The following is a 226,964-nucleotide window of genomic DNA, read 5'->3' on the forward strand; positions in this document are numbered from 1 at the left end:
CGCGAACACGGCCATCTTGCCCAGCGTGCCCTTCTGCATCGCGGGCAGGTAGGCCGAGCGGAACAGGTCCACCGTGCAGGCCGGCGCCCACAGCGTGCACGTTTCCACCTTCAGGCCGCGGTCGGTCAGCAGCTTCACCACCGGCGCCAGCAAAATGGAACCCGCGCTGTGGCCCACCATGTGGATCTCCAGCCCGGGCAGCTTCTTCGCGAGCGCCTTCAGCTGGTCGGCCACCAGCACCGCGGCGCCGCCGGGGTCGCTGGCGGCCAGCGCGTTCTGCTTCATCTCGTCCCACGCCGACTTGCCGGTGAGCACGCGCGCCAGCGGTTCCAGCGCGTCGTCGAGCCGGTCGAGCATGAAGTCCTTGGTGGCGTCGAGCACGCCTTCGGGGCGGCGCCGGCTCACCGTGTCCTTCAGGATGTTGGTGACGGTGGTCCAGTAGTCGGTGCGCCAGATGAAGGCCAGCGGGTACACGTTGCCGCCCAGCAGCGGCGGGCGGTATTCGGCCAGCCGCTGCGTGGCGGCCTGCTCGCTCACCAGGCCGCCGTGCGCGTAGAGCAGGATGCGCGGCTTGTCCCAGCCCTGGGTCACGCGCGGGATGTCCTGCTCGAAGATCTGCGCCAGCTCGGCCGGCGTGCTGCCGTAGTCGCCGCCGGCCTTCAGCGTGCCGTTGTTGCCCACGCTCACGATGTGCGGGCGCAGGTCGGCGAAGGAATACGCGTTCGACTGCGCCGAGGTCGACGCATGCACCGACGCGATCGACTCCAGCTTGCGCAGCGTGACCGGCGCACCCAGGCGCGCCACCCACGCGTCGGTGCCGTTCTCGAGCCAGTCGTCGTAGCTGATGCGCGCAAAGCCCTGCCGGCCCCACGACGCGCCCCACGAGTTCTGCAGCCAGAAGCCCTGGTCGTCGAACGCGACGATGGCAAAGGCGTGCCCGCCGGTGATGCTGTCCGACTGCGTGATGACGCCGTCGGCGCCCACGTCGTTCCAGCCCGCGTGCACGGTGCAGGTGACGTACAGCACGCCCACCTCCGCCAGCGCCGAGTGCATGGCCACGATGTCCTTGTGGTTCACCCGGAAGTAGGCGCCCAGCGGACGGCGCAGCGCGTCGGACGTGCGCGCGTCGGTGAGGCCCTGCGGGTCGTTCTTCTTCGCGGGCGTGTAGGGGAACAGCGTCTCGGCGCACACGCCGTGCTTGTGCCAGCCCTTCATCGCGCCGCGCGCGCTGGAGCCGCTGTAGTTCTCGCCGGGCCATTCGTCGTAGCGGCGCGCCAGCTCGTAGAACATGCGCGGGCTCACCGGCGCGTTGTCGGGCACCACGCGCCGGCGCAACAGCAGGTAGTTGGCCACCGTGGCCAGGCCGAAGCCGGTGCACGCGCCCTCGCTGCCCTGGTCGAGGATGGGCACGCCCTGGTCCATGTAGTCGCCCAGCGGCACGTGCGTGGGCACCTCGACCAGCGTGGGCGTGTACATGAGGTCGCGAAAGTCGAGCGTGTCGGGGCGGGCGTCGAGCACGCGCACCGGGGCGTCGGCCGGGGCCTGTGCCGCACCCTTGCTCTTGCCTGGCTTCGTCGGCTTCACCGGCTTCACCGGCTTTGCCTGCGGGGCGGGCTGCGCCGCTTCGTCCGCCGCGACCAGCTCGGGGCCGCGCACCAGCGCGTCGATGGCGGCGGCGCTCGCGCGGGCCTTCGCACCAGGCTTTGCAACGGGCTTCGCAACGGCGCCGACCCGTGCATTGCCTGCGCGCTGCACCGGCGCGCTGGCGCCCAGCACCTGCTTTGCCACCGCGTAGAAACGCTCACGGTCGGCCGCGCCGTTCTGCCCGCCGTTGATGCGCCGCGTGATCTCGGTGAAATTGCCCGCGTCCGCCAGCTCGTTGAGGCCCTTGCGTTGCCAGAACAGGCCGGCAATGGCAAAGCCCACCTCCGGCGTGGCGGCCTGCTGCGGGTTGCCGACCAGGTCGAGCCCCATCAGGTCGCCGAAGGTCTTGTAGTTGGCGCGCCCGGTGATCTGGATGGGCCCGCGGCCCTTGAAGCGCAGGCCGTCGCCGGGCTGGGTGTTGCCCAGGCGGCGCGCCAGGTCGCTGGGCGGCTCGTAGCGTTTCTGCGCGGCGGTGGGGCCCCAGATTTCTTCCATGAACTGCAGCTCGCCACTTTCGTGCGCCAACTGCGCCAGGAAGGCCGCCATGCGCAGCGGCGTGTCGATGCCGTGCGAGGCCATGGCGTCGTTCAGCGGCTGCAGGAACAGCGCGCGCCGGCGCTGCGAGGCGTTGCGCATGACCTGCGCGAGTTGAAGATCGGTCAGCATGAAAGAAGCTCCTTCGGGCGATGACACGTCGCAAGCTGCGGCCCGCGCATCTTTCCGCGTGCGCGCGGCGAAGGAAATTCCACAAACTGCGTATGCCGAAGGTGGAGCGGGGTCTGCATGCGGGCCGTCATGCAGGCCTTCCTCTCGTGCCCCCGTGTTTCAGCCTGTCACGTCGAGGTCTTGCGCAACATCACCGGCAGGCACAGCACATACACCGCCGCGCCCGCGAGCCACACGATGCCCGGGAAGGTCGTGCGGTACGCGAAGTACAGCGTGCTGATCAAAAGCGGCCCGACCACCGCCGCCAGGCTGGTGATGCTCGCGAGCACGCCCTGCAACCGGCCCTGGTGCGCCTCGCCCACGCGCACCGACAGCGACGAGCGCAGCGCCGGCGCGCACACGCCGCCCAGGCACAGCAGCGGCAGCAGCGCGAGCGCCATCCAGCCGCGCGTGGCGAAGGCGATGAGCGCGTAGGCCGTGAAGTCGCACGCGGTGCCGATGGCAATCGCCGCGCGCTCGCCCCAGCGCTCGACCAGCGGCCCCGCCACGAAGGCCTGCACCAGCGCATGGAACAGGCCGAAGGCCGCGAGCGACAGGCCGACCATGGTGCCGTTCCAGGCGAACTTGTCTTCGCCGTACACCACCCAGGTGGTGCCCGCGACCTCGCCCACCAGCACGAGCACCAGGAACACGCCGAGCATCGGCAGCAGCGCCGGAAAACCCGCGGCCCAGCGCAGCGGCGCGAGCGGGTGCAGCACGCCGCGGTCGAAGGGCTGCCGCGCGAGCGCCGGCGGGCGCGATTCGCGCAGCAGGAACAGGCCGGCCAGGAAGGTCAGGCCGTTGAGCACCGCCGCCGCGATGAAGGGCAGCCGCACGCCGTGGTCGCCGAGCACGCCGCCCAGCGCCGGCCCGGCGATGAAGCCCAGGCCGAAGCACGCGCCCATGCGGCCGAACCAGCGTGCGCGCTGGTGCTCGGGCGTGAGGTCGGCGATGGCGGCCGAGGCCACCGCCATGCTCGCGCCGGTCATGCCCGCGATGGCGCGGCCCACGAACAGCATCCACAGCGAAGGCGCGAAGGCCATGAACAGCGCGTCGACCGCGGCGCCCAGCACCGAAACAAGCAGCACCGGCCGGCGGCCGAAGCGGTCGCTGAGCGCGCCGAGCACGGGGGCGCAGATGAACTGCATCAGCGCGTAGAGCGACAGGAAGGCGCCGAAGCGCCAGCCGAGGTCGCCGGTATGGCCGACCTCGCGCAGCAGGCTCGGCACGATGGGCATGACCAGGCTGATGCCGACGGCGTCGAGCGTGACGATCGCGAGGATCACCGCGTGCGCGTGGCCGCCGCCCATGAATGAGCCCTTGGGTGGGCCTGGATTGATGTTGGAATTTATCATTGATAAGGAATTATCAGCGATAAATTCCAGCCTGTGAAGCACCGGGTGCGGCATGGCATGCTCGGCCGCAATGACATCGGCACACCCACCCGCACACACTTCGGCATGAAACTCGACCGCGAAGCGATCCTCGAAGCGGCGCTGGCGCTGCTCGACGAGGTTGGCATGGACAAGCTCAGCACCCGGCTGCTGGCCGAACGGCTGGGCGTGCAGCAGCCCGCGCTGTACTGGCACTTCAAGAACAAGCGCGCGCTGCTGGACGCGATGAACGGCCAGATCCTGCACAGCGCGCACGAGCGCACGCTGCCGCGGCCCGGCGAAACCTGGGACATGTTCCTGCGCGAGAACGCGCGCAGCTTCAGGCGCGCGCTGCTGGCGCGGCGCGACGGGGCGCGCTTGCATGCGGGCTCCGAGCCCGACCCGGGCGACCTCGACATGGTCGAGGCCCAGCTCGCCGCGGTGGTCGAGCTGGGAGTGCCGGCGACGCAGGCGATGACACTGCTGATCGCGCTGGGCCGCTACACCGTGGGCTGCGTGCTCGAGCAGCAGGCCACGCCGCCCGACGCCGAAGAGCAGCAGCAGGCGCTCGACGCCGCGGCGGCCTCGCGCCCGCTGCTGGCCGAGGCCTTCGCCCACTACCGCCGGGCCGGCCCGGACGCGTTGTTCGATGTCGGCGTGGACCTGATGCTCGAAGGCGCGAAGGCGCGCCTGGCGGGGGCGGCGGGGGCGGCGGGGGCGGCGGATGCTGCTGCGGGTGCCGCAGACACACCTCGCTCCGCCCCCAAGCGGCGCAGCCCCGCGCCGCGTCGCTGAAGGCCGCCCGGCCTCAGCCTTTCACGAAAGCCAGCAGGTCCGGGTTGATCACGTCCGCGTGCGTGGACAGCATGCCGTGCGGATAGCCGTCGTAGCTCTTCAGCGTTCCGTGCTTGAGCAGCTTGGCCGACAGCGGGCCGGAGTCGGCGTAGGGCACGACCTGGTCGTCGGTGCCGTGCATGACGAGCACGGGCACCTCGATCTTCTTCAGGTCTTCGGTGAAGTCGGTTTCCGAAAACGCCTTGATGCACTCGTAGTGCGCATTGGCCGCGCCCATCATGCCCTGCAGCCACCATCGGTCGATGAGGCCCTGCGAGACCTTCGCGCCCGGCCGGTTGAAGCCGTAGAACGGGCCCGTGGGCACGTCGATGAAGAACTGCGCGCGGTTGGCCGCCAGCGCGGCCCTGAAGCCGTCGAACACCTCCAGCGGAAGGCCTCCAGGGTTGGCCGCCGTCTTCAGCATGATGGGCGGCACGGCGCTCACCAGCACCGCCTTGGCCGCGCGGCCCGGCTTGGCGCGCGCCACATAGCGCGCCACCTCGCCGCCGCCCGTGGAGTGGCCGATGTGCACGGCGTTCTTCAGGTCCAGCGCGTCGGTGAGCGCGGCCACGTCGGCCGCGTAGGTGTCCATCTCGTGCCCGTCCGCGGTCTGCGAGGAACGGCCGTGGCCCCGGCGGTCGTGCGCGATCACGCGGTAGCCCTTGCCCAGGAAGTACAGCATCTGCGTGTCCCAGTCGTCCGCGCTCAGCGGCCATCCGTGGTGAAAGACGATGGGCTGCGCGTTGCGCGGGCCCCAGTCCTTGTAGAAGATGTTCGCGCCGTCTTTGGTCGTCACAAAGCTCATGGGAAGTCCTTTCAGGTGGTCGGAGGCCGGTGGCGCCGCGCGTTTCTGCGCGGCTGCCGCTGTGGAAGTACCGAGGGCGGACACGGTCGCGATGCCGGCCGCGCCCGCGAGAATACGCCGCCGCGAGGCGCCTGTCGCGGGGTTCGTCTTGATGTCGGACATGCTGTTTTTCATGGAGTGCGTGGTTGGCGGCGAACGCGGAATGCGTCGCCGCCCGCGCACTGTCCGCCGAATCGCGCGACATATCTTGAACAAAATGCCTGCGTTTTTCACGTGACCGCATGCGCTCGACGCGCGGCGCGGGTGCATCTAAAGTCGCCGCATGACACCTCGTTCCGCTGCCCCGGACTGGCTGCTGCGCGGCGCCGACAGCGGCGGCCTGGAGCGCATCGAAGCCTTCTTCGGCGGCAATGCGTACGCCCCGCACCGCCACGACACGTACGCCATCGGATGCACGGTGGCCGGTGTGCAATCGTTCATGTACCGCGCGTCGCTGCGACACAGCCTGGCGGGCAACACGGTGGTGCTGCATCCCGACGAACTGCACGACGGCCATGCCGGCACGGCCGAAGGCTTCCGCTATCGCATGCTGTACGTGGCGCCGTCACGGCTGCAGGAGGCACTGGGCGGCGCCGCCCTGCCCTTCGTCGCGGGGGGCGTGTCCACCGACCCGCGCCTTGCCCGCGCGGCCAGGGCGCTGCTGGACCACCTGGACGCGCCGCTCGAAGCGCTCGAGGAAGACGATGCGCTGCTGTCGCTGGCGCTCGCCTTGCAGGCGGCCTCCGGAGCGCCTGCGAGCCCGGCGGCGGGCGACTTTCGCGCGGCGCGCATCGCACGGGAATTCATTCACGACGACCCCGACCGCATCGTCACGCTGGACGCGCTCGCCGCGGCAACGGGACGCGACCGCTGGAGCCTCTCGCGCGACTTTCGCGCCTTCTTCGGAACCAGCCCCTACCGCTACGTCACGCTGCGCCGGCTCGACCGCGCGCGCGGCCACATGCTGGCCGGCCGCAGCCTCGCCGAATGCGCCGCCATGGCGGGGTTCGCCGACCAGAGCCACATGACGCGACACTTCGTGCAGGCCTTCGGCGTGACGCCGGCCCGGTGGCTGCGCATTGCCAGCGTCGGGCGCGACCTTGAAAACGAACGACGCACGATCGTTCAAGACCCCGGGCCGGGCGCCTTCTAGAGTGCGGATCGACTGATTGCCCCGGACCGCCAGCGCCATGACATCGACCCCCACCACCACACCCACCCCTGCTTCCAACCCCGGCCCCAAGCCCTACCTCGCCGTCAACCTGGCCGACAAGCTCTCGCGCCTGCACGAACACTGGTCGCAGCGCGTGGTGGCCGAAATGAACGACTACCAGTTCAAGATCGCCAAGCTGCAAGGCGACTTCGTGTGGCACAGCCATGCCGACACCGACGAGGCCTTCCTGGTCGTGGCGGGCGAGTTGCGCATCGACTTTCGCGATGGCGCGGTCACGCTGCGCGCCGGCGACATGTTCGTCGTGCCCCGGGGCTTCGAGCACAAGCCGTTCGCGCAGAGCGAGGCCCACGTGCTGCTCGTGGAGCCGCGCGGCGTGGTGAACACCGGCGACGCGCAAAGCGACCGCACCCGACCGAACGACCTCTGGGCCTGACTCAGCGGTTGTCTTCCAGGATCCAGCCCGCGGCCTTCTCCGCCATCATCAACGTGGGGCTGTTGGTGTTGCCGCTGGTGATGGTGGGCATGGCGCCCGCGTCGACCACGCGCAGGCCCTTCACGCCGCGCACGCGCAGGTGCGCGTCGAGCACGGCCATCGGGTCGCCCTCGGCGCCCATCTTCGTGGTGCCCACCGGGTGGAAGATGGTGGTGGCGATGTCGCCGGCCAGCCGCGCCAGGTCTTCGTCGGTCTGGTACTGCACGCCGGGCTTCCACTCCTGCGGCTTGTACCTGGCCAGCGCGGGCTGCTCGGCGATGCGGCGCGTGACGCGCAGCGAGTCGGCCGCCACCTTGCGGTCTTCGTCGGTGCTCAGGTAGTTGGGCGCGATGGCCGGCGCGTCTTCGAAGCGCCTGCTCTTGATGCGCACCGAGCCCCGGCTCGTCGGGTTGAGGTTGCACACGCTCGCGGTGAAGGCCGGAAACGCGTGCAGCGGATCGCCGAAGGCGTCCAGCGACAGCGGCTGCACGTGGTACTGCAGGTTGGGCCATTCGCGCTCGGGCGAGCTGCGCGTGAAGGCGCCGAGCTGCGAGGGCGCCATGCTCATGGGACCGCTGCGCTTCATGAGGTACTCCAGCCCGATCTTGGCCTTGCCCACCATCGACGAGGCCATCACGTTGAGCGTGGGCGCGCCGTCGATCTTGTAGACCGCGCGAATCTGCAGGTGGTCCTGCAGGTTGGCGCCGACGCCGGGCGCGTCGAGCACCACGTCGATGCCGTGCTGGCGCAGCAGCTCGGCCGGGCCGATGCCCGACAGCTGCAGGATCTGCGGCGAGCCGATGGCGCCCGCGCTCAGCACCACCTCGCGCGTGGCGGTGGCCGTGGCCATCTCGGTGCCGTTCCACACCTCGGCGCCGGTGCAGCGGCGCGTGCCGTCGGGCAAGGTCTCGAACAGCAGGCGCGACACCTGCGCGCCGGTCCACAGCTCGAAGTTGGGCCTGCCATAGCAGGTCGGGCGCAGGAAGGCCTTGGCCGTGTTCCAGCGCCAGCCGTTCTTCTGGTTGACCTGGAAGTAGCCCACGCCCTCGTTGCTGCCGCGGTTGAAGTCGGTGGAATGCGGCACGCCCGCCTGCTCCGCCGCCGCGGCGAAGGCATCGAGGATGTCCCAGCGCAGGCGCTGCTTTTCGACGCGCCATTCGCCGCCGGCGCCGTGCATCGCGTCGGCGCCCAGGTAGTGGTCTTCGTGCTTCTTGAAGGCCGGCAGCACGTTCTGCCAGCGCCAGCCGTCGTCGCCCGTGAGCTCGGCCCAGTGCTCGTAGTCGCGCGACTGGCCGCGCATGTAGATCATGCCGTTGATGCTCGAGCAGCCGCCCAGCGTCTTGCCGCGCGGGTAGCGCAGCACGCGGCCGTTGAGGCCGGCGTCGGGCTCGGTGCTGTAGAGCCAGTCGGTGCGCGGGTTGCCGATGCAGTACAGGTAGCCCACCGGAATGTGGATCCAGTGGTAGTCGTCCTTGCGGCCCGCCTCGATGAGCAGCACGCGCTTGCTCCTGTCGGCGCTCAGCCGGTTCGCCATCAGCGAACCCGCGGTGCCCGCGCCGATGATGATGTAGTCGAAGGTGTTGTCGTTGTCTCTCATCTTTTTTTCTCAGGGTTTGACGGTCATGGTCTGGGCAATGCCCTCGCCGAAAACTTCAGGGGCGTACATGGCCTCGGCGCGCACCGGCGGCAGCTTGAACTCGCCCGCGTTGTTCAGGCGCACGGTGTACTCCACTTGCCAGTTGCCGCGCGGCACATAGCGAAAGTAGGCTTGGTAGCTGTCGGTGGCGCGCTCGATGTGGCTGGGCCAGGCCCAGCCCGCGCGGGTCTCGCCGCGCTGCGCGAGCTGGCTTTCTCGGCCCAGGCCGCGCCCCAGCTGGCTGGCGCCCGAGGGCACGGCGTCGCGCACCACCACCCAGGTCTGCTCGGCGGTGGATTCGAGGTCGAGCCGCACGCGGTAGACGTCGCCCACCGACCACTGGCCCTTGCGCTTCTGCGTCACCGGCGTGACCGTGCGGCGCACCACGAGGCCGTTGGCCACGGGCTGCGTGTTGCGCACCGCGGCCAGCGTGCTGATGGTGGCCCAGGGCTTGCCGTTGCCTTCGTGGCGCAGCTGCAATGTGCCCTGTGCTCCCTGGGCTGGCCAGGGCAGCAGCACGCTCGGCGCCCTGGCATCGGTCCACGCCGCGTCGCGCGTGACGCGGCCCAGCGTGGCATGCGTGACGCCGTCGACCGGCCCGGCCTCGAACTGCTGCTGGAAGCGGCGCAGCGCCACGGTGCTCCACGCGTTGCCCGTGGTGGTGCTCCAGCGGCCCGCGTCCTGGCGGCCCACCAGGCCCTGGGTGATGAGCGGCGCGTCGGCCTTCCAGGCGGCATCGGTCTGCGCCCATTGCTGCGCCAGCAGCGCCATGCGCGCGGCGGTGCTGTCGCCGCTCCACATGAACCACCACCAGTGCTGGGCCGACTCGTCGCGCCAGCGCAGGCGCGTGCCCTGCACGTCGAAGCGGCTGCGCAGCTGCGCGCCGGCTTCGTTCAACGCGGCGTCGCGTTCAGCCTCGGCTGGCATGGCCATGAGCGTGCGCGACCAGTCGACCAGCGACTGCGCCGAGAGCGCGTCGAGCGCCTTCGGCCGCACCACGATCTTCGCGCGACCGTGCTCCACCAGCGTGGCCTGCGCGGCGAGCTGCCGGGGTTCCAGGTCGTTGCGAGGCGCCCAGTCTTGCGCGGCCAGGCGGCCCTGCAGCAGCGCGTCGAGCGCATCGAGCATGCGCGCGCGTTGCGCCTCGGGCACGGGCCAGTCCTTGGCGCGGGCCAGGTCGAGCAGCTGCACGGTGAGCATCTCGCTGCCCGAGAGCGTGGCCTCGGGAAAGTAGCGCGCCAGGCCCTGGCCGTCGATGTACTTCGGCAGCGCGGCCATGAGCGCGTCCCACCCCGCGCGGTCGTCGAGCGAGACGAAGCGCGAGCTCTGCTGCTCGAGGCACAGGTACGGGTACTGCGCCATCCAGCGCATCGACTCGGCCAGCGCGGCATCGACCAGGCTGGACTGCAGCGCGACGCGCACGCCGCCGGTCACGGGCGCCGCATCGCGCGGCTGCACCACCGGCACCGCACCGGCATCGGCCACCGAGAGCAAGGTCGACTGGCGCACGGTGACGGGCAAGGCCGGCACCACGCGCTGGGTGATTTCCAGCGCGTCGCGCTCTTCGCCGCCCTGCGCGCTGATGCGCCAGCGCAGCGCGCCCGCGCCGGCGGGCACGGCGACGGGCCACAGCAGCTCCTGCGTCTGGCCGGCCGCGAGCTGCACGCGCCGTTCGATCTTCAGGCCGCGCGCGGCCAGCGCGTCGGCGGGCACCACGTCGCGCGCGCCAGGCCAGTCGCCGCCGGGCTCGACCGCGGCCTCTGCCTTCAGCACCACGGCCAGCGGCGTCTTGCCGGTGTTGCGCAGGCTCAGCTTCTGCACGATGGCGTCGTCCGCGCGCAGCAGCTCGGGCAGGCCGCTGAAGATCTGCAGCGGCTGCGTGCTGGTGAGCGTGGCCTCGCCCTGGCCGAACTGCGCCTCGCCCGCGCTGGCGACGGCGACGATGCGGAACTGCGTGAGCGCGTCGTTCAGCGGCACGGAGACGCGCGCGATGCCCTGGGCGTCGGTGCGCAGGTCGGTGCGCCAGAGGATGAGCGACGACATGTCGCTGCGCGGAGGCGGCGCCTGGGACACGTTCGCGCCCGCGACCTTGGCGGCCGACGGCGCGGGGGCCATGGCCGACACAGGTGCCGCCACGCCCGGCACGGCACCGAACCGGCTGCGCGCAGCCTCGTCGTCCGGCAGGTATCGCGGCTGCGGCCCCACGTCCACGCGCCGCTGCAGGCGCGCATCGAGCGCGGTGGCGCTGACCGCGTTGCCACGCGGAGCGAACATCGCGGCGGCCAGCGCCCACGTGCGGTTGGGCTTGAGCGACAGCAAGGCCTGGTCGACAGCGGCCAGCGTCACGTTCGCGTTGGCCACGGGCTGGCCGGCGGCGTCGCGCACCGCCACTTCCATCGGCACCTGCGCGCGCGGCCGCGCCGTCGCAGCCACGGGGCGCACGCCGACGGACAGCGTCCAGGCGTCGGGGCGCACCTTGACCTCGACGCGTTGCGTGCTCGACAGCGGGGCGTCGTTGCCCGCGTCGTTGCCCACGTCGTTGCCCACATCCTTGCCCACCCCCTGCAGCGGGTACACGTAGCGCGCGGACAGGTGCACGTTGGGCGCGTAGTGCGCGCCCAGCAGCAGCGGAATGCGCTGCGTCATCGCGGTGAGCGCGTGCACGCTGGCGGCCAGCACGCCTTCGCGCTCGGTGGTGAGCAGCAGGTTCGCCGGCAGGCGCTCGGGCCGGGCGACGACGATGGCGGTCTCGCCGGGGCCGAAGACGAGGCCGCTCTCTTTGCTTTCCAGCTGCAGCACGTCGCGCGCCACCGCCGCCTGCCAGCCCAGCGTCCAGCGGTACTGCAGCATTTCGGTGCGCACGACGGCGCGGCTGTGCTTCAGCGAAGACGCGCTGGCGCTGAACAGCCATTGCTCGGGCAACGGCACCTCACGGGTGCTCTGGTTGCCCTGCGCGTCCGCCGCGGGCTGCGGCAGTTGCCACTCGCACGCCCACTGGCCCTGCGCATCGGTGCGGGTGCTGCACACCTCCACCTCGGCGCCGACATCGATGACCTGGTTGCGGCCGCTGTTCCACTCCCGGCGCACCGGCTTGACCCGCACCGTCACCGGCTCGTCGGCCACCGGCTGGTCCTTGTCGTCGAGCGCGATGCCTTCGATGGCCTGCGGCCGGTCGCGGTCCTTCGCGCGCAGGCGCAGGCCGAGCTTCATGCGGTCGGGCCACAGCATGGCGGTGGCGCCGACGGTCTGGGTCTCGCCGTTCGGGTCCTGGAACTTCAACTCGGTCTGCAGCAGCCACGGCCGCGCGAGCGGCGGCGCCTTCAGGCGAACCTGCGCCTTGCCGTTGCCGTCGAGCCGCGTCTCCTGGCGCGGCATGCCGGCCCGCATGTCGGGTGGCGGGGCCGGCTCGGCGTCGATGCCTTCCTCATAGAACGAATACCCCGCGCGCGGACTGCGCACCGTGCGCAGCCAGCCCTGCTGCACGCTCACGGGCAGGCCCGCCGCGGCGCCACCGGCGAAGTAGCCCAGGCGCGCGTCGAGCTGCGCCACCTGCACGTCGCGCTCCCAGAACGCCTTGGCCTGCAGCGCGGCATCGAACACCGGCGTGCGGAACTCCTCGACCTGGAACTGCGCGCTCGCCAGCTGCATGCCGCCTTGCGACACCAGCACGGTGTACGCGCCGAGCCTGGCATCGAGCGGAATCGTCCACTCGCTGGCCGCGCTGCCGTCGGTGCCCAGCGGCACGCTGGCGGTGTTCACCTTGTCGCTGTACTGGTAGCGGATGTCGACGTCGAGCGTGCCCGCCGGCGGCAGCGCGAAGCCGCGGCTTTCCAGCAGCCGCACCACGTGTTGCATGTGGACGGTTTCGCCGGCCTTGAACAGGGTGCGGTCGAGCACGGTGTGGGCGCGCAGGCTCCGCGCGCCGCGCGCCATGCCGTAGCTGTTCCAGCCCGCCGACGCCTGCATCACCGCCATGTCCTGGCCCGCGCGCACGACCACCCAGGCACTGTTGCCATAGCCGCCATGGCCGCCATAGCCACCGTGGCGCCGCTGCGCGAGGTTCGCCGTGCCTTCGTTGCACGCCAGCTTGCCGCGCAAGGCCTCGCCCGGCTGCGCGAGGCCCTGGCCATCGCTCTTGCCGCGCCACAGCAGTTCGCGCGTGCACGAATAGACCGCCACGTCGGCACCGGCCACGGGCTGCGCGCTGTCGAGGGCGGTCACCCACACCACCGAGGCGCCCGTATCGCTGAGGCTGGCGCCGGGGTTGAGGTTGGTCGCCTGCACGACCGCATAGCGCTGGCGTGGTCCGGTGTCGGGCGTTTCGCCTGGCAGCGGCTTGCGGTTGTCCATGTACTCGGCGAAGGCATCGCTGTCGGCGCGCACCACGTGCAGGCCGGGCGCGGCCAGCGGCGCACCGACGAACTCCATCGCGTCGCCGCGCGTGGCGAGCGTCGACGTGGACGGCGTGCCGAACTTGGCGGCGAGCGGCTCGGGAGACTCCTGCCCCGCCTGCCCCGCCTGCCCCGCCTGCCCCGCCTGCCGAACCTGCAGCAACTCGATGGCGCGGACCTCGATGCCCTCGCCCATCTCGCCGCCGAGCCGCCATTGCCGCAGCGGCACCGATTTTTCGGTGCGGCGCACGGCGAAGGCGGCGACAGCGGGGGAGCTGGCGCCGGGTCGCCACGGCATGACCGACAGCGAATTCACCGGGCCCAGGTACGGCGGCAGGCGCGCGAACTGCACCGCCTTCGGAAACTCGCCGCCATTGGCCAGCCGCCGGCCGAGCATGTCGCTCAAGCCCGACGGCATCTGCAGTGTGTAGCGGCTGTCTTCGCCGAAGCCGCCGGCGGGCGGCACCACCAGCACCTGCGTGGCCTGCGCGACGTTGTTCCACAGGGGCGAGGGCTTCAGCGCCACCTCGGCGCCCGATGCATTCACGAGGCGCAACTGCTGCGCGACCTGCACGTCCACCGGCGCGGAAAACTCGATGACGGGCGGCTGGCGCGGATCGCAGGCCTGGTGCCCCTTCGGGTAGTTGACGATGGTGCAGTCGACCCGCGCCGTGAAAGCCGGGCGCACCCGGTAGTTGAAGAGCCGCGGCTGCGCCGTGCCCACGGGCGCCTGGCGCAGCCGCAGTTCGGCGCCTTCGGGCACGGGCTGGGCGCAGCGCAGGGCCAGCGCGAAGCGCACGTCCTGCATGCCGGGCACCGCACGGCGCGCGGCATCGAGCGCGGCACCGGTCACGGCCACGGCAGGCTGGCTCAGCACCTTGTCGCCGGCGCGCTGCTCGCAGGTGAAGCCGGCCGCCAGGGTGCGCGCGTCGGCGCCCGGCTGCGGGTCGTGGTGCTGCAGCAGAAAGACCTGGTCGGGCGCCACTTCGGCGCCCTCGGACGGATAGGAGGCGAAGAACCCGTACGGCCCCGCGACGAAGCCCGCCGCCGGCGGCGTGGCCACGGCATCGCCCGCCAATGTCTTGAGCCCCGGCTTGAACACGACATTGCAGCGCGTGCCGGCGCGCACGTCCGCCGCGAACTCGAAGGCCCAGGCGCGCGGGCCGATCCAGCGCGCGCGGCCTTCAGGTGTCTGCGGGGAACATTGAAGGGTGGCCGGCTCGGCGCCATCGCCTCCACCCTGGCCCTGACCGAGCGGCACCATGTCGGCATCGAAGCGCACCGCCACCTGGCGCACGTCGCGCGCCTCGCCCTGCGGGCTGACGCTGAGCACGCCCGCCGCATGCAGCGGCCCGGCCGCCAGTGCCGACGCGCACGCCACGGCCGATGCCAGCACGCGCAGCAGTGCGCCGCGGGCTGGCAGGGGAAAGATCCTCCGGGGGTGGTTCTCGGCCATTTGTCTCCTCGCTCCTCTCTGGGTGTTCTGGAATTGGACGTGAAAGGCGTCCAGGTTTCTAACTGTTCATCGCGAACTCTACGAAAGAAAAAATTCAGAACTGGAGGAGTGAGGAAACCCGGCGCCGGAGGGGTCCGGGCCGGGGCCGCGCGGGTCGCCTTACTTGGCGGTGGGCATCACGAACTCGGCGCCCTTGCCGATGCTCTCGGGCCAGCGCTGCATGACCGACTTCTGCTTGGTATAGAAGCGCACGCCCTCTTCGCCGTAGGCATGCATGTCGCCGAACAGCGAGCGCTTCCAGCCGCCGAAGCCGTGCCAGGCCATGGGCACCGGAATCGGCACGTTGATGCCGACCATGCCCACCTGGATGCGGCGGCTGAACTCGCGCGCCACGTTGCCGTCGCGGGTGAAGCAGCTCACGCCGTTGCCGAACTCGTGCGCGTTGACGAGGTCGACGGCGTCCTTGAAGTTCGCCACGCGCACGCAGCCGAGCACCGGGCCGAAGATTTCTTCCTTGTAGATGCGCATCTCGGGCGTGACGTTGTCGAACAGCGTGCCGCCCATCCAGAAGCCGTCGCCGCAGCCTTCGCCGGCCTTGCTGGCGTCGAAGCCGCGGCCGTCGACCAGCAGCGTGGCGCCTTCCTTCACGCCCTGGTCGATGTAGCCGGTGATGCGCTCGTGCGCGGCGCGCGTGACGATCGGGCCCATCTCTGCGGCCAGGTTGGTGCCGTTGAGCACCTGCAGGGTCTTGGTGCGCTCGACGAGCTTGGGAATGATCTTGTCGGCCACGTCGCCCACCAGCACCGCCACGCTGATCGCCATGCAGCGTTCGCCGGCCGAGCCGTAGCCCGCGCCGATGAGCGCGTCCACGGTCTGGTCGATGTCGGCGTCGGGCAGCACCACCATGTGGTTCTTCGCGCCGCCCAGGGCCTGCACGCGCTTGCCGTGGCGGGCGCCGGTTTCGTAGATGTAGTTGGCGATGGGCGTGGAGCCCACGAAGCTGATGGCCTTCACATCCGGGTGCTCGAGCAGCGCGTCGACGGCGACCTTGTCGCCCTGCACCACGTTGAACACGCCGTCGGGCAGGCCGGCTTCCTTCAGCAGCTCGGCCATGCGCAGCGAGGCGCTCGGGTCGGTCGGGCTGGGCTTGAGCACGAAGGTGTTGCCCGCGGCGATGGCCACCGGGAACATCCACATCGGCACCATCACCGGGAAGTTGAACGGCGTGATGCCGGCGACCACGCCCAGGGGCTGGCGCAGGGTCCAGTTGTCGATGCCGGTGCTCACCTGGTCGGTGAAGTCGCCCTTGAGCAGCTGCGGAATGCCGCAGGCGAACTCGACGATGTCGATGCCGCGGCTGACCTCGCCCTGCGCGTCGGTGAAGACCTTGCCGTGCTCGGCGGTGATGAGGTGGGCCAGCTCGTCCTTGTGCTCGTTGAGCAGCTGCAGGAACTTGAACATGACGCGCGCGCGGCGGATCGGCGGGGTGTCGGCCCAGGCCGGGAAGGCGGCCTGCGCGGCGGCCACGGCGGCGCCGACCTGCGCGGCATCGGCCAGGCCGGCCTTGCCGGTGACGGCGCCGGTGGCGGGGTTGGTCACGTCCTGCGTGCGGCCGGAGGTGTTGGCGGCGGGCTTGCCGGCGATGAAGTGGTCGATGGAGGTGGTGGACATGAAGAGGGCCTTGAAGGGCGTTGCTGTCAGGGGGACGTCGGGAGGATGTCGGGGAGGATGTGGCCAGTTTAGGCAGCGGCACGGCCCGCGCCTAGCCACGAGGCTTGAACTTATTGTTCACTCTGCTGAACAATGCAAGCATGAAACCCCAAAATATCGAGGCGCTGTGGACGCACCTGCACTGGCTCACGGTGCTGGCCCAGCAGGGCAGCTTCACGGCCGCGGCGCTGCGCCTGGGCGTGAGCAAGGCCGCCATGAGCCAGCGCATCGCCGAGCTCGAGCGGGCCGCGGAGGCGCCGTTGGTGCAGCGCACCACGCGCAGCGTGCGGCTCACCGAGGCCGGCCAGCGGCTGGTGGAAGACATGCGCGGGCCCTTCGAGCAGATTGCCCACAGCTTCGCCGGCGTGCGCGACCTGGCGGGCGTGCCGCGCGGGCTGGTGCGCGTCACGGCGCCGGTGGCCTTCGCGCGCCAGCAGCTGGTGCCGCGGCTGGCCGACTTCCTGCGCGCGCACCCCGAGATCCGCATCGAGCTGGACCTGTCGGACCGGCTGAGCTCGCTGGCCATGGAAGGCTTCGACCTGGCCATTCGCCACACGGCGGCGCCGCCCGACACGCACGTGGCCTGGACGCTGTGCGAAACCCGCTCGCTGCTGGTGGCCAGCCGCGCCTACCTGCGCCGCCGCGGCACGCCGCGCGAGCCGCAGGCGCTGGCCGGGCACGACTGCCTGCACTACCCGCGCGCGCAGGACACGCCGACCTGGCACTTCGAGGCGCGAAAGCCGTCGCCGAAAACCACTGGTCGATCCACCGGTAAATCGGCGGGCAAGGCCACCAGCAAACCCACCGCCCCCCGCATCACGGTGCCGGTGTCGGGCCCGCTGGTCGCCAACAACAGCGAAGCGTTGCGGGACGCGGCCGCCACGGGGCTGGGCATTGCGCTGGTGCCCGACTTCAGCGCGCAGTCGGCGCTGCAGTCGGGCAAGCTGGTGGAGGTGCTGCCGCAATGGCGATCGGTGGGCGCCTTCGGCGAGCGGCTGTACGCGATACGGCCCTACGCCACGCATGTGCCGCAGGCGGTGACGGCGTTCGTGGGCTGGCTGCGCGCCACGCTGGCGGACGGCTTCGCGGCATGATTTCGTAAGCAGCGTTACCTGAAGAAAACCTGAACAAACGGCGTCGTGCCCTACGCACACGAAGGGTCTGTGACATAAGACTCACGGATGCACCCGGTTACGATGCGCCCAACCCCCGCTTTTTGTTTACTTTCCCCTCATTCGCCCTATGTCCCCTGCCACATCGCCTGCCGACGCTTCAGCCGCCGACAGCGCGTGGCCCCGCGTCGGGCAGCGTGAACAGGAAGGCCGGCAGTGGACGGTGGCCAGCGGCCGCTGGACCGCGCTGGGCATGTCGTCCAAGCCGGCGTGGACGGCGCTGTCGAAGAGCCTCGAGGCCGCCCCCGCCGCCGACGACCGCGCCTGGGACCTGCGCCCCGTCGAGCAGCTCGACCACATCGGCGCGCAGCTGCTGTGGGAGCACTGGCGCCACCAGTGGCCCGCCACGCTGGAAATGGAGCCGCAGCACAAGGCGGTGCTCGACCAGGTGGCGCAATACACCGTCGCCACGCCCGACGAACCCGCCCCCACGCTGATCGACCGCGTGCGCGCGTTCTCGCACAACGGGCCGCGCGCCATGTACGTGATGCGCGACCTGACCGAGCTGATCGGGCAGCTGGCCATCGACGTGGGCCGGCTCATCAAGGCGCCGCACCGCGGGCCGTGGCGCGACTTCTCGGGGCACCTGTACCAGTTCGGCGCCACGGCGCTGCACATCACGGCGCTGGTCGGGCTGCTGATCGGCGTGGTGCTGGCCTACCTGATCTCGCAGCAGCTGCGCCAGTACGGCGCCGAGACCTTCGTGGTGAACATCCTCGGGCTGTCGCTGGTGCGCGAGCTCGGGCCGGTGCTGGCGGCGGTGCTCATCGCCGGGCGCTCGGGCTCGGCCATCACCGCGCAGATCGGCGTGATGCGCGTCACCGAAGAGCTCGACGCCATGCGCGTCATGGGCATTCCGCACGGCTTCCGGCTGGTGATGCCGCGGGTGCTGGCGCTGGCCATCGCGATGCCGCTCATCAGCCTGTGGACCTCGATGGCGGCGCTGGCCGGCGGCATGCTGGCGGCCGACGCGGCGCTGGACATTTCACCGGCCTACTTTCTCTCGGCGCTGCCGCGCGCGGTGCCCATCTCGAACCTGTGGCTGGCCATGGCCAAGTCGGCGGTGTTCGGCGTGCTCATCGCGCTGATCGGCTGCTACTTCGGCATGAAGGTCAAGCCCAACACCGAGAGCCTGGGGCGCGGCACCACGTCGTCGGTGGTGACCTCGATCACCGCGGTGATCCTCGTGGACGCCTTGTTCGCCGTGCTCTTCAAGGGCATCGGGTTCCGGGGATGACGCCATGAGCATGCCCGTGCGCCCCGACACCAACACCACCGTGGTGGACATCCGCAACCTGTGGACCGTGTTCAGGAACGCCGACGGCGAGCAAGTGGTGCACCGCGACCTGCAGCTGCACATCGACCGCGGCGAGGTGCTGTCGCTGGTGGGCGGCTCGGGCACGGGCAAGACGGTGCTGCTGCGCCAGATCCTCGGGCTGGAGAAGCCCACGCGCGGCACGGTCGAGGTGCTGGGCCAGGAGCCCGGCGAGCTCAGCGCCTCGGGCGCGGCCAACGTGGGCATGCTGTTTCAGCACGGGGCGCTGTTCTCGGCCTTCAGCGTGCTGGAGAACATCGCCTTTCCGCTGCGCGAGCTGAAGCTGCTGCCCGACGAGCTCATCCGCCACGCGGCGCTGGTGAAGCTGCAGATGGTGGGCCTGGGCCCGCAGCACGCCAACAAGAGCCCGTCGGACCTGTCGGGCGGCATGATCAAGCGCGTGGCGCTGGCGCGCGCGCTCATCATGGACCCGCCGCTGCTGCTGCTGGACGAACCCACGGCCGGCCTGGACCCCGAGGCTTCGGACAGCTTCTGCGACCTGCTGCGCGGCCTGCACCGCGAGCTGGGGCTGACGGTGGTGATGGTGACGCACGACCTGGACACGCTGTTCGACCTGAGCACCCGCATCGCGGTGCTGGCCGACCAGAAGGTGATCGTCACCGGCGCGGCGCGCGAGGTCATCGCGTACCCGCACCCCTTCATCCACGAATACTTTCTCGGCGGGCGCGGCCAGCGCGCACTCGAGGCGCTGCACGACAGGCCCGCCGACACGACCGCGACCACTTCCCCCGTCGCTTCCCCCGTCGCTTCCCGGCAACCCGCCGCGCAGGCGGACCGCTGAAGCCCTGAAAGGCAGGACACCCCCATGGAAAACAAGGCCCACGCTTTCGCCGCCGGCGCCTTCGTGCTCGGCCTGGTCGCCGCGCTCGTCGCGCTGGTGATCTGGTTCACGCGAGACAACACCGTGCGCAACGTGTATGAGCTGTCCACGCGCGAGGCCGTCAGCGGCCTGCAGCCGCAGGCCATGGTGCGCTACCGCGGCATCGCGGTGGGCAAGGTGACCTCGATCGACTTCGACCCCAAGGTGAAGGGCAACGTGCGCGTGCGCATCACGGTCGACGAGCGCGTGCCGCTCACCGCCTCCAGCTTCGCCACGCTGAGCTACCAGGGCGTGACCGGCCTGGCCTTCATCGCGCTGGACGACAAGGGCGAGTCGAGCGTGGTGCTCAAGCCCGACAACGACGACCCGCCGCGCATTCCGCTGAAGCCCTCGATGCTGGCGCAGCTGCAGGACCGCGGCGAGGCCATCATCAACCAGGTCGAAGAGGTGACCAAGCGCGCCAACCAGCTGCTGAGCGACCCCAACCAGAAGCGCGCGGCCGATGCGCTGGAGAACATCGCGGCCGCCTCGGCCAGCGCCAACACGCTGCTCAAGACGCTGGACACCACGGTGAAGACCGGCCTGAACCCGGTGCTCACCAGGCTGCCCGACACCATGGCCTCGGTGAAGAAGGCGGCCGGCGACGTCTCGCGCGTGGCCAACAACTTCAACACCACCGTGGGCCGGCTGAACGCGCCCGACGGCCCGGTCGAGCGCCTGAGCGACGGCACCAAGGCGCTGGCGCAGGCGGTCGACTCGTTCAACGCCGCCACCCTGCCGCGCGTGAACCGCGTGGCCGACGACACCTCGCACGCCGTGCGCCGGCTGGGCCGGGCGGCGGACAGCATCAACGACAACCCGCAATCGCTGCTGTTCGGCAACGGCGGCGCGGCCGCGGGCCCGGGCGAGCCGGGCTTCAGCGCGCCGGCCGCCGCGAACCGCTGAGGGAGGCCAAGCGCATGACCAAGAACCTGAACACCACCGCCCGGTCCCGGACCGCCCTGCCGGCCTTTGTACACACGGCCTTCGCCGCGCTGGCGCTCGGCGCCGCCCTGCTGGCCGCCGGCTGCGGCGCGCTGCCCGACAAGCCCGCGCGCGCCACGCTGTACGACTTCGGCCCCGGCATGACGGCTCCGGCCGCCGCGCCCGCGGTCGCCACACTGCCCACGCTGGCGCTGGCCGAGTTCGAGAGCAACTCGCGCCTGGACGGCACGCAGATCCTGTACCGCCTGGGCTACGCCGACGCCAACGAGCTTCGCCCGTACGGCCAGTCGCGCTGGAGCCAGCCGCCCGCGCAGCTGCTGCGCCAGCGTCTGCGCGACGCGCTGGCCGCGCGCCGCATGGTGCTCGGCCCGGAAGAAAGCGCCACCATCGCGCGCGGCAAGGGCGAGGTGCCCGACACGCTGCGCATCTCGCTCGACGAGTTCAGCCACTACTTCGATTCGGCCAGCGCCAGCGTGGGCCTGGTGCGCCTGCGCGCCACGCTCATCCGCGGCACCGCCGGCGGCGACCGCGTGCTGGGCCAGCGAACCTTCACCGTGCGCAGCCCCGCCACCAGCGCCGATGCGCCCGGCGGCGTGAAGGCGCTGATCGCGGCCAGCGACACCGCCTCGGGCGAGCTGGTTCAGTGGGTCGACCAGCTGCAGCAACAGCAGGCCGCGGCGCCCCGGCAGTAGGCGACCGCTTCCAGCCACCGGTCAACGCACAGGAGCGATCCCATGAACGTCACTCGCATCGTCGGCATCCTGTTGATCGTGGCCGGCATCGCGGCCATCGGCGTGGGCAGCTTCAGCTTCACCAAGGAAACCCACGAGGCCAAGCTCGGCCCGCTGGAGTTCTCGCTGAAAGAGAAGCAGACCGTCGCCATTCCGGCCTGGGCCGGCGTGGCCGCGATCGTGGTGGGCGGGGCGCTGGTGCTGCTGGGCGGCAAGAAGGGCTGAGGCCCCCGGCCCTGTCCAGCTCGGCCCTGTTCTTTTCAGCCCAGCCCGGCCAGCAGCTTCGGCAGCAACTCTTCCGAAGCACCGCGCAGCACCACCGACGCCGCATCGTCCAGGTGCGGCAGCGGCTCCAGGTTGAGCGTGACCAGCTTGGCGCCATGCGCCAGCGCGGTCTGCGGCAGTTCGGCCGCGGGGTAGACGATGGTGGTGCTGCCGACCACCACGAACAGGTCGCACTCCTGCGCCGCCACCTGCGCGTCGAGCAGCACGCCGGCGTTGAGCATCTCGCCGAACATCACCACGTCGGGGCGCGCATGCGAGCCGCAGCGCAGGCAGCGGTGAAAGGGCCACGGGCCGCTGCGGTTGCCGCAGTGGTCGCAGCGCCAGCGGCGCAGCGAGCCGTGCAGCTCGAGCACGTCCTGCCCGCCGGCCAGCGTGAGCAGGCCGTCGACGTTCTGCGTCACCAGCCGCGTGGCCGGACGCAGCCGCTGCAGCTGCGCCAGCGCGGCGTGGCCCGGGTTGGGCTGGGCCGACTCGATCACCGACAGCCGCTGCGCCCAGAACCTGGTGAAGCCCGAGGGGTCGCGCTGCAGGTCTTCGGCGTGCGAGAACTGCAGGGCGTTCTGGCTCTTCCACAGGCCGTCGGCGTCGCGGTAGGTCGGAATGCCGGAGGCGCGCGACAGGCCGGCGCCCGAGAAGACGACGATGCGCCGGGCGTTGCCCAGCAGCTGGGCCGCGGCATGCAGGGAAGAAGAAAGGTCGGGTGCGGATGCGGAAGCTGGCGTCATCTGTCTGATCTGGGGCTGTTCGCGGGCGTCGCAACGCTGGCGCCCAGCCGTTGCGACACCGTGTCCGCGCAGGCCTTGAGCGCGCGGGCAATCTCGCCGTCCCACGCGGTATTGAAGATGCCGGCCGGGCCGATGGCGGTCACGGCCAGCACGATGGCGCCGGTGTGGTCGAACACGGGCGCGGCCATGGCGCTCACGCCTTCGATGACCTCGCCGTCGGAGCGGCTGATGCCATGGTCGCGCACCTCTTGCAGCTGGCGCTCGAAGTCGCTCCACGAGGGCAGCGGCTGCACCGGCGGCATGCCGGCCGGGGCCGCGGGCTCGGCGCCCTTGCGCTGCTTCTGGCGCTGGCGCTCCTCGTCGAGCAGCTGGCGCACCACGCCAGCGTCGAGGTAGGTGGCGAACACCCGGCCCGAGGCGGTGTGCGTCAGCGAGAACACCGTGCCGTGGCGCATGTTCACGTGCACCGGCGACGGCGACTCGGCCGTGCGCACGATGGTCGCGCCGCGCGCGCCCCACACGGCCAGCGCCACGGTGTGGCCGAGCTGCTGGGCCAGCTGACCGATCAGCGGGGTGGCGATGTGCACCGGGTCGGCCTGCTGCAGGCTGATGAGGCCCAGTTGCAAGGCGAGCGGGCCGAGCAGATAGTGGCCGCTGGCGCGGTCCTGCTCGATGAGGCCCAGCCGGCCGAAGCTGACCATGTACGGGTGCGCCTTGGCGGGCGTCATGTCGGCCTCGCGCGCGAGGTCTTTCAGCGCCATCGGCCGGCCGTGGTGCACCAGCGCGCGCAGCAGCTGTCCGCCGACTTCGATGCTCTGGATGCCGCGCTGGGCGCGGTCGGTGTCATTGGCTGCCATGGCCCGCCGATCGTTCGTTCATGAAGAAGGGATTAGACATTAACTGATCCGACGCTTACACTGCCAAAATTCGTTCACAGCAAATTCGTTCGCCTTAGACGAATTAGTTTCGACCCCGCATCCAACCCCGCATCCAACCCCGCATTCATCCCCACGACCACCGGAGACAACGATGAGCCAAGCCAAGAAATTCGCCAGCCAGGCCGACATGGAAGAAAAGAAGGTCACCTTCAGCCAGATCTCGGAGCACGCCTGGGCCTACACCGCCGAAGGCGACCCGAACACCGGCATCGTCATCGGCGACGACTGCGTGCTGGTGGCCGACACCCAGGCCACGCCCGCCATGGCGGCCGACGTGGTGCGCCGCATTCGCGAAGTGACCGACAAGCCCATCAAGTACGTGGTGCTCACGCACTACCACGCGGTGCGCGTGCTGGGCGCTGCGGGCTACTTCGCGCCGGGCGAAGGCCACATCCTGGCCAGCCAGGACACGCGCGACCTGATCGTGGAGCGCGGCGAGGAAGACAAGGCCAGCGAAATCGGCCGCTTCCCGCGCCTGTTCCAAAACGTGGAAACGGTGCCCCCGGGCCTGACCTGGCCCACCATGACCTTCACCGGCAAGATGACGCTGTGGCTGGGCAAGCTCGAGGTGCAGCTCATCCAGCTGGGCCGCGGCCACACCAAGGGCGACACGGTGGTGTGGCTGCCGCAGGAGCGCACGCTGCTGTCGGGCGACCTGGTCGAGTTCGGTGCCACGCCGTACGCCGGCGACGCCTACTTCAAGGACTGGCCGCAAACGCTGGACAACATCGCCGCGCTGAAGCCCGCCGCGCTGGTGCCCGGCCGCGGTGCCGCGCTGACCACGCCCGAGGCCGTGGCCGAAGGCCTGAGCGGCACGCGCGACTTCATCTCCGACGTGTACGCCAGCGTGCAGGAGGGCGTGAAGGCCGGGCGCGACCTGAACGCGGTCTACAAGGACACCTACGAGAAGCTCAAGCCCAAGTACAGCCAGTGGGTGATCTTCGACCACTGCATGCCCTTCGACGTGAGCCGCGCGTACGACGAGGCCTCGGGCCATGCGGACCCGCGCGTGTGGACGGCGCAGCGCGACATCGACATGTGGAAGGCCCTGGAGGGCTGAGCGCGCGCATTGCTCCCTCCCCCGCTGGGGGAGGGCTGGGGTGGGGGCAGGCAGAGCGCCCGAAGTGAACGCCGCTTGCCCCCATTCCGACCTTCCCCCAGCGGGGGAAGGAGCAAGTCAAAAGAGACAAAGCAAGAAGACGACAAGACACGGAGACAAGCACGTGATCGACTACCAGAGCCTGCGCTTCGACTACAAGCGCCACGCCGACCAGGACGCCCCCGCGTCCGCGCCCGCACGACACCCGGTGGTGGTGGTCGGCGCCGGCCCCGTGGGCCTCACGCTGGCCATCGACCTGGCGCTGCGCCAGGTGCCGGTGGTGCTGCTGGACAACGACAACACCCTGTCCAGCGGTTCGCGCGCCATCTGCTTCGCCAAGCGCACGCTCGAGGTGTTCGACCGCCTGGGCTGCGGCGACCGCATGGTCGACAAGGGCGTGTCGTGGAACGTGGGCAAGGTGTTCTTCCACGACGAGCAGGTGTTCCGCTTCGACCTGCTGCCCGAGCCCGGCCACGAGCGCCCGGCCTTCATCAACCTGCAGCAGTACTACGTCGAGGGCTACCTGGTGGAGCGCGCGGCGGCGCTGCCGCTGATCGACCTGCGCTGGAACCACAAGGTGACCGGCATCGAACAGCAAGGCGACTGTGCCGTGCTCACGGTCGAGACACCCGACGGCAGCCATCAACTGGCGGCCGGCTACGTGGCCGCCTGCGACGGCTCGCGCTCCAACCTGCGCCAGCTGCTGGGCCAGGAAGCGAAAGGCCGCGTGTTCCGCGACCGCTTCCTGATCGCCGACATCACCATGGACGCGCAGCTGCCCACCGAGCGCCGCTTCTGGTTCGACCCCTCGTTCCACCCCGGCCAGAGCGTGCTGCTGCACAAGCAGGCCGACGGCATGTGGCGCATCGACTTCCAGCTCGGCTGGGACGCCGACCCGGTGGAAGAGCGCAAGCCCGAGAACATCACGCCGCGCGTGCGCGCGCTGCTCGACAGCATCGGCTTCGAGGGCGTGCAGTTCCAGATCGGCTGGGCCAGCGTGTACACCTTCGCATGCCAGCGCATGGAGCGCTTTCGCCACGGCCGCGTGCTGTTCGCGGGCGACTCGGCGCACGGCGTGTCGCCCTTCGGCGCGCGCGGCGCCAACTCGGGCGTGCAGGACGCGGACAACCTCGCCTGGAAACTCGCCGCGGTGGTGCAGGGCCAGGCGCCCGACGCGCTGCTCGACAGCTACGCCAGCGAGCGCGAATACGCGGCCGACGAGAACATCCGCAACTCCACGCGCGCCACCGACTTCATCACGCCCAAGAGCGAGGTGAGCCGGCTGTTCCGCGACGCGGTGCTCGAGCTGACGAAGCGCCACGCCTTCGCGCGCACGCTGGTCAACAGCGGGCGGCTGTCGGTGGCCACGGTGCTGCGCGACTCGCCGCTGAACACCGCCGATGCCGACGCCGATGCATTCACCGGCGCGATGGTGCCGGGCGCCGCCGCGGCCGATGCGCCCGTGGCGCGCGCCGACGGCGCCACCGGCTGGCTGCTGCGCGAGTGCCACGTCGAACGCTTCACCGCGCTCGTGTTCGGCCAGGGCGAAGCGGCCGAGCGCAGCCTGCAGGCGCTGCAGGGCGCCGACCTGCCGCTGCACATCGTGCGCGTGGAAGGCTCCGGCCCCGGCGCCGAACTCGCCGTGCAGCGCTACGACGCGCAACCCGGTACCGTCTACCTGCTGCGGCCCGACCAGCACGTGTGCGCGCGCTGGCGGCACCCCACGGCAACGGACGTTCGCGCGGCGCTGGACCGCGCGCTGGCGAAGGCAAACACAAAGGCAATCGCATGACCACGATGCAACTGACCACCACGCCCAACCTCGAAGCGCCCGACGACTTCTACGAGGCGCTCATCGAGGCGCACCAGGGCCTGACCACCGAAGAGAGCCACGCCTTCAACGCGCGGCTCGTGCTGGTGCTGGCCAACCACGTCGGCTCGCTGGCCGTGCTGCGCGAGGCCTTCGAGGCCGCACGCGCCGGCTGAACACGCCGACCACATTCCTCGGCATTCCAACCTCATCGCGATTTTCGAAAGAGAACACCATGACCCAAGCACCCCCCGCCGCCGAGCGCCGCTACCAGAGCGGCTTCGGCAACGAGTACGCCTCCGAGGCCGTGCCCGGCGCCCTGCCCCAGGGCCGCAACAACCCGCAGCGTGGCCCCTTCGACCTGTACACCGAGCTGATCTCGGGCACCGCCTTCACCGCGCCGCGCCACGAGAACCGCCGCACCTGGCTGTACCGCCGCCAGCCCTCGGTGGTGTCGGGGCGCTACCAGCCGTACGCGCAGGCGCACTGGAGCACCGGTGCCGACCGCGAGATCGCGCTGCCGCCCGAGCCCCTGCGCTGGCACCCGCAGCCGCTGGACGGCGCCGCCGAGGTCGACTTCATCGACGGCATGCACACCATCGCGGCCAACGGCGATGCCGAGTCGCAGGTGGGCATCGGCTCGCTGATGTACCTGGCCGGCCGCTCGATGGAACGCCGCGCCTTCGTCAACGCCGACGGCGAGATGCTGGTGGTGCCGCAGCAGGGCCGCCTGGTGATCACCACCGAGCTGGGCGTGCTCGACGTGAAGCCGGGCGAAATCGCGCTGCTGCCGCGTGGCATGGCCTTCAAGGTGGCGCTGCCGGACTCGGACGCTGGCGCGGGGCCTTCGCGCGGCTACGTGTGCGAGAACTACGGCGCGCATTTCCGCCTGCCCGAGCTGGGCCCGATCGGCTCGAACGGCCTGGCCAACGCGCGCGACTTCCAGGCGCCGGTGGCGGCCTTCGAATCGGAAGAAGGCGCCTACGAGCTCGTCAAGAAATTCGGCGGCCGCTTCTGGAAGGCGCCCGCCAGCCAGTCGCCCTTCAACGTGGTGGCCTGGCACGGCAACCTCGCGCCGGTGAAGTACGACACGGCGCACTTCATGGTGATCGGCTCGATCAGCTTCGACCACCCCGATCCGTCGATCTTCACCGTGCTGACCTCGCCCAGCGACACGCCCGGCACCGCCAACTGCGACTTCGTGATCTTCCCGCCGCGCTGGATGGTCATGGAGAACACCTTCCGCCCGCCATGGTTCCACCGCAACCTCATGAGCGAGTTCATGGGGCTGGTGCTGGGCGAGTACGACGCCAAGCCGGGCGGCTTCAAGCCCGGCGGCGCGAGCCTGCACAACTGCATGGTGCCGCACGGGCCCGACGAGGAAGCCTTCGACAAGGCCACCCACGCCGACCTGAAGCCGCACAAGCTGGACAACACGCTGGCCTTCATGTTCGAGAGCCGCTACCGCTTCATTCCCACCCACTTCGCGCTGCAGAGCAGCGCGCTCGACACCGACTACGCCGACTGCTGGGCCGGCCTGAAAGATCAATTCAAAGCATGAAGAACGCATTCACCCTGACCCGCCGCGCCGCGGCCGTCGCCCTGCTCGCCGCGCCCTTCGCGGCGCCTTTGCTCGCGCACGCGGCGGACTACCCGAGCAAGCCCATCCGCTTCGTCGTGCCCTACTCGCCCGGCGGCACCACCGACCTGGTGGCGCGCACGGTGGGCCAGAAGGTGTCGGAGAAGCTGGGCCAGCCGGTGCTCATCGACAACCGCGGCGGCGCGGGCGGCAACATCGGCATGGACGCCGTGGCCAAGGCCGCGCCCGACGGCTACACCATCGGCTTCGGCGCCATCTCGACCAACGCGCTGAACCCGCACATCTACAAGTCGATGGCCTTCGACCCGCGCAAGGACTTCACCGCCATCAGCCTGCTGGGCACCTCGACCATCGTGCTCGAAGTGCCGGCGGTGTCGCCCATCAAGACCGTGCCCGAGCTGGTTGCGGCCGCCAAGAAGAACCCCGGCATGCCCTACGCCACCGCGGGCGCCGGCACCTCGATGAACCTGGCCGGCGTGATGTTCGCGCAGATGACCGGCACCGAGCTCGTGCACGTGGCCTACAAGGGGAGCGGCCCGGCCATCACCGACATGCTGGGCAACAACATCGGCGTGATGTTCGACAACCTGCCGGCGTCGCTGCCGCACATCCAGTCCGGCAAGCTGCGCGCGCTGGCGGTGGCGGGCCCCGCGCGCTCGCCCTCGCTGCCCGACGTGCCGACCATGGCCGAAGCCGGGCTCAAGGGCTACGCGCTGGACCCGTGGTTCGGCGTGTACGGCCCGGCGAAGCTGCCGGCCCCCATCGTGAAGGCGCTGAACGAGGCCTTCGTCGAAGCCCTGGCCATGCCCGACGTGAAGGCCAAGCTGCAGCAGGCCGGCTTCTCGCCGCGCGGCTCCACGGCGCAAGAACTCGCCACGCTCACCGAGACCGAATACAAGCGCCTGGGCGACGTCGCCAAGAAGGCCGGCATGACCGCCGATTGAACAGACTCAACGAAAGACATCCATGACCGCACTCAACGCCACCCATGACCCGAAGCTGCGCAGCTGGGTCGCCTCGGCCAACGAAGCCGGCACCGACTTCCCGATCCAGAACCTGCCCTTCGGCCGCTTCCGCGCCGCGGGCAGCCAGGAGGCCTTTCGCATCGGCGTGGCCATCGGCGACCAGGTGCTCGACCTGAAGGCCGCCGGGCTGGTCGACACCGACGACATGAACGCGCTGATGAGCGTCAGCGTGAAAGACCGCCAGGCCCTGCGCGCGTCGATTTCCGCCGGCCTGGCCGAAGGCAGCGACAAGCAGGCCGCGTGGTCGAAGGCGCTGCTGGCGCAGGCCGCGGCCGAGATGACCGTGCCCTGCCGCATCGGCGACTACACCGACTTCTACACCGGCATCCACCACGCGACCACCATCGGCAAGCTGTTCCGCCCCGACCAGCCGCTGATGCCCAACTACAAGTGGGTGCCCATCGGCTACCACGGGCGGGCGTCGTCCATTCGCGTGAGCGGCCAGGTGTTCAAGCGCCCGCAGGGCCAGACCAAGGCGCCCGATGCCGCGGAGCCGAGCTTCGGCCCGTCGAAGCGGCTGGACTACGAGCTGGAGCTGGGCTTCGTGGTGGCGCGCGGCAATGCGCTGGGCGAGCCCATCGCCATCGGCGAGGCCGAGGACCACCTGTTCGGCGTGACGTTGCTCAACGACTGGTCGGCGCGCGACGTGCAGGCCTGGGAATACCAGCCGCTGGGCCCGTTCCTGTCGAAGAGCTTCGCCAGCACGCTGTCGCCGTGGATCGTGACGACCGAGGCGCTGGCGCCCTTCCGCGCGAAGTTCGAGCGGCCCGCCGGCGACCCGCAGCCGCTGCCCTACCTCGACTCGGCAGCCAACCGCGAGAGCGGCGCGCTCGACATCACGCTCGAGGTGCTGCTGCAGACCGCGAAGATGCGCGCAGCCGGCGAAGCGCCCGCGCGCCTGACGCGCGGCAACACGACCGAAGCCGCCTACTGGACGGCCGCGCAGCTCATCGCGCACCACACGGTGAACGGCTGCAACCTGCAGCCCGGCGACCTGCTGGGCTCGGGCACGCTGTCGGGGCCGAAGCCCGATGAAGCGGGTTCGCTGATCGAGCTGACGCAAGGCGGCAAGCAGCCGATCACGCTGCCCAACGGCGAGAAGCGCGCGTTCCTGGAGGACGGGGACACGCTGGTGATCCGCGGGTACTGCGAGCGTGCGGGCGCGGTGCGCATCGGGCTGGGCGAGGTGAGCGGCACAGTGGTTTGAGGATGGGTTCCCTCTTCCGCTTGCGGGAGACGGCCAGGGTGAGGGCCGACGGCCTCACGACATCACGCGGTCTTCGTTGCCGCTGACCCTCACCCCAACCCTCTCCCGCAAGCGGGAGAGGGGGCAAGGCATCAGGGACGAATTCAGCGCAGCAGGGCTCTGTGTTGTCCCCTCTCCCGCTCGCGGGAGAGGGCTAGGGTGAGGGCCGACGGCCCCACGACATCGCGCGAGCTCGATCGCCGCGTGCCCCCACCCCAACCCTCCCCCGGAAGGGGAGGGAGCAAGGCATCAGGGACGAATTCATCGCAGCGGGGCTTTGTGTTGTCCCCTCTCCCGCTCGCGGGAGAGGGCTAGGGTGAGGGCCGACGGCCCCACAACATCGCGCGGACTCGATCGCCGCGTGCCCCCACCCCAACCCTCCCCCGGAAGGGGAGGGAGCAAGCCATCAGGGTGCATTCACCGGCGTTGCCACCGGCGCCGGCCACGACACTTCCGTCGCCACGCGCGGCTTGCCGATCGGCGCGGTCGCCTTGCCGGTCTTGATCGCCGCCAGGTCGGCTTCGCTCGGGTACTGGTTCGCGAGCCAGTAGTCGAACACGCGGCGCGCAATGGGGGCCGCGGCGCCCGCGCCCCAGCCGGCGTTCTCCACGATCACGGCAATCGCGATCTTCGGGTCGTTCACCGGCGCGAAGCCCATGAACAACGCGTGGTCGCGCTGGTGCTCCTCGAGCGCGCGGGCGTTGTACTTGGTGTTCTGCGCCTGCGTCACGGCCTGCGCCGTGCCGGTCTTGCCGGCGGCCTGGTAGAGCGCGCCGGCGAACACGCCGCGCGCGGTGCCGCTGGTCACCACGCTGGTCAGGCCCTCGCGGATCACCGAGATGGCCGCGGGCGTGTAGCCCAGGTTTTCCGCCGGCACCGGCGGCAGCGGTATGACCTGCCCGCTCACGGTGTTGCGCGTGGCCAGCACCAGGTGCGGCTTGTGCTTGATGCCGCCGTCGGCCACGATCGACGTGGCCTGGGCCAGCTGCAGCATGGTGAAGGCGTTGTAGCCCTGGCCGATGCCCAGCGAGATGGTCTCGCCCGCGTACCACTTCTTCTGCTCGGGGCGCTTGTAGGTGTTGCGCTTCCACTCGGTGCTGGGCAGCACGCCGCGCACCTCGCCGCCCAGGTCGATGCCGGTGATCTGGCCGAAGCCCAGCGGCTTCATGGCGTCGTGGATCATGTCCACGCCCATCTCGTTGGCCAGCGAATAGAAATAGATGTTGCTCGACAGCTGGATGGCGCGGCGCATGTCCACGCCGCCCAGGTTGCCTTCGGGGCTGCCGAAGCGGTGGCCGCCGAAGTTGAAGTAGCCGGGGTCGTTCACCACCACGCTGGGGCCGCGCTTGCCGGTCTGCAGCGCGGCCAGCGCCATGAAGGGCTTGTAGGTGGAACCGGGCGGGTAGGTGCCGCGCAGCGCACGGTTCAGCAAGGGCTTGTCGAGCGACTCGGTCAGCGCCGCCCAGCTCTCGTTGTCGATGCCCTCGACGAACAGGTTCGGGTCGAACGTGGGCTTGCTCACGAAGGCCAGCACCTCGCCGGTCTTGGGGTCGATGGCCACCACCGCGCCGCGCCGCTCGCCGAACATGTCTTCGACCAGCTTCTGCAGCTTGATGTCCAGCGCCAGCATCACGGTGTTGCCCGGCGTGGCCGGGTGGCTCGCCAGGCGGCGCACGGCGCGCCCGCCGGCCGAGGTTTCCATCTGCTCGACGCCGGTCTGGCCGTGCAGCGTCTTCTCGTAGCTCTGCTCGATGCCCAGCTTGCCGATGTAGTCGGTGCCCTTGTAGTTGGCCTGGTCTTCCTCGTCCCAGTCTTCCATCGCGGTCTTCTCGCGCTGGTTGATGCGCCCGATGTAGCCGAGCACGTGCGAGGCCAGCTCGCCCTGCGGGTAGTTGCGGAACAGGCGCGCCTTGATCTCCACGCCCGGAAAGCGGTAGCGCTGGGCCGCGAAGCGCGCGACCTCTTCGTCGCTCAGGCGGGTGCGGATCGGAATGGAGTCGAAGCTGCGCGAGTCTTCGCGCAGGCGCTTGAAGCGGCGGCGGTCGCGCGGCGACACCTCGAGCACCTGGGTCAGGCTGTCGATGGTCTCGTCGACGTCGCTCACCTTCGAGGGCGTGATCTCCAGCGTGTAGGCCGAGTAGTTCGAGGCCAGCACGATGCCGTTGCGGTCGAGGATGAGCCCGCGGTTGGGCACCACCGGCACCACGGCCGTGCGGTTGCTCTCGGCCTGCTCGGCCAGGTCTTCGTGCCGCGTGACCTGCAGGTAGATGAGCCGCGCGCACAGCAGGCTGAAGGCGAACAGCACGGCCAGCCCGATGACGATCACGCGGCGCTTGAAGCGCGCGAGGTCGGCGGCGACGTTGCGGATTTCGGTCATGGCGGTGCGAGCTTAGGCGCGTGCAAGTGCGAAGGCAAATGGCGAAGGCAATGGCGGAGGCAAATGCCAGGAACAGCGCAGGCAGGACTTAGAGGGGGCGGTTCTCGTCCGGTTCCGGGGTGCGGCGCTGCGGGGCCAGCAACAGTGCTGTCACCAGGGGCCAGAGGGCGGCCTCGATGGCCGGCGAGATCAGCACCGCCCAGCCCGGGAACACACCGCCGCCGATCAGCCGCGTGACCACCTCGATGAGCTGCGACAGCGCGAACAGCGGCAGCACCTGCAGCGCCTGCGACAGCACCGGGTACCACAGCAGGCGCCGGTGGATGGTGATCGCGAAGAAGCCCAGCGTGGTGTACGAGAGCGCGTGCTGGCCCAGCATCGACGACTGGTGCACGTCCATGAACAGGCCGAACACGAAGGCCGCGCCGATGCCCACGCGCATCGGCTGGTGCACGCCCCAGAACACGATGACCAGCGCGAGCAGGTCGGGCATCCACACGGCGCGGCCGATCGGAATCAGGTTGACCAGCGCCGCCGCGATGAGGCTGGTCCACATGAAGACCGGGCTCACGGGCAGCAGCAGCTGCTGTTGGCCGGGGCGCTTGATCATCGGCGTTCCCCCTGCTTCTTCTCGTTCTTGCCGGCGCCGGGCTTGCCCTCGGGGCGTTTGCGCTGCACGGTGGCGGGCGCGGCCGGCGGCGGCGCGGCCGGCGTGCCGGTGGGTGCCAGCACGAGCACGTAGCGCGCGGCCGTCACATGGGCCAGCGGCACGCAGTAGATGCGCGCGAAGGCAGAGTCGGCGCGCCGCTCGATGCGATCGATCTTCGCCACCGGCAGGCCGGCGGGGTAGATGCCGTCGACACCGCTGGTGGACAGCAGGTCGCCCTCCTGCAGGTCGGCGTTGGCGGCCATGAAACGCAGTTCCAGTCCGCCGCCGTGGGCCGAGGCGTCGCCGAAGGCCACGCTGCGCACGCCGGTGCGGGTGTTCTGCACGGGAATGGACAGGTCGCGGTCGATCACCAGCGTGACCTCGCTCGTGAAGGGCAGCACCTGCGTGACCTGGCCGAGCACGCCGCGCGAATCGATCACCGGCGAGCCCGCGGCCACGCCCTGGGCCAGGCCCTGGTCGATGACGATCTTGCGGGTGTAGGGGTCGGCCGCGTCGTACAGCACCTCGGCCGCGCGGCCCGGCGTGGTGGTGGCCTGGCGCAGCTCGAGCAGCTCGCGCAGGCGGGCGTTGTCCTGCGCCAGCGTGTCGGCCTGGGCGGCACGCTCGGCCTGCATCATGAGCGCCTTGCGGGCGTCGTCCTCGTTGCGCTGCGCGGTCTGCAGGTCTTCGAAGTAGCGGCCGCCACCGAGCACCGCCTGCACCGGCTTCAGCGCCACCCATTGCACCGGGTACAGCACCGCGCCGATGGCCGCGCGCACGGGCTGCACGATATGAAAGCGTGCATCGGCCACCATGAGGAACAGGGCGAGCGCGCCGAAGAAGATCAGCTTGCTGAGCGCCGACTGCCCCTGGTTGAACAAGGGTGGCGCTGTGCGATCGAGCGTGCCCAGAGGCATGAGTTCAGACCCGGCGGTGGTGCGGAATCAAATAACAAAAAGCCGGCCTGCGCAAGCAGAGGCCGGCGATGAGGACTGGGGGCCCTTCACTCGCTCGTGAAGATGCTTCCAAGTCGGTCCATGCGCTCCAGCGCGATGCCGCAACCGCGCACCACGCAGGTCAGCGGGTCTTCGGCCACCAGCACCGGCAGGCCGGTTTCCTCGGCCAGCAAGCGGTCGAGGTCGCGCAGCAGCGCGCCGCCGCCGGTGAGCATCATGCCGCGCTCGGCAATGTCGGCGCCCAGCTCGGGCGGCGTCTGCTCCAGCGCGTTCTTCACGGCGGAGACGATGTTGTTCAGCGGATCGGTCAGGGCTTCCAGCACTTCGTTGCTGCTGATGGTGAAGCTGCGCGGCACGCCTTCGGAAAGGTTGCGGCCCTTGACTTCCATTTCCTTGACTTCGGAGCCCGGGAAGGCCGAGCCGATGTTCTTCTTGATGACTTCGGCCGTCGGCTCGCCGATCAGCATGCCGTAGTTGCGGCGGATGTAGTTGATGATGGCTTCGTCGAAGCGGTCGCCGCCCACGCGCACGGAGCCCTTGTAGACCATGCCGCCCAGGCTGATGACGCCCACTTCGGTGGTGCCGCCGCCGATGTCCACCACCATCGAGCCCGAGGCTTCGCTGACGGGGAGGCCGGCGCCGATGGCCGCGGCCATGGGTTCTTCGATGAGGTAGACCGCCGTGGCGCCGGCGGCTTCGGCCGCGTCCTTGATGGCGCGGCGCTCGACCTGGGTCGAGCCGCAGGGCACGCAGATGATGATGCGCGGGCTGGGCGTGAGCAGCGTGCGCGGGTGCACCATCTTGATGAACTGCTTGATCATCTGCTCGGTGATCACGAAGTCGGCGATCACGCCGTCCTTCATCGGGCGGATCGCCTCGATGTTGCCGGGCACCTTGCCCAGCATGGCCTTGGCCTCGCGGCCCACGGCCTGGATCACCTTCTTGCCGTGCGGGCCGCCTTCATGGCGAATGGCCACGACGGACGGCTCGTCCAGCACGATGCCCTTGTTGCGGGCGAAGATCAGGGTGTTGGCGGTGCCGAGGTCGATCGCAAGGTCGGTGGAAAAGTACCGACGGAAAGCTCCAAACATGTGCGGAATCCTCTGAGCACGGCCTGCGCATCGGCAGGTCGTCGCTCTATTTTTTGGGTCGTTTGACGGGGTGAATTGATCGTTTTTGGCGCAAAAGCCGGCGCGTTCGCGGGGGTTGCGGCAAAGGCGGGATAATACCCGAATCCCCTCTGATTCCTGTATTAGCACCCGCCTCGCGGTGCGATTAGCTTCGCTTTTTTAGCGTCCCGCACTTATGTCACTTTCCGCTTCCGATATTGCGCGCATCGCCTCGCTGGCGAGGCTGCAGCTGGTCTCCGACGAAAGCGAGCGCATGCTCAGCCAGATCAACGGCTTCTTCGACCTGGTCGAACGCATGCGCTCCGTGGACACCACCGGCATCGAGCCGCTGGCCCACCCCGTGGCCGCCCTCGAGGACATCACGCTGCGCCTGCGCGACGACGTGGTGAGCGAGCCGAACAACCGCGAAGCCAACCAGAAGAGCGCCCCGGCCGTCGAAGCCGGCCTGTTCCTCGTGCCCAAGGTGATCGAATGACGACAAGCGCTGAACTGCACCAGATGAGCGTGGTCGCGCTGGCCAAGGCGCTGGCCGAACGCAAGGTGTCGGCCGTGGAGGCCTCGCAGGTGTTCCTGGGCCGCATGAAGGCCCACGAATCGCTCGGCACCTTCGTCGACGTGAACGAGGAAACCACGCTGGCCCAGGCCCGCGCCGCCGACGCCCTCATCGCCGCGGGCAACGCCCCGGCGCTGGCCGGCGTGCCCATTGCGCACAAGGACATCTTCGTCACCGCCGATTTCGCCACCACCGCCGGCTCGAAGATGCTCGCGGGCTACCGCTCGCCCTTCGACGCCACCGTGGTGCGCCGCCTGGCCGAGGCCGGCGCGGTCACGCTGGGCAAGCTGAGCTGCGACGAGTTCGCCATGGGCTCGGCCAACGAGAACGTCGCCGTGCCCGCCGTGGGCCACGACAAGGCCGTGCCCGTGCAGAACCCCTGGAACCGCGAGCGCATTCCGGGCGGTTCGTCCGGCGCCAGCGCCGCGGCCGTTGCCGCACGCCTGGCCCCCGCGGCCACCGGCACCGACACCGGCGGCTCCATTCGCCAGCCCGCGTCGTTCTGCGGCGTGACCGGCATCAAGCCGACCTATGGGCGCGCCTCGCGCTACGGCATGGTGGCTTTCGCGTCGAGCCTCGACCAGGCCGGCCCGATGGCCCGCTCCGCCGAAGACTGCGCGCTGCTGCTGTCGGCCTTCTGCGGCCCCGACCTCGACCGCGATTCCACCTCGCTCGACAAGCCCGCCGAAGACTTCGGCCGCTCGCTGAACGATTCGCTCGAAGGCCTGCGCATCGGCGTGCCCAAGGAGTTCTTCGGCGACGGCGTGGCACCGGGCGTGCGCGCGGCCATCGACGCGGCGCTGGTCGAATACGAGAAGCTCGGCGCCAGGCGCGTCGAGGTGTCGCTGCCGCGCACCGAGCTGTCGATTCCCGTGTACTACATCCTGGCCGCGGCTGAAGCCTCGAGCAACCTGAGCCGCTTCGACGGCGTCAAGTTCGGGCACCGCGCCAAGCAGTACAAGGACCTGGCCGACATGTACGAGCGCACGCGCGCCGAAGGCTTCGGCGACGAAGTGAAGCGCCGCATCATGATCGGCACCTACGTGCTGAGCCACGGCTACTACGACGCCTACTACCTGCAGGCGCAGAAGGTGCGCCGCATGATCGCCGACGACTTCCAGCAGGCCTTCACGCAGTGCGACGTCATCGCCGGCCCGGCCGCGCCCACCACCGCGTGGAAGCTCGGCGAGCACGGCGACGACCCCGTGGCCGACTACCTGGCCGACATCTTCACGCTGCCCGCGTCGCTGGCCGGCCTGCCCGGCATGAGCGTGCCCGCGGGCTTCGACGGCGGCATGCCCGTGGGGCTGCAACTGATCGGCAACTACTTCGGCGAAGCCAGGCTGCTCAACGCAGGCCATCGCTTCCAGCAGGCCACCGACTGGCATGCACGCACGCCGGAGGGCTTCTGACATGAGCGAGACCGTGAACACATTCGAAGCACAACAACAAGGCCGCCCGACCGGCCCGCTGGTGCGCGGCTATGAAGTCATCATCGGCTTCGAGACGCACGCCCAGCTGTCGACCGCCAGCAAGATCTTCAGCCGCGCCTCCACCGCCTTCGGCGCCGAGCCCAACACGCAGGCCTGCGCGGTCGACCTGGCGCTGCCGGGCACGCTGCCGGTGATGAACAAGGGCGCGGTCGAACGCGCCATCAAGCTCGGCCTGGCGCTGGGCTCGCACATTGCGCCGCGCAGCGTGTTCGCGCGCAAGAACTACTTCTACCCCGACCTGCCCAAGGGCTACCAGATCAGCCAGTTCGAGATCCCGGTGGTGCAGGGCGGCTCGGTGTCGTTCTTTCTCGGCGAAGAAAAGAAGACCGTGCGCCTGGTGCGCGCCCACCTCGAGGAAGACGCGGGCAAGTCGTTGCACGAGAACTTCATCGGCCAGAGCGGCATCGACCTGAACCGAGCCGGCACGCCGCTGCTGGAGATCGTGACCGAGCCCGACATGCGCTCCACCGCCGAGGCCGTGGCCTATGCGCGCGAGCTGCACAAGATCGTCACCTGGATCGGCATCTGCGACGGCAACATGCAGGAAGGCAGCTTCCGCTGCGACGCCAACGTGTCGGTGCGCAAGCCCGGCGACAAGCTGGGCACGCGCCGCGAGATCAAGAACCTCAACAGCTTCAAGCACATGCAGCAGGCGATCGACTACGAGATCCGCTGGCAGATCGAGGAGATCGAGGACGGCCGCAAGATCGAGCAGGCCACGGTGCTGTTCAACACCGACACCGGCGAGACGCGCGCCATGCGCGCCAAGGAAGACTCGGCCGACTACCGCTACTTTCCCGACCCCGACCTGCCGCCGCTGGTGATCGCCGCCGAGTGGATCGAGCGCGTGAAGGCGGCCATGCCCGAGCTGCCGCGCGCCACCGCCGAGCGCTATGCGCGCGACCACGGCCTGTCGGAATACGACGCCGCGCAGCTCACGCAGAGCGCGGCGCTGGCCGGCTACTTCGACGAAGCCGTGGGCGCGGGCGCCACGCCCAAGCTCGCGAGCAACTGGATCACTGGCGAGATGGCGCGCCGCCTGAACGCCGCCGAAATCGGCATCGAGGCCGCGCCCGTGAAGGCCCGGCAGCTGGCCCAGCTGGTCACGCGCATCGCCGACGGCACGCTGCCCAACAACGCCGCGCGCCAGGTGTTCGACGCCCTGTGGACCGGCGAAGGCAGCGACGTCGACGCGATCATCGAGGCGAAAGACCTGAAGCCGATGGCCGACACCGGCGCGCTCGACAAGATCCTCGACGAGGTGATCGCCAAGAACGCGAAGAACGTCGAGGAATACCGCGGCGGCAAGGAGAAGGCGCTGAACGGCCTCGTGGGCCAGGTCATGAAGGCCAGCGGGGGCAAGGCCAACCCCGCGCAGGTCACCGAGCTGCTGAAGGCCAAACTGGGCTGAGTTCAGCCGACCGGGGCCTTGCGCAATGGCTTGCGCAAGGCCCCGGCACTGTCACCGGTTGGTGCCGCCGTTCTGCGGCGACCACAGCGCTTTCAGGCGAATGCGCTCTTCGTCGAAGCGCGCATTCACCCGCTTCTTCTCGTCTTCCTGCTCCGCGATGAAGCGGTTCTGCACGGCCACGCTCTGGGTGTTGTCCTCGAGCTTGCGGCGCACCGAGCCGGGCGCCTTGCTCGGGTCCTGCTTGTAGAACTCCATCTCCTCGTCGACCTTCTTGCGGTCTTCGGCCAGCTCGGCGATGCGCTTGCGCGCCGCCTGGGTCACGGCGTCGACCTGCGCCAGCGCCTCCGAGCGCTCGCGGTCGTGCGTGGTGGCGTTGGGGTAGCGCACCAGCAGCGCGCGCTCGCGGCGGCGCTCGTCGGTGATGCGCGCGGCCTGCACCGCGGCTTCGCGGGCGCGGTCTTCGCGCTCCTGCAGCTCGCGCGCCGTGTAGGTCGGCTCGACCTTGCGGCGAATCGAGCCGCTGGGGTTCAGCTCGCGCTGCTCGCGGTCGCTGCACTCGGCAATGGGCCGGTCGGCCGTCAGCGTGCGCCCGCGTGCGTCGGTGCAGGTGTAGATGCTGGGGCCCGCGCCGTCCACGCTCTTCGGCTGCGCATGCAACGCGCCGCCGGAGCCCAGGAACGACAGAAGCACAAGAAACGAAGTCGCCGCTGCCCGCAGGCGAGTCGGATGGCCGTGATCGCGTGCGTGCATGCGGGCCTTGCCTCAGCTGGCGCCGTAGCGGGTGCGGTAGGCCAGCACCCGCTCGTGGTGCGCGCCCAGGTCGGCGGCGGCGTTGCCCGCGAGGTAGTTCAGCAGGTCGTCCAGCGTGGCGATGGCGAACACCGCCAGGCCGAGCTGGTTGCGCACGTACTGCACGGCGCTGTGGTCCACGTCGACACCGTTCTCGGTGGCTTTCTCCTGCCGGTCGAGCGCGATGGCCACGGCATGCGGCGTGGCGCCCGCGGCCTGGATGGCGGCAATGGATTCACGCACCGCAGTGCCGGCCGACATGACGTCGTCCACGATCAGCACGCGGCCCTTCAGCGGCGCGCCCACCAGGTTGCCGCCCTCGCCGTGGGCCTTGGCTTCCTTGCGGTTGTAGGCAAAGGGGTAGTTGCGCCCGCGGCGCGCCAGCTCGGCGGCCACCGTGGCGCCCAGCGGAATGCCCTTGTAGGCGGGGCCGAAGATCATGTCGAATTCGAGCCCGCTCTCGATGATGCGGTCTGCATAGAATCCGGCCAGACGGGCGATCTTGGCGCCGTCGTCGAAGAGCCCGGAATTGAAGAAATAAGGGCTCATTCGCCCGGCCTTCGTCTTGAATTCGCCGAAGCGCAGCACGCCGGCATCCAACGCAAACTGGACGAAGTCCTGTGCGACCGCGCTGCTTTTCTCACTCTCTACAGCCATCGGAAATTCCTTGTGTTCAAACTGACCAGTCTCAATCTCAATGGCCTGCGTTCGGCCGCTACCAAAGGCGTGGCCGACTGGGTGGCCGAACTTGCGCCGGATTGTATTTGCATGCAGGAGATCCGGGTCCAGGCCAGCGACATCGAAGGCCGTTTCGAGGAGATGGCCGGCCTGAAGGGCCACTTCCATTTCGCCGAGAAAAAAGGCTACGCCGGCACCGCCATCTACACCAAGCACGCACCGAGCCAGGTCGTGGTGGGCTGGGGCGACGCCGAGTTCGACGCCGAGGGCCGCTACCTGGAGCTGCGCTTCGACACGCCCAGCCGCAAGTTCTCCGTCATCAGCTGCTACTTTCCGAGCGGCAGCTCGGGCGAGGAGCGCCAGGAGGCCAAGTTCCGCTTCCTGAAAGGCTTTTTCCCGCACCTGATCGCGCTGAAGAAGGAGCGCGAGTTCGTGCTGTGCGGCGACATCAACATCGCCCACAAGGAAATCGACCTGAAGAACTGGCGCGGCAACCGCAAGAACAGCGGCTTCCTGCCCGAGGAGCGCGACTGGATGACCAAGCTGCTCGACGCCGGCACCGACGGCGCGGGCCTGGTGGACGTGTACCGCATGCTCAAGCCCGACACCACCGACGAGGCCTACACCTGGTGGAGCAACCGCGGCCAGGCCTACGCGAACAACGTGGGATGGCGGCTGGACTACCACCTGGCCACGCCGGCCATCGGCGCGCTGGCGCGCACCGAGGCGATCTACAAGACCATCAAGTTCAGCGACCACGCGCCGATCACGGTGGAGTACGACTTCACGCTGTAAGGCCCCGGCTGGAAGCCTCCCCTGGCTTCCTCGCCTCCTAGCCGCAGCAGCCGCCGATCCGCCCGCTGCGGTAGAACGGCCCGAGGTCCTCGGCCAGCGCCTTGACGGTCTCGCGCCACGACAGCGCGCCTGCCGCGTCCGCCGCCAGCGCGCCGCGCATGCGCGCCAGCAGCTCGGCGCGCAACGCGGGCTCGTCGATGCCCAGCACGCGGCCCCGGTCGACCACCCGCCGCCCGCCGACCAGCACCTTGGCGATATGGCTGCCGTTGGCCCGCGCCAGCAGCAGGTCGAGCGGGTCGGTCTCGGCGAAGAGCGCGTCGTCGTCGAGCGCGTCCCAGTCCAGCAGCACGATATCCGCCGGCGCGCCGGGTTCGATGCGCCCGCTTTGCCCACCCCACGCGCCGCCGCCGCGCACGCTGCGCGGCCCGTTGCCCGAGGCGAACGCCCAGAGCTGCTCGCGCGTCATCGCGGTGTCGTAGCCCCAGCCGCGGTGCAGCGAATACGCCAGCCGCATCTCGCGCAGCGCGTCGTCGTCTTCGTCGAAGGCCATGCCGTCCAGCCCCATGGCCACGCGGCAGCCATGCTTCAGCATCTCGGGCACCGGGGCGATGCCTGATTTCAGGCCCAGGTTGGAGCTGGTGTTGACTGCAATGGTCGCGCCGCGCTCGGCAATCAACGCCAGCTCTTCCGGCCGGGCCCAGGCGCAGTGCGCGAGCGTGAGGCGCGGCGTCAGCAGCCCGATGTCGTCCAGGAAGCGCACGATGCCGCCGGGGTGGTTGGCATCGGCCCAGTCGCGCTGGTAGCGCGTTTCGAGCAGGTGCATGTGCACCGGGCGGCCGTTGTCGGCCGACGCCCGCGCGATGGCCTCGAGCAACGGCGTGCTGCACCACTGCACGGCCGTCGGGCCGTACTGCACGGTCACATGGCCAGCGTGGCCCCCCTCTTCCACCCTGCGAGCGACCTCGTCGACCAGCGCGAGCTGCTGCGCCGGCGACACCGGCTTCACCGCGAGCCGTTCGGCCACCGCATCGCGAATGCCCGGGCGCAGCGCCGACAGCACCGCCGCGTCGTCGCAGTAGGCGATGCCATGGCGGTCGCGCATGGCCACGGCAAAGCCGATGCGCACGCCCACGTCGCGTGCCGCGCGCGCCACCGCGGCCGCTTCGTCGGCATAGGCCATGCCGCCCTGCACGCGCGTGTAGTGGACCATCAGGTTCGCGACGCCGTGGCGCACCGAGCGGGCGAACGACGTGGCGGCGCACAGGTACGGGTCCATGCCCGGCACCACGCCCAGGAACGGCAGCCAGCTCTCCAGCGGCTGGCCGAAGGCGCCCAGCGTGGCGCTGCGGAAAGTGCGCGCATGGTCGTGCGCGTTGGCCAGCGCCGGCAGCGCGAGCAGGCGCGGCGCGCTGCCGGCGGCTGCGTCCGGCAGCGGCGCGACCGACCGGATGCCGCCGCCTTCCAGCGCGATGCGCATGCCGCGTTGCGCAGGCTGCGCGCCGGGGTCGGCCAGCAGCCAGGCGCAGTCGATGTGTTCTTCAGGCGTGCGAGCGGACATGGAGCTTCTTTCGTTGTCGGTTGGGCGCCCTGGCTACGGTTGCAGCGCGGCGACCTTGCGCTCCGCCAGCGACGGCAGGAAGCGCCGGTCGAACACCTCGCCTGCGGCGGGCGCGTTCGCCAGTTCGAACGCCTCCTTCACCTGCCCGACGGCACGCGCCATGCGCGCGTCGTTCACATCGCCCAGCCCGGCGGCGGCGACCTCGGGCGTGAGCATGACCGTGCGCAGCGTGTAGAGCAACCGCCGCTTCTCCAGCGCCGCGTTCAGCAGCGGCTCGCGCTTCATGAGCGCGGCAATGGCGGCGTCGGGGTCGGCCACGGTGTCGCGCACCGCCTTGTGGATGGCACGCACCAGCCCGGCCACGGCCTGCGGCTTGTCTTTCAGGAACTGGCGCGACACCACCACGCCGTTGCCGTACAGGTCGACGCCGTGGTCCGCGTAGTGGAACCAGCGGATGTCCTTGTCGGGGTCCACGCCCTGCGCCACCAGGTTCATGTAGCTGGTGACCGAAAACACGGCCGAGCCTTCGACGTGGTCCTTCAGCAGCATCTGCTCCTGCAGGTTGGGCGCCATGTTCGTCCACTTGACCTTGGCCGCGTCCACGCCGCTGCGCGCCGCCATCAGCGGGAACATGCGCAGCGCGGCGCCGCCGGCCGGCGAGCCCAGCGTGCGGCCTTCCAGGTCTTTCAACGTGCGAACGGGGCTGCCCGCCTTCACGATGAGCGCGAACGGCGCGCGGTTGTAGACCATGTAGACCATCACGGGCGCGGCGCCGGGCCTGGCGGCGGCGTTCTGGATGACGGCGTTGACGTCGCCGAAGCCCGCGTCGTAGGCGCCGGCCATCACCTTGGTCACGGCGGCCGCGGAGCCGTCGCCCTGGTCGATGGCGACCGCGAGATTTTCCGCGGCGAAGTAGCCGCGGTCTTCGGCGAGGTAGTACCAGGCGTGCACGCCCTGCAGCTTCCAGTCGAGCACGAAGCGCACGGGCGTGAGCGGCTGGGCGCGCGCCTGGCGCGCGGGCAACGCCGCGAGCGACGAACCCAGGGCCGCCGACAAGGCGACGACCGCCTTGCGGCGGGATATGGAAAAGGTCATGAGCGGCTCCGGAGAATGAATCGGCAAGGGAATCAGCAGGTGAATCGGCGGATGAATCAGAGGGCTTCGAAAAGCACGTCCTGCGCGCCCTCCCACAGCACCTTGTTGCCGAGCGCGCGCAGCTGCTCGCGCCCTTCGACGATGGTGAGGAAGTGGTTGCCCGCCAGCGTGCCCATCTTGCTGGCGAAGCTGCAGGCGCCGTAGGCCAGGATGATCTCGGTCTCGCTGTAGCCGCCGGGGTAGAACAGCACGTCCCCCACCGACGGATGGCTGGTGTGGTTCTCGAAGCCCACGCCCAGTTCGAAATCGCCCAGCGGCACCCAGCAGCCTTCGCCGCTCCAGCGCACGTGGACCAGCTTCTGCGCGAAGGGCAGCAGCTTGCGAAAGGCCGCGACGGTGCGCGGTGCGTCGGGGTGCGTCTGCGCCACGAAGCGCAGGCCGCCGGCGGTGATGCGGATGAGGTCGTTCATTTCTTGCCTGTTCACCTTGTCGTGGCCGTCATGCCATGGCCATGTCGGTCTTGCGCTGGGCCCAGCCCGTCATGCGCCGCTCGACCAGCGAGGACACGGCATACAGCGCCACCCCCATCGCCGCGAGCAGGAAGAGCCCGGCGAACACCATCGGCACGTCGAAGTTGCCGCTGGCGATCATCATCACCGTGCCGATGCCCTTGTTGGCCGCCACCGTCTCGCTCAGCACGGTGCCCACGAAGGCCAGCGTGATCGCGATCTTCAGCGAGGCGAACAGGTAGGGCAGCGCGCGCGGCAGGCCCACGTTCCACAGGATGTCGCGCTTTCTCGCGCCCAGCACGCGCAGCACGTCCTCCAGCTCGGGCTCGGTGCTCGCCAGGCCGGTGGCCACGTTCACCACCACCGGAAAGATGCTGATCACCATCGAGGTCAGGATGGCCGGCACCGTGCCCGCGCCGAACCACACCACGAACAGCGGCACCACCGCCACCTTGGGAATGCTCGAGAAGCCCACCAGCAGCGGGTACGTCACGTCGTACGCCAGCTTCGACGAGCCGATCACCACGCCCACCACGATGCCCGCTCCCACGCCGAGCACGAAGCCGGCCAGCGTGGTGTAGAGCGTCTGCACGGTGTGCGGCCACAGCAGCGGCATCTTCTGCAGCAGCACCATCGCGATCTGGCTCGGGCGCGGCAGGATCAGGTCCGACACGCCGAAGGCCAGGCACACCGCCTCCCACAGCACGAAGAAGCCGACGAGCGCGCCGGCGGACAGCAGGCGCTGACGGGTGAGCGGCGCGATCACGCGGCCACCTCTTCGCGTGCTTCCGGCGTGGTGTCGCGGGATGCAGCCTGCGTGGCCTGCATGGCCTGCGTCTCCTGCGCTGCCTGCGCCGTTGCAGGCACCGCATCGCTCTCGCGCCGCGCCTCGGCGATGCGCATGCGCAGCTGCTGCACCAGTGCCGCGAACTCGGGCGCGTAGCTGCTCTCCAGCGTGCGCGGCCGCGCAAAGCCCACGTCGCGCGTTTCCAGGATGCGCCCCGGCCGCGCGCTCATCACGCAGATGCGGTTGGCCAGGTAGGCCGACTCGCGCAGGTCGTGCGTCACCAGCAGCACGGTCGGGCGCCGGGCGATCCACAGCGTCTGCATGATGTCCCACAGCTCCTCGCGCGTGAACTGGTCGAGCGCGCCGAAGGGCTCGTCGAGCAGCAGCAGCTCGGGCTCGTGCACCAGCGCGCGGCACAGCGAGGCGCGCTGCAGCATGCCGCCCGAGAGCTGCCACGGCCGCTTGTCACCGAAGCCCTTCAGGCCCACCTGCGCCAGCAGCGCGTCGGCGCGCTCGGCGTACTCGCCGCGCTTCTTGCTGCGGTAATGCTGGCGAAAGGGCTCGACGATCTTCAGCGGGATCATCACGTTCTCGCGGATCGTGAGCCACGGCAGCATCGTCGGGTTCTGGAAGGCCAGGCCGATGCGAAGGCGCGGCGCCTGCGAGGCATGCGCGCCCGCCGCGGCCACCGTGCCGGCCGCGCCCACCTCGCGCCCGCCGGCAATCACCGCACCCGCGCTCGGCCGCAGCAGGCCCGCCACCAGCTTCAGGATGGTCGACTTGCCGCAGCCGCTGGGCCCCACCAGCGCGACGAAGTCGCCCTTGTCGATGTCCAGCGTCGTGTGGTCCAGCGCGATGGTGCCGCCGCCGTAGCGGAGCATCACGTCGGACAGTTGGATGAATGCGTTGCCCATGAAGGTCCTTCAGGAAGAGAGGGAAGAACTGGCCGCCGCGTCGTCCATCCGCAGGATGGCGGCCACCGGCCCGCCGCCCGCGGGGCCCTGGTGCTCGGCGCCGCCCGACACGTACAGCGCCGTGTGGCCGGCCACCGAAGCCAGCACGCCGCCCACCACGGCGCGCGCGTGGCGCGTCGAGTGGATGTCGGAGTCGTTGAGCATGGTGTGGCGCGCGTCGCGCACGCGCCCGTCGGGGCTGGCCTCGGCCTTGGCGAGCAGGTTCACCAGCCGCGCGGACACGGCCTGCGCATCGCGCTCCGCGTCGAGCCCGAAGGCATCGCGCAGCAGCGCGCGCACGCTGGACGCGTCGATCGCGTCGCGCATCACCGCATGGGCGATGCGAAACGCCGAGGCGCTGCCTTGCGCCTCGCCGAGCACGATGACCACGTTGCCCTCGAGCTCGATGCCGGCCGAGGCCGAGGCACGCGCCGAGAACAGGCCCCAGTCGCTCATCACGCTCGCATCGGTGATGTCGCCGCGCGCGACTTCGCCCAGCGCCACCGCCACGCCGAGCGCCGAGGCGCCGCGCGAATAGCCCATCGACTCGTAGCTGTCGTGGGTCACGGGCGCGGCCCCGCGCGCCAGTGCCGCCGACACCTTGGCCGAGGTGAGCAGCGGGCACTTGACCTGCACGAAGTGCACGTCGGCGGCGCTGTCGATGCCCGCGTCGCGCATGGCCTCGGCCACCGCCTGCGCCGTGGCGTCGACCTGCGCGGCGCGGCCCATTTCTTCGGGCAGGAAGTCGCGCGTGTGCGCCACGCCGACCACCAGGCGCTTGCCCAGGCCGGCCTTCAACTCACTCACGCCGGGCACGTCGGTCACCTCGGGCACCCAGCGCCGCGCGAACACGGTGAAGTGCGGCGCCAGCACGCCCTCGGTGCCGCCCGACATCACCAGCGCCACGCGCCCGTGCACCGCCTCGGGCGTGCAGCCGAGCGCGGGCGCGAGCAGGTGGCACCAGGCCGTGGACGCGTACTCGCGCGTGAAGTCGTTGACGCAGCCGTTGCCTTCGGTCTTGCCCATCACGGCCACGATGTCGGCCGCGACGATCTCGCCCGCGTCGATCAGCGCCTTCACGCCGCTCAGGTCGCCGGGCCCGCGGCAGGGAATGCGCCACACCCGCACCTGCTGCACACGCGCGGTGCTCATGTTGCGCTCCAGTCCACCTCGCCCACCGGCACCGCCGTCGCGGGCACGCCGGGCGGCGTCCGCAGGATGGCGCTGCTGTAGTGCTCGGTGTTGCGCGGCCTGGCGGCGGGCATCTTCTGCACGCTTTTCACCGAACGGCCCCAGCCGACCGCGTCGCTCACCAGCTTGCCTTCGCGCATCACGAAGCGCCCGCGCAGCAGCGTGTGCAGCGGGTAGCCCTTGACCGGGCGGCCGTTCCACGGCGAGATCTTGCTGATGCTCTGCAGCCGGTTCTGCGACAGCGTGCCCGCGCGCTGCATGTCGACGAAGGCGATGTCGGCATGCGCGCCGGGCGCGATCACGCCCTTGGTGCCGTACAGGCCCCAGGCCCTGGCCGGGTTCACCGCGCTCCAGCGCACGTAGTCCATCAGCGTGGCGCGTTCGCGGTTCACCTCGGTGAGCATCAGCGGCATCTGCGTTTCCACGCCCGGAAAGCCGCAGTCGCAGTCCCAGATGCTCTCGCGCGTCTTCTCCTCGGGCGCGTGCGGCGCGTGGTCGGTGGCGATCATGTCGAGCGTGCCGTCCATCAACGCGTCCCACAGCGGCTGGTTGTGGCGTGCCTCGCGAATGGGCGGGTTGAGCCGCATCACGCCGCCGAGCTTGAGCATGTGGCCGGTGTTCAGCAGCAGGTACTGCGGGCAGGTCTCGGCCGTCACGTCGACGCCGCGGCGCTTGGCTTCGCGCAGCAGGTAGAGCGAATCGGCCGCGCTGTGGTGCGCGATGTGCACGCGCGCGCCGGTCCACTCGGCCAGCGTGAGCACGCGGCCGATGGCCTCTATCTCGGCCACGGCCGGTCGCGCGGCCAGGTGCGCCATCGCGTCGATGCGCCCGGCCGCCTGCATGTGCTTCTGGCGGCGCTGCAGGATCGACGAGTTCTCCGCATGCACCACCGTGCGGATGCCCAGCGGCGCGAGCTTCTCGAAGCCCTCGAGCAGCGCACCGTCGGTGGGCGCGGGCAGGTTGCCGAAGGTGTTGCCCACAAAGGCCTTGAAACTGGTGACGCCCGCGTCGAGCAGCTCCCCGAGCCGCTCGACCGTGTCGTCGCCCAGCAGGCCGTGGATGCCGAAGTCGCAGTACGACGACTCGGCCGCCTTCTGCTTCAGCCGCAGCGCCTCCACCGTGCCGGTGGCGGGGTTGGTGTTGGGCATCTCGAACACGGTGGTCACGCCGCCCATGGCGGCGGCGGCCGACCCGGTCTTCCAGGTTTCCTTGTTCGGATAGCCCGGGTCGCGAAAGTGCACGTGGCTGTCGATGGCGCCCGGCAGCAGGTGCAGCCCGTCGGCGCGCATCTCCTGGCGCGCCGGCGGCATGGTGTCGTCGTGGCCGACGGCCACGATGTGCTCGCCGGCGATGGCCACGCTGGCTTCGATGATCTGGTCCGCGGACACGACGCGCGCGCCGCGAATGACGAGGTCGACTTCTTTCATGCCGGCCTCCTCAGAGCATCGCCCAGCCGCCATCGACGGGCAGGTCGACACCGGTGACCTGGCGGGACACATCGCTTGCCATGAAGAGGCAGGCGTTGGCCACGTCCGCGTCGGTGGACACGCGGCGCAGCGCGTAGTCGGCGGCGTGCCGCGTCATCGCCTCTTCCAGCGAAATGCCGAGCTTCTCGGCCATGTCGGCGCACACCTTCTCGCGAAAGCGCGGCCCGTCGACCATGCCCGGCGCCACGCAGTTCACGTTGATGCCGTAGGGCCCGGCCTCCAGCGCGAAGCTCTTGGTGATGCCGCGCAGGCCCCACTTGGAGGCCGAGTACGCCATGCGGCCGGCGCGCCCGCGCATGCCGAAGGTGCCGCCCACGTTCACCACCTTGCCGCTGCGCCGTTCGATCATCGAAGGCAGCACGGCGCGCATGGTGTTGAAGCAGCCTGTCATGTTGAGCTGCACGATCTCGTCGAACTCGGCGCTCGTGGTTTCCCAGCCGGTCTTTCCGATGGGGCCCGAGCCGCCGGCCACGTTGACCAGCACGTCGATGCGGCCGAAGGCCTCCAGCGCGTGCGCGGCCAGGGCCTCGGTCTGCGCGCCCACGGTCAGGTCGCAGGGCACCACCACGGCTTGCACGCCGAGCGCGCGCGCCTCGGCGGCCACGGGTTCGATGGCGCCGGTGTCGCGCCCGGCCAGCACCAGCTTCGCGCCTTCGCGCGCGAAGGCCAGCGTCACGGCGCGCCCCATGCCCTTGGCCGGGCCGGTGATGAGCGCCACCTTGTCCTTGAGTTGCAGGTCCATGTCGTTTCTCTCTTTCAGTTCAATGCGTTCAATGTCCTGGAGGGGCGGTCGGCGCGCGCGGGCAGGAAGCCGCGGTCGAACACCTCGGCCGGGGTCGGCGTGCGCGGCAGCTGGTTGGCATCGACCACGATGTCGATGCCTTTCTTCAGCCGCGCGTCGTCCACGTCGCCCAGGCCGATGCGGGCCACCTCGGGGTGGCTCATGTCGTTGCGCAGGGTGGCGAAGAGCTTTTCCTTCTCGACCTCGCGCTTGAGCAGCGGCTCGCGCTTCATGACGTGGTCGATGCCCATGTCGGGGTCGGCAATGACCTCCTTCACCGCGCGGTTCAGCGCCTTCACGAAGCCCTGCACCGCTTTCGGGTTGTCCTTGACGAAGGCGCGCGAGAAGAACACCGCGTTCGAATACAGGTCCATGCCGTGGTCGCCGTAGCGAATGAAGCGCAGGTCTTTCGCCGGGTCGAGGCCCATCGCCTTGGCGCTGAAGCTCACGGTGGTGACGTAGCCGAAGGCCGCGTCGATCTGCCCGCGCGTGAGCATCTGCTCGCGCAGGTTGGGCGCCATGTTGGTGATGTTGACCTTCGACGCATCGACCTTCGCGATCTTCGCGAAGGCCGGGAACAGCTTGAGCGCGCCGTCGTTGGCGGGGCCGCCGACGGTCTTGCCCTCGAGGTCCTTGGGCGACCTGATGGGGCTGTCCTGCTTCACCACCAGCGTGAAGGGCGGCGTGTTGTAGAGCATGTAGACCGCCACCGGTGCATCGGCCGGGCGCTTGGAGGCCAGGTCGATCAGCGCGTTCAGGTCGCCGAAGCCGGCCTGGTAGGCGCCGGCCGCCACCTTGGGAATGGAGGCGGCGGAGCCCTCGCCCTGGTCGATCTCGACATCGAGGCCCTCGGCCTTGAAGTAGCCCTTGTCCTGGGCCACGAAGAACCAGGCCTGCGGGCCTTCGTACTTCCAGTTGAGCACCAGCTTGACCGGCACCTGCGCCGTGGCGCAGGCGGCGGCCAGGGCGAGGCCGGCGGCGGCGAACGTGCGAAACACGTGAAACGCGCGAAACCCGAGAAGCCGGCGCGGGCGAGGGAAAAGAGAAAGCGGCATGCCAAGACTCCTAGCGTTTGGGGAGGGACGGGGAAAGCGAGGCGAGCGAACCGAGCAGCGACTCCGCCGTCGCGACGAAGCCGTGCAGCTGCTGCACCATGAAATGAATGCCGCGCGTGACGTACGCCGGCGACGAGGTACCACACGCGTCTTTCAGCAGCACGCAGTCGTAGCCGAGAAAGTTCGCGTCCTGCAGCGTCGAGAACACGCAGCGGTCGGTGTTGATGCCCGCGAACAGCAGCGTGCCCAGGCCCTGCTGGCGCAGCACGCTGTCGAGCTCGTTGTCCCAGAAGCCGCTCAGGCGGTGCTTGTGCACGGTGATGTCGCCGGGCTCGACGGCCAGCTCGTCGATCACCTGCGCGCCCCAGCTGCCCTGCACCAGCGACGGGCCGTGGTCGATGGGCGAATGCTCCGCGTAGCTGACGCCGTCGGCGCCGCGCTTGCCCTTGAACTGCACCGTGGGCGACAGGTTGAGGCGGTCCGCGCGAATGCCCCAGTTGAGCCACACCACCGCGCCGCCCGCGGCGCGCCACGCCGGCAGCAGCCGCGCGATGGTGGCGATGGGCTTGCGCGCCGCGCGGGTGCCGATGCCCTTCTGCGCGAACCAGCCCTCGGGGTGGCAGAAGTCGTTCTGCATGTCGACCACCACCAGCGCGCTGCGCGCCAGGTCGAACGCGATGGGTTGCGGCTCGGCGTCCATGGGCACCGGGCGCGGCTGCCTGGGTGCGCGCACCAGGCTCACCCGGCCGCCCTCCAGCGTCCAGGCGTTGTGGGGCGCCGGGCCGAAGCGGGCGGGCGCTTGCGCTGCATTGGTGCGTGAAGGTGCGGGTCGGCGTGTCATGCAGCGAAGGCATGCAGCGGGCGTGCCAAAAGGTGCGCTTGATCCGTACCGATTCGCGTGCTGTGCGTTGCCGTTGCGGCAACGGTCGCGTCACGGTCATGAAGTGTTTTCTGGCGCGCTTCGTGCAACGGCTGCCGCATGAACCACCTTCGTTTCCTGCGCTATGCCGACGAGGTCGCCCGGGCCGGCTCGATCCGCCAGGCGGCCGAGCGGCTGCACGTGGCGCCCTCCGCCGTCAACCGCCGCATCCAGGACCTGGAAGACGAACTGGGCACGCCCCTGTTCGAGCGCCTGCCGCGCGGCATGCGGCTCACGGCGGCGGGCGAGCTGTTCGTGCGCTACATCCGCGGGCGCTCTTCGGAGCTGGAGCGGGTGCGCTCCGAAATCGAAGACCTGCAGGGCCTGCGCCGCGGGGCCGTGCGGCTGGTGGCGAGCCAGGCGCTGGCGCCGCGCTTCCTGCCCGAGGCCATCCGCGACTTCGGCGCCGCGCACCCGCTGGTGGGCTTCGACGCGCGCATCGGCGACCACGTGCAGGCCGCCGATGCGCTGCGCAGCTTCGAGACCGACCTGGCGCTGGTGTTCAACCTGGCGCCGGAGTCCGACATCGAGCGCGTGTGCGCGGTCGAGCAGAAGCTCATGGCCATCATGCACAGGCGGCACCCGCTGGCGAAGTCGAAAACGCTGCGCATGAGCGACTGCGCCGACTACCCCGTGGTGCTGCCCAACCGCGACACCGGCGGGCGCCAGTTGCTGGAGCGCTTCCTGGCGCGCAGCTCCACCCGCATCCGGGCCCAGGTGGAGAGCAACAGCTTCGAGTTCCTGCGCGGCTGCCTGTACGACGCGCGTTCCATCTCGTTCCAGATGGCCATCGGCGCGGTGGCCGAAGACCACGACATCGTGGCCCGCGACATCGAGGACCGTGGCTTTCCGCGCGGCGAACTGGTGCTGGCCAGCCTGCGCGGGCGACAACTGCCGGTGATTGCCTACGCCTTCGCGGAGTTCTTGCGCAAGCGGCTGGCGGAGGGTTGAAACCCGTGCGAGGTGGCTAGCGCGGGCTGGCCCGGGCTAGCGGGAAAGCGCCGGCAGCGCCTTCGCCAGCGTCGCCACGAAGGCCTGCATGGCCTCCGTCTCGTGCGCGCCGCGCTTGGTGATGCGGTAGAAGTCCATGCCCACCTTGGGCTTGACCAGCACGTCGGTGCGCACGCGGTGGCGCCTGCAGGCCGCGAGCGCGAAGGTCGGCATCACGGCGGTGCCGAAGCCAGCTTCCACCATCGAGATCAGCGTGCCGAAGAAGTTGAATGCCGTGAGCTGCGCGTCGGCGCGGCCGATGTCGGCCAGGTGCTGGTCGATCACCTTCTGGATCGGGTTGCCCGGCGGCAGGCCGACCAACTCGGCGGCGCGCAGGGCCGACCACGGCACGGTGCCCATGGGGGAAGGTGCCTCGGCACCCTCGCTGCCCTCGCCGTCTGCTTCCATCGGCGCCACCCGCATCAACTGGAAGCGCCCGACCGGCGTGCGCTCCAGCCCCGCCGCGCCCTTGAAGAAAAAGCCCAGCCCCAGGTCGGCGTCACCGGCGGTCACCATGGCCTCCACGTCGCGCAGGTCGGCGTCGAACAGGCGCAGGCTGACCTGCGGGTGCGCGGCGCGAAAGGTGGTGAACACCTGCGGCAGCAGGTGCGAAGACACCAGCGGCGTGGCCGCGATGCGCAGCGTGCGGCGCGACGCGTCGCCGGCCGCGCCGAGCTCGGCCGTCACGTCGTCCAGGTCGGTCAGCAGCCGCTCCACCACCGGCAGCAGCCGCCGGCCCTCGGGCGTGAGGCTCACCACGCGCGTGGTGCGGTCGAACAGGCGGCAACCCAGCTGCTTTTCCATTTCGCGCACCAGGATGCTCAGGCCGGCCTGCGTGATGTGCGCCTGCTCGGCCGCGCGGGTGAAGTTGCCGATGCGCGCCACCTGCAGAAAGGCGCGCATCTGGCGGGTGGACAAGTTCATAAGGATTCATGATAAATCCATATCACATCTAAATTTCCCAAATGGTTGATCTGCGTTCCTAATGCGGCCCGAGACAAGCACCGAACGGAGCGCGACGCGCGAATCACCATGAGCAACGAAGTCATCATCCTGGGCGCCGGCATCGGCGGCCTGACCCTGGCGCTGAGCCTGCACCAGGCCGGCATTCCCTGCCGCGTGTACGAGGCCGTGCCCGAGCTGAAGCCGCTGGGCGTGGGCATCAACCTGCTGCCGCACGCGGTGCGCGAGCTCACCGAGCTGGGCCTGCTGCCGGCGCTCGACAAGGTCGGCGTGCGCACGCAGGAGGCGGTGTTCTTCACCGAGCACGGGCAGCTCATCTTCCGCGAGGCCGCCGGCCAGCACGCGGGCTACGACTGGCCGCAGTTTTCCATCCACCGCGGCGACCTGCAGACCGTGCTGTACGAAGAGACGCTGAAGCGCCTGGGCCCCGACAGCGTGGTGTGCAACCGCCGCTGCACCGGGGCCACGCAGGATGCCGACGGCGTGACGGTGCACTTTGCCGACACCACCGACAACGCCCACGTGCCCCCGGTGCGCGGCGCGGTGGTGGTCGGCTGCGACGGCATCCACTCGGCGCTGCGCAAGCAGCTGTACCCGAACGAGGGCGCGCCGCGCTACTCGGGCATCAACATGTGGCGCGGCACCACGCGCTGGAAGCCCTTTCTCTCGGGCGGCAGCATGGTGCGCGCGGGCTGGCTCGCGGTCGGCAAGATGGTGATCTACCCGATTCGCGACGACATCGACGACGAAGGCAACCAGCTGGTGAACTGGGTCGCGGAGATCCACGCGCCGCAGCCCGCGTTGCGCGACTGGAGCCGCGCGGGGCGGCTCGAAGACTTCCTGCCGGCCTTTGCCGACTGGCACTTCGACTGGCTCGACGTGCCGGCGCTGATTCGCGCGTCGGACACCATCCTGGAGTACCCGATGGTCGACCAGGACCCGCTGCCGCGCTGGACGCACGGACGCCTCACGCTGCTGGGCGACGCCGCGCACCCGATGGTGCCGCGCGGCTCCAACGGCGCGGGGCAGGCGATCATCGACGCGCGCTTTCTGGCGGGCGCGCTGAAGGACATGGGCGTGGGCCCGGCCGCGCTCGAGGCGTACGACAGCGTGCGCGTCAAGGCCACCACCGAGGTGGTGCTGACCAACCGCAGCAACCCGCCCGACGCCATCCTGCGCGAGGTGTTCGAGCGCTCGGGCGGCCAGCGCTTCGAGAAGATCGAAGACGTGGTGCCCACCGCCGAGCTGCAGGCCATCTCGGACAACTACAAGCGCGTGGCCGGCTACGACCCGGTGGCGCTGAAGGCCCGGCCCTCGTTCCTTTGAAATTCCCTTGAACCCGCCCCACAAGAACTACGGAGACACGACACCATGCGCTCGCTGACCAAGACCTTCACCGCCCTGCTCGCAGGCCTCGCCACCTTCGGCCTGGCCACCGCCGCCCACGCCTGGCCCGACCAGCCCATCACGCTCGTGGTGCCCTACACGCCCGGCACCGGCATCGACCTGGTGGCGCGGCAGTTGTCCGCGCGCCTGCCCGCGCTGCTGGGCCAGCCGGTGGTGGTGGAGAACATCGCCGGCGCCAGCGGCAACATCGGCAGCGAGCGCGTGGCGCGCGCCAAGCCCGACGGCTACACGCTGATGGTGCAGGTCAACACGCTGGTGATGAACCGCAGCCTGTACAAGTCGCTGAGCTACGACCCCGTGGCCGACTTCGCGCCCGTGTCGCTCACCTCGTGGGGCACCTTGCTGCTGGTGACCAACCCGAACGTGCAGAAGGCCACCTCGGTGCAGCAGATGGTGAGCGCCGCCAAGGCCGCGCCCGGCAAGCTGACCTACGCCACGCCGGGCGTGGGCACGCCGCACCACCTGTCGATGGCGCTGCTGATGCAGGGCACCGGCACCGAGATGCTGCACGTGCCCTACAAGGGCACGGCCGGCGCGGTGACCGACCTGCTGGGCGGACGCATCGACTACATGTTCCTGCCGGTGCACGTGGCGCTGCAGCACATCCAGGTCGGCAAGCTGAAGGCCATTGCCACCGGCAGCGGCAAGCGCCTGGCGCAACTGCCCGACGTGCCCACGCTGGCCGAGGCCGGCGTGACCTCCGACAACGTGGACATGTGGTACGGCGTGCTCGCGCCGAAGGGCACGCCGGCGGACGTGGTCGCGAGGCTCAACACCGAGATCGCGAAGGTGCTGAAGCAGCCGGAGGTGGCGAAGTCGTTCGAGTCGCAGGGCATGGTGCCGGCGAGCTCGACGCCGGGGGAGTTCGGTGCGCTGATGAAGAAGGACGCGGACCGCTGGGCGGGCGTGGTGAAGCGCGGGAACATCACGGCGGATTGATGTTTCGGTTTTGCTCCCTCCCCCGCTGGGGGAGGGCTGGGGTGGGGGCAAGCGGCCGTTGAAAAGGCTGCGCTTTCGCGAACGCCGACAGCCCCCATCCCAGCCTTCCCCCAAAGGGGGAAGGAGCAATACCCGGGAGCGGCTGTCTTTTGTCTTTCTCCCTCCCCTCCCGGGGGAGGGCTGGGGTGGGGGCAAGCGGCCTTTGAACAGGTTGCAGCGCTTGCAAAGGCCAACGCCCCGCGTTGTCCCCTCTCCCGCTTGCGGGAGAGGGCTAGGGTGAGGGCCAGCGGCCGTTGAAAACGGCTGCGCTTTCGCGAACGCCGACAGCCCCCATCCCCGCCTTCCCCCGGAAGGGGAAGGAGCAACACCCCCTCAGCGCGGCGTCTTCCCCGCGTGCCGCGCCAGGTGCACCTGGTGCAGCGTGATCTTCCTCACCTCCGCCTGGCTCGTCTCGATGTGCGCCCGCAGCAGCATCGCCGCCTGGTCCCCGCGGTTCGCGCGCACCGCCTTCAATATCTTCGCGTGCTCTTCATACGTCGCGTCGATGCGCGGCTGCTTGGTGAAGTCGAGCCGGCGGATGATGCGGATGCGGTCGGTCACGTCGCCGTGCACTCGCGCCATCTCGGCATTGCCCGCCGCCGCCACCAGCGCGCAATGAAAGCCTTCGTCCCACTGCGCCACCTGCGCCATGTCGCTGCTGCGCTGCGCGGCGGGCACCAGCCAGATGTCGGCCAGCGTGTCGAGCAGCGCGCGGTCGATGTGGCGGTCCGTCTCGCACAGGCGGTGCACGGCCGTGGTCTCCAGCACCATGCGCAGGTCGTACAGCTGCTCGAACTGCTCGAAGTCGAAGGGCAGCACGCGCCAGCCGCTGCGAAACAGCACCTCGACGAAGCCCTCCTGCTGCAGCCTGAACAGCGCCTGGCGCACCGGCGTGCGCGACACGCCGAGCCGGTCGCTGATCTCGTTCTCGGTGAAGCGGTCGCCTGGCACGAGGATGAACTCGGCCACGTCGCGCTTGAGCTGCGCGTACACCTCGTCGGCCCGCGTGCGAAAGACGGCCACCTCGACCGAGGGAACGTCGGAAGGAACGCTGGAACGCAAGGCGGAATCGGCGGTTTCAGGGCGGGGGCGAACGGTAGACACGGGGGGAATGTTAGTCGCTGGCGTCGGCGTCAGGCGGCGGGTTCCAGGGCGGCCAGCAACGCCGTGCTCGGCGCGGTCCACCCGACGATGCCGCCTTGCGCGCGCACCATGTCGAGCGTGGCGGCCTTGAAGGCCGGAAAGTAGCTCTCGGTGCAGTCTTCGAGCAGCAGGCTGTCGTAGCCGCGGTCGTTGGCCTCGCGCATGCTGGTCTGCACGCACACCTCGGTGGTGACGCCGCCGAACAGCAGGTGCGTGATGCCGCGCTGCTGCAGCAGCTCATGCAGGCCGGTCGCGTAGAAGGCGCCCTTGCCCGGCTTGTCGATCACGAGCTCTCCCTCGGCGGGCGCGAGCGCATCGATGATCTGGTTGCCCGGCTCGCCCATCACCAGGATGCGGCCCATCGGCCCTTCGTCGCCGATGCGCAGCGTGGGGTTGCCGCGGTTGCGCTTGGCCGGCGGGCAGTCCGACAGGTCGGCGCGGTGCGCCTCGCGCGTGTGCACCACGAGGCCGCCGGCTTCGCGCCAGGCCCGCAGCGCGCGCTGCGTCGCGGGCACGATGGCCTCCAGCAGCGACACATCGTTGCCCAGCGTTTCGCCGAAGCCGCCGGGCTCGATGAAGTCGCGCTGCATGTCGATGAGCACGAGCGCGGTCTTCGCGACGTCGAACTCGTAGGGAAACGGAATGGCGGTGTCGATGCGCATGAGGAGGCCCACAGGTTCGAAAACTGGATTCACGCGGCGGCCTTCAAAGGCTCGTCATGCTCGTGGCTCTCGTGATGCCCGCCCCCCATGTGCGCGCCGATCACGTGCCGTTCGGCGCCCGCCGCGGGCGTTTCGAACACGATCTGCCCGTCGCTCATCACCACGATGCGGTCGGCCAGCTCGAGCAGTTCGTCGAGGTCTTCGCTGATCAGCAGCACCGCCCCGCCCTTCTCGCGCACCTGCACGATGCGCGAGTGGATTTCCGCCACGGCCGCGAAGTCGAGCCCGAACACGGGGTTGGCGGCAATCAGCACATTGATGTCCCCGGCCAGTTCGCGCGCCAGCACCGCGCGCTGCACGTTGCCACCCGAAAGGCTGCGAATGGGCGCGCCTTCGCCCTGCGTCTTCACGCCGTACTCCGCGATCCATTCGCGCGCCCGGCTGCGCCAGTACGGAAAGCTCAGCACGCCGCCGCGCGACAGCGGCGGCCGGTCGAAATCGCGCAGCGCCATGTTCTCCGCCACGCTCAGGTCGCCCACGCAGGCATTGCGCAGCGGCTCCTCGGGCAGGCTGCGCACCTTGAGTTCGCGGTTCTCAGCGCGGTGCGCGTTGTAGGGCTGCCCCATCACCGTGACCTTGCCGGCAAGGCGCGGGCGCTGGCCGACCAGTGCTTCGACCAGTTCGCGCTGCCCGTTGCCCGACACACCCGCCACGCCGAGAATTTCCCCGGCGCGCACCGACAGGCTCAGGTCGTGCAGCGCCAGCGTGCCGCGGTCGCCCTGCGCCTTCAGTCCCTCGACCTTCAGCCCGATGGGCGCATTGGCCGCCACGGGCTTGCGGGTGAACGGCGCCGACGATGCCGCCGCCTGCTCGCCGCCCATCATGGCCTGCGCCAGTTGCGCGGGGCTGGTGTCGGCCACGCGGCAGTGGTGCACCGCCTTGCCGCGCCGCAGCACCGTCACGCTGTCGGCATAGGCCATCACTTCGCGAAACTTGTGCGTGATGATGAGCACGGTGCACATGCCGCTGCGCGCGAATTCGCGCACGTGGCCCAGCACCTCGTCGGCTTCCTGCGGGGTGAGCACCGAAGTCGGCTCGTCGAGGATGAGCAGGCGCGGCTTCAGGTACAGCTGCTTCAGCAGTTCCAGCTTCTGCTTCTCGCCCGCCGCCAGCTCCGACGGCCGCACATCAAGGTCGAGGCTGAACGGCGTGGTCGCGAGAAAGGCGCGCAACTCCGCGCGCTTCGTCTTCCAGTCGATCAATGCCGGTGTCTTACCCCCGGCGAGCAGCAGGTTCTCCGCCACCGTCATGCCCGGCGCCAGAGTGAAGTGCTGGTAGACCATGCCGATGCCGAGCGCGCGCGCCACGATGGGGTTGGCGATGTCCTGCTCGCGCCCGTCGATCAGGATGCTGCCTTCTTCCGCGCGCTGAAAGCCCGCCACGCACTTCACCAGCGTGCTCTTGCCCGCCCCGTTTTCCCCCAGCAGCGCATGCACAGTGCCGGGCTCGACGCGCATGGTCACGCTGTCCATCGCGGTGAACGCGCCGAAGCGCTTGGTGAGCTTGTAGGTGTCCAGCGCGAGCGCGCCGCTTGCCGCGGGGAGGCCGCCGATGGCCCGGGATGATGTGGCGCTCATGTCATGTATTCCTGTGAACAGCCGATCAACGACTGCCCTGAAGGCTCGCGGCACCTCATAGCACCGCCAACAGAGCAGCAGAACCCGCATGCGCCCCGAACACGCCACCCTGCATCGTGATCATCTTCAGCGCGGCAAGATGGTTGCCGTGGTCCGTCGCAGCCGTGCAGTCCGACAACAGCAAACACTCGAACCCACGGTCGTTCGCGTCGCGCATCGTCGTGTGCACGCACACGTCCGTGGTGATGCCCGCGAGGATCAGGTTCTCGATGCCGCGCGTGCGAAGGATCAGTTCCAGGTCCGTGGCATAGAACGAGCCTTTGCCCGGCTTGTCGATCACCACCTCGCCCGGCCACGGCGCCAGCTCGGGAATGATGTTCCACCCCGGCTCCCCGCGCACCAGGATGCGCCCGCACGGCCCGTCGTCGCCGATGCCCACGCCGTTCGCGCCGATCTGCCGCGAACGCCAGCGCTTGTTCGCGGGCAGGTCGGCCAGGTCCGGGCGATGGCCCTCGCGCGTGTGGATGATGTGAAAGCCCAGCGGACGCAACGCCGCCAGCGTGCGCGCGATCGGCTCGATGGGCGCCTGCACCAGCGACAGGTCGTAGCCCATCACGTCCACATAGCCGCCCTTGCCGCAGAAGTCGGTCTGCATGTCGATCACGATCAGCGCCGTGTTGTCGGGCCGCAGCGCGCCGTTGTACGGCCAGGCATAGGGCTCGGCGGCGACGTGACGCTCAGTGGTGTTTGCGACGGGTGTGGTCATGGCGCGTTCATCCAGCGTAGTTGCGTTCGGGCGGCGCGAAGCCGCAGCTGGTGCCGTCGGTCACCTTCACGTCGGCGCTCCACGGCAGCTTGTAGGTGCCGGCCGCCATGTCGTGCATGTAGGTGTAGGGGCAGTCCTGCGCACCGCCCTTCACCGCCACGTAGCCGCGGTGGTAGAGCTGGTAGATGTTGTTCTCCACGCCCCAGCCCGTGCGCGCCTCGCGCACCAAGTCGGGCCGCAGCTCGGCGGTGATGATCTCGTCGACACGCCCGCCGCCCTCGACCATCACCGTGCCGTCGAAGCTGCAGAACATGCCTTCGCCCATCGAGTCGAAGGTGCCGTCGCTGCCGCACAGGCACACGCTCGCGGTGTAGGCCAGGTTGCAGAAGGCGTTGGCCTGGTTGGTGATCTTCCAGGCGTGGCGAATGGGCGCGGTGTAGCCCGCCGTGCGCAGGATGATGTCGGCGCCCTTGTACGCGGCCTCGCGCGCCATCTCGGGGAACATGCCGTCGTGGCAGATGATGAGCGCCAGCTTGCTGCCGTTGGGGCCGTCGCACACCGGAATGCCCAGGTTGCCCGGCTCCCAGGGCTCCACCGGCACCCACGGATGCAGCTTGCGGTAGTAGAGCCTGATGTCGCCCTGGTCGTCGATGATCAACCCGCTGTTGTAGGGGTTGCCGCCGGGGTTGGCCTCCATGATCGAGAAGCAGCCCCAGATGCGGTGCTCGATGCAGGCCTGCCTGAAGGCCGCCACCTCGGGGCCGTCGAGCGTGCACATGATCTCCGGGTTGGTGTCCATCGACAGGCCGTGCAGCGCGTACTCGGGGAACACCACGAGGTCCATGTGGCCCTGGTTGCGCCGCGCCTTGCCGACCAGCTCGCACACGCGGCGCGTCTGCGCGGCCAGGTCGGCCGGCGTCTTCACGTCGGGCAGTTGCAATTGCACCAGCCCGACCACCACGCCGTGCGCCGATTTGTTGAGGCCTCCGAAACCGCTCATGTCGTTCAGCTCCTTGTCGATGAAAGTTCGCCGGGGCTGCCGACGGCCGCGCTGCCGGGCTTGCAGGTGAACACCAGGATCACCAGCGTGAGCACGTAGGGCACGGTGTTGAACAGGTGGTAGCCCCAGCCGATGCCGATGGACTGCAGCGCCGGCCCGATGGCGCCCGCGCCGCCGAACAGCAGCGCCGCGCCCACGCAGCGCAACGGGCTCCAGCGCGCGAAGATCACCAGCGCCACGGCGATCAGGCCCTGGCCGCTGGAGATGCCCTCGTTCCAGCTGCCCGGATAGAACAGCGTGAGCGACGCACCGCCCAGCCCCGCGATGAAGCCACCCGCCGTCGTTGCCGCGATGCGCAGGCCCGACACCGAATAGCCGAGCGCGCGCGTGGCCTGCGCCGAGTCGCCCGCCATGCGCACCAGCAGGCCGGCACGCGTGCGCGCGAAGCCCCACCACAAGAGCACCGCGAGCGCGACGCCGATGGGCACCAGCGCGTTGAGCTGCAGCGCCGAACGCACCACCGTGTTGTCGCTCCAGAAGCCCAGCGGAATGGCGGGGATCTGCGGTGCTTGCGGCTGGATGAGCGGCTTGCCGAGGTAGAAGGCCAGCCCCGTGCCCAGCAGCATCAGCGCGATGCCGGTGGCCACGTCGTTCACCCGGTCGAGCGAACACAGCAGGCCATGCAGCAGCGCGAGCAGCGAACCGGCCACCGCGCCGATCAGCACGCCCAGCCAGGCCGAGTCGGTGAGGTAGGCGCCGCCGAAAGCCGCCATGGCCGACAGCACCAGCACGCCTTCGAGGCCGAGGTTGATGCGGCCCGATTTCTCGGTGAGGCACTCGCCCAGGCTCACGAAGAGAAAGGGCGCGCCCACGCGCAATGCGCCGCCGACGATGCCGGCGACCAGCGCGATCCATTGGTCGGCAGTCATTGGAATACCTCCGTGCTTCGCACTGCGGTGCGACCTTGCTTGGGGCGGCCCGGCGCGGCGGTCATACGACAGCACTCCTGTCGTAGTTCGTGTCGTAGTGGGTGTCGTAGGTTTTCGCCTCGGGCAGCATCCGGTCCCCGAACTTCTTCCAGTTGACCGTGCGCAGGCCCTCGCTCGCCAGGATCAGCACGAAGGCGATGCCCTGCAGCACCAGCACCGACGCATCGGGCAGGCCGAGCCGCCGCTGCAGCAGGCTGCCCGCCGCGCCGAAGCCGCCGAACAGGATGGCCACCGGCACGATGGCCAACGGGTTGTGCCGCGCGATGAACGACACCAGGATGCCCGCGTAGCCGTAGCCCGCGATCAGCGAGGCGTTGGCGTTGGTGTGCACCGCCGCCACCTCCACCGCGCCCGCCAGCCCCGCGCAGGCACCGCCCAGCCCGCAGGCCGACAGGATGAGCCGCGTGGCCGGCAGCCCCACCAGCTGCGCGGTGCGCGGGTTGCCGCCCACCACGCGCACCGAGAAGCCCGAGGCCGTGGCGCGCAGCCACCAGCCGAGTCCCAGGCACGCCACCACGCCGATGGCCAGGCCCCAGTGGATGTCGGAGCCGCCGATGCCGCCGATGAGCAGCCCGTCGTTCAGCGCGTAGGTCGAGGGCTTGTTCAGGCTGGCCGGGTCGCGCAGCGGCCCTTCGACCAGGTGCTTGAAGATGCCGATGGCGATGTAGGCCAGCAGCAGGCTGCTGATGGTCTCGTTGATGCCGCGAAACTGCCGCAGCCAACCCGCGAGCACGATCCACAGCCCGCCCACCACGGCGCCCGCGATGCAGACGACGACCGTGCCAACGACGTTGCCCGGCAGCGGCACCGCATGCGCGAGCGCCGCGCACGCCAGCCCGCCGAGCACCAGCGCGCCTTCGCCGCCGATGATGATCAGCCCGGCGCGCGCGGGCAGCGCCACGCACAGCGCGGTGAGCATCAGCGGCGCGGCGCGCTGCAGCGTGTTCTGCCAGGAGAACCAGTCGCCGAACGCGCCCTTGAACAGCGTGGTCCACACCTCCACCGGGTCGACCCCGGCGAAGGCCACCACCAGGCCGAACAACAGCAGCGCCGCCGCGATGGCGAACACCGGCAGGGCGAATTCCTTGAGTGCGTGGCGCATGACGGCGGTGCGCTGGGCTTCAAACAGAGCCGACGACGCCTTCGACGAGGTAGTTCATCTTCTCGAGTTCGAGGTCGTTCTGCTTCAGGACCTTGCCCGCGGGCACCACGATTGCGCCCTTGTTGTCCTTGATGCCGTCCTTGAAGATGTCGAAGCTGCCCGCGATCATCCTGGCCTTGATGTCGTCGGCCTGCTTCTTCGCGGCGTCCGGCACCATGGGGCCGTAGGCCGACATCTTCACGTAGCCCTCCTTCAGGCCGCCGCGCAGGAAGTTGGGGTGCGGCTTGCCGGCCTGGGCCGCGTCGATGATGGTCTTGTAGGCCGTGAGCCAGTTCCACTCGGCCCCGGTCAGGTACGCGTTGGGCGCCAGCTTGGCCTGGCTCGCGTGGTAGCCGCAGACCATCTTGCCGCGCTTGGCCGCCGTCTCGACCACCACCTTGGGGCCGTCCACGTGCATGGTGAACACGTCGCAGCCCTGGTCGGCCAGGCTGTTGGTGGCCTCGGCCTCCTTCACGGCCATCGACCAGTCGCCGGTGAAGATCACGCTGCAGGTGATGTTCGGCTTGACCGAGCGCGCACCGAGCGTGAAGGCGTTGATGTTGCGCAGCACCTGCGGAATGGGCTTGGCCGCGACGAAGGCGATCTTGTTGCTCTTGGTCATGTGCGCGGCGATCACGCCGTTCAGGAACTGGCACTCGTCGATGTAGCCGAAGAAGCTGCCCACGTTCTTCGGGTGCTTGCCTTCGGTCCACAGGCCGCCGCAGTGCGAGAAGCGCACGTCGGGGTTCTTGGGCGCCACCGCGAGGATGTGCGGGTCGAAGTAGCCGAACGAGGTGGGAAACAGCAGCTTGGCGCCGTCCTGCGAAATCATGCCGGCCATGGTCTTCTGCACGGCGGCGGTCTCGGGCACGTTCTCTTCTTCCACCACCTTGATGCCGGGCATCTTCTTCACTTCGGCGGCGGCCTGCGCGTGCGCCTGGTTGTAGCCGTAGTCGTCGCGCGCGCCGACGTAGATCACGCCGACGGTCAATGGCTTGGCCTGCGCGCCCGCGAGCGCGCTCCAGCTGCCTAGCGAACCGGCGGCGCCCAGCGCGGCCAGGGTCTTGAGGGAATCGCGGCGATTGAATTGGCTGGTCATGACGTACTCCGTTGCTCGATACAAGTTGAAGGACTGGAAGGAAGAAAGTGGCAGAGAGGCAAAGCAGGTGCCGCGTGGCGCGTGCCTCAGCCCAGCAGGCTGACGTGCGCGGAGACCACGCGCCAGCCCTCGGGCGTGCGCATCCAGGTCTGGCTCTGGCGGCCGGTGCGCGCGGCGCCTTCGCGGCGGAACTCGCAGTTGGCGGTGGCAAAGTCGCGACCGTAGGTGGTAACGACGGTGATGAGCAGCTCGCGCGCCAGCCCCTGCGAGGGGCGCGATGCGCGAAAGGCGCGGATCTCGTCGTAGCCGTAGAGGTTCTCGGTGGCGCCGTAGCGCAGCGTGGTCGGGCTGTTCCAGAACAGCTCGTCGAGCACCTCGACCTTGTTGTGGACCAGCGCGTCTTCGTAGCGGGCGAAGGCGGCCTGCACTTCGGCCAGCACGTCGGGCAGGTTGATGTCGGTGGCGTTCATGCGGGGGTCTTCTCCAGGGTGAGCGCGGCAACGGGCGCGTGCGCCACGCCGGCCGCTTCGAGCGCCGCGGCCACGCGCAGCACCAGGTCTTCGCGCCAGGGGGCGGCAACGACCTGCACACCGATCGGCATGCTGGCGTGCGCGCCCCACACCGGCACCGCGCACACCGGCAGGCCGATGCACGAGAAGGGCTGCGTCAGCAGGCCCATGTTCGGCCGCACCGGCAGCGTGTGGCCGTTGACCTCGAAGGTCTCGGCGCCGATGGGCGTGGCCGCGCTGGGCGTGGCCGGCGCCAGCAGGATGTCGTAACGGCCGAACAGGCGCGCCACCGCTTCGGCGTACACCCGGCGCACGCGCTGCGCGCGCGACACCCAGGCCGCGGGCAGCAGCGCGCCGGCCAGGAAGCGGTCGCGCGACAGCGGTTCGAAGTCGTGCGCGCGGCGGCGCAGGTCGTCCAGGTGCAACGCCGCGCCTTCGGCGTTGGTGATGAGGAAGGCCGCGGCGCGCCCGGCTTCCACCAGCGGCAGCTCGACGCTGGCCTGGGCCACGCCCGCGCCCAGTGCGTCGACCACCAGCTCCACCGCAGCCAGCGCCTCGGCGCTTGCACGTTCATGAAAATAGCCGCCCAGCACGCCGATGCGCAGCCCGCGCGTGCCGTGCGCCAGCACCGGCGACACCGGCTCGGCGGCACGCTGCGCGCAGCCGGGGTCGTGCGGGTAGGCGGTGTCTTCGGGCCCCTGCATCGCGTCGTACACCAGCGCCAGGTCGCGGGTCGAGCGGGCGAAGGGGCCGAGGTGGTCCAGGCTCGACACGAAAGGGAAGCTGCCCGTGCGCGGCAGCCGCCCGAAGGTGGGCTTCAGCCCGAACACGCCGCACAGCGAGGCCGGCACGCGGATGGAGCCGTTGGTGTCCGAGCCCAGCGTGAGCGGCACCTGCCCCGCGGCCACCGCCGCGCCCGAGCCGCCCGACGAGCCGCCCGCGATGCGCGTGAGGTCGTGCGGGTTGCGCGTGGGGCCTTCGTGGCTGTTCTCGGTGGTGAAGCCGTAGGCGTACTCGTCCATGTTCAGCGCGCCCACCAGCACGGCGCCGGCGCGCTCCAGCCGGCGCACCAAGGCGGCGTCGGCGCGCGCGGGCGCCGTCTGCCGCTCGATCTTCGAGCCCGCGAGCGTGGGCAGGCCGGCAATGTCGAACAGGTTCTTCACCGCGAAGGGCACGCCCAGCAGCGGCAGTTCCCGCGTGCGCGCGCCCTGCGCCGAGGCGAGCGAGGCATCGACCTGCGCCGCGCGGCGCAGCGCGCGCTCGGCCAGCACGGAAGTGAAGGCGTTGACCCGGCCGTCGGTGGCGTCCACGCGGTCGAGGCTGGCCTGCACCAGCGCGGTGGCGCTGGCGGTGCCGGTGCGCACCGCTTCGGCCATGGCGGTGGCATCGCGCGCCAGCAGCTCCGCGGCGCTCATGCCTCTTTCTCCTCAGGTGCGACCGGCGAGAAATGCACCGCCGGTTCGACCGACATGGCCAACGGCACCGACTCGACCACCGCGGCGAAGTCGGCCGCGAGCGCGAAGTAGCGCAGCACGCCGGGGCGGTGCGCGGGCGAGAGGGGCAGCGCGAGCGCCGCGGCGGCGGCGTCGACGTAGCTTTCGATCTGCGTGGGTGTCATGGAGCGGCTCCTTCTTTCGACCTGCTGTCGATGCCCTATCGACGGACTTCGCGCTGGAAGATGTCGAGGCTGAGCTTCTTCATGGCCACGAAGCTCTCGGTGCTCAGCGTTTCCACGGTGCGCGGGCGGGCATCGGCATAACGCAAGATCTCGGCCACCCTGGTGGGCCGCTTGGTCAGCAGCAGCACCTCGTCGGCCAGGTACACCGCCTCTTCGAGGTCGTGCGACACCAGCAGCATGGTGGTGCCGGTCTGCATGAACACCTCCTGCAGCTTCTCGCGGATGAACAGCGTCATCTCGAAGTCCAGCGCGGAGAAGGGCTCGTCGAGAAACAGCACCTCGGGGTTGGGCGCCAGCGCGCGCATGATCGACGCGGTCTGCTGCTGGCCGCCGGAGAGCTCGTACGGAAAGCGCTTGAGGTCGAACTTGACGTCGAAGGACGCCACCAGCTCCTGCATGCGCCGGTCGACCTCGGCCTTGCTGCGGCCTTCGAGCTTCAGCGGGTAGGCGATGTTGTCGATGGTGCGCATCCACGGGAACATCGCCTCGCGGTAGTTCTGGAACACGTAGCCGATCTTGGTGTCCTTGCGCTGCTTGCCGTCGAACAGGATCTCGCCCGCGTCGATGGGAATGAGCCCCGCGATCATGTTGATGAGCGTGGACTTGCCGCAGCCGTTGGGCCCGAACACCGAGACGATGGCCTGCTTGGGAATGTCGAGGTCGAAGTTCTCGTACAGCGGCCAGCCCGCGAAGTACTTGGTGAGCCCGCGGATGGTGATGTGCGTGCCGGCCGGGCCGGGCCTGAACACGGGCTTGGGCACGTCGGCGTACACCGGGCCGTTCAACACGATGTCGGGTGTCATTTTCATCTTCCGCTCCAGTGCACGATGCGGCGCTCGGCAATGAGAAAGAGGATGTTCAGGGCGTAGCCCAGCGCACCCGCCGCGAGGATGGCCGCGTACATGCTCTTCACGTTGAGCACCTGCTGCGCATCGATGATGCGGTGGCCCAGGCCGGTGTCGGAGCCGATGAACATCTCGGCCACGATGACGATCACCAGCGCCATCGACACCGCCGAGCGCAGGCCCACGAAGCTGGGCTGCAGGCTCTCCCAGATGAGCACGTCCTTGAAGACCTGCCAGCGCGAGGCACCCATGACGCGCGCGGCCATCACGCGCTGCTTGCGCGCGTTCATCACGCCGTAGGCGCTGTTGAACACCACGATGAGCAGCGCGCCGAAGGCCGCGATGGCCACCTTGTTGACGTCGCTCACGCCGAAGATCAGCAAGAAGAGCGGAATGAGCGCGGACGACGGCGTGGAGCGAAAGAAGTCGATGAGGAACTCCACGCTGCGGTAGGCGCGCTCGTTGCTGCCGAGCAGCACGCCCAGCGGCACGCCGACCACCGCCGCGATGAGAAAGGCCTGCAGCGTGCGCCACACGGTCATGACGAAGTCGGTGAGCAGCGGCCCGCCCGCCAGCCCCGTGAGGAGCGCGGCGATGGTGTCGGCCGGCGTGGGCAGCAGGATGGGCTTGATGAAGCCCAGGCGCACCACCAGGTCCCACGCGATGAACAGCACCACGGGGCCGATGAAGGGCAGCAGGCGGTCGCGCAGCGGCGGCTTGGGTGCGGCGGCGGCTGCCCCGGCCGGCGGGGTCCACGGCGCGGCCGTGGTCGTGCTTGCGTCGGCCATGGTCTTCAGGCCTTGTAGAGCAGGCCGTCCACCGGCACCTTCTTCTCGAAGATGCCTTTCTCGGTGAACAGGTCGTAGAACTTCTGGAAGTACGCGACGTCGCTCGGCTTGAACTCGTTGTAGAGCATGTACGACGCCAGCGGCACCTCGGCCGTGAGCTTGCCTTCGATGGCGGTGTAGCCCTTCATGAACTGGCGCGCCTCGTCGGGCTGGTTGCGCACCAGCGCCACGCCGCGCGCGTAGGCGGCGATGTACTTCGTGGCGACCTCGGGGTTCTTCTTGATGAACTCGCTCGTGAGGCTGGCCGCGCCGCCGTGCCACGGCGCCATCGGGTCGCCCAGGATGTACCTGGCGACCACGCCCGCCTCGATGACGCGCGTGGTGCCGTTCATGCGGCCCACGGTGCCGGTGGGCTCCAGCGTGTAGCAGGCGTCGACCTGCCCCGCCACCAGCGCGGCCACGTGCTGGCCGATGGGCAGCTCGCTGACGGTCGCGCCCTTGGCGCCGGCGCGCTCCAGCATGGTCTTGCACAGCGTGACGTTCTGGATGCCCGGGCCCGAGGCCACCTTCTTGCCGGCCAGATCGGCCATGGTCTTGAGCGGGCTGTCCTTGGCGACGATGAACTCGTCGAGTACGTACTTGGCGTTGCTCGGGTTGGTGCAGAAGATCTTGAAGAGCCCGGGCTGCGCGATCTCGCCGATGGCGAGGTTGGCCGAGCCGGTGCCGTTGGCGCTGCCGTCGCAGCGGCCCGCGAGCATGCCTTCCATCACCTGCTGGGCGCCGGCGAACTTCAGCGGCTCGACGTCGAGGCCGGCTTCCTTGAAGTAGCCCTTGTCCACGGCCGCGAAGAACGGCAGGCCCGCGGCCACGGGCCAGAAGCCGATGCGCAGCCTGGGCGTGCCCTGCGCGCGCACGATGGCCGGCGCGGCCAGCACGGCCAGGCCCGCGGCGCCGGCCTGCAGCAGCTGGCGTCGGTGGCGCGATGCGGTGGGTGGGTTCGGGTTGCTCATCGGGGACTCCTGGATGAAAGTCAAAGTGAAGAAGATGAAGAGGGCGAAGGCGATGAAGACAGGGTGCGGCTCGCGACGTAGGCACGCCAGCCGCCGTGCGACGTCACGTCCTGCGCGCCGGCCAGCGCATGGCCTTCGCAGATGAAACCCTTCACCCACGTGCCGTCGGCCAGCTCGACGCTGCCGAGGCCCAGGGGCGGCGGGATCAGCGCGAGAAAGCTGCCGACCTGCGCCAGGGGCACGGCCCAGACCTCGAGCGCGATGGCGGCGCCGGCTTTTCCGTCGCCCTCGCCCGCCCCCTCCGCCACGCGCTGCAGGCCGGGCTTGGGCGGCACGGTGCCGGGCAGCGCGTGCAGGCGGTAGGCGGGCGACGTGGTGGTGGCGCGCAGCAGCGTGGCGCCGCGCTCGGTGAGCTGGCCGTTCAGCGGCATGCCCGACAGGTGGGCACCGACCACGGCGATGGGCAGCATGTCGGCCCCCGCGGCGGCGAGCCCGGCGATGGCGCGCGGTGCAGGTAGCGGCGTGCCCATGGCGCCTTGCATGAGCCCGGTGGCGTGATGAAAGCGCTGGCCCAGGTCGGCCAGGGCCAGGTCGCTGCCGCAGGGCCCGATCAGCGTGATGCCGAACGGCAGGCCGTCCGCGCGCAGGCTGCTGGGCACCGACAGCGCGGCGTAGTCGAGCAGGTTGACGAAGTTGGTGTACGCGCCCAGGTTGCGGTTGAGCGCCACCGGGTCTGCTCGCATCTGCTCGCGGGTGTAGTGCGTGGGCGCGGTGGGCACCACCAGCACGTCGATGCCGCGCCACATGGGCTCGACCTTCTGCGCGATGGCGCGCAGTTGCGTCTGCGCGTCGAACACGTCGGCGGCGCTGTAGCCGCGGCCCTGGGCGAGGATGCCGCGCACGGGCTCGATCACCTCGTCGGCGTGCGCGTCGAAAAACGTGCGCACCGCCGCGTAGCGCTCGGCGACCAGCGCGCTTTCGTACAGCAGCGCGGCGGCCTCGGCGAGCGGCGCATACGAGATGGTGACGGGCGAGCCCCCCATGGCCAGCAGCCGCGCGGTGGCGTCGTTGAAGGCCTGCTCGGCGGCGGTGTCGCCGAAGAAGCTGAGCGTGTCGGGCACGCCGAAGTTGAAGTGCGCGGGCAGCGGCTGGCGGCGCAGGGCGGGCCCGCACGAGAAGTCACGCGAGAGGTCACGCGAGAAGTCACGAGAGTAGGGATCGCGCGCGTCGGGGCCGGCGGCGGCCAGCAGCACGTCGACGGCGGTGGCGACGGTCGTGGCGAAGATGGAGACGCAGTCCGCGCTCTGCGCCGCGGGCACCACGCCGAAGGCGCTGAGCAGGCCGCGCGAGGGCTTCAGCCCGACGATGTTGTTGAGCCCGGCAGGCACGCGGCCCGAGCCGGCGGTGTCGGTGCCGAGGGCGAAGTCGACCTCGCCGGCGGCCACCAGGTAGGCCGAGCCGGAGCTGGAGCCGCCCGAGACGTAGCGCGCGTCGAAGGCGTTGGTCACTTCGCCGTAGGGCGAGCGCGTGCCGTTCAGGCCGCAGGCGAACTGGTCGAGGTTGGTCTTGCCCGCCAGCGATGCACCGGCTTCGAGCAGGCGCTGCACCACGGTCGCGTGGGCTGCAGGGTGGCGCTCGAAGGCCGGGCAGGCGGCGGTGGTGGGCACGCCGGCCACGTCGATGTTGTCCTTGACCGCGAAGCGCAGGCCGGCGAGCGGCAGGGCGAAAGCGAGGCTGTCGCTGGCCCGGACATGCACGACGGGGGATGCGAATTTCGCGATCCAGGCGGCGGCGGGCGATCCGTTTTCTTCATGCACCATCGTTAGGCATCCAAACATGTGTACAAGTTGAGATGCAAGCGGCGTGCCAGCGGGAAGACGGGTTGAGACTGGGGATTGGGGTGGGGGATTTGCCCCTTCCCCCTCTGGGGGAAGGCTGGGATGGGGGCAGGCTGCGGTCGATGAAGCGCGGCTGTTATATGTGCGCCACCGCCCTCACCCCGCCCTCTCCCCAAGGGGAGAGGGAGCAAGACCGCACGCGCTCATCGGCATGCAGCGCGGCAGGACTTGGGATTTACTCCCTCTTCCCTCGGGGAGAGGGTTGGGGTGAGGGCAGGCCTTCGGTCAGGCGCCGCGCTTTTTCAAAGGCCGTCGAGCCCCCACCCCTGCCCTCCCCCAGAGGGGGAGGGAGAAAGACAGAAAGCCAGACTGCGCGGGATTCGGTTTTGCTCCTTCCCCTTCCGGGGGAAGGCTGGGATGGGGGCAGGCTGCGGTAGATGAAGCGCGGCTCTCATATGAGCGCCGCCACCCTCACCCCCGCCCTCTCCCCAGGGGAGAGGGAGCAAAACCGCACGCGCTCATCGGCATGCATCGCGGCAGGACTTGGGACTTACTCCCTCTCCCCTCGGGGAGAGGGTTGGGGTGAGGGCAGGCCTTCGACCAGGCGCCGCGCTTGTTCAAAGGCCGTCGAGCCCCCACCCCTGCCCTCCCCAGAGGGGGAGGGAGAAAGCCAGACTGCGCGGGATTCGGTTTTGCTCCTTCCCCCTCTGGGGGAAGGCTGGGATGGGGGCAGGCTGCGGTCGATGAAGCGCGGCTCTTTTATATGAGCGCCGCCACCCTCACCCCGCCCTCTCCCCAAGGGGAGAGGGAGCAAGACCCGAAACTCCCCCGAAGAAGCGCCAAACCGCTCAGCTCTTCTTCGCATCCCTGTAAAGCCTCTCCACCTTCGGCAGGTTCGCCTCCAGCTTCTCGATCCGGTCCGGCCCCGTCGGGTGCGTCGATAGAAAGTTCAGCCCACCCTGGTTCTTCGACGCCGCGGCCATCTTCTTCCACAGCGACACCGAGGCCTTCGGGTCGTAGCCCGCCCGCGCCGCGAGCTCCAGCCCCACCAGGTCGGCCTCGGTCTCGTCGCTGCGGCTGAACTTGAGCGTGATCAGCTGCGTGCCCGCGCGCGCCGCCATGTCGCCCACCTGCCCCAGGCCGAGCAGCTGCGCACCGATGGAGAGCGCCGCGCCGGTGCCCGCGCTCTTGGCCATGCGGGCGCGGGCGTGTTCGCGCAGCGCGTGGGCCATTTCGTGACCCATCACCATCGCGACCTCGTCGTCGCTCAGCTTCAACTGCTCGAGGATGCCGGTGAAGAAGGCGATCTTGCCGCCCGGCATGCAGAAGGCGTTGATCTGCTTGCTGCCGATCAGGTTGACCTCCCACTTCCAGTCGCGCGCACGCGCGTTCCAGGGCGTGGCGAACGGAATGAGCCGCCCGGCGATGGCGCGCAGGCGCTGCAGCTGCGGGTTGTTGTCGCCCGCCAGCGCGCCCTTGGCACGCGCCTGCTCCAGCAACTGGCCGTACTGCTGCACGCCGGCCGCCTCGATCTTGTCGGCGGGCACCAGGTTGCGCGCCACCGAGGCATTGCCGACGTTGACCTGCGCCAGCGCCGGGCCCGCCAGCGCCGCGCCCGCGGCCGCCAGCAGGAAGGCGCGCCGGGGGTTCCAGGCCGAGGCCGCGGAGAGCCGGGTGGCGGAGGCAAATTCAGGGCGGTCGCATCGTAGGCACATAGGGGCCGGATCATAGGAACAAATGAAGACAAAAGCGCCCGGTGATGACCCCGGGCACTCATGGACAATCCGGGGCTCATGTCCGCCACGCCCGCAGAAACCCCCACGCCCCCTCCAACGCCATCCCAGCCCTCCCCGCCCTGGCGCGACGCGCTGAAGGTCTACCTGGAACCCGCCACGCTGCGCATGCTGGCGCTGGGCTTCTCCGCCGGGCTGCCGCTGCTGCTGGTGCTGGGCACGCTGAGCTTTCGCCTGCGCGAGGCCGGCATCGACCGGGCCACCATCGGCTACCTGAGCTGGGTCGGGCTGGCCTACGGCTTCAAGTGGGTCTGGGCGCCGCTGGTCGACCGCCTGCCGCTGCCGCCGCTGACAACCCTGCTGGGGCGCCGGCGCGGCTGGCTGCTGCTGGCGCAGGGCATGGTGATCGCGGGGCTGGTCGGCATGGCCATGAACGACCCGCGCCTGGGGCTCACGCCGCTGATCTGGTGCGCGCTGCTGGTGGCCTTCGGCTCGGCCACGCAGGACATCGCGCTGGACGCCTTTCGCATCGAATCGGCCGAAACGCGCAAGCAGGCCGCGCTCGCCGCCGCGTACCAGACGGGCTACCGGCTCGCCATGATCTGGGCCGGCGCGGGCGTGCTGTGGGTCGCAGCCTGGGCCGAGGTGGCGCCTGCCGCCGCCTCCGCCGCAGTCACCGGCGCGGCCGCCTACCAGAACGGCGCCTGGAAAACGGCCTACCTGGTGATGGCGGCGTCCATGGCGGTCGGCGTGCTCACCGTGCTGCTGTCGCCCGAACCCGTGCGGCGCGTGCTGCCGCAGGCGAAGAACGCGGCCGAATGGCTGCAGGGCGCGCTCATCGAGCCTTTTGCCGACTTCATCCGCCGCTACAAGTGGCAGGCGGTGCTGATTCTTTCGCTGATTGCCATCTACCGCATCAGCGACGTGGTGATGGGCATCATGGCCAACCCCTTCTACGTGGACATGGGCTTCACCAAGGACGAGGTGGCCACGGTCAGCAAGATCTACGGCGTGGTCATGACGCTGGCGGGCGCCTTCGTGGGCGGCGTGCTGTCGATGCGCCTGGGCGTGATGCGCGTGCTGATGCTGGGCGCGGTGCTGAGCGCGGCCAGCAACCTGCTGTTCGCCTGGCTGGCCTCGCGCGGGCACGACCTGACGGCGCTCATCGCCGTGGTCTCGGCCGACAACCTGGCCGGCGGCATCGCCTCGGCCGCCTTTATCGCCTACCTGTCGAGCCTGACGAACATCAGCTACTCGGCCACGCAGTACGCGCTGTTCAGCTCGCTGATGCTGCTGCTGCCGAAGTTCATCGCCGGCTACTCGGGCGTGTTCGTCGATGCCTACGGCTACAGCACCTTCTTCACGGCCACGGCGCTGCTGGGCGTGCCGGTGCTGGTGCTGGTGGCGCTGGCGTCGCGGCTCACGACCACGGCACGCCCGCAGAGTGCCCAAAGCCCGGCAGGCCCACCCGCCGGACAGACGGCAGACAGCGCGGAGCGCGCCTGAAGCCCGCGGCGGCCTGAAGACGCCGCGCCTTATAGGACACGACCGACGCGGCGCGGCGCCCGCAACTGGTACGCTGTTTCGCGTATACATTCAGTTTTGCTGCTTTTTGTTTCTTTTCTCGCGCCCTTCCGTCGCCAGCAAACTCACCCAAAAAAGACCGTGCCGCCTCGAATCTCCCCCCTCCAAATCACCGCCTTCACGGCGACGTCGGCCGTCGGTGTCGGCAAGGAAGCGCTGGCCGACGCGCTCGCGCAGTCGCGCAGCGGCCTGCGCGCCAACGACTTCGGCGACGCGCCGCTGCCGACCTGGATCGGCCGCGTCGACGGCGTCGAAGACGTGCGGCTGCCCGAGGCGCTCGCGCGCTGGGACTGCCGCAACAACCGGCTGGCCTACATGGGCCTGCAGGCCGACGGCTTCATCGAGGCGGTGGCCGCCGCGCGTGAGAAGTACGGCGCCTCGCGCATCGCGCTCATCCTGGGCACCTCGACCGCCAGCATCGGCGAGACCGAACTGGCCTACACGCAGCTCGACGCCGAAGGCAACTTCCCGCTCGACCAGCGCCGCGCCGCGGTGCACACGCCACATTCGCTGGCCATGTTCACGCAGGAGCTGCTGGGCATCAGCGGGCCGAGCGAAACCATCTCTACCGCCTGCTCGTCCAGCGCCAAGGTGTTCGCGTCGGCCGAGCGGCTGATTCGCCTGGGCCTGGCCGACGCGGCCGTGGTGGGCGGGGCCGACACGCTGTGCGGCAGCGTGCTGTTCGGCTTCAATTCGCTCGAACTGGTGTCGACCGAGCCCTGCCGCCCCTTCGACGCCAACCGAAACGGCATCAGCCTGGGCGAGGCGGCGGGCTTCGCGCTGGTCGAGCGCGTGCAGGCGGGCGCCGACGCCTCGCCGCTGCGGCTGCTGGGCTACGGCGAAGCCAGCGACGCGCACCACATGTCCACGCCCCACCCCGAGGGCCTGGGCGCCGAGCGCGCGCTCGACGAGGCGCTGGCGCGCGCCGGCCTCGCGCCCGAGGCCATCGACTACATCAACATGCACGGCACCTCGAGCCAGAAGAACGACGAGGTCGAGGGCGCGCTGGTGGCGCGCCGCTTTCCCGCGCGCACGCACGCCAGCTCGACCAAGGGCTTCATGGGCCACACGCTGGGCGCCGCGGGCATCGTCGAGGCGGTCATCAGCCTGCTGGCCATCGAGCGCGGCCTGATGCCGGGCACGGTCAACACCCGCACGCTGGACGAAGGCTTCGGCCCGCAGATCAAGCTCGCGCCGGTGCACGCCGACGTGCGCTACGCGCTGTCCAACTCCTTCGGCTTCGGCGGCAACAACTGCTCGCTCGTGTTCGGCAAGGCAGCATGAGCGACATGAACCAAGCTTCCACCCACGCCACCGTGCCCCCGACGCTGTACATCGAAGGCCCGGCCTTCTGGACCCCCACGCTGCCCGGCTGGGAGGCCGCGCGCGCCGCCTTCCGCGGCGAAGGCACCTTGAGCGATCCGCCCGCCAAGCGCCCCGCGCCGCAGGTGCTGGCCCCGGCCGAGCGCCGCCGCGCGCCCGACACCGTGGCGCTGGCGCTCGAGGTGGCCGCCGCCGCCATGGCCGCCTCCGGCCGCAACGCCGCCGACGTGCCCTGCGTGTTCACCTCGGCGCACGGCGACCTGTCGATCAACGACTACATGTGCGGCACGCTCGCGACCGACCCCAAGGTGCTGTCGCCCACCAAGTTCCACAACTCGGTGCACAACGCGGCCGTGGGCTACTGGACCATCGGCACGGGCTGCATGGCCGCCAGCAACGCCATCTCGGCCTACGAACACAGCTTTGCCGCCGGCCTGCTCGAAGCGGCCGTGCAGTGCGCGGCCGACCAGGAAGCGGTGCTGCTGGTGGGCTACGACACGCCCACGGTCGGCGCGCTCACGTCCGTCACCGACAGCCGCGGCCTGCTCGCGGTGGCGCTGGTGCTGGCGCCCGCGCCCACCGAGCGCACTGTGGCGGCGCTGCAGTGGTCGCTGGCCAGCGGCGCGCAAGCAGCCACCGCCCCCACGCCGCCCCGCTCGGAGGCCGCCAGGTCGCTGGCCGGCATCAACCCGATGGCCGACGCGCTGGGGCTCTACGAGTCGCTGGCGCACCTGGACGCGGGTGACGCCGGCAAGGCGCACGGGAGCGTCGAGCTGCCGCTGTCGCCCACGCTGTCCCTTCGACTGCAGATCCAACCCATTCAACCCATCCAACCGACTTCCAGGAGCTGACCCATGAACGACACTGCGCTTGGCTCCTTCGACGCAGTGATCATGGGCGGCGGGCTGGCCGGCCTCACGCTGGCGCTGCAGCTGCGCCAGCGCTTCGGCGACCTGCGCGTGCTGGTGCTGGAGCGCCGCGCGCACCCGGTGCCGCACGCGGCGCACAAGGTGGGCGAGTCGTCGGTGGAAATCGGTGCGCACTACTTCGACACCGTGCTGGGCCTGAAGGCCCACATGGACGAGAAGCAGCTGCGCAAGTTCGGCTTTCGCTTCTTCTTCAGCGAAGGCCGCAGCGACGTCGAGAACGTCACCGAAATCGGCGCGAGCCGCTACCTGTCGGTGCCCAGCTACCAGATCGACCGCGGCATCTTCGAGAACTTCCTGGCCGAAGAGGCCACGCGCCAGGGCGTGCGCTTCATCGACAGCGCGCTGGTACGCCGCATCGACCTGAGCGAGAACACCGAAGGCGGCGCCACGCCGCACCACATCGAGTGGACGCGCGGCGACCAGACCCACCGCACCCAGGCGCGCTGGCTCATCGACGCCTGCGGACGCGCCGGCATGCTCAAGCGCAAGCTGGGCCTGGCCGAGCCGAACGCGCACGACGTGAACGCGGTGTGGTTCCGCATCGGCGAGCGCATCGCCATCGACGACTGGAGCGACAGCACCGAATGGCGCGAGCGCTGCAACCCGCAGGCGCGCTGGCTGTCGACCAACCACCTGGTGGGCGCGGGCTACTGGGCGTGGCTGATTCCGCTGGCCTCGGGCTCGCATTCGGTGGGCATCGTGGCCGACCCGAAGCTGCATCCGCTGGACACCATCGACACCTTCGACAAGGCCATGGCGTGGTTCGCCACCTACCAGCCGCGTCTTTACGAGGCGCTGGACGGCAAACGCCACCTGCTGCAGGACTTCGCGTTCCTCAAGCACTTCTCGCACGGCTGCAAGCAGGTGTTCTCGGGGCGCCAGCGCTGGGCCATGACGGGCGAGGCGGGGCTGTTCCTCGACCCCTTCTATTCGCCGGGCAGCGACTTCATCGCCATCGGCAACACCTACATCACCGACCTGATCGCGCAGGACCGCGCGGGCCGCCCGATCGATTCGCGCGCGCAGCTGTACGACCAGCTCTACCACTCGTTCTACGAGAGCACGCTGGCCCTCTACCAGGACCAGTACCCGCTCTTCGGCGACCCCGAGGTGCTGCCGGTGAAGGTGATCTGGGACTACGCCTACTACTGGGGCGTGCTGTCGCAGATCTTCTTCCAGCAGCGCCTGACCGACCTGCACGCGCTGGGCGGCCTGAAGGGCGAGCTGCAGCACTGCCAGCGGCTGAACCTCGCGGTGCAGACGCTGCTGCGCAACTGGTCGGCCGCCAGCGCGCGCGCCAACCCGGCGGTGATGCTCGACCAGGCCGCGATGCCGTGGTTCGCCGAGCTCAACCGCAGCCTGAAGGACACGCTGGACGACGCCGCGTTTCGCGCGCGCATCCGCGCCTCGACCGTGCAGCTGCGGCAGCTGGCCGGCGAAATACTCGAGCGCGCGCGGTTGGCCGATGCCGACGTGGACGCCACGCAACTGAGCGCATTGCTCGCGGAAAATCTCGACCTCCCCCCGGCGGCCGTTGGACAGGGCGCTATGCTTTTCGCAGCAGCTCCGGTTGACACGGCCCCCTGAGGTTTACCCAACTTTACGGAGCGTTCAAGCCTGCTTGCTCCCTGTGGACGACCATGAAGCGCATGAGCACCCCCCAACTCCTGATGATCGAAGACGACGTCCGCCTGGCGCAGATGGTGGGCGAATACCTGACGCAGTCGGGCTTCGCCTTCAACCACGCCGCCGACGGCGCGAACGGCCTCGAGCAGCTGCAGCAGCACGCGCCCGACCTCGTGATCCTCGACCTGATGCTGCCCGACACCGACGGGCTCGAAGTGTGCCGCCGCATTCGCGCGCTGCCGGGCCCGATGTCGAAGGTGTCGGTGCTGATGCTGACGGCCAAGGGCGACCCGATGGACCGCATCATCGGCCTGGAGATCGGCGCGGACGACTACCTGCCCAAGCCCTTCGAGCCGCGCGAGCTGCTGGCGCGCATTCGCGCCGTGCTGCGCCGGCGCAGCGAGAACGCCACCGAGACCGAGGCCTCCACCGTGATGCGCTTCGGCACGCTGGAAATCGACCGCAACGCGCGCACCGTGTCGGTGGCCGGCGCGCTGGCCGACCTGACCTCCTACCAGTTCGACCTGCTGGTGGCCATGGCCGAGCGCGCGGGCCGCGTGCTCACGCGCGACCAGATCATGGAGGCCGTGCGCGGGCGCGAGCTCGAGGCCTTCGACCGCTCCATCGACGTGCACATGGGCCGCATCCGCGCGGCCATCGAGGTCGACGCGAAGAACCCCAAGCGCATCCTCACGGTGCGCGGCGTGGGCTACGTCTTCGCCAAGCAGCAAGACTAAGAAAATGTCAGCCCCCCGGCTTTTCATTCGCTTCGCGCCGTGCAATTCGCCATCCCCCGAGGGGGAGGCGCGGCTCGCCTTGAGGCGGCCCTGCGGCGGCCGCCTCTTTTCATGATGCTGCGCAGCTTCTATTCACGCCACCTGTACGTGCGCATCTGGCTCGCGGTGGTGGGCGGCGTGGTCATCCTCACGCTGATGGCCAACTGGATCGTGCGCGAGGCGGCCGAAGCCGAGCGCGAGCGGCTGGCACCGGTGCCGCGCAACGTGGTGGTGCTGGACGCACAAGACAAGCAGATCGGCGCGGGCACCGCGCTGCGCGTGCCCGGCCAGGGGCTGGAGTTCGACGTGACGCTGAGCGACGGCAAGTCGGTCACGCTGCGCGTGGCGCCGCGTGAACGGCCCACCGGCTCGGGCGGCTTCGCGCCGTGGCGCACGCCCTTCGGGCTGGGCTGGATGATCGCGCTGGTGGGCGTGGCGGTGGCGCTGGGCGTGTACCCGATCGTGCGGCGCATCACGCAGCGGCTGGAGTCGCTGCAGCGCGGCGTGCAGCGCTGGGGCGAAGGCGATCTCTCGGTGCGCGTGACCGAAGAAGGGCAGGACGAAGTGGCAGATCTCTCGAAACGATTCAACGCGTCGGCGCAACGCATCGAACAGCTGGTGCGCTCGCACAAGTCGCTGCTGGCCAACGCCTCGCACGAGCTGCGTTCGCCGCTCACCCGCATCCGCATGGGCCTGGAGCTGATGGGCGAGCGCCCGAGCCAGTCGGCGCGCGAGGAAATCTCGCGCAACATCGGCGAGCTCGACCAGCTCATCGACGAGATCCTGCTGGCCAGCCGGCTGGACGCCAGCGAGGCCGACATGGGCACCATCGAGGCGGTCGACCTCACCGGCCTGGCCGCCGAGGAATGCTCGCAGGTGAACGCCGAGCTCGACCTGGCCGAAGGCACCGACAACGCCACCCTCACCGTGCCGGGCGTGTCGCGCCTGCTGCGCCGCGCCATCCGCAACCTGCTGGAAAACGCCCGCCGCTACGGCGCCGGCGAAATCGCGGTGGAGCTGGGCAGCGCCAACGGCTTTGCCACGGTGCGCGTGAACGACCGCGGCCCGGGCGTGCCGCCGGGGCTGCGCGAACGCATCTTCGAGCCCTTCTACCGGCTGCCCGGCGCCAGCGAGCGCAACGGCGGCGTGGGCCTGGGGCTGGCGCTGGTGAAGTCGATCGCCGAGCGGCACGGCGGCACGGTGCGCTGCGAAGACCGGCCGGGCGGCGGCGCGAGCTTCGTCATTCGCCTGCCGGTAGCGGCGCGCGGGCACTGACCGGCACTGAGCCGGCACTGAGGGGCACCCAAGGCCGCCGAAGGCCGCTGGGCCGCCCGGGGCCAACGCCCTGCCGCACGCGGGGCCTCGGTCAGGTTGGCGCCGCGGGGCGCACCTAGAATTCCGCCCCTATGCAGAGATCGCACATCGTTCGGCCCGCGGCCATGTTCTGGGGGCTGGTGGTGTTCATGCCGGTCGGCGTCACCTACCTTTCAGCCATCTTGCTGCTGCTCACCCTGGTGGTGGCCGGCGACGGGCGCGAGCGCCTCGCGCGGCTGCGCGCCAACCCGCTGTGGTGGCCGGTGATGGCCTACCTGGCCTGGACGCTGCTGGTGCTGGCCTTCGGGCGGCACTACCCCGAGACCCCGTCCAACCTGTTCCACGGCATCCGCATCGGCCTCACCATATTGATGGCGATGGCGCTCACGCGCGAGGAAGCGCTGTGGGCGCTGCGCGGCTTCCTGCTGGCCGCGGCGCTGGGCGTGCTGCTGGTGGTGGCGTACTACGCCATCGGCTTTCCGCTGTGGTCGCCGCTGCGCGCGGTGGTCATGGAGGTGGGCAACAAGTCGATCAGCAATGCGCTGCTGTTCAGCGTGGTGGCCTCCACGGCCGCCGTGTGGGGCATTGCGCAAATTGCCGCGCACCGGCCGCTGCGCGCGATTCCAGCCTTCGTGCTGATGCTCGGGCTGGGCCTGGTGGTGGCGCTGCCGCTGACCTCGCGCACCTCGGTGCTGGCGCTGCTGCTGGTGGTGCCGGTGGTGTGCATCCACCAGTGGCGCAGCCACCTGAAGATGCTGGTGGGCGCGCTGGTGCTGGGGACCGTGGTGCTGGGTGCGGGGCTCTACCAGCTGCCGCAGCTGCAGCACAAGGTGGAGACCGGCGTGCAGGAAATCGAAGACGCGCAGAACGGCGCCGTGTTCCACGGCAGCTGGATCATTCGCTACTACATGTACCGCGACACCGGCCGCATGATCGCCGACCGCCCGCTCACCGGCTGGGGCATCGGCGGCTGGACCGAGCAGTGGCACAAGCGCGGCCCGGCGCTGTTCGCGGACTCGAACATGCCGCACAACGACTTCCTGTGGGTCGGCTCGCAGGGCGGGCTGCCAGCCTTGCTGAGCTTGCTGCTCATCATGGTCACGGCGGTGTGGCAGGCGTGGAAGCGCCCCGACATCGCGGGCCGCTACGCGCTGGCGGCCACGCTGATCGCGCTGATCGCGTCGAGCGTGAACTCGGCGCTGCGCGACGCGCAGATCGGGCTGGCGCTGCTGTGGATCGCCATGATCTACCTGCGGCTCGCGCAGGAAAAGAACGATCCGAATCCGTGGCGTGGCCTGCTGCCGTCGCGCCGCGTGGAATCGTTGACCCAACCAGGTTGATGGGCCGGCGGGGCTGGTAGGGCAGAGGGCCTGACGGACTGAAGGCGCCGCATTGCGCGGCGCCTAGCTTTGGCCTCGCGCCCCGAGCCTCGAAGGGCTCAGGAACGCTGTCGCGCTTTCAGTGCCGCGACGACACCGTTTCACCCGCCTTCAGGCGGTACACCGTGCCGCAGTACGGGCACTTGGCTTCGCCGGTGCGCGCCACGTCGAGGTACACCTTCGGGTGGTTGTTCCAGAGCTTCATGTCGGCCTTGGGGCTGGGGCAGAACACGCCGCCTTGATGATTGAGCTCCTTGGCCAGGAGTTCGACGACTGCATTGGTGGACATGGGATTCAGACTTTCGTGAGCCAGTGGGCGTACTTGGGGTTCTTGCCGTTCACGATGTCGAAGAAGGCAGACTGGATTTTCTCGGTGATGGGGCCGCGCGAGCCGCCGTCGCCGCGGTTACCGATCTCGATGCGGTCGAGCTCGCGGATGGGCGTCACTTCGGCGGCGGTGCCGGTGAAGAAGGCCTCGTCGGAAATGTAGACCTCGTCGCGCGTGATGCGCTTTTGCACCAGCTCCAGGCCCAGGTCCTTGCAGATGTGCAGGATGGTGTTGCGCGTGATGCCGTTGAGCGCGCCGGCCGACAGGTCGGGCGTGTACACCACGCCGCCCTTGACCACGAAGATGTTCTCGCCCGCGCCCTCGGACACGAAGCCGCTCGCGTCGAGCAGCAGCGCCTCGTCGTAGCCGTCGTCCAGCGCTTCCATGTTGGCCAGGATCGAGTTGGTGTAGTTGCTCACCGACTTGGCCTGCGTCATCGTGATGTTGACGTGGTGGCGCGTGTAGCTGGAGGTCTTCACTCGGATGCCGCGCTTCAGGCCCTCTTCGCCGAGGTAGGCGCCCCACGACCAGGCCGCGACCATGGCGTGGATCCTGTTGCCCTTGGGGCTCACGCCGAGTTTCTCGGAGCCGATCCAGATCAGCGGGCGCAGGTAGCAGCTTTCGAGCTTGTTCTCGCGAACGACCTGCTTCTGCGCTTCGTTCAGCTGCTCTTGCGTGAACGGGATCTTCATGCGCAGGATCTTGGCGCTGTTGAACAGGCGCTCGGTGTGCTCGGCCAGGCGGAAGATGGCCGTGCCCTCGGGCGTCTTGTAGGCGCGCACGCCCTCGAAGGCGCCGCAACCGTAGTGCAGCGTGTGGCTCAGCACGTGGATCTTGGCGTCGCGCCAGTCCACGAGTTCGCCGTCCATCCAGATCTTGCCGTCACGGTCGTCCAGCGAGGGGGGGATCGAGCTCATTTCCTGATTCCTTTGGGAGCGGTGGGGTGCGACCGGGGGCAGTCGCAAAAGCTTTCGATTTTAAGGCGCAGCCCGCGGCCGTGCTCCTGCAGGGTGCCCGACAATGGTTGGTTGTCCAAACCAGTGGAAAAAGGGTTTCCGTGTCCGTATTCAAGAACGTCATCGTCTATCGCATCGAACCTGCCTGGTCCCAAACACTGGCCGAGGCGGAAGAAGGGCTTGCCAAGCAGCGCTTCGTGCCGTGCGGCCCCTCGCAGGAAAAGTCCGCCGGCTGGGTCGAGCCCCGCGGCGAAGCCAACGGCCCGTTGGTCGAATCCATCGACGGCCAGTGGCTGGTCGAGTACATGATCGAAAGCAAGCAGGTCCCCGGCTCGGTGGTGCGCCGCAAGCTCGACGAGCGCTGCGCCAGCATCGAAGCCACCACCGGCCGCAAGCCCGGCAAGAAGGAAAAGAAGGACCTGAAAGAAGACATCACGCTGGAGCTGCTGCCCATGGCCTTCACCCGCAGCGCGCGCGTGACGGTGTGGATCGACAAGGCCGAGAACCGCCTGGTAATCAACAGCGGCAACGCCACGCGCGCCGACGAGGTGGTCACCAGCCTGGTGAAGTCGCTCGACGGCTTTGCCGTGGCGCTGGTCAACACGCAGATCGAGCCGGCCGCCGCCATGGCCAACTGGCTGCTCACGCAGGAGCCGCCGGCCGGCTTCAGCATCGACCGCGAGTGCGAGCTCAAGGCCTCCGACGACTCCAAGGCCGTGGTGCGCTATGCCAAGCACGCGCTGGACATCGACGAGGTGAAGCAGCACATCACCGACGGCAAGCGCCCCACGCGCCTGGCGCTCACCTGGGACGACCGCGTGTCCTTCGAGCTCACGCAGGGCATGCTGATCCGCAAGATCACCTTCCTCGAAGGCACGGGCGACGGCGCCTCCGGTGGCAAGAAGGAAGACAACTTCGACGCCGACGTGGCCATCGCGACCGGCGAGCTCGGCCAGCTGGTGCCGGCGCTGCTCGACGCGCTGGGCGGCGAAGCGGCGTTCTCCGCGGCCCCGCCCGACGACACGGTCAAGCCCGCGGCAAAAGCACCGACGACCACGACGCCGGCCGATGCGCCCGAAGAGGAAGAAGACGCGCCGTTCTGACGCGCATTGTTTTGAAGCGCATTGTTCTGACGCGCCTTCGATGAACGCTCAGGCGACCAGGTAGGTCTGCGCCAGCCGCACCCAGCACGCGGCGCCCAGCGGCAGCACCTGGTCGTTGAAGTCGTAGCCCGGGTTGTGCACCATGCAGCCCCCGAACTCGCCCTCCCCGTTGCCCAGCAGCAAATAGCAGCCCGGCAACGCGTCGAGCATCCAGGCGAAGTCTTCGCTGCCCGCGAAGCCCTTGGGCGCCTGCGTGACGACGTTCTCCTCGCCCACCAGCTCGGCGCACACCTGCGCGGCCAGCTGCGTCTCGGCCGCGGTGTTGACCACCGGCGGCACCAGCTGGCGGTAGTCGATCTCGGCCTGCACGCCGTGCGCCTGCGCGGTGAAGTCGACGATCTCGCGGATGCGCTGCTCGACCAGCGCGCGCGTCTCGGGCCGCGCCGCGCGCACGTTCAGGCCCAGCGACACCGACTGCGGAATCACGTTGTGCGTGGCCCCGCCGCGAATGAAGCCCACCGACACCACCGCCGTGTCGTCGGGCGCCACGTTGCGCGCCACCACGGTCTGCAGCGCGGTGACGATGGCCGCGGCCGCGGCGACCGGGTCGCGCGCGCGGTGCGGCATGGCGCCGTGCCCGCCCACGCCCTTGATGGTGACGTCGGCCACGTCGGACGACAGCGTCACCGGCCCCTCGATGGCCAGCATCGTGCCCACCGGCACGCCGGGCGCGTTGTGCAGCGCGTACACCGCGTCGCAGGGAAAGCGCTCGAACAGGCCGTCGGCGATCATCGCGCGCGCGCCGCACAGGTTCTCTTCGTCGGGCTGAAAGATCAGGTTCAGCGTGCCGTCGAAGTCGCGCGCCTTCGCCAGCGCCTTCGCGGCCGCCAGCAGGATGGCGGTGTGCCCGTCGTGCCCGCAGGCATGCATGCGGCCCGCGTTGCGGCTCGCGTACGGCAGGCCGGTGGCCTCGGTGATGGGCAGCGCGTCCATGTCGGCGCGAATGCCCAGGCTGCGCGTGCCCTTGCCCAGCTTCAGCTGCGCCACGATGCCGGTCTTGCCGATGCCGGTGTGCACCTCGTAGCCCCAGCTGCGCAGCAGGTTCGCGACCAGCTCGCTGGTGGCGCTCACCTCGAAGCCGAGCTCGGGGTTGGCGTGGATCTGCCGGCGAATGTCGACGAAGGCCTGCGTGTCGACGTCGGCCTGGGGCAGCAGGCGCGACAGGAGCTTGGTGGTCTGGGGGCTGAGTTCGCGGGTCATGAAAGAAATCCGTTGCGATGAAGGTGAAAAAGGCGGGCCAGGGGGCGGCGTTCGCGCATCAGGCCGTCTTGCGCTCGCGCAGGCTCAGCAGCGCGACCAGGCTCAGCACGCCGCAGACCATCATGTAGAAGGCCGGCGACAGCGGGTTGTCGGTCTTTGCCAGCAGCCAGGTCACGATGAACTGCGACGAGCCGCCGAAGATGGTCACGCCCACGCTGTAGATCACCGAGATGCCGCTGGCACGCACGCCGGCCGGCAGCATCTCCAGCAGCATCAAAAACATGGGGGTGGTGCCGATGTTGACGCTGGCCGTCAGCAGCGCCGACAGCGCCAGCACCAGCGGCACGCTCGGGTGGTGGCTGATGAGCCAGAACACCGGCACCACCGCGACCACGCTGAACAGCAGCGAGCCGATCACCAGCGGCTTGCGATCGGGCAGCCGGTCGGCCAGGCGCCCCGCCACCAGCGACACCACGAACAGCGTGATGCCCGTGACGCAGCCCGACAGCAGCGACAGCGACGGCGGCATGTGCAGCACGCGGATCATGTAGGTGGGCATGAAGAACACCACCAGGTACATCGTGGCCGTGCCCGCGGTGGTGGCCAGGATGCCCTTGAGCACCGTGCCGCCGTGCGCGCGCAGCAGGCGCCCCACGGGGCTGGACTCGTGGCGCTCGGCAACGTGCGTCTCGTCGAGGTTGGCGCGAATGTAGAGGCCCACCGGCGCGATCAGCAGGCCGAGCAGGAACGGCAGGCGCCAGCCCCAGCTCTCCAGCGAGGCCTGCGGCAACGCGGCGTACAGCGCGGCGCCCGTGAACGCGCCCAGCAGCGCCGACACGCCCTGGCTCGCGAGCTGCCAGCTCACGCGAAAGCCGCGGCCCTTCACGCCGCCGGCCTCCATCAGCATGGAGGTGGCCGCGCCCACTTCGCCGCCGAGCGAAAAGCCCTGCAGCAGCCGGCCGGCCACGATCATCAGCGAGCCGAACACGCCGGCCGACGCATAGGTCGGCGCGAACGCGATGCACAGCGTGCCCAGCACCATCAGGCCGATGGTCAGCGTCATGGCGGCCTTGCGGCCCTTGCGGTCGGCGTAGTTGCCGATGATCACGCCGCCCAGCGGGCGCATCACGAAGCCGATGCCGAAGGTGGCCACCGCCAGCAGCAGCGAGCCGTAGGCGCTGTCGGAGGGAAAGAACAGCTTGCCGATCAGCAGCGCGAAGAAGCTGTAGACGGTGAAGTCGTACATCTCCAGCGCGTTGCCCAGCGAGCAGGCCGCGATCAGGCGGAACTGGCTCTGCGGTGCCTTCGCCCGGGTGGCACTGGTGGCGGTGGATGCGCCGGCGGCGCTGGACGCAGAACCCCCGATCGGGCTTGCAGGCAAGGTGGCTTCGCTCATCTAATGTCTCCACGAACAGGTTGCGCAGGTGCCCGGCGGGGCCCTTTGCGGCGGAGTATTCAGGCAAAGCGCAGCAGCGAAGAATCACAAATTTTCATGCCGATAACCAAACGGAATCCCCGACAGAAAGAGCCCTTCGGCACCATCGGGAGAACCACCAAGACGGCGTTTTCGCGCCCCTTTTTCGAGAACGCGGCACCACGATGAAGCTGCAACAGTTGCGCGTCCTGCTGGCCGTGGCCCAGCACGGCAGCATCCACGAGGCCTCGCGCAGCCTGCACACCACGCAGCCCGCGCTCTCCAAGACCATCTCGGAACTGGAGCGCGAGCTCGGTGTGACGCTGATGTCGCGCTCCACGCGCGGCGTAAGCCTGACGGCCTACGGCGTTGCGCTGGTCAAGCGCGCGAGCCTGGTCGAGCAGGAACTGCGGCATGCGCTGGAAGACATCGAGGCCATTCGCGGGCACGACGAGGCGCAGCTGAACATCGGCTTCACCGCCGTGGCGTCGAGCGGGCCGCTGCCCGATGCGATGGCGTCGTTCAGGCAGCGCTTTCCCAATGTGGCGATGCGCTGCTTCGAGCTGCGGCCGCAACAGATCTTCGAGGGGCTGCGCGAGGGGCGGCTCGACCTGGGGCTGATCTCCACCTGCAACGGGCCGGGCACCAACTCCTTTCAGTGGGAGCCGTTGTTCTCGGTGGCCATGCACCTGTCGGTGCGCGCGGGCCATCCGCTGCGGCGGGTGCGCAAGCTGCAGCCGCTGCTGGACGCCGACTGGCTGGTGCTCGACCCGATCGACGACGCGGGCAGCCCGCTGGTCAGCACGATGCAGATGCACGGGCTCGAGATGCCGCGGCGCATGGTGCAGAGCGCGTCGAACCTGCTGGGCCTGCAGCTGGCCACGCAGACCGACATGATCAGCATGTGGTCGGACTTCGTGTTCCACGGCGCGGGGCCGCTGCGGCTGCAGCCCGGCCTGCTGGAGAAGCTGCCGATCACCGACGCGCTGCCCGACTTCGACGTGTTCCTGGTGTACCGGTCGGCCGACCTGATGACGCATGCGTGCGCGGAATTCGCCAAGGAGGCGCGGCACCAGGCGAAGGCGAACCCGCCGTGGCGCCAGCCCGGGCGCAAGGCGCGCGGGGGGTGAAGCGGGGTGGAATGAAGCGCGCGAGGTAAAGCGCGCGGGATGAAGCGCGCGGGGTTCGATCAGGCCGCGGGGGTTTGCGTGTGGTCGTCGGCCGCGGTGCCGCCGTCTGTATCCGGCCGCGTCATGGCCCAGCTCTGCAGCTTGCCGCCGTTGAACACGGCGTCGACATAGGAGCCGCCGCCGTCGGTCCAGCGGTACAGCTCGGGCTGTTCGTCCTTGGGCGAGCGCAGTTCGCCCAGTGCGTGGGTCATGGCGATCACGTGCATCAGCGTGGCGCCGGGCTTGAGCTTGGCGTTGAGCATCACGGCGCTGCCCACGTAGCCCACGGGCCGGTCGGCGGCGCGCTTGAGCACCTGCATGGCGCGGTTGAAGTGCAGCAGCAAGAACATCACGATGGCGCCAGCAGCCAGGGCAACGCCGCCCCAGCCGCCGCTGCGCCAGGCCAGCCCCAGGAGAAGGATGGCGCCCACGGGCACCAGAAATTTCTTAAAATTCATGGCGCGCATTGTCGCCGCCCGCAGCGAACGGCCGAAGTAGCAGCCCCTACTACCTCCGGGCGCGCAAGACGGTACTGGTGCCGAAATGCGAGTGCCCCGGTAGCGCTGGCGGGCACATTTGCTTCACGGGCATCAGCCCGGGCCACCCAGAAGCGTATGACCATTCCGCGTTCCGTCACATTCGTTCGTCTCACCCTCGTCGCCGCGCTCGCGGGCACCGCGCTCAGCGGCTGCTACGTGGTACCGCTCGGGCAACCCGCTCCCGCGGTGCCCTCCTCGCAGTCTTATGCCGTCGCGCCGGGTCCGGTGGCGCAGACCTTCAATGCGCGGCTGTACCCGTCGAACCCGGAGGCCGCGCGCTACGGCGCCGTCGCCGGCACGGTGACCAACGACATGAACGGCCGCGGCCACTTCAACGCACAGATCGGCGGCGAACAGTTTCAGGGAGAGGCAACCCGGGTCGCAGGCTCGCGGGGCACCGGCGTGGCGAATGCCACCGGCAGCCGCGGCGGCAACCTGAGTTGCCAGTACACGATGAACTCGGCCACGTTGGGCAGCGGGCAATGCGTGCTCAACAGCGGACCGGCGTTCACGATGCACATCGGGGGGTAGGAGGGAGGGTAGGCCCGGCGCGCCACGGTGCGCCGGGTCGTTTTTTTCCGACCCTGCCAGGCACTGATCAGGTCAATCGAGGCGGCGGACCACGTCCATCGCTTCCTCGATGCGGTCGACGGCATGGATCGTCAGCCCTTCGATTTCCTTCGCGCCCTTCTTGGGCGCGTTGGCCTTGGGAACCACCGCCACGCTGAAGCCCAGCTTGGCGGCCTCGCGCAGGCGCTCCTGCCCGCGCGGCGCCGGACGCACCTCGCCGGCCAGGCCCACCTCGCCGAACGCGATGAAGCCCTTGGGCAGCGGCTTGCCGCGCAGGCTCGAGGTAATGGCCAGCATCACGGCCAGGTCGGCCGCGGGCTCGCTGATGCGCACGCCGCCCACCGCGTTGACGAACACGTCCTGGTCCATGCAGGCCACGCCCGCATGGCGGTGCAGCACGGCCAGCAGCATGGCGAGGCGGTCGCGGTCCAGGCCCACCGACAGGCGGCGCGGGCTGGGCCCGCCGTTGTCGACCAGCGCCTGGATTTCCACCAGCATCGGCCGCGTGCCCTCCAGCGTGACCAGCACCACGCTGCCGGGCACCGGCTCGGAATGCTGGCTCAGGAAGATGGCGCTCGGGTTGGTCACGCCCTTCAGGCCGCGCTCGGTCATGGCGAACACGCCGATCTCGTTGACCGCGCCGAAGCGGTTCTTGATGGCGCGCACCAGCCGAAAGGTCGAATGCGTTTCGCCTTCGAAGTACAGCACCGTGTCCACCATGTGCTCCAGCACGCGCGGGCCCGCGAGCGCGCCCTCTTTCGTCACGTGGCCCACCAGCACCACGGCCGTGCCGCTGGTCTTGGCGAAGCGCGTGAGATGGGCCGCGCATTCGCGCACCTGCGCCACCGAGCCGGGGGCGGAGGTGAGCTGGTCGGAGTACACCGTCTGGATCGAGTCGATCACCGCGATGGCCGGGCGCGTGGCGTCGAGCGTGGCGATGATCTTCTCGAGCTGGATCTCGGCCAGCACCTGCACCTGCGAATGGTCGAGCCCGAGCCGCTTGGAGCGCAGCGCCACCTGCGAGCCGCTTTCCTCGCCCGTGACATAGAGCGCGTTCTGCCCCGCGCGCTGCAGCGCATCGACGGCCTGCAGCAGCAGCGTCGACTTGCCGATGCCGGGGTCGCCGCCGATGAGCGTCACCCCGCCCGAGACGATGCCGCCGCCCAGCACACGGTCGAGTTCGTCGAGCCCGGTGGGCGTGCGCGCGACATCGGTCGCCTCGATGTCGGACAGCGTCGTGAGCTCCGACGCGCCCGCCAGCGACGCGAACTGCGTGCCGAAGCGGTTGTTGGCCGGGCCGCCGCCCGCGCCTGCGCCGGCCGCCTGTTCGACGAGGGTGTTCCATGCACCGCAACTCGGGCATTTGCCCAGCCACTTGGGGCTGGTGCCGCCGCATTCACTGCAGACGAAAAGTGTTTTGTCCTTGGCCATGCGACGAGTTTAGGTGTCCGCACAAACCCTGATACGCGGCGTCTTGGAAAGAAGGAGCCAATCATTTAACATGTTAAGTAATTCGGGCGATCCTCGACAGCCCGGCGAAGAGAGACAAGCCCTTGAGCACCACGTTCACGCACCGCAATTTGCCGCGCCTGCTGCTGCAGGCCCGCGAAGCCGTGATGGCCCACACCCGGCCCAGCCTGCGCGAGCACGCGCTGTCCGACCAGCAATGGCGCGTGCTGCGCGTGCTGGGCGAGCATGGCGCGGTCGACACCGGCCGGGTGGCGCGCGAGGCCTTCATCCTCGGGCCCAGCCTCACCGGCGTGCTCGCGCGCATGGAGCGCGACAACCTCATCACCCGCGCGCGCGACCCCGCCGACCAGCGCCGCACCGTGGTCGAGGCCACGCCGCACGGCATGAAGCTGGTGAAGCGGCTGGGCAGCAGCATCGAGGCGCACTACGACTGGATGGAACAGTCGATGGGCAAGGCCAAGCTCACGCAGCTGTACGGGCTGCTCGACGAACTCATCGCACTGGAGCAACCCTCATGAACGGCATGGCCCACTACCTTCCGAGCGGCACCGTGTACGGCACGCTGCTCAACTTCGACGCCGAGGTGCAGGCGCTCGCGCCGCAGATGACGCAGCCGCCCTACAAGGCACCGCCCCAGGCCCCCGTGCTCTACGTGAAGACGGCCAACACCTGGAGCCCGCACGGCAGCGCCATCGCGGTGCCCGCGGCCGTGCCCGAGGTGGAAATCGGCGCGAGCATCGGCATGGTGATCGGCGCCGAGGGCGACGTCGAAGGCTTCGTGCTGCTGAACGACCTGTCGATTCCGCATGCGAGCTTTTTCCGCCCGCCGGTGAAGTTCAAGTGCGTCGACGGCTTCCTGGGCATCGGCGCGGCACTGCGCGACGCGCAGGAGGTGGCCGACCCCGCGACGTTCCGCGTCGAGGTGCGCGTCAACGGCGAGCTGAAGCAGTCGCTCGATTTCTCGCAGCTCGTGCGACCCGCGCGGCAACTGCTGGCCGACGTGGGCGAGTTCATGACGCTGGCGCACGGCGACGTGCTCATGCTGGGCTGCGGCCCCGGCCGGCCGCTGGCCCGCGCGGGCGACCGCATCGACATCTCTGCTGCGGGCTTCGAGACCCTCACCAACACACTGGTCGACACGCCGGTCAATACGCCGGTCAATACGTCGGGGAAGGAAGCCGCATGAAGCACGCACGCGTCATCTTCGAAGGCCGCGAACACACCGGCACCGCGCACGAGTTCGACGGCCAGCCCGATGCGGCCGTGCGCCTGGACGACGGCCGCGTCGTGCCGCAGCACCAGCTCACCTGGCTGCCGCCGCTCGCGCCCACGCAGCGCCCGCGCACCATCCTCGCGCTGGGCCTGAACTACGCCGACCACGCGAAGGAGCTCGAGTTCAAGGCACCCGAAGAACCCCTGGTGTTCGTCAAGGGCCAGAGCGCGCTCATCGGCCACCGCCAGCGCACGCACCGCCCGGGCGGCGTGAAGTTCATGCACTACGAATGCGAACTCGCCATCGTCGTCGGCAAGACCGCGAAGAACGTGAAGCGCGACGACGCGTACGACTTCATCGGCGGCTACACGGTGGCCAACGACTACGCCATTCGCGACTACCTGGAGAACTGGTACCGCCCCAACCTGCGCGTGAAGAACCGCGACACCTGCACGCCGCTGGGCCCGTGGTTCGTGGACGCGGCCGATGTGCCCGACCCCATGTCGCTCGCGCTGCGCACCACCGTCAACGGCCAGGTCACGCAGCAGGGCAACACGCGCGACATGATCTTCGACGCGCCCTTCCTCATCGAATACTTCAGCCGCTTCATGACGCTGTCGCCGGGCGACCTGATCCTCACCGGCACGCCCGACGGCGTGGTCGATTGCCAGCCGGGCGACGTCGTCGTCACCGAGATCGAGCGCATCGGCGCGCTCATGAACACCATCGAGACCATCCAAGGACAAGCATGAGAGTCGATCACCTGATCAACGGCAAGAGCGTTGCCGGCACCGCGTACTTCGAGACCGTCAACCCCGCCACGCAAGAGGTGCTGGCCGAGGTCGCCTCCGGCGGCGAGGCCGAGGTGAACGCGGCCGTGGCCGCCGCGAAGGAAGCCTTCCCCAAGTGGGCCGGCATGCCCGCGCCCGAGCGCGCGAAGCTCATTCGCAAGCTCGGCGACCTGATTGCCGCGAACGTGCCCGAGATCGCGCAGACCGAGACCAACGACTGCGGCCAGGTCATCGCCCAAACGGGCAAGCAGCTGGTGCCGCGCGCGGCCGACAACTTCTACTACTTCGCCGAGATGTGCACCCGCGTGGACGGCCACACCTACCCCACGCCCACGCACCTGAACTACACGCTGTTCCATCCGGTGGGCGTGTGCGCGCTCATCAGCCCGTGGAACGTGCCCTTCATGACGGCCACCTGGAAGGTCGCGCCCTGCCTGGCCTTCGGCAACACGGCGGTGCTGAAGATGAGCGAGCTGTCGCCGCTCTCGGCCGCGCGCCTGGGCGAGCTGGCGCTCGAAGCCGGCATTCCGCCCGGCGTGCTGAACCTGGTGCACGGCTACGGCAAGGAAGCCGGCGAGCCGCTGGTGGGCCACCCCGACGTGCGCGCCATTTCGTTCACCGGCTCCACCGCCACCGGCAACCGCATCGTGAAGAGCGCGGGCCTGAAGAAGTTCAGCATGGAGCTGGGCGGCAAGAGCCCCTTCGTGATCTTCGACGACGCCGACCTCGACCGCGCGCTGGATGCTGCCGTGTTCATGATCTTCAGCAACAACGGCGAGCGCTGCACCGCGGGCTCGCGCATCCTGGTGCAGCAGTCGATCTACGCGGACTTCGCCGCGAAGTTCGCGGAGCGCGCCAGGCGCATCACCGTGGGCGACCCGCTGGACGAGAAGACCATCGTCGGCCCGATGATCTCGCAGGCCCACCTGGCCAAGGTGCGCAGCTACATCGAGCTGGGCCCGAAGGAAGGCGCCACTTTGCTGTGCGGCGGCCTCGAAGGCCCGGCCAACCTGCCCGATCGCGTGAAGAAGGGCAACTACGTGGTGCCCACCGTGTTCGCCGACGTCGACAACCGCATGAAGATCGCGCAGGACGAGATCTTCGGCCCCGTGGCCTGCCTGATTCCGTTCAAGGACGAGGCCGACGCCATCCGCCTGGCCAACGACATCCAGTACGGCCTGAGCAGCTATGTGTGGACCGAGAACATCGGCAAGGCGCACCGCGTGGCCGCCGCCGTGGAGGCAGGCATGTGCTTCGTCAACAGCCAGAACGTGCGCGACCTGCGCCAGCCCTTCGGCGGCACCAAGGCCTCGGGCACGGGCCGCGAAGGCGGCACCTGGAGCTACGAGGTGTTCTGCGAGCCGAAGAACATCGCGGTGTCGATGGGCTCGCACCATATTCCCCACTGGGGCGTGGCGTGAGCATGCGGCGCCGCACGCTGCTGCAAGGCGCAGCCGCAGTCGTGGCATCGCCTGTGCTCGCGCGTGCGCAGGGCACTTGGCCGAACAAGCCGATCCGCGTGATCGTGCCCTTCACGCCCGGCGGCACCACCGACTACGTCGCGCGCCTCGTGGGCGTGGAGCTGTCGAAGGCGCTGGGCCAGAGCGTGATCGTCGACAACAAGCCCGGCGCGGGCACGGTGATCGGCGTGGACGCCGCGGCCAAGGCCGCGCCCGACGGCTACACCTTCGTCTGCGTGGCCAACAGCTTCGCGGCCAACCAGACGCTCATTCGCAAGCTGCCCTACGACACCCGCAAGGACCTGCGCCCCGTCGCGCTCATGGGCATGTCGGAGCACGTGCTGGCCACGCACCCCCGCAGCGGCCTGAAGACGCTGGCCGACCTGCGCGACCAAGCCAAGGCCAGGCCCGGCACGCTGAGCTTCGCCTCCTTTGGCAACGGCACCTCGGCGCACCTCTCGGGCGAGATGCTGAAGCTGCAGATGGGGCTGGACATCGTGCACGTGCCCTACAAGGGCCAGGGCCCGGCGCTCACCGACCTGCTCGGCGGGCAGGTGACGATGATGTTCGGCAACTGGCCCGAGTTCCGCAGCCACGTCGAAAGCGGCAAGCTCGTCGCGCTCGGCATGGCGACCGCGCAGCGCTCGCAGTACGCGAGCGCCATACCCACGTTGGCGGAACAGGGCGTGCCCATCGAGTCCAATTCGTGGAACGGCCTGCTGGCGCCCGCCGGCACGCCCGATGCCATCGTGCAACGCGTGAACGCCGAGGTGAACCGCGCGCTCGCGGGGCCCGTGGTGACCGAGGCCTTCCACAAGGGCGGCATCGCGTCGCTGTCGGGCACGCCGGAGCGCTTCGCGGACTTCATCCAGAGCGAGATCGCGAAGTACGGCGACGTGATCCGCAAGGCCAACATCCAGGTGGAGGGCTGAAGCATGAGCCTCTATGCGATGCAGAAGTTTCTGTTCGCGCTCAACCGCGAGCCGGAGGTGCAGCGCCGCTATGCGGAAGGCGGCGACGCGCGCGCGGCCTTGCTGGGTGCCTACGATCTCAACGACGAAGAGCGCGAAGCCATCAGCACTGGCGACGTCGGCAAGCTCTACGTGCTCGGCTGCAACGGCCAGCTGCTGATGCACTTCGCGCCGCTGCTCGGCATTGCATGGGCCGACTACCTCGAAGCCATGCGCGAGGGCGTGCGCAAGTACGGCCCGGTGCGCGCCGGCATCTACGCAATGACAACCGGAACCGACGAGAAAGTGGCAGGCGTATGAGTCTCGTATTCGCAGGCGTGTGCAGCCACGCCCCCGGCATCACGGGCCGCGCCCACCTGGCCGACGCGGCGGTCAAGGACGAGTTCCACGCGCAGTTCCATCGCTTCGGCGAGGCGATGCGCGCCACGAAGCCCGACGCGGTGATCGTCATCGCGGCCGAGCACTTCGCGAACTTCTTCATGAACAACATGCCGGCCTACGCCATCGGCATGGCCGACAGCTACGAGGGCCCGATCGAGGACCCGAAGTGGCTGGGCATCGGCAAGCACACCATCCCCGGCGACGCCGCGCTCTCGCAGCGGCTGATCCGCGAGGTGATGCAGACGGTGGACGTGGCCTACGCGGAAGAGTGGAAGTTCGACCACGGCATCATGGTGCCGCTGAACTTTTTGACGCCGGCGTTCGACACCAAGGTCATTCCCGTGAACATCAACTGCCAGGGCCCGCCGCTCACGCCGCTGCACCGCGCGTGGGCCTTCGGCGAGGCGCTGCGACGCGCCTGCGACAAGGCGCCCGAGCGCATCGCGCTGGTGGGCACGGGCGGCATCTCGCACTGGCCGGCCACGCCCGACTCGGGCAAGGTCAACGCCGAGTGGGATGCCGAGTTCATGCGCCGCTGGTGCGCCAACGACCGCGAGGCGCTGCTGTCGCAGGCCGACTACAACGACGAGGCCACCTACCGCGAAGCGGGCCAGGGCGGCTTCGAGATCCGCACCTTCCTGAGCGTGGCCGCGGCCGCGCGGGGCAAGGGCGAGATATTCCACATGAAGGCCATTCCGATCTTCGCGGTGACCTGCACCGCGGCGACGATGTCCATCGAATGACCCACGGGAACCGCCCATGCCGCACCTGGTGATCCTCTACACGCCGAACATCGAGGCCGAGACCGACGTGTCGGCCCTGTGCCGCACGCTGGCCGACACCATGCTCGCGCAGCGCGACGAGGCCGACAAGCCGGTGTTCCCCATCGGCGGCACGCGCGTGCTGGCCTACCCCGCCGCGCACTACGCGGTGGCCGACGGCCAGGCCGACTACGCCTTCGTGTACCTCAACCTGCGCATGGCCGCGGGCCGCTCCGAGGCGGTGAAGAAGAAGGCCGGCGACGACCTGCTGAGCACGGTGCGCGCGCATTTCGCGCCCATCTTCGCGCAGCGCCACATCGGCATCACGCTGCAGATCGACGAAAGCCCCGGGCAGGTGTACGACGGCAAGCACAGCAACCTGCACCCCCTGTTCAACAAGACCTGAGCGAAGGCCCCCATGCTCTCTTCCGACACCATTGCCAAGCTGGCCGCAGAGCTGCACGAAAGCGAGAAGTCGCGCGTGCAGGTCGAGCACTTCTCCAAGCGCTTCCCCGAGATGACCATCGAAGACGGCTACGCCATCTCGCGCGAATGGGTGAAGCACAAGATTGCCGAGGGGCGCACCGTGAAGGGCCACAAGATCGGCCTGACCTCGCGCGCCATGCAGCAGTCCAGCCAGATCGACGAGCCCGACTACGGCACGCTGCTGGACGACATGTTCTTCGTGCAGGGCGGCGACATTCCGTTCCAGCGCTTCATCGCGCCGCGCGTCGAGGTGGAGCTGGCCTTCGTGCTCGGCAAGAAGCTGCAGGGCCCGAACGTGACCATCTTCGACGTGCTGGCCGCCACCGACTACGTGGTGCCCGCCATCGAGATCATCGACGCGCGCATCGAGCAGTTCGACCGCCACACCAAGGCCCCGCGCAAGGTGTTCGACACCATTGCCGACAACGCGGCCAACGCCGGCATCGTGATGGGCGGGCGCCCGGTGAAGCCCGACGCGGTCGACCTGCGCTGGGTGAGCGCGCTGCTCTACAAGAACGGCGTGATCGAGGAATCGGGCGTGGCCGCGGCCGTGCTCAACCACCCCGCCACCGGCGTGGCCTGGCTCGCGAACAAGCTCGCGCCGTGGGACGAATGCCTGGAGGCCGGCGAGGTGGTGCTGGGCGGCTCGTTCACGCGGCCCACCACCGCCGTGCCGGGCGACACCTTCCATGCCGACTACGGCCCGCTCGGCGCCATTGCCTTCCGCTTTGTCTGAAAAGAACCCCATGCACACACCCCTCAACACCTTCAAGCAGGCCCTGCAGGCGGGCAAGCCCCAGATCGGCCTGTGGGTCGGCCTGGCCGACGGCTACGCGGCCGAGATCCTGGCGGGCACGGGCTACGACTGGCTGCTGGTCGACGGCGAGCACGCGCCCAACGACGTGCGCTCGGTGCTCGCGCAGCTGCAGGCCATTTCCAGCGCATGGTCGGCGCAGCCCGAGGCCGAGCGCTCGCAGCCGGTGGTGCGAATTCCGGTGGGCGACACCACGCTCATCAAGCAGTACCTGGACATCGGCGCGCAGACCATCCTGGTGCCCATGGTCGACACGGCCGAGCAGGCCGCACGGCTGGTGCAGGGTATGCGCTACCCGCCCGAGGGCATCCGCGGCATGGGCAGCGCGCTGGCGCGTGCCTCGCGCTGGCAGGCCTACCCCAACTACCTGCACGAGGCCAACGCGCAGACCTGCCTGCTGGTGCAGGCCGAGACGGTGGAGGCGATGAAGAACATCGACGCCATCGCGGCCACGCCGGGCGTGGACGGCGTGTTCATCGGCCCGGCCGACCTGTCGGCCTCGATGGGCTTCGTGGGCCAGCCCAACCACCCCGAGGTGCAGGCCGTGATCGCCGACGCGGTCGCGCGCATCCTGAAGGCCGGCAAGGCGCCGGGCATCCTATCGACCACCGAGGAGCAGGCGCGCAAGTGGCTCGCGGCGGGCGCGCTGTTCGTGGCGGTGGGGGTGGACACGATCGTGCTGGCGGCGGCGGCGAAGCAGCTGCTGGCGAAGTACAAAGGCGCGCCAGGCGCAGCGTCGCCCAGCGGCTACTGAATTCCCACACCGGAGCCCTTCATGCAACGCACGACCCTCGCGGCCCTCGCCGCCGCAGCCACCCTCTTCCTCGCCGCCTGCGCCCCCATGGGCTCGGGCAAGCCGCAAGGCACCACCGCCCAGCAGGAAGCCAACCGCCAGGCCGTGCTCGCCTTCTACGAGAAGGGCCTGAACCAGAAGGACGCCGAGGCGGCCCTGAAGTACGTGGGCAACCGCTACGTGCAGCACAACCCCACGGCGGCCGACGGCCCCGAGGGCTTTCGCAAGTTCATCGGCTTCCTGCGCGAGAAGTTTCCCAAGTCGCACAGCGACATCAAGCGCAGCTTCGTCGACGGCGACTACGTGATCCTGCATGTGAACGCGGTGCGCGAGCCGGGCACGCGCGGCAGCGCCATCGTGGACATCTTCAAGCTGGAGAACGGCAAGATCGTCGAGCACTGGGACGTGGTGCAGCCGGTGCCCGAGACGGCCGCGAACGCCAACACGATGTTCTGACCCTCCGCAGACAAAGCCAGCAGCCATCCACGCACCGCCAGCCGAATGACCACGCCCACCGACCCCACCAAGCGCTTTCGCTCCGCCACCATCCGCGAGGGCACCATCCGCGCGACCACGCGCAGCTTCCTGCACGCGCTGGGCCAGGACGACGAGGACATCGCGCGCCCGCACATCGGCGTGTTCCACACCGGCGGCGAAATGAGCCCGTGCAACCTCAACCTGCGCGAGCAGGCGCAGCACGCCAAGACCGGCATCTACGCGGGTGGCGGCACGCCGCACGAGTGCCCGGTGGTGTCGATCAGCGACGGGCTCACCATGGCGCATTCGGGCATGCGCTTCTCGCTGATCTCGCGCGAGCTCATCGCCGACAGCGTGGAAGCCTCCACGCGCGGCCACCAGTGGGACGGCATCTTCGCCATCGGCGCGTGCGACAAGAACCTGCCGGGGCTGATGATGGGCATGGTGCGCTGCAACGTGCCCAGCGTGTTCGTGCACGGCGGCTCGGCGCTGCCGGGCCAGATGCCCGGCCCCGATGGCCGCGACCTGAACGTGGTCGATACCTACGAGACCATCGGCAAGGTGCTGGCCGGCACGGCCACCCCCGACGAACTCGACGCCATGAGCCGCGCCTGCCTGCCCACGGCCGGCGCCTGCGCGGGGCAGTTCACGGCCAACACCATGGGCATGGTGTCGGAGGCGCTGGGCCTGGCGCCCGTCGGCTCGAGCATGGTGCCGGCGGTGTTCAGCGAACGCGCGCCGCTGATGCGCCGCGCCGCCAAGACGTTGATGAAGGCGGTGATGGGCGACAGCCCGCTGCCGCGCGACATCGTCACGCGCAAGGCGCTGGAGAACGCCTGCGCGGTGGTGTCGGCCACGGGCGGCTCCACCAACGCCGCGCTGCACCTGCCAGCCATCGCGCACGAGGCGGGCATTCAATTTCACCTGGACGACGTGGCCGAGGTGTTCGCGCGCACGCCGCTCATCGCCGACCTGCGCCCGGGCGGCCAGTACCTGGCGCGCGACGTGTTCTACATCGGCGGCGCGGGCGTCATCCTGCGCACGCTGCTGGAGCAGGGCTTCCTGCACGGCGACGCGCTCACCTTCACCGGGCGCACCATGGCCGAGGAGCTGGCCGGCGCGCTGGCGCCCGACGGCCGCGTGGTGCGCGAGGCGGGCAACCCGATCACGCGCGACGGCGGGCTGGCGGTGCTCAAGGGCAACCTGTGCCCCGACGGCGCACTGCTGAAGACGGCGGGGCTGAAGGGCCTGGTGTTCCGCGGCCCGGCGCGCGTCTTCGACTCGGAAGAACAGGCGCAGGCCGCCGTGCAGAACCGCCGCTACGAACCCGGCGACGTGATCGTGATCCGCAACGAAGGCCCCAAGGGCAGCCCCGGCATGCGCGAGATGCTGGGCATTACCGCCCTGCTCTACGGCCAGGGCATGGGCGACAAGGTGGCGCTGCTGACCGACGGGCGCTTCTCGGGCGCCACGCGCGGCCTGTGCATCGGCTACGCGGGGCCCGAGGCGGCCGACGGCGGCCCGATTGCGGCGCTGCGCGACGGCGACATGATCGCCATCGACGCGCGGGCCGAGGCGCGCAGCATCTCGGTGGAGCTGACCGCGCAGGAAATCACGTCGCGCCTGGCCGGACGTGAGGTAAACGCGGGGGCGCCGCGCGGGGGTTTGTTGGAAAAATACGCGCTCACCGTGCGCCCTGCCCATCAGGGCGCCGTGACCCACTCGGGCGCGGTCACCTGGCTGCGCGACGAGTCGTGAGTTTTTTCACAACAACGTCCCGGAGCGAGACCCATCATGACTTTCACCCGTCGCCAGATCCTGCAGACCACCAGCGCCTCGGCCTTGATGGCCAGCCTTGGCCAGAACGTCTTCGCGCAAGCGACGACGCTTGAAACCGCCACCATCGTCACCGGCTTCGCGGCCGGCGGCACGTCGGACACCACCTGCCGGCGCCTGGCGCTGAAGCTGAGCCCCGAGTACGCCAGGACGGCGGTGGTCGAGAACCGCACCGGCGCGGGCGGCCAGATTGCCGTGAGCTACGTGAAGGGCCGCCCGGCCGACGGCAGCACCATCCTGCAGACGCCGACCTCCATCCTCACGATCTACCCGCACATCTACAAGAAGCTGCCGTACGACCCGATGGTCGACATCACGCCCGTGAGCCTGGCCTGCATCTTCGACTTCGGCTTTGCCGTGGGCCCGGCCGTGCCGGCCAGCGTGAAGAGCGTGCCCGAGTTCCTGGCCTGGGCCAAGGCCAACCCGGACGGCGCCAACTTCGGCTCGCCGGCCGCGGGCTCCACGCCGCACTTCATCGGTGCGCTGCTGGGCAAGAAGGGCGGCGTGGAGCTCAAGCACGCGGCCTACCGCGGCACGCAGCCGGCCATGCTCGACCTGCTGGGCAGCAACATCTCGGCGGTGTCGGGGCCGATCGGCGACATCACGCAGCACCTGCAGTCGGGCAAGGTGCGCATCCTGGGCGTGTCGGGTGCCAAGCGCAGCCGCTTCGCGCCCGATGTGCCCACCTTCGGCGAGCAGGGCATCCAGGACATGGCGCACAGCGAGTGGTTTGCCTTCTTCCTGCCGGCCAAGGCCTCGCCGGAGCTGGTGACCAAGCTGAACACCGCCATGAAGAACGCGCTGGCGCAGAAGGACGTGATCGACGGCCTGGGCACGTTCGGGCTGGAAGCGATGTCTTCCACGCCCGCCGAGCTGGCCGCGCTGCTGAAGAAAGACACCGCCAAGTGGGCGCCGATCGTGAAAGAGGTCGGCTTCACCGCGGAAGGCTGAACACATGAAGGAACTGCCATGAACACACTCGCCACGCCCGCGCCGTCGTCCACATCGGCGCTGGTCCATCCCTCGATCCACCCCGACGAGCGCGCCGCGCGCGAGGAGCTCGCGGCCTGCTACCGCGTGTTCGCGATGCTGGGCTGGGTCGAGATGATCTACAACCACATCACGGTGCGGCTGTCCGACAGCGTGACCGGTGGCGAGAAGCAGTTCCTCATCAACCCCTTCGGCCTGCACTACAGCGAGGTGACGGCCAGCAACCTGGTGAAGATCGACCTGCAGGGCAAGGTGCTCGACGGCTCGACCTGGCCGGTGAACCCGGCCGGCTTCGTGGTGCACGCGGCCATCCACGACGGCCTGCCCGGCGCGCACTGCGTGATGCACACCCACACCACGGCCGGCGTGGCCGTGGCCTGCCTGCAGGGCGGCCTGCAGCAGACCAATTTCTATACCGCGCAGCTGCACGGCATGGTGGCGTACCACGACTTCGAGGGCATCACCATCCACGCCGACGAGGGCCCGCGGCTGCTGAAGAGCATCGGCGAGCGCAACGCCGTCATCCTGCGCAACCACGGCCTGCTGGCCTGGGGCCAGACGCTGCCGCAGACCTTCGCCATTCTCTGGACGCTGCAGCGCGCCTGCGAGATCCAGATGGCCACCTTCTCGATGGGCGCCGCCATTCCGGTGAGCGAAGACATCGCGCAGCGCTGCACGCGCGACGCGCTGCAGTTCAGCCCCGAACACGGCGCCGGGCAGGACGTGTTCAACGCGCTCGTGCGCCAGGTCGACCGCATCGACCCCTCCTACCGCAACTGAACCCCTGGACCCCTGAACCCCATGAAGATTTGCATCTACGGTGCCGGCGCCATCGGCGGCTGGATCGGTGTCGGCCTGGCGCAGGCAGGCCAACGGCTCAACGTGGTGGCGCGCGGCGCCACGCTCGAAGCGCTGCAGCGCGACGGCCTCTCGCTGGTGCGCGGCGGCACGGGTGGCGACGTGCGCACGCGCGTGCCCGTGCACGCGGTGGCCGACCCGGCCGAGCTCGGCGTGCAGGACCTGGTGGTCATCGCCGTGAAAGCGCCCGCGCTGGCCGGCGTGGCCGAGCGCATCGGCCCGCTCATCGGTGCCGACACCCTCGTGCTGGTGGCCATGAACGGCGTGCCGTGGTGGTTCCTGGAGGGCGGTTTCGGCGGCGAGATCACCGGCCACCGCCTGGCCGCGGTGGACCCCGAGGGCGCCATCGCCAAGGCCATTCCGTCGCGCAACGTGATCGGCTGCGTGGTGCACGCGAGCTGCTCGCTCGACGGGCCGGGCGTGGTGCGCCACCACTTCGGCAACGGGCTGATCGTGGGCGAGCCTTCGGGCGAGGCCACGCCGCGCGTGCAGAAGCTGGTCGAGCTGCTGAAGAGCACCGGCATCGACACCACGCTGTCGCCGCAGATCCAGAAGGACGTGTGGTTCAAGCTGTGGGGCAACATGACGGTGAACCCCATCAGCGCGCTCACCGGCTGCACCACCGACCTGATCATGGGCGACGACTACGTGCGCGGCTTCATCTCGGCGGTGATGCTGGAGGCCAAGGAAATCGGCCGTCGCATCGGCATCGAGATCACCCAGAGCCCCGAAGACCGCCATGCCATCACGAAGAAGCTGGGGGCGTTCAAGACCTCGATGCTGCAGGACGTGGAGGCCGGGCGTTCGGTGGAACTCGACGCACTGGTGACGGTGGTGCGCGAACTGGGCGAGCTCACCGGCGTGGCCACGCCGTTCACCGATGCGCTGCTGGGGCTGGCGCGGCTGCGCACGCGGCAGCTCGGGTTGTACTGATTGCCCGGGGAGCATTGCTCAGCGTGCGCGTCACCACCACCTGCGCGCCCATCTGCGCGCCCATCTGCTGCAGCGTGAAGCGAAATTAGAAGCTGCCGACCTCGACCAGCACGCGCTGGATGTCGATGTGCAGGCGGTCTTCGAGCACCGTGAAGTACATGAAGTCTTCCGGGTCCTCGGGCGTGCCGAAGCCGTCGAGCGAAGTGCCCTGCGGGCTGCCGTGCCGGGCCAGGATCGGGGAGAGAAGCGCGGGATCCTTGATGTCCATGAGGACTTTTCAGGGTTTCGGTCCTGGGTTCGTTTCAGGCCAGCGCGCGCCGGATGGCGGCCACGGCCCGCAGCGTGCGCGCGGTCGCGATGGCATCGATGGGCTGGTTCTGCGACGACAGCTTGGCAATGACCAGCTCGCTGCGCGGGTCGACGAACAGGTGCTGCCCGTGGATGCCCATGGCGAACAGCATGCCCGGCGCATCGTCGACCACGTACCAGCCGCTGCGGTAGCGCATCTTCATGCCCGCGAAGCCGGCGGCGAACTCGCCCTGGTTCCAGGCCGCGGCATCGCCGCCTTGCCACGTGTCGTCGATCCAGGCGGCGGGCACCACGGCGCGGCCGTCGGCGGCGCGCCCTTGCTGCAGCACCCGCCAGCCCACGCGCGCCAGGTCGCGCGCCGTGGCGCACAGGCCGCCGGTGCAGCGGGCCGCGCCCTTGGCGTCGACGGTGATGCAAGCCGCGTCTTCCGCGCCCATGGGCACCCACAGGCGCTCGCTGGCGATGGTGGCGAAGGGCTGGCCGGCCGCGCGCTCCATGACCAGCCCGAGCAGGTCGGTGTTGGCCGAGGTGTACTTGAAGGGGCCGCCGTGCGGCGCGTGCGTGGCCGTGGTGGTCTCGAAGAAGCTGCGCAGGTCCGAAGGCGGCTCGCCGGGGGTGGCCGGCTCCCAGCCGGTGGCGGCGCGGTAGGCCTCGGCGGCCTGCGCGTCGAGCACGACGCCGGTGCGCATGTCGAGCAGCTGGCGCACCGTGGCGCCCTCGAAGGCGGTGCGGGCGAGCTCGGGAACCACGGCCGACACCGGCGCTTCCACATCGAGCAGCCCCGCGCCGTGCAGCGCGCCGGCCACCAGGCCCACCACCGACTTGGTGGCCGACATGAGGATGTGCGGCGTGTGCGCCGCCATGCCCGCGTCGTAGAACTCGTGCACCACGCGGCCCTTGTGCATCACGACCAGGGCGTCGGTGCGGGTGAGCTGCTGGAACTCGGCGAGGTCCAGCGCGGCGATGTCGGCTGGGAAAGGCGCGGCAGCAGCCGGGTCGTTGGCAATGTCCGCCACCGGCATGAGTTCGCGCACGTGCTGGAAGGCCCAGGTGCTGTGCGGCCGGGTGCGCCAGTTGGCGAGGGTCGCGCGGTCTGGCGCGGCGGGGGTTGCTTCGGTCGAAAGGTCCATGCCCCCGAGTCTAGGGAGCCCGGGGCGGGGGGGCCATGCGGGAGGCGGCCGCAGGGGCCGCAGGGGCCGGCACGTCCCTCGGCAAGGGTTCACCTGGCGCCCGTTCGCGCGCCGGCAAGGTCACCCACCACGCCGCACCCGCGATCAGCAGGCCGCCGGCCCAACCCCACGGCCCGATGCGTTCGCCGAAGCCGTACACCGCGATCAGCGCGCCGAACACCGGCTCGCTGCCCATCAGCAGCGACACGCGGCTCGGGCTCGCGCGCGAAGCCGCGTGGTTCTGCGCGAAGAAGGCGAACACGGTGCACAGCAGCACCAGGTAGGCCATGCCCCACCAGAAAGAAGCCGTGGCGGGCGGCATCTGCCAGGCGCCGTCGGCCGGCGCGGCCAGCAGCGACAGCGCCGCCGCGCCCAGCGCCATCACGCCTGCCTGCACCGCCGTGAGCGTCAGCGCCGGCAGCGTGTGGCGGCCGGCCAGCCGCCGCGTCATGCAGACCATCACCGCGCGCAGGACGGCGGCGACCACCATCAAGGCGTCGCCCCAGTTCACGGACATGGCGGCGGGTGAAGCGATCGATGCGGTCGATGCGATCGATGCAGCCGATGTCGCCGACAACATCCCCGCGCCCAACGCCGACAGGCCCGCCGCCCAGAACACGCGCCGCGCCGGCCGCTGGCCCAGCAGCCACCATTCGACGAAGGGCGTGAACGCCACGCACAGGCTGATGAGAAAGGCCGCGTTGCTGGCCGTGGTGAGCGACACGCCGAATGTCTCGCACACGAAGATGGCCAGCAGGTTGGCGCCCAGCAGCCCGCCCACCGCCAGCCCCTGGCGCCACGCCGCGGTGAACAGCGGCCGCAGCGCCGGCAGCAGCACCACGAAGGTCAGCCCGAAGCGCAGCGCGATGAACTCCAGCACCGGCAGCTGCTGCGTCGCCTGCTTGGCCACCGCATAGCTGCCGCCCCACACCGCGGCCACCAGCAGCAGCATGAGTTCGGCCATCCCGATACCGGCCCCGATGCCGGACCATCGCCTCGACGCCATACTGTGCCCCCGCTTCACGAACAACAAACAAGGGCTGGATTGTTCGGGGCATCGCACAGGCCGGGTAGCCGTCGGCCGGAACAGGACCATTGCGTGGTGGGAACGAATTCATTTCTCAAGGTGCTGCCGGAGATGGTGACCTTCTTGCGGGTCGCCGAGCTGGGCAGCTTCTCGGCGGCGGCCGAGCTGCTGGGCATGACGCCCTCGGCCGCGAGCCGGCAGGTGAAGCGGCTCGAAAAGGAAATAGGCGTGCAGCTGCTGCAGCGCACCACGCGCCAGCTGCGCCTGACCGAGCCCGGCGCCGAAGCCTTCGCCCGCTGCCGCGAGCTGGTGCAGGCGGCGCAGGGCGCGATGGACATCGGCCCGCAGTTCGCGAGCAAGCCCGCGGGGCTGGTGCGCATCAGCGCGCCGAAGGCCTTCGCGCGGCGCGTGCTGCACCCGCACCTGCTCGAGTTCCTGCGGCGCTACCCGGAGGTGGACGTGCAACTGGTCGTGGCCGACCGCGACGTCGACCCGATCCGCGAGGGCGTCGACCTGGTGGTGCGGCTCACCACCGAGCCGCCCGAAGGGCTGGTCGCGCGGCGGCTGATGGCGGTGGAACACATCCTGTGCGCCACGCCGGCCTACCTGGCGCGGCACCCGGCCATCGCGCAGCCGGACGACCTGCTGGCGCACAGCTGCCTGTCGCTGGGCGAGCACGAGCGCGACAACCACTGGCGCTTTCGCAAGGATGAGCAAGCAACCCAGGCCGAGGTCGAAGTCGTGGTGCGCGGGCGCTACATCTGCAACCACAGCGAGGTGCGGCTCGAAGGCGCGCTGGCCGGCCTGGGCGTGGCCTGCGTGCCGGCGTTCATGGCGCGCGAGGCGCTGGACGCGGGGCAGGTGGTGCGCGTGCTGGCCGACTGGGAGTTCCAGGGCAACTACCACGGGCATGCCTACATCCTGTACCCGCCCAACCGCTTCGCGGCACCCAAGTGCCGGGCGCTGGTCGACCACCTGCTCGCGGCGACAGGCGACCAGTGAGGCCGCGGCGGCGGCGCCCGCTCAGTGCTTCTTCATCAACACGCGCACCGCCTCGGGCAGCGAGTTGACCTGCGGCATGAAGTGGTCGAGCAGCGCGCCCAGCGCCACCGCGCAGACCACCGCGCCCAGCAGCGGCTTCCAGGTGAGCCGCACGGCGGCCATGAGCCAGCCCTCGCGCGCCACGCGCACCGCGGCGCGCGCCGACACATACGAGAACGCGACCTCGATGGCCACGGCCAGCAGCGCGTCCCAGCTGAAGTACAGCAGCACCAGCGAGCCCGCGCCCAGCACCACGGCCGTGCAGATCAGGAAGATGGCGACCACCGGCACCACGATGACGGCGCCCTCGTCGGCGCCGGCGGCCACGTCGAGCGCGCCGCTGGCCACGTCGGAGAGGCCGCCGCCTTCACCGCTGCTTCCACCACCGCCGCCGCTTTCACCGACGCTCGCTTGGCTGTGCGATCCACCACCGCGTCCGCCACCGCGCCCACCGCCGAAATCCAGGTCGGGCACGTCGACGTCGATTTCCAGTTCGCGCCCCTGCACCAGCCGGTTCGCCCACCAGCGCAGCACCAGCAGATAGCCGAGGTAGCCCACGCCCAGCGTGAGCAGGTAGCGCACGGCCAGCGAATCGACGTGCAGCAGGTGCATCTGCAGCGCCGACACGCACCACATCAGCAGCAGCGTGAAACTCCCGATGAGGATGCCGTGCGTGCGCAGGCTGTGGTTGCGGTGCAGGTCGCGCTCGAGCTGCGTTTCCCAAAGGCGCACGGAGCGCCAGTTGGACAGGATCTTCATTCGTCTGTCGTACGAACGGCCGGTCGCGCGGTCATTCGCACGGTAATTCGCGGGGTCATTCGCCCGGTCATTCGCTTTCGGCGGGCGCGAACGGCACGCGCTGCGCCACGGCGCACATGAGCTCGTAGCCGACGGTGCCTGCCGCGCGGGCGACCTCGTCGATGGGCAGCACGGCGCCGGTGCTGGCGGACTTGCCCCACAGCGTGACCTCGCTGCCGAACCTGGCGTCCGGCACGCCGGTGAGGTCGACGGTGATCATGTCCATGCTCACGCGCCCGACCATGCGGGTGCGCACGCCGTTCACCAGCACCGGCGTGCCGGTGGTGCAGTGGCGCGGGTAGCCGTCGGCGTAGCCCACCGCGGCCACGCCGATGGTGAGCGGGCCCTCGGCCGTGAAGTTGGAGCCGTAGCCGATGGTGTCGCCCGCCTTCAGCGTCTGCACCGAGATGAGCTGGGTCGACAGGGTTTGCGTCGGCTGCAGCTGCCAGTGGGCGGCGTCGTGCTCGGGGTAGTCGGGGGCGCTGCCGTACAGCACGATGCCCGGGCGCACCCAGTCGCCGCGGGTCTGTTCGGCATGGCGCAGGGTGGCGGCGCTGTTGGCGATGGAGCGTTCGCCCGGCAGGTCGCGCGTGGCGCGCTCGAAGGCCTCGAGCTGGTGGGCGATGCCGCGCGCGCCGTCGGCGTCGCTGAAATGGGTCATGAGCGAGATCTCGTCGACCTGGGTCAGCGCGTTCAGCCGCGTCCAGGCCGAGCCGAAGCGCTCGGGCGTGAAGCCCAGGCGGTTCATGCCGGAGTTCATCTTCAGGAACACGCGCTGCGGCTTGAGCGTCTTGTGGGCGGCGAGCATGTCGATCTGCTCGTCGCAGTGCACGCTGTGCCACAGGTCCAGGCGCGAGCACAGCTCCAGGTCGCGCGCGTCGAACACGCCTTCGAGCAGCAGCACCGGGCCGCGCCAGCCCAGGGCGCGCACGCGCTCGGCCTCGGCCAGGTCGAGCAGCGCGAAGCCGTCGGCGCCGCGCAGGCCCTCATAGACCCGCTCGATGCCATGGCCATAGGCGTTGGCCTTCACCACCGCCCAGACCCGGGCGTCGAGGGCCGAGCGGCGCACGCGCTCGAGGTTGTGACGCAGGGCGGCGGTATGGACGGTGGCAAGAATGGGGCGCGGCATGGGGACTCTGCAGGCTTGGAGAAAATGCAGACCACGTTTTAGCATCTTCGGGAATGGGGTCGAACACCGTGGGGCTGCCTAATTTGACGTCGCACCCCCATGCTATAACCGCCCATTCGCCCACGACGCGACACTTTTTCACTACCGCCAGCAGACCCTCTGGCCAGCCAGCCCATCGATGAAGCGCGGTTTCTACACGATCATGTCGGCCCAGTTCTTTTCGTCACTGGCCGACCAAGCGCTTTTCGTTGTTGCCGTCGACCTCATGCGAAGTTCGGGCGCGCCCGAATGGCAGCGCGCGGCGCTGGTGCCGATCTTCGCGGTCTTCTATGTGGTGCTGGCCCCGCTGGTGGGCGCCTTCGCCGACGCCTTGCCCAAGGGCAAGGTCATGTTCATCAGCAACGCCATCAAGGTGATCGGCTGCCTGATGATGCTGTTCGGCTCGCACCCGCTGCTGTCTTATTCCATCGTGGGGCTGGGCGCGGCGGCGTATTCGCCGGCCAAGTACGGCATCCTCACCGAGCTGCTGCCGGCCTCGCAACTTGTGAAGGCCAACGGCTGGATCGAGGGCCTGACCATCGCTTCCATCCTGCTGGGCATCGTGCTCGGCGGCACGCTGGTGGGGCATGCGGTGTCGAGCAAGCTGCTGGCCTTCGACTTCCCGCTGATCGACACCGGCATCAATTCGCCGGCCGAGGCGGCCATCACCGTGCTGATCTTCGTGTACGCGCTGGCGGCCTGGTTCAACACCCGCATTCCGCACACCGGCGTGGAAATGCGCCCGCTGCGCTCCAACCCCGAGCACGGCCTGGCGCGCAACATCGTGGCGCTGCTGCCCGACTTCTGGCACTGCAACTCGCGCCTGTGGCGTGACCGCCTGGGCCAGATCTCGCTGGCCACCACCACGCTGTTCTGGGGCGCGGGCGGCAACCTGAAATACATCGTGCTGGCCTGGGCCTCGCTGGCGCTGGGCTACAACACCACCCAGGCCTCGGCGCTCACCGGCGTGGTGACCATCGGCACGGCCGTGGGCGCCATCGTCGCGTCGATGCGCATGCGCCTGGACATGGCCACCCGCGTGATCCCCATGGGCATCGCGATGGGGCTGATGGTGATCTGCATGAACTTCATCGGCAACGTGTGGCTGGCGGTGCCGTTCCTGATCATCCTGGGCGGCCTGGGCGGCTTCCTGGTGGTGCCGATGAACGCGCTGCTGCAGCACCGCGGCCACAACCTGATGGGCGCGGGCCGCTCCATTGCCGTGCAGAACTTCAACGAGCAGGCCTGCATTCTTCTGCTGGGCGGCTTCTACAGCGTGTGCACGGGCCTGGGCCTGTCGGCCTACGGCGCCATCAGCGCCTTCGGCCTGGTGGTGGCGGGCTGCATGTGGCTCATCAAGCGCTGGCACGAGAACAACCTGAAGAAGTACCCCGAAGAAGTGGAACACCTGCTGGCTATCGCCCGCAGCGACAAGCACCACTGACGCCGCGCGACCGCGTGACCACGCGATCTTGTGAGTAACGGGGCCGGCGCGCCCCGGCGTTCCGCCACCCGCGTCCGCCCTTGCCTCCTGTTTCAACGCCTCATGCCCGCGCTCGCCCTCGTCTTCAACGCCTTCGTCTGGGGCCTGTCGTGGTTCCCGTTCCGCCAGCTCGCGGGCCACGGCCTGCACCCGCTGTGGACCACCTGCCTGATCTACCTGGCCATCGCGGCCGTGATGGGCCTGGTGCGCCGGCATGCCTGGAAAAGCTTCGCGGCGTTCCCGATGCTGGTGGCCCTGGGCCTGGCGGCGGGCTTCACCAACGTGGGCTTCAACTGGGCCGCGACCCAGGGCGACGTGGTGCGCGTGGTGCTGTTGTTCTACCTGATGCCGCTGTGGAACGTGCTGCTGGCCTGGCTGCTGCTGGGCGAGCGCCCCACCGGCGGCGCGCTGGCCCGGGTGGCGCTGGCGCTGGCGGGCGTGGTGGTGGTGCTGAAAGCGCCCGGCACCGACTGGCCCGTGCCCTCGAGCCTGCCCGACTGGCTGGGCGTGGCGGCGGGCTTCAGCTTTGCGCTGACCAACATCACGCTGCGCCATCTGCGCCAGGCCCCGGGCGAATCGCGCGCGCTGGCCATGTTCTGCGGCTGCGCGGTGGTGGGCGGCGCCACGGCGCTGGTCGGCACCGGCATGGGCGGCATCGCCTCGCCGCTGCTGGCCACGCCCGGCTGGCTCGGCTGGGCCGTGCTGCTGGGCAGCGGCTTCATCGTGGCCAACGTGTGCCTGCAGTACGGCGCGGCGCGGCTCACGTCGGGCGCGGCCTCGGTGATCATGCTGTCGGAGGTGCTGTTCGCCGCCGTGTCGTCGGTGGCGCTGGGCGCGGCCACCATGGACGCGCGCATCCTCGTGGGCGGCGCGCTGATCGTGGCCGGCGCCGTGTGGTCGGCCTGCGCCGGGTTTGCGCGAACGCCCGTGCAGGGCGATGATCGCGGCTCCAGCGGGTCCAACGCCACCGCAGCCCACTGAGGACACTTCCATGACCAGCGTCTACGACTTCGAGGCCAACCAGATCGACGGCAAGCCCGTGCAGCTTTCCGCCTTCAAGGGCCGCGTGCTGCTGATCGTGAACACCGCCAGCAAGTGCGGCTTCACGCCGCAGTTCGCCGGGCTGGAGGCGCTGCACGAGAAGTACGCCGACCAGGGCCTCACGGTGCTGGGTTTTCCGTCGAACCAGTTCGGCGCGCAGGACCCGGGCAGCAACGAGGAAATCGGCGCCTTCTGCACCAAGAACTACGGCGTGAGCTTTCCGATGATGGAGAAGATCGACGTCAACGGCGGCAACGCCGCGCCGCTGTACCGGTGGCTCACCAAGGAAAAGCCGGGCCTGCTGGGCAGCACGGCCATCAAGTGGAACTTCACCAAGTTCCTGGTGGGGCGCGACGGCGCGGTGCTCAAGCGCTATGCGCCGCTGGACACGCCGGCCTCGCTGACGCGCGACGTCGAAGCCGCGCTGGCCGCTGCGGCCTGAAAAAGCCGCCGCGGCTTTGCAGCCGCGTTCTCAGAACCTGAAGTCCGCCGTCTTCGAACCACTGCCGACCGTCACGGTCTGGCTCTTGGCCGCGCCGCCGGGCATGGCGGCATCGATCACGTACTTGCCGGCCGGCAGGTCGACCAGGCACACCGGCCCGTTCGCGCGGAACGCCAGCGCGGCGGCGTTGTTGGCGTCGCCGCCCTTGATGGTCACGTCGACATTCGCCAGGTAGGCGCCGTCGGCGCGGGCGAACAGCAGCGACAGCGGATGTTCCTTCATGGCCGCGCGCATGGCGCCCGATTCGTCGGAGCCGATGCCGCCGCACACGTAGCGCGCGGCGCCCGCGCCCTGCCAGGGCGGCATGGCGCCTTGCGCCTGCGCGGCCACCGCGCCGGCGACACATGCGCCAGCCAGCAGCGTGCGCCGCAGCGCGGGAGAAACGAGAGAGGCGAGAACACGGGACATGGCACAGGCTCCTTGCAGATACGGTGCAGCCATGATGCGCCGCCAAGCGCCTTCGCGCGAGTCGGACCGAACCCTCCCCCGCTGTGCGCCCAGGCCCCGAACGGAGGCCTGGAATCAGGCGCGGGATCAGCCCTTCCGCCCTTCAGTCCCTCGGCCCCTCAGCCCTTCATCGCCGCGTCCAGCAGCTCCACCCAGTGCCGCACCGGCGTGTCGCCGCTGCCGCTTTGCAGGTGCGTGATGCAGCCGATGTTGGCCGACGCGATGGTGGTCGGCTGCAGCTGCTTCAGGTGCCCCAGCTTGCGGTCGCGCAGCGGATAGGCCAGCTCCGGCTGCAGCACCGAGTAGGTGCCGGCGGAGCCGCAGCACAGGTGCGATTCGTTCAGCGCCACGCGCACGTCGAAGCCCAGTGCGCGCAGGTGCGTCTCGACGCCGCCGCGCAGCTTCTGGCCGTGCTGCAGGGTGCACGGCGGGTGGTAGGCGACCACGCCGGCGGGCGCCTTCACGCGCGCCTTCAGCGCGGGCACCAGGTCGGGCAGCAGCTCGCTCAGGTCGCGCGTGAGCTCGCTGATGCGCGCGGCCTTCAGCGCGTAGGCCGCGTCGTGCTGCAGCAGGTGGCCGTACTCGCGCACCGTCACGCCGCAGCCGGATGCGTTCATGACGATGGCCTCGACCTCGTCGCGCTCGACCCAGGGCCACCACGCGTCGATGTTCGCGCGCATCTGCGCCTTGCCGCCTTCCTGGTCGTTCAGGTGGAACTTCACCGCGCCGCAGCAACCGGCCTCGGGCGCGAGCACCGCCTGGATGCCGGCGGCGTCGAGCACGCGCGCGGTGGCGCTGTTGATGTTGGGCATCATCGACGGCTGCACGCAGCCCGCGAGCATCAGCACCTTGCGCGCATGCGTGGCGGTGGGCCATGCGCCGGCCTCCTGCTTCGCGGGCACCTTGGCCTTCAGCGCCTCGGGCAGCAGGCCGCGCACGGCCTGGCCCAGCTTCATGGCGGGGCCGAAGAGCGGCGACGGCAGCCCTTCTTTCAACAGCCAGCGCTGCGCCGACTCCATCGCGGGGCGCGGCACCTTCTGGTCGACGATCTTGCGGCCGATGTCCACCAGGTTGCCGTACTGCACGCCGCTCGGGCAGGTGCTTTCGCAGTTGCGGCAGGTGAGGCAGCGGTCCAGGTGCAGCTGGGTGCTGCGCGTGGGCTGCTTGCCTTCGAGCACCTGCTTGATGAGGTAGATGCGCCCGCGCGGCCCGTCGAGCTCGTCGCCGAGCAGCTGGTACGTGGGGCAGGTGGCAGTGCAGAAGCCGCAGTGCACGCACTTGCGCAAAATGGCTTCGGCCTCGCGGCCTTCGTCGGTGCCTTGGAATTCGGGGGCGAGCTCGGTTTGCATGTCGGTTCTTCTGGGGGGTGCTGGTGGCGCTTGTGCTTGTTTCAGGCGGGGGCGAGCAGGCGGCCCCGGTTGAAGAGGCCGTGCGGATCGAACTCGCGCATCAGCGCGCGGTGGATGCGCTCCACGGGCGCGCTCAGGGTGTCGAAGCGCTGCACGTTGCCGGGCATGTTCGCGCCGGATGTATTCGCGCCGGATGTATTCGCGCCGGGCGTGTTCGCGCCGGGCCAGCGGAACAGCGTGGCATGGCCGCCCGCCGCGCGCGCGATCTCGCGGATGCGCGCCGCCTGTTCAGGCGCCGCCTTGTACCAGCGCTGGCCGCCGTGCCATTCGATCAGCGGCGCCGCGCCGTCGAGCGCCAGCACCGGCGCGGTCTGGGGCACCGACAGGCGCCACAGTGCGTTGGTGCCTTCGCCCGTGGCGAACCACGGCAGTCGCTGGTCGCGCAGCGATTGCCAGTCGGCCGCGGCGCGCGCGTTGTCCTTGCGCTCGCCGCCGAGGTGCGCGCACGCCGCCTCCACCGCCGCGACCGCGCCGCGCAGGCGCAGGTACAGCGCGCCCACGCCTTCATGTTCGACCCAGCAGCTCGCGTTCAGCGGCAGCGGCCGGCCGCCCCATTCGTTGAGCAGGCGCAGCGCGTCGGCCTGGCTGCAGGCGAATTCCAGCGTGGCCTCGGCGGGGGGCACGGGCAGCACCTTGAGGCTGACCTCGGCGATCACGCCCAGCGTGCCCAGCGAACCCGCGAGCACGCGCGACACGTCGTAGCCCGCGACGTTCTTCATCACCTGGCCGCCGAAGCTCAGCACTTCGGCGCGGCCGTTGACCAGCGTGGCGCCCAGCACGTAGTCGCGCACCGCGCCCACGCTGGCACGCGCGGGGCCGCTGAGGCCGGCGGCGACCATGCCGCCGACGGTGCCAACGCCACTGTCGCCACCGTCACCGAAGCGCGGCGGCTCGAAAGGCAGGCACTGGCCCTTCTCGGCCAGCACCGCCTCGAGTTCGGCCAGCGGCGTGCCGGCGCGCACGGTCACGACCAGCTCGCTGGGCTCGTAGCTCGTGATGCCGCCGAGCGCGCGCACGTCGAGCAGTTCGCCGTGCGGCGCCTCGCCGTAGAAGTCCTTGGTGCCGCCGCCGCGAATGCACAGCGGCGTGGCGTCGGCGGCCGCGGCGCGCACACGCTCGACCACGGCGTGGAGTTCGGTGTCCATGGGGCTCATCGCTCAGAACCTCGGCAGGTCAGCGTGCGGCAGCCTGCCCCCGCGCACCACCTGCTTGCCGTATTCGGCGCAGCGCTGCAGCGTGGGAATCACCTTGCCGGGGTTGAGCATGCCCTCGGGGTCGAAGGCGCGCTTCACGCCGAACATCTGCTCGTTCTCGCTCGCGGTGAACTGCACGCACATGCTGTTGAGCTTTTCGACGCCCACGCCGTGCTCGCCCGACACGGTGCCGCCCATGGCCACGCTGGTCTCCAGGATGTCGGCGCCGAACAGCTCGCAGCGGTGCAGCTCGTCGGGGTCGTTGGCGTCGAACAGCACCAGCGGGTGCAGGTTGCCGTCGCCCGCGTGGAACACGTTGCAGCAGCGCAGGTTGTACTTCTTCTCCATCTCCTGGATGGCCAGGAGAATGTCGGCCAGGCGCTTGCGCGGAATGGTGGAGTCCAAGCACATGTAGTCGGGGCTGATGCGGCCAGAGGCGGGAAACGCGTTTTTGCGCCCGCTCCAGAACTTCATGCGCTCGTCTTCGCTGTTGCTCACCGCGATGGCGGTGGCGCCGCAGCCGCGCAGCACGGCGGTCATGCGGCCGATTTCTTCCTCGACCTCTTCGGGCGTGCCGTCGGATTCGCACAGCAGGATGGCCGCGGCGTCCAGGTCGTAGCCCGCGCGCACGAAGTCTTCCACGGCGGCGGTCATGGGCTTGTCCATCATCTCCAGCCCGGCGGGAATGATGCCGGCCGCAATCACCGCGGCTACCGCGTCGCCGGCCTTTCGCACGTCGTCGAAGCTGGCCATGATGCAGCGCGCCAGCTGCGGCTTGGGCACCAGCTTGACGGTGACCTCGGTGGTCACGGCCAGCATGCCTTCGCTGCCGACGACCAGCGCGAGCAGGTCGAGCCCCGGCGCGTCGAGCGCGTCGCCGCCGAACTCCACCGCCTCGCCCTCGGCCGTGAAGCCGCGCACGCGCAGCACGTTGTGCAGCGTCAGGCCGTACTTCAGGCAGTGCACGCCGCCCGAGTTCTCGGCCACGTTGCCGCCGATGGTGCAGGCGATCTGGCTCGACGGGTCGGGCGCGTAGTAGAGGTTGAAGGGCGCGGCCGCCTCGCTGATGGCGAGGTTGCGCACGCCGCACTGCACGACGGCCGTGCGGCTCACCGGGTCGATCTTCAGGATGCGGTTGAACTTGGCGAGCGACAGCGTCACGCCCAGCGTGTGCGGCATGGCGCCGCCCGAAAGCCCGGTGCCCGCGCCGCGCGCCACCACGGGCACGCCGAGTTGGTGGCAGGTGCGCAGCACGGCGGCCACCTGGGCCTCGGTTTCGGGCAGGGCCACCACCAGCGGGCGGGCACGGTAGGCGGTGAGGCCGTCGCACTCGTAGGGCGTGGTGTCCTCGGCGTGCCAGATGAGGGCATGCGCCGGCAGGTGGGCCTGCAGCGCGCCGACCACCTGGGCCTGGCGCTGCGTTTTCTGCAGGGATTCTTGCTGCGTGGGTTGCGTGGGGGTGAGCGGCGCGTTCATGGGCGGGCCTCTTTCTTGTCTCTCGGGATCCCGCACTCTACGCACATCGCGCCGGGTGCGGGTTGAGGGATTTTTGCGATGGGCTTGAGCAAACTTCGCCGGCCCCCCTGGCGCGAAGCTCTCGGTGCTCCTGCTGCTGACGCTTCCTTGTCAGCGCAGGCTCTGTTCCAGCCAATCGGCAAAGGCCGCGCACTCCCAACGCTCCAGCGCGCCCGGCTGCCAGCAGATGTAGTGCCGGTGCGGCGATGGCACGGCCTGGTCGGACAGCGCTACCAGCCGCCCCGATTCGAACCACGCCGCGCCCATCTTCTGCCGCACCAGCGCCACGCCGAAACCGCTGGCCGCCGCGTCGTACACCAGGCCCAGGTCGTTGAACTGCGAGCCGATGTGCGGCTCGGGCTGGTCGAGCCCGCAGCTCGCGAACCACGTGCCCCAGGGTTCCAGCGGGCTGCGGATGAGCCGCGCGCTGGCAATTTCGGCCGCGGTGCGAAACCCGGTGAACGGCCCGAACTCGTTCAAGAAGCTCGGGCTGCAGGCCGGCACCACCTGCTCCTCGAGGATGAGCCGGTGCTCGCAGTCGGCATAGCCGCCGGGGCCGTAGCGCACCTCGAGATCGGCCTGCTCGGCGGTGACGTCGAGCAGCGGAATCGACACCTGCAGCACCAGCTCGATGTCGGGATAAATGTTGCGAAACAGCTCCAGCCGCGGCATGAGGAACTGCCGGCTGAAGGTCGGCGTGACGGCGATGCGCAAGCGCGTGGCGCGCTGCGCGGCGTTGCTCCCCAGCGGCGTGGCCTGCAATGCCGCAAGCCCCGTGCGCACGTTGGCGAGGTAGGCCGCGCCATCGGCCGTGAGGCTGAAGTCGCTGCGGCCGAACAGCTTGAAGCCGACATGCGATTCGAGCTGCCGGATGCGGTGGCTCACCGCGCTGGGCGTGACGCACAGCTCATCGGCCGCGCGGCCCGCATGACGCAGCCTTGCGACGGCCTCGAAGGTCAGCAGGCACTGGATCGGGGGGATGTGCTGGAGGGCCATCGCTCTCAGCTCCGGAACGGCTGGTTGGCACGGTCGCGGCCTGAACAACGCACGCTCGGCAACCTCAATCCTCGAAGAAGCTCACGGGCAGCCCGGGCGTGTCGACACGCATCGAGATCACGGAGCCGGAAGCCGGCCGCTGCTCGACCTCGGCGGCGGGACGCCCCTTGCGCGCACTGGTCACGAACAAGGTCTTCAGGTCGTCACCACCAAAGCACGGCATCGTCGGGCATTGAACGGGCAACGGCACCGAAGCCACGATGTCGCCCGACGGCGCGAAGCTCAGCAGCTGCGCCCCTTCGAACATCGCCACCCAGTAGTGGCCTTGCGAATCGACCGTGGCGCCGTCGGGGCGGCCCTGGTAGCCCAGCGGCGCGTCGACCGTCCAGCCCTCGCGCTTGGCATCGAACTGGTGGAACACGCGCGCGCGTGAAAGCGCGTTGGCTTCGGCGTCCCAGTCCCACGCGCAGACCACGTGCGCGGCCGTGTCGGCCCAGTACAGGGTGCCGGCGTCGGGAGAAAAGGCCAGGCCGTTGGCGGTGGTGGACTCGTTGGCCATCTGCGTGATGGTGGGCGACACGCCCGTGTCGGGACGCGCGTCGAAGCAATAGAGCGCGGCGTTGGGGCGGTCCTTGGCCTCGTTGAGCGAGCCGCCCCAGAAGCGGCCCAGCGGGTCGCACTTGCCGTCGTTGAAGCGCATGGTGCGCACGTCGTGCTCCACGCGCGCCATCGCCACCAGTTCGCCGCCCCATTCGCGCGCGCGGTAGAAGCCGTCGCGCAAGGCGATCACCAGGCCGCCGCTGCGCGCCGGGGCCATGCAGCCGGGCTCGGTGGGCAACGGCCATCGCTCGACCGTGGCATTCGGCGAACCGATGTCGCCGCGTGTGCGCAACACGGCGCGGCCCGGGATGTCGAGCCAGTAGAGCGCGTGTTCTTCGGGGTGCCAGAACGGCGATTCGCCGAGCTCGCAGAGGCTGTCTTGGAGGGTGGTCCACATGGTGGGGCGATTGTGCCCCCGGGCATGCCGCGCCGTGGGGAAAGCGGCAGGCAAAAAAAAGCCCGCTGGCGCCGAAGCGCTCGCGGGCTGAACATCCAAAGGAGACCTCGCTTGAAAAACTCGTTACGAAGAATTGTTCTTGTGAAAGTCTGTTGAGGGTGTCGTTGCGTTGCGAGGCTGCCCGAAGGCGGCCCCGCATGGCAGGTCAGCGGTTGTAGGCGGTTTCGCCGTGCGACGAGATGTCCAGGCCTTCGCGCTCTTCCTCTTCCGACACACGCAGGCCGATGGTCAGGTCGGCGATCTTGTAGGAGATGAAGGCCACCACGCCGGACCACACGATCGTGAGCGCCACGCTCTTGATCTGGATCCACACCTGTGCGCCCATGGCGAAGGTGTCGGGCGTTGCGCCGCCGGTGCCGCCGAGGCCCTTGGCCGCGAACACACCGGTCAGGATGGCACCCAGGATGCCGCCCACGCCGTGCACGCCGAACACGTCGAACGCGTCGTCGGCGCCGAGCATGCGCTTCAGGCCGCCCACGCCCCACAGGCAGACCAGGCCGGCCAGCAGGCCCAGCACGATCGAACCCATCGGGCCGACGAAACCGGCGGCAGGCGTGACGGCCACCAGGCCGGCAACGGCACCGGACGCGGCGCCCAGCATCGAGGCCTTGCCCTTGTGCAGGCTTTCACCCAGGATCCACGACAGCGCGGCGGCAGCGGTGGCGAGCACCGTGTTGATGAAGGCCAGGCCGGCGACGGCGTTGGCAGCACCGGCCGAGCCGGCGTTGAAGCCGAACCAGCCCACCCACAGCAGCGAGGCACCGACCATGGTGAGCGTCAGCGAGTGAGGCGTGAACGCTTCCTTGCCGTAGCCCACGCGCTTGCCGACCATGTAGGCACCGACCAGGCCGGCCACACCGGCGTTGATGTGCACCACGGTGCCGCCGGCGAAGTCCAGCGCGCCGTCCTTGCCCAGCAGGCCGCCGCCCCACACGATGTGGGCGATGGGTACGTAGCTGAAGGTGAACCACAGCACCGAGAACAGCAGCACGGCCGAGAACTTGGCACGCTCCGCGAACGCGCCGACGATCAGCGCCACGGTGATGGCCGCGAAGGTGCCCTGGAAGGCGACGAACACGTATTCGGGAATCGTGGTCAGCGCGCCGAAGGTTTCCTGCGTGATGCCCTTCATGAAGATCTTGTCGAATCCCCCGAAGAAGTTGCCGTCACCCGAGAAGGCCAGGCTGTAGCCGTAGATGGCCCACAGGATGCTGATCAGCGAGAAGATCACGAAGACCTGCATCAGCACCGACAGCATGTTCTTCGAGCGGCCGAGGCCACCGTAGAACAGCGCCAGGCCGGGGATGGTCATCAGGATCACGAGCAGCGTGGAGGTCAGCATCCAGGCGGTGTCGCCGGAGTCGATCTTCGGTGCCGGCGCGGCGGCGGGTGCTGCTGCAGCGGCGGGGGCCGCGTCGGCTGCCGCGGGCGCGGCCGGTGCCGCGGGTGCGGCAGCAGCGGGTGCCGAAGCGGCAGGCGCTTCAGCCGTGGCCGCGGGCGTTTGTGCAAGGGCGGTGGTGCCGGCAGCCAGCACACTCAAACCGAACGCAAGAGAGACAAGCAGTTTTTTCATAATCGTTGTTCTTTCGGGCCTGGACTCGATCAGAGGGCTTCGCGGCCTGTTTCGCCGGTGCGGATGCGCACCACTTGTTCGAGGTTGTAGACAAAGATCTTGCCGTCGCCGATCTTGCCGGTGCGTGCGGCACCCTCGACGGCTTCGATCACGCGGTCGACGAGGTCGTCGGAGACGGCCGCTTCGATCTTGACCTTGGGCAGGAAGTCGACCACGTACTCGGCGCCGCGGTACAGCTCGGTGTGGCCCTTCTGGCGACCGAACCCCTTGACCTCGGTGACGGTGATCCCCTGCACGCCGATGGCCGACAGTGCTTCGCGCACTTCGTCGAGCTTGAACGGTTTGATGATGGCTGTGACCAGCTTCATGAGTTTTCTCCTTCGGATGGAAATGAAACGGTGCGGCAGCGTGGGCCGCACCTCGTTGTTCTGTGCCTTACAGCGTCTTCGTCAGCGTGAGGATGAAGCGCGCCTTGTTCGGCGAGTACGTCGTCTGGCCGAAGGTGCCGAAGCCGTAGTCCACGCCCGGGTTGCTCACGGCGAGGTACGAGCTCTTCTTGTTGGCGCCTTGCACCGAGCCGGTCAGCGACAGGCCGTTGCCGAAGTCGTACGAAGCGCCGACGTTGTAGTCGACATAGCTCTTGTAGCCCAGGCTGCGGATGTCGCTGGACATGTTGGTGTAGCCCACGGCGGCCTTCAGCGTGACCTTGGGCACGATTTCCTTGCTGTACGCCAGGTTCAGGTAGCCGGTGTTGGTGCCCTTCAGGCCCGAGCCGGCCTTGTTGCCGGCGTAGCCGAAGTAGTCCTTGGACACGGTGTGCGAGTACTTGGCGGTGAACGAGCCGAGCGTTTCGTTGGCGTAGGTGCCCGCGACGTACAGCTCGGTGGTGTTGCCCGAGGAGTTGCCCGGGTAGATGTAGGTGAGCGCACCGACGTCCATGTCCAGCGGGCCGGCCTTGAACTTGTAGCCACCGTACAGGTCCATTTCGATGCTGTTGCCCTTGAGCCAGTTGACGCTGGAGTTCCAGCTGCCCACGTAGAAGCCGCTGTCGCCGAAGGCGTAGTCCAGGCCGCCCTGGATGGCGGGCTTGAAGCCCTTGGTCTTGGCGTAGTCGTTCTTGCCCAGCATGTCCTGGTCCTGGCCACGGAACTTGTAGTTCGTGGTCAGCGAGATGTTGCCCGTGAGGTTGGGTGCCGGGGCGGGAGCGGCCGCGGCGGCGTCGGTCGTTGCCTGGGCCAGGGCGGCGCCGGAGGCGGTCAGCGCGGTGGCAAGAACGATCAGCGCCTTGGCGGCGGTACGGTGCGTCATCGGGAAACTCCTCGCAAAGTGTTTAGTTGGACCTGCAAGGCTCATAGCAGGGAGCGTGCCAAACTGCACAAATCGCTGTCCCCAAAGCGCGTCCCACCGCTGTCGGTGAGCGCCAAATCGTTACAACCCCTGTTTCGAGTGGTTGCAGTGCGCACCGCGCTGCACCACGGCGGGCGTCCATGTCCTGGACGCACCACATTGGGGAGATCAACAACAATGAGTCTGTCTTTGGTGCAAAGCCGCGCCTTGCTGGGGCTGGAAGCGGCCAGTGTCACGGTCGAGGTGCATCTGGCCAACGGCTTGCCCAGCTTCACGCTGGTCGGGCTGGCGGAAACCGAGGTCAAGGAGGCGCGCGAGCGGGTGCGCTCGGCCATCCAGAACGCGGGGCTGGAGTTTCCGAACAACAAGCGCATCACCGTCAACCTGGCTCCGGCAGACCTTCCGAAGGACTCCGGCCGCTTCGTTATAGGGTGTTCACTCTGTTAGGATTTATCCTGTTTTAAATCAAGTCTCTCTGAGACGAGTAGCGGGTGGGGTCTGGGGAGGGGATCGATGACGCGTCGGGCTGTGGATAACTTCGAACTGGAACGCTGGCGCGCAATGGCCGTGGCTCCGCTTCTTCCGCTTCTCATGGATTACGCCAAGGAGGACGCAGGCTTTCGGCCCAGAGGCGATCCAGGCACGACAAGGTGGAACATATCGGTCGGCGGTATCGAGCGCGAGGTGCTGTGCACAGGCGCGAAGTTTTTCGATACGCGTGACGGGGAAGGTGGCGCCGGCGCCATTGATCTGGTGGTACAGATCTTGGGGCTGCCCTTCAAACAGGCCATCCGCCTTCTACGAGAACGGGGCGTTTAGGCGTGATCCTCCTTGCTGCAACCTGCGACTACAAGTTGGCTGGTCTTCCGAGGCCGGGCTTTCCGATTCTTCTAAACGGCGACATGACCAGTTGCTGGGAAGTCAACGAATTTCTCCGGTTCTATTTGCTTCGAGGACAAATCGGCTCGAAAAGGTCATGGGAGCCGATCGCTCGATCCCTGTACGACTACTTCGGCTTTCTCGAGGCGCATGACCTTGCCTGGAATGACATCGAGCGTGGTGAGCGCAAGAACTTGCTTGCTGCCTACCGAGACTACTCGTTCGAGACGGCGAAACTCGCCCGAAACACCATCCGACATCGGATGATCTATATATCCGAGTTCTACAAGTTCGCGGTACGCCAAGGGTGGATTGCCAACCTGCCTTTTGGGTATGAGGAGCGCTACGTCGGTGGCGCGACCGCATTTCTCGGGCATGTGGCTGGGAACGGCGGGAAGGCGCAAGTCAACTCTGCGATGCCGCGCCGGCATCGATCGATCGTTAAGTTCTTGTCGCTTGATCAAGCTCGGTTGCTAGTCAACTCAGCGACCAATGTCCACCACGCCGCCATCATCCGCACCGGATTGCTAACAGGCCTGCGGCGAGAAGAACTAGCAACCTTTCCATGCTCGTACGTATTCGCTCCAGACCTTTCTTCTGGCGGGGTGCCCAATGTATCCGTGACCCTCGACCCGACAGACGGCACCGGTATGCGAACAAAAGGGCAGAAGAAGAGAGTCATCTTGATGGGGCGCGAAGTAATGGCAGGGCTGCACAAGTATCTTTCGATACACCGTGGCGAGCGAGCGTCCCTGTCAACGGGGCAGCCGCAACAGCTCTTCCTCAATCGATACGGACAACCATATGCAGGCGATGGCAAAGGCATCGAAGCGATCATCCGCGACCTCGGGCGGAAGGTTGGTCTGCACACCCATCCGCACATGCTCCGCCATACCTACGCAACCCACACCTTGCACACGCTTCAGCGACGATCGGCCAAGGACCGGCGCATTGAGCCGTTGGTCTTTCTGCAAAATCAGTTAGGCCATGCGTCGATCAATACCACGATGGTTTACCTCCATGTGAGCCACCAAGTTGCTGACGATGCAGCTTTGGCCTACGACGAAGAATTGAATTTTTGGGCGGAGCCCGCCTGATGGCCGCGACGCGCAAGGTCTTCATCAGAACCGATCTTTCAATCCCGGTCGTCGAACACATTCAGCCTAAAGCTGACGCGACTGGATCGCTTGCCGCGATCTCGCCGTCTAACACTATCGTGAGGTTCGGCAAGGCGATCGCTAAGAGAAGCTTCGATTTTTCACCTTGGTACGGAGTGGGAATCGACCAGATCACGTACGCGTATCAAATGCAGATAGAGCGGTTCCTGGCAAAGCAGGATCTTGAACTGGCCCCCTCCACGGTTGCTTCCTACTGCCACGGGGGAGGAAGGCAACTGTTGGACTATCTCGTCCTGCGCAGTGCAGCATTGCAACGGGACCTGACCTTGGGAGACGTCGACAGAGAACTCATTGACGGGTTTCTGAGTTCCTTCGATGGCGAAGACTGCAGCATGTCGACGAAAGCCAATCGGTACCAAGCCGTCAAGGCGGTGCTCAAGAGCCTTTGCAAGCGGGGGTTTATCGTCGAGGTTCACGCCGGAGATGACGCCACTTTTCCCTCTAATCCCTTCCCGGGCAAGGACAAGTCTCACAAAGGAGCAGCGCCCCTTGGAACCGCAGAGCGGAAGGCGTTCTCCACCGCCCTCCGACAGGCTGTTGTGCCGCTGTTTGAAAAGGATGTAGAACCAACCGCCGATCTTCTTGCCTATGCACTGTTTGTCATCGCGCTCCATACAGGACGGAATACGACGCCCCTGCTAGAGATGAGCCGCGACTGTCTGCGCGCACATCCAAAGGTCGATACCGTGTTCTTGGTCCTTTTTAAGCGGAGAGGACACTCTACCCATAAGGCGGCGCTTCGGAACGGGCCGGAGACACTGGAGTCAGTGCCTACGCTGCGACCGACTGTGGCTCAGTTAGTTCGCAGACTCATCGAGCTATCCGCTCGATTGCAGAGCGCCGCGCCGAAGGAGTTCAGTGATCGCGTGTTTCTGTTTCGGACCCAGAGAGCAGGGCGCGGAGGCGGCTCGGCTGGTGACGTATCGGCGCTAAGCGAGGCACGCTGTTCGTGGCAATACGAAAACTGGTCGAGCGCTTTGATCTGAAGGACAGCGACGGTAAGCCGCTTCTCGTCAACGTGAGTCGTCTTCGAAAGACTTTCATCAATCGCGTGTACGAGATCCTTGACGGCGATCTGATCGGTACTGCAGCCGCCGCAGGCAACACCGTGCATGTGACTGGAGTGAGCTATCTACGCCCGGGAGAGAGCGCCGCGAGCAACTGGCGGTTTCTTGGCCTGGCATTGACTCAAGAATTGCTGACAAACACTCTCGGGGCCACGGAGCGTACGCCCACTGGCCGATGTTCCGACGTTCACGCAGGAGATTTCGCACCCAAGAACAAGACTGAGGTCTGTATGAGCTTCTTGAATTGCGTCCGCTGCCGAAACTTCGTAGTTACAGCCGATGACCTCTACCGCTTGTTCAGCTTCTATTGGAGGATCTTGTCCGAACGGGCTCGTATGGACGCGCGCCGGTGGCAGAAGCAACTCGCCCACATCGCTCGGTTGATTGAGCGGGACATCGTTGAGTCGGGTGTGCAACGCGGCATCTTCAAACAAGCGCTTGTAGATCGCGAGCGAGAGCGAGCGCGCCAAGACCCGCACCCATTCTGGCGCGGCGAAGAGGTAATTGCTGACCTCGGCTCTATCGCGGAGAGATCATGAAGGCACAACAGGTACCGACAAGAGACGTGGAAGCACACCTTGCGGAGCAGCCATCCGATGTCCGCTCCGTTCAAGACGGGGCGGAACGACATGCACTTGCGGTCTCCCTGCGGCGCGTCAACGGAGACTTGGTGCCGGTGAGCGTCTATGGAGATGCGATCTGGTGGCTGACTGGCAACACCACCAACACTGCGAAATCGCACTCGAAAATCGACTTCGGTATCGCGCCAGCGAGCATCCGGGAGACTGCGAAGGCGATGATGTACCGCTACCAGCGCCGTGGTATCCGTGGGCAGCGCAGACCAGGCGCCGCAACGATGGTAGCCACGTTCAACGACATGGTTCCGTTTTTTCGATACTTGGCTGGCCTAGGCATCGCTAACCTTGCAAAGGCTACTCCGATGGTCTGCCTAGCCTATGTTCAGGCCTCGCGGGACCACAATCCAACGAGAGGACCAAGGAAGCCGGGGGCCGACCCGGAAATGCGACGGCTGTCGGCGGGGAAGCTCTATAAGCGCCTAAAGGCCGTGGAGATGATCTTCGAGTTGAGCCAGTACAGCGACGACGCGATGCTTCGGCATCCGTGGGAGGATTCGTCAGCAACCTTTTTATCCGGCGCATCCAAAGGCGGTGTAGCCAAAGGCGGACTGACGCCGTTGATGCCAGATGACGTTTTCACGATCCTGTTTCAGAAGGCTTGGGCAAAGGTACAGGATGCCCCGCGGCTACTTGATCTGCGTGACGAAATGGAGCAGTTCGACCAGCGATCGGACGTATCGCCTAAGTACCACGCGCAACTCAAGACTAAGCGGCTTAGGACTGCAGGGCTGAGCGGGTATCGCGAACTGAAAAAGCTGCTCGTCGACATCAGGGTTGCCTGCTACATCGTAGTGGCTAGCTTGAGCGGTTGTCGAGCCCACGAGATGGCAAACATTCAGGGTAAAAACTACCACAGCACTGAAGTCGACGGGGAGCGCTATTGGTGGTTGCGATCGGTGTCCTCTAAGACTTTCGAGGGCAAGACTGAGTGGATGGTGCCGGAAGCCGCCATCGAAGCACTTCAAGTCATGGATAGGTGGTCCGAGCCATATCAGCGCCTTCTGAGAAAGGAAGTCGAAGGCTACCGTGCCTCGGATCCCGCCGACATTCGAATCGCCGAGGCCCAGGCCCATCTGGGAGCAGTGTTCGTTGGCACAGATTTGAAGAAGGGCAACATCGTTCGAACCTTGTCAGTGCAGCAGATGAACGAGAATCTCAAGGACTTTGCGGCGGAATGCAAGGTTGACTGGGTTCTCGCGACCCACCAGTTTCGACGGAAGTTTGCAAACTACGCCGCTCGGAGCAGGTTCGGAGACCTTCGCTATCTCCGAGAGCACTTCAAGCACTGGTCCATGGACATGACTCTTGGATACGCCCTTAATGAGTCCCAGGAAATGCAGCTCTACCTAGAGATCCAAGATGAATTCGATGAATTCCGGATCGAGACCGTGTCTTCTTGGTTAAACGAAAACGAACCTCTCGCCGGAGGATATGGGCGGAGCTTGGTTGCGTGGCGGTCCAAGGGAGAGAACATCTCTTTGTTTAAGTCGCGTGCTGCGATGGTTAAGTCGATTGCACTGAGCACGCCTCTTCGCAGCAACGGCCATGCCTGGTGCACCGCTGCCGACAGCATGTGCGTAGGGAACGATCTTGATCGAACCAGATGTGGCGATGGATGCGACAACGCCGTCGTCGGTCGGCGTCATGAGAAAATTTATCGTGGTCTCTATGACCACTTGAAAGAGCTCGAGGATTTGCAGGACATCGGGCCGGGTGGGCGCGCTCGAGTCGCCCGCGATCTAGGTCGTTGCGCGACAGTTCTCGCGCAGCTTGGCGTCGAGGCGAGTGCTGCACATGGCCACCCGTAAAACTGCTGACGTTCGTGAGAAGGAGTTGCGGCTCGCCATCTGGCGCATCGAGCGCGGGCGATCCCATACCAAGGCAACCGAACTGACGATCTCATCTGTTGCTCGCGAGGCAGGCGTCACAGCAGCTTTGATCCATAACCACTACCCAACAGTCGCCGAGGCCGTTCGGCTCAAACAGGGCGCCTCCAGTCGCAAACAACGCGATGCCAAACATGCCGAGCTAGCTGAGGAGCGCAACACCAATTCTGAGCTCCGTCGGCAGCTTGAGGAGGCACGGTCGCAACTGGCTCGGCTAGCGACAATTAACGAGATGCTGCTTGTGGATAACGCCGCTCTTCGAGCTGGTCAGAACACCGGCAACGTGGTGAGCATCGACGGTCGGAGGCGTTAGCTGCCAGAAAAACGTTGTATTTCAAGAACATTTCGCCTCATAACTGTTAGTAACGCGCCAAAAGATTTGACCTGCCGCTGGCCATGGGCATCCTCGCGGCCAGCGGGCAGATCGACAACGCGCGGCTGGCGGGCCATGAATTTGCCGGCGAGCTCTCGCTGTCGGGCGAGCTGAGGCCCGTTCGCGGTGCACTGGCGATGGCGCTGGCGTTGCACACGCGCGGCGTGGCCACCCGTTTGGTGCTGCCCATGGACAGTGCACAGGAGGCCGCGCTGGTGCCCGGCGGCGAGGTGTACGGCGCCCGGCACCTGCTGGACGTGGTGCGGCAGTTCGTGGCCGACGCCGATGCGGCGGCGCAACTGCCTGACCCGACACCCGGCTCCGACGACGGCTGGGCACGCATCCAGCCCGCCCCGGGCGGCACGGCGCCGCGCTACGCCGACCTGTGCGACGTCAAGGGCCACGTGGGCGCCAAGCGGGCACTCGAGATCGCGGCGGCCGGCGGCCACAGCCTGCTGATGATGGGCGAGCCCGGCTCGGGCAAGTCGATGCTCGCGCAGCGCTTCGCCGGCCTGCTGCCGGCCATGAGCATCGACGAGGCGCTGCAGAGCGCGGCCGTGGCCAGCCTGGGCGGGCGCTTCGGCACCGAGCGCTGGATGTGCCGGCCGACCTCGGCGCCGCACCACACCTCCAGCGCGGTGGCGCTGGTGGGCGGCGGTGTAAGCGCGGTCGGAAAATGAGAACGGATTTAAATAGGCGCGAATGAGCGCCCTCATCGGTATTTAGGCGCGAATGGGCAATACGAGGCCTCCCAATGGCGGCATGGGTCAGCTGTTCCAGGGAAAGCGCCGGCGATCAGAGAGAGGCAACGCTTAAAACGGCCGGCAGGTAACGCAGACCTCGTATAAATGCGGTTCAAGCGAGCTCAAGCCGATTCTGGATTGAACGGCAGTGCCCACTACACTTCTGCTAGATAAAAAGGGAGGCGAAGCATGGATACGTCCGCATCACCGTCAGTCGCGACTGACCCTGAGGCTGCGAGCGACGAAGCCGTCCTTTCCAGTTGCGAAGGAGCGCTCGACGAAACAATCGAGAGACTGTTGGCCTACATCGAGAATTCCGGTTCATGGATGGAAACGGTGCTGCTCACGATGGGGTTCTACCTGCTGTCGGTAGCGGTCAAGGCGCCAGAAGAGTTCGAAATTCTCGGCGTCAAGATCAACGTGGTCGGCGACTATCGCGAGGTTTTTCTTTTCCTGATCGGCCTCGTGTTGGTTTCCAGACTGGTGCAGGGTTGGGTGATGTGGAAAGTACATGTCGCCCGTATCGACCTCAGTTTTACCCACGTCAGCTCAAAGCTTCAAGCTGCCAAAAATCTGCTGATTCGCAAAGCAAATGAGAACCTGAGGCTTGCAGAAAAGCTCCATAGGGAGAACGCCAGCGAAAGTCAATTGCCCGATCCCGATAAACTTTTCGCAGACAACGACATGCACCCGCTGATGGACGCTGCTAGCGCCTCCCGAGGGATCCCACTGACCGCTGAGACCTTTCGCGAAGCTTTTGCGGACCAGATCCTCTCGCACCGCAATGATCTCGTGGCACGCCAACTGGATGATCGCTATCCGATCGACGAATGGAATCGTGCGCAAGAGGCCGCTATCGCCGAATCTTGGGCGAACCATGCCCATCGTTTCGCACCGCAGGTCGTAGTGTCTGTTTTCGATGAGCGCGAAGAGGCCACGACAACTATCTCCGCCGACAAAAACTCCGAGTTCACGCGCGCGCAGGAAGTTGCGAAAAGGATAGCGCTCGCGAAAGCTCGGGAAACTGCGTTCACCGAACTCAGAACGGCGATGAGTACGCGATCCTCCGCATATGAGGGCCGGCTGGATGCATCTTCAAAGCGACTTCGCTCCCTCACCACCCAAAGCGAGGCATTCCTCGGCAAAGTGAATTTCTATCGCCGGATGGCTAAATTTGGCCATATTTTTCACTTGGTACTCCCCACACTCGCAGCCTTTTCAGCTGCGGTGGCGGTGGTGTTCCACCGCTTTTGAACAGGCACCGCCTAGCCGCAAAGGGGCCATCAATCATCAATCCGATGCGAGCTACATGGGCCCGCGCCATCTGCCTTGAATCCACGGCGCTGCCACCGTAACGTTGCCGCAATGCCGCGCGCGGTGCTTGAGGGCAGTTTCAAGAGAAGGGAGTCAATGGCGAAACCCTACAACGGGTTCAACCGGGAACTCGTGCTGGTGCAGCACTGGTGTCGCGAGCCATCGGGCACGCACCGCCCCCGATGAGAGTCCTTTTGCTAGGCTCGACCCATGACCGCACAAACACCTGAATCCAAAGCTGAACTCGAAATGCCATCCGAAGTCGCGATGGCGCGCGTCGCAGCGCTGTTCGGCGGAATCGAAGCGGTAGTCAGGGCGAGCGAGCAGCGACGGTCCGAGTTCATGGCGGTGTGGGATCAGGATTCCGCCGTTCTGGGCCGCGTCCTCCACGCGCATCTCGTCGTTGAGTACTTCTTGACTGCATACCTGAAGCACATTCACTCAACGCTCGATCTAGACCGGCTTCGGCTGCGGTACGAGCAGAAGGTGGGGATGCTCCCGGGCAGCAGCACACTGCTGGGCACCATGAAGCCCGGACTGGGTGCCCTGGGCTCGATTCGGAATCGCATAGCTCATGTGCGACAGGTGCAAATTTCCAAGAACGACGTGCAAGCGATCGTCAATGTGAAGTTCTATGCCGAACTCATGCGCGCCAGCGATGGAATCGACTTCTCCAATGCTGAGCCGCTCGACGTCGTATTGAACTTCGCGCAGTGGGCGGCAAGCACGCTGCATTCAGGGACCGATCCGGCCAATGCCAAATGGACGGCCGCTTTTGATCCCGAGGTACCGGTGCCCGGCTTCGAGGCCTTTTTGCCGAAACACCCAATGGAAGGTTTCGCAGGAGTCGGCCGCCCCAGCATGTACGGCTGACTTGCGCAACTCGAGCTGGCACGATGTCAGCAGTCCGCGCGGTGTCGATGCCATCCCCATTCCCTGCCCACCCTCGCCAGTTCTCGTGGGGAAAGTCGGGGTAGGAGCGCGTGGCGCAAGGGGTCACGCCAGTCTTCGGATCTGTCTCAGGCTTGTTGATAAGGATCGTGCGCGCATCCGCCGTCAAATTGGCCGACCATCCATACGGTAGATTCCTTGGATTGCTTCGGGTCCGATTGGGCCTTCATGCTTGCAGTAGCCGATCAACAGTGACCGATGCAGCGCTATTTTTGCGTCGACTGGAAGGATTCTTGAGGCGAATAAATTTTCGTCCGCAGACAGATGGGCCAAGGGGACGTGGACCAAGACCGCAATCCCGACACCTCCATATGCATGCGTTGCACGCTCAGCATAGAACCGGTCTGCACGTGCGGCTAGGTACACGTCATCCGGACTCGTCACAAGGTTGTCGAGGATGGGCTGGGTACCAGAATTGCGCGGCTTAAGTCCCTCCGAACGGATGGCCTCCAAGAAAGATGAAGAGGTCAAGTGAACCAGCGCGGCGTGGGTGAAAGCGTTGAAATCTTGCAACGAATCGGGAACGCGTACAGATCGCCATCCCGAGGGCGGCAGCAGATCGCCAGGTTCAAAGCATGAGAGTAGTAGCACTTTGAGGTCGCCCTTCTGTTATGCGCTGGTTTTTTGAAAGCGAACCTACGGGCCGCCTTACTGCGCTAAGACACGACGCTTGAACTCTCTCTAAACCCAGGCAGCGATCTCCTGAGGGCTCAACTCGTCGGCCAGAGCGTTCAATTCGTCCGTCGTCCAATAGGCAATCGTTGTCCCAGCGTCCCGGTTCATCTCGGACGGCACGCTGGCAGTCCAACAGGGCTCGAACAACATTCGTCCGATCTGCTCCATGGTTGGCTCACCTGCCCCCAAGAGTTGCGCCACCACTTCCACGCTGATCTGCCCTTCCGGGAACTCGGCGACGCCCAATGCAGCACATCGCATGACGCCGCCCTTCGCCCGATACTCAACGATCGTGGAAAGCCAAACCCAAAGATCGCACCAAGACGCGACACCGGGCGGCGCTGGCACTGCCATTCGGCGTGTCACCTCCCCGTCCTCGAGTGGACAGAATTCCCAACCAGGCAGGCAAGCCGCCACCGCCTGGCGCAGGGCAGCCAAAAAAGTTGGCTCAAGCCTGCATTTATCGCTGCTACTCGGTGCCCCTATGATCTCAGCCGGCGGCAACCCCGCAGCGTCTAAGGGACCGATCGCGTACAGCCCCCCGTCTTCACCTTCGGTACCAGATCGATTGGCGTGGAAAGACGCATGCGACTTTCGATGAATCGAGGTTCTCTTGAGATATGGAAATGGATCCGCGTCGTCGTCATCGCGGTATACCTCGAGCGCCGCTTGACTCCTATCCGCCCATTGGTTCACGATCTTCGGTTTGTTCTCCTTCTTCTCAATTGGCCCGAGCTCCTTGCGCTCGCCCGACACCGGTGTCCGAGTCCTTCGCTGACCGTCATGCATGCTGTAGTTGAGCCGCTCGAACGGATGAGGGTAGGTGCACCTGATGAGGCGCAGCGCGACGAAGGTTCGTTGCCCAGGCGTATCCAACCAGAGCCCATCGACGGTAAGGTTCGTCTTGCCCGTGAAGGGAAAGCTCATACGAGGCTGCCAGTCGGTCTTGTTCAGCCCGGCGATGCGCCCGCCTTTGACCAAAGTGAAGAATGCCTTCTTGGCCTCGCCATCCAGCGCGATGCGCGCGACGGTCGGTGCAGCCGCCGCGGACATCCCCATTCCCAGAACAACGTTCGCCGCGTTGTTGACCCGGCTAATGTACGCAGCGTGATAGAGCCTCTGCTCGGCGTCGCCGCCCGACATGACACCCTCGAGTACCGAGCCTGTCGCGCCGAAGTAGAAGCGAAACAACTCCAGGCTCGGCACGACCAGCACGGTACCAGGATCGACCTGGACCCGGGTGACCCAGGAGCGAGTGTGTTCGGCGTGGGCATTGAACGCGCTGAAGGGAAGGAGGTATGAGGTCGAGCCTTCAGAAGGCGAGTACGGAAGGCCCGCGGGCAAGACTACCGCGGTCTGTTCGTTGACCGCCATTTCCTTGAAGAGCATGCGCGTCAACGGAGCCGACTCGGCAAAGCACCCGCCTTGCCAGACGTCACCAAGACGAATTTGCGGCAGGATGGCGATCGGGATCTCGATCTCCTCACGTTTATCGTCAGCACCCAACTTCCATCCCAGGTTAGGCCTCCAAGGCGAGCAAGACACTTTCAACGTGCGTTGCTCGGATCCGAAACGAAGAGAGTTGCCGACGTTCCCGAACCAGTCGATACGAAGCGCGGCGCCATTCTGGCGCGCCAATCCGTCATAAAGCTCCATCAAGCCCTCTACGTGTCCCTCAGTGGGCCGATGGTAGCTGGCGCATGTGCAATCCATTTGGCGGCATGCGTGCCAATGGCGAATAGGTTGCTGGCAGAGTTGGTGACAGCATATTTTTCCGGATGGGCGAGGCTTCAGTTTGGGGCGATACCAGCCGAGCATCGAGACGCCCATCACCGGACCCTTCCTCCTCACTCGATTACCACAACCTCCGATTTGTTAGCGCCTACTGACTTTTTGCCTATGCAGGTAAGAGATTGCCCCTCCCTTCAGCCAAACATTGCTCCAACCTGTAACATTGGCATGTCGGTGACCATGGCGGTCATCGGCAAAGGAGACCTTGATATGGAGTTCGATACGTCAGATACCGAGTTTCGCGAAGCTGTTGCGCAAAATATCGCAACGACTGCCGCTTCACATGTGCTTGCGGGCATGTCACGACAAGACGCTCTCGAAAAAGCAGCACAAGCCGAGCGCGATGCGCAGGCCGCGATGAACGACCCGACGGGAACGTTGGATGTTGAACTGAATGCGCCCCCCGTCATCACCAACGAAAAACGAGTCGCCGCAATTGCGGCCGAACTCATGGAACCAGCCCGCGATCTCGCGGAGACCATCTAAACGACAGGTGCCTCGGATCGCCGGTAAACACCCGCATGATCCGACCGCACCACTCCCGAGCAGAAGTATTAAGCCTTCAACGCCTCGGTGATCAAACCACTGACATTACCAACCTCGATCTGCCAAGGGGCGTCCACCGCCCTCTTGAGCAGATTCGACAGACCCAGCGACACCTTTGCGCAGCCAACGCAGCAGGTTTTGCACGATGGCACAGATACTCTCTAGCCACATGGGGCTTCCTCGTCACTTAGCATTTTTGCGAAAGAGAGTGCACGCAGCGCCGTCGTCGACCCCGCTGCGCTTTCCAGCGCATGGAGCGGCAGATTCTTCGGAGCTATTTAGATCGAGGGGCGTGGCGCGATCCCGAAGTTTTGGCGCAAGCGATTCCAGTCGATCGAATGCGCTCGAGGCTCGGACCTTTTGAACAGGCGGTCGCGCGCCTTCAGGCACACGCGCAAATAAGCATCAGCGTCCTCCACGGCAAGTAGCTTTACCACCGCGTTGACCATCGCTTCTTTGCTCCAGCCGCTCAGGCCGCGCGTCGGACCACGTTCTTGAAGCTTCGCAGCCAGTTCATCCCGACACAGTAGAGAGCAAAGCGCATGCGCGCTTCGGTCAGGATTCAACCCCGCGGCGCGGACCTGATGCAACTGCAGGTCCATGCGACGGCCCGTTGGCAGCATGACTCCCCACCACGAAGGCACCAGTGCAAGCACCGCGTCGAGGTGAGCAGGCACTGTGACGATATTCACCCTGGCGAACACCTTGCCATAGCCAACGATTTGCCTTGGCAAGCGCTTCAGCCGGTCGGCCCCAGCTTTGATCTCGTAGGCCACGAGTTCTTCGCCAGCCGCGACCATGTCCGCTCGCACCGTGTCGGCTGACAGAGAGAACTCGTCCACAACCAAGGCGTTAGCGGCGATCAGTCCACTTCGCTTCAAAAGTGCTCGCAGTTGGACGTCCGAGGCAACCGCCCAAGTGTCCAGCGGCAGTCCCATGTGTGAAGCGCAAAGGTATGTCATTCATGCACTATGCAATAATATTTGCATGACAGTCAATGTTGCGCTCCGTCTGATCGAGAACTACATGACTGAGAGTAAGCTTACGCAGATGGATCTCTCTCGTTTGGTAGGCATCCCTCAGTCAACCCTCAGTAGGGCATTGCGCTCACCACGCCGAATCACCGATACGCATCGGCGTCTATGCAAGTATGCAAATATTTCCCTAAAAGAAGATATTTCTTCTCTAGCGGCAAGCGAGCGACTGCGCCAGACCATCGCAGATGTCTGGGATGGCACGGACCGCCATGCCGATGCGCTGATCCGGTTGTTGCGGGCCGCCTCTGACGTCGCCACGACGTCAAGAGCCTAGGGTCAAGTCGGCGCCATGCACGTGCAGCCCAGCCAAGCAGCCGCGCCTTGCCAGCTCGACAAACGGCTCCCGAGAGAACACCATCGCTGACTGATCCCGCTCAGGGAGCCAACGAACGCGGCCTGAACCGCCTTCAATCGGTGGAGGGCCTATATGGACACGTCGCAGATCGAAGAACAGTTCTCGCTCTGGCCATTCCATTTCAAGCCACTTGAAGACGAGCTGCTGAGCATCTGGCTCATCCGCCTGGCTCACGCGCACGGCTACAAGGTGGAGCAACTGTGCACCCTGCTGCTCGGCCGCGGCCGCCGCCTGTGGAACTCGGACATCGACAAATTCCAGCCCCCGCATCTTCGATGGGCACTCAAGCGGGTGACCGGTATTACCGACGCCCAATTGAATGCAGCAAGCCTGCATTCGTTCGAAGGCTACATCTCGGAGTATTTCAATGCGCACGGCAGCAGCCGCTGGATCGTGCCACTGCATATCTATCACCGTCGCCGCAAGAGCCCCGGTCTTTGCTACTGCCCCGCCTGCCTGACCAGCAGCAGCATCCCGTACTTTCGTCGTGCATGGCGCCTGTCGTTCATCACAGTCTGCCCGCAGCACAGAGTGGAACTTCTCGACAGCTGCCCAAGTTGCACGGCGCCACTCGCACCACACCGCGTGGACATCGGACCCGATGGTTTCGAGCCTGGTCCGAAGCGGATCGTGTATTGCGCACAATGCGGTAACGATCTGCGCAAAGGGGCTGCGATTCCCGCGGAACAATCTTTGGTTGACTGGACGGCACGGCTCTTGATGGCGAGCGACTGCGGATACATGGACTGGGGCCGCCGGGCAGGCATGAACTCCGTGCTGTTCTTCGACGGCCTGCGCCTGCTGGTCGGCGCGATCAGGAGACGCATCACGCGCACCGGACACGAAAGCACTGGTGAGCGCGACTTCGACTTCCTGCCCGTGGCCCGGCGCCGCGTGACGATGATGCAAGTAGGAATGGCCGTTGGAGAAGGGCCAGAGGGATTGCAAGCGTATGCGCGTACGCATGGCATCCGTGTGAGTGATGTCTGGCGCTCGTCGGAGCATGCCCCGTTCTGGCTGGTTGAAGCGCTCGCATCGATGAAACGCACGCAGCATCCCGAGCGGACAAAAGAAGAAGTGGATGAAATTGCCCGTGTCACGCGCAACATAGGCCATACCGCTTCATCAAAACGGCAGGCACGCAGGAGTTTTGGGTTGAATGTGGATGATGAACGGGCAGATGCATTCCGCAGCCTTGTCAGCAATGAGGCCTATGAACTGCTGATAGCGAGCGTCGATCGGCTGACTACGCATGAATCGAGACCCGAGGGGCGTCAAGCGCTCCAGCAGGACAAGATGGTCTTCGCGCTGATGCGCGTAATGGGGTGGTCCGCCAAGCGGATCTGTCGGCTCACGATCGACGAGTTGGGAACGCTACTGCCTCGACCGCGAGAGGGGTTAGCCGGAGGCTCCCTACCGGAGCCTCGTGATCCCGCATCTGTCTGCTCTTACCTGTGGTGGTTCATCGAGTCAATTCGCCCTAGCATCCCTGGAGCGAAGAACACAAATGTGCTGGTTGTCTCGTCGACCACCGGCAGGCCGCTGGGCGGGAATGCACTGTGGCTGCGCTTCCATCGCGCCGTAACAGCGGCTCGTCTCACGGATGAGATCCCCGATCTTGTAACTTTCAGAAGATCGGTGGGCACCTTGCCTTGAAGACGCGACCGCCAGCACTCTGGATTCGACCCACGAACACGGCGAACTGGCTCAACCGCCAAACATCCAAAAAAGTGGTCGCACACTTCAAAATCAACCCCTCCGTCAAGTATCCATCATTGACTGAAGCTTGATGGTTACGCTCGACGCGTCTATATTCGGAAACGAGGTGAGATGGGCCTTGCGCTCTTTGTAAGCGCGCTCAAAGGAACAAAAAAATGACGAAGTTCGAACGTATGCCGGCCTATTCGCCGGCTGTTTTCGCTGGAATTGCAGAAGAAATCGAAGACGCGATCACTGCGCGTAGCAGAGAGCGGCTCGACCAACTACAAGAACGGCTCGGTGATGAGTTTATGGAAATGCTCAGAGCGGCGCCCGATGCCGTGGTTGCCGCCGTTCATGGCACTGCCCATCCTGACGCGCCCGAACTGATCGCGTACATGCTTGGAAAAATCAGCTTTAGTCAGGCAGTTGTCGCCCAGGCGGCAGAGAGGCGAGCAGACGATTGCTATGTGGACATCCTCCACGCCAATCGATTCAAGGCCTACGTCAGGGCCCTTGAGCACGAGGATTTGAGTGGTGTCCAGTTAGCCCAAGCGACAGGAGACCGGCCAGAAACAGTGAGCCGGAAGTTGAAGGAGCTACGGGATGCTGGCATCGTCGAATTTCGGCGCGAAGGCACGCGGATCATCAATTTTCTCACGCCTTCCGCGCAGGCCGCATTTCATTCAGAAATGTCGACGGCCCAGGGAGCGCTGGACATAGTTATTCAGAAACGCGCTGAACAGCTTGACCCTCATATGCGCCAGGCTAAGAACTTTGCTCCCTATGACGCAGTCACGGCATTCGATGTCTGAGTCGCTCTTCGAGTCGTTGCCTCGCAATGGCCGGATCATCACCTTTTACTCTTTCAAGGGTGGCGTTGGTAGAACGATGGCGCTTGCGAATGTAGCATTCCTTGCCGCCATGCAGGGGCGGCGCGTCTTAATGATGGACTGGGATCTTGAAGCCCCAGGACTCGGCTATTACTTTCGCGGCCAATTAGATGCGCCTGAAGCTCGGGCACTGAAAGAAGCCCCTGGCATCTTGGATATTGTTTGCGAGTGGAGTCAAGCCCTCAAGCCGCCTAACAAAATTGATGCGCAGCAACTACTGCGTCGATTCGAATCAGGGATTCCTTTCGACAATTGCGTACATTCCGTCATCGCTTCGCACGCTTTGCCTCGCGGCGCCTGCTTGGATCTCATCGGCGCGGGCGGCCGAGTAATCAAGACCTTTGGCGACAAAAGCTATGAAGAGGCATTGACGGAATTTTCATGGCCTCGATTTCTCAACGATGAAGCAGGTGGAGTCGTATTGGACGCGCTGCGCCAATGGGCAAAAAGAGAATACGATTTTATTTTCTTAGACAGCAGAACAGGGATGGCCGACGTCGCAGGAATTTGCACAATGCAGTTACCTGATGTAGTCGCCCTTTGCTTTATCTTGAATCGCCAGAATATGGATGGAGTCGCCAAGATTGCGGGCGCCGTGCGCGCCGAGCGAAGCGAGCAAGTCCAAGTACGAGCGGCTCCGATGCGCGTTGCGCGAAGCGACACAACGGAAGAAGCGGATGCTCGAGCGAGGGCTACGGCCGAACTTATACGGGTAGGCGGCTTTTCTGCCGATGCAGTGCGCGAAGATTTTGCGACCCTTGCAGTTGCGCAGTCCGAAAGCGTACCTTTTTACGAGACCCTGGCTCCTTTCGTCGCGACAGATCCGAAACTGGACTTACTCACGCTCAACTACGCTCGATTGGGTAGCGCTTTAATCGGGGAGGCGTTAGAGGTTCCTGAAATCGATTCCGCACTTGTTCAACTTGTGCGTCGTCGACTTCAACCGCGGCACGCTACTCTTGAATACGTTTCCAAGCTGCGTACTATGCAACCAGAGCGCGCAGCAGGTGAGTTATCAGTATTGATTGATAGTGCATTTGAGGCCGCTCTTAACGGGGAGTCACTAGATGACGACTACGTTTTCGCGCTGGTTGAAGTCGTAATCAGCATCCCAGAATTATCACATGCGTCGCTTGACGTAGGAGACCTGCAAAGTCGTACCCTGGACCTTCTGCGTGAACTTGCACAGCGGGACGCATTGAAATGGCGACCAGCTCTGATCGGTGCAGCGCAACGCTATTTCGACGTTTACGAATTTACGATCGACTCGGAAGAGCAGTTGCTTTTGCTGGAAGAACTCGATGGATTGCTCGCTGATTCTTCAACAATCGCAACCAAGTTGAGGCGAATCCATTATCGACGCCGTACAGTGGCAGCTTATCAAGCGTCAGGGAATAGCGAGTCTGCGCTACAAACACTTGAAGAAGTGCGAACTTTAATTAAAAATATTCCGACTTCCCCGCCGCTGGCCCAAGACCAAATGAATCAGCTGGTCTTTGCTGATATTGACACCAATCTGGTTGAGGCAGACATTCTGCTCGACCAAAAGGAATATCACAAAGCGCTGACCATATATTTGACTCAGCTCGAGCGGCTGACGCGACAAACGTTCGACTTGGAAGAAGAAAAGAACGAAGCTGCAGGTTTTCTATTTCATCTGCACAGTGCAATTGCTTCTGCCCGGTTCCCGTCTGAGATGGTGTCGCTTGAAGAGAGGGCGGATCATGCACTCGCTGCGGCCCAGACGGGCCGTGTCAGCGCCGTTATGCGATTCAATCAACTCGCCTTGGCGGTGGCTACAGGTAAAGCATCCGCGCAGAAGCAGCTCGCATTCCTCGTGGCGACCATCGGTTTTGCAGAATTTCGCAGTAAACGCCTCTACTCGAACGTCTTTGGCCGGCAGTTGCGGACAGCTGACGCTTTCGTCCAGTCGATCACCAGCCTTGTGCGAGGCACCCAAGAACTGCCCGCCACGCATCGGGAGGCGGTATTGGAGGCGATAGCCGAAACGATGACGGCGCTCCTATCGAACCTCAGGCGGCGGAGGATAGTGGGTCAAACTCCCATGTTCGACAAGTTCGTCGCCGGGATTGACGAGCTCATTGAAACGCTACACGCAGGAGGGCTGGCGCGTGACCAGCTGGTGCCACTGATCACGTCATACCAAGCTTTTTTTGAAGGGTTGCGTAACACGGGGCCATCGTCTTCGTGAGCATGACTACAAACACCTCGCGTCGCACTCCTGCGACCGTGTTTCTCGAACTCTGGATTTACAGCAGCGCGGAGAAGACGGCTGCACGAGTTAGAGCAAACGCCCCCTGCCCTGTGACCCACAAAGGCGCTCGTGCTGCACTGGCCATGGAAGAGCTACATGAGGTCATGGCACGGCTGGCGGCGTTGCGGGACGGCCCCGAGTTTGCAGCCACTCCGTTGGATGCAAGTTTTGTACTAATGCGAGAAATTGACCGGATTTTCGGCCTAGTCCATCCCCGCGAAGTCGTAGTTGCGCCGACGCATGGGACTCACGCAAAGATTCCAAAGTGGCTGCGCGATCTAAAACAAAGTCGACGAGAGGAGGGTCAGTATTACGCCTCGGAAGACTTTCTCGTCATACCAAGAGGACCGTTGCGCCGGCGTGCACGTGATCCCAATGCATCAAATACCGACAGCGTTGCGGACCGGTTTGCCTACCTGACTTTGGCGCCCAAGGTAGTCTTCGAAAATGGCAGGCGAGTGCCAGTGCGGATGTGCGTGATCGGCACCGATGCTGCAGGAGGCTCGAAACCAGGAAAATCTCCTGGCTCAGAAGCAGTGGGTTTCGTTCCCATTGCTGAACAGCCTGGCGACGTCATCTTGAACTGCCGTAATGAACACGGGCAGTTTCTTGTCGAATGCGGCACTCGACCCGATCTCCAGTGCGCCGCTCATTTTATGCAAGCGATTGAGCGCTCCGAGCCGGTCGATATCGCCATTGCGCCAGAGCTCGTCATGCCCCACGGGCATGCCTCCCTACTACCGAATCTGATTGCGCGGTCGCCCGCCAAACTTCACGCCAAGCCACGACTCTATGTGGCGGGATCGGGCGCGACAAACGACAAGGAGAATGCTCAGTCTTGGAATGAGGGTACCGTCTTAAATGCAGCTGGCTGCGTGTTGTGGACCCAACGCAAGGTTCAGCAGGCGGGGATTAACAAGGACCGCGCGTTGCAGTTTGGATTGCCCGATCCTGGGCCCGGACGAATGGTCTTTGAGGACAACGCGTCCGGTGACGAGATAGTTGTTGCTGACGTAGGCGGCATGGGGCGATGTATCGTCCTTATCTGCCAAGACCTGGAAGCAAAACCATTCTCCGGCGAAATGTTGAAGGAGTTTCAACCAGATTGGATCTTTGTTCCGATCCTTGATCCCGAATTGAGGTCGGGCGGTTGGGCTCATCGGAGAGCACTCGCGCTGAGTACAGATTCGCATGCCAGATTCCTAGTCTCAACGAGTACAGCGCTTACACGGGCAACTGGCAGCACCGGTGACCCTTGCTGCGGACTTGCGGTCGGTCCGCAAGCGGATGTTGATGGCGATGTCGGGCGCCGCTACGCGGTGGTCTCGAGCGAGCATCCCGACTCGCCGAAACTTGCGCGGGTAAAGTGGAAGAGCGCGGATACGTATTGGCGAACCTCAACAACGACCTGACAGGGCCCTGCGCAGATGGTGACGTCTCACTTCGTCATAGGGGCACGCAGTTGGCAGTGCCATTGCCCATAGGCGCTCGCGTATTCTGCCTTTCGAGCCGTCGACGATCGATTTGAAATATCTACGCTTCGATACTTGAGCCAGACACGAATCACTAGACAGATCGCTTCGCCGCTCTATTGCCTGCCGCGGAACGCGGCACTAGCCCTGCCGCCCCGGGCTACCCGCTGGCATAAGCTTTACGAGTTGGGCTACTACTGTTGCCAAAGCATTGATATCAACCTCATCGCTGGACGTCGATTTCGCTTCGGTGCGGCCCTTGGTCGTCACAAGCGTATTCGCGAATGCTGCTCTGGCCTCTGAGTCGCCCAGGGCCCAAGCAAGTTCTATGGCCACCCTTTGAGTAGCCGCATCGTTCAATCTCTCTTGGTAGAAACGAATTTCATCCAGGGTCGATCGATAGAGTCGAAGGAAAAAGAAGGAAAACACTTCGATGAACACGACCAACGTCAGCCGAGGAACGTAGTGCGAGAGAACATCAACGATCGAATCGAATTTTCGATCACTCGTGAACACCATATAGGCGAGCGCAGAAACTGCGAGTAGCGTGGTGAAGACGCCGATCGTCAAGTTGATGTTCCCACGAAGACCCAGTGAGTCGATTTCAAGACGAAGACGGTTCTCCAGCGAAATGTAAACGCTCCGAACTTCGACCAGACGACCCGCATCTAGAGATTCGTTTGAATATTTAGTTTGAAGTTTCTCCAGGATTGACTCTTGAACCGACGGGAGAAGCAAACCGGCTATTGCGTTGACGTCGGTCGTCTTCTCTTGAAACGCCTTTCCGCGCAGTTCGAGAACTTCCTTCGTGAGGGATTTCAGGGTGTCCTCGGTCGTCCCCGCAGGATAGAAGCTAACGCCAACCACGCCGTACCGAATCCCGCTCAGCACTGCATCAGCCAATGCAGGGCGAAGATACACGAGCATGCCAAAAGCACCGCCTACAACAATTGCGCACACGCCTACCAATATCGGAAGCGTAGCCAGCGGCATTTTCTTGCCAGGAATATCCGGGGGACCGGTGTATACGCCGTCCATGCCCCCGAATAGAACTCCGAAGATAAGGGATAGGAGACCTAGCAGGATAACGGACAAAACAATTTGCCTTTGGCGACGACGCCGACGCTCGGCGGTGCCAACATTCACAACAGTGCTCAAATGGTCCTCCTGCTATTCGGGATTGAATTGTCATCCAAGTCCCCTAGACCGTATGCGTCCGGCCAAGTCATCTTGATTGCGAGCCGCGCGGCGGCAAGGATCGTGTGCATCCAGATTTAGGTGGACACGATGACAAGCGAGAAGGCGGACACACGGCGGCGGTACAGCACGGCGATGAAGGCGCAGGTAGTGGCCGAGTGCGCCGAGCCCGGTGCATCGGTCGCCAAGATTGCAAATGGCTCCGCGAAGCGAGTCACGACGTGGATGCTGCGGTTCACAGTCGATTTCCGCCAGCGTAAGTCTGACCGGACCGCCGCTAAAAGCCGTAGTTGGGGGTGATTGGCGGGTGGCCGGAAGGCCCGAGACCTACGTTGAGCTTGTCCAGGATGGTGATTCTTTTAAGGTTGTAGAACGGAGCCGACCTTGCGTCGAGACGACCTTTTGCCTTGTCTTCAAGTGCCTTGTCGCGGAGTTTGCTGACGTCATTGAGCAGCCGCTTTCGGAGCGCCTTCAGCTTTCCGTTGGGGAGCATGTTCAGCGCAAGCGTTGCGCCTACTGGAACTCTGCTGATCCGGTCGCGGAGAAGCCCAGAGTTGAGGAAGAACACCGTATCTCCAAGTGCCTCAACGAAGTCGCCGTGGCTGTGCTCATGTTCAAACTGGTCGATGAAGACAGGGCGATTGAAGGCGTCCCACAACGCTTGACGGTCCCTCCGTTCATCGTCCTGGTCAAAGGCTCTGGCATAGCTCTCGTAGCTGTCTTGAATAAGCTGATTCGAGCGATTCAACTTGTCGTTGAAGTGGGCCCAACTCCAGTAGCTCACCCTAAAAGGGTACACGCCAGAGTCGGTCAGCTCAGTCGCTGCGAGATGCATTGCGGTGTCCTCTGGAAGCGATGTCGCAACGACGAACAGGTCGAGCTTTGGCTTGAACTTGAGGGCCTTGTCGGCCTCAGCTTGCATGACAGCTTTTGTGAGCGACTTGCCGGGTTTCATCTCCTTGCACTGGATGCCGATGTGGCCACCTTTGAGCATCGCGCCATAAACGTCTACGCCGTTCTGCTTCTGACCGTGCCGACCATATTCACGGACGCTGCCCTCGTCGCAGATCTGCTCTGCGAGTCTCAAGGTCAGTAGCTGGAAGTCTTGCCAAAGGGCGGGCGGAGGAAAGTGCAGGTTCATAGACAAAGATGCAGATTAGGTTGGTTCTGACGGGTCCGCGGAGAATGCCACGGTATGCGTCCGGCCAAGTCATCTTGACGCCGACGGCCGGGGCTCTCAGGTTGCGGGCGACCAGCGGTACGGCAGCAGTTCCGTCATCGCCGAGGCCGGCTGTGTCGGCAGTCGCTCCAATACATCCTTGAGATACGCATAGGGCTCCAGCCCGTTGAGCCGAGCCGTGTGCAGCAGGCTCATGATGGCCGCAGCTCTCTGGCCCGCCCGCAGGCTGCCGGCGAACAGCCAGTTCTTGCGCCCCCGGGGCGATGGGGCGGATCAGGTTTTCGATGCGGTTGTTGTCCGCAGCCAAGTCGCCGTTGTCGATGAAGCGCGTCAACGCCGCCCAGCGTTTGAGGCTGTAGTCGATGGCCTTGGCTGTCGCGCTGCCGTCGGGCAGCTTCTGCCGGTTGGCCATCAACCAGGCATGCAGCAGATCGGCCGCCGGCCGGCTCTTGAGCTGGCGGATGCGCAGCCTTGTCCGCCCGTCCAGGTCCTTCACCTCACGCTCCACGTCGTAGAGGACGCCGAACAACTTCAAGGCCTGCTCGGCCATCGTGATCGCGCTGCGCCGCAGTTCGACCTGCAGGTCCGGCACCGCCGGCGCCGGGGCGCTGGATGGCGCCGGGTCGGGAACCATCGTGAGGGGCAGCGCAATGAACTCGCCTGTCTTGGAGACGATCTTGATGGCACCGACTCGGGCCAGCTTGCGCCAGCAATGAACGACGTTGGCATTGATGCCGTGTGCCATGGCGATCTTGGCGACCGATGCACCGGGCTCGGCGCACTCGGCCACTACCTGCGCCTTCATCGCCGTGCTGTACCGCCGCCGTGTGTCCGCCTTCTCGCTTGTCATCGTGTCCACCTAAATCTGGATGCACACGATCCTTGCCGCCGCGCGGCTCGCAATCAAGATGACTTGGCCGGACGTATACCCTAGACCGCCATGCGGATTTTTTGTTCTCGCGGTATCGGTGAAGAAAAACCGGCCGCCGTTGCCTTAAGACAGATCGCTGAATGAGCGATGGCATGAACCGCGGCAAACGACTAGTCGGCGAGGGTCATCGTGGTGGATTGGATCCAAATGGAGATCGAGGCCAAGTGAAGCCCTTTCGGATGGAAAGTTCCTGTTAAAAACGATCGCACAACTAGCACCAGTCGCTACGCACTCTGTGCCGATTTGGTCCTCACAGGCACCGCGTGTGCATGTGACTTGATCGAGGATGCCGGTCGCTATCCACAGTGACTACTCGATGCTCTTGCACTCCACCTCACGCGTGCGTTTTTCCGCGATCCATGTTTTCAGAATATCCTCGGTAACAGCCTCCACCTTGCTTCTTACGGCCCTGGCCGCACACTCGCGAATGATCGTTGCGGTGCCACCAATCTGCTGCTCACTTTCGCCATAGATCAGGGCTGCCACCTCCGGGCGATGGAGATCCGAGGCGAAACGCAACGGAAGCGTTGCCTCGAAACACGCCAGCAACTTTTTGTACTTGTCGTCGTTTTTCCACGCCGGGAGTGGACGCTCCGAAAAACGCGCGATGAGCTCGTCGTCAGTGGACAGAGCCTGTCGTGCGGCGGCCGTGCCGGCAAGAACCAGCGAGATTTGACTTTCATTGCTGATGTACTTGATAAGGTTCATCATGAACGAGGTCTTTTTGGAGGGGCCGGCCAGCATCTGGTGAATCTCATCGATCATGAGCACTCTCGTCTCAACCTTCTCGAGAGCGTCGACCAGAAGCGGGATTTTGGCCGCCGACGTCATGTTGCTGCGAGGAATGATCCCCAACTGGAGCAATGCCTTGTTGAGCAGAATTTCCTCGAATGGTCCCGGTGGCGCCTGCAAATAGAACGTAGGCACATGGATCGCATCGCCGTCGGGACGGGCACTCGCCGGATTCATCCTTCGGAACTTCTGAAGCAATTCGGTCTTCCCCGAATCTGTCGCACCAATGATCAAGAGGTTGGGTGGGCGATACACCTTCGGACGTGTCATCAGGTCTTCCATCTCTTTCAGGATCGCCTTGACACGCGCGGGTTCGAAGAAAGACGTTTTATAGATGTGATGAATGCGAATTTCATCAGGGGCATTGAGCAGTTGCATGGCCTCCGGCACGAGTTTTCTTGCAGATTCAGTCATATGCCCCCCCTAGTTCCAGTAGAAAATCGGCATCTGGCACGTACTCCGCCACTGCGGAAATCGGCGGCTCGCTGACTTCCGTGCGCGGCCGATCCAACGCCGGCGCACTGTCCTTCGCAGCATTCTTCTTTTGCTCAGCCGCGGCGTTGCGAAGCCGCTGCGCAGTCCGGCGTGTCGCGGTCCTCGATTGCTGCGCCTCGAGCACGATCTTGCGCATGTACTCGACGGCCTTGAAGATCAGTGGCTCGTTCGTCGTGGCTTTCCCTTCATCCCGCAGGTGCCGCTTGGCAGCCTTGACTTGCCACAGGGTGACTGGCGGCCGCGTGATGTCGCGATAAGGAACCTCGATGTAGACCTTGTGCCGGTCGTCGTAGAGCCAAATCTTGCTCAGGTCGCGCGGGTTGAAGCGGCAAATGAACTTCCGCGCTTTGCCATGTTGCCCCTTGGTTCCGATGAGCGCGCGAATTCGAGGAGAGAACCAGTCGATGCTCCAGTTGCGGATGCCGTATCGCTGCACCGTGGCCTCGAAAAAGGGAAGCAGGTCCAACCGCAGCCTCTCAACATTCTCGATCGCTGGCGGAAGTCCCAGCGGAGGAAGTCCGTTCATGCCTTCGAGATGGAACTTCTCCCACTTATAGTGGGGAGACATCTTGTTTTCGTTACCCCGGTGCTCATGCTGGTGGTAGATGCCCAGCACATACAGCGTGAACCACCGCTCCAACTCTCCGAGGGTCATGACCGCGTGGCCCTCTGAGTCGTAGTTCACCTTGTCATGCACGCTGGAGAAGGTCGTGCCCGGCACCTCCTCATGGATCTTCTTCATGAAAGTGCGAAAAGCTCGCTCTACAGTCCCTCCGTAACGCGCCTTCCCCTTGGGTCGAAGCTCCGGCACGATGTTGTGCTCGCCACAGGCGTACCTCAGCATCTGGCCACGAAATTCCGCCGCGTTGTCGGTATGGATCTTGCGCATGAATCCGCGGCATGGCCAGGTGAACTCCTCGGGGATGTTCTTCTCCTTAAGCCAGTCTTCCTTCGGGAGAATGGACAGGAGCAGACACTGCCCTGTCGCATGGGAACCAGGATGGTCCAGAGAAATAGCAAAACCGACAATCATCTTTGTGCAGACGTCAATAGCGATCGTGAGATATGCACGGCCGATCGGCTTTCGCTCTTCATCGTCAACGAGGATTGCGTCCATCGGCGTGTGATCGATCTGCACCACTGCCAGCGGATAGTCCGCATTGGGAAAGGATCCAATCAAAGGAAGGAGCTTCTCTTCTGCGCGCTTTTTCCCGTAGCGACGTGTCTCCACAATCTCTGGATCGAGTTGCCCGATGCGCGTGCGCAGAGATGAGATGTGCGGCACGTGCAGCCCTCGCGCCTGGCAGACCATCTTGACCTCGCGCGAGACCGTCGCCATGGACTTGCGGTTTTCAGTGAGGTAATACTTGTCGATGCACTCGTCCATCACCCCGAGGACCTCGGGATCAAGCCGACTCTTGCCCGCATCCTCGCGTTCTGGCCGAAGCAGGCACGACAGTCTTTGCGACTTCTTGTACTTTTCGACCCAGCGATAAATCGTCGAATGGTGCCGCTTCATCACCTTGGCGGTCTTCTGCACTTCCTTGAGAGTGCGTTCGGCTTCAGGTAAGTCCAGCAGGTATTTGATGTTTCGGTAGATCTCTTCCGCCCGCATCCACTTGGACGGATCAATCCTGGCGAGATCGATCTTGCGCTCGCGCCCGACATGCCGCACAGGTCGCACCTCATTCAGATGCTTCGTGACGAAGTCACCTGTCGCGCTCCTGAGTACCAAGTGCTCGAGATCGACGTAGTCGACCACCTCAAAGACATCCTGCCCGAGGAGAACTGGGGTCCCGGGAGGGGTTCGAAATTCAGCGACGGCACTCATGACAGGCCTCCACGTCCGAGAGCCAGAACACGGTGTCTTGGCGAATGCCCTGGGTGATGTCGAATTGAATGCGCTTGCGCGCGACAAGACACCACCAAGTCCAAATGATTTCGCTCCGGCGTAGAGCCGATGCGCCAAGCTGATCGCTCACCTCGGCCAAGCAAGCGGTCTTCAGGCGTGCGAGAGCGCCAAGGATCGGCGCGACTTCACGTTCGTACATTGGCGCGCGCTGGTACGACCAAAGAAAGCGGATGTTGTTCAGTTTCGGTCCGCGGATCGCGTGCTCATCAAGCACTGACCAGTCCCACCCGTGGGAATCGCAGTAGGCTTTCGCAGCCCTGAACTTGCGTCGCAGCCGCCGCCATCCCGTGTTCAGTTCCTCTCGATACTTGATTTCGCACAGAAGGGGGCGACGCGCAGGCAGGCCGTTGCGCGAAACGAACGAGGTCAGCACGTCCGGCGTATAGGGAATCCAGATACTCGGCGCGAGCTCGTACTTCAGCGTCAGCGGCTGAGTGACGAACCAGTCGACCTCAGCGTCCCAAGCCATGCCCATCAGAAAATCGCGCTCGAGCGCAGACTCGAACTCTTGCCCGTTCACGCACCCCGTCATGCTGATTTCGGAGACAGGGATACGCCGTGATGGCTGGGGTGGCTGCATGACGAACTGCATTGTTTGATGAACTCAACATAGCATCGCAAATCGACAGCTCAGTCCGCTAGGTTGCCGGTCAGCGCAGGTGTAAACAAATGATTCTTCGCCTTGCGTGCAGAGGCCCCTGCCACCTCCCTCGTCGGTAGGGCGTTTGAATCACACCATCTGCGCTTTTTTGACCTGAGGACAAGGCATGGCGTCGCATGCGGCCGGTGTCCAATGGAGCAGACAAGTGCGCGATCTAGGGGCGACGCGACGCATGCGCAGCGCGGCTTACCTAGTACGCGTCGATCCGTCCAGGTGCCTGAAGAAATCGGACGGCTTCATCTCGAGTCCCGTCACGATCCGCATGATGTTCGTCAGCGATAGGTTGCGCTCACCTCGCTCGACTCCACCCATATAGCTCCGGTCGATGCCGATGTGATCGGCAAATGCCTCCTGCGAATAGCCTCTGGCCTTGCGCTCGGCGCGCACCCCGGCACCAAAGACTTCCAGGGGATTCAGTGCGACCGCTCGCGTCTTCGTAGTCATGCCGCGATGTTCGGAGTACGCGGTCTAAAGCACTACGGCTCATAAGTACACGGACTTTTAGTTCGCGGACTATGAGTATCTTTTTGATATGATTTTTACAGCCCTTTCCGCGCCTTGGCTTTGCCGATGCGCAGAGACTTGCAGGAACACTCATTGCGAAAGATGCGGGCCGTCCCGCCACAGGAATAGCCGACCATGACACTCCCACTGCTGCTGATGCTCGCAGTTGCACTGGTTTTTTTCTACTGGGCCTACTTCGCGTTCCCGCGCAAAATTCGGACCAGGCGCGAGGAGTTGCTCCGGGAGCAAGGGCAGACATCCGGTGCGGCATTCTTCCCAGTCGATCCTCGCCGCATGCTGGGCGATTGGGACGGAACCTGCATCCTGTTCGACCCAGACGCGCGCAAGGCCTGCATCGTCAGTCGCGGAAAGAAAGCCCGGACCGTCGATTTCCACTACTTCCAGACTTGGCAGCTCTTGTGGACCGAATATCCTGAAAACCCGTTGTTTCGCTTTCAGCACGTGCACTTCCTCTTCGAGACCAGTGACTTTGATCGCCCAACGATCCGCGTCGCCGTGCCATCCAAGTCCGACGGCGAGGCGTGGAACGCCAAGCTCTCTATCCTGATGCCCTGAGCGCTCTGCTGAAAATGGGCCTACCGATGTGAAGCTGCTCATCCTTTCGGACCTGCACCTCGCGTTCGGCACGTTTCTCGTACCGAGGGTCGACTGCGATGTCGTGATGCTGCAGGGGACATCTCTGTGCCCGGCTCCAGGGCCATGCGCTGGGCCCGGCAGGCAGAGAATTTCGGGGAGCCTGTCCTCATCGTCTCGTGCCCGGCAACTACGAGTTCCGCCAAGGCGTTCTGCAGACCACGCTCAAGGAAATGGCGCTCACCGTGAGGTCGTGCAACGTGCACCTTCTGGCGCCCGGCGAGGCCGTGATTGCCGGCGTCCGCTTTCTGGGCTGCACGCTGTGGACGGACTTCGAACAGCCGATCCAGACCAAGACGGGGTTGCTGGTAGACACCGAGCGGGCCATCCGTCGCTCTGGGTTCACGGCCAGGTCCACGCGAGCCTCGACTACGAACCCGGCAACTGCCAAGTGGTGTGCAACCTGCGGGGGTACTTGCGGCACAGCCGCGACCAGGAGAATAAGCAGTTCAACCCCGAGCTCGTGGTCGAGGTATGAGTGATATCCAGTCGTCTACCCACACGATCCAGCAAGTGCTGGCTGCCGCGACCGTGGTCGCGGGTGGGGACCTTGAGGGGGCCATCCTCTGGTTCAGGAACGAGCCACTTGCGCTGTTCGACAACAGGATCGCCGAGTCGCTGGTAGCTGAAGGGCGAGCTGCCGATGTGCTCAATCTCCTAGAGTCCTTCCAGGCCGGGTTTGTCGGATGATGAAGTCCTGTACTGGCCGTCTACCCATGACAGAAGCCACGCCGACCCATGACGCCGTTGGCCGCACTGGTGATTCCAGCGATTTGCTGTTCCTGGATATCGATGGTGTTCTTCATCCTGTCGGCGTGGACTACTCGTTCAGCAGCAGGTTCTTCAGCCATTTGCCGCTTTTGGAAGAACTCCTTCGGGAGTTCAAGTCTGTCAATGTCGTCATCTCGTCGGATTGGCGACGAGCCGAAAGCATCGAGCAACTGCAGCGGTATTTCAGCGATGACATCCGGCACCGGATCATCGGAGCGACGCCGCAAATTGATCCCAATGCGGCCGTCCACCACCGGCGTCAGTTGGAAATCCAGGCTTGGCTCGATGGGAACGGTCGCAGCGACGCGGAATGGGTCGCGCTTGACGATTGGCCCTCGAGCTTCGAACCCGGCTTCGCGCGGCTCGTGCTCACCGATTCCAAACAGGCGTTCGATCAGGACAGACTCCAAGAGCTGCGCTCACACTTCTTGCGGTTCACGGCTGGCCGGTGCTTCGTCTCCGCCTCGACGTGCATGAAATGAAACCTGCTGCCTCTTCGAAGCTCCACGCGCAATCCGAGCGCGAACAGTCGGCGCCCAAGCTGATGTTCTTCGGCGATCCCCACGGCGATCTCGAGTCTGTGGTCGCCGCAGTCGAACGCTGCCGGCCTGAGGCCATCGTGCTGCTGGGCGACATCCAGGCGCGCCGACCGCTGCACGTCGAGTTGGGGCCGATCCTGGATATGACCGAGATCTGTCTCATCCACGGAAACCACGACACGGACGCCGACGCCGACTACGACAATCTGTGGGGATCAGAGCTCGCCGACCGCAACCTACACGGGCGGATCGTCGAGATCGCGGGGTTCAAGGTCGCGGGCCTGGGCGGTATCTTCCGCAGCAAGATCTGGGATCCGCGGCGGCCGATCGACGAAGCCGCGTTCCAGTCAAGCGTTGCCATGTGCCGAACCATGAAGCGCGAAGAAACGTGGCGCGGCGGCGTTTCGCGTCGGCACCGGTCAAGTATTTTCCCGGATGAGTACCAGCAGCTGCTGCGAAGCGGCCTCGCCGACATCCTGGTGACGCACGAGGCGCCGGCGGCCCACCCGCATGGCTGGCAGGTGATCGATGAGCTCGCCGAGACGCTCGGTGTCCAGTTGGTGGTCCATGGCCACCATCATCAGAACATCGACTATCTCGCGGAGGGGATGCAGACCGCTGCGGCATCGTTTCGGGCCTTTGGGGTCGACATGGGCTCGCACCTAGCGTGGCCTCGGGATGAGACCGAGCCGGGAAGTCCGCCCCAAGACTTGCTGGAGTTCGCTGCTCAGGTGTTCGGCACAGAGGCTCAAGCGTGGTTGGGCAAACCGCACGAATGGCTCGACGGCCAAACGCCAGCGGCGTTCGCGGCCGGGGGTGGTTCGGAAAAGGTGCGATCGATGCTCAACGCGATTCAACACGGCGGTGTCGTATGAGGACCGCCGCGACACCGTTCTGTGCCTTCGGCTTTGGCATAGGCACGCACCTGGCGTGGCCGCTGGGTGGGAGTGGATGGGGAGGTCCGGCGTGATCCTGTTCCTCGACTTCGACGGTGTGCTGCATCCGGAGGGGGAAAATCACATCCTCAACGGTGGCGCCGACTTCTGCTTCCTGCCACGCCTGGAGGAATTGCTGCGCGAGTTCCCACACGTGAAGATCGTGATCAGCTCATCCTGGCGCGAGCAGCTCCTCTATCAATCCTTGCTGAAACCATTCTCCAGCGACATCCGAGCCCGAATCCTTGGAGCTACTCCGCACTCAGGTTTCGGGCTTCCACCGCCGTACAGGAAGCGCGAAGGAGAAATCCTTGCCTGGCTCCAGCTCCACGATGCCGTCGACGAACCTTGGGTTGCGCTCGACGATGCCTATTGGCAGTTCGACCATTGCAAGGACCACTTGGTGGTCTGTGGCTCGTTCACAGGCTTCGACGAAAAAGTGAGTGCCGGGCTTCGCGCGCGCTTTGACGAGGTGTCCCGATGAATGTGCTGATTCTTTCCGACCTTCACCTCGAGTTCGCGCCCTTCGAGCCGAAGCCTAATCTCGAGTTCGATGCTGTCATCCTCGCCGGCGACATTCATTCGCCCGCGAAGCGGGCCGTCCAGTGGGCAGCGGATCGCTTTCGCGGCAAGCCCGTGATTTATCTGTTGGGAAACCACGAATACTACGATGGGCGCCTCGACACGACGCTGGCTGAAGCACATCGCGAGGCCGAAGGAACCAATGTCCATCTGCTCGATAGTGACGAGTTGGTGATCGATGGCGTGCGCTTCCTTGGCGCAACGCTGTGGACCGACTTCGCGCTCGCCATTGAGACGCCTGAAGGTCCGGTCAGCGATGTCGGGCGCGCCATGAAGATGGCAACCAATCTGCTGAACGACTACGCGCTGATCCGCACGTTCGACGAGTCGGCGGAGCCCGATACCTGGCGCTACAAGCAAGGAAGAAAGCTCCAGGCGGCGGACACGCTTCGGATTCATCAGGCGCAGCGCGCGTGGCTGCGAAACAGGCTTTCGGAACCGGTTGCTGGACCGACGGTGGTGGTGACGCACCATGCACCTCATCGCGGCTCGCTGACTCGGCGCTACGCCGACGATTGGGCCTCGGCGGCATTCGTGACCGAGCTTCCGGAAACCTACTTCGATGTGCCCGTGCTTTGGGTGCATGGCCATACGCATCAGCAGCTTGACTATCGAGTGCATTCTTGCCGGGTCGTGTGTAACCCCCGCGGCTATGTGAACTGGAGTGGCAGAATCGAGAACAAGGAGTTCGACCCTCGTCTGGTCATCGGCATCCCTGTCTTGGCAGGTGACGACGGGTCGTGAGTTACCTCTGCTCAGGTTGGTGCTGCAGACTCCGTGGATACCGACCATGAGCAAAATGCACCTACTTTTGCATGTCGGAGCCGGCCTTCCTAGCGTTGTATGCGCGCTTTGGGCGCCCACATCGGAGAACATTCGCAACGCCTGCGCGGCCAATAGCAGTGCACGATGCCATGACGGGGAGAACCTGTGTGCCAGCGGACCGCCCGCAGGGCGCCTGCTTACCAAGTAAATTGATTCAACAATCGGCGCGATAGGCAGCCGAACCTTGCGCTGTGCGCCTGTGCATGTGTCACAGGGCCTACTCAGCCGCTACAGCATGTTGAAAGAGCGCACTTGACGTATCTGGGGGCTGATGATCTGATCTAGCACGAAAGCACGAGCGGACGAGGAGATCATCGTGATCACAATTGCCTTCCTCAGCATTTGGGGACCGTCAACGGGTTCCAACTTCCCTCCTGTCGAAGACGCGTTGTCTCGGCGGGTGCTTAGGTACCTCGTCGTAAACGGCTCCGGTAAGGTCTTGCCGGGAAAAAACGGGGTCGGCGAAGTACTTGTGGGTTGGATCAGACAAGGTCCCCTGAAGGCCATTAGTACGTCGGAGCCACCCCAGCCGCCCTACAAATGGCTCTGCCCGGTGGAAGTCGCATTCACGGGACCGAGACCTCCCGACTTTCCAAACGTCGACAAGGTCTTTCAGCCTGACCTCTCCAGATGGGAGAACTACTCATTCAGTGAAGCCGACAAGGTACTTGCGTCATTGGACGAGTTGGTGTTTCCCTTGATTCGTAAGTCGGTTTGCGACCCGATTTCAGCGTGGCTTGCCGAGACAAAGTCGGAATCGGCGTAGGGCATGATGACTGAGTCCGAAGCGCAAAAGGCCTACTACGGCCGCCTCCAATATGAATCCGACCTGCGGCTGCAGGCCGCCACTGCACGCGCAGCGCTCTCGACCGCTAAGGGATACCGAAGTGCTGTCGTCAAACCTGGTTGGGCCGATGCGGTCAACTCCGCGGAACTGACCGCGATCGGTGCAGGTTTGATGGCAGGAGCAGCCAGCGCAACTCCGGTAGGGTGGCTCGGCGGCGCAATAGCTTTCGTCGGACTTTCTCTGACAGGCTATGGGCTCGCCGGATCCGCTGCCTATCTGACGCAAGCTGTTGCACAAACATTCCCTTGGATTCCGGGCGCATCTTCCGCAACCGGACTCGGTGAGCGATTCGATGCCTACACCCCACATCTCCCTGAGCGAGAAAATGCAGGCTTAGACGAGTTTGCCATTGACCATATCAAGGGTTCAACCCTTCAACATTATCTGAAGAAGCTCGGCGCCGGCGCCACAGCCGAAGTACCGTCTCTTCCGACAAAAGTAGACCCCTTCATAAATGGTCTAGAGCGAGACTTACAACGGCTTGAACGTGAAATAGATGAGATCGAAAGGGAGCAAAACAGGAAACCAAACATCAAGAAGGCTACGCCTCAACACAAACAGGGGTTACCCCCTCCGACGGGTCCGGTGCTCCATCTCAGGTCCGCCCAGGAAATGCGCGGCGGCCGCGAGCGCAGCGACGGCTTTGGTAACTATGCTGGTCCAGACCAACCCAACGATCGCGTCAGAAATACCGCCTGAACTAGAAATCATAAATTCGAGGAGAAGCGATGACCGACCTTGCCTCAATCTTGAATATCGAAGACGTCCTCAAGAATCTTCGCGAGCCTGCGCGGTCAGAGGATCCGCCGTGGTTGAAGAAGCTTAAGGATTCATTCAAAACGTCTCAATCCGCGGCGCCGTCCGAGGAGCCTCAAGCCGGTCCACTTGAGTTCGAACTTTGGCTGGCCAGTCTCGTCCGAGCACTCGCAAACGCTCGCGTGGCGTCGACGGATTGGATGGCGCTCGTGTCAGCGCAGGACGCGATCTCATTGCAGGTGAACGAAGGACAGATGCAAATGCAGTCTCTCGTCGGCGAAGAGATTCCCAGCAGGCTGTTCAACCAGACGCAGTTGGACCACCAGATCCAGCAGTCGGAGATCGCGGCGGTCTCACGCGAGGAACACGCCGGGAGATTGGCGAAAGTGATCTCGAAAGTGGAGTTGGAAAGAGAGCGTGCAGTTCAGGCGCATCGTGCTCTAGCGTTCGTCCAGTTCAACCGAGACACATCGCCAGCGCCCGCCGAGAATTTCGCAAAAGGCAGGGATGATCGGTTCGTTCCTTTCGATGCGAATGGCAGCGTCTTACATGGATCAATCGGCGCGGCCGAGTTTTTGGCGACTCAGGCGATGGAAGTTGGGTTGGCCCGCGACAAGGATGAGCGGGAGAACGTCAACCACCAGGCCTCGCAATTGCGAGCGGCTCAACTCTCGATGAGAGAGTCCATCGAGAATATCGACGTCGAGGCCCAAAGCCTTGCCAAGCGGAAAGCTCTGCTGGAACAACGCTTGGCGCAGCTGTCCGAACGCCTCAAAGGGAAAAATCTTGACTTCGACCGCCGTACAGAGAACGTCCTCAAGAGCTATCAGAAAGCGATTTCCTCTGTAGAGGCACGAGCCCGAGGGCTCGCGAGCTCACTGGAACTCGTCTTCCAAAGCATGGCGCCGGACGAACTACTCCAAGAACTCAATGATTCCGCCCGAGCCGCGCAGGAGGATCGAGGATCTCAGTTGGACGTGATCGAGATGAATCTTCGAGGCATCGAAGACTGGCTCGGCGCCATCGCTGCGCGGACCTTCCGCACTGTCTGGGGATTCCCCGTCGAACTGATCAACGAAGACAATAAGGCGTTCTCCGGTAAATGCCTTGTTGAGCTTGGAAAAATTGTCTTTACGAAAAATCTGGACCTTTTCAGAGTCCGCGGCGTGCGTCTCTTAGGTCTAGGTGCCTCCGACCCAATTCCAGGTGTGCAGGTAATTTGTTCGCCTTCCAATCCGACGCAAGTAATTGCAGGACTGCCAGCGCCATCGACTCAGCCAACACGTGCTGCCAGCCAGCATGGGTGGCTGACTTCGCGACCGGAATCGACAGAAGGGTTTTGGGGGACAAAGAATTTTTGGAATGTCGCACCTGTCGGCGAATGGACGATCGAGGTGTCACCGACGTTCTTGGACTCTGCCCATAAAACGCCAAAACTAAAATGCGTTTTCGAACTCCTCGTCGATTACCGAGAGTGGATCACCTCGCCGTCGATTAGTTGAAAAGACAAACGAGGCTGTTGAGGTGCACCGACAATTGACTTCCAATCGCTCCGCTCAACATCCAGGAAGCCAGCGTTTCCGAGAAGTTGGCACAGCGGTTGATGAAGCAGGAAATCTTAATCGTTGAATGGCTTAGGAACGGAGCGGCGTTGGCGAGATCAGCACAGTGCCTGAAAACTCATCAGCCGCACTTCTAGGCCGCGGTCCGCAACGAGAAATTGCTCACGGACGTCACCGGCATATTCACCAGATCCCGAACCGCAAGCTTTCGAACTATGTCGTGCAAGCTCATTGGCATGCTGAAAGCCCCCTTATATTGCAACTACCCTATTGGAGAAATTGTTGTAACAAACTATGATGAGGCGCTAAGCATGGTCGCCTGCAGTGGTTCGAATGCTGCGGATTGAGCGTGCGTCTCACATTTTTTGGGAGCGTCAGGGATGGCCGCAAGCCAATACAAGTTCAATCTGCTCGATAGCACCAGTCGAACACAGCACATCCAACAGCGGGCAACAGAAGCGCTACAGGTAAATCGCGTCAAGCGCGAAACGAAGTTTCGGGGTGGCCGTGAGGCGTTGGCCATCATTCAGATGAACATCCATCATCTGCTGTACCGACTCGAGAACTTTCGCACGCTGAGCGATCAGCTGAGTCAGGTGGCGGCTGGAAAGGCGGAGGAAAATCTCTTCGCCCCGTCCAGACGCGAGGATGTCAGCGCTCAAACGGCACAGCACGACATATTGTTCCGGTTGGCTCAAAAAGGCAGCGGCGATTCGATCATCCCCATCTACGACGAGCTTCGCCGCGTAAAAGAACAGAACGACGAACTCATCATTTCAGCCGATGGTGTCGTAGTCAATGGCAACCGCAGGCTGGCCGCGATGCGCGAGCTGTTCGCAAGCGGCGACGGGGCCTTTTCAGGTTTCCAGACCGTCTCGTGTGCGGTGCTGCCCGAGTCAGCGACGGACGACGAAGTCGTGGCGCTGGAGATTGAGCTGCAGATGCAGCCTGACACCAAGTTGCCCTATGACTGGACATCGGTCGCGTTGGCCGCCCGTGCGCTGAAATCCCGCAACTATCCGGACCAGGTGATCGCCAGCATGATGAACCGGGACATCGAAGAAATTCGACGACTGGTGAAGATGATCGACGGTGCAGACCTCTATCTAGAAGACCACCTGCAAAAGCCACGGGCCTACAACGAGCTCGATGAAACCGAACAGGCATTCAAGCAGATTGCCATCCGCAATCTGGCCAAGTCGGACAACACGGCGCTACGCGAAGTGACTCGAAAGTTCGACTTCCTTGTCGTGGAGAACCGCAGCCAGATCGAGCAGCGGGCGTACGAGCTGATCAACAATATCGAAGCCAACCCCGAGGTGTTTCTGGACAACATCGCAGGAGTCTGGGGTGTTGATCTCAACAAGGTGCCGGAAGAGCCCGACAGCGAGCTGGAGATCAGCTTCGAGGACATTGTGCCGACAGCGGGTCAAAAGGACTACGCCGCCCTGACTCGCTACATCGATGAACTTGGTGATGACGCAACTGCGCGATCAAATGCAGCCCGCGCGGTCGAAGAGGCTTCGGTCCTTGCTGGTGAGCAGGGCAAGCGCAAGGATTTGGCGGCGCTGAAGTTCGCGAAGTCTGCGCAACAGAAACTCACGGCGATCAACCTGCGCTACGCCAACGAGACGACGTTTGACGAGTTGCGGACGGTACTCGCTGGCTGCGTCACTCACTGCGAAGCTCTCGCACGTGAAATCGACGCCCGCCGGGCCAGGGGTTGACCGCCGTGGCGAGCATCCTGCTGCGCTACGAGCACCACCGCCTCCAAGGCATCTTTGAGCGCGGCCCCGACATCGCCTACAGCACTTGGGTGCGCATTCGCACTTACGCGCTCGAGGCCGATCCGGCCGGAAGGGCCAACGAGCAAAGCATCGAGATCAACTGGCGGCATGCCCTTCACGTGCTGCGGATCGCGTCAAGCCTGCAACGCCAACTGGGTTTCGCGTTTGAGACGGATGATTCCTCTCGCGAGCGTGTCCAGCAGTTCATGCGCGAGTATCGAACCGTGCGCGAAGCGGCAAATGCCGTGCGTATGGACATCAGCGAGCCAGAGATTCGCTCGCGCTTGCAGGCGCTGGGTTGGAATGCCGCAACGCATGAGCTCAAACCGTACCAAGCCAGCAATCTACGCACCTTGCTGGCCCTGCAGAACGGTGCAAATTTTTCTGTACCGGGTGCAGGCAAGACGACGGTGACCTTCGCCCTGCATCTGCTTGCACCGACCATCGTGGACCGGCTCCTCGTTGTCGCGCCGCGCAATGCGTTCATGGCATGGGAAGAAGTCATCGACGAATGCCTGAACGAGCATGCACCCGGACACACCAGGCTTCCATTTGTCCAGCTGGTCGGCGGAGAGGCTCGTATCGCTGAGCTGCTCAGCGCCAACCCGGCGCGCATGCTTATCTCGTACGACCAGCTCGTCAGAGTGGAGTCGCAGATTGAGGAGCTGCTTTCTCGCAGTCGAGTTCACCTGGTACTCGACGAAGCACACCGCATGAAAGCGGGCACAGCGTCGCGCCGTGGTACGGTTCTGCTCAAGATCGGCTACTTGGCGGTTAGGCGAGATATCTTGACCGGCACGCCGATGCCTCAACGTCCGGCCGACATGCAGTCGCAGCTTGACTTCCTTTGGCCTGGCGCAGGGCTTGGAAGCCGGGTGTCCGCCGGTGAGCCGCCTCGCTCCGTGCTCGGCAACCTGTATGTGCGCACGACGAAGCAGCAGTTGGGCCTCGGGCCTCGCGACCGAATTCCGGTTCCGGTTACGCTCACCGACGCACACTTGGCGTTCTACGCGGTGCTCAAGAGCGACGTGCACGCTCAGGCAAGCCTCCTGAGACAAGGCCGCCGGGGCTTCAACCTGATTCGAGCACGCCGGTCAGTGATGCGCTTGCTGCAGGCCTCTGTCAACCCGCTGCTTTTGGCCGCTGACTTTGAAGCGATAGGCGATGCCGGTCGCAACGAGCTTCTACAGGCAGTGATCGCGGAGGGCCCCTCTGCCCGAGTGCTGAAGGTGGTCGAGATGGCAAGGCAATTTGCGCAGGACGGTCGCAAAACGCTGATCTGGACCAGTTTTCGCTCCACCGTGGAGCAACTCCGTAACCTGATGCCTGAACTCGAACCGGCGGTCATCGACGGCAGCACAGGCATCGGCGACGAAGACGACGACGAAACTCGTCAGGGCCAGATACGCCGTTTCAAGACCGACCCGAACTGCAAGGCGATGGTGGCGAACCCAGCGGCGGCGTCGGAAGGCATGAGCCTGCACATGGTTTGCCATGACGCCATCTACCTGGACCGCAGTTACAACGCCACACACTACCTGCAGTCGATCGACCGCATTCACCGCCTGGGTTTGCCTGAGGGCGTGCGCACGCGCGTGCACATCCTGCAGAACCGACTGCCTCTCGATGTCGGCTCCATCGACTTGTCGGTGGCCCGGCGCTTGGGTATCAAGATCAGACAGATGGAGGCAATGCTCGGCGACGAAGACCTCCATGAACTGGCGTTGGACGAAGAGAACATGGGCAGTGACTTGGAAGATTCGATCGACACGCGCGACATTTTGGATCTGCTCGACGAGATCGAGAGAAGCGTGCCACCCGAGCTAGATGCGCTCGTCGAATAACGCACAGGTTGCGGCTTGGCTGCGACCTTCCGCCGCGGAGGGCTGGCGAGCGCTGAGCCGGCAGCTATTGGTGTTCCGAATGAATCGACGCAGACTGCTGTGGCGCGACTGAAGACCAGCTACGCCACCGGCGGCTTTGACTACGATGCAGCCGAGGCGATGGTCGCTATGCTGGGCGCGGCAAAGGGGACTGGCGCTAGTGCCTACCAGTTGCTCATCGAGCTCGAGGCGAACAATGGGCCCACCTGGCTGGCAGCTTTGCCCAGAGGACGGCAAGCGTTGCGCGATGCGCTGACAGTCGACGCAGGTGAGTGTTTCAGGCGGTCTGGAGCTTTTGACACCCCCCCTTCCCTTGAAATAGTCGGCTTCCTCGATCGCCTGGCGAGTACAGCCCGCGCCCACGCTAGCCTGCCGCTCGTCGAGTCGGGTCGACTGGCAGAACGCATGTCGTTCGAGCTGGAGGTGGCGCGCTGTGCTGAGATGCAAGGCGCGCCTGCTGTCGAGTGGATTGCCTTGGATGACAACTCGGCGGGCTATGACATCCTCTCAAGCCGGATGGTTGACGGCCGCCCGTACCGCAAGCTTATCGAGGTCAAGTCCTGCCGAGGCAAGCCGTTGCGAATGATCGTCACGCGCAACGAATGGAATACGGCCTGTCAGCAGCCAGACGGGTTTGTCTTTCATTTCTGGGACATGATCGCTAGCCAGTTGCATGAGCTGTCGTGGGGCGATCTGGAGCCGCACATGCCTCGGGATCAGGGAACTGGCCGCTGGGACAGTGCGACGCTGATCCTAGCCTGGTTGCACGGGAATTGACGCAGATCTATGATCTCAGCGAAGTGGAGAGATCTGTGAGCAAAAGCGATAGCGAAAAAGCCGAGGTGGCGACGTACAAGTCCGTGAAGGGCGTCAAGGACTGGTTGGCCAGGCCTCACGGCGCCCCCTCGGCCGTGATTTTTGAAGGTGCGTGCGAGAAGCTACTGGCCGGGCTCGTCGATTCTTCTGTCGACCTGATCGTGTCGTCGCCCCCTTACTGCATGGGCAAGGCGTACGAAAGCCGCCAAGACAACCTTGAGGATTTCATCTCAAACCACGAGAAGATACTCCCCGAGGTCTGCCGCATCCTGAAGCCAGGCGGCAGCTTGTGCTGGCAAGTGGGATTTCATGTCTTGGACGGGGTTACGACGCCGCTCGATTTCCTTGTCTACGACATCATGAGCAAGATCAGCGGCATGAAGTTGCGCAACCGGATCGCATGGACATTCGGCCATGGCTTGCATTGCCAGACGCGCTTTAGTGGCCGCTACGAGACCGTACTTTGGTACACCAAGGGTGACGAGTACAACTTCGACCTCGATGCCATTCGGGTGCCCCAAAAGTACCCTGGAAAGCAGCACTCGAACGGCCCGAAGAAGGGCCAGCCCAGCGGCAACCCCTTGGGCAAGAACCCGAGCGATGTGTGGGACATTCCCAACGTAAACGCCAACCACCTGGAGAAGACGGAGCACCCATGCCAGTTCCCGGTCGGTCTGGTTCAGCGGCTGGTGCGTGCGCTCAGCAAGGAAGGGGACGTCGTGCTTGACCCCTTCTGTGGGGTAGCGTCGGCCGGCGTCGCCGCCCTCTTCGAGAAGCGTCATTTCATCGGCGCGGAACTCGATGCGGAATACGCCAAGCTTGGTGTTGAGCGACTGCGCGCCACCATCAAGGGCGAGGTGCGCTTCCGCCCGGCGGACAGGGCCATCGCCGAACCAAACCCAAACTCGATTGTGGGACGGCGGCCAGCTGGTTTCGCAACCAACAACGACTTGGGTGAGGAGTTGCTGGTGGTCTAGCAAAGCGGCGCTCCGGCATTGATCGCAACCTGTGTTGGCCCCCCTTCTTGGCTGGCGGCAGCCCAACTCGTCAAGCACCACGTGCCCGCGTAGATCAGCAGGTGTGGGGTGTTGCCGGCCACAGGCCTTCTCCCGCTCGAGCGTGTGACTGGCTTCATGGTCGAGGAAAGGCGCACCCGCCGATGATGATGCTCGATGGCTTCCACGCCCAGTGCCGTCTTGGTGAGGACTTGCTCGTGCCCGGCCCGCCCACGTGCACCTTGCTTGCGAGTGCTTCACGGGGCGCGAAGGACGTATGACGCCAGCAGTGCCATCGAGGGATGGCCATTTTTTTGGTTCTAGCCGCGAAACTTCTTCGAGTCCGGCACCAATATCTCGTGGAGCAGTGCGAGAAACAGAGGGGTTAGGTCGGCAACGGCCGCACGACCACGCCCAAGTCGCACCTGGACGCCTAGACGACCTGCTGCTTAAGAACGAGTTCCGTGCTACCGCCGCCCATGCCGATGTCCGAAGGTCGAGCCTTCTTATCATCCGTGCTCGATCACGACCTAAAAAGCCATGAGCACCGATTTCGAAAATCTTCCTGACCGTATAGACGTTGAAAACTCGGCACACCTTCAGCTTTGGGCTACGGCATTTGGCTGCAGGCAAGAACATATTCGGACCGCTGTGAATGCATGTGGCCCGGACGTGGCGGTAGTGCGTCAATTCATCAGAGGCGCTCAAGCGGCCCGCGGCCACATGAAGCAGCACATGCAGACCCATGAGATGGCCGCAGCAGCTATTGCGCGTGGCAAGTCGGGTACCAGGGGCCTGTAGTGAGAGCCGCTGAGCCGCTCGAGCTATAGGCACTGCCACCGCCCTTGGCGAAGGTCGTGGAGCTAAATGCGAGGACAGCGCCATGCGGAATGTGGCACCGCACACTGACGTGCGCTCCTACAAACTGCATCGCAGCTGCAGCTACATTTAACGTTTGGTTTTGCATTCACACCTCGTCGAAGACAAAAAAGTTATTTGGGACAACCTGATTCCGACGCTAGAGGCGCTTTCAGACATGACGCCAACGTGGAGAAGGATCGACCACGTCAATATCCGACCGCCGTGAGATTCCCGCCAGGCAATCGCGTCCGCTTGTGGCTCCGGCGCTGACGCGACATTGGACTTTCTCTGCGCGCGTCGGTGTTCATCCTTCTTCCCAGTTCCACGCCGGGGACCTAAGCATTGTGGGGGCTGACGCCGACCACGACGGAGGCGTGAGGAGCCGCTCGAATTCGCACAACGCCGAGCGGTGTTTGCCTGCATCATCGTGGTGACGAGGTGATGAAACTTGAGCGCTTACTTCAAGGCCTTATGCATAACACTAAGAAGCGGCTTTCGAGGTTTCCGGTACCCCATCCCGAGACCCGTCAACCTGCGCTTTCCGCGGCGCGCAATCTCAAAATGGCGCGCTCCGCGCACGCCTACGTCCGCGGCAACACGCTGCGCTTTTACGAGTGGCTTGACTCTGTCGCGCCGGCGTCCCTGCCAGACGGTCCGCCGATCTGGATCTGTGGCGACTGCCATATAGGCAATTTGGGGCCGGTGGCCAATTCCGAAGGCGAGCTAGCGATCGAGATTCGTGATTTCGACCAGACCGTCATCGGTAATCCTGCACACGATATCGTACGGCTTGCGCTGTCACTGGCTTCGGCTGCTCGAGGATCTGATTTGCCGGGTGTGATTACTGCGCGGATGATCGAGCAGGTTGTGGCGGGTTATACCGACGCCTTTGCTCCCAAGCGAGCACTTTTGACTCTGCGGCCACCCGCTGCGATCAGCCGAAGCCTCACGCAAGCGCGCAATCGAACGTGGCGGCATTTGGCAGCGGAGCGATTGGGCGGCGAGACCATGGCTATCCCACATGGGCCTCGGTTTTGGCCGGTGGCGCAAATTGAGCGAGACGACATTTCTCAATTGGTCTTGTCTCGCGACGTGCGACAGCTGGTGACCGGGCTGCACCACAGGCGGGACGATGCCAAGGTCGTGATGCTGGACACCGCCTATTGGATGAAGGGCTGCAGTTCGCTCGGGAGACTACGGTATGCCGTGTTGATGGAGGTGGGCAAGGCCGTCGCGCGGGGCCGCGACTTCTGTCTTCTAGACATCAAGGAGGCGATCAAAGCCTTGGCGCCTCATGAGAGCTATGCTCATCGGATGCCAGACGAAAACGGTGCCCGCGTCGTTGCAGGAGCTCAGGCAATGTCGCCGTTCCTAGGAACGCGCATGAGGACAGGGCAAATCGGCCGACGTTCAGTTTTTGTGCGGGAATTGCTCCCTCAAGATATGAAGCTGGAGTTTGAGCAGTTGAGCTCCGACGAGGCAACCCAAGTGGCCTATTTCTTGGCACGAACAGTAGGAATCGCACACGCCCGCCAGATGGACAGCGCGACCCGACGAGCTTGGCGATCAACGCTGACGCAAAATCACTCGAAGGTCATTGATGCGCCGCCGTGGCTGTGGTCCAGCGTCGTTGATCTTGTCGCCTCCCATGAACGCGGCTATTTAGACCACTGCCGGCGATACGCGCTGGAGGCAGCGTAGCCAGCCCGGCCAGAGGTGGAGCTGCCCTTGTCAGAGACAAACGCCGGTCATTCTCGCGCGCTATCGCGCGCCTTGAAGCGCGCGCTCGGATGCATTTTGATGCGATCAAACCTGGTTGTCGTCGACGAAGCAGCCCCGTGCAAAGCGTTCTGTGAGCGGTCTCACTATGTCGTATTCGGCTTCGCCGAGTTTGCGACGGCTTTGTATTGGCACCTCTTTCATTCGAATGCCAGCAAGGGCTGCATCGGTGGCTCTCAACCGGTCACAGCCCATCTTCAAGTTTTTCCGCCAGCACGCGCAGCTCCCGAATGTCGGCATGAAAGCATTGCACACCTTCCGCTTGGCGCTGGAGAGCGGCGCGAACATCCTCGGGCAGGTTTTGGTCGAGCGCCGTGCGGTATCGTGCAACTGCCGCCTCTTCACCACGCTCACAAGCCTCAAGGATCGATAGTGCCTCATCAACAGCAGCTCGCGCGCCTAGCCGGTGAAAGGCCTTTCGTCATGCGAAGCAACGATCTCGCAGATGCACCGCGCGTGCCGAGTCAGGATGGGACTCGCGATGATTCCCAATTTTCTCGCACGCGCCGACGAAGGCTTAGTCGAAGTAACCGATGCGGCGTCTACCTCGAAGCGTGATATCTGGCGCGTTGTCCATCCTGACGTTCGGCCCTCGCCGCGCGTCATACTGATAGCACATCGAGTCGCCGAGTTGGTTCGAAAACTCGCTGGGCTTAGCTTGACGGCGATCTCGTAGCCGCCCATGGCCAAGGTGCCATACCTGCGGCGGTCCTGCGCGAGCAGGACCAGCCGCGCGAAGGGCGCGCCCCCCGCGGTTGTCAGCTGCAGTTCGCTGCCGACGATGAAGTGAATCCCCCGCTCACGAGCCTCGATGTGGGCACGGACGACGCCGGAAAGCGTCGCTTCGTCGGTGAGTGCCAAGCTGCTGTATCGCTTCTCGGCCGCGCGTGCGACCAATTTTTCCGGTAGGGACGCGCCCTGGACGAAAGTGAAACTGGACCGGCATGCAACTCCGCGTACGCCGGGCATCAGGCGGAATACTGTTTTTTTTTACAGTAACTTCCTGGGCAAAACTTGGACACAGGAACTAATTAACGCAATGCGCGGTTCCTCCCCAAGATGTGACCACCGCCTTCACTTGAACGCAACTATCGTCTACGATTTGGGGGGACACGATAGTGAACAAGAGGCGGCAGACTGCGGAACAGCTGATGGATGCGCTGCTTGACCTGGTGGCGAACGACTCTGCTCTTTTTTCTCAGATGACTGATCTGCGAAGAGCAAGCGTGAGACCGACTACCGAACACTTTGAAGGTGCGAACTGGACCGTTCGCAGCGATACAAACATCGACCAGTTTCGGCCTGAGATTGCTCGCGCCATCCGCGAGCTCCAAGCCAGATTCGACCTGGCCGATTAGGTTGCATGACTGCGACCACGCCGTGGGTTTGATGCGCTGCAGCCGACGGCTTTTACGGTCGACTGCACCAATCCGTAAGGTCGAAGCCTTGAAGAACCTTTGCGATCTAACGCCGAGCCAGCGCCGCCCCGCCTACCGGCAGCTGCCTGGCCATATCGTCAACCCCTTGTAGGGAGAACTGAGTGGCAGAAAACGAAGTGGCACGAAGCGAGCAACTTGACCTCGCGGACCAATACCTGGCGAAGGTGAAAACTTCCATTTCAGCACTGAGCCAGACAGAGTACCTTCCGAAAGAGGTGTTGGAGGCCCTGGGATATCTAACGAGCGCAAGCGACTGCTTGAGCACTGTGCTGCGGCAGTTTTATCCTCAGCTCTCCAAATAGTCGGCACGTCCGAATCCAGTTCAAACGCGAAATTCGTCGAGCGTCTTGCCGGAGGCCATTGCGTCGCGCAACCAGAGCGGGCGACGGCCGCGGCCCGTCCATTTGTTGCCCTTGCCGTCGCTGTACACGAGTGTCTGCGTTGTCGAGGCGCCCTTTGGTCGCAGATTTCCTTTACGCGCTGTCGAAGCGCCTCTGCCGAACAACATTTGTGGCGTGATGGCGTACCGAGCGATGTTCTCCCTCATCTCACGCAACACTTGGGCGACGGCGCGCTGGCGTAATTGGTGTACCTCCTGTTCCAGGTCGGCAATGCGGTGCTGAAGCTGCTCATACGTTTCTGCCATGGCGATTCCGTTCGTTGCCTTCCGATCAAGCCGCCATCAGGCCGCCAGCCTATATTGATACTAGGGCCTGAACCTGTCGTCCAAGATCGCCTTAAGCTCGTCCAGCGTGCGTCCCTCTGGGGTCAGCCAAGCGCTCGCGTCTTTCGGCCGCAATGGAATGATGCAACGGTCGTGCCCTGCGATCGCCACCTCACGGCGATAGCGCTGGACGACCTCCTGGCTAGACCATATGAACACATCGCAGTACTGCGTGCCACGAAGTCGTCAGGTGGTCAGTCGCTTCAAATTTGGGCCTTACTGAGAGAGCGAACTCCTGCAAGGATTTCCAGCTGCGCCGCGCGCGGCCTAGCCTTTCCTTGCTCCCAGTGATAAATCGTCTGCCCGGAAACGCCAACAAGTTCACCGTAGCTTGCGGCCGAGATGCCGAGCTTTTCGCGATGTGCTGCCAGCCTCGCTGCACTGAAACGACGCTTCGTGCTTTCGGTAGCAGCACCGCCTGCCTCGGCTCCTGCAACGGCGGGCTGCACACCCTTCGAAAGGCGGCGCAGTTCGTTTTCGAGCAAGGCTACTTGACGTCGAAGTTCAGCGATGCCAGAGCGATAGGCTGCCGAAGACTTTTTGAGGCTATCAATCTCTGCGCGCACTTCTTTGCGAGCGACTCGTGAGATTTCCGCCTTGAGGGTAGCGACGAGATTTGACATGAATCGATTGTGCCCTGCTCAGTTCGTCTGAATTCTAGGCAACATGCGACCTAGTAGCGAACCGTCGCTTGCGAAGGAATAGGTATATGGTCGTTCCACTTTTCCTCGCGCCAATCATCATTCCCGGTGCCACGCTTGACGAAGCTGGGGCAGATCATGGACGGCAAGATTATTTGTCTCGGGGAGGACCGGCAATGGTGCTATGCCATCGAAGACATCTGTGAAGTTGACGGTGTTGTTTCTGTATCCGCAGCGATCTATCTTCTAGGCGCGCAGCGTTGTCGCCTAGTGATGAGCCATCCTGCGGGAGATCGCGAAAAGCTGGTGGAGGCGATGCAGCTGAAGTGTGTAGAGTGGATCGACATTGCGAGCCTGACGGCCGCGCAATTCGACACTGGCACGGCTGGCGCTGAGTCCCGACTTCTTACCCGCACACCAATTTAAATTGCTCGAACTTATCGCGATTGCAGCGAACCAGCGGAATAAGTTTCGGCTTCGCAAGGTTGTGCGCTTTCACGGGCCGCCACGATGACCAACAAGAGAGAAATTCGACTCGCTTGGAAACCGGAGGTCGTCCACTGGGCGGATGTATTCGACTTCAGCGATGAGTGGAGCGAATGACTTCCGAGGCCTTGGCCTCGATGAAGCTCTTGGTTGCCACTGCGAACCAAATCTACGGCCCCGGCACGCATTGGATGGAGATGCGGGATGTGTCTAGCCGACATTCCACCGAACCGTAACCGTGCCAGCCGGCCCGGTGCGGCCCTCGACCCAATAGCGGACGGCGCTATGACTTCGGGCCGTTTCTATCATCGCGGCGATGTTGCATCGCGTGGCCGAGTCGTCGGCCATCCAAGCGGTCCGCACCACATGGTCATCAGCTTGACCACTCAAGAATTCGGTGCAGAGTCGGAGTTCATTGGCCATATATTTTTCAGCGAACTGGGTGTTGGGTGGTCAGCCGAGGAAACGAGACGAGTTTGGATTCAGTTTCCCTTGATCGGGTTTCGCTCCGTCGTCTTACTCGTTATAAACCGTACGGCAGGAGGGGGCAGCTCACACCGCCACCAGATTCGCGTTTAGTGGCAGTAGGTTTGAGTCCATTCGCAGTTTTCGACGTTGCTTACAGGCGGCTCGCCGCCGCGGCCCGGGGAAATCTCCAGGGCGCACCACGGCGTGCTGTTTCTCGACGAGTTCCCCGAGTTCGCCCGCTCCGCCCTCGAGGCGCTGCGCGAGCCGCTGGAGACCGGCACCATCACCATCTCGCGTGCCGCGCACAGCGCGGAGTTTCCGGCGCGCTTCCAGCTGGTGGCCGCCATGAACCCTTGCCCCTGCGGCTACCTGGGTTCCAGCCTGAAGAGCTGCCGCTGCACGCCCGCGCAGATTTCCCGCTACCAGGGAAAGCTCAGCGGCCCGCTGCTGGACCGCATCGACCTGCACATCGAGGTGCCGGCCGTGTCCGCGCAGCTGCTGCTCGACGCGCCGCCGGGCGAGTCGACCGACAGCATCCGCGCGCGCGTGGTCGTGGCGCGCGAGCGCGCGACGCGGCGCCAGGGGCACGCCAACCAGGCGCTGCAGGGCGGCGCCATCGACAAGCACGCCGCGCTGGACGACACCGCGCGCAAGTTCATGTTCAACGCCGCGAACAAGCTGGGCTGGTCGGCGCGCAGCACGCACCGGGCGCTGAAGGTGGCGCGCACGATCGCCGACCTGGCCGGGGCCGACACGGTGCAGCCGGCGCATGTGGCCGAGGCGGTGCAGTACCGGCGGGCGCTGAGCCGCGGGCCGGCCTGAAGGCCCGGAACGCGTTCGCCCCGCACGCCCTTCACCGAACCAGCGAATCGATCCACCGCGCCACCAGCACCTGCTCCTGGTCGAAGTAGTGCGTGTGCGCGCCGGTGCCCAGGCACACGTCGTGTTCGGCGGTCGTCATCGCCGTGGTGGCGGGCGACGGCGCGTACAGCGGCGGTTCGGTCCACAGCCAGCGCCCCACGTAGTCGCCGGTGGCATACGCGTTCACCCAGCGCACCACGCCCACGTCGCCCGCCTGCGCCGTCGACACCCATTCGTACAGGCGCGGAAAGCGCGCCATATAGAGCTGGCGCAGCGGGCAGCCCGCGGTGAACAGGTCGACCTTGCCTTCCAGCTGCGACCACAGCCGGACCACGCGGTCGTCCGGGCTGGTGCGCGCCAGCCAGCGGGCGCGGTGCTGCAGGTAGCGCAGCAGCTCCGCCGAGATCACCGTGCCCTGGCTGTGCGCCACGATCAGCACGCGGTCGTAGCCCTGCGCGGCGATGCTCTCCAGCAGCGCCACGTAGCGCGAGAAGATGCGCGCGCGCGGAATGGCATGGCGCGGGAACTCGCGAAAGTGGTTGTCCACGTCCAGCGCCACGTCCAGCGGCAGGCGCAGCCACGGCACGTAGCGCGACAGCACGCCGCCGAAGGCAGACAGCGCCGCGGCGGCGGTGGCCGCGCTGAGCACCAGCGGCTTGAGCACCAGCGCCGACAGCTCGCCCACCTCGCGCGCCGCCGCGCCCACCCAGCCGTCGGGCGCCACGCCCAGGCGCGCCAGCGCCAGCAGCACGCCCACGCCGCAGGCCATGAGCACGCTGGCCATGGTCAGCCCGGTCACGAAGCCGTCGAGCCGCCGGTAGCCGCCGGTGAGCCAGCGGCCCAGCGTGAGCGAGGTGCCCACGGTCTTCTTCACCTCGGCGAGCACGCTGGGCACCAGCACCACCACGAGGTACGCCGCCAGCGCCAGCGTGAGGCCCGCGGCCAGCGCGAAGGTCTCGGTGCTGCGCTGGTAGCGCAGGTGCAGAAAGCTGGCGCCGTCCACGAAGCACATCAGCCCGCTCTTGAAGACCAGCGGGTCGTAGTCGATGCGCGCCGCGCCGAACTCCACGAAGGTGGTCAGCAGCGCCCAGATGGCCATGGCCATCGCGACGAAGGACGCGATCGAGACGAACAGGCCCAGCCGCCCGGTGGCCACGCTGGCGCGCGCGGGCTGGCCGTCGCGCGCAGCCCACTGGCCGACGAAGGCCCAGGCAATCAGCAGCCCACCCGCCAGCAGCCACCAGATGACGATGCCCAGCAGCAGGTACTCCACCGTGCGCAGGCCGGCGCGCACCCAGTCGGCCAGTTCTCCCGTGCCGTTCCCGGCGATGGACGCCATGCCCACGTGCACCAGCAGCGTGGCCGCCATCGCGCACAGGAACACCAGCCCCGCCGCGCGCATGGCCGGAAAGCGCGTGTCGGCCACGCGCAGGGCGTAGTTGAAGACCACCCCCAGCAGCGCCAGCCAGCTCAGGCCGATGAGCCAGTGCGCCCACGGCGCCGGCACCAGGCACAGCAGCACGGCCGCCACCATGGCCAGCACCACCGCCGCGCCGCGCCCGGCGGGCCGCGCCACGTGCAGGTAGCAGCAGCCCCACGCGGCCAGCGCCGGCAGCAGCAGCGCCAGCACGATGTGCAGCGCCCGCGCGTGCGGCGCGGCCAGGCCCAGCCCGGCCACCACCAGCCCCGCCAGCAGCAGTTGCAGGAACAGGTTGGCCAGCACGCCGGAAAACGCCCAGTCGAGCGCCATCTGCAGCTTGGCCAGCGCGCTCCACGCGAAGGCGCGCGTGCTCTTGTGCCGCGCGGCGTACAGGCTCGCGCGGTCGACCGCGTCGCGCCCCAGCTGCGACAGGCGGAACACCATGGTGAACAGCTCGGTGACGATGCGCGGCAGCACGCCCGAGAGCCGCGACAGGTCGGCCCAGTACATCTCGTGCACGTCCACGTGCTGGGTGGTGACGCCCTGGCCGCCCTGGCCGCCCTGGCCGCTGGCCACGGCCTGCCTGCCCTGGCCGCTAGGCACGGCCTCGTGCCGGACCATGCGGATGCGCGTGGCCTCGTAGGCCTCGTGGCCGGCGCCCTGCCACTTGAACAGCAGGTAGTCGCTGAAGGCGATGCCGGGATCGGCGGACATGAGGCGCGCGGGGGCGGACAGCAGCTTGCCGGGGGCGGCGGTGCCGGCCTTGGTGGTGGTGGCGCTGGTCAAGCCTGGTGCGACTGTCGCGGCTTTTGCCGCTGGCGCGGCTGGCGCGGCTGGCGTTCCCCCGTCAGGCACCGCGCGAGCGGTGCTCCAGTTGTCGCGCAGGAAGTCGGAGCGCACCGACTGGCGCAGCGCCTTGCCCAGCGATGGCGCGGGCGGCGTCGCGGCACCGGTGGCGTTCGGCGGCGGATCGCGCGGCGCCACGCGCTTGCGTTCCGCGCCCTGTCCCTGTGCATTCGAGCCGCTCTCGACCATCGACAGCAGCGGCGGCACCGCCACGATGTAGCTGTCGCAGTCGCCGCGGCTGTAGCGCGCTTTCGGGGCGCCGGCATTCACCATCAGCGAGGCGATCGCGCGGGCCGTGTCGCCGAGCTTCTGGTCCGCCACGCCGTGGATGGCGACGATGGCGACGCGTTCGGCGCGTGGCGTGCCGGACGGAGGCGACTGAGCTGGCGCAGGCGACTGAGCCGGCGCAGACGGCGCGAAAGCAGCAGGCGGCGCAGATGCACCAGTCGGCTCGGGCTGTTCAGGCTTTCGAAGCGTGTCGGGAGGTTCGGCCGGTGCGCTCATGGCGTGCTCGTCGCGGGGCTCCTTCGGGGAGACGCATTGTTCTCCCCGGGGGCCGCGCGGCGCCATCCCGCAAACGCTGGATGCGGAGGCCTAGCGCTTAAGGCCTATGAGGGCCTCGTCCAGGCGCTGTGACGGGCCACGGCCGCCGTGGCTACCTACTTGAACTCGTGGCTCACCACCGGCGCCGACTTGCTGTCCTGCACCGTCACGCGCTGGCGGAACACTTCCAGGTCGCCGTTGCGCACTTCGATGTTGTAGATGCCCGGGCGCAGCGGCAGCGACTTCAGCGGCGGGCTCACGCCGCGGTCCGCGCCGTCGACGAACACCTGGCCCCACGGGCGGATGTTGAAACTCACGCGCCCCATGCCCGGCGCCGCCGCAGCGCCGGCTGCGGCACCGGCCGCCGGCGTGCCGGGCGGCACGGCGGTGCCGTCGGCCACCACGGTCGGCGGCGAGACGCGGTTGATCTCGGCGATGGCGTTGCGTGCCTCGCGCGCATGCAGGCCGCGGCGGTAGCGGCGCAGGTAGGCCTCGTAGCCCTCGCGCGTGTTCTCGGCCTGCGCCAGGTTCCAGTCCTCGGCCTCGGCGGTGGCCAGCGCGGCATCGGGCGGGATGGTGGTCGGCGGTGGCGTGACGGGCACGTTGTCGAGCGGGGTCAGCGGGCCGGTGGAAGGGGTTGCGGGCGTTGCGGCAGGCGTGGTGGGCGTCGCGCTGGCTACCGTGGTGCCGCCTGCGGTGCTGCCCGCAGTGCTTCCAGCGACAGGTGCCGGCACGCCATCGGTGGCCGAAGGCGCCCCCGACGCGGCAGGCGCCGCGCTGCCCGCCGGCATGGCGGCCGGCGGCGATGCGGTGTTCGACATCGGCGCGCCGGGCGGCGGCACCGGCACCATGGCGGTCGAGGTCTCCTGCTTGGTCGCGGTCAGGCGCAGGCCGATCCAGCTGCCCACGGCCACCAGCGCGACCACCAGGCCGCCGACCAGCAGCCACGACAGGCCCGACGACTTCTTCCTGGCGACGGGACGCGCGTCACCGGCATGGCGCGGCGAAGCGGACGCCGCCTTTCCCTTGGCCGATGCCTTCACCACCTTGGGCTCCGCAGCGCCACCCATCGCCGCCGCGGGCGGCGTCGCGAAGCTGGGCGCGCCCGTCGGCTCCAGCGGCACCGGCGCGGAAGCGGGCGCGAACTGTTGCGGCGCAAGCTCCGGCGGCGGCGGTGCCGACGGCACCGGCGCGGCCGCGATGATCACCGTCGGCGCGGCCATGCCGTTCACATAGATGTCGCCCAGCCGGGTCAGCCCCAGCTCGGCGGCAAAGGCGGCCACGGTCTGCGTGCGGTCCTTGCTGTGCACGGCCAACGTGTGGTCCACGGCCGCGCAGAAGGCCGGGCTCAGGTCGGCGCGGCCCAGCGACGACAGCGGCACGAAGGCGTCCTGCACGCTGCGCACCACGGCCGAGGGCGGCGGGTTGCCGGTCACGGCGCGGTACAGCACGGCGCCCAGCGCGTACAGGTCGGTCCACGGGCCCTGCAGCAGCGTGTTGTCGTCGGCGTACTGCTCGATGGGCGAGTAGCCCGACTTCACCATCACCGCCACCTCGTCGACCAGGTCGGCAATCGATTTGCGCGCGGCGCCGAAGTCGAGCAGCACCGGCAGGTCGTCCTGCTGGATGAAGATGTTGTCCGGCGCGATGTCGCGGTGGAAGCACTGGCTGCGGTGCAGCGTTTCCAGCGCGCCCAGCAGCGGCCCGAGCATGCCCAGCAGCCAGGTCTCGGTGACCTTGCCCGGCTCGGCCTCGGCCAGACGGCGCAAGGTGCGGCCCTTGTAGAGCTGGATCGCCATGTAGGCGGTGGAGTTCGACTCCCAGAAGCGATGCACCCGCACCAGCGCCGGGTGGCTGAACTGCGCAAGCGTGCGCGCCTCGTTGATGAAGCTGCGCAGGCCGGCCTCGAAGGTGGCGGTGAGCCGCTCGGAGCGCACGTGCACGCTGTTGTCGCCCACGCGGCGCGCGAGCATCGAAGGCATGTATTCCTTGATGGCCACCTCGCGCTGCAGCGAGTGGTCGTACGCGCGGTAGACGATGCCGAAGCCGCCCTCGCCGATCACCTCGAGCAGCTCGAACTCGTCGAGCCGGTGGCCCACGCCGAGCGGGTGCGGCCTCTCCTGCGAGTCGTGCGGGTCGTGCGGGTCGTGCGGGTCGTGCGTGTCTTGCGTGCTTCGTGGGTGGGCCGGCGGGCTGTCCAGGGCCGTGCCCGTACCGGTGCCGTGTGGGGTCGTCATGCGCTTTCTCCTCCTGCGGGGCCGTGGCTCTCGTGGCTCGTTCGACGTGTCATGCCCATGGCACATGCCCCTGCGAAAACAATTTCGAAAACAGCGGTGTGTTGAGTCCCCCGCCATGGGCGGCGGTGCGCAACGGCGACCCGTCGGCCTGGTTGGTCCACCAGTAGCTGGTGCTGCCGAAGGGGTCGAAACACAGTGGAAGCTCGGGCCAGCCCAGGCGCTGCTGGGCGCTCTCGCCAGCGGCTGTAGGCCCGAGGATGGAGAGGATGTCGTCCGAGCCGCCGCTGGCCGTGTGAAAGCCCGCGCGGCCCGCAGCCAGCACCTGGGCGTCGAACTGGTCGGGCGCCACGCCGTGGCGAATGGCCTGCAGCAGCGCGTTGCCGCATTGCCAGTACCAGGCGGCCGAGCCCTCCAGCACCGACGGCCGATAGTTGCGCGCAGCCACCTGCAGCGTGACGCACACCGGGTAGTAGCGGCCCACGCGGTCGCAGCTGGGCGCGATGCAGCCGAACTGCACGGCGTCCACGCCCTGCGTGGCGGGAATCGCGAAGTTCCACACCGGCGCCACCGCGTAGTGCCGCGTCATGGCGTCGGGCCAGCGCTTGAAGCTGCCCAGGCCGTTCTGCATCCATCGGTCCCACCAGGCCTGCAGCTCGCGCGGCATGCGGCGGTAGAGAAAATCGCCCGCGCCGGGCAGCTTGCCGTACCAGCCGACCTGCTCGTCGACCGGGACCCAGGCGTGCGGGGGAATGCCGCTGTTCATGCAAGCCCCCCGCGTTGCTCCTTCCCCCTCTGGGGGAAGGCTGGGATGGGGGCAGGCAGGGCGCTCGATGGACACGCCGCCTGCCCCCACCCCGGCCATCCCCCAGCGGGGGAGGGAGAAAGACTCAGCGAGGAATAGACGAGGTTCATGCCTACGACTTCCCCGGGCACGAAAAGCTCGTCATCTGCGGCAGCCGCAGCGGGTTGTAGACGCTGTTCGCCGTCACCGCCAGCACCACCTTCTTGCCCTGCAAATCGAAGGTCGCGTTGAACGACTCCGGCGACTTGCCTGCCGAGATCGAGGCCTTGTCGAACAAGCGGTGCAGCGCCCACGGGCCTTCGGTGACGATGCCGCCGGCCGGCGTGCCGTTGGCCGTGGTCACCTGCAGGCGCACTTGGTTGCTGTTGCGCGGGCCCGGCCACTTCACCGTGGCGGGCGCCTGCGGGCCGTGCGCGTAGCGCACCGTCTGGCCGTCGATGTCGAGCGTGAACTGCGTGAGCGCGGCGTCCATGTCCTCGGGGCGGATGTCGAGCGTGAACGACGGCGTGCGCCCGCCCGCCATGCCCGAGAAGAACACGTCGCGGATCGCCTGCGCCTTCTGGAACGAATCGAGGTAGCCCGAGCGACCCGAGGCGCTGCCGTCCACACCACGCTTGAAGGCCCACGGGTTCACAGAGGTGTCGACCTGGGTGATGAGGTTCTTCTGGAAGAAGTCGTCCATCATCCCGCCCGGCGCGAACAGCTGCGCGAAGTCGCCCGAGGCCACGTCGCGGCTGGAGCCGCGCGAGAACGGGTAGCGCCCCGCGATCGCCTGGTTGCAGAACGAGCCGATGCTCGCCGCCGCGCTCTGCCCGATGTTCTGCCGCGTCACCGCCGCCGCCTTCGAAGACGCCGTGGCCGACAGGTCGTTCAGCATGCCCTGGAAGGGCACCGGCAAGCGCCCCGCCTCCGCCTGCACCTTCGTGACCGCGTCGCTCGACGGCGGAATGTTGCCGCTGCGCAGCGCGCTGTCGGTCGCGGTAAGAAAGGTGTAGAGCTCGTTGATGAGCGCGGCCGTCGCGTCGATGGGGGCCTGCCCGCCCTGCTTGGGCGCGGTGACCATGCGGCGCAGCGGCTCGAAGTGGTTGTCCACCAGCGACTCGGGCCGGTCGAGCTGCGTGTTGCGCCGCTGGCTGCCGTCGGGCTGGCCGATGAGCTGCTCGATGCGCTCGCGCGTGGTCTGCACCCGGTTCTGCGCCTGGTCGAGCAGGCTGCGCGCGGCCTCGTCGTGGTTGCGCAGCAGGTCGGTCTCGCGCGCGGCGCCGCGGATGATGCGCGACATGGGCGACTCCGCCGTCGACAGCACGCGCGTCATCTGGATGCTCTGCAGCAGCGAGCGGCTGTCGGCCAGCCGGATGTCCACCAGGTACTCGTCCCACACCCTGATGTAGTCGGTGAGGTACAGCCTGCGCACTTCGCGCAGCAGCAGCTCGCGCGAGGTGATGTCGGCGATGCCCGGCGCGCGAATCTGCAGCACCCAGCGGTCTTCCTGCTCCAGCGACAGCGTGGTCTCGGCGATGCGCTTGTCGAAGATGTCCCAGTAGCCGCGGTAGGTGAACAGCGTGGAGATGCCGTCGGTCAGCGGCTTGCCGCTGGCCCGCCGAATCACCAGCGCCGACTCGGCCCCGCCGGCTTCCGCGATGGAGAAGGCATTGGGCGCGCTGGTCTGCAGAAGAATGCGCCGCAGCCGCGCATACGAGCGCTGCGCCAGCGGCACGCCCGCCAGGCGCTCGCGCGTCTGCATCACCAGCCGCTCGTCCTTGGCGAAGGGCGACGTCAGCACCCGCCCCGCGAACAGCGCCTTCAGGTGCGACTCGAGGTTGGTGCGCTGCTCGCGCGTGAGCGACGCACCGATCTTGCGATCGACGTCGCTCAGCAGCCAGGCCTGCAGGAAGTCGGCGTCGTAGCGCTCCGCGTCGAACAGCATCAGGTAGGCCTTGAGCGCCTCGTAGCTGTATTCAGCGTCGGTCTTCGAGGCGTCGCGCAGCGACTGCTCGATGCGCTGCGCCGCCTGCGGCAGCAGCACCGTTTCCAGCGCGCGCTGGTACACGCCGTCGGTGGCGGCCTGCAGCTTCTCGCCCTGGTACAGGCCGAAGCGGTACGACACGGGCGGATCGCCGATGTCGAACTGGTTCGACCTGGGCAGGTCGCGCAGCCTGTCGAGGATGAGCAGCGAGCTCGCGATGTCGCCGCTGGAGTCGACCACCGTGGGCAGCTCGCCGCGCGCCGCGGCCTTGTTGAAGGCCTTGGCATTGCCGTCGACCTCGGCCACGTAGTCTTTGTTGTTGCGCCAGCTGTTCACGCAGGCGCCCAGCAGCAGCACCAGCAGCACGCCGATCACGCTGTAGCCGGCAATGTCGATGGCCCGCTTGCGCCGGTACCAGCGCAGGTTGGTGCCGGCCACGCCCGCGTCGCGGAAGATCACCTGCTGCAGCAGCTCTTTCAGGAAGTAGCTCTTGCCCGGACCCGGCGGCGGCGCCGGCGGCGCGTTGACCTGCAGGTAGCGCTTGATGGCGCCCATGACGCGGTCGAAGGCCGTGCCCTCTTGCGTGCCGCTGGTGAAGTACACGCCGCGCAGCATCGACGCGGCCTCGAACTTCGAGGGGTTGAACACGTCGGCCAGGAAGGTGCCCAGGATGTCCTCGAAGCTCGCGAACTGCTGCGGCAGCAGGTAGGCCTGCGCGCGGCGCATCGGGTCGGACTCGGCCGCCAGCAGCTCGGGCAGGCGCTCGTCCAGGCGCTGGTGCAGCAGCTTGTATTCCTGGTGGAAGCGCTCGCGCAGGTCGCCGCTGCCCAGCGGGGCCGCGCCGTTGCCTGCCTTGTTCGCTTTGCTCGTTTTTCCGGCCTTGTTCGCCGGGTTGCCCTGGATCGGAAAGGTGAAGCCCCACACCTGCTGGCGCTCGGCGCGCCCCAGCGAGCCGAAGTACTCGTTGAAGCCGGCCAGCAGGTCGGTCTTGGTGACCAGCACGTACACCGGAAAGTCGATGCCCAGGTCGTTGCGCAGCTCCAGCAGCCGCTTGCGCAGCGCCATGGCGTGGCGCGCGCGCTGCGCGTCGTCGGCCAGCGGAAGGTCGGCAATGCTGATGGTGAGGATGGCGCCGTTGATCGGCTGGCGCGGACGAAACTTCTTCAGCAGCTCGATGAAGCCCTTCCACTCGCCCTCGTCGGTCTCGCGGTTGCTCTCGTGCGTGGTGTAGCGGCCCGCGGTGTCGATCAGCACCGCCTCGTTGGTGAACCACCAGTCGCAGTTGCGCGTGCCGCCGATGCCGCGCACCGCGGCCTTGCCGAGCTGGTCGGCCAGCGGAAAGTCGAGGTCGGAGTTCACCAGCGCGGTGGTCTTGCCCGAGCCCGGCGCGCCGATGAAGATGTACCAGGGCAGCTGGTACAGGTACTGCCGGTCGAACAGCGAGAAGCGGCCCTGCCCCTTGCCCTGGCCATCGGCGCCCTCGCCGAAGCGCATGTTCTTCAGGATGGCCGTGGCGTCGGTGAAGCCGCTTTGCAGCTCCTTGATCTCGGGCGCGTCCTCGGGCCTGGCCTCTTTTTCTTTCTTCGACGGTGTGCGCAGCTGGTTGAGCAGCTGCGCGTTCAGGCGGCGCTCGCGCCACTTGCGGTAGACCACCCGCGCGAGCCAGATCGCGAACATCAGCACGATGACCACGATGCGCACGATCTCGTCTTCGAGCGGGCGATAGCGCCCCACGGCAATGGCCGGGCCAATGACCCAGATCAGGAAGGCCACCGCCACCAGGCCCAGGAACACCCACAGGTCGCGGCTGATGAGGAAACGGAAGATGGCGCGCAGCATCAGCGGGCACCTCCGGCGGGTTGCACGGGCAAGGCAGCGGGAGCCGGCACGCCGCCGGTGCCGCCGACAGGCGCCACCAGCAGCGTCACTTCCACGCGCCGGTTGCGCGCGCGGTTGGCCGCCGAGTCGTTGGGCGCCAGCGGGTCGGCGTCGCCGCGGCCTTCGGCGCGCAGGCGTTCGGGCCGTGCGATGCGCTGCGAGATCATCTTCTTCACCGCGTCGGCGCGGGCCTGCGAGAGTTGCCAGTTGGAGGGAAAGCGCACGCTGCGAATCGGCTGGTCGTCGCTGAAGCCGCTGACCAGCACGTTGCCTTCCACCGCGTTGAGCGCATCGGCCACGCGCGCCAGCACCGGCGCATAGCGGTCGAGCACGCGGTCGGAGCCCGAGGCGAACAGGCCGTCGCCGCGCAGCACCACCACGCTGCGGTCGGCCTCGTCGCGCACCGTGAGCAGGCCGTCGCGAATCTCGGGTTCCAGAAAGCGCTGCAGCCGCGGCTGCGGCGCGGGCATGACCACCGCGCGCGCAGCCTGCGGCAGCCGCACGGCGTTCACCGCCGCGAACGCGCCGTCGGAGGTGCCCGCCAGGTTGAAGGTGAGCAGCGCAAAGGCCAGCACCAGTAGCACCGCCGCCACCGCGCCCACGGCCCACACCGGCAGCCAGTTGCGCGTGCGGCGCACCGGCGCGCTGGCGTCCTGCCAATGGGGCGACAGCGGCACCGCAATTTCGCCGCGCGTCTGCCGAATGATTTGCAGCAGCCGCTGCTTGAGCGTCTCGAGCTGCGTGCGGCCGTTGTCGATGACGCGAAAGCGCCCCTCGAAACCCATGGCCAGGCAGAAGTAGATGAGCTCGATCAGGTGCAGGTGCTGCTGCGGGTTCTGCACCAGGCGGGACAGCAGCTGGAAGAACTTCTCGCCGCCCCAGGTCTCGTTGTGGAACATGACCAGCAGGCTCTGCGACGACCAGATGCTGCCGCCCCAGGGCGTGAGCGCCGCCGCCTCGTCGACCGCCGTGCACAGGCAGTAGCGCGCGCCGATGATCACCTCGGGCGCGATGCCCGCTTGCTGCGCGCGCGTCTCGAAGCGGCGCACCTCGTCCACCAGGTGCTCGCGCAGCTGCGCGGGCGCCGGGTGGTGGCCGGTGGCGCGAATCTGCGGAATCAGGTCGAGCAGCGGGTTGGCCGCGGCCACCAGCGGGTTGTTGCCGGCGATGGCGGTGTCGCCCGCGTGCGGGCGGCGCGCGTCGTGCCAGGCGGTGAAGGACTCGGGCTGCGCGCCGAGGCCGCGCGGCGAAGCGCTGTCGCCTGTGCCGTTCCCCAAGCCGCCACCCATGTTGTTGCCCGTGCTGTTACCCATGGCGCCGCCGCCCGGGTTCGGCGGCACGAACCCGCCCGGCCCCACGGCCATGTCGTTGTTCATAGGCTCCCTCACGGACGGATCGCCCAGAACTCCATGGCCAGACCCGGAAAGTCACCGGCCAGGTGCATCGCGACACCGCCCGACTTTTCGAGCTGGCGCCACATGTCGCCGCTCTTGTCGAGTTCGAAGTAGTGATAGCCCGCGTTGTACGGAATCTGCCGCGGCGCCACCGGCAGCGGCCGCACCACCACGCCGGGCAGCTGCAGTTGCACCAGGTCGCGAATGCGCTCGACCGAGCCGATCTTCACCTGCGTGGGGAAGCGCTGTTGGATGGCCTCGGCCGGCAAGTCTGCGTGCACCGCGAGCACGAAGCCCGCGTTGCGCACCAGCACCGGGTCGGGCATGCGGCCCACGCGCACGCCATGGCTGCGCTCTTCGAGCTCGATGGCGATGGCGCTCTGCTCCAGCACCGCCGAGAGCGAACGCCGCAGCTCTTCCATCAGCGGGCGAATGCTTTCGTTGAGGTTGTCGTGGTCGTACACCGGCCACACCACCGGGCGCCGCGTGGGCGAGGTGTGCGTGGCCAGGTGGCAGGCCAGCTTGAGCCAGTCGACGAACAGCGCCTCGGGGTGCACCTGCACCGCCTGCTGCGCATGCCAGGTGGTGGCGAGGTAGCGATTGACCAGCTCCAGCAGCAGAAAGTCGGACACCTCGCTCACGCCGCCGCGCCCCGGTTGCGACAGCCGCGAGGCCAGCGCCTCGGAGCGCTGCGTGAGCAGGCCGTGCAGCTCCGCGACCATGCTGCGCAGCATGGCGTGGGCCGAGGCGTCGAGCACCGGCGGTATGTAGTTGGCGTCGACCACCAGCTTGTGGTCGGTGCGCCGCTCGATCACGCGCACCGCGCCAATGGCCTGCCATTCGGCCGTGAGCGACGACGCGCGCGCCAGCCGCAGGCGCGGCGCCGCGAGCTGCAGCGTGGCCGGGCCCAGCGCCACGGCGTTGCCGTCGTTCACCTCGCGCTCGATCACGCCGAAGCGCGCGGCCGAGCCTTCTTCTTCCGCGAAGATGACCTCTTCGCTGCCGGGCCTGCGCAGCGGCAGCGCGAGCACGATGAGTTCGTCGGTGAGGTCCGGGGGCACTTCGTAGGGAAGCGGCGCGTCTTCGGCATTGAACGAGAACGGCGTGCCGTCGGGCAGCACGCCCGCGCCGCCGAGCAGCGACACGCGCCCCAGCGCGTAGGCGTCGCGGTCGATCTCCAGGTGCAGCCAGCCCCAGTAGGCGCCTTGCAGTCCGGCGGTGCGCCGGGTGACGTACTGCTCGACGTAGCGCTCCAGTTGCTGGAAGTGCTGCGGCCGCAGGTACATGCCTTCGGACCACACCACGCGATTTGCCAACGCCTGCGGATGAGCGCCATTTCTTGCGGCGCCCGGATTGCGGACTGTCACCAAGGAACCTCCTGAATCTGCTCAACGGAAACGGGAGATGCGTTGATGAACGACCTCCCGATCGATCTGCTTTTTTATGCGTCCGATGCTACACGGCGCGTCTTTCTTTTGGCCCGGCTTTTCATTCACCGGCACTCGCCTTCTTTCGCACTCTGTTCGCACTTTGTTCGTACTCAGGTGCTCTGGCGTTGGCAAAGTTAACGACTTGGTATCAGCTCGATGCCCGTCTTGCGGATGGCCACCTGCACGGCCTGCTCGCTCGGCGAGAACTGCCACACCTTGTACAGATTGGTTTGCTTGGGCTCCTTCAGCGGCAGCACGAGGCGCCAACGCGCGGCCTCCAGCTTGCGATAGCCCGCGATGATGCCGATGGCGCGCGAGTCGAGCGCGGCCTCGCGCTTGAACACGCGCTCTTCGCCGCTGCGCATGATGGCCTGGTCCGCGTTGACGAGCTCCGTCATGAGGGCCTCGCGGTCGCGGTCCTGCAGTGCGAAGTAGTCTGCCGTCTCGAAGTTACCGGAAGATTTCAGTTCGAAGACTTTGACGAGGATGGGAGCGGCCTGCCCGCGGCCGTCGGGGTTCACGCCCTCGTCGATCTTGATGGTCACTGCGTAGGGCGTGGGCATCGACTTGGCCGTCGATGCGCATCCCCCGACAAGGCCTGCAAACAAAGGTGTCGTTGCAAGTGCGCCTTGTAGCAAGGTTCTTCGATGCATTGAGATCTCCCCGGTATGGTCGCGACCTATATTATCGAAAGCATGCGCATTTACGATGGCGCATCGCGTGCTTGTCGCAACTCAGCGGCACACTATCTCGAACATTGCATTCAGCAGGTAGGAGAAAAGATTGAAGTCATGTCTGCCAGCTCTGGCGTTCACTCTTTCGATGGTCGCGGGTTGCACCACCCCGGCACCGCCCCCCGATCCCGCACCCCAACCCGAACGCCTGAGCCAGCAAGTTGCACGCACCACGCTCGAGCGCGCACAGCAGGCGTATGACGAAGGCGATTACGCCAAGGCCATCAGCACATTGAAGAGCGGCGGCGTGTCGGTGTTCGACGGCGCCGACGCCAACACGCGGCTCGACGCGATGAAGCTCGAAGCCTTCAGCTACTGCGTGGCGAACCAGATTCCCGAGTGCCGCACGCAGTTCCGCAAGATCCTCGATGCGTTTCCCACCTTCGATCTCAACGTGGCGGAGCGCAAGCACCCGGTGTGGGGTCCGGCGTTCGAGGCCGCGAAGCGAATGAAGCGCTGAGCAGGCGCCGCGCAAGCGGTGCGCAAGCGTCGAGCAAGAGAGTCAGGGAAAGCACATCGCGGCCGGCGCGCAACTGCTGCGCCACCGGCACCAGGCGATGCAAGACGAACAGGGAGATGCCATGCGTTGGACAGTGATCGAACATGCCGGCAGCCCGGTGACCGCGGGGCCCTCGGCATGGCTCGCGGCACCGGGGGGCACCATCGGCCGAAGCCCCGACAACCACCTCGTGCTGCCCGACGTGCAGCGCCAGATCTCGCGCCTGCAGGCCACGGTGCGCTTCGACGAGGACGGCGCCGCCGTGCTGCGCAACATGAGCGCGGTGCTGCCCATCGGCGTGAATGGGCGCACGCTGGCGCACGAACAGGAATCGCGCGTGGCCGATGGCGACCGCGTGACGATAGGCAGCTATGTGCTGGAGGCTGCGAGCGCGCAGCATGCGTCGGCTGCGCAGCTGACGGTGATGGTGGCGCCTGCGCCTCCTGCTGCGTTGCAACCTTCGATTCAACCGCCTGTGGCGCCATCGCAGCCGGCGTTCGCAGCACCCATTGCGGCCCCCCTCGCAGCACCTTTGCCGTCGAGCCCCATCGGCGACCTGTTGCCCGCGTCGTCCGGCAACGATGTGTTCGCCGACCTGTTCGGCGAAGGCGCGCTGCCCATCGGCGACGCGCAACCCGCGGCTGCAGTGCCACCGATGCGGCAGGCACCTGATGCGGTGGCTGCGCCGGTTGCACAGCCCATGCCTGCGCATGCGGCAACGCCCTCGCCGGCTGTGCATGCGCCAGCACATTCGCCGACATTTCCGACCACGCCTCCCGCCGCGTTCGTGCCCGCCCTTGCTTCCCTTGCCGCGCCCGCGCAGGCACCGGTGCAAGCGCCAGCGCCAACACCCGCCGCCGCGCCGCCGCGACAAAGCAGCAGCGCCGCCGCGTCGCAGATGCCTTCCGCGGCCGACTGGGACGCCATCCTCGCGAACGCACCGCGGCGCGTCGACAGCACGCCCGCGCCCATGCCCGACCCGATGGCGCACGAGCCCTTCGAGCTGCCGTCGCAGGCGCGCAGGAACCCGGTCGACCCGCTCGCGGAACTGAACCCGCACGCGGCCGACGACATGTCGAACATCGCGATGAAGCGCGGGGTCGATCCGCTCTCCTTCTTCGCGGCCGACGACAGCGCGCACTCGCCGCTGGCCGACCCGCGCCCCACCGCGCTCGCGCACCACGACACGCTGCTGCCGGGCGAGGCGCATCCCGCGCTCGACCTGCTGCACGACCCCAAGCCGGTGGCGCAGGGCTACAGCCATTCGAACCATGCGCGCGAGATGTCTGCGCAGTTCCGCCCGCCGATGCCGGTGACGAGGCCTGTGCCTTCGCCCGCGCACTCGCAAGAGTCCTTGCCCGCGCCCGCTCCCGTGGTGGCGCCGGTGAAGGTGGAAGCACCTCCGCCGCCTCCTCCTCCGCCTCCGGCACCACTGCCCCCTGCCCCTGCGCCCGTGGCGGCGGCTCCGGTCGTGCAGCCACCCGCGGCCATCGCGCCGCCTGACGTGGCCCAGATCGCTGCACCCGCTGCTGTACCCGCTGCTCTACCCGCTGCAGCCCCCGTCGAAGCACCACCGACAACGACACCGGCTGCAGCAGCCCCGACGCCTGCATCGTCCTCCTCCGAAGCCCTGTTCAAGGCCTTCCTCGAAGGCGCGGGCGTGCCCGAGCTGGCGGGCCAGCAGCCGATGGACCTCGAGGCCATGCAGCGGCTGGGCCGCATCATGCGGGCGTTCACCGACGGCACCATCGAGCTGCTGTCCTCGCGCGCCATGCTCAAGCGCGAGGTGCGCGCGGAGATCACCATGATCGTGGACGAGGAGAACAACCCGTTCAAGATCCTGCCCAACGGCCGCGCGGTGCTGATGCAGATGTTCGGCGCGCGCATGCCCGGCTTCCTGCCGCCCGAGGCCGCGGTGCACGACGCGCTCGGCGACCTGCAGTCGCACCAGCTCGGCATGGTTGCCGGCATGCGCGCCGCGCTGCTCACGCTGCTCAAGAGCTTCGACCCCGCGGTGCTGGCGCGCGACACGCCGCACGACGGCGGCCTGGGTGAGAAGCTGCTGCCCGGCGGGCGCGAGGCGCGCCTGTGGCGCCGGCTGCAGGCGCTGCACACCGAGACCACCGCGGCCGTGGAAGACGACTTCCAGGCCGTCTTCGGGCGGGCCTTCCAGCAGGCCTACGACAAGGAGATGGAACGGCTGAAGGAGGCCCGCCGTGGCTGAGAACGCGTCGAACCACCTGGCCCTGAACAGCGCCGTGGCGGGCACGGCGGCCGACACCGCGCGCTCCTTCGCGGTGCCGCTGTCGACCTCGCAGTTCTCCTGCGTGGGCGAGCGCAGCGGCAACCAGGACGCCATCGGCTACCACCTGGACGAGCGCAACGCCTGCTTCGTGGTGAGCGACGGCGTGGGCGGCAACGCGGGCGGCGAGCTGGCCTCGCGCATCGCGGTGGACACCGCGCTCGACACCTTCGTGGCGGCGCCCTCGCTGGCGGCCGACAACCTGCAGCGCTGCGTCAAGGCGGCCAACGACGCCATCCTGGCCAAGCAGCGCGAGCTGGCCGAGCAGAGCCGCATGAGCGCCACCTTCGTCTCGCTGTTCGTCGACCGTGCCACCAACCAGGCCTGCTGGGCCCACGTGGGCGACAGCCGGCTCTACTGGTTTCGCCGCGGCGCGCTCATGCAGCGCACCGAAGACCACAGCCTGTCGGAGCGCTCGGGCGACGCCGCCGCGAGCCAGAACCACGGCGGCGAACGCCTCGTGAAAACCAACCTGCTGTACCGCGCGCTGGGCGCGCGCGCCACGGCCGAGGCCACGCTCGCCTCGCCGCAGCGCCTGGCCGACGGCGACGCCTTCCTGCTGTGCACCGACGGGCTCTGGCAGCTCATTTCGCAGCAGGTGATGGAGCGCTCGCTGCAGCTGGCCGACAGCGCGGAAGAGTGGCTCGCGCTGCTGCGCCGCGCGGCCGAGGCCAAGGCCGACGAGTCGCGCGACAACTTCTCGGCGCTGGCGGTGTGGGTGGGGTTTCCGCAGCAGGTGACGCTGGCGGGAGCGGCCGCGCAGGAAGCGCGCCGAAGCGCCTAGCCCTCAGGCCGCGAGCATCAGCACCTTGAACTGGCTCGGCACGATGCGCATGCCCAGCGCGTTGCACCGGTTCTGCACGCTCAGGCTGGTCATGCGCGTGGCCGGCGTGCCCTTCAGCAGCACGGTGAACGCGCCCGTCACGTGGCGCGACTGGCTCATGAAGGTCTGCGACAGAATGCCGCCGCCCGCGCCCGGTATGTCGCCCAGCGTGATCGGCGTGGTGGTCGCGATGTTGTGCGCCGGCATGCCCATGAACAGGATGTTCCAGGCGTTCGGTATCGCCATCGGGCCGAGGGCGATGTTGGGATAAGGCAGCGGCATCATCGCCGCCGGCGGCGTCTTGCAGAGGTCGGGGAAGGCCAGGTCCATTCCCATCAGCTGGCAGTTGGCGAACATGGTCGAGTCCTTTGCTGTGCGTGTCGCGGAAGTGCAGGGCGGCGGGTTACAGGGCGGCGGCTTGCCGGTGTTCAGCCCATGTGGATCTGCGCCGCATCCACCTTCACCAGCGCCTTGCCGGTCACCACCGTGTGGTGGCCGTGGATGCGCACCGTGTCGGTGGCCTCGCAGTCGAGGTGACCCGCGCGCACCTGCTCGGTCTCGTCCACCAGGCGGAAGGTGCTGCGCGCCATCAGCACCACGCGATCGGCCAGGGTCTCGAACATCTTGCCCAGCAGCCGCATGCGCCCCACGGTGGCATCGACCGCCTGGCCGGTGTAGCGCATGCGCTCGACCTGGCAATCGCCCTGCGCAGCCTTCAACGCCCATTGCGCGCCCTGCATGCGCAGCGTGCCGGCGCTGCGCAGGTGCAGGTCCTGCGCGCTCTCGATGGCCACCGCGCCGTTGCCGGCGGCCAGGGTGAGATGGCCCGGCGCCTCCACGCGGCTGGTCGACGCATCGGCCTGCTCGATGACCGCGATCAGGTACACCCGCGCGCGGTCGGGGCCCGACAGCATCACGGTGTCGCCCACCTCGGGGCGCAGCAGGCAGCTAGCGGCGCGGCGACAGGTCCAGCGCACGCCCGCTTCGTCGTCCACGGCGAACTGGCCGTCGGGCAGGCGCGCGGCCAGCGTGCCCAGAAGGTGCACCGGGGCCGCGGCTGGCCCAGCCGCGGTCTCAGTTGCGGCGATCGGGGTGACCGGCGTGGTGCGCAATGGAATGACGTTCATGGCATTTCTCCTGTCTTCTGATGGTGGCCCGTGCAGCCGCTCAATGCGTGTCGGACCAGGCCTGGGCCTTGTGCAATTCGGGGTCGTTCTCGATGATTCCCTCGCGCCCCGACAGGCGCGCGTTGTCCTGCAGCGCGCGGTGAAAGCGCGTGCGCAGGAAGTGCGCGCCGCGCAGGTCCGCGCCGGTGAGCGCGGCATACGAGAAATCGGCGTCCTGCAACTGCGCACGGCGAAAGTCCGCCCCCTCGCAGCGCGCGCGCTGGAACACGCTCATCGGCAGCTGCGCGTCGCTGAAGTCCACGCCCGCAAGCAGCGCCCCGGCCCAGATCGACTGGTCGAAGCGCGCGCCCTGGCAGTGGGCGCCCTGCAGGTCGGCCTCCGGGAACATCGCCTGGCGCGCATCGGCGCCGGCAAGGTTGGCCTGGTGCAGCGACGCGCCCTTGAAGTTGCTCTGCAACAGCGTGGCCCTCGACAGGTCGGCGCCGTCGAGCCGGCTGTCGGTGAACTGGCACTGCGACAGGTGCTGGCCGGCCAGCTGCTGGCCCGTCATGTCGCACTCGACGAACATCGAGTTCGCGCAGCGCGCGCCGGTGAAGCGCGCGGTTCGCAGGTCGATGCGGTGGAAGGTCACGAAGCTCAGCTGCGCCTGCGAGAAATCGGTGCCGGCCAGCATCGACTCGGCGAAGGTGGCGCGCGCCAGCGCGGGCGTGCACAGCCGCGCGTTCTCCAGGTCGCAGCGAAAGAACTGCGTGGTGTCGAGCTGCGCGTCGGCCAGGCTCAGGCCCGACAGCCGGCTTTCGACGAAGGCCGTGCCGCGCGCGCTCGTGCCGTCGGCCACGGCATCGCGCAGGTCGCAGCGAAAGAAGCGCGCCTCGTCCAACGTGGCCTGCGACAGGTCGCACTGCGCGAACACGCAGTGCGAGAAGGTGCTGTCTTCCAGCTGGGCACCGGCCAGCCGCGCGCCGCTGAAGTCCACGCGCTCCATCACCGCGCCCGACAGGTCCAGCCCGCCCAGGTCCCAGCCGGCGCAGCTCAGCCCGACCAGGGGCGCGCCGTGGCGCACCTTGTCTTGTAACGCCTGCAGGGCCTGCGGCGTCACGCGGCGTCCTCCACGCGGCGCCTGGGCACGGTCTTGGCTTGCTGCACGTAGGCGCCGTCGAGCAGGGTCGAGGTGTCGATGAGCGCTTGCGACACGTCGGCGCGAAACAGGTTGGCGCCGCGCAGGTCGGCGCTCGCCAGCGTCGCTTTCGACAGGTTCGCGTCGATCAGGTTGGCACCGCGCAGCGAGGCGCCGGTGAAATCGGCGCGCACGAACAGGCTTTCGCCGGCGGCCATGCGCTCCAGCCTGGCGGCGCGCAGGTCGCAGGACGAGAAGTCGCAGCCTTCCAGCCGCGCGCCGCCGAAGTCGGCCTGCGACAGCACCGTGCCGCGCAGCCCGCACTGCTTCAGCGAGGCCCCCACGAAGCGCGCATGCGCCAGCGTGCTGGCGCCCGAGAAACTGCATGCGTTGAGCGTGGCGTCTGAAAAATCGACGCCGTGGCTCGCGCCCGTGGAAGAGAAACCGCACTGCGTGAAGCTGGCGCGCGCGAACGACACGCCCTCGAAGCGGCACTCGATCCAGGCCATGTGCGAGAAGCTGGCGTCGTCGAAGGCGATGCCGGCCAGCGTGAGCTTCAGGATGGCGACCTGCAGCCAGCGCGAGCGGCGCAGGTCGCACCGGTCGAGGCTGCTCTCGTGCCAGCGGGTGCGCTCGAACACGGCCTCGTCCAGCAGGCAGGCCTGGAAGCTGGCCTTGTCGCACAGGGTGTCCCTGAAGCTCGCGCCGGTGAACACGCTGGCCTCGCAGCGCGCGCCGCCCAGGTTGGCGCCGTCGAAGTTCGCGCGTGCCAGCGACGTGCGCGCCAGCGTGGCGCGCGCCAGCACGGCGTTGGAGAAGTCGCAGTCGTCGAGCTGCGCGCCGTCGAGGTTCGCGTCCTCGAGCATCGCGCCCGCGAAGTTGGCGCCGCGCAGGTCCATGCCGTGCAGGTCGGCGCCGATGAGGTTCATGCCTGCAAAGCTGCGCTGCCCGGCGGGCGCGGCGCCGAGCCGGCGGCGCAGCTTCGCGCTCCTGAACGTCGAGGCCGGCGCCGCGGGCGCCGACAGGTGCGCCGCATGCAGGTAGCCCTGGCGCGCGCGATCGATCATGCGGGCCTTGTCGTCGGCCGAGAACATCGGGATGGCGCCGTCCGCACTGCCCTCGCCCTGGGTTTCGCGCTCGAACACCTCTGCGCGTTCAATTTCGCGCACCAGCGCGTCGGGGTCGAAGCGCTGGCGGACCGGCTCGCCGGGAATGTCGGCGTTGAAGCCGGCCTGCGCCATGCGCTCGGCGTTCTCGGCCTCCAGCGCCTTGCGCGCATGCACCGAGGCCTCGATCTGCTCGCCCGCGCGCTCGACGTAGCCCACCATGTCGTCCAGCCCCGGCAGCGGCTCGTACGACGGCGGCTGCGGCAGGTAGAGCGCGGGGTCCAGCCCCGCGGCGGTGAATTCGGCGTGGCGCGCCTCGTACGCGCGCTGCTGCCCGGCGCGCATGTTGCGCGCGGTCGGGCGGGCGAGCGGGTCGGCCATTTGCGCAGCCTCCCATTCGCCGAGCACGGCCTTGGGCACGAGGTCGCTGTCGCGCAACACGTGCACGGCCATGGCCGGGTCGAGCCGCCGTGCCAGCACCGCCTGGTAGTGCGACAGCGGCCGCGGCGCATCGGGCAGCTCCAGCGCGGGCATCACGTGGTGCACGTCGGCCGCGTCGTCCTGCGCGATCGCAAAGCCGCCGTGCCACACCAGCACCGCGCGCTCCAGGTGCGGAAAGAACCACGCGGTGGTGAGCCGCAGCGGCGCCTCCCGCAGGTCGGAGCCGTCGGGGTGGAAGCTGGCGAAGCAGCGCGCCTTCCACTCGGGCAGGCGGCCCTGCAGCACCGCATGGCGCGGGTGCATGTTGCGAAAGGCGTAGGGCGCGCCCGGCGGCAACTCGTGCAGGTCGGGCCAGCGCTGGTCGGCGGGCGCGGCGTTGAAGAACTGCCAGTCCATGTCGCGCGCGAAGCCGGGGGCGTCGTGCTCCAGCCACTCCTTGCCGAAATCGGTGCCCACCAGCGCCATGCGCTGCGGCCAGTCGGGCAGCAGGCCCGCGAAGCCCGCGGGGCGCACCGCGTCGTTCGGCGAGCGCACCTGCGCGCCCGGCCACTCCACGTTCGGCAGGCGCTGCGCCTGCACGCCGTTCACCAGCTCCACGACGCTGCCGATGCCCAGCGGGTTCTCGGCCACGGCTGGGCCGCCGTAGGCATGGCGCCAGTCGACGCGCATCTGCTCAAAGGGCTGCGCAGCGGTGGCGCGGCCGTCGAGCCAGTAGCGGTCGCCGAACACGGCCAGCGATTTCTGCAGGCCGGCCACCTGCATCTCCACCGCGCCCATGGTCTTGTCCTGCTGGTGCGCGGTGTAGCAAAAGCCGCTGGCCAGCACCTCGGGCACGCGCTTTGGCACGCCCAGGTCGAGCGCGCTGCCGGGGTCCAGCTCTTCGCTCACGGTCTGCCACAGCTCCTGCTCGGGCATGAGGCGCGGGTCGGCGCCCAGGGACACCATGGCCAGCACCGACACGCCCAACGTGTCGCGCTGCTGCCAGCGGTAGGGCCTCGTCAGCAGGCTCAGGCGAAACGGCTTGACGGTCTTCACGCGGCGGCTACTTCAGCGGCTGGTCGATGGCGATCTGGCGCGTGGCCAGGTCGACCTTGACGCGCACCAGCCGCCCTTCGGAAAACTCCGCGAGCTTGACGGGCGAGATCGGCACCACCGTCTCGGCGATGAACGAGGGCACGGGGCCGGCCGCCTCCACCCGCAGCGTGAGCCGCGTGAGCACGTAGACCAGGTCCACGCGCATCTCGGTGTCGGCCGTGGCCAGCACGGTGGCCACCGCGGGCACGCCCTCGGCCAGCACCTGCGCGGGCGCCGCGCGCTCGACGATCTGCCCGGTCGTGAATCCCTGCAGCTTGCGCACGCCGATGGCGCCCAGAACGATCAACACCAGGCACGCCAGCGGTATCAGGACCCACAAGTAATCTGCCATCTGCTCGAATCTCCTCTTGCCTTGTTTCGAAGTGCGGTGCGCCACTGCATTCAAAGGAACAGCATCAGGAACTGGATGTAGGTCTTCAACCCACCCGTCTTGATGCTCAGGCCCTTGTTGGCCACCTGCGCGCCGGTCTGCGTGCTGGTGAAGGCGCCGTACGCGTAACCCACGCCGAAAAGCTCGCCCTTCAGCCCGTTGGACGCCAGGTTGATGACGTTGTTGGCGTTCGCCAGTCCGGCGGTGGTGGTGGCCACGCCGTTGAAGGCGACGTTGGCGCCCGTGGCGGTGAGCCGGTAGGGCGCCAGGTCCCACTTGGAGGCGCGGTTGATGTGCTTCACGTGCTCGCCCTCCGCGATCACGTTGCCGGCCGCGGTGATCTTGATGTCGCCCGAGGTCGAGGTGATGGACACCGACTCCGCGGTGCCGGTGTACGCGCCCGTCACGTTCGAGGTGTGCGTGCCGCCGATGGTCTCCTGGAGCGACGAGGTGATCTCGTCGGTGCCGGTGCCGGTCACCTTGCGCTCCCAGCTGGCGTTGTAGAGCTCGCTGCGCAAGGCATCGACCGCCTCGAGTTTGGAAGGGCCCTTCACCGTCTCGGTCATGCCGCCGGTCACGTCCACCTTCAGGCCCACGTCGAACACCTCGTGGCGCAGGCCGGCCTTCACCGTCACGTCGGAGGTGCCGGTTTCCACCGTTTCCACCGCGCCCTTGTGGGTGGTGATGTGGATGCCGTCCTTGAAGTAGTGGTCGGTGAGCCCGCCCGACACCTCCAGCGTGGAGCCGGTCTGGTACATCGCATGGTCCAGCCCGGCCTTCACTGTGGTGGTGCGGGCCTTGTCGATGGTGAGCGTCTCGTTGCCGCCGATGGTGGTGGTGCGGTTCACGGCGATGGTGTCGCGCTCGTCGGCCTCCACGTCGATCTCGAAGTCCTTCTCGGCGTGGATGCGCACCAGCTCCTCGCCGGGCGCGTCGTCCAGGATGAACTCGTTGGCGTTGGCCGGCGTGCCGTCCTGCGTGCGGCTGACGAAGCCGCTCACCGTCACCTGCGCGGGCAGGTCGCGCGGCGGCATGTGGCTGGAGTTGTACACGCGCCCGATGATGATCGGCCGGTCGGGGTGTCCGCCGATGAAGTCGACCACCACCTCCTCGCCCTTGCGCGGATGGTTCACGGCGCCGTAGTTCGAGCCGGCCCAGGCGCTGGAAACACGCACCCAGCAGGAGCTGTTCTCGTCCTTGCGGCCGTAGCGGTCCCAGCGGAACTGCACCTTCACGCGGCCGTACCTGTCGATCCAGTATTCCTGCCCGGCCTTGCCCACCACGGTGGCGGTCTGCGGGCCGTTGGTGCGCGTCATGGGCGTCACGCGCGCGGGGCGAAACGCGTAGGAGGTCGGCTGCACCACGAAGTCGAAGCTGTACGAGCCCTCGGCCACGCCGCTCGCATAGCCGCCTTCGCGCAGCGCATAGGCCACCGACACCACCAGGTACTCGCGGTTGTCGTCCTGCCGCGGGCAGTTCTGCATGGTGAAGCGATGGCCCGGCGCCATGCCGCGCACGTTGCTGTGGCCCAGGTCGCGCTCGGCCTGCGACTGCGCCTCTTCGAGCCGGATGCGCGAGTAGTGCTCGCCCTGCTCCACCTCGCTGAAGCCGCCGAGCCATTCGTACATCTCGTAGGTGTCGTGCTCGCTGCCGCGCGGCTGGCTGCGCATGCTCAGCAGGTCGCCCTCTGCGTTCTTGAAGTCGTAGTCGTCCACCACGTAGGAGCCGGGGCGTATCTCCTCGCTCACCTGCCACTGGTCGATGGCCTCCTGCCAGGGGTCGAGGTCGCGGTCGGTGGCAAGGTAGCTGATGGTGGCGTAGCCGGGCAGCTCGTCGTGCGCCGACATGTCGTCGGCCAGCACCAGCGTGTGCTGGCCCTTGTCGTGGCGGAAGTAGTAGTAGATGCCCTCGTGCTCCATGAGCCGGCTCACGAACGCGAAGTCGGTCTCCTGGTACTGCACGCAGTACTCCCACTGGCGGTAGCTGCCGCAGAGCTTCTTCTCGAACACGAAGGGGTAGTCGCCGAACACCTGCTCCAGTATTTCGACGACCGACTTGTTCTGGAAGATCTTGCAGTCGCTGGTGCGCGTGAGGTACCACAGCCAGGGCCGCACGGTGGCGCGGTACACCACGTAGCGCGAGGTGCTGTCTTCTTTTCCGATGAGCGTGAAGCGCACGATCTGCCCGTCGAGAAAGCGCGGCGCGCCGGCCGTCTGCACCTCGAGCGTGAGCGACTTGCCCAGCACCGACTTCATGTCGATCGACACGTTCGGGCTCAGCAGGTCGACCTCGAACTCGAACAGCTGCGAGAGCCCTTCGGTGCCGTTCATCGAACGGAACAGCAGCTGCTCTTCTCCCAGCGGGGTATAGGCCTTGACGACGCGGTCCATGGTTTGCTCCCTGTATTTTTTTCGATGGCGCGTGCTGAAACCGTTCAGTGCGGCGCTTCGGAAAATTCGTAGTGGAAGTCGTCGCCGGCCGCGCCCAGTTGCACGGCGGCGAGCTTGCGCGCACTGACCGTGGCGCCGATGACTTCCTCGCTCAGTCGCGGAAGGATGGTGTGCGTGAGGATCGCATCGATCATCCGTCCACCCGACTCTATGGCCGTGCAGCGCCGCGCGACCAGTTCCACCGCGCTGTCGTTGTAAGCCAATGCAATGCCGTGGTTGGCCTGCAGGCGCACCGCCACGCGGTCCAGCTGCAGCCGGATGATGCGGTGCAACGCCTCGGCATGCAGCGGGTAGTACGGCACCACCACCAGCCGGCCCAGCAGCGCGGGCGCGAACACCTTCAGCAGCGGCTCGCGCAGCGCGGCGGCCAGCGGCTCGGGGTCCGGGCGCAGGCTCGGGTCTTCGCACAGCTGCATGACCAGGTCGGTGCCGACGTTGGAGGTCATGATGATCACGGTGTTGCGAAAGTCGATGTGGCGGCCTTCGCCGTCTTCCATCCAGCCCTTGTCGAACACCTGGAAAAAGATCTCGTGCACGTCGGTGTGGGCCTTCTCGATCTCGTCGAGCAGCACCACGCTGTAGGGCCGGCGACGCACGGCCTCGGTGAGCACGCCACCCTCGCCATAGCCCACGTAGCCGGGCGGCGCGCCCTTCAAGGTGGAGACGGTGTGCGACTCCTGGAACTCGCTCATGTTGATGGTGACCAGGTTCTGCTCGCCGCCGTACAGCGCCTCCGACAGGGCCAGCGCGGTCTCGGTCTTGCCCACGCCCGAGGGGCCGCACAGCAGGAACACGCCGACGGGCTTGTTGGGGTTGTCCAGCCGCGCGCGCGCGGTGCGGATGCGCCGCGAAATGGTCTCCAGCGCGTCGGGCTGCGCGACCACGCGCGCCGACAGGATCTCGCCGAGCTTGAGCACCGACTGCGCGTCGTCGCGCACCATGCGGCCGATGGGAATGCCGGTCCAGTCGGCCACCACGGTGGCGATGGCCTGCGCGTCGACGGCCGCGAGGATGAGCGGCGACTCGCCCTGCAGCTGTACCAGCTTGTCCTGTGCATCGTTGAGTTCGGCGCGGATGTCGTCAGGCGTGCGTTTGGGGTCGAGTCGGGGTTCTGGTTCGGTTTGCGCTTCGTTCTGCGGCGCATCGTCTTCCTGCGATGCGCCCGCCTCGGCCTGCACCGGCACCGCCGCCGGCGACAGCTGCTTGCGCAGCGCCACGATGCGTTCGACCAGCGCGCTTTCTTGCACGCGCCGTGTCTCCAGCAGGTCGAGCTCGGCCTGCGCCGCGGCCACCTGGGCCGCGATGTCCGCCACGCGCTGGTGCGCGCCCACGCCAATGGCCGCCTCGCGCCCCGCGATGCCCGACTCGATGCCCAGCACCTCGATGCGGCGCTGCAGGTCTTCGATGGCCGCGGGCAGCGCATGCTGGCTCAGCGCCACGCGGGCGCAGGCGGTGTCGAGCAGGCTCACGGCCTTGTCGGGCAACTGGCGTGCGGGAATGTAGCGGTGCGACAGGCTCACGGCCGCTTCCAGCGCGGCATCGAGGATGAGCACGCCGTGGTGCTTTTCCAGCTCGGCCGAAATGCCGCGCAGCATGACCACCGCCTTGGGCTCGGTGGGCTCGTGCACCTGGATGGTCTGGAAGCGCCGGGTGAGCGCCGGGTCTTTCTCGATGTATTTCTTGTACTCCGACCACGTGGTCGCGCCGATGGTGCGCAGCCGACCGCGCGCCAGCGCCGGCTTCAGCAGGTTGGCCGCATCGCCCGTGCCGGCCGTGCCGCCCGCGCCCACCAGCGTGTGCACCTCGTCGACGAACAGCACGATGGGCTTGGGGCTCTTCTCCACCTCGTCGATCACCTGGCGCAGGCGCTGCTCGAACTCGCCCTTCACGCCCGCGCCGGCCTGCAGCAGCGTGGGGTCGAGCACCCACAGCGACACGTCCTTCAGCGACGGCGGCACGTCGCCCGAGGCCAGCCGCGAGGCCAGCCCCTCGACCACCGCCGTCTTGCCCACGCCGGCCTCGCCGGTGAGCAGCGGGTTGTTCTGCCGCCTGCGCATGAGGATGTCGATGATCTGGCGGATCTCGTCGTCGCGGCCGTACACCGGGTCGAGTTCGCCCGCGCGCGCCTTGGCCGTGAGGTCGCTCGCGTACTTGGCCAGCGCGGAGCCGCCGGCCGCGGGCGCGCCGCCCTGGTGGGCCGGCTCGGGGGCGCTGCCGGCCTCGCCCTGCACGGCGTCGAAGTCGTCTTCGGGCGAGCCCTCGGTCCACGCCGCGAGCTGCGCCACCAGCACGTCGGGCACCAGCTTGTCGAACTCGCGCGAGATGCCCGAGAGCACCTGGCGCAGGCCCGGCGTCTTCACGATGCCGGCGAGCAGGTAGGCGCCGCGGATGGACGTGGCCTCGAAGCGCAGGCTGGCATAGACCCAGGCGCGCTCCACCGCGTTGTCGACGTGCTCGGAGATGTCGCTGATCGACGTGGCGCCGTGCGGCAGCCGGTCGAGCGCGCGCACCAGGTCCTGCTCGACCGCGTCCAGGTTCAGGCCCGCGCGCCGGACGATGCGGCGCAGGTCGCTGTCCTGCAGCTGCAGGATCTGGTGCAGCCAGTGCACCAGCTCCACGTAGGCATTGCCGCGCAGCTTGGCGAAGGCGGTGGCGGTCTCCAATGCCTTGTAGAGCATCGGGTTGAGCTTGGAAAAGAGCGAGACGCGGCGAATGTCGGTCATAAGGAATGAACAGGCCCGCCCGCGGATGCGGCCGGTGCGTTGCGGGAAAACAATGCTTCAGGCTGGAACACCATGTCGCCGGCGTCGGTGTCGGCCAGGCGCGTGCCGAGCCAGCTGCCCCAGCCCAGGCGCTGGCTGCCGCCGAGCCGGGAGCCCTGCGCGTCCTCTTTCTTCAGGACCAGGCGCAGCTCCCACGCGAACTCGATGCCCACGTACTGGCGCACCCAGTCGACCACCTGCTGCAGGCGCTTGCTGCCGGGCAGGAACTCGCGGAACTCGTGCTGCGACAGCGGCCCCAGCTCCAGGCGGAACTTGCTTTGCGCGTCGCGCACCGCGAGCCCGATCGTGGCGCCGCCGCCGAGCTGGTGGTTGCGCCCGAACAGGCCCAGGCGGCTCAGCTCGCGCTCCTCGAGCATCACCCAGTCGCTCACGAACTCCTCCACGCGCACGGGCACGTCGAAGTAGAGCTTGAGGATCTGGATGAGCCCTTCGGGGTTGCGCGTCTGGCGCACCAGGTGCCCCGCCATGAAGGTGCGCGCATGGTCGGCGATGCGGTCGCGTTCCTGCAGGCCGGGCTGCCCCATGTTCATGAGGCTGGCCACGTAGTCGACGAAGCGGTGGCCGTCGGGGCGGTCCAGGCTGTTGACCGACTGCGCGTCGGCCCAGGCCCGGTAGAACAGCAGGATGAGCCGGTGGTGGAACAGGTCGGCAAAGGCGCTCAGCGTGTCGTCGCCGTGGTGGCGCTTGCGCTCGCGCGCGTACTCGGTGAGGTGCAGCGGCAGCGGGCCGTTGGGGCCGAACAGGCCGAAGCCGTAGATGGAGATGCGCGGCGGGCCGTCGCCGTCCACGTCGACACCCGACACGTTCGACGGCGCGAAGGCCATCGACGGTTCCTGGCCCAGCCGCAGCGGCTCGTCGACCGGGCGCGGCGCGCGGCCCAGCAGCGGGTGGCCGCCCTGCGCGTCGAGGCGGCGCAGCAGCATGAACAGGTCGTGCTCGAAGGGCTGCTCGACCAAGCGCGCCCACAGTTCGGGGTCCAGCTCGGGCATGCCGCGAGGAACGGGGGTGGCCTGCAAGGCGTGTGCGATGCCGTACGCGTCCGCGCCCAACGCCACGGCGTCGGCCGCCTTGGTCGCCTCGGTGGCTTCGCTGGTTTCCTGGATGCCGGTCTCGTTCATACGGCGGGGCGGCGTCCCACACGCGGCGTCCAGCGCGCGATTTCGCCGCGCTGCAGGCTGGACAGCGCGAACTCGGTGAACGAATTGAGCGACACGTGGCGGCTGAAGAACTGCTCCAGCACGGCGCCGAACAGGTACGGGCTCGCGCCCGAGAAGGCGACCTCGTCGATCTTCAGCGCAATCTCCACGCCGCGGCCGAACACGATGGGGCCCGGGTTGGGCAGGCGGCGGAACACGGGCGCGAGCGCCATCGAGCGCACGCCCGAAATCTGCCGGCGCACCGCCGGGTCGGCCAGGTTGCCGTACAGGTCGAGCATCTCGCGCAAGGCCGAGGCGCCCTGCGCCGCGTCGACATCGGTCAGGCTCAGGTAGTTCAGGCCCAGGTGGCTGATGAGGCGCCAGGTGAGCGCGCCTTCGGCCAGCGCCGGGTACGGCCGCGACGGCCCGCGCAGGATGCGGATGGCGCGCACCGGCGCCGACACGCGCAGCGTGAAGTCCGACTCCAGCCCCGTGGGCAGCAGCAGCGGCAGGTCGCGGTTGGTGCACAGCGCGTCCAGCGTGATGTGGCGCAGGCTGTGCGGAAACGGCGCGTCATGCTGGTCGACCAGCGACACGTACACCTCGCTGCCGGTGTAGCTGGTGCGCGTGCCCTGCGCGCGCGCGCGGTCGGACACCAGGCGCGGCTCGCGGCGCAGCGAGAAGTAGGCGCCGAAGTCGCCGTCGTCCGCCGCGAAGGAGCCGAGAAAGGGCCTGAACTCCCGCTCTTCCGAGCCGTTGGCCATGTGGCCGGTGACGCGCTCCACGGTGAAGATCTCGAAGTCGCGCGGGCGCGTGCGGTCGATGACGGCGTGGTGCTCGTGCTGGCCCGGCCCCACCGGAATGCGGTCGCTGCGGCGCGGCACCAGGTTGATGATGGGCGTGCAGAACAGCGAGAAGTGCTTGGCGTCGACCAGCCGCTCGAGGTCGGCGTCGGCGCGGTCGAGCAGGATCACGATCTCCATCGTGTTGCCCGGCATGGCCTGCACCGCCGCGCGCAACTTGTTCACGCTGAAGAACAGGTAGCGGTCGGGAAACGCGAAGTACTCGTGCAGCAGCCGGTAGCCCTGGAAGGAGCGCGCGTCGTAGGGCAGCAGCGCCTGTTCGGGGTCGAAGCCTTCGTGCTTGATGGCGTCGTCGCCCAGCGGCACGATGCGCGATACAGCGCCTGCGCCGCCTGCACCGCCTGCGCCACCCGGCCCGCTGCGGCACACCACGCCGATGCCGTGGTGCGTCGCAAGCTCCAGCACGCGCAGCGCATGCAGCTCGGCGCCCGAGAGAAAGAACTCCAGCCGGTCCAGCGGCATGTCGGCGAAGCGCGCGCCGCCCACGGCCTCGAGCTTGATGGTGATGGCGCTCTTCGCCTGGCGCGCGACCATCGGCATCGCATGCGCGATCTCGGCCGGCACCGGGCCGATGGCGGCCTCCGCGATGCGAATGGGCCACAGCGTGACGGCGTGGCCCGTGCGGAACTCGCAGGCCGTCTGCTCGCCCTTGATCATTCGCCCGCGCAGGATGGTGTGGCGCGGCAGCTCGTAGCCGGCCTTCAGCGAGCCTTCGTTGAGGTTGCCGTCGATCTGCACCACCGCCATGGCCGGCAGCGGCGCGAGGAAGTTGGGGTACACCACCTCGAGCAGGCGCTGCGAGAAGCGCGGAAACTCCGCGTCCATCTTGAGCTGGATGCGCGCGGTGAGAAAGCTGAAGCCCTCGAGCAGCCGCTCGACGTAGGGGTCGCTCACCTCGATGCCGCGCATGCCCAGGCGGCCCGCGATCTTGGGGTAGCGCTGCGCGAACTCGGCCCCGAGCTCGTGCATGTAGGTGAGCTCGCGGTTGTAGTAGTCGAGGAGCTTGGCGTCCATCAGTGCGGCCGCGCTCCGTGTTGTTCCTTCTCCCGCTTGCGAGAGAAGGAGTCATGCGGGGACGGCACCACGCTCATCAGAGCCCCCCTGTCGGCCGCAGCACCATGTGCCCGCTTTCCAGGTCCAGTTCCGAACGCAGGATGAACTCGATCGGGTACGGCACCGACCACAGCGTGCCGCGGATCTCCAGCGCGAGCAGGTTGTGGTGCTCCAGGTCGTTGGCGTCGGTCACGCAGCGCACGTCGATGCTGTCCTTCATGATGCGCGGCTCGAAGTCGATGATGGCGGCGCGAATGGCCGCCTCCACGTCGGCGAAGTCGACCTCCGACATGCGCCCGCCGGCCCAGCCGCGCACGCCGTAGTTCACCACCGAGCGGCGCGCGCGCGGCATGGCGTTGATGTCGTGCCCGGCGCCGAAGTTGGTGGTGTTCAGCAGCCACTGCAGGTCGCGCAGCACCGAGTCGCGCAGCAGCTTGCCGCTCATCAGGAAGGCGCCCGCGCGCTCCTGGCGGGTCTGCGGCGTGGTGTCGGTCAGGCGGTCGAGCAGCACCGGTTGCAGGCGGTCGCGCGCCACGCTTTCCTGCAGCTCGCCGTCGGCGTCCAGCATGGCGCTCATGGGGTGGCGCCCTCGCGGTCGATATCACGGTTGAACTCGATCAGCCGCACGTCAAGCAGCGAATGGTCGCCGGCCTCGCTGATCAGCGTGCGCTGGCCCACGCCCGCATACTGCTCGTCGCCGGGCAGCGGCAGCCAGTCGGTGCGGCGGCCCAGCATGGTGCCGTCGTCGAGGCCGTCGAGCGCGCCGGGGTAGCGCACGGGCACCAGCCCGTTGAGCGCGGGGCCGTCGTGCCGCTCGATCTCGGCGGGCGCCCACAGCAGGTCGACCAGGTGCTGCGGGCGCGAGAACTTGATGCGTCGCACCTCGGTCAACGGCAGCCAGGCGTAGCCCGAGGGCGTGAGCAGCTCCAGCACGGGGCCGATGCGCACGTCGCCGTCGCACAGCCACGAGAACCCGGTGCGCGCCACGGGTTCGCCGTCGAGTGCCTTTGCCGAGTGTGCAGCGCGTGAGTCGCTGCGGTCCACGCCGGTCAGCGTGCCCTGCAACCCGGGTGCGGCCTGCCGCGCGCTGTCGCGCAGGGCGGCGGCTTCGTCGGCACGCTCGGGCGGCAGCGCCGCGGCGGCGATCAGCTGCTCGACCCACTCGGCGTTGCCGCCCAGCACGGCCGGCGCGCGCGTGCCGTTCCAGAATTCGGTGCGATGGCGTTCGGCCGCGAGCGCCATCGAGCAGGTCACGCTCGCGGGGGTGAAGGTCGGGTCCAGCCGGGTGGCCTGCCTGAGCTGGTCTTCGGCGCGTTGCCACTCGCCGCGCAGCGCGAGAAAGTGGCACAACGCAAGGCGCAGGCTGGCGTCCTGGGGTTTGGCGCGGATCTGCCGCTGCACCCATTCGGTGTGCTCGGCCACGGAACGTTCGCCCAGCACTGCAAACCCATCTCCCATGAAGCAACCTCGCTGACTGACTGGCACATGGCGCCGCTGCGGGCCACTGTGCGAAGGACGACCGTGCAGTGGCTGCACGCCGTCGGGGAAACCGGCGCGACCGGCCGGGAAGACCGGTCGCGCACGCGAGCCAGGAAACAAAAAGCCGATCAGGCCTCCTTGTTTTCCTTCAGGTTCCAGCCCAGTACCGTCTCGGCGCCCTTGCCGCCCTTGTCGGTCTGTTCCCAGTACTGCTGCTTCACCTTGGCGGCCTGGAAGGCGTACTGCACGAACACGGCGTCGGAGCCTTGCTCGGCGGTGTACTGCACCGAGGTGACCAGCACCTCTTCGAGCGTGACGCGCGTGTACTCGATCTGCGCGCCGCCGGCCTTGCACACCGACACCTCGACCTTGGCCAGGTGCTTGCCGCTGGCGCAGTTCTTCAGCACCGCGGGCGCGGCCTTGTCGATGCGCGCGAGCACCTGCAGGTCGTTGAAGCTGGCCTTGCCCACGCCGCCGCCACCGCCGCTGACCATGTTTCCAGGCTGCGTCGCTCCCCATGCAAACGACTTGATATCCGTCCAGTCCTTGTGGTTCGAGTCCTTGGATTCGCCGTTCGCGCCCTCGACGCGCATGAACATGTCTACTGCCATAAGTTAACCCCCAGAGTTGTGTGCGCCCGTGCCCGGGTCGCCGTTTGAACTAGCTGCTGTCCTTCTTGTTGGACGGCAGCTTCGAAACCAGCCGCAACGACACGGTCAGCCCTTCGAGCTGGTAGTGCGGCCGGAGAAAAAACTTCGCGGCGTAGTAGCCCGGGTTGTCCTCGATGGCCTCGACCTGCACCTCGGCCGCGGCGAGCGGCTTCATGGCCTTGGTGTCCTGCGACGAGGTGCCGGGGCTGCCGTCGACGTAGTTCATGATCCAGTCGTTCAGCCAGCGCTCCATGTCCTCGCGCTCGCGGAACGAGCCGATCTTGTCGCGCACGATGCACTTCAGGTAGTGCGCGAAACGGCAGCAGGCAAACAGGTACGGCAGGCGCGCGGCCAGGTTAGCGTTGGCGGTGGCGTCGGCGTCGTAGTACTCCGCCGGCAGCTGCAGCGACTGCGCGCCGATGAAGGCCGCGAAGTCGGAGTTCTTGCGGTGCACCAGCGGCATGAAGCCGTTCTTGGCCAGCTCGGCCTCGCGCCGGTCGCTGATGGCGATCTCGGTGGGGCACTTCATGTCCACGCCGCCGTCGTCGGTGGGGAAGGTGTGGGTGGGCAGGTTTTCCACCGCGCCGCCCGACTCCACGCCGCGGATGGACGTGCACCAGCCGTACTGCTTGAACGAGCGGTTGATGTTCACGCCCATGGCGTAGGCCGAGTTGGCCCAGGTGTAGCGGTTGTGCGCGGCCGAGTCGGTTTCTTCCTCGAACTCGAACTCGTCCACGGGGTTGGTGCGCGCACCGTAGGGCAGGCGCGCCAGGAAGCGCGGCATCGCCAGGCCGATGTAGCGCGCGTCTTCCGAGTCGCGCAGCGAGCGCCAGGCGGTGTGCTCGGTGTTCTGGAAGATCTTGGTCAGGTCGCGCGGGTTCGACAGCTCCTGCCACGACTCCATCTGCATCACCGTGGGCGACGCGCCCGCGATGAAAGGGCAGTGCGCGGCCGCGGCGATCTTGGCCATCTCGCCGAGCATCTCGACGTCGGGCGGGCTGTGGTCGAAGTGGAAGTCGCCGATCAGCGCGCCGAAGGGCTCGCCGCCGAACTGACCGTACTCGGCCTCGTAGACCTTCTTGAACAGCGGGCTCTGGTCCCAGCCGATGCCCTTGTGGCGCTTGAGCGAGCGCGCCACTTCGCGCTTGGACGCGCACATCACGCGGATCTTGAGCTGCTCGTCGGTCTCGGTGTTGTTCACCAGGTAGTGCAGCCCGCGCCATGCGCCTTCGAGCTGCTGGAAGTCTTCGTGGTGCAGGATCTGGTTGATCTGCTCGGAGAGCTTGCGGTCGATCTCCGTGATGATGGCCTGCACCGAGCGGTAGGCGTCGTTGGAAATGGTGACGGTGTTTTCCAGCGCCTGCACGGCCAGCGTCTTGACGGCGTTTTCCACCGCCTCGCGGGCCTGGTCGGTCTTGGGCTTGAACTCGCGCTGCAGCAGGTCGGAGAACTCGTTGGGCGCAAGCGCCTCGGTGGTGGCCTGCGCCTGCGCGGCGGTCTTCTGGGATGCGGTGCTCATGGTGGCTGTGTCCTTGCTGCTCGCGCTTACTCGGGAGAGGTACCGGGGGTGCCCGACTTCTCGTTCGCGGCTTCCACCGCCTTGGCCACCGCCGGATTCGGCGCGGAGGCCAGCGACTTCAGCAGCGCCGGGTTCTGCAGCGCCTGCGCGATGAGTTGTTCGGCGCCATTCTTGCCGTCCATGTACGACAGCAGGTTCGACAGCTCGGTGCGCGCCTCGAGCAGCTGCTGCAGCGCGTCCACCTGGCGTGCGATGCGCGCGGGCGAGAAGTCGTCCATGCTGTCGAAGGTGATGTCGACGTTCATCTGCCCGTCGCCCGTGAGCGTGTTGGGCACCTGGAAGGCCACGCGCGGCTTGATGGACTTCATGCGGTCGTCGAAGTTGTCGATGTCCACCGGCATGAACTCGCGCTCCGCCAGGTCGGGCATCGGGTCCACCTGCTTGCCCGCGAGGTCGGCGATGACGCCCATCACGAAGGGCAGCTGGATCTTGCGTTCGCTGCCGTAGATCTCCACGTCGTACTCGATCTGCACGCGCGGCGCACGGTTGCGCGCAATGAACTTCTGACCACTGTTCCTGACACGGTTGTCTGCCATAAAGCTTCCTCTTGAATCTGAAATGCACAGGGGGTTCGCGCCCCGCTCCCCGGCGCGCTGGTGGGTACCAATGCGCCGCGGCTATTCCGCACTGCCGGCGCCGCCGCTCAGCGGGCGCCCTGCAAGGCTTTCGATCTTTTGCAATCCCTCGGGCACGAGCTCTTCGATGATCTGGAAGAAGTTCAGCTCCAGAAGCCGTTGCGCTCGGCGTATCAACATGGGCGCGGGATGACTGGGCTCCGCGCGCTCCAGGTACAGGCAAGCTTTTTCCAACAACACTTGCACATCATCACGATTGGATATTTCAATATCTTTAATTCGTGGCGCGCGTAGGCCGATGCCGCCATTTGCATGGCTCGCGGCGGCGTTCGCAGCAGGTGCAGTCGAAAGTTCAATGCCTTGGGGATCGGCTCCAGAGTGGCCTTCCATGACTTTCGTCATGTCGGCGCTGGCCTGCTCGGGCAGCAGTTGCACCACCGTGCGCAGCGAGCGTTCGAGGCGCGAGAAGTCGGGCGCCCAGCTCTGGCCGAGCGCGCGTTCGCAGGTCTCGCGAATGCGCTGCAGCAGGTCGAGCGCGGCACGCAGGGCCACCACGGGCGCGGCCGACCTGTCGTGCTCGCGCCGTGCTGCGTCGCGCAGGCGGCCGATGCCGCCGGGGTAGTCGATCTGGTGGTCGGTCTTGCTCGAATCGAGCAGCGCCTCCACCTGGCGCAAGCTCATCGACGTGCCTGCGTCGTCGAGCAGCTTGGCGTCGCGCACGCTGCGGCCCAGGCCTTCGGCCTCGGCCAGCGCGGCCAGTGCGTTCATGCGCGGCAGCGGGTCTTCGAAGCCGTCTTCGACCACGCGCGGATGCACGTCGTTCCAGAACGTGCGCAACACCGTGTCCACCAGCTGAAGGCCCTCCACATAGCCTGGCAAGCCACGGCTTTCGGTCCATGCGAGGGTGAGGGGAACCAGCACGCGCAGGTCGCGCGTGCGGCTGCAGAGTTGCTTGGCAAGGCGCTCCACGCGCGCCCAGTCGGGGGGTTCGGCGGGAATGATGGTCGAGCCGAACTGTTGCTCGCGCTTGCCCGTCGTGGCCTGGTGCAGGGCAAGAAAATCAGGGTCGTATTCGAGGTCTTCGCCGCACGGGCGCGCGCCTTCCACAGCCGACTGCATCAGTTCGATATCGCTTTGCGACAACCTCTTCTCCCTTAGTTAACCATTCGTCAACAACAGTTATCTTGAGGGGAACGCGCAAGGCGGTCAACAGCAACGGATGCAACGCACGAGCCATGAATCACAAAGGAGTACAACTCCTTGTGATCGCTCGACGGAACGTCTACGGAACGTTTACAGCAGCCCGCGTCCACCCAAGTTGCGCATCAGCGCGCCCACCCCGAAAGTCCAACGCGGCGCCTGGTCCGCATGCACCACGCGGTTGACCAGCGCGCCGAGCTCGGGTGCGGCGATGCGCACGCGGTCTCCCACGACATGGGTGAATCCTTGCCCAGGACCGTGACGGTCTTGTGTCGGTGCGAACATCGTTCCCAGAAACAACATGAAGCCGTCGGGGTACGCGTGGTGCTTGCCGATGGTCTGCGCGACGAGGTCGAGCGGGTCGCGGCTGATCTTCGACAGCGAGCTGGAGCCCTCGAGCGTGAAGCCCTCGGGGCCCGTCACCTCCAGTGCCACGGTGATGCGGCGCACGTCGTCGATGCCGAAGTGCGCATCGAACAAGCGAATGAACGGGCCGATGGCGCACGAGGCGTTGTTGTCTTTCGCCTTGCCCAGCAGCAGCGCGCTGCGGCCTTCGAAGTCGCGCAGGTTGACGTCGTTGCCCAGCGCGGCACCCCGTGTTTCTCCGCGGCTGTTGACGGCCAGCACCACCTCGGGCTCGGGGTTGTTCCACACCGAGCCTTCGTGGATGCCCACGTCGGCGCCCGTGCCCACGGCCGCGAGCACCGGGGCCTTGGTGAAGATCTCGGCGTCGGGGCCGATGCCCACCTCGAGGTACTGCGACCACACGCCCTGCGCGATCAGCACCTCCTTCACCTTCATGGCCTCGGGCGAGCCGGGCACGATGTCCGCGAGGTTGTCGCCCAGCACGCCGCCGATGGCCGCGCGCGTGGCCTCGGCCCTCGACGCGTCGCCGCGGGCCTGTTCCTCGATGACCCGCTCCAGCAGGCTCGCGACGAAGGTCACGCCGCTGGCCTTGATGGCCTGCAGGTCGCAGGGCGCGAGCAGCCAGGGCTTGTTCGTGTCGTGCGTGCCGCCTTCGCCCTGGTCGCTGTTGGCGATGGCTTCGTCGAGCGAGGCGATGCGCGGCGCGTCCTTCAATGCGCGGCGAACGGCTTGTGCAGGCGCTTCGTCGGCTTCGAGCAGGTCGCTCATGGTGGGCGCGAGCTTCGACAGGTCGTGCAGGCCGCCTTCGTGCACGGCCACCAGCACGGGGCCCACGCCGGGTTGCCACAGGCGCCCGACGAGGGTGGCGCGCTCGGCGTCGCGGGGCAGGCTGGAGGAAGTCGAGAGGTTCAATGGCATGGGTTTGTCTCCGTGGATGGGTGCGCTACGTGGCATCGTAGCGGCGCATCCGGCGGACTGCCCAGGCCAGGGCCTCGGTCGCTCTGTGAAGCCGCTCCTGGCTTTCAGTGGCCCGGCGCGGCCCGCACGCGCGCGACCTCGGACTGCAGGTTCTTCCACGCCGGCTCCTGCGGCGCGAAACGCGCGCGCATGTAGCCGGCCAGCTCGGCGATCTGCCGGTCGTCGAGCGCTTCGCGAAACGCGGGCATGAAACCGATGTCGCGCGCCGCGGGTTCGCGCACGCCGTCGAGGATGGTGCGCAGCAGGTTGTCGGGCTTCGTGCTCGTGAGGTTGCTGTTGAGCGCCAGCGGCGTGTTCACGCCCAGCAGCGTGGGGCCGTCGCCGTCGTGGTGGCACGACGCGCAGGCGCTGTCGAACATGCGCTGCGCGGGGCCTAGCAGCCGGCCCTGCGTGCGCGCGGCGTTGTCCACTACCTGCCGCGCCTTTTGCGCCAGTTGCGCGACAGCCTTCGGGTCTTCGGCCGGTGCGGGGTTGAACGAGCCGAGGTAGGTGGCCATGGCGCGCACGTCTTCATCGGGCACCTGGGCCAGCTCGCGCACCACCTCGGCCATGGGGCCGCCGGCGATGCCGTGGCGTTGCGTGTGGCCGTTGCGCAGGTAGCGGTACAGCTCGTCGGCGTCCCACGGCACGGCCGACTTCGACAGCTGCGTGAGCGCGGGCGCCTCCCAGCCGTCGACCATGGCGCCCGACAGGAAGGCGCTGCCGCCCTGCTCCGCGCCCAGCGCGTTGCGCGGCGTGTGGCAGGCGCCGCAATGGCCCAGGCCGTTGACCAGGTAGGCGCCGCGGTTCCACTCCGCGCTTTGCGTGGCCACGGGCTGCATCGGCGTGGGGTCGTGGAAGAGCGCGTTCCAGCCGGCCATCAGCGGGCGGATGCTGAACGGGAACTTGAGCTGCGAAGCCGGCGTTTCCGCGCGCACCGCGGGCATCGACATGAAGTACGCGTAGAGCGCCTGCAGGTCGTCGTCGCTGGTCTTGGCGAAGGCGGTGTAGGGAAAGGCCGGGTACAGGTAGTGCCCGTCGCGCGAGACGCCTTCGCGCATCGCGCGCTGGAAGGCGCTGAACGACCAGCGGCCCAGCCCGGTGTCGGCATCGGGCGTGAGGTTGGTGGTGTAGAGCGTGCCGAAGGGCGTGTCCATCGCGCGGCCACCGGCGTTGGCCGTGCCGCCGGGCGCGGTGTGGCACACGGCGCAGTCGCCCGCCGCGGCGAGCACGCGCCCGCGCTCGATGGTGGCCTGGCTGTAGACCGGCGCGGTGAGCGACACCGGTGCGATCGCCGAGCGCCAGCCGAGCAGGCCGGCGATGACGCCGATGCCGCCGACGACCAGCGCCGCGCCCGTGGCCCACAGCCCCTTGCGCGTGGGCCACGGCGCATTGCTTCTTCCTCGAGGGGAAGGCTGGGATGGGGGCACGACGGCGTCGCCCTCCAGGCGTCGCTCGTCCCCACCCCCGCCCCCGCCCGTTCCCGCAGGCGGAGGAAGAAACTCCCGGTTCAACTCGGCCAGCACCGTCTCCGGCGTGAACGGCGGCGACCTGAACCGCACGCCCGTCGCATCGAAGATCGCATTCGCGATGGCCGCCGTTCCCGGCACCGACGACGATTCGCCCGCCCCCAGCGAAGGCTCGCCGGGCCGCGGCATGTGCATGACCTCGATCACCGGCACTTCGCGGAAGTTGATGATCGGGTAGCTGCCCCACTCTCGGCTCGCGACCACGCCCGAGGGCAATACGCCTGGCAGGCCCGGCAGCTGAGCGCCGCCTTCCGCCTGCTGCTGTTGCTGCTTCTGTTGCGGCGCGAACTCCACCCGCTCCTTCAGCGCCCGGCTCGTGGTCTGGATCACGTTGCCGTGGACCTGGTGCTCGACCCCGGCGGGGTTGATCATCAGCCCCGCGTCATGCCCCACCACCACGCGGCGCACATGCACCTCGCCGGTCTTGCGGTTGACCTCCACGTCGGCCACCCACGCGGCCCACGCCGCGCCGAAGCCCGGCCATTTGCTGTGGATGTAGCGCGCGTACGCGAAGCCCTGGCCGAAGAGGATGTCGCCGCCCTCGCCGAGCCCGCCGTCCGCGTTTTCCTGCGGGCCCGTGCGCATGCGCCAGCCGGCTTTCTGCGCGGTGGCCTGCACCAGCTCGATGGCGCGCGGGTCCTGCAGGTAGCGCAGGCGGAACTGCACCGGGTCCACGCCCGCGGCGGTGGCCAGCTCGTCGATGTACGACTCGTGCGCGAACGAGCTCGGCAGCGCCGACACGCCGCGCAGCCACGAGGCGCGCACGATCGGCGCCATGTCGTTCACCTTCACGCGCAGGTTGTCGTAGCCGTAGGGCGGGCGCGCGGTGCGGTCGCCCATCTCGTAGGCCTGCGCCACCGGCTCGATGGTGCGCGTGAGCAGCAGCGCCAGCGTGGGCGCGCCGTTGGACGGGTACGAGGTCTCGAAGTCGTAGGCGGCCACGCGGCCGTCGGCAGTGAGGCCGCCGTCGATTTCCATGAGCTGCGCCGCGCCCTTGGGCTCCCACGCGTGCTCCTGCTCGCGCGTGAGCTGCACGCGCACCGGCGCGCCGACCGCGCGCGCGAGCAGCGCGGCATCGGCGGCCACGTCGTCGGCGCCGTTGCGGCCGTAGCAGCCCGCGGCTTCCATGCGGACCACATCGACCTGCACGTCTTCCACGCCCATGAGCCTGGCCAGGTCGACGCGCAGCACGTGCGGGTTCTGCGAGCCGGCCCAGCAACGCAGGACGATGCCCTCCGAGGGCGCCGCGTTGCCGCTCCCGTCGTCAGGCAGCCACTCGGCCAGCGCGCACGAGGGCCCGATGGACGCGTGCATCTGGTACGGCCACACATAGGTGCGCCGCATCGGTTGCGCGGCACCTGCGATGGCGCCGGCTACATCGCCTTCGTCGACCAGCAGGCGCTGCGTCGACGGGTTGTCGCGCAGGGCTTGTGCCACGTCGCTCAGGTCGGGCATGCCGGGCCAGGGCTTCCACGTGACGCGCAGCTCGCGCAGCGCCTGCTCGGCGTGCTCCTCGCGCTCGGCGACGATGCCGACGAAATCGCGCACGACCACCACGGCGCGGATGCCGGGAATGTGCGCGATGGACGACTCGTCGACCGACTCCAGCGTGTTGCCGATGAACTCGCCGTGGTCCGCGCCCGCGTACGGCGGGCGCACCACGCGGCCGTGCAGCATGCCGGGCACGCGCATGTCGTGCACGAAGACGAGCTCGCCCGCGAGCTTGGCCGGGATGTCGACGCGCGCCTGGCGCGTGCCGACCACGCGGTAGTCGCTCGGATCCTTGGGCTGCGCCTTCGCGTCGAGGCGCAGCACGGTGCGTTGGCCGGCCACCAGCTCGGCATAGCCGAGGTGGCGCTCCGGCGTCTCGGTGACGCGCACGATGCCGTTGCGCACCTGCAGGGCATCGACGGCCACGCCGAGCCGCTCGGCCGCGCGCGCGAGCAGCCAGCCGCGCGCCTGCGCGGCGGCCAGGCGCAGCGGCTGCGAATGGATCTGGATGGACGCGCTGGCGATGGTCGCGCCCTGGTTGGGCACCCGCGCGGTGTCGCCGAGCATCACGCGCACGCAGGGCATGCCGAGGTCGAGCTCCTCGGCCACGATCTGCCCGAGCGCGGTCTGGATGCCGGTGCCCAGGTCGACGTGGCCGTTGAGCGCGGAGGCGCTGCCGTCGTCCCACACGGCGAGCAGGATCTCGTCGCCTTCGATCGGGTTGCCGGCGATGAGCGCGGGCTGGCCCTTGGCGGGCGGCGGTGCGGGCGGGGCTTCGCGCACGACGAGCAGCACGCCGTCGGACGCGAGGAACTCGGCGCGGGTCTGCGGGAGATCGGCGCGGCGGGTCATGAGGTCTTCTCCCTCTTGCGCAGGCAGAGGGGGTGCATTGCTCCCTCTCCCCTTGGGGAGAGGGCTGGGGTGAGGGACGGCGGCGGTGGCAGGGGCTGTGCATGTGCGAAGGCACCTGCCCTCACCCCAGCCCTCTCCCGCAAGCGGGAGAGGGGGCAAGACAGGGGCACACGCCGCCTGGAGCGGTGGCAAGACGGGCCACTCATGACCTCACCCCTCCCCGCATGCGCACAGCCGCGCGCTGCACCGCGTCGAGAATCTCGATGTGCGTGCCGCAGCGGCACAAGTTGCCCGACAGCTCCGCGCGAATCCGCGCCTCGCTCGCCTCGGGGTCGCGCGCCAGCAGGGCGGCCGCCTGCATCACCATGCCGTTCAGGCAATAGCCGCACTGCGCGGCCTGCGCTTCCTCGAACGCGGCCTGCACCGGATGCCAATCGCCCCGCGCGCCCAGCCCTTCGAGCGTGGTGATCGCGCGGCCCGCCACGCCGTGCGCGGGAATCACGCATGCACGCGCCGCCACGCCATCGACATGCACCGTGCACGCGCCGCACTGCCCCAGCCCGCAGCCGTACTTGGGACCGTTCAACCCCAGGTCGTTGCGCAGCAGGTGCAGCAGCGTCGCCTGGCGCGGCACGCCGCAGATGGCATGCGCCTGCCCGTTGACCTGCAGGTGCAGCAGCGGTTCAGCGCCGCAGCTGGCCGTCACGGGTGTACATCTCCAGGTCCACGAAGGTCGAGCCGTTGTGGTTCTTCGCGCTGTACTCGACGGGAAAGTCGCCGAAGCGCGTGCTGCCGATGCTCTCGAGCCCGGCGATGAAACTGTCGTGCGTCAGGGCCCTGCCCGCGCGGCGCAGGCCCTCGACCATCACGCGCGCGACGATGTAGCCCTCCAGCGCGGTGTAGCTGTCGATCTTCTCGCCGAACTCCGCGCGGTCGCGCTGGTAGTCGGCCACGATGGGCACGCGCAGCCCCTGCGGCGGCGGCACGATGCTGGCGGTAACGAGGCCCGCGAGTTTGCCGTCGAGCCGCTTGGCGGAACCGGCCGCGTCGGTGATGCCCACCGACAGCGTGTACAGCGGCGCGCCGCCCGCGCTCGCGCGGTAGTCGTGCATGAACACCTCGACCATGCGCCCCGCCATGATCATCACCACCGCGCCGGGCTTGGCCTCGGCAAGGCCGGCAACGACCGCCTTCGCGTCTTCCGCGGCAATGGCCAGCGGGAAGGTCTTCAGCACCTTCACCTTGTAGTCGGCGGCCAGCTCCTCGCAGGTGGCGAGGTTCGACTTGCCGAAGGCGCTGTCCTGGTAGACCACGGCGATCGACTGGATGCCGATGGTCGACAGGTGGCTGATGATCTTGCGCAGCTCCAGGTCGTAACCCGCGCGCACGTGGAACAGGTTGCGGTTGGTCTTGGCGCGGAACGAGCTGGTGCCCACCAGCGGCGCGAACATCGGCACGCCGGCCTTCTCGGCCAGCGGCATCGCCGCCGCGAGGTTGCCGGTGGCCACGTAGCCGGTGAGCGCGAACACCTTGTCCTCGTCGATCAACCTGGCGGTGTTGACGGCCGTCTTCGCGGGGTCGTAGGCGTCGTCGTAGGTGATGAGCTCGATCTTGCGGCCGTTCACGCCGCCCGCCTTGTTGACGCGGTCGAAGTACAGCTTGATGCCCGCGCGATAGTCCACGCCGAAGTCCTTGGCCGGCCCGCTGAACACGGCCGACTGGCCGATGCGGATGGTGGTGTCGCTCACGCCGCTGGCACCGTTGTCGGCGTGTGCCGTACGCAGCAGCGCCGGGCCGAAGGCCAGGGCTGCGCCGCCCGCCACCATGGCGCGCCTTGAAATCGAGAACTTCATGCGTCGGGGGTCTCTTGTTTTTGTCGCGGAGCGGGGCGCGGGGCTCACGCCGTCTGGATGTCGGCCGCCTGGATGCGCTTGACGCCCTTGGCCGCCATCTGCTTCCACGCGGCGGCCAGCGAGCCGTTCAGGTCGATGCCGCGCGTGGCGTCCTCGATCACGTAGGCCTCGAAGCCGGCCTTGCGCGCGTCCATCGCGGTCCAGGCCACGCAGAAGTCGGTGGCCAGGCCGGTGACGAACACGGTCTTGATGCCGCGCGCCTTCAGGTAGCCGGCCAGGCCCGTGGCGGTCTTGTGGTCGGCCTCCTCGAAGGCCGAGTAGCTGTCCATGTCCTTGTGGAAGCCCTTGCGGATGACGATCTGCGCGGTGGGCACCTTCAGGTCCTTGCCGAGCGCGGCGTCGTCGGTGCCCTGCACGCAGTGGTCGGGCCACAGCACCTGCGTGCCGTAGCTGAGCTTGGTGGTCTCGAAGGGCTTCTTGCCGCTGTAGGTGCTGGCGAACGACGCATGGCCCGCCGTATGCCAGTCCTGCGTGACCACGATGTTCTCGAACGCCGGGGCCAGCGCGTTGATCACCGGAATGACTTCGTTGCCGCCCTTCACCGCCAGCGTGCCGCCGTCGAGGAAGCAGTTCTGCACATCGACCACGATCAACGCCGCCTTGGCACCGGGCTTGATCTTGCCGGCCGCGAAGGCGTTGAAACCGAAACTGCCGAGGCCGCTGGCCAGCCCGAGGGCGGCGGCGGATTTCACGAGGGTTCTGCGATGCATGGCGTGGACTCCGGAGGGTTGAAGAAAACTCAGACGCTGAGGTAGGCGCGGCGCACTTCGTCGTTGGCCGCCAGCTCGGCCATGGTGGCCTGGTAGCGGATCTGCCCCTTCTCGAGCACATAGGCGCGGTCGGACACCAGCTCGGCGAAGTGCATGTTCTGCTCCGACAGCAGGATGCTCACGCCTTGCGCCTTGAGCTCGAGGATCATGTTGGCCATCTGCTCGACGATCACCGGCGCCACGCCTTCGGAAGGTTCGTCGAGCAGCACCAGGTAGGGGTTGCCCATCAGCGTGCGCGCCACGGTGAGCATCTGCTGCTCGCCGCCGCTCATGCGCCCGCCCGGGCGGTTGGGCATTTCACCGAGGTTGGGAAACAGCTTGAACAGGCGCTCGGGCGTCCACAGCGGCGCGTCGGTGCCGTCGCTCCAGCGGCGCGCGGGCTGCTTGCCCACCTCGAGGTTCTCGGTGACGGTGAGGTCGGTGAACACGCGCCGGTCTTCGGGCACGAAGCCCAGGCCCAGGCGCGCGGCCACGTGCGGTTCGCTCCTGGAAATGTCATGGCCCAGGAAGCGCACCGCGCCGCGGCGCTTGACCAGCATGCCGATGAGCGTCTTCAGCGTGGTCGACTTGCCCGCGCCGTTGCGCCCCATGAGCGCGACCACTTCGCCGCGCCGCACTTCGAGGTCGACGTCGTACAGGATTTGCGCGGCGCCATACCAGGCGCACACGGCCTTCGCTTCGAGCAACAGTTCACCGCTCATGCCGTTTCTCCCAACGCGGCCGACACGGCCGCAGCCTTCTCGGCGATCTTTTCGAATGTCTTGCCGCTGCCGAAGTACACCTCCTGCACCTTCGGGTGGTCGCGGATTTCCAGCGGCTTGCCTTGCGCGATGAGGCGGCCCCGGGCCAGCACGATCATGCGGTCGGCATAGGCGAACACCACGTCCATGCTGTGCTCGGTGAACAGCACGGCCAGGCCGCGCTGGATCACCAGGTCCTTGGTGAGCGCCATGAGCGAGTTGCGCTCCTTGGGCGCCATGCCGGCGGTCGGCTCGTCCATCAGCAGCAGCTTGGGCGCGTTGGCCATGGCAATGGCCAGCTCCACGCGCTTGACGTCGCCGTAGGCCAGCTCGCTGCAGGGGCGGTCGGCCTGGGCCTTCATGCCGACCTGGTCGAGCAGCACCAGCGCCTCGTCGCGCTTGTGGTCGGCCGCGCGGCGCCACATGGAGAACAGCTTGCCGTCGTGCGACAGCATGGCCATCTGCACGTTCTCGACCACGGTGAGCGAGGCGAAGGTTTCGGCAATCTGGAAGGTACGGCCCACGCCCTTGCGCCAGATGGCGCGCGGCTTCTGGCCCACCAGCTCGTGGCCGTCGAACAGGATCGAGCCCTGGTCGGCCTTGAGCTGGCCGTTGACCATGTTGAAGGTGGTCGACTTGCCGGCGCCGTTGGGGCCGATGAGCGCGAGCAGTTCGCCGGCGTGCAGCTCGAAGCTGATGCCGTCGACGGCCTTCACGCCGCCGAAGGACTTGCCGAGGTTCTCGACCTTGAGCAAGGGTGCCTTGCCGGCGGTTGTGTTGTGGGGGGTACTCATGCCTTGGCCTCCTTCACTTCGGCGCCAGCCGGTGCCGCGTCGGCCTTGCCGCGGCGCATCAGCTTGTCGGTCAGCTGTTTCGCGAAGCCTGCGATGCCCTGCGGGAACAGCAGCACCAGGATGAGGATGATGGCGCCCAGCGTCGCGCGCCAGTAGTCGGTGTTGCGCGCCACGGTGTCGTGCAGCCAGCTGAAGGTGACGGCGCCCACCACGGGCCCGGCCAGCGTCTGGATGCCGCCCAGCAGCACCATCACCAGGCCGTCGACCGACTTGTCGACGCTCAGGCTCTCGGGCGAGATGCTGCCCTTGGAGAACGCATAGAGCGAACCGGCCAGGCCGGCCGCGGTGCCCGCGATGACGAAAGCGGTCCACTGCATGCGCTTCACGTCGATGCCGATGGCGTCGGCGCGCAGCACCGAGTCGCGGCCCGCACGCAGCGCATAGCCGAAGGGCGAGAACAGCACGCGGCGCAGCATGAGGATGCCCGCGGCCACCAGCACCAGCGTGAGCCAGTAGTAGGCGCGCTTGTCCGACAGCCACTCCGAGGGCCACACGCCCGTAAGGCCGTTGCTGCCGCCGGTGAACGAATCCCACTGGTAGACGATGGCCCAGGTGATCTGCGCGAAGGCCAGCGTGAGCATGGCCAGGTACACGCCCGACAGCCGCACCGCGAACCAGCCGTAGATAAACGCACCGATGGCCGCCACCAGCGGGGCCACGACCAGCGCCACTTCCATGGGAAGGCCGCTGGCGCGCACCAGCAGCGCCGCGCCGTAGGCCCCGAGGCCGAAGTACGCCGCGTGGCCGAACGAATGCATGCCGGCCGGGCCCATGATGAAGTGCAGGCTGGCCGCGAACAGCGCGGCGATCAGCAGGTCGATCATCAGCACCGTGGTGTAGGGCGAATCGGCGGTGAGCAGCGGCATGGCCATCAGCACCAGGCCCAGCGCGGCGACCAGCCACAGGTAGCCCTTGCTCGCGCGGCGCAGTGGCTCCTCGGCCATGCCCACGTAGCGGCTGGGTGCCTGCGGTCGGCCGAACAGGCCCCACGGACGCCACACCAGCACCACGGCCATGACGATGAAGTCGACCACCAGCGTGAGCTTGGAGAACGACACGCTGTAGCCGAAGATGTCGACCACGCCGAGCCAGATGCACACGGCCTTGATCTCGGAGATGAGCAAGGCCGCCGCATAGGCGCCCGGAATGGAGCCCATGCCGCCCACCACCACGACCACGAAGGCCGCGCCGATGGTGTTGAGGTCCATGGCCAGCGTGGCCGGCTCGCGCGGCAGTTGCAGCGCGCCGCCCAGGCCCGCGAGCATGGCGCCGAGCGCGAACACCGCGGTGAAGAGCCAGGCCTGGTTCACGCCCAGCGCGCTGACCATCTCGCGGTCTTGCGTGGCGGCGCGCACCAGCGTGCCCCAGCGGGTGCGCGTGAGCAGCAGCCACATCAGGCCCAGCACCACCGGGCCGACGACGATCAGGAACAGGTCGTAGGTCGGAAACTGCCGGCCCAGGATCTCGACCGAGCCCGACAGGCCCGGCGCGCGCGGGCCGAGCAGCTCGTCAGGGCCCCAGAAGTAAAGCACCGCGTCCTTGATGACAAGCACGAGCGCGAAGGTGGCCAGCAGCTGGAACAGCTCGGGCGACTTGTAGATGCGGCGCAGAAGCACCATCTCGATGAGCGCGCCCAGCACGCCGACCGCGACCGCCGCGATCACCAGCGCCGACCAGAAGCCGACGCCGGAGCCCAGCTTCTCGGCCAGCGTGTAGGCCACGTAGATGCCGACCATGAAGAAGGAGCCATGCGCAAAGTTGACAATGCGCGTGACGCCGAAGATCAGCGACAGGCCGGCCCCCACGAGGAACAGCGACGAAGCCGACGACAGCCCGGTCAGGAACTGAAGCAGCAATGACGAAAGACTCATCCGAAGGCCTTTTGGTGGCGGTTTTCATTCATGGGGGAAGCGTCCGTATTCGGTGCAGCTCGGTGGGTAGCGCCATCGCCCCCAACCCCAACCCTCCCCCGGAAGGGAAGGGAGCCATACCAGGAACACCGAGGAACCGGCTTTGCCGGGCCTCCGGTGTTGCCCCCGGCAGGGGGTTGGAGTAGCGACACGAAGTGCGCGCAGCCTGGGGGCGAGCCGATCAGTCCGCGGCGCGCGACTTCTTCACGTCGGCGGCCGACGGCTGGAACTTGGCGCCGTCGAAGTAGGTGTAGTCGACCATCACGCCCTTGCCGTTCTCGTTCTTCGTCTTGCCGACGAAGGCGCCCATGGTGGACTGGTGGTCTTCGGGGCGGTAGCTGATCTTGCCGAACGGCGTGTCCACCTGCAGGCCCTTGAAGGCCTCGACCAGCTTCGGCGTCTCGGTGCTCTTGGCCTTGGCGATGCCGGCCGCGACCGACTTGATCATGCTGTAGCCGACCACCGAGCCCAGGCGCGGGTAGTCCTTGTACTTCTCGTGGTACGCGAGGAAGAAGGCCTTGTGCTCGGGCGTCTGGATGCCGTACCAGGGGTAGCCGGTCACGATCCAGCCGTTGGGCGTTTCGTCCTTCAGCGGATCGAGGTACTCGGGCTCGCCGGTGAGCACGCTGACGACCGAGCGGTCCTTGAACAGGCCGCGCGTGTTGCCTTCGCGCACGAACTTCGACAGGTCGGCGCCGAACAGCACGTTGAAGATGGCGTCGGGCTTGGCATCGGCCAGGGCTTGCGCCACGGCGCCCGCGTCGACCTTGCCCAGCGGCGGCGCCTGCTCGGCGACGAACTCCACGTCGGGCTGCGCGGCCTTCAGCAGCGTCTTGAACGCGGCCACGGCCGACTGGCCGTACTCGTAGTTGGGGTACACGACGGCCCAGCGCTTCTTCTTCAGCTTGGCGGCCTCGGGGACCAGCATGGCGGCCTGCATGTAGGTGCCGGGGCGCAGGCGGTAGGTGTACTCGTTGCCGCCCTGCCAGGTCATCTTGTCGGTGAGCGGTTCGCCGGCGAGGAAGAAGATTTTCTTCTGCTTGGCGAAGTCGGCCACGGCCAGGCCGGTGTTCGACAGGAAGGTGCCGGTCAGCACGTCGATCTTCTCGCGCGCCACCAGTTCTTCGGCCACGCGCACGGCGTCGCCGGGGTTGGCGTTGTCGTCGCGCGTGATGAGCTCGACCTTGCGGCCGTTCACGCCGCCCTTGGCGTTGATTTCCTCGACGGCCAGTTCCATGCCCTTCTTGTAGGGCTCGAGGAAGGCGGGCTGCGACTTGTAGCTGTTGACCTCGCCGATCTTGATCACGCCCTGCGCATGCGCGGGAACGAGAGCGGTGGTCAGCGCGGCAAGGGCCGCGACGCTGAAGACGTGACGCAATGGGTTCATGGGGAAACTCCTTGGGATCGAAAGAGAAAGGGAAACGGCGTGAATGGTGGCTGGAATGACGGTGAACAAACGGCGGCTCAGCGCAGGCCGTCCTCGCCCTTGATCTCGCTGGCCTGCAGCCCGCCGATGCGCGGCAGCGGACGGCCGCTGTCGGTGACGGCCACCGCCACCACGATCTCGTTGGCGCGCGGCGCGTCGGACACGCGGGCCTCGATAGCGTCGAAATGGCTGCGCACGAAGGCGGCGTCTTTATGGCCCAGCGGCACGTCGATGGCGGTGCCCAGCGTGCCCTGCTTCTTGGCCGAGGGCACGAGCGCCGCGCCCTTTTCCACAGCCACGCGCAGCGGCGCGCCGAGCTTGGGATGCAGGATGGCGGCGGCGTGCTCGAGCTCGCCGCGTTCGCCGACGATGGCGGCCTTGCCGTAGCTCTGGGCCTGGCCGGGCTCGATGCCCAGCGCCTTCACGGCCTTCTGCCCGAGCAGCGCACCGAGCTCTTCGCCGATGGCGATGAGCTCGTCGAGGTTCTCGCTGTAGCGGCCCGCGTACGGGTTCTCGATCACGGCGATGGCGACGGCGCGGCGCGTGGGCGGCGACACGTCCTGGCCCATTTCCTTGCGGGTTTCATCGACCTGGACGATGAGCTTGCGGATGTTGGCGGTCATGTTCTGTGTGTTCCTTGTCTTGTCTCTGTGCAATGCAATGCGGGTCAACGCAGGCCGTCCCACTTGCTGATGTCCTTGGCCAGCAGGCCGCCCACGCGTGCGTGGATGCGGTAGCCGGTGCTCATCGCGAGGATGAAGACGATCTCGTCGGCGGCGGGTGCGCCGGGCACGCGCACCTCGATGGCATCGAACTGGCCACGCACGTAGCTGGCGTTGATGTTGGTGAGCGGCACGTCGAGCGCGGTGCCCGGCGCGCCGACCTTCTTGGTCGACGGCACGATCGACAGCGCATTGCCGGGCTGGCCGGTTTTTTCCTCGCCCTTGCCTGCGGTGTAGGCCGCGCGGTCGCCCTTCCAGCCGAGCAGCTCGCGCATGGCGTAGCCGCCGGGCACATGCCACAGGGCGCCGTGCTCGAGCTCGCCGTCGGCACCGACCACGGCGCCCTTGCCGTAGGTGGCGATCTGCTCCAGCGGCACGTCCATGGCGGCGTGCAGGCGGTGCGCCATGTCGACGCCCACGGGGTCGAGCAACGCCATCATGGGAAGGATGTCGGGCTCGTAGCGGCCCGCGAAAGGATTGGTCAGCACGACGCCGATGGCACCGCGCACCAGCGGCGTATCGGCGCGCGGGCCGAACTCGTGGTGGATGTGCTCGACATGGGTGAAGACGCGACGTATTTCGATCATGAAAAAGGACCTGGCTTTTCGTTAAGCAAATACTGAACCAACTGCATTGGAAGGCGCTGCCTTGAGCGCCTTCGAGCATAAGGGCTCGACAAGGCGCCACTGCCCCTGGCAAACGAGCAGAGCGGCCCATACGAGCCCGCCTTTTTGCAGGACCTTGGCGCACACCGCGCCCGTATCGAGTGCGTTGCGCACCTGCGCGGGGGCCAGCGTGGGCACGTCGACGGTCACGAGCGTGTCACCGAGGTCGCTGTTGTCCTTGCATTCGCTCGCGGGGCGGCGCGCGATGGCCGGGTCGTCGACATCGACGGCATTGGCGATCACCGTGGCGGCCGCATCGGCCTGCGCCGCGGTGGGGGCCAGCACGGTGACGCTGTCGGCGATGCCCAGCGAAAAACTGCGCCCGCGCCAGCCGCTGGTGGCCACGCCGCGCACGGGCTGGTCGGCGCGCAGCTCGAACTGGCCGTCGGTGGTGAGCACGCCGCCTTCGCGAACGATGTGGTCCCGCAGGTCAAAGCGCGCCAGGTCGGAGAACACGCCCACGCGCGCCGACTGGCCGGGCGCGAGATGCAGCGCGATGTCGCCGCCGTTGTTGATCCACGCGCGCTCGACGCCGGGGCGCTGGTAGAACGCGATGAGCTCCTGCGCCACCGAGCCGGCCACCGCCGCCATCGGCGTGATGAAGGTCGGCGAGAACGCCGCGCATGCATCCCACATGCGGCGCGCCACGACATTGCGCGGGCGCATCCGGTCGGTGACGGGCAGGCGCAGCAGCGGCAGTTCGCGCACGAGTTCGTCGAGCACGTGGACGAAGCGCGCCCACGCCGCGTCGTGCGCGGCCACGACGGCGTACGGATCGCCATGCGCCTCGGCCACGATGTCGATCGGGCCGTGGTTGAAGTGCCAGCGGCTCTTGTCGAGCGCCGTGCGTTGGGCGGTCATGGTCAGCCCAGCATGGGGGCGTGGCCGAGCGGCCACGGATTGGCATCGTCCATCGCGAGCCATTGGCGCGCGAGCGGTGCGCCGTCTTCCTGCCACGCACCGCGCGCGAGCGCCTGCTCGAGCGGGAAGATGTGTTCCATGTGGCCGCCTAGCGCCTCGTAGTCGTCGCGCCGCATGCTGAACTCGATGGGCGCGACGATGGCCGGCGTGGGCACGGTGCCGAAGCTGTTGTCGGGCATGCGCATGACGTCGGCCATCACGGTGATGCCGCCGCCGGGCCACACATAGGCCGGCGCGCCGCCGCAGGTCACGTTGACCAGCGCGCGCTTGATGGCGCGCGTGAGCAGCACCGGGTTCTCGGTGACGCCCGCGCGCAGGCTGCCGCCCGCACCACCGAGGAACAGCACGGTGCACAGCGATGGTTCGCAGTTCTCGCCGATGCGCTCGACGATGCGCTTCACTTCGGCCGGCATCGGGTGCTCCACGGGCTTGAGCGCGTCGTCGAGCACGTACCACTGCGCATGCTCGCCGGTGGTCGATGTCATGAGCAGGCGCAGGCCGGGGCGCGCGACGCCCTCTTCCCAGCCTTCGATGATCGACAGCGGATCGGCGATGTCTGTGCCGCCCCAGCCGTTGCCCGGGTTGGCCACCTGGAAGTAGCGCCCCGGCGTCGATTTACGCCCCAGCATCTGGATGCCCGAGGGCGCCATGTCGAGGCAGCGGCCGGCCTGGTGCTCGGTGAGCACGCCGGTGATGTGGTCGTCCACCACCACCACCTCGTCGGCCACGCCCGCGAACTGCCGCGCGAAGATGCCCACGGCCGCCGAGCCGCAGCCCACGCGCATGCGCTGCTCTTCCACGCCGTTGACGATGGGCGCCTTGCCGGCCTGGATGACGAGCGTGGAGCCGCCGTCGATGGTGCACTCCACGGCCTTCTTGTTGCCCAGGAACTGCATCAGCTCGGCCGTCATGCGGCCTTCTTTCTTGCTGCCGCCGGTGAGGTGGTGCACGCCACCCAGCGACAGCATCTGCGAGCCGTACTCGGCCGTGGTGACGTGGCCCACCACCTCGCCGCGGTAGCGCACGTTGGCCTGCTCGGAGCCGAGGAAGCGGTCGGTGTCGATCTTCACCTTGAAGCTGCAGTAGCTGAAGATGCCTTCGGTGACGACGGTGACCATGTCCACGCCCTGCGCCTTGGAGGCCACGATGAAGGGCGCGGGCTTGTAGTCGGGGTAGGTGGTGGACGAACCCACGCCGGTGACGAAGACCTCGTCGGCGTGCAGCAGGTCGCCGTTCCAGTCGGGGTCGGCGACGGTCACTGCTGCGTCTGCGGCAGCGGTCGGTTCCGCGCCCGAGCGATTGAAGGGCACCAGCGCGGGCGCCTCGCTTTGCACGGTGCGCCGCAGCAGCACCACGGGGTCGACGCGCACCAGCACGCCGCCCTTGTTGGCGTAGCGGTCGCAGGCGCCGGTGCGGCCGTCGGAAATCTGGCACAGCACCGGGCAGGCGTTGCACTCGACCTTGGCCGTGCTCATGCGCTCGTTGCGTGGCGGCGCCTTGCCGAAGGCGCCCGCTTCCGCGAGCACGGGCATGTCCATGCCGGGGAGGCCATCTGTCTTTGTGTGTTCAGTCATCGGGGCGATCTCGTGGAGCGTGTCGGTCATGAGTGAGGGGCAATTCCGGTGCTTGGCTCTTTGCAACAAACGTGCCGTCTGCCCGCTTGTGCGGCGACTTGCGTTTGTGTAGCATTCCCTACACTTTCATGTTGCGTTCACTACATTCGAGATCAATGTAGCAAACGGGCCCGATGCTTGCAATGGTGTTTTCTCGCGGTATCCATCGGGGTTTTTCCGACCAACGACAATGGAGGGTTCGGAGCCGGCCGGCAGGTTTCGCCCCAAGGGCGTGCATGCCGGCTCAGCCAGTCCTCCCTGTTACCAACCAACTCTTGAGTTCCGTATGAGTGCATTCAGCGAAGAACGCGTCCTGAGCGTCCACCACTGGACCGACCGCCTGTTCACCTTCACCACCACGCGCGACCCGGCGCTGCGTTTCTCCAACGGCCATTTCACGATGATCGGCCTGAAGGTCAACAACAAGCCCCTGCTGCGCGCGTACAGCATCGTGAGCCCGAACTACGAGGAGCATCTCGAGTTCCTGAGCATCAAGGTGGAAGACGGCCCGCTCACCTCGAAGCTGCAGCACATCCAGGTGGGCGACACCGTGATCGTGGGCCGCAAGCCCACCGGCACGCTGCTCATCGACTACACGCTGCCGGCCAAGCGCCTGTACCTGTTCGGCACCGGCACCGGCCTTGCACCGTTCATGAGCATCATCCGCGACCCGGACACCTACGAGAAGTTCGAACAGGTCATCCTGGTGCACGGCGTGCGCCAGGTCGACGAGCTGGCCTACCACGACCTCGTGACCGACCACCTGCCCAAGCACGAGATCCTGGGCGAGATGATCGAGAAGCAGCTGCTCTACTACCCGACGGTCACGCGCGAAGAGTTCCGCAACCAGGGCCGCATCACCGACCTGATCGAGAACAACAAGCTCACCGACGACCTGGGCCTGCCCCCGCTGAACGTCGAGGAAGACCGCGTCATGCTCTGCGGCAGCCCCGGCCTCCTGGTCGACCTGAAGCACATCCTGGAAAAGCGCGGCTTCAAGGAAGGCAACACGAGCACGCCGGGCGACTTCGTGGTCGAGCGCGCGTTCGCAGAGAAGTAAGCGCACCGGCAACCCAGACGCAACACCGCGCCCGATGGCCGACAGCCGCTCCGCACCCAAGACCAAGCCCCTGCGTCGCACGGGCGTGCGCGAGGCGGCCGCCCAGGCCACGCGCGACAGCATCCTGAAATCGGCGACCAAGGTGTTCGCCAAGTACGGCTACGACGGCGGCAGCGTGGAGAAGATCTCCAAGGCCGCCAAGTCGTACGACCGCATGATCTATTACTACTTCGGCAGCAAGGAAGGCCTCTTCATTGCCGTGCTCGAAGGCATCTACAAGCGCATGGACGACGCCGAGGCCGCGATCGCCATGGACGCCACGCGGCCGGTGGAGGCGCTCACCGAAGTCATTCGCTTCGTGCTGGGCTACTACCGCAAGAACCCCGAGTTCGTCACGCTGCTGAACACCGAGAACCTGCACAAGGGCCGGCACATTTCGAAGTCGCTGCGCGCACGCGAGTACTCGTCGCGCGCGGTGGCGATCATTGCGGAAATACTGGCCAGCGGCGCCGCGCAGGGCCTGTTCCGCAAGGACCTGGTGGCGCGGGACATCTACCTGCTGATCGCCTCCACGGGTTACTTCTACACCTCGAACCGCCACACGCTCACGGCTTTCCTCGGCGAGCCGATGGAGTCGCCGGAAGCCGTCACGCACTGGGAAGACTTCGTGATCGAGACGCTGCTGCGCACCGTGCGCGCGGACGAGCTGCAGGAAGCGCAAGACAACAACACCACTCCCCCACCCCACGAGGACACATCGAAATGGCAGAAATCGCAGCCGGCGCAAAGTCGGGCAAGGTCGTCATCAAGAACATAGGGCTGCTGCTCTCGGGCGACATCGACAAGCCCATCCTGGACGCAGACACCATCGTGGTGAACGACGGCCTCATCGTGGCGGTCGGCAAGGAAAAGGACTGCGACCTCGAAGGCGCGCAGACCGTCATCGACGCGCGCAAGACCTGCGTGGCGCCCGGCCTCATCGACAGCCACGTGCACCCCGTGTTCGGCGACTGGACGCCGCGCCAGGGCCAGATCGGCTGGATCGAGTCGACCATGCACGGCGGCGTGACCACCATGATTTCGGCCGGCGAGGTGCACCTGCCCGGCCGCCCGAAGGACATCGTCGGCCTGAAGGCGCTGGCCATCACCGCGCAGCGTGCCTTCGACAACTTCCGCCCCAACGGCGTGAAGGTGCTGGCGGGCGCGCCGATCATCGAGCAGGGCATGGTCGAGAGCGATTTCAAGGAGCTGGCCGAGGCCGGCGTGGGCCTGCTGGGTGAAGTGGGCCTGGGCTCGGTGAAGGCCGGCTACCAAGCGAAGGAAATGGTGGCGTGGGCGCGCAAGTACGGCATTCAAAGCACGATCCACACGGGCGGCCCGTCGATTCCGGGCTCGGGCCTGATCGACAAGGACGTGGTGCTCGAAGCCGACGCCGACATCATCGGCCACATCAACGGCGGCCACACCTCGCTGCCCGAGGCGCACGTGTGCGAGCTGTGCGAGAAGAGCACGCGCGCCATCGAGATCGTGCACAACGGCAACGAGAAGGTGGCCATCGCGGCGGCCAAGGCGGCGCTGGAGCTCAAGTGCCCGCACCGCGTTATTTTGGGCACCGACGGCCCCGCGGGTTCGGGCGTGCAGCCGCTGGGCATCCTGCGCATGGTGGCGATGCTGTCGTCCATCGCGAACATTCCGGCGGAGCTGGTGTTCTGCTTCGCCACGGGCAACACCGCGAAGATCCGCAAGCTGAACTGCGGGCTGATCGAGGTGGGCCGCGACGCCGACTTCGTCTTCATGGACCGCGCGCAGCATTCGCCGGCGGCGGGCCTGCTCGAAAGCGTGCAGCTGGGCGACATCCCGGGCGTGGGCATGGTGATGATCGACGGCATCGTGCGCTCGGGCCGCAGCCGCAACACGCCGCCTGCGACGGAGATTCCGGTGGTGGTGTCGGGCGCGCACTGAGCGTTTGCGCGTTGTGTTCCCTCTCCCTCCCTGAGAGGGGACAGGACACCACGGCGATGGGTTCGCCTTGCGTTGCGCCTAGCGAGCCCTGAACACCAGATACCGCGCCGACAGAAAGTTGGCACCCATGCCCGCCAGGCTACCGATCGCCACGCCCAGCGCCGCGGCCCATCGTCCCTCGACCCAGTGCAGCGTGAGCACATACGCCCCGTAGTTCAGCACCGCCCCGCCCAGCATGGTGACGAGGTAGCCGAGGTACTCGCGCCATACCGATCCGCCCTCGCCGATGCGCGATGCGAAGGTGTAGCGCCGGTTGAACGCCCATGTCGTCGTTGCCGCGGCCAGGAACGACAGCACGCGCGCCACGTACCAGCCCAGCCATGGCGCCAGCACGTAGAGCACCACCACGTCGACCACGAGCCCCACCACGCCGACCACGGCGAACGAAAGAAACTCGCGCCCGATCTTCATCGCGAAGCGGGGGGCAGGCTGTCGCTGTCGCTGTCGCTGTCGCTGTCGCTGTCGCTGTCGCTGTCGCGGCGAGAGGCGCTTTCGCGCACGCCCGGAATCGCCAGGTAGCGCAGCCGCTTGGTCTCCTGCCGCCCGAGCGTGACGGTGTGCATCACGATGCCGCACACGAAGGACAGCATCGCACCCAGCATCGAGCCCGTGGCGAGCACCGCCGTGGGGAGCCGGGGCACCAGGCCGGTGTGCATGTAGGTCATGAACAGCGGCACCACCAGCCCGACCGACAGCGCCACCAGGATCGCCGCGATGATCGAGAAGAACTGCAGCGGCCGCTCGCTCACGAACAGCTTGCAGATGGTCTTCAGGATGCGCCAGCCGTCGCGGTAGGTCGACAGCTTGCTCACCGAGCCTTCGGGCCGCGTGCTGTAGGCCGTGCTTTCCTCGGCGTAGGGCATGCGCAGCTCCAGCGCGTGCACGGTGAGCTCGGTCTCGGTCTCGAAGCCGCGCGACAGCGCCGGAAACGACTTGGCATAGCGCCGCGAGAACACGCGGTAGCCCGAGAGCATGTCGGTCAGCCCGCCGCCGAACAGCTGCGCCACCGCCCCCGTGAGCATGCGGTTGCCCAGGCGGTGGCCGGCGCGGTAGGTGAGCGCGTCGTGGCCGTCGTCCACGCGGCTGCCCACCACCATGTCGAGGTTGTCGCGCACCAGGCGCTCGATGAGGCGGCGCGCGGCGCCGGTGTCGTAGGTGGCGTCGCCGTCGACCATCACGTACACGTCGGCCTCCACGTCGGCGAACATGCGCCGCACCACGTTGCCCTTGCCGCGCAAGGCCACGTGCGTGACGGTGGCGCCGGCCGCGCGCGCCACGGCGGCCGTGTCGTCGCTGGAGTTGTTGTCGAAGACGTGGATCTCGGCCTCGGGCAGCGCGGCCCTGAAGCCCGCCACCACCTGCGCGATGGCCAGCGCCTCGTTGTAGCAAGGGATGACCGCGGCAATGCGCAGGGCGCTGCGGCTGTCGTCGCGGGCGGAGGAGGCTTCGGTGTCGGTCATGGTGCGGCGGGAAGGATACGGTAGACCCGGCTGCCGTCTTTCTCGTACTGCACGGCGAAGTGCTTGTCGAAATCGGTGCGCGCGCTGAACACCGGCACCACCGAGTTGGGGAGCACGACGGCCGTGAAGCCCAGGCCGCCGAGCTTGCGCGCGAGGTCGCCGCCCGACAGCGCCCCGAAGTCTGTGTAGCGCCACGGGCCCAGGGTGTCGCCCCAGATCGGGTTGGGGCCGTAGTAGATGGCCTCGTTCAGCGCGATCTGGTAGACGCGGCCAGTGGCGTTGTGGCGCAGGTAGTCCATGACGGCATAGCCGGGCACGTGCCGGCGCAGCACGGCCTCGCGCGCCTCGGGCGTGACGGAAATCATCGCGACCTTCACCGCGGTCTGGCGCACCGCCACCGCGGCCAGCACGGCCAGCAGCAGCACGGGAATCCAGTCGGCCATGCGGGCGCCGCCGCGCGCGGTGTCGCGGCTCATGGCGCCGGTGGCCACGCTGCCGACGCCAGCGCCCTCGTCATGCCTGGGCTTGCCCGCGCCGAACAGCCGGCGCACGCCCGCCGCCGCCCAGCCGAACAGCACCTGCCAGCCGATGGCCGCGATGGCCGCCAGCAGCGGGAACGAGGCCGTCAGGTAGCGCGGGTAGCGCGAGGTCACGACCCAGACCACCACCGAGTACAGGCAGAACCAGCCGGCCGCGCGCACCGCGGCCGAGCGCTTCCACCAGATGCTGAACGGCGCGAAGAACACCGACCAGATCAGCGCGTTGGGCATCTCTGCGTGCACGCGCACGTCGGCCACCTGCTGCACATAGTCGGCCGGCGTCCATTCGGTGAAGCCGAAGACGCGCGCGCCGATGGGGTTGAACGGGTCGCCCGTCATGACGGCGTTGCGCGCGTACCAGTACACGCACGGCAGCAGGAAGCAGCCGAGCACCAGCGCCCACGCCTTCACGCGGCGCTCGTGACGAACCACGAACAGCGCCACCAGCGGCAGGAAGATCAGCGCCTGGTACTTGCAGCCCGCCGCCACCCCGAGGCAGAACGCTGCCACGCCGAGCCAGCGCATGCCGCCATGCACGCCGCGCTGGGCGGTCGCGGGCATTGCCGGCGCCGACTCGCGCCACCACCACAGCGCCACGCAGGCCGACAGCACGAACAGCGCCACGCCCATGTCGATGAGCGCGTTCGAATAGTCGCCCAGCCCCAGCCAGA

Annotated in this window: 199 protein-coding genes and 5 pseudogenes (2 of these 204 cut by a window edge); 92 read left to right on the forward strand and 112 right to left on the reverse strand. The window is 67.2% G+C overall.

Annotation, left to right across the window (positions count from 1 at the left end; translation table 11 throughout):
• Both QTI51_RS22290 and tet read right to left on the reverse strand, forming a co-directional pair.
• A protein-coding gene (locus QTI51_RS22290; RefSeq protein ID WP_207786759.1) for a C1 family peptidase crosses the window boundary here: on the reverse strand, window positions 1–2,310 show its 5' portion. 498 nt of this gene lie to the left of the window's left edge; 2,310 of the gene's 2,808 nt are visible here — the first part of the coding sequence; the start codon lies at window positions 2,308–2,310; its stop codon lies beyond the left edge, outside the window.
• 167 nt (window positions 2,311–2,477) lie between these two features.
• On the reverse strand, window positions 2,478–3,659 hold the full coding sequence (tet, locus tag QTI51_RS22295) for a Tet(A)/Tet(B)/Tet(C) family tetracycline efflux MFS transporter (protein ID WP_116911466.1): 1,182 nt from the start codon (window positions 3,657–3,659) through the stop codon (window positions 2,478–2,480).
• Between the two features lie 150 nt (window positions 3,660–3,809).
• Between tet and tetR the strand changes: the two genes are divergently transcribed.
• Window positions 3,810–4,517 carry a tetracycline resistance transcriptional repressor TetR gene (gene tetR / locus QTI51_RS22300; protein WP_286516215.1) on the forward strand — a complete coding sequence of 236 codons (708 nt, stop codon included), beginning with the start codon at window positions 3,810–3,812 and terminating at the stop codon, window positions 4,515–4,517.
• 13 nt (window positions 4,518–4,530) lie between these two features.
• On the opposite strand, the gene QTI51_RS22305 is transcribed toward tetR, so the two are convergent.
• Window positions 4,531–5,361, reverse strand: coding sequence for an alpha/beta fold hydrolase (locus tag QTI51_RS22305; protein WP_286516214.1), 831 nt, complete (start codon window positions 5,359–5,361; stop codon window positions 4,531–4,533).
• Between the two features lie 322 nt (window positions 5,362–5,683).
• On the opposite strand from QTI51_RS22305, the gene QTI51_RS22310 reads away from it, so the two are divergent.
• Together QTI51_RS22310 and QTI51_RS22315 are read left to right on the forward strand one after the other, a co-directional pair.
• Window positions 5,684–6,553 carry an AraC family transcriptional regulator gene (locus QTI51_RS22310; protein ID WP_116911469.1) on the forward strand — a complete coding sequence of 290 codons (870 nt, stop codon included), beginning with the start codon at window positions 5,684–5,686 and terminating at the stop codon, window positions 6,551–6,553.
• Between the two features lie 37 nt (window positions 6,554–6,590).
• Complete coding sequence (locus QTI51_RS22315; RefSeq protein WP_116911470.1) at window positions 6,591–7,007, forward strand: cupin domain-containing protein; 417 nt, start codon at window positions 6,591–6,593, stop codon at window positions 7,005–7,007.
• A gap of 1 nt (window position 7,008) precedes the next feature.
• Here QTI51_RS22315 and QTI51_RS22320 read toward each other — a convergent pair whose 3' ends face one another.
• From QTI51_RS22320 to QTI51_RS22330, 3 genes are all read right to left on the reverse strand, one after another.
• Window positions 7,009–8,643 carry a GMC family oxidoreductase gene (locus QTI51_RS22320; RefSeq protein WP_116911471.1) on the reverse strand — a complete coding sequence of 545 codons (1,635 nt, stop codon included), beginning with the start codon at window positions 8,641–8,643 and terminating at the stop codon, window positions 7,009–7,011.
• A 9-nt stretch (window positions 8,644–8,652) separates the two neighbouring features.
• Entirely contained in the window at window positions 8,653–14,529 is a 5,877-nt protein-coding gene (locus QTI51_RS22325; RefSeq protein WP_116911472.1) for an alpha-2-macroglobulin family protein, read from the reverse strand.
• A 159-nt stretch (window positions 14,530–14,688) separates the two neighbouring features.
• On the reverse strand, window positions 14,689–16,200 hold the full coding sequence (locus QTI51_RS22330) for a CoA-acylating methylmalonate-semialdehyde dehydrogenase (RefSeq protein WP_116911473.1): 1,512 nt from the start codon (window positions 16,198–16,200) through the stop codon (window positions 14,689–14,691).
• Between the two features lie 140 nt (window positions 16,201–16,340).
• On the opposite strand from QTI51_RS22330, the gene QTI51_RS22335 reads away from it, so the two are divergent.
• From QTI51_RS22335 to QTI51_RS22360, 6 genes are all read left to right on the forward strand, one after another.
• Window positions 16,341–17,333, forward strand: coding sequence for a LysR family transcriptional regulator (locus QTI51_RS22335; RefSeq protein ID WP_116911474.1), 993 nt, complete (start codon window positions 16,341–16,343; stop codon window positions 17,331–17,333).
• 148 nt (window positions 17,334–17,481) lie between these two features.
• On the forward strand, window positions 17,482–18,648 hold the full coding sequence (locus QTI51_RS22340) for an MlaE family ABC transporter permease (RefSeq protein ID WP_116911475.1): 1,167 nt from the start codon (window positions 17,482–17,484) through the stop codon (window positions 18,646–18,648).
• A 4-nt stretch (window positions 18,649–18,652) separates the two neighbouring features.
• Entirely contained in the window at window positions 18,653–19,528 is an 876-nt protein-coding gene (locus QTI51_RS22345) for an ABC transporter ATP-binding protein (RefSeq protein ID WP_116911476.1), read from the forward strand.
• A gap of 24 nt (window positions 19,529–19,552) precedes the next feature.
• Window positions 19,553–20,512: an MlaD family protein gene (locus tag QTI51_RS22350; protein ID WP_116911477.1), complete on the forward strand. Its 960-nt coding sequence runs from the start codon at window positions 19,553–19,555 to the stop codon at window positions 20,510–20,512.
• 14 nt (window positions 20,513–20,526) lie between these two features.
• A complete protein-coding gene (locus QTI51_RS22355) occupies window positions 20,527–21,243 on the forward strand; it encodes an ABC-type transport auxiliary lipoprotein family protein (protein WP_116911478.1) in 717 nt (238 codons plus the stop codon).
• Window positions 21,244–21,285: 42 nt separating this feature from the next.
• Window positions 21,286–21,507 (forward strand): hypothetical protein, encoded by a 222-nt coding sequence (locus QTI51_RS22360; protein WP_116911479.1) that lies wholly within the window; start codon window positions 21,286–21,288, stop codon window positions 21,505–21,507.
• Between the two features lie 35 nt (window positions 21,508–21,542).
• On the opposite strand, the gene QTI51_RS22365 is transcribed toward QTI51_RS22360, so the two are convergent.
• Together QTI51_RS22365 and QTI51_RS22370 are read right to left on the reverse strand one after the other, a co-directional pair.
• Window positions 21,543–22,292, reverse strand: coding sequence for an SIR2 family NAD-dependent protein deacylase (locus tag QTI51_RS22365; RefSeq protein WP_116911480.1), 750 nt, complete (start codon window positions 22,290–22,292; stop codon window positions 21,543–21,545).
• Window positions 22,289–23,149 carry an IclR family transcriptional regulator gene (locus QTI51_RS22370; RefSeq protein WP_116911481.1) on the reverse strand — a complete coding sequence of 287 codons (861 nt, stop codon included), beginning with the start codon at window positions 23,147–23,149 and terminating at the stop codon, window positions 22,289–22,291. The genes QTI51_RS22365 and QTI51_RS22370 overlap by 4 nt, the downstream gene beginning before the upstream one ends.
• A gap of 172 nt (window positions 23,150–23,321) precedes the next feature.
• Here QTI51_RS22370 and QTI51_RS22375 point away from each other — a divergent pair, with 172 nt between their 5' ends.
• From QTI51_RS22375 to fahA, 6 genes are all read left to right on the forward strand, one after another.
• Entirely contained in the window at window positions 23,322–24,290 is a 969-nt protein-coding gene (locus QTI51_RS22375; protein ID WP_116911482.1) for an MBL fold metallo-hydrolase, read from the forward strand.
• 163 nt (window positions 24,291–24,453) lie between these two features.
• Window positions 24,454–26,121, forward strand: coding sequence for an FAD-dependent oxidoreductase (locus tag QTI51_RS22380; RefSeq protein WP_286516213.1), 1,668 nt, complete (start codon window positions 24,454–24,456; stop codon window positions 26,119–26,121).
• 5 nt (window positions 26,122–26,126) lie between these two features.
• Window positions 26,127–26,315 carry a DUF2783 domain-containing protein gene (locus QTI51_RS22385; RefSeq protein WP_116911645.1) on the forward strand — a complete coding sequence of 63 codons (189 nt, stop codon included), beginning with the start codon at window positions 26,127–26,129 and terminating at the stop codon, window positions 26,313–26,315.
• A gap of 59 nt (window positions 26,316–26,374) precedes the next feature.
• Window positions 26,375–27,700 (forward strand): homogentisate 1,2-dioxygenase, encoded by a 1,326-nt coding sequence (gene hmgA, locus QTI51_RS22390; RefSeq protein ID WP_116911484.1) that lies wholly within the window; start codon window positions 26,375–26,377, stop codon window positions 27,698–27,700.
• Window positions 27,697–28,683, forward strand: coding sequence for a Bug family tripartite tricarboxylate transporter substrate binding protein (locus QTI51_RS22395; RefSeq protein ID WP_116911485.1), 987 nt, complete (start codon window positions 27,697–27,699; stop codon window positions 28,681–28,683). The genes hmgA and QTI51_RS22395 overlap by 4 nt, the downstream gene beginning before the upstream one ends.
• A gap of 22 nt (window positions 28,684–28,705) precedes the next feature.
• Window positions 28,706–29,971, forward strand: coding sequence for a fumarylacetoacetase (gene fahA / locus QTI51_RS22400; RefSeq protein WP_286516212.1), 1,266 nt, complete (start codon window positions 28,706–28,708; stop codon window positions 29,969–29,971).
• A gap of 445 nt (window positions 29,972–30,416) precedes the next feature.
• Here fahA and mrdA read toward each other — a convergent pair whose 3' ends face one another.
• From mrdA to QTI51_RS22420, 4 genes are all read right to left on the reverse strand, one after another.
• Window positions 30,417–32,387, reverse strand: a complete 1,971-nt coding sequence (gene mrdA / locus QTI51_RS22405) for a penicillin-binding protein 2 (RefSeq protein WP_116911487.1) — start codon at window positions 32,385–32,387, stop codon at window positions 30,417–30,419.
• An 88-nt stretch (window positions 32,388–32,475) separates the two neighbouring features.
• Entirely contained in the window at window positions 32,476–32,997 is a 522-nt protein-coding gene (gene mreD / locus QTI51_RS22410) for a rod shape-determining protein MreD (protein WP_116911488.1), read from the reverse strand.
• Window positions 32,994–33,953 carry a rod shape-determining protein MreC gene (gene mreC, locus QTI51_RS22415; RefSeq protein WP_116911489.1) on the reverse strand — a complete coding sequence of 320 codons (960 nt, stop codon included), beginning with the start codon at window positions 33,951–33,953 and terminating at the stop codon, window positions 32,994–32,996. Before mreC ends, mreD begins: the two co-directional genes overlap by 4 nt.
• A gap of 86 nt (window positions 33,954–34,039) precedes the next feature.
• Window positions 34,040–35,083, reverse strand: a complete 1,044-nt coding sequence (locus tag QTI51_RS22420; protein ID WP_056583929.1) for a rod shape-determining protein — start codon at window positions 35,081–35,083, stop codon at window positions 34,040–34,042.
• 214 nt (window positions 35,084–35,297) lie between these two features.
• Between QTI51_RS22420 and gatC the strand changes: the two genes are divergently transcribed.
• The 3 genes from gatC to gatB are packed head-to-tail and all read left to right on the forward strand — an operon-like array spanning window position 35,298 to window position 38,579.
• Window positions 35,298–35,597, forward strand: a complete 300-nt coding sequence (gene gatC / locus QTI51_RS22425; protein WP_286516211.1) for an Asp-tRNA(Asn)/Glu-tRNA(Gln) amidotransferase subunit GatC — start codon at window positions 35,298–35,300, stop codon at window positions 35,595–35,597.
• Complete coding sequence (gene gatA / locus QTI51_RS22430; protein WP_116911491.1) at window positions 35,594–37,087, forward strand: Asp-tRNA(Asn)/Glu-tRNA(Gln) amidotransferase subunit GatA; 1,494 nt, start codon at window positions 35,594–35,596, stop codon at window positions 37,085–37,087. Before gatC ends, gatA begins: the two co-directional genes overlap by 4 nt.
• Window position 37,088: 1 nt before the next feature.
• Entirely contained in the window at window positions 37,089–38,579 is a 1,491-nt protein-coding gene (gatB, locus tag QTI51_RS22435) for an Asp-tRNA(Asn)/Glu-tRNA(Gln) amidotransferase subunit GatB (RefSeq protein ID WP_116911492.1), read from the forward strand.
• Window positions 38,580–38,630: 51 nt separating this feature from the next.
• Here the strand turns inward: gatB and QTI51_RS22440 are convergent, their stop codons facing one another.
• Both QTI51_RS22440 and pyrE read right to left on the reverse strand, forming a co-directional pair.
• Entirely contained in the window at window positions 38,631–39,329 is a 699-nt protein-coding gene (locus QTI51_RS22440; RefSeq protein ID WP_286516210.1) for a DUF4124 domain-containing protein, read from the reverse strand.
• Between the two features lie 12 nt (window positions 39,330–39,341).
• Window positions 39,342–40,025 (reverse strand): orotate phosphoribosyltransferase, encoded by a 684-nt coding sequence (gene pyrE, locus QTI51_RS22445; protein WP_116911494.1) that lies wholly within the window; start codon window positions 40,023–40,025, stop codon window positions 39,342–39,344.
• Window positions 40,026–40,037: 12 nt separating this feature from the next.
• Between pyrE and QTI51_RS22450 the strand changes: the two genes are divergently transcribed.
• The gene (locus QTI51_RS22450; RefSeq protein WP_116911495.1) at window positions 40,038–40,841 is read left to right on the forward strand and encodes an exodeoxyribonuclease III; all 804 of its coding nucleotides are present in this window, start codon (window positions 40,038–40,040) and stop codon (window positions 40,839–40,841) included.
• A 37-nt stretch (window positions 40,842–40,878) separates the two neighbouring features.
• Here QTI51_RS22450 and QTI51_RS22455 read toward each other — a convergent pair whose 3' ends face one another.
• The 10 genes from QTI51_RS22455 to QTI51_RS22500 form a co-directional block, all read right to left on the reverse strand.
• Window positions 40,879–42,399 (reverse strand): amidohydrolase family protein, encoded by a 1,521-nt coding sequence (locus tag QTI51_RS22455; protein ID WP_116911496.1) that lies wholly within the window; start codon window positions 42,397–42,399, stop codon window positions 40,879–40,881.
• Between the two features lie 33 nt (window positions 42,400–42,432).
• The gene (locus QTI51_RS22460) at window positions 42,433–43,494 is read right to left on the reverse strand and encodes an ABC transporter substrate-binding protein (RefSeq protein WP_286516209.1); all 1,062 of its coding nucleotides are present in this window, start codon (window positions 43,492–43,494) and stop codon (window positions 42,433–42,435) included.
• A gap of 56 nt (window positions 43,495–43,550) precedes the next feature.
• Window positions 43,551–43,964 (reverse strand): DUF3830 family protein, encoded by a 414-nt coding sequence (locus QTI51_RS22465; RefSeq protein ID WP_116911498.1) that lies wholly within the window; start codon window positions 43,962–43,964, stop codon window positions 43,551–43,553.
• A gap of 28 nt (window positions 43,965–43,992) precedes the next feature.
• Window positions 43,993–44,769, reverse strand: a complete 777-nt coding sequence (locus QTI51_RS22470) for an ABC transporter permease (RefSeq protein ID WP_116911499.1) — start codon at window positions 44,767–44,769, stop codon at window positions 43,993–43,995.
• The gene (locus tag QTI51_RS22475) at window positions 44,766–45,704 is read right to left on the reverse strand and encodes an ABC transporter ATP-binding protein (RefSeq protein WP_116911500.1); all 939 of its coding nucleotides are present in this window, start codon (window positions 45,702–45,704) and stop codon (window positions 44,766–44,768) included. The genes QTI51_RS22470 and QTI51_RS22475 overlap by 4 nt, the downstream gene beginning before the upstream one ends.
• A 9-nt stretch (window positions 45,705–45,713) precedes the next feature.
• Window positions 45,714–46,895, reverse strand: coding sequence for a cyanuric acid amidohydrolase (gene atzD, locus QTI51_RS22480; RefSeq protein ID WP_286516208.1), 1,182 nt, complete (start codon window positions 46,893–46,895; stop codon window positions 45,714–45,716).
• The gene (locus tag QTI51_RS22485) at window positions 46,892–48,361 is read right to left on the reverse strand and encodes a dihydroorotase (RefSeq protein ID WP_116911502.1); all 1,470 of its coding nucleotides are present in this window, start codon (window positions 48,359–48,361) and stop codon (window positions 46,892–46,894) included. The genes atzD and QTI51_RS22485 overlap by 4 nt, the downstream gene beginning before the upstream one ends.
• 10 nt (window positions 48,362–48,371) lie before the next feature.
• Window positions 48,372–49,163: an SDR family NAD(P)-dependent oxidoreductase gene (locus tag QTI51_RS22490; protein ID WP_116911503.1), complete on the reverse strand. Its 792-nt coding sequence runs from the start codon at window positions 49,161–49,163 to the stop codon at window positions 48,372–48,374.
• Between the two features lie 14 nt (window positions 49,164–49,177).
• Window positions 49,178–50,200, reverse strand: coding sequence for an ABC transporter substrate-binding protein (locus QTI51_RS22495; protein WP_207786760.1), 1,023 nt, complete (start codon window positions 50,198–50,200; stop codon window positions 49,178–49,180).
• Window positions 50,201–50,267: 67 nt separating this feature from the next.
• Window positions 50,268–51,098: a cysteine hydrolase family protein gene (locus QTI51_RS22500; RefSeq protein ID WP_116911505.1), complete on the reverse strand. Its 831-nt coding sequence runs from the start codon at window positions 51,096–51,098 to the stop codon at window positions 50,268–50,270.
• A gap of 138 nt (window positions 51,099–51,236) precedes the next feature.
• Here QTI51_RS22500 and QTI51_RS22505 point away from each other — a divergent pair, with 138 nt between their 5' ends.
• Entirely contained in the window at window positions 51,237–52,127 is an 891-nt protein-coding gene (locus QTI51_RS22505) for a LysR family transcriptional regulator (RefSeq protein WP_116911506.1), read from the forward strand.
• A 36-nt stretch (window positions 52,128–52,163) separates the two neighbouring features.
• Here QTI51_RS22505 and QTI51_RS22510 read toward each other — a convergent pair whose 3' ends face one another.
• Window positions 52,164–53,090 (reverse strand): LysR family transcriptional regulator, encoded by a 927-nt coding sequence (locus tag QTI51_RS22510; RefSeq protein ID WP_116911507.1) that lies wholly within the window; start codon window positions 53,088–53,090, stop codon window positions 52,164–52,166.
• A 108-nt stretch (window positions 53,091–53,198) separates the two neighbouring features.
• On the opposite strand from QTI51_RS22510, the gene QTI51_RS22515 reads away from it, so the two are divergent.
• Together QTI51_RS22515 and QTI51_RS22520 are read left to right on the forward strand one after the other, a co-directional pair.
• Entirely contained in the window at window positions 53,199–54,455 is a 1,257-nt protein-coding gene (locus QTI51_RS22515; RefSeq protein WP_116911508.1) for a flavin-dependent oxidoreductase, read from the forward strand.
• 45 nt (window positions 54,456–54,500) lie between these two features.
• Complete coding sequence (locus tag QTI51_RS22520; protein WP_116911509.1) at window positions 54,501–55,475, forward strand: Bug family tripartite tricarboxylate transporter substrate binding protein; 975 nt, start codon at window positions 54,501–54,503, stop codon at window positions 55,473–55,475.
• Window positions 55,476–55,847: 372 nt separating this feature from the next.
• Here QTI51_RS22520 and QTI51_RS22525 read toward each other — a convergent pair whose 3' ends face one another.
• The 16 genes from QTI51_RS22525 to QTI51_RS22600 all read right to left on the reverse strand — a co-directional run bounded on the left by QTI51_RS22525 (window position 55,848) and on the right by QTI51_RS22600 (window position 72,334).
• Window positions 55,848–56,618 (reverse strand): GntR family transcriptional regulator, encoded by a 771-nt coding sequence (locus QTI51_RS22525; protein ID WP_116911510.1) that lies wholly within the window; start codon window positions 56,616–56,618, stop codon window positions 55,848–55,850.
• A gap of 29 nt (window positions 56,619–56,647) precedes the next feature.
• Window positions 56,648–57,319, reverse strand: coding sequence for a cysteine hydrolase family protein (locus tag QTI51_RS22530; protein ID WP_116911511.1), 672 nt, complete (start codon window positions 57,317–57,319; stop codon window positions 56,648–56,650).
• A 29-nt stretch (window positions 57,320–57,348) separates the two neighbouring features.
• The gene (locus QTI51_RS22535) at window positions 57,349–58,956 is read right to left on the reverse strand and encodes an ABC transporter ATP-binding protein (protein WP_116911512.1); all 1,608 of its coding nucleotides are present in this window, start codon (window positions 58,954–58,956) and stop codon (window positions 57,349–57,351) included.
• 55 nt (window positions 58,957–59,011) lie between these two features.
• Entirely contained in the window at window positions 59,012–59,722 is a 711-nt protein-coding gene (biuH, locus tag QTI51_RS22540) for a biuret amidohydrolase (RefSeq protein ID WP_116911513.1), read from the reverse strand.
• A 7-nt stretch (window positions 59,723–59,729) separates the two neighbouring features.
• The gene (locus tag QTI51_RS22545) at window positions 59,730–60,722 is read right to left on the reverse strand and encodes a formamidase (RefSeq protein WP_286516207.1); all 993 of its coding nucleotides are present in this window, start codon (window positions 60,720–60,722) and stop codon (window positions 59,730–59,732) included.
• Between the two features lie 5 nt (window positions 60,723–60,727).
• Window positions 60,728–61,651, reverse strand: a complete 924-nt coding sequence (locus QTI51_RS22550) for an ABC transporter permease (RefSeq protein WP_116911515.1) — start codon at window positions 61,649–61,651, stop codon at window positions 60,728–60,730.
• Window positions 61,652–61,712: 61 nt separating this feature from the next.
• Entirely contained in the window at window positions 61,713–62,813 is a 1,101-nt protein-coding gene (locus tag QTI51_RS22555) for an ABC transporter permease (protein WP_116911516.1), read from the reverse strand.
• Between the two features lie 19 nt (window positions 62,814–62,832).
• A complete protein-coding gene (locus QTI51_RS22560; protein ID WP_116911517.1) occupies window positions 62,833–63,951 on the reverse strand; it encodes a BMP family ABC transporter substrate-binding protein in 1,119 nt (372 codons plus the stop codon).
• An 86-nt stretch (window positions 63,952–64,037) separates the two neighbouring features.
• A complete protein-coding gene (gene hpxZ, locus QTI51_RS22565) occupies window positions 64,038–64,421 on the reverse strand; it encodes an oxalurate catabolism protein HpxZ (RefSeq protein ID WP_116911518.1) in 384 nt (127 codons plus the stop codon).
• Window positions 64,418–65,875, reverse strand: coding sequence for an AtzE family amidohydrolase (locus QTI51_RS22570; RefSeq protein WP_116911519.1), 1,458 nt, complete (start codon window positions 65,873–65,875; stop codon window positions 64,418–64,420). Before QTI51_RS22570 ends, hpxZ begins: the two co-directional genes overlap by 4 nt.
• Window positions 65,872–66,078: an AtzG-like protein gene (locus QTI51_RS22575; protein WP_116911520.1), complete on the reverse strand. Its 207-nt coding sequence runs from the start codon at window positions 66,076–66,078 to the stop codon at window positions 65,872–65,874. The genes QTI51_RS22570 and QTI51_RS22575 overlap by 4 nt, the downstream gene beginning before the upstream one ends.
• Window positions 66,079–66,113: 35 nt before the next feature.
• Window positions 66,114–66,947 (reverse strand): ABC transporter ATP-binding protein, encoded by an 834-nt coding sequence (locus QTI51_RS22580; protein ID WP_116911521.1) that lies wholly within the window; start codon window positions 66,945–66,947, stop codon window positions 66,114–66,116.
• Window positions 66,944–67,771, reverse strand: coding sequence for an ABC transporter permease (locus tag QTI51_RS22585; protein ID WP_116911522.1), 828 nt, complete (start codon window positions 67,769–67,771; stop codon window positions 66,944–66,946). Before QTI51_RS22585 ends, QTI51_RS22580 begins: the two co-directional genes overlap by 4 nt.
• A gap of 5 nt (window positions 67,772–67,776) precedes the next feature.
• Entirely contained in the window at window positions 67,777–68,781 is a 1,005-nt protein-coding gene (locus QTI51_RS22590) for an ABC transporter substrate-binding protein (RefSeq protein WP_116911523.1), read from the reverse strand.
• 20 nt (window positions 68,782–68,801) lie between these two features.
• Window positions 68,802–70,601, reverse strand: a complete 1,800-nt coding sequence (atzF, locus tag QTI51_RS22595; RefSeq protein ID WP_116911524.1) for an allophanate hydrolase — start codon at window positions 70,599–70,601, stop codon at window positions 68,802–68,804.
• An 866-nt stretch (window positions 70,602–71,467) separates the two neighbouring features.
• Entirely contained in the window at window positions 71,468–72,334 is an 867-nt protein-coding gene (locus QTI51_RS22600) for a M48 family metallopeptidase (protein WP_116911525.1), read from the reverse strand.
• Window positions 72,335–72,394: 60 nt separating this feature from the next.
• Here QTI51_RS22600 and QTI51_RS22605 point away from each other — a divergent pair, with 60 nt between their 5' ends.
• The 7 genes from QTI51_RS22605 (at window position 72,395) to QTI51_RS22635 (ending at window position 81,244) form a co-directional block, all read left to right on the forward strand.
• Window positions 72,395–73,858, forward strand: coding sequence for an AmpG family muropeptide MFS transporter (locus tag QTI51_RS22605; RefSeq protein WP_116911526.1), 1,464 nt, complete (start codon window positions 72,395–72,397; stop codon window positions 73,856–73,858).
• A 159-nt stretch (window positions 73,859–74,017) separates the two neighbouring features.
• The gene (locus tag QTI51_RS22610) at window positions 74,018–75,220 is read left to right on the forward strand and encodes a beta-ketoacyl-[acyl-carrier-protein] synthase family protein (RefSeq protein ID WP_207786761.1); all 1,203 of its coding nucleotides are present in this window, start codon (window positions 74,018–74,020) and stop codon (window positions 75,218–75,220) included.
• Between the two features lie 5 nt (window positions 75,221–75,225).
• Window positions 75,226–76,110: a beta-ketoacyl synthase chain length factor gene (locus tag QTI51_RS22615; RefSeq protein WP_116911647.1), complete on the forward strand. Its 885-nt coding sequence runs from the start codon at window positions 75,226–75,228 to the stop codon at window positions 76,108–76,110.
• Window positions 76,111–76,113: 3 nt separating this feature from the next.
• Complete coding sequence (locus tag QTI51_RS22620) at window positions 76,114–77,775, forward strand: NAD(P)/FAD-dependent oxidoreductase (protein ID WP_116911527.1); 1,662 nt, start codon at window positions 76,114–76,116, stop codon at window positions 77,773–77,775.
• 53 nt (window positions 77,776–77,828) lie between these two features.
• Complete coding sequence (locus QTI51_RS22625) at window positions 77,829–78,551, forward strand: response regulator (protein ID WP_116911528.1); 723 nt, start codon at window positions 77,829–77,831, stop codon at window positions 78,549–78,551.
• 111 nt (window positions 78,552–78,662) lie between these two features.
• Entirely contained in the window at window positions 78,663–79,865 is a 1,203-nt protein-coding gene (locus QTI51_RS22630) for an ATP-binding protein (RefSeq protein ID WP_165840411.1), read from the forward strand.
• A gap of 131 nt (window positions 79,866–79,996) precedes the next feature.
• The gene (locus QTI51_RS22635; RefSeq protein WP_116911530.1) at window positions 79,997–81,244 is read left to right on the forward strand and encodes an O-antigen ligase family protein; all 1,248 of its coding nucleotides are present in this window, start codon (window positions 79,997–79,999) and stop codon (window positions 81,242–81,244) included.
• 118 nt (window positions 81,245–81,362) lie between these two features.
• Here the strand turns inward: QTI51_RS22635 and QTI51_RS22640 are convergent, their stop codons facing one another.
• Complete coding sequence (locus QTI51_RS22640; RefSeq protein WP_093127844.1) at window positions 81,363–81,572, reverse strand: zinc-finger domain-containing protein; 210 nt, start codon at window positions 81,570–81,572, stop codon at window positions 81,363–81,365.
• Between the two features lie 5 nt (window positions 81,573–81,577).
• Window positions 81,578–82,528, reverse strand: coding sequence for a branched-chain amino acid transaminase (locus QTI51_RS22645; protein WP_116911531.1), 951 nt, complete (start codon window positions 82,526–82,528; stop codon window positions 81,578–81,580).
• Window positions 82,529–82,668: 140 nt separating this feature from the next.
• On the opposite strand from QTI51_RS22645, the gene QTI51_RS22650 reads away from it, so the two are divergent.
• The gene (locus QTI51_RS22650; RefSeq protein ID WP_116911532.1) at window positions 82,669–83,670 is read left to right on the forward strand and encodes a recombination-associated protein RdgC; all 1,002 of its coding nucleotides are present in this window, start codon (window positions 82,669–82,671) and stop codon (window positions 83,668–83,670) included.
• Window positions 83,671–83,718: 48 nt separating this feature from the next.
• On the opposite strand, the gene QTI51_RS22655 is transcribed toward QTI51_RS22650, so the two are convergent.
• Window positions 83,719–84,930: a M20 aminoacylase family protein gene (locus QTI51_RS22655; protein ID WP_116911533.1), complete on the reverse strand. Its 1,212-nt coding sequence runs from the start codon at window positions 84,928–84,930 to the stop codon at window positions 83,719–83,721.
• A gap of 58 nt (window positions 84,931–84,988) precedes the next feature.
• Complete coding sequence (locus tag QTI51_RS22660) at window positions 84,989–86,326, reverse strand: MFS transporter (RefSeq protein WP_116911534.1); 1,338 nt, start codon at window positions 86,324–86,326, stop codon at window positions 84,989–84,991.
• A gap of 203 nt (window positions 86,327–86,529) precedes the next feature.
• Here QTI51_RS22660 and QTI51_RS22665 point away from each other — a divergent pair, with 203 nt between their 5' ends.
• Entirely contained in the window at window positions 86,530–87,474 is a 945-nt protein-coding gene (locus QTI51_RS22665) for a LysR family transcriptional regulator (RefSeq protein WP_116911535.1), read from the forward strand.
• Window positions 87,475–87,533: 59 nt separating this feature from the next.
• Here QTI51_RS22665 and QTI51_RS22670 read toward each other — a convergent pair whose 3' ends face one another.
• Window positions 87,534–87,980 carry a glycerate kinase gene (locus tag QTI51_RS22670; protein ID WP_116911536.1) on the reverse strand — a complete coding sequence of 149 codons (447 nt, stop codon included), beginning with the start codon at window positions 87,978–87,980 and terminating at the stop codon, window positions 87,534–87,536.
• 147 nt (window positions 87,981–88,127) lie between these two features.
• On the opposite strand from QTI51_RS22670, the gene QTI51_RS22675 reads away from it, so the two are divergent.
• Window positions 88,128–88,583, forward strand: a complete 456-nt coding sequence (locus QTI51_RS22675) for a hypothetical protein (protein ID WP_116911537.1) — start codon at window positions 88,128–88,130, stop codon at window positions 88,581–88,583.
• A 72-nt stretch (window positions 88,584–88,655) separates the two neighbouring features.
• Here QTI51_RS22675 and radA read toward each other — a convergent pair whose 3' ends face one another.
• The gene (gene radA, locus QTI51_RS22680) at window positions 88,656–90,053 is read right to left on the reverse strand and encodes a DNA repair protein RadA (protein WP_116911538.1); all 1,398 of its coding nucleotides are present in this window, start codon (window positions 90,051–90,053) and stop codon (window positions 88,656–88,658) included.
• A gap of 122 nt (window positions 90,054–90,175) precedes the next feature.
• Between radA and hpaR the strand changes: the two genes are divergently transcribed.
• The 15 genes from hpaR to QTI51_RS22755 are packed head-to-tail and all read left to right on the forward strand — an operon-like array spanning window position 90,176 to window position 102,856.
• Window positions 90,176–90,610: a homoprotocatechuate degradation operon regulator HpaR gene (gene hpaR / locus QTI51_RS22685; protein ID WP_116911539.1), complete on the forward strand. Its 435-nt coding sequence runs from the start codon at window positions 90,176–90,178 to the stop codon at window positions 90,608–90,610.
• Entirely contained in the window at window positions 90,607–91,278 is a 672-nt protein-coding gene (locus QTI51_RS22690) for a fumarylacetoacetate hydrolase family protein (protein ID WP_116911540.1), read from the forward strand. Before hpaR ends, QTI51_RS22690 begins: the two co-directional genes overlap by 4 nt.
• On the forward strand, window positions 91,275–92,057 hold the full coding sequence (locus QTI51_RS22695; RefSeq protein ID WP_116911541.1) for a fumarylacetoacetate hydrolase family protein: 783 nt from the start codon (window positions 91,275–91,277) through the stop codon (window positions 92,055–92,057). The genes QTI51_RS22690 and QTI51_RS22695 overlap by 4 nt, the downstream gene beginning before the upstream one ends.
• On the forward strand, window positions 92,054–93,517 hold the full coding sequence (gene hpaE / locus QTI51_RS22700) for a 5-carboxymethyl-2-hydroxymuconate semialdehyde dehydrogenase (RefSeq protein WP_116911542.1): 1,464 nt from the start codon (window positions 92,054–92,056) through the stop codon (window positions 93,515–93,517). The genes QTI51_RS22695 and hpaE overlap by 4 nt, the downstream gene beginning before the upstream one ends.
• A 2-nt stretch (window positions 93,518–93,519) precedes the next feature.
• A complete protein-coding gene (locus QTI51_RS22705) occupies window positions 93,520–94,488 on the forward strand; it encodes a tripartite tricarboxylate transporter substrate binding protein (protein ID WP_116911543.1) in 969 nt (322 codons plus the stop codon).
• Window positions 94,489–94,491: 3 nt separating this feature from the next.
• Complete coding sequence (locus tag QTI51_RS22710) at window positions 94,492–94,827, forward strand: aromatic ring-opening dioxygenase subunit LigA (RefSeq protein WP_116911544.1); 336 nt, start codon at window positions 94,492–94,494, stop codon at window positions 94,825–94,827.
• The gene (locus tag QTI51_RS22715) at window positions 94,824–95,651 is read left to right on the forward strand and encodes a DODA-type extradiol aromatic ring-opening family dioxygenase (RefSeq protein WP_116911545.1); all 828 of its coding nucleotides are present in this window, start codon (window positions 94,824–94,826) and stop codon (window positions 95,649–95,651) included. The genes QTI51_RS22710 and QTI51_RS22715 overlap by 4 nt, the downstream gene beginning before the upstream one ends.
• 16 nt (window positions 95,652–95,667) lie before the next feature.
• Entirely contained in the window at window positions 95,668–96,075 is a 408-nt protein-coding gene (locus QTI51_RS22720; protein WP_116911546.1) for a 5-carboxymethyl-2-hydroxymuconate Delta-isomerase, read from the forward strand.
• A 12-nt stretch (window positions 96,076–96,087) separates the two neighbouring features.
• Window positions 96,088–96,891 carry a 2-oxo-hept-4-ene-1,7-dioate hydratase gene (gene hpaH / locus QTI51_RS22725; protein ID WP_116911547.1) on the forward strand — a complete coding sequence of 268 codons (804 nt, stop codon included), beginning with the start codon at window positions 96,088–96,090 and terminating at the stop codon, window positions 96,889–96,891.
• Window positions 96,892–96,901: 10 nt separating this feature from the next.
• Window positions 96,902–97,723, forward strand: a complete 822-nt coding sequence (gene hpaI, locus QTI51_RS22730) for a 4-hydroxy-2-oxoheptanedioate aldolase (RefSeq protein WP_116911548.1) — start codon at window positions 96,902–96,904, stop codon at window positions 97,721–97,723.
• Between the two features lie 21 nt (window positions 97,724–97,744).
• Entirely contained in the window at window positions 97,745–98,218 is a 474-nt protein-coding gene (locus QTI51_RS22735) for a nuclear transport factor 2 family protein (RefSeq protein ID WP_116911549.1), read from the forward strand.
• 45 nt (window positions 98,219–98,263) lie between these two features.
• Window positions 98,264–99,997, forward strand: a complete 1,734-nt coding sequence (gene ilvD, locus QTI51_RS22740; RefSeq protein ID WP_116911550.1) for a dihydroxy-acid dehydratase — start codon at window positions 98,264–98,266, stop codon at window positions 99,995–99,997.
• Window positions 99,998–100,033: 36 nt separating this feature from the next.
• A complete protein-coding gene (locus QTI51_RS22745; RefSeq protein ID WP_116911551.1) occupies window positions 100,034–101,026 on the forward strand; it encodes a Bug family tripartite tricarboxylate transporter substrate binding protein in 993 nt (330 codons plus the stop codon).
• An 18-nt stretch (window positions 101,027–101,044) separates the two neighbouring features.
• A complete protein-coding gene (locus tag QTI51_RS22750) occupies window positions 101,045–101,845 on the forward strand; it encodes a class II aldolase/adducin family protein (protein ID WP_286516204.1) in 801 nt (266 codons plus the stop codon).
• A gap of 21 nt (window positions 101,846–101,866) precedes the next feature.
• A complete protein-coding gene (locus QTI51_RS22755) occupies window positions 101,867–102,856 on the forward strand; it encodes a 2-dehydropantoate 2-reductase (protein ID WP_116911553.1) in 990 nt (329 codons plus the stop codon).
• Between the two features lie 85 nt (window positions 102,857–102,941).
• Here QTI51_RS22755 and QTI51_RS22760 read toward each other — a convergent pair whose 3' ends face one another.
• The 3 genes from QTI51_RS22760 to QTI51_RS22770 are packed head-to-tail and all read right to left on the reverse strand — an operon-like array spanning window position 102,942 to window position 105,298.
• Window positions 102,942–103,124, reverse strand: a complete 183-nt coding sequence (locus QTI51_RS22760; protein ID WP_116911554.1) for a hypothetical protein — start codon at window positions 103,122–103,124, stop codon at window positions 102,942–102,944.
• A 34-nt stretch (window positions 103,125–103,158) separates the two neighbouring features.
• On the reverse strand, window positions 103,159–104,295 hold the full coding sequence (locus QTI51_RS22765; protein WP_286516202.1) for a serine hydrolase domain-containing protein: 1,137 nt from the start codon (window positions 104,293–104,295) through the stop codon (window positions 103,159–103,161).
• A gap of 10 nt (window positions 104,296–104,305) precedes the next feature.
• A complete protein-coding gene (locus QTI51_RS22770; RefSeq protein WP_286516201.1) occupies window positions 104,306–105,298 on the reverse strand; it encodes a DMT family transporter in 993 nt (330 codons plus the stop codon).
• Between the two features lie 138 nt (window positions 105,299–105,436).
• Here QTI51_RS22770 and QTI51_RS22775 point away from each other — a divergent pair, with 138 nt between their 5' ends.
• Window positions 105,437–106,363 (forward strand): LysR family transcriptional regulator, encoded by a 927-nt coding sequence (locus QTI51_RS22775; RefSeq protein ID WP_116911557.1) that lies wholly within the window; start codon window positions 105,437–105,439, stop codon window positions 106,361–106,363.
• 21 nt (window positions 106,364–106,384) lie between these two features.
• On the opposite strand, the gene QTI51_RS22780 is transcribed toward QTI51_RS22775, so the two are convergent.
• Both QTI51_RS22780 and alr read right to left on the reverse strand, forming a co-directional pair.
• Complete coding sequence (locus QTI51_RS22780; protein WP_116911558.1) at window positions 106,385–107,161, reverse strand: hypothetical protein; 777 nt, start codon at window positions 107,159–107,161, stop codon at window positions 106,385–106,387.
• 67 nt (window positions 107,162–107,228) lie between these two features.
• The gene (gene alr / locus QTI51_RS22785) at window positions 107,229–108,329 is read right to left on the reverse strand and encodes an alanine racemase (protein ID WP_116911559.1); all 1,101 of its coding nucleotides are present in this window, start codon (window positions 108,327–108,329) and stop codon (window positions 107,229–107,231) included.
• A gap of 178 nt (window positions 108,330–108,507) precedes the next feature.
• Here alr and lplT point away from each other — a divergent pair, with 178 nt between their 5' ends.
• The 3 genes from lplT to QTI51_RS22800 all read left to right on the forward strand — a co-directional run bounded on the left by lplT (window position 108,508) and on the right by QTI51_RS22800 (window position 111,334).
• Window positions 108,508–109,812 (forward strand): lysophospholipid transporter LplT, encoded by a 1,305-nt coding sequence (lplT, locus tag QTI51_RS22790; RefSeq protein WP_116911560.1) that lies wholly within the window; start codon window positions 108,508–108,510, stop codon window positions 109,810–109,812.
• 102 nt (window positions 109,813–109,914) lie between these two features.
• Window positions 109,915–110,832 (forward strand): DMT family transporter, encoded by a 918-nt coding sequence (locus tag QTI51_RS22795; RefSeq protein WP_116911561.1) that lies wholly within the window; start codon window positions 109,915–109,917, stop codon window positions 110,830–110,832.
• Between the two features lie 10 nt (window positions 110,833–110,842).
• Window positions 110,843–111,334 (forward strand): glutathione peroxidase, encoded by a 492-nt coding sequence (locus QTI51_RS22800; RefSeq protein WP_116911562.1) that lies wholly within the window; start codon window positions 110,843–110,845, stop codon window positions 111,332–111,334.
• A gap of 30 nt (window positions 111,335–111,364) precedes the next feature.
• On the opposite strand, the gene QTI51_RS22805 is transcribed toward QTI51_RS22800, so the two are convergent.
• The 9 genes from QTI51_RS22805 to QTI51_RS22845 form a co-directional block, all read right to left on the reverse strand.
• Entirely contained in the window at window positions 111,365–111,802 is a 438-nt protein-coding gene (locus tag QTI51_RS22805) for a carboxypeptidase regulatory-like domain-containing protein (RefSeq protein ID WP_116911563.1), read from the reverse strand.
• A 158-nt stretch (window positions 111,803–111,960) separates the two neighbouring features.
• The gene (gene glcF, locus QTI51_RS22810; RefSeq protein ID WP_116911564.1) at window positions 111,961–113,190 is read right to left on the reverse strand and encodes a glycolate oxidase subunit GlcF; all 1,230 of its coding nucleotides are present in this window, start codon (window positions 113,188–113,190) and stop codon (window positions 111,961–111,963) included.
• Between the two features lie 41 nt (window positions 113,191–113,231).
• On the reverse strand, window positions 113,232–114,395 hold the full coding sequence (glcE, locus tag QTI51_RS22815; protein ID WP_116911565.1) for a glycolate oxidase subunit GlcE: 1,164 nt from the start codon (window positions 114,393–114,395) through the stop codon (window positions 113,232–113,234).
• Between the two features lie 12 nt (window positions 114,396–114,407).
• Complete coding sequence (locus QTI51_RS22820; RefSeq protein ID WP_116911566.1) at window positions 114,408–115,919, reverse strand: FAD-linked oxidase C-terminal domain-containing protein; 1,512 nt, start codon at window positions 115,917–115,919, stop codon at window positions 114,408–114,410.
• 150 nt (window positions 115,920–116,069) lie between these two features.
• Complete coding sequence (locus tag QTI51_RS22825; protein WP_116911567.1) at window positions 116,070–116,954, reverse strand: LysR substrate-binding domain-containing protein; 885 nt, start codon at window positions 116,952–116,954, stop codon at window positions 116,070–116,072.
• Window positions 116,955–117,018: 64 nt separating this feature from the next.
• Window positions 117,019–117,951, reverse strand: a complete 933-nt coding sequence (locus QTI51_RS22830; protein WP_116911568.1) for an SMP-30/gluconolactonase/LRE family protein — start codon at window positions 117,949–117,951, stop codon at window positions 117,019–117,021.
• A gap of 205 nt (window positions 117,952–118,156) precedes the next feature.
• On the reverse strand, window positions 118,157–119,584 hold the full coding sequence (locus QTI51_RS22835; RefSeq protein WP_116911569.1) for an ammonium transporter: 1,428 nt from the start codon (window positions 119,582–119,584) through the stop codon (window positions 118,157–118,159).
• Between the two features lie 29 nt (window positions 119,585–119,613).
• A complete protein-coding gene (glnK, locus tag QTI51_RS22840; protein ID WP_007833403.1) occupies window positions 119,614–119,952 on the reverse strand; it encodes a P-II family nitrogen regulator in 339 nt (112 codons plus the stop codon).
• A 67-nt stretch (window positions 119,953–120,019) separates the two neighbouring features.
• Window positions 120,020–120,892, reverse strand: a complete 873-nt coding sequence (locus QTI51_RS22845; RefSeq protein WP_093127954.1) for a TorF family putative porin — start codon at window positions 120,890–120,892, stop codon at window positions 120,020–120,022.
• A 216-nt stretch (window positions 120,893–121,108) separates the two neighbouring features.
• Between QTI51_RS22845 and QTI51_RS22850 the strand changes: the two are divergent.
• From QTI51_RS22850 to QTI51_RS22895, 10 genes and pseudogenes are all read left to right on the forward strand, one after another.
• Window positions 121,109–121,372, forward strand: a pseudogene (locus QTI51_RS22850) (magnesium chelatase domain-containing protein); the annotation flags it as partial.
• Between the two features lie 87 nt (window positions 121,373–121,459).
• Window positions 121,460–121,750, forward strand: coding sequence for a hypothetical protein (locus QTI51_RS22855; RefSeq protein ID WP_286516199.1), 291 nt, complete (start codon window positions 121,460–121,462; stop codon window positions 121,748–121,750).
• Between the two features lie 2 nt (window positions 121,751–121,752).
• Window positions 121,753–122,907 carry a tyrosine-type recombinase/integrase gene (locus QTI51_RS22860; protein WP_286516198.1) on the forward strand — a complete coding sequence of 385 codons (1,155 nt, stop codon included), beginning with the start codon at window positions 121,753–121,755 and terminating at the stop codon, window positions 122,905–122,907.
• Window positions 122,907–123,974, forward strand: a complete 1,068-nt coding sequence (locus QTI51_RS22865) for a hypothetical protein (RefSeq protein ID WP_286516197.1) — start codon at window positions 122,907–122,909, stop codon at window positions 123,972–123,974. The genes QTI51_RS22860 and QTI51_RS22865 overlap by 1 nt, the downstream gene beginning before the upstream one ends.
• Window positions 123,938–124,594, forward strand: a complete 657-nt coding sequence (locus tag QTI51_RS22870) for a hypothetical protein (RefSeq protein WP_286516196.1) — start codon at window positions 123,938–123,940, stop codon at window positions 124,592–124,594. The genes QTI51_RS22865 and QTI51_RS22870 overlap by 37 nt, the downstream gene beginning before the upstream one ends.
• Complete coding sequence (locus QTI51_RS22875; RefSeq protein WP_286516195.1) at window positions 124,591–126,501, forward strand: site-specific integrase; 1,911 nt, start codon at window positions 124,591–124,593, stop codon at window positions 126,499–126,501. The genes QTI51_RS22870 and QTI51_RS22875 overlap by 4 nt, the downstream gene beginning before the upstream one ends.
• Window positions 126,488–126,892, forward strand: a complete 405-nt coding sequence (locus tag QTI51_RS22880) for a TetR family transcriptional regulator (protein ID WP_286516193.1) — start codon at window positions 126,488–126,490, stop codon at window positions 126,890–126,892. Before QTI51_RS22875 ends, QTI51_RS22880 begins: the two co-directional genes overlap by 14 nt.
• Window positions 126,893–126,954: 62 nt before the next feature.
• Window positions 126,955–127,611 (forward strand): annotated as a pseudogene (locus tag QTI51_RS22885) (ATP-binding protein); the annotation flags it as partial.
• A gap of 273 nt (window positions 127,612–127,884) precedes the next feature.
• Complete coding sequence (locus QTI51_RS22890) at window positions 127,885–128,949, forward strand: hypothetical protein (RefSeq protein ID WP_286516192.1); 1,065 nt, start codon at window positions 127,885–127,887, stop codon at window positions 128,947–128,949.
• A 270-nt stretch (window positions 128,950–129,219) separates the two neighbouring features.
• Window positions 129,220–129,882: a hypothetical protein gene (locus tag QTI51_RS22895; protein WP_286516191.1), complete on the forward strand. Its 663-nt coding sequence runs from the start codon at window positions 129,220–129,222 to the stop codon at window positions 129,880–129,882.
• Window positions 129,883–130,641: 759 nt separating this feature from the next.
• Here the strand turns inward: QTI51_RS22895 and QTI51_RS22900 are convergent.
• Window positions 130,642–132,291, reverse strand: a complete 1,650-nt coding sequence (locus QTI51_RS22900; RefSeq protein ID WP_286516190.1) for a hypothetical protein — start codon at window positions 132,289–132,291, stop codon at window positions 130,642–130,644.
• Between the two features lie 303 nt (window positions 132,292–132,594).
• Between QTI51_RS22900 and QTI51_RS22905 the strand changes: the two genes are divergently transcribed.
• Window positions 132,595–132,912 carry a hypothetical protein gene (locus QTI51_RS22905; RefSeq protein WP_286516189.1) on the forward strand — a complete coding sequence of 106 codons (318 nt, stop codon included), beginning with the start codon at window positions 132,595–132,597 and terminating at the stop codon, window positions 132,910–132,912.
• 338 nt (window positions 132,913–133,250) lie between these two features.
• Here the strand turns inward: QTI51_RS22905 and QTI51_RS22910 are convergent, their stop codons facing one another.
• Window positions 133,251–133,910, reverse strand: coding sequence for a sce7726 family protein (locus QTI51_RS22910; protein WP_286516188.1), 660 nt, complete (start codon window positions 133,908–133,910; stop codon window positions 133,251–133,253).
• Between the two features lie 49 nt (window positions 133,911–133,959).
• Here QTI51_RS22910 and QTI51_RS22915 point away from each other — a divergent pair, with 49 nt between their 5' ends.
• The 5 genes from QTI51_RS22915 to QTI51_RS22935 all read left to right on the forward strand — a co-directional run bounded on the left by QTI51_RS22915 (window position 133,960) and on the right by QTI51_RS22935 (window position 140,642).
• Window positions 133,960–134,283: a helix-turn-helix domain-containing protein gene (locus QTI51_RS22915; protein WP_286516187.1), complete on the forward strand. Its 324-nt coding sequence runs from the start codon at window positions 133,960–133,962 to the stop codon at window positions 134,281–134,283.
• A 153-nt stretch (window positions 134,284–134,436) separates the two neighbouring features.
• Window positions 134,437–136,020 (forward strand): TniQ family protein, encoded by a 1,584-nt coding sequence (locus QTI51_RS22920; protein ID WP_286516186.1) that lies wholly within the window; start codon window positions 134,437–134,439, stop codon window positions 136,018–136,020.
• A gap of 218 nt (window positions 136,021–136,238) precedes the next feature.
• Window positions 136,239–136,877 (forward strand): helix-turn-helix domain-containing protein, encoded by a 639-nt coding sequence (locus QTI51_RS22925; RefSeq protein ID WP_286516185.1) that lies wholly within the window; start codon window positions 136,239–136,241, stop codon window positions 136,875–136,877.
• The gene (locus tag QTI51_RS22930) at window positions 136,870–139,167 is read left to right on the forward strand and encodes a KGGVGR-motif variant AAA ATPase (protein ID WP_286516184.1); all 2,298 of its coding nucleotides are present in this window, start codon (window positions 136,870–136,872) and stop codon (window positions 139,165–139,167) included. Before QTI51_RS22925 ends, QTI51_RS22930 begins: the two co-directional genes overlap by 8 nt.
• A gap of 38 nt (window positions 139,168–139,205) precedes the next feature.
• Window positions 139,206–140,642 (forward strand): hypothetical protein, encoded by a 1,437-nt coding sequence (locus QTI51_RS22935; RefSeq protein ID WP_286516183.1) that lies wholly within the window; start codon window positions 139,206–139,208, stop codon window positions 140,640–140,642.
• A 201-nt stretch (window positions 140,643–140,843) separates the two neighbouring features.
• On the opposite strand, the gene QTI51_RS22940 is transcribed toward QTI51_RS22935, so the two are convergent.
• Window positions 140,844–141,860 carry a hypothetical protein gene (locus tag QTI51_RS22940; RefSeq protein ID WP_286516182.1) on the reverse strand — a complete coding sequence of 339 codons (1,017 nt, stop codon included), beginning with the start codon at window positions 141,858–141,860 and terminating at the stop codon, window positions 140,844–140,846.
• Between the two features lie 129 nt (window positions 141,861–141,989).
• Between QTI51_RS22940 and QTI51_RS38950 the strand changes: the two genes are divergently transcribed.
• Complete coding sequence (locus QTI51_RS38950; protein WP_353506548.1) at window positions 141,990–142,199, forward strand: transposase; 210 nt, start codon at window positions 141,990–141,992, stop codon at window positions 142,197–142,199.
• Here the strand turns inward: QTI51_RS38950 and QTI51_RS22945 are convergent.
• The 7 genes and pseudogenes from QTI51_RS22945 to QTI51_RS22975 form a co-directional block, all read right to left on the reverse strand.
• The gene (locus tag QTI51_RS22945; RefSeq protein WP_286516181.1) at window positions 142,177–143,040 is read right to left on the reverse strand and encodes a hypothetical protein; all 864 of its coding nucleotides are present in this window, start codon (window positions 143,038–143,040) and stop codon (window positions 142,177–142,179) included. The genes QTI51_RS38950 and QTI51_RS22945 overlap by 23 nt on opposite strands.
• A 96-nt stretch (window positions 143,041–143,136) precedes the next feature.
• Window positions 143,137–143,629, reverse strand: a pseudogene (locus tag QTI51_RS22950) (IS66 family transposase); the annotation flags it as partial.
• Window positions 143,630–143,776: 147 nt separating this feature from the next.
• A pseudogene (locus QTI51_RS22955) lies at window positions 143,777–143,929 on the reverse strand (transposase); the annotation flags it as partial.
• A gap of 390 nt (window positions 143,930–144,319) precedes the next feature.
• A complete protein-coding gene (locus QTI51_RS22960) occupies window positions 144,320–145,180 on the reverse strand; it encodes a TniB family NTP-binding protein (RefSeq protein WP_286547649.1) in 861 nt (286 codons plus the stop codon).
• A gap of 28 nt (window positions 145,181–145,208) precedes the next feature.
• Window positions 145,209–147,128, reverse strand: a complete 1,920-nt coding sequence (locus QTI51_RS22965; protein ID WP_286516179.1) for a TnsB C-terminal domain-containing protein — start codon at window positions 147,126–147,128, stop codon at window positions 145,209–145,211.
• On the reverse strand, window positions 147,112–147,801 hold the full coding sequence (locus QTI51_RS22970; RefSeq protein ID WP_286547650.1) for a TnsA endonuclease N-terminal domain-containing protein: 690 nt from the start codon (window positions 147,799–147,801) through the stop codon (window positions 147,112–147,114). The genes QTI51_RS22965 and QTI51_RS22970 overlap by 17 nt, the downstream gene beginning before the upstream one ends.
• 255 nt (window positions 147,802–148,056) lie before the next feature.
• Complete coding sequence (locus tag QTI51_RS22975) at window positions 148,057–148,314, reverse strand: helix-turn-helix domain-containing protein (protein WP_286516177.1); 258 nt, start codon at window positions 148,312–148,314, stop codon at window positions 148,057–148,059.
• Between the two features lie 195 nt (window positions 148,315–148,509).
• Here QTI51_RS22975 and QTI51_RS22980 point away from each other — a divergent pair, with 195 nt between their 5' ends.
• The 15 genes from QTI51_RS22980 to QTI51_RS38955 all read left to right on the forward strand — a co-directional run bounded on the left by QTI51_RS22980 (window position 148,510) and on the right by QTI51_RS38955 (window position 164,339).
• Complete coding sequence (locus tag QTI51_RS22980) at window positions 148,510–148,950, forward strand: hypothetical protein (protein WP_286516176.1); 441 nt, start codon at window positions 148,510–148,512, stop codon at window positions 148,948–148,950.
• 552 nt (window positions 148,951–149,502) lie between these two features.
• Window positions 149,503–149,718, forward strand: a complete 216-nt coding sequence (locus QTI51_RS22985) for a hypothetical protein (RefSeq protein WP_286516175.1) — start codon at window positions 149,503–149,505, stop codon at window positions 149,716–149,718.
• Window positions 149,719–149,744: 26 nt separating this feature from the next.
• Window positions 149,745–150,281: an HAD domain-containing protein gene (locus QTI51_RS22990; RefSeq protein ID WP_286516174.1), complete on the forward strand. Its 537-nt coding sequence runs from the start codon at window positions 149,745–149,747 to the stop codon at window positions 150,279–150,281.
• Entirely contained in the window at window positions 150,278–151,213 is a 936-nt protein-coding gene (locus QTI51_RS22995; protein ID WP_286516173.1) for a metallophosphoesterase, read from the forward strand. The genes QTI51_RS22990 and QTI51_RS22995 overlap by 4 nt, the downstream gene beginning before the upstream one ends.
• A gap of 91 nt (window positions 151,214–151,304) precedes the next feature.
• Window positions 151,305–151,757, forward strand: a complete 453-nt coding sequence (locus QTI51_RS23000; RefSeq protein ID WP_286516172.1) for an HAD domain-containing protein — start codon at window positions 151,305–151,307, stop codon at window positions 151,755–151,757.
• Window positions 151,754–152,599 (forward strand): metallophosphoesterase, encoded by an 846-nt coding sequence (locus QTI51_RS23005; protein WP_286516171.1) that lies wholly within the window; start codon window positions 151,754–151,756, stop codon window positions 152,597–152,599. The genes QTI51_RS23000 and QTI51_RS23005 overlap by 4 nt, the downstream gene beginning before the upstream one ends.
• A gap of 853 nt (window positions 152,600–153,452) precedes the next feature.
• Window positions 153,453–154,226 (forward strand): hypothetical protein, encoded by a 774-nt coding sequence (locus QTI51_RS23010; RefSeq protein WP_286547652.1) that lies wholly within the window; start codon window positions 153,453–153,455, stop codon window positions 154,224–154,226.
• 29 nt (window positions 154,227–154,255) lie between these two features.
• Entirely contained in the window at window positions 154,256–155,785 is a 1,530-nt protein-coding gene (locus tag QTI51_RS23015; RefSeq protein WP_286516169.1) for a hypothetical protein, read from the forward strand.
• A 440-nt stretch (window positions 155,786–156,225) separates the two neighbouring features.
• Entirely contained in the window at window positions 156,226–157,572 is a 1,347-nt protein-coding gene (locus QTI51_RS23020) for a hypothetical protein (protein ID WP_286516168.1), read from the forward strand.
• A 5-nt stretch (window positions 157,573–157,577) separates the two neighbouring features.
• Entirely contained in the window at window positions 157,578–159,476 is a 1,899-nt protein-coding gene (locus QTI51_RS23025) for a DEAD/DEAH box helicase (RefSeq protein ID WP_286516166.1), read from the forward strand.
• Between the two features lie 15 nt (window positions 159,477–159,491).
• Window positions 159,492–160,292 (forward strand): protein NO VEIN domain-containing protein, encoded by an 801-nt coding sequence (locus QTI51_RS23030; RefSeq protein ID WP_286516165.1) that lies wholly within the window; start codon window positions 159,492–159,494, stop codon window positions 160,290–160,292.
• Entirely contained in the window at window positions 160,289–161,308 is a 1,020-nt protein-coding gene (locus QTI51_RS23035; RefSeq protein ID WP_286516164.1) for a DNA-methyltransferase, read from the forward strand. The genes QTI51_RS23030 and QTI51_RS23035 overlap by 4 nt, the downstream gene beginning before the upstream one ends.
• Window positions 161,309–161,866: 558 nt before the next feature.
• Window positions 161,867–162,127: a DUF3606 domain-containing protein gene (locus tag QTI51_RS23045; protein WP_286516163.1), complete on the forward strand. Its 261-nt coding sequence runs from the start codon at window positions 161,867–161,869 to the stop codon at window positions 162,125–162,127.
• Between the two features lie 501 nt (window positions 162,128–162,628).
• Window positions 162,629–163,888: a DUF2252 family protein gene (locus tag QTI51_RS23050; RefSeq protein ID WP_286516162.1), complete on the forward strand. Its 1,260-nt coding sequence runs from the start codon at window positions 162,629–162,631 to the stop codon at window positions 163,886–163,888.
• A gap of 247 nt (window positions 163,889–164,135) precedes the next feature.
• Window positions 164,136–164,339 carry a hypothetical protein gene (locus QTI51_RS38955; RefSeq protein WP_353506549.1) on the forward strand — a complete coding sequence of 68 codons (204 nt, stop codon included), beginning with the start codon at window positions 164,136–164,138 and terminating at the stop codon, window positions 164,337–164,339.
• 26 nt (window positions 164,340–164,365) lie between these two features.
• On the opposite strand, the gene QTI51_RS23060 is transcribed toward QTI51_RS38955, so the two are convergent.
• Complete coding sequence (locus QTI51_RS23060; RefSeq protein WP_286516161.1) at window positions 164,366–164,935, reverse strand: PHP domain-containing protein; 570 nt, start codon at window positions 164,933–164,935, stop codon at window positions 164,366–164,368.
• 182 nt (window positions 164,936–165,117) lie between these two features.
• Here QTI51_RS23060 and QTI51_RS23065 point away from each other — a divergent pair, with 182 nt between their 5' ends.
• Window positions 165,118–165,324 (forward strand): hypothetical protein, encoded by a 207-nt coding sequence (locus QTI51_RS23065; protein ID WP_286516160.1) that lies wholly within the window; start codon window positions 165,118–165,120, stop codon window positions 165,322–165,324.
• A 403-nt stretch (window positions 165,325–165,727) separates the two neighbouring features.
• Here QTI51_RS23065 and QTI51_RS23070 read toward each other — a convergent pair whose 3' ends face one another.
• On the reverse strand, window positions 165,728–166,051 hold the full coding sequence (locus QTI51_RS23070; RefSeq protein WP_286516159.1) for an H-NS histone family protein: 324 nt from the start codon (window positions 166,049–166,051) through the stop codon (window positions 165,728–165,730).
• Between the two features lie 281 nt (window positions 166,052–166,332).
• Entirely contained in the window at window positions 166,333–166,752 is a 420-nt protein-coding gene (locus QTI51_RS23075; protein WP_286516158.1) for a helix-turn-helix domain-containing protein, read from the reverse strand.
• Window positions 166,753–166,908: 156 nt separating this feature from the next.
• Here QTI51_RS23075 and QTI51_RS23080 point away from each other — a divergent pair, with 156 nt between their 5' ends.
• Together QTI51_RS23080 and QTI51_RS23085 are read left to right on the forward strand one after the other, a co-directional pair.
• Window positions 166,909–167,196 carry a hypothetical protein gene (locus QTI51_RS23080; RefSeq protein ID WP_286516157.1) on the forward strand — a complete coding sequence of 96 codons (288 nt, stop codon included), beginning with the start codon at window positions 166,909–166,911 and terminating at the stop codon, window positions 167,194–167,196.
• 675 nt (window positions 167,197–167,871) lie between these two features.
• A pseudogene (locus QTI51_RS23085) lies at window positions 167,872–168,546 on the forward strand (ATP-binding protein); the annotation flags it as partial.
• 31 nt (window positions 168,547–168,577) lie between these two features.
• Here QTI51_RS23085 and QTI51_RS23090 read toward each other — a convergent pair.
• From QTI51_RS23090 to tssJ, 7 genes are all read right to left on the reverse strand, one after another.
• Window positions 168,578–171,355: a hypothetical protein gene (locus QTI51_RS23090; protein ID WP_132748920.1), complete on the reverse strand. Its 2,778-nt coding sequence runs from the start codon at window positions 171,353–171,355 to the stop codon at window positions 168,578–168,580.
• A gap of 155 nt (window positions 171,356–171,510) precedes the next feature.
• Entirely contained in the window at window positions 171,511–173,631 is a 2,121-nt protein-coding gene (locus QTI51_RS23095; RefSeq protein ID WP_116911572.1) for a serine/threonine protein kinase, read from the reverse strand.
• A 49-nt stretch (window positions 173,632–173,680) separates the two neighbouring features.
• The gene (gene tagF / locus QTI51_RS23100) at window positions 173,681–174,394 is read right to left on the reverse strand and encodes a type VI secretion system-associated protein TagF (protein ID WP_116911573.1); all 714 of its coding nucleotides are present in this window, start codon (window positions 174,392–174,394) and stop codon (window positions 173,681–173,683) included.
• Window positions 174,395–174,545: 151 nt separating this feature from the next.
• Window positions 174,546–178,238 carry a type VI secretion system membrane subunit TssM gene (tssM, locus tag QTI51_RS23105; protein ID WP_116911574.1) on the reverse strand — a complete coding sequence of 1,231 codons (3,693 nt, stop codon included), beginning with the start codon at window positions 178,236–178,238 and terminating at the stop codon, window positions 174,546–174,548.
• Entirely contained in the window at window positions 178,238–179,653 is a 1,416-nt protein-coding gene (locus QTI51_RS23110; protein WP_116911575.1) for a DotU family type VI secretion system protein, read from the reverse strand. The genes tssM and QTI51_RS23110 overlap by 1 nt, the downstream gene beginning before the upstream one ends.
• A gap of 8 nt (window positions 179,654–179,661) precedes the next feature.
• Window positions 179,662–181,041, reverse strand: coding sequence for a type VI secretion system baseplate subunit TssK (tssK, locus tag QTI51_RS23115; protein ID WP_116911576.1), 1,380 nt, complete (start codon window positions 181,039–181,041; stop codon window positions 179,662–179,664).
• Window positions 181,042–181,235: 194 nt separating this feature from the next.
• Window positions 181,236–181,754, reverse strand: coding sequence for a type VI secretion system lipoprotein TssJ (gene tssJ, locus QTI51_RS23120; protein WP_116911577.1), 519 nt, complete (start codon window positions 181,752–181,754; stop codon window positions 181,236–181,238).
• Between the two features lie 130 nt (window positions 181,755–181,884).
• Here tssJ and QTI51_RS23125 point away from each other — a divergent pair, with 130 nt between their 5' ends.
• From QTI51_RS23125 to QTI51_RS23135, 3 genes are all read left to right on the forward strand, one after another.
• Window positions 181,885–182,295 (forward strand): TssQ family T6SS-associated lipoprotein, encoded by a 411-nt coding sequence (locus QTI51_RS23125; RefSeq protein ID WP_116911578.1) that lies wholly within the window; start codon window positions 181,885–181,887, stop codon window positions 182,293–182,295.
• A 121-nt stretch (window positions 182,296–182,416) separates the two neighbouring features.
• The gene (tagH, locus tag QTI51_RS23130; RefSeq protein ID WP_116911579.1) at window positions 182,417–184,558 is read left to right on the forward strand and encodes a type VI secretion system-associated FHA domain protein TagH; all 2,142 of its coding nucleotides are present in this window, start codon (window positions 182,417–182,419) and stop codon (window positions 184,556–184,558) included.
• Window positions 184,551–185,420, forward strand: coding sequence for a PP2C family protein-serine/threonine phosphatase (locus QTI51_RS23135; RefSeq protein ID WP_286516155.1), 870 nt, complete (start codon window positions 184,551–184,553; stop codon window positions 185,418–185,420). Before tagH ends, QTI51_RS23135 begins: the two co-directional genes overlap by 8 nt.
• Before the next feature lie 3 nt (window positions 185,421–185,423).
• Here the strand turns inward: QTI51_RS23135 and QTI51_RS23140 are convergent, their stop codons facing one another.
• The 28 genes from QTI51_RS23140 to QTI51_RS23275 form a co-directional block, all read right to left on the reverse strand.
• The gene (locus QTI51_RS23140) at window positions 185,424–185,816 is read right to left on the reverse strand and encodes a DUF4150 domain-containing protein (RefSeq protein ID WP_116911580.1); all 393 of its coding nucleotides are present in this window, start codon (window positions 185,814–185,816) and stop codon (window positions 185,424–185,426) included.
• Window positions 185,817–185,887: 71 nt separating this feature from the next.
• Entirely contained in the window at window positions 185,888–186,586 is a 699-nt protein-coding gene (locus tag QTI51_RS23145; protein ID WP_116911581.1) for a DUF3540 domain-containing protein, read from the reverse strand.
• 40 nt (window positions 186,587–186,626) lie between these two features.
• Window positions 186,627–187,685: a pentapeptide repeat-containing protein gene (locus QTI51_RS23150; protein ID WP_286516154.1), complete on the reverse strand. Its 1,059-nt coding sequence runs from the start codon at window positions 187,683–187,685 to the stop codon at window positions 186,627–186,629.
• Window positions 187,682–190,285 (reverse strand): DUF2169 family type VI secretion system accessory protein, encoded by a 2,604-nt coding sequence (locus QTI51_RS23155; protein WP_116911582.1) that lies wholly within the window; start codon window positions 190,283–190,285, stop codon window positions 187,682–187,684. Before QTI51_RS23155 ends, QTI51_RS23150 begins: the two co-directional genes overlap by 4 nt.
• A 7-nt stretch (window positions 190,286–190,292) precedes the next feature.
• A complete protein-coding gene (locus QTI51_RS23160) occupies window positions 190,293–190,676 on the reverse strand; it encodes a hypothetical protein (protein ID WP_132748921.1) in 384 nt (127 codons plus the stop codon).
• 50 nt (window positions 190,677–190,726) lie between these two features.
• Window positions 190,727–193,105 (reverse strand): type VI secretion system Vgr family protein, encoded by a 2,379-nt coding sequence (locus QTI51_RS23165; protein WP_116911584.1) that lies wholly within the window; start codon window positions 193,103–193,105, stop codon window positions 190,727–190,729.
• Between the two features lie 44 nt (window positions 193,106–193,149).
• The gene (tssH, locus tag QTI51_RS23170) at window positions 193,150–195,888 is read right to left on the reverse strand and encodes a type VI secretion system ATPase TssH (RefSeq protein ID WP_116911585.1); all 2,739 of its coding nucleotides are present in this window, start codon (window positions 195,886–195,888) and stop codon (window positions 193,150–193,152) included.
• Complete coding sequence (tssG, locus tag QTI51_RS23175; RefSeq protein WP_503011535.1) at window positions 195,885–197,066, reverse strand: type VI secretion system baseplate subunit TssG; 1,182 nt, start codon at window positions 197,064–197,066, stop codon at window positions 195,885–195,887. The genes tssH and tssG overlap by 4 nt, the downstream gene beginning before the upstream one ends.
• The gene (gene tssF / locus QTI51_RS23180) at window positions 197,063–198,961 is read right to left on the reverse strand and encodes a type VI secretion system baseplate subunit TssF (RefSeq protein WP_286516153.1); all 1,899 of its coding nucleotides are present in this window, start codon (window positions 198,959–198,961) and stop codon (window positions 197,063–197,065) included. Before tssF ends, tssG begins: the two co-directional genes overlap by 4 nt.
• 76 nt (window positions 198,962–199,037) lie before the next feature.
• The gene (gene tssE, locus QTI51_RS23185; RefSeq protein WP_207786762.1) at window positions 199,038–199,577 is read right to left on the reverse strand and encodes a type VI secretion system baseplate subunit TssE; all 540 of its coding nucleotides are present in this window, start codon (window positions 199,575–199,577) and stop codon (window positions 199,038–199,040) included.
• Window positions 199,574–200,458, reverse strand: coding sequence for a type VI secretion system accessory protein TagJ (locus tag QTI51_RS23190; RefSeq protein ID WP_116911587.1), 885 nt, complete (start codon window positions 200,456–200,458; stop codon window positions 199,574–199,576). Before QTI51_RS23190 ends, tssE begins: the two co-directional genes overlap by 4 nt.
• Before the next feature lie 149 nt (window positions 200,459–200,607).
• Window positions 200,608–201,090 carry an Hcp family type VI secretion system effector gene (locus QTI51_RS23195; protein ID WP_116911588.1) on the reverse strand — a complete coding sequence of 161 codons (483 nt, stop codon included), beginning with the start codon at window positions 201,088–201,090 and terminating at the stop codon, window positions 200,608–200,610.
• Window positions 201,091–201,139: 49 nt separating this feature from the next.
• Window positions 201,140–202,648, reverse strand: a complete 1,509-nt coding sequence (gene tssC / locus QTI51_RS23200; RefSeq protein WP_116911589.1) for a type VI secretion system contractile sheath large subunit — start codon at window positions 202,646–202,648, stop codon at window positions 201,140–201,142.
• 26 nt (window positions 202,649–202,674) lie between these two features.
• Window positions 202,675–203,244 (reverse strand): type VI secretion system contractile sheath small subunit, encoded by a 570-nt coding sequence (gene tssB / locus QTI51_RS23205; protein ID WP_116911590.1) that lies wholly within the window; start codon window positions 203,242–203,244, stop codon window positions 202,675–202,677.
• An 81-nt stretch (window positions 203,245–203,325) separates the two neighbouring features.
• Window positions 203,326–204,402, reverse strand: a complete 1,077-nt coding sequence (gene tssA, locus QTI51_RS23210) for a type VI secretion system protein TssA (protein WP_116911591.1) — start codon at window positions 204,400–204,402, stop codon at window positions 203,326–203,328.
• 174 nt (window positions 204,403–204,576) lie between these two features.
• Complete coding sequence (locus tag QTI51_RS23215) at window positions 204,577–205,767, reverse strand: fumarylacetoacetate hydrolase family protein (RefSeq protein ID WP_116911592.1); 1,191 nt, start codon at window positions 205,765–205,767, stop codon at window positions 204,577–204,579.
• A gap of 104 nt (window positions 205,768–205,871) precedes the next feature.
• Complete coding sequence (locus tag QTI51_RS23220) at window positions 205,872–209,678, reverse strand: molybdopterin cofactor-binding domain-containing protein (RefSeq protein WP_286516151.1); 3,807 nt, start codon at window positions 209,676–209,678, stop codon at window positions 205,872–205,874.
• Window positions 209,679–209,880: 202 nt separating this feature from the next.
• The gene (locus QTI51_RS23225; RefSeq protein WP_116911594.1) at window positions 209,881–210,384 is read right to left on the reverse strand and encodes a (2Fe-2S)-binding protein; all 504 of its coding nucleotides are present in this window, start codon (window positions 210,382–210,384) and stop codon (window positions 209,881–209,883) included.
• Window positions 210,362–211,531 carry an ABC transporter substrate-binding protein gene (locus tag QTI51_RS23230; protein WP_286516149.1) on the reverse strand — a complete coding sequence of 390 codons (1,170 nt, stop codon included), beginning with the start codon at window positions 211,529–211,531 and terminating at the stop codon, window positions 210,362–210,364. The genes QTI51_RS23225 and QTI51_RS23230 overlap by 23 nt, the downstream gene beginning before the upstream one ends.
• A 44-nt stretch (window positions 211,532–211,575) precedes the next feature.
• A complete protein-coding gene (pncA, locus tag QTI51_RS23235; protein WP_116911596.1) occupies window positions 211,576–212,301 on the reverse strand; it encodes a bifunctional nicotinamidase/pyrazinamidase in 726 nt (241 codons plus the stop codon).
• A 29-nt stretch (window positions 212,302–212,330) separates the two neighbouring features.
• A complete protein-coding gene (locus tag QTI51_RS23240) occupies window positions 212,331–213,062 on the reverse strand; it encodes an ABC transporter ATP-binding protein (RefSeq protein WP_116911597.1) in 732 nt (243 codons plus the stop codon).
• Window positions 213,059–213,895 carry an ABC transporter ATP-binding protein gene (locus tag QTI51_RS23245; RefSeq protein ID WP_116911598.1) on the reverse strand — a complete coding sequence of 279 codons (837 nt, stop codon included), beginning with the start codon at window positions 213,893–213,895 and terminating at the stop codon, window positions 213,059–213,061. The genes QTI51_RS23240 and QTI51_RS23245 overlap by 4 nt, the downstream gene beginning before the upstream one ends.
• Window positions 213,892–215,826: an ABC transporter permease gene (locus QTI51_RS23250; RefSeq protein ID WP_116911599.1), complete on the reverse strand. Its 1,935-nt coding sequence runs from the start codon at window positions 215,824–215,826 to the stop codon at window positions 213,892–213,894. Before QTI51_RS23250 ends, QTI51_RS23245 begins: the two co-directional genes overlap by 4 nt.
• Before the next feature lie 220 nt (window positions 215,827–216,046).
• The gene (locus QTI51_RS23255; protein WP_116911600.1) at window positions 216,047–217,252 is read right to left on the reverse strand and encodes an ABC transporter substrate-binding protein; all 1,206 of its coding nucleotides are present in this window, start codon (window positions 217,250–217,252) and stop codon (window positions 216,047–216,049) included.
• Window positions 217,253–217,329: 77 nt separating this feature from the next.
• A complete protein-coding gene (locus QTI51_RS23260) occupies window positions 217,330–217,914 on the reverse strand; it encodes an amino acid synthesis family protein (protein ID WP_116911601.1) in 585 nt (194 codons plus the stop codon).
• Window positions 217,915–217,958: 44 nt separating this feature from the next.
• Window positions 217,959–218,600, reverse strand: a complete 642-nt coding sequence (locus QTI51_RS23265) for an amino acid synthesis family protein (RefSeq protein WP_116911602.1) — start codon at window positions 218,598–218,600, stop codon at window positions 217,959–217,961.
• A gap of 21 nt (window positions 218,601–218,621) precedes the next feature.
• Window positions 218,622–219,539 (reverse strand): UPF0280 family protein, encoded by a 918-nt coding sequence (locus QTI51_RS23270; RefSeq protein ID WP_116911603.1) that lies wholly within the window; start codon window positions 219,537–219,539, stop codon window positions 218,622–218,624.
• A gap of 2 nt (window positions 219,540–219,541) precedes the next feature.
• Window positions 219,542–221,173, reverse strand: a complete 1,632-nt coding sequence (locus tag QTI51_RS23275; protein WP_286516148.1) for a 6-hydroxynicotinate reductase — start codon at window positions 221,171–221,173, stop codon at window positions 219,542–219,544.
• A gap of 325 nt (window positions 221,174–221,498) precedes the next feature.
• Between QTI51_RS23275 and QTI51_RS23280 the strand changes: the two genes are divergently transcribed.
• Genes QTI51_RS23280 through QTI51_RS23290 form a run of 3 tightly spaced genes read left to right on the forward strand, consistent with a single transcriptional unit; the run spans window position 221,499 to window position 224,234 of the window.
• Window positions 221,499–222,272: a ferredoxin--NADP reductase gene (locus tag QTI51_RS23280; protein WP_116911604.1), complete on the forward strand. Its 774-nt coding sequence runs from the start codon at window positions 221,499–221,501 to the stop codon at window positions 222,270–222,272.
• Window positions 222,273–222,306: 34 nt separating this feature from the next.
• A complete protein-coding gene (locus tag QTI51_RS23285; protein ID WP_286516147.1) occupies window positions 222,307–223,089 on the forward strand; it encodes a TetR/AcrR family transcriptional regulator in 783 nt (260 codons plus the stop codon).
• The gene (locus QTI51_RS23290) at window positions 223,035–224,234 is read left to right on the forward strand and encodes an amidohydrolase family protein (RefSeq protein WP_116911606.1); all 1,200 of its coding nucleotides are present in this window, start codon (window positions 223,035–223,037) and stop codon (window positions 224,232–224,234) included. The genes QTI51_RS23285 and QTI51_RS23290 overlap by 55 nt, the downstream gene beginning before the upstream one ends.
• 78 nt (window positions 224,235–224,312) lie before the next feature.
• Here the strand turns inward: QTI51_RS23290 and QTI51_RS23295 are convergent, their stop codons facing one another.
• The 3 genes in view from QTI51_RS23295 to QTI51_RS23305 are tightly spaced (each overlapping or abutting the next) and all read right to left on the reverse strand, a layout consistent with a single transcriptional unit that may run on beyond the window.
• A complete protein-coding gene (locus QTI51_RS23295; RefSeq protein ID WP_116911607.1) occupies window positions 224,313–224,705 on the reverse strand; it encodes a GtrA family protein in 393 nt (130 codons plus the stop codon).
• Window positions 224,702–225,754 (reverse strand): glycosyltransferase family 2 protein, encoded by a 1,053-nt coding sequence (locus QTI51_RS23300; RefSeq protein ID WP_286516146.1) that lies wholly within the window; start codon window positions 225,752–225,754, stop codon window positions 224,702–224,704. The genes QTI51_RS23295 and QTI51_RS23300 overlap by 4 nt, the downstream gene beginning before the upstream one ends.
• On the reverse strand, window positions 225,751–226,964 hold the 3' portion of the coding sequence (locus tag QTI51_RS23305) for an ArnT family glycosyltransferase (RefSeq protein ID WP_116911608.1). The gene runs 646 nt beyond the window's last position; 1,214 of the gene's 1,860 nt are visible here — the last part of the coding sequence; the start codon falls outside the window, past its right edge; it ends in the stop codon at window positions 225,751–225,753. Before QTI51_RS23305 ends, QTI51_RS23300 begins: the two co-directional genes overlap by 4 nt.

Origin of the sequence: Variovorax sp. J22G73 (assembly GCF_030317035.1) — a bacterium.
Classification (GTDB): Bacteria; Pseudomonadota; Gammaproteobacteria; order Burkholderiales; family Burkholderiaceae_C; genus Variovorax.

What these genes read in the sequence shown, in the direction of transcription:
- tet (WP_116911466.1), bottom strand. Translation starts at nt 3,659, where the DNA reads ATGGGCGGCGGCCACGCGCACGCGGTGATCCTCGCGATCGTCACGCTC.
- tetR (WP_286516215.1), top strand. Translation starts at nt 3,810, where the DNA reads ATGAAACTCGACCGCGAAGCGATCCTCGAAGCGGCGCTGGCGCTGCTC.
- QTI51_RS22305 (WP_286516214.1), bottom strand. Translation starts at nt 5,361, where the DNA reads ATGAGCTTTGTGACGACCAAAGACGGCGCGAACATCTTCTACAAGGAC.
- QTI51_RS22310 (WP_116911469.1), top strand. Translation starts at nt 5,684, where the DNA reads ATGACACCTCGTTCCGCTGCCCCGGACTGGCTGCTGCGCGGCGCCGAC.
- QTI51_RS22315 (WP_116911470.1), top strand. Translation starts at nt 6,591, where the DNA reads ATGACATCGACCCCCACCACCACACCCACCCCTGCTTCCAACCCCGGC.
- QTI51_RS22320 (WP_116911471.1), bottom strand. Translation starts at nt 8,643, where the DNA reads ATGAGAGACAACGACAACACCTTCGACTACATCATCATCGGCGCGGGC.
- QTI51_RS22325 (WP_116911472.1), bottom strand. Translation starts at nt 14,529, where the DNA reads ATGGCCGAGAACCACCCCCGGAGGATCTTTCCCCTGCCAGCCCGCGGC.
- QTI51_RS22330 (WP_116911473.1), bottom strand. Translation starts at nt 16,200, where the DNA reads ATGTCCACCACCTCCATCGACCACTTCATCGCCGGCAAGCCCGCCGCC.
- QTI51_RS22335 (WP_116911474.1), top strand. Translation starts at nt 16,341, where the DNA reads ATGAAACCCCAAAATATCGAGGCGCTGTGGACGCACCTGCACTGGCTC.
- QTI51_RS22340 (WP_116911475.1), top strand. Translation starts at nt 17,482, where the DNA reads ATGTCCCCTGCCACATCGCCTGCCGACGCTTCAGCCGCCGACAGCGCG.
- QTI51_RS22345 (WP_116911476.1), top strand. Translation starts at nt 18,653, where the DNA reads ATGAGCATGCCCGTGCGCCCCGACACCAACACCACCGTGGTGGACATC.
- QTI51_RS22350 (WP_116911477.1), top strand. Translation starts at nt 19,553, where the DNA reads ATGGAAAACAAGGCCCACGCTTTCGCCGCCGGCGCCTTCGTGCTCGGC.
- QTI51_RS22355 (WP_116911478.1), top strand. Translation starts at nt 20,527, where the DNA reads ATGACCAAGAACCTGAACACCACCGCCCGGTCCCGGACCGCCCTGCCG.
- QTI51_RS22360 (WP_116911479.1), top strand. Translation starts at nt 21,286, where the DNA reads ATGAACGTCACTCGCATCGTCGGCATCCTGTTGATCGTGGCCGGCATC.
- QTI51_RS22365 (WP_116911480.1), bottom strand. Translation starts at nt 22,292, where the DNA reads ATGACGCCAGCTTCCGCATCCGCACCCGACCTTTCTTCTTCCCTGCAT.
- QTI51_RS22370 (WP_116911481.1), bottom strand. Translation starts at nt 23,149, where the DNA reads ATGGCAGCCAATGACACCGACCGCGCCCAGCGCGGCATCCAGAGCATC.
- QTI51_RS22375 (WP_116911482.1), top strand. Translation starts at nt 23,322, where the DNA reads ATGAGCCAAGCCAAGAAATTCGCCAGCCAGGCCGACATGGAAGAAAAG.
- QTI51_RS22385 (WP_116911645.1), top strand. Translation starts at nt 26,127, where the DNA reads ATGCAACTGACCACCACGCCCAACCTCGAAGCGCCCGACGACTTCTAC.
- hmgA (WP_116911484.1), top strand. Translation starts at nt 26,375, where the DNA reads ATGACCCAAGCACCCCCCGCCGCCGAGCGCCGCTACCAGAGCGGCTTC.
- QTI51_RS22395 (WP_116911485.1), top strand. Translation starts at nt 27,697, where the DNA reads ATGAAGAACGCATTCACCCTGACCCGCCGCGCCGCGGCCGTCGCCCTG.
- fahA (WP_286516212.1), top strand. Translation starts at nt 28,706, where the DNA reads ATGACCGCACTCAACGCCACCCATGACCCGAAGCTGCGCAGCTGGGTC.
- mrdA (WP_116911487.1), bottom strand. Translation starts at nt 32,387, where the DNA reads ATGACCGAAATCCGCAACGTCGCCGCCGACCTCGCGCGCTTCAAGCGC.
- mreD (WP_116911488.1), bottom strand. Translation starts at nt 32,997, where the DNA reads ATGATCAAGCGCCCCGGCCAACAGCAGCTGCTGCTGCCCGTGAGCCCG.
- mreC (WP_116911489.1), bottom strand. Translation starts at nt 33,953, where the DNA reads ATGCCTCTGGGCACGCTCGATCGCACAGCGCCACCCTTGTTCAACCAG.
- QTI51_RS22420 (WP_056583929.1), bottom strand. Translation starts at nt 35,083, where the DNA reads ATGTTTGGAGCTTTCCGTCGGTACTTTTCCACCGACCTTGCGATCGAC.
- gatC (WP_286516211.1), top strand. Translation starts at nt 35,298, where the DNA reads ATGTCACTTTCCGCTTCCGATATTGCGCGCATCGCCTCGCTGGCGAGG.
- gatA (WP_116911491.1), top strand. Translation starts at nt 35,594, where the DNA reads ATGACGACAAGCGCTGAACTGCACCAGATGAGCGTGGTCGCGCTGGCC.
- gatB (WP_116911492.1), top strand. Translation starts at nt 37,089, where the DNA reads ATGAGCGAGACCGTGAACACATTCGAAGCACAACAACAAGGCCGCCCG.
- QTI51_RS22440 (WP_286516210.1), bottom strand. Translation starts at nt 39,329, where the DNA reads ATGCACGCACGCGATCACGGCCATCCGACTCGCCTGCGGGCAGCGGCG.
- pyrE (WP_116911494.1), bottom strand. Translation starts at nt 40,025, where the DNA reads ATGGCTGTAGAGAGTGAGAAAAGCAGCGCGGTCGCACAGGACTTCGTC.
- QTI51_RS22455 (WP_116911496.1), bottom strand. Translation starts at nt 42,399, where the DNA reads ATGTCCGCTCGCACGCCTGAAGAACACATCGACTGCGCCTGGCTGCTG.
- QTI51_RS22460 (WP_286516209.1), bottom strand. Translation starts at nt 43,494, where the DNA reads ATGACCTTTTCCATATCCCGCCGCAAGGCGGTCGTCGCCTTGTCGGCG.
- QTI51_RS22465 (WP_116911498.1), bottom strand. Translation starts at nt 43,964, where the DNA reads ATGAACGACCTCATCCGCATCACCGCCGGCGGCCTGCGCTTCGTGGCG.
- QTI51_RS22475 (WP_116911500.1), bottom strand. Translation starts at nt 45,704, where the DNA reads ATGGGCAACGCATTCATCCAACTGTCCGACGTGATGCTCCGCTACGGC.
- atzD (WP_286516208.1), bottom strand. Translation starts at nt 46,895, where the DNA reads ATGAGCACCGCGCGTGTGCAGCAGGTGCGGGTGTGGCGCATTCCCTGC.
- QTI51_RS22485 (WP_116911502.1), bottom strand. Translation starts at nt 48,361, where the DNA reads ATGAAAGAAGTCGACCTCGTCATTCGCGGCGCGCGCGTCGTGTCCGCG.
- QTI51_RS22490 (WP_116911503.1), bottom strand. Translation starts at nt 49,163, where the DNA reads ATGGACCTGCAACTCAAGGACAAGGTGGCGCTCATCACCGGCCCGGCC.
- QTI51_RS22500 (WP_116911505.1), bottom strand. Translation starts at nt 51,098, where the DNA reads ATGACACGCCGACCCGCACCTTCACGCACCAATGCAGCGCAAGCGCCC.
- QTI51_RS22505 (WP_116911506.1), top strand. Translation starts at nt 51,237, where the DNA reads ATGAACCACCTTCGTTTCCTGCGCTATGCCGACGAGGTCGCCCGGGCC.
- QTI51_RS22510 (WP_116911507.1), bottom strand. Translation starts at nt 53,090, where the DNA reads ATGAACTTGTCCACCCGCCAGATGCGCGCCTTTCTGCAGGTGGCGCGC.
- QTI51_RS22515 (WP_116911508.1), top strand. Translation starts at nt 53,199, where the DNA reads ATGAGCAACGAAGTCATCATCCTGGGCGCCGGCATCGGCGGCCTGACC.
- QTI51_RS22520 (WP_116911509.1), top strand. Translation starts at nt 54,501, where the DNA reads ATGCGCTCGCTGACCAAGACCTTCACCGCCCTGCTCGCAGGCCTCGCC.
- QTI51_RS22530 (WP_116911511.1), bottom strand. Translation starts at nt 57,319, where the DNA reads ATGCGCATCGACACCGCCATTCCGTTTCCCTACGAGTTCGACGTCGCG.
- QTI51_RS22535 (WP_116911512.1), bottom strand. Translation starts at nt 58,956, where the DNA reads ATGAGCGCCACATCATCCCGGGCCATCGGCGGCCTCCCCGCGGCAAGC.
- biuH (WP_116911513.1), bottom strand. Translation starts at nt 59,722, where the DNA reads ATGACCACACCCGTCGCAAACACCACTGAGCGTCACGTCGCCGCCGAG.
- QTI51_RS22545 (WP_286516207.1), bottom strand. Translation starts at nt 60,722, where the DNA reads ATGAGCGGTTTCGGAGGCCTCAACAAATCGGCGCACGGCGTGGTGGTC.
- QTI51_RS22550 (WP_116911515.1), bottom strand. Translation starts at nt 61,651, where the DNA reads ATGACTGCCGACCAATGGATCGCGCTGGTCGCCGGCATCGTCGGCGGC.
- QTI51_RS22555 (WP_116911516.1), bottom strand. Translation starts at nt 62,813, where the DNA reads ATGCGCCACGCACTCAAGGAATTCGCCCTGCCGGTGTTCGCCATCGCG.
- QTI51_RS22560 (WP_116911517.1), bottom strand. Translation starts at nt 63,951, where the DNA reads ATGACCAGCCAATTCAATCGCCGCGATTCCCTCAAGACCCTGGCCGCG.
- hpxZ (WP_116911518.1), bottom strand. Translation starts at nt 64,421, where the DNA reads ATGAACGCCACCGACATCAACCTGCCCGACGTGCTGGCCGAAGTGCAG.
- QTI51_RS22570 (WP_116911519.1), bottom strand. Translation starts at nt 65,875, where the DNA reads ATGAGCGCCGCGGAGCTGCTGGCGCGCGATGCCACCGCCATGGCCGAA.
- QTI51_RS22575 (WP_116911520.1), bottom strand. Translation starts at nt 66,078, where the DNA reads ATGACACCCACGCAGATCGAAAGCTACGTCGACGCCGCCGCCGCGGCG.
- QTI51_RS22580 (WP_116911521.1), bottom strand. Translation starts at nt 66,947, where the DNA reads ATGAAAATGACACCCGACATCGTGTTGAACGGCCCGGTGTACGCCGAC.
- QTI51_RS22585 (WP_116911522.1), bottom strand. Translation starts at nt 67,771, where the DNA reads ATGGCCGACGCAAGCACGACCACGGCCGCGCCGTGGACCCCGCCGGCC.
- QTI51_RS22590 (WP_116911523.1), bottom strand. Translation starts at nt 68,781, where the DNA reads ATGAGCAACCCGAACCCACCCACCGCATCGCGCCACCGACGCCAGCTG.
- atzF (WP_116911524.1), bottom strand. Translation starts at nt 70,601, where the DNA reads ATGGTGCATGAAGAAAACGGATCGCCCGCCGCCGCCTGGATCGCGAAA.
- QTI51_RS22600 (WP_116911525.1), bottom strand. Translation starts at nt 72,334, where the DNA reads ATGTGCCTACGATGCGACCGCCCTGAATTTGCCTCCGCCACCCGGCTC.
- QTI51_RS22605 (WP_116911526.1), top strand. Translation starts at nt 72,395, where the DNA reads ATGGACAATCCGGGGCTCATGTCCGCCACGCCCGCAGAAACCCCCACG.
- QTI51_RS22615 (WP_116911647.1), top strand. Translation starts at nt 75,226, where the DNA reads ATGAACCAAGCTTCCACCCACGCCACCGTGCCCCCGACGCTGTACATC.
- QTI51_RS22620 (WP_116911527.1), top strand. Translation starts at nt 76,114, where the DNA reads ATGAACGACACTGCGCTTGGCTCCTTCGACGCAGTGATCATGGGCGGC.
- QTI51_RS22625 (WP_116911528.1), top strand. Translation starts at nt 77,829, where the DNA reads ATGAAGCGCATGAGCACCCCCCAACTCCTGATGATCGAAGACGACGTC.
- QTI51_RS22630 (WP_165840411.1), top strand. Translation starts at nt 78,663, where the DNA reads ATGATGCTGCGCAGCTTCTATTCACGCCACCTGTACGTGCGCATCTGG.
- QTI51_RS22635 (WP_116911530.1), top strand. Translation starts at nt 79,997, where the DNA reads ATGCAGAGATCGCACATCGTTCGGCCCGCGGCCATGTTCTGGGGGCTG.
- QTI51_RS22640 (WP_093127844.1), bottom strand. Translation starts at nt 81,572, where the DNA reads ATGTCCACCAATGCAGTCGTCGAACTCCTGGCCAAGGAGCTCAATCAT.
- QTI51_RS22645 (WP_116911531.1), bottom strand. Translation starts at nt 82,528, where the DNA reads ATGAGCTCGATCCCCCCCTCGCTGGACGACCGTGACGGCAAGATCTGG.
- QTI51_RS22655 (WP_116911533.1), bottom strand. Translation starts at nt 84,930, where the DNA reads ATGACCCGCGAACTCAGCCCCCAGACCACCAAGCTCCTGTCGCGCCTG.
- QTI51_RS22660 (WP_116911534.1), bottom strand. Translation starts at nt 86,326, where the DNA reads ATGAGCGAAGCCACCTTGCCTGCAAGCCCGATCGGGGGTTCTGCGTCC.
- QTI51_RS22665 (WP_116911535.1), top strand. Translation starts at nt 86,530, where the DNA reads ATGAAGCTGCAACAGTTGCGCGTCCTGCTGGCCGTGGCCCAGCACGGC.
- QTI51_RS22670 (WP_116911536.1), bottom strand. Translation starts at nt 87,980, where the DNA reads ATGCGCGCCATGAATTTTAAGAAATTTCTGGTGCCCGTGGGCGCCATC.
- QTI51_RS22675 (WP_116911537.1), top strand. Translation starts at nt 88,128, where the DNA reads ATGACCATTCCGCGTTCCGTCACATTCGTTCGTCTCACCCTCGTCGCC.
- radA (WP_116911538.1), bottom strand. Translation starts at nt 90,053, where the DNA reads ATGGCCAAGGACAAAACACTTTTCGTCTGCAGTGAATGCGGCGGCACC.
- QTI51_RS22690 (WP_116911540.1), top strand. Translation starts at nt 90,607, where the DNA reads ATGAACGGCATGGCCCACTACCTTCCGAGCGGCACCGTGTACGGCACG.
- QTI51_RS22695 (WP_116911541.1), top strand. Translation starts at nt 91,275, where the DNA reads ATGAAGCACGCACGCGTCATCTTCGAAGGCCGCGAACACACCGGCACC.
- hpaE (WP_116911542.1), top strand. Translation starts at nt 92,054, where the DNA reads ATGAGAGTCGATCACCTGATCAACGGCAAGAGCGTTGCCGGCACCGCG.
- QTI51_RS22705 (WP_116911543.1), top strand. Translation starts at nt 93,520, where the DNA reads ATGCGGCGCCGCACGCTGCTGCAAGGCGCAGCCGCAGTCGTGGCATCG.
- QTI51_RS22710 (WP_116911544.1), top strand. Translation starts at nt 94,492, where the DNA reads ATGAGCCTCTATGCGATGCAGAAGTTTCTGTTCGCGCTCAACCGCGAG.
- QTI51_RS22715 (WP_116911545.1), top strand. Translation starts at nt 94,824, where the DNA reads ATGAGTCTCGTATTCGCAGGCGTGTGCAGCCACGCCCCCGGCATCACG.
- QTI51_RS22720 (WP_116911546.1), top strand. Translation starts at nt 95,668, where the DNA reads ATGCCGCACCTGGTGATCCTCTACACGCCGAACATCGAGGCCGAGACC.
- hpaH (WP_116911547.1), top strand. Translation starts at nt 96,088, where the DNA reads ATGCTCTCTTCCGACACCATTGCCAAGCTGGCCGCAGAGCTGCACGAA.
- hpaI (WP_116911548.1), top strand. Translation starts at nt 96,902, where the DNA reads ATGCACACACCCCTCAACACCTTCAAGCAGGCCCTGCAGGCGGGCAAG.
- QTI51_RS22735 (WP_116911549.1), top strand. Translation starts at nt 97,745, where the DNA reads ATGCAACGCACGACCCTCGCGGCCCTCGCCGCCGCAGCCACCCTCTTC.
- ilvD (WP_116911550.1), top strand. Translation starts at nt 98,264, where the DNA reads ATGACCACGCCCACCGACCCCACCAAGCGCTTTCGCTCCGCCACCATC.
- QTI51_RS22745 (WP_116911551.1), top strand. Translation starts at nt 100,034, where the DNA reads ATGACTTTCACCCGTCGCCAGATCCTGCAGACCACCAGCGCCTCGGCC.
- QTI51_RS22750 (WP_286516204.1), top strand. Translation starts at nt 101,045, where the DNA reads ATGAACACACTCGCCACGCCCGCGCCGTCGTCCACATCGGCGCTGGTC.
- QTI51_RS22755 (WP_116911553.1), top strand. Translation starts at nt 101,867, where the DNA reads ATGAAGATTTGCATCTACGGTGCCGGCGCCATCGGCGGCTGGATCGGT.
- QTI51_RS22760 (WP_116911554.1), bottom strand. Translation starts at nt 103,124, where the DNA reads ATGGACATCAAGGATCCCGCGCTTCTCTCCCCGATCCTGGCCCGGCAC.
- QTI51_RS22765 (WP_286516202.1), bottom strand. Translation starts at nt 104,295, where the DNA reads ATGGACCTTTCGACCGAAGCAACCCCCGCCGCGCCAGACCGCGCGACC.
- QTI51_RS22770 (WP_286516201.1), bottom strand. Translation starts at nt 105,298, where the DNA reads ATGGCCGAACTCATGCTGCTGCTGGTGGCCGCGGTGTGGGGCGGCAGC.
- QTI51_RS22780 (WP_116911558.1), bottom strand. Translation starts at nt 107,161, where the DNA reads ATGAAGATCCTGTCCAACTGGCGCTCCGTGCGCCTTTGGGAAACGCAG.
- alr (WP_116911559.1), bottom strand. Translation starts at nt 108,329, where the DNA reads ATGCCGCGCCCCATTCTTGCCACCGTCCATACCGCCGCCCTGCGTCAC.
- lplT (WP_116911560.1), top strand. Translation starts at nt 108,508, where the DNA reads ATGAAGCGCGGTTTCTACACGATCATGTCGGCCCAGTTCTTTTCGTCA.
- QTI51_RS22795 (WP_116911561.1), top strand. Translation starts at nt 109,915, where the DNA reads ATGCCCGCGCTCGCCCTCGTCTTCAACGCCTTCGTCTGGGGCCTGTCG.
- QTI51_RS22800 (WP_116911562.1), top strand. Translation starts at nt 110,843, where the DNA reads ATGACCAGCGTCTACGACTTCGAGGCCAACCAGATCGACGGCAAGCCC.
- QTI51_RS22805 (WP_116911563.1), bottom strand. Translation starts at nt 111,802, where the DNA reads ATGTCCCGTGTTCTCGCCTCTCTCGTTTCTCCCGCGCTGCGGCGCACG.
- glcF (WP_116911564.1), bottom strand. Translation starts at nt 113,190, where the DNA reads ATGCAAACCGAGCTCGCCCCCGAATTCCAAGGCACCGACGAAGGCCGC.
- glcE (WP_116911565.1), bottom strand. Translation starts at nt 114,395, where the DNA reads ATGGACACCGAACTCCACGCCGTGGTCGAGCGTGTGCGCGCCGCGGCC.
- QTI51_RS22820 (WP_116911566.1), bottom strand. Translation starts at nt 115,919, where the DNA reads ATGAACGCGCCGCTCACCCCCACGCAACCCACGCAGCAAGAATCCCTG.
- QTI51_RS22825 (WP_116911567.1), bottom strand. Translation starts at nt 116,954, where the DNA reads ATGGCCCTCCAGCACATCCCCCCGATCCAGTGCCTGCTGACCTTCGAG.
- QTI51_RS22830 (WP_116911568.1), bottom strand. Translation starts at nt 117,951, where the DNA reads ATGTGGACCACCCTCCAAGACAGCCTCTGCGAGCTCGGCGAATCGCCG.
- QTI51_RS22835 (WP_116911569.1), bottom strand. Translation starts at nt 119,584, where the DNA reads ATGAAAAAACTGCTTGTCTCTCTTGCGTTCGGTTTGAGTGTGCTGGCT.
- glnK (WP_007833403.1), bottom strand. Translation starts at nt 119,952, where the DNA reads ATGAAGCTGGTCACAGCCATCATCAAACCGTTCAAGCTCGACGAAGTG.
- QTI51_RS22845 (WP_093127954.1), bottom strand. Translation starts at nt 120,892, where the DNA reads ATGACGCACCGTACCGCCGCCAAGGCGCTGATCGTTCTTGCCACCGCG.
- QTI51_RS22865 (WP_286516197.1), top strand. Translation starts at nt 122,907, where the DNA reads ATGGCCGCGACGCGCAAGGTCTTCATCAGAACCGATCTTTCAATCCCG.
- QTI51_RS22875 (WP_286516195.1), top strand. Translation starts at nt 124,591, where the DNA reads ATGAAGGCACAACAGGTACCGACAAGAGACGTGGAAGCACACCTTGCG.
- QTI51_RS22880 (WP_286516193.1), top strand. Translation starts at nt 126,488, where the DNA reads ATGGCCACCCGTAAAACTGCTGACGTTCGTGAGAAGGAGTTGCGGCTC.
- QTI51_RS22890 (WP_286516192.1), top strand. Translation starts at nt 127,885, where the DNA reads ATGGATACGTCCGCATCACCGTCAGTCGCGACTGACCCTGAGGCTGCG.
- QTI51_RS22895 (WP_286516191.1), top strand. Translation starts at nt 129,220, where the DNA reads ATGACCGCACAAACACCTGAATCCAAAGCTGAACTCGAAATGCCATCC.
- QTI51_RS22900 (WP_286516190.1), bottom strand. Translation starts at nt 132,291, where the DNA reads ATGGAGCTTTATGACGGATTGGCGCGCCAGAATGGCGCCGCGCTTCGT.
- QTI51_RS22905 (WP_286516189.1), top strand. Translation starts at nt 132,595, where the DNA reads ATGTCGGTGACCATGGCGGTCATCGGCAAAGGAGACCTTGATATGGAG.
- QTI51_RS22910 (WP_286516188.1), bottom strand. Translation starts at nt 133,910, where the DNA reads ATGGGACTGCCGCTGGACACTTGGGCGGTTGCCTCGGACGTCCAACTG.
- QTI51_RS22915 (WP_286516187.1), top strand. Translation starts at nt 133,960, where the DNA reads ATGACAGTCAATGTTGCGCTCCGTCTGATCGAGAACTACATGACTGAG.
- QTI51_RS22920 (WP_286516186.1), top strand. Translation starts at nt 134,437, where the DNA reads ATGGACACGTCGCAGATCGAAGAACAGTTCTCGCTCTGGCCATTCCAT.
- QTI51_RS22925 (WP_286516185.1), top strand. Translation starts at nt 136,239, where the DNA reads ATGACGAAGTTCGAACGTATGCCGGCCTATTCGCCGGCTGTTTTCGCT.
- QTI51_RS22930 (WP_286516184.1), top strand. Translation starts at nt 136,870, where the DNA reads ATGTCTGAGTCGCTCTTCGAGTCGTTGCCTCGCAATGGCCGGATCATC.
- QTI51_RS38950 (WP_353506548.1), top strand. Translation starts at nt 141,990, where the DNA reads ATGACAAGCGAGAAGGCGGACACACGGCGGCGGTACAGCACGGCGATG.
- QTI51_RS22945 (WP_286516181.1), bottom strand. Translation starts at nt 143,040, where the DNA reads ATGAACCTGCACTTTCCTCCGCCCGCCCTTTGGCAAGACTTCCAGCTA.
- QTI51_RS22960 (WP_286547649.1), bottom strand. Translation starts at nt 145,180, where the DNA reads ATGCAACTGCTCAATGCCCCTGATGAAATTCGCATTCATCACATCTAT.
- QTI51_RS22965 (WP_286516179.1), bottom strand. Translation starts at nt 147,128, where the DNA reads ATGAGTGCCGTCGCTGAATTTCGAACCCCTCCCGGGACCCCAGTTCTC.
- QTI51_RS22970 (WP_286547650.1), bottom strand. Translation starts at nt 147,801, where the DNA reads ATGCAGTTCGTCATGCAGCCACCCCAGCCATCACGGCGTATCCCTGTC.
- QTI51_RS22975 (WP_286516177.1), bottom strand. Translation starts at nt 148,314, where the DNA reads ATGACTACGAAGACGCGAGCGGTCGCACTGAATCCCCTGGAAGTCTTT.
- QTI51_RS22980 (WP_286516176.1), top strand. Translation starts at nt 148,510, where the DNA reads ATGACACTCCCACTGCTGCTGATGCTCGCAGTTGCACTGGTTTTTTTC.
- QTI51_RS22985 (WP_286516175.1), top strand. Translation starts at nt 149,503, where the DNA reads ATGAGTGATATCCAGTCGTCTACCCACACGATCCAGCAAGTGCTGGCT.
- QTI51_RS22990 (WP_286516174.1), top strand. Translation starts at nt 149,745, where the DNA reads ATGACAGAAGCCACGCCGACCCATGACGCCGTTGGCCGCACTGGTGAT.
- QTI51_RS22995 (WP_286516173.1), top strand. Translation starts at nt 150,278, where the DNA reads ATGAAACCTGCTGCCTCTTCGAAGCTCCACGCGCAATCCGAGCGCGAA.
- QTI51_RS23005 (WP_286516171.1), top strand. Translation starts at nt 151,754, where the DNA reads ATGAATGTGCTGATTCTTTCCGACCTTCACCTCGAGTTCGCGCCCTTC.
- QTI51_RS23010 (WP_286547652.1), top strand. Translation starts at nt 153,453, where the DNA reads ATGACTGAGTCCGAAGCGCAAAAGGCCTACTACGGCCGCCTCCAATAT.
- QTI51_RS23015 (WP_286516169.1), top strand. Translation starts at nt 154,256, where the DNA reads ATGACCGACCTTGCCTCAATCTTGAATATCGAAGACGTCCTCAAGAAT.
- QTI51_RS23020 (WP_286516168.1), top strand. Translation starts at nt 156,226, where the DNA reads ATGGCCGCAAGCCAATACAAGTTCAATCTGCTCGATAGCACCAGTCGA.
- QTI51_RS23045 (WP_286516163.1), top strand. Translation starts at nt 161,867, where the DNA reads ATGAGCACCGATTTCGAAAATCTTCCTGACCGTATAGACGTTGAAAAC.
- QTI51_RS23050 (WP_286516162.1), top strand. Translation starts at nt 162,629, where the DNA reads ATGAAACTTGAGCGCTTACTTCAAGGCCTTATGCATAACACTAAGAAG.
- QTI51_RS23060 (WP_286516161.1), bottom strand. Translation starts at nt 164,935, where the DNA reads ATGCCCGGCGTACGCGGAGTTGCATGCCGGTCCAGTTTCACTTTCGTC.
- QTI51_RS23065 (WP_286516160.1), top strand. Translation starts at nt 165,118, where the DNA reads ATGGATGCGCTGCTTGACCTGGTGGCGAACGACTCTGCTCTTTTTTCT.
- QTI51_RS23070 (WP_286516159.1), bottom strand. Translation starts at nt 166,051, where the DNA reads ATGGCAGAAACGTATGAGCAGCTTCAGCACCGCATTGCCGACCTGGAA.
- QTI51_RS23075 (WP_286516158.1), bottom strand. Translation starts at nt 166,752, where the DNA reads ATGTCAAATCTCGTCGCTACCCTCAAGGCGGAAATCTCACGAGTCGCT.
- QTI51_RS23080 (WP_286516157.1), top strand. Translation starts at nt 166,909, where the DNA reads ATGGACGGCAAGATTATTTGTCTCGGGGAGGACCGGCAATGGTGCTAT.
- QTI51_RS23090 (WP_132748920.1), bottom strand. Translation starts at nt 171,355, where the DNA reads ATGAGCGCACCGGCCGAACCTCCCGACACGCTTCGAAAGCCTGAACAG.
- QTI51_RS23095 (WP_116911572.1), bottom strand. Translation starts at nt 173,631, where the DNA reads ATGACGACCCCACACGGCACCGGTACGGGCACGGCCCTGGACAGCCCG.
- tagF (WP_116911573.1), bottom strand. Translation starts at nt 174,394, where the DNA reads ATGAACAGCGGCATTCCCCCGCACGCCTGGGTCCCGGTCGACGAGCAG.
- tssM (WP_116911574.1), bottom strand. Translation starts at nt 178,238, where the DNA reads ATGCTGCGCGCCATCTTCCGTTTCCTCATCAGCCGCGACCTGTGGGTG.
- QTI51_RS23110 (WP_116911575.1), bottom strand. Translation starts at nt 179,653, where the DNA reads ATGAACAACGACATGGCCGTGGGGCCGGGCGGGTTCGTGCCGCCGAAC.
- tssJ (WP_116911577.1), bottom strand. Translation starts at nt 181,754, where the DNA reads ATGCATCGAAGAACCTTGCTACAAGGCGCACTTGCAACGACACCTTTG.
- tagH (WP_116911579.1), top strand. Translation starts at nt 182,417, where the DNA reads ATGCGTTGGACAGTGATCGAACATGCCGGCAGCCCGGTGACCGCGGGG.
- QTI51_RS23140 (WP_116911580.1), bottom strand. Translation starts at nt 185,816, where the DNA reads ATGTTCGCCAACTGCCAGCTGATGGGAATGGACCTGGCCTTCCCCGAC.
- QTI51_RS23145 (WP_116911581.1), bottom strand. Translation starts at nt 186,586, where the DNA reads ATGAACGTCATTCCATTGCGCACCACGCCGGTCACCCCGATCGCCGCA.
- QTI51_RS23160 (WP_132748921.1), bottom strand. Translation starts at nt 190,676, where the DNA reads ATGGCAGATTACTTGTGGGTCCTGATACCGCTGGCGTGCCTGGTGTTG.
- QTI51_RS23165 (WP_116911584.1), bottom strand. Translation starts at nt 193,105, where the DNA reads ATGGACCGCGTCGTCAAGGCCTATACCCCGCTGGGAGAAGAGCAGCTG.
- tssH (WP_116911585.1), bottom strand. Translation starts at nt 195,888, where the DNA reads ATGACCGACATTCGCCGCGTCTCGCTCTTTTCCAAGCTCAACCCGATG.
- tssG (WP_503011535.1), bottom strand. Translation starts at nt 197,066, where the DNA reads ATGAACGAGACCGGCATCCAGGAAACCAGCGAAGCCACCGAGGCGACC.
- tssF (WP_286516153.1), bottom strand. Translation starts at nt 198,961, where the DNA reads ATGGACGCCAAGCTCCTCGACTACTACAACCGCGAGCTCACCTACATG.
- tssE (WP_207786762.1), bottom strand. Translation starts at nt 199,577, where the DNA reads ATGAGCGCCATGCTGGACGCCGACGGCGAGCTGCAGGAAAGCGTGGCG.
- QTI51_RS23190 (WP_116911587.1), bottom strand. Translation starts at nt 200,458, where the DNA reads ATGGGAGATGGGTTTGCAGTGCTGGGCGAACGTTCCGTGGCCGAGCAC.
- QTI51_RS23195 (WP_116911588.1), bottom strand. Translation starts at nt 201,090, where the DNA reads ATGGCAGTAGACATGTTCATGCGCGTCGAGGGCGCGAACGGCGAATCC.
- tssC (WP_116911589.1), bottom strand. Translation starts at nt 202,648, where the DNA reads ATGAGCACCGCATCCCAGAAGACCGCCGCGCAGGCGCAGGCCACCACC.
- tssB (WP_116911590.1), bottom strand. Translation starts at nt 203,244, where the DNA reads ATGGCAGACAACCGTGTCAGGAACAGTGGTCAGAAGTTCATTGCGCGC.
- tssA (WP_116911591.1), bottom strand. Translation starts at nt 204,402, where the DNA reads ATGCAGTCGGCTGTGGAAGGCGCGCGCCCGTGCGGCGAAGACCTCGAA.
- QTI51_RS23215 (WP_116911592.1), bottom strand. Translation starts at nt 205,767, where the DNA reads ATGCCATTGAACCTCTCGACTTCCTCCAGCCTGCCCCGCGACGCCGAG.
- QTI51_RS23220 (WP_286516151.1), bottom strand. Translation starts at nt 209,678, where the DNA reads ATGACCCGCCGCGCCGATCTCCCGCAGACCCGCGCCGAGTTCCTCGCG.
- QTI51_RS23230 (WP_286516149.1), bottom strand. Translation starts at nt 211,531, where the DNA reads ATGAAGTTCTCGATTTCAAGGCGCGCCATGGTGGCGGGCGGCGCAGCC.
- pncA (WP_116911596.1), bottom strand. Translation starts at nt 212,301, where the DNA reads ATGCATCGCAGAACCCTCGTGAAATCCGCCGCCGCCCTCGGGCTGGCC.
- QTI51_RS23240 (WP_116911597.1), bottom strand. Translation starts at nt 213,062, where the DNA reads ATGAGCGGTGAACTGTTGCTCGAAGCGAAGGCCGTGTGCGCCTGGTAT.
- QTI51_RS23245 (WP_116911598.1), bottom strand. Translation starts at nt 213,895, where the DNA reads ATGAGTACCCCCCACAACACAACCGCCGGCAAGGCACCCTTGCTCAAG.
- QTI51_RS23250 (WP_116911599.1), bottom strand. Translation starts at nt 215,826, where the DNA reads ATGAGTCTTTCGTCATTGCTGCTTCAGTTCCTGACCGGGCTGTCGTCG.
- QTI51_RS23255 (WP_116911600.1), bottom strand. Translation starts at nt 217,252, where the DNA reads ATGAACCCATTGCGTCACGTCTTCAGCGTCGCGGCCCTTGCCGCGCTG.
- QTI51_RS23260 (WP_116911601.1), bottom strand. Translation starts at nt 217,914, where the DNA reads ATGACCGCCAACATCCGCAAGCTCATCGTCCAGGTCGATGAAACCCGC.
- QTI51_RS23265 (WP_116911602.1), bottom strand. Translation starts at nt 218,600, where the DNA reads ATGATCGAAATACGTCGCGTCTTCACCCATGTCGAGCACATCCACCAC.
- QTI51_RS23270 (WP_116911603.1), bottom strand. Translation starts at nt 219,539, where the DNA reads ATGACCGCCCAACGCACGGCGCTCGACAAGAGCCGCTGGCACTTCAAC.
- QTI51_RS23275 (WP_286516148.1), bottom strand. Translation starts at nt 221,173, where the DNA reads ATGACTGAACACACAAAGACAGATGGCCTCCCCGGCATGGACATGCCC.
- QTI51_RS23280 (WP_116911604.1), top strand. Translation starts at nt 221,499, where the DNA reads ATGAGTGCATTCAGCGAAGAACGCGTCCTGAGCGTCCACCACTGGACC.
- QTI51_RS23285 (WP_286516147.1), top strand. Translation starts at nt 222,307, where the DNA reads ATGGCCGACAGCCGCTCCGCACCCAAGACCAAGCCCCTGCGTCGCACG.
- QTI51_RS23290 (WP_116911606.1), top strand. Translation starts at nt 223,035, where the DNA reads ATGGCAGAAATCGCAGCCGGCGCAAAGTCGGGCAAGGTCGTCATCAAG.
- QTI51_RS23295 (WP_116911607.1), bottom strand. Translation starts at nt 224,705, where the DNA reads ATGAAGATCGGGCGCGAGTTTCTTTCGTTCGCCGTGGTCGGCGTGGTG.
- QTI51_RS23300 (WP_286516146.1), bottom strand. Translation starts at nt 225,754, where the DNA reads ATGACCGACACCGAAGCCTCCTCCGCCCGCGACGACAGCCGCAGCGCC.